The 230686-nt window shown below is 36.1% G+C and carries 169 protein-coding genes and 3 pseudogenes (2 of these 172 only partly in view); 92 read left to right on the top strand and 80 right to left on the bottom strand.

All coding sequences use genetic code 11. The features are described from left to right. Both CEY12_RS01500 and CEY12_RS01505 read right to left on the bottom strand, forming a co-directional pair. Window positions 1-381, bottom strand: the beginning of a protein-coding gene (locus CEY12_RS01500; protein WP_089026009.1) for a sulfatase-like hydrolase/transferase. Its footprint begins 705 nt before the window's first position; 381 of the gene's 1086 nt are visible here — the first part of the coding sequence; its start codon is at window positions 379-381; its stop codon lies off the left edge, out of view. Window positions 382-506: 125 nt separating this feature from the next. Next, window positions 507-1631 carry an endonuclease/exonuclease/phosphatase family protein gene (locus tag CEY12_RS01505; RefSeq protein ID WP_228409768.1) on the bottom strand — a complete coding sequence of 375 codons (1125 nt, stop codon included), beginning with the start codon at window positions 1629-1631 and terminating at the stop codon, window positions 507-509. A 211-nt stretch (window positions 1632-1842) separates the two neighbouring features. Here CEY12_RS01505 and CEY12_RS01510 point away from each other — a divergent pair, with 211 nt between their 5' ends. Then, entirely contained in the window at window positions 1843-2436 is a 594-nt protein-coding gene (locus CEY12_RS01510; RefSeq protein ID WP_089026011.1) for a TetR/AcrR family transcriptional regulator, read from the top strand. A 106-nt stretch (window positions 2437-2542) separates the two neighbouring features. Further along, entirely contained in the window at window positions 2543-3814 is a 1272-nt protein-coding gene (locus CEY12_RS01515; protein ID WP_089026012.1) for an MFS transporter, read from the top strand. Between the two features lie 62 nt (window positions 3815-3876). On the opposite strand, the gene CEY12_RS01520 is transcribed toward CEY12_RS01515, so the two are convergent. The 4 genes from CEY12_RS01520 to CEY12_RS01535 form a co-directional block, all read right to left on the bottom strand. Then, complete coding sequence (locus CEY12_RS01520) at window positions 3877-4371, bottom strand: hypothetical protein (protein WP_089026013.1); 495 nt, start codon at window positions 4369-4371, stop codon at window positions 3877-3879. Window positions 4372-4619: 248 nt separating this feature from the next. Further along, window positions 4620-5483: an AraC family transcriptional regulator gene (locus CEY12_RS01525; protein ID WP_089026014.1), complete on the bottom strand. Its 864-nt coding sequence runs from the start codon at window positions 5481-5483 to the stop codon at window positions 4620-4622. Between the two features lie 125 nt (window positions 5484-5608). Beyond that, complete coding sequence (locus CEY12_RS01530) at window positions 5609-6409, bottom strand: helix-turn-helix domain-containing protein (RefSeq protein WP_089026015.1); 801 nt, start codon at window positions 6407-6409, stop codon at window positions 5609-5611. 28 nt (window positions 6410-6437) lie between these two features. Further along, window positions 6438-7274 carry an SDR family NAD(P)-dependent oxidoreductase gene (locus tag CEY12_RS01535; RefSeq protein ID WP_089026016.1) on the bottom strand — a complete coding sequence of 279 codons (837 nt, stop codon included), beginning with the start codon at window positions 7272-7274 and terminating at the stop codon, window positions 6438-6440. 399 nt (window positions 7275-7673) lie between these two features. Here CEY12_RS01535 and CEY12_RS01540 point away from each other — a divergent pair, with 399 nt between their 5' ends. From CEY12_RS01540 to CEY12_RS01550, 3 genes are all read left to right on the top strand, one after another. Next, a complete protein-coding gene (locus CEY12_RS01540) occupies window positions 7674-8210 on the top strand; it encodes a hypothetical protein (RefSeq protein ID WP_089026017.1) in 537 nt (178 codons plus the stop codon). 66 nt (window positions 8211-8276) lie between these two features. Beyond that, entirely contained in the window at window positions 8277-8741 is a 465-nt protein-coding gene (locus CEY12_RS01545) for a hypothetical protein (RefSeq protein ID WP_089026018.1), read from the top strand. Continuing rightward, window positions 8734-9210 carry a hypothetical protein gene (locus CEY12_RS01550; protein ID WP_089026019.1) on the top strand — a complete coding sequence of 159 codons (477 nt, stop codon included), beginning with the start codon at window positions 8734-8736 and terminating at the stop codon, window positions 9208-9210. The genes CEY12_RS01545 and CEY12_RS01550 overlap by 8 nt, the downstream gene beginning before the upstream one ends. A gap of 79 nt (window positions 9211-9289) precedes the next feature. Here CEY12_RS01550 and CEY12_RS01555 read toward each other — a convergent pair whose 3' ends face one another. From CEY12_RS01555 to CEY12_RS01565, 3 genes are all read right to left on the bottom strand, one after another. Further along, on the bottom strand, window positions 9290-9673 hold the full coding sequence (locus tag CEY12_RS01555; protein ID WP_089026020.1) for a hypothetical protein: 384 nt from the start codon (window positions 9671-9673) through the stop codon (window positions 9290-9292). A gap of 75 nt (window positions 9674-9748) precedes the next feature. Beyond that, window positions 9749-10279: a Crp/Fnr family transcriptional regulator gene (locus CEY12_RS01560; protein WP_089026021.1), complete on the bottom strand. Its 531-nt coding sequence runs from the start codon at window positions 10277-10279 to the stop codon at window positions 9749-9751. 149 nt (window positions 10280-10428) lie between these two features. Next, window positions 10429-11355: an SRPBCC family protein gene (locus CEY12_RS01565; protein ID WP_089026022.1), complete on the bottom strand. Its 927-nt coding sequence runs from the start codon at window positions 11353-11355 to the stop codon at window positions 10429-10431. Between the two features lie 223 nt (window positions 11356-11578). Between CEY12_RS01565 and CEY12_RS01570 the strand changes: the two genes are divergently transcribed. After that, window positions 11579-12586, top strand: coding sequence for a GlxA family transcriptional regulator (locus CEY12_RS01570; protein WP_089026023.1), 1008 nt, complete (start codon window positions 11579-11581; stop codon window positions 12584-12586). A gap of 90 nt (window positions 12587-12676) precedes the next feature. Here the strand turns inward: CEY12_RS01570 and CEY12_RS01575 are convergent, their stop codons facing one another. From CEY12_RS01575 to CEY12_RS01590, 4 genes are all read right to left on the bottom strand, one after another. Next, window positions 12677-13468 (bottom strand): helix-turn-helix domain-containing protein, encoded by a 792-nt coding sequence (locus CEY12_RS01575; RefSeq protein ID WP_089026024.1) that lies wholly within the window; start codon window positions 13466-13468, stop codon window positions 12677-12679. Then, window positions 13465-14121 carry an NAD-dependent epimerase/dehydratase family protein gene (locus CEY12_RS01580; protein ID WP_089026025.1) on the bottom strand — a complete coding sequence of 219 codons (657 nt, stop codon included), beginning with the start codon at window positions 14119-14121 and terminating at the stop codon, window positions 13465-13467. Before CEY12_RS01580 ends, CEY12_RS01575 begins: the two co-directional genes overlap by 4 nt. 6 nt (window positions 14122-14127) lie before the next feature. Continuing rightward, the gene (locus tag CEY12_RS01585) at window positions 14128-15156 is read right to left on the bottom strand and encodes an SDR family oxidoreductase (RefSeq protein ID WP_089026026.1); all 1029 of its coding nucleotides are present in this window, start codon (window positions 15154-15156) and stop codon (window positions 14128-14130) included. Between the two features lie 117 nt (window positions 15157-15273). Continuing rightward, on the bottom strand, window positions 15274-15909 hold the full coding sequence (locus CEY12_RS01590; RefSeq protein WP_089026027.1) for a class I SAM-dependent methyltransferase: 636 nt from the start codon (window positions 15907-15909) through the stop codon (window positions 15274-15276). 227 nt (window positions 15910-16136) lie between these two features. Here CEY12_RS01590 and CEY12_RS01595 point away from each other — a divergent pair, with 227 nt between their 5' ends. After that, the gene (locus CEY12_RS01595) at window positions 16137-18170 is read left to right on the top strand and encodes a M13 family metallopeptidase (RefSeq protein WP_157676732.1); all 2034 of its coding nucleotides are present in this window, start codon (window positions 16137-16139) and stop codon (window positions 18168-18170) included. A 117-nt stretch (window positions 18171-18287) separates the two neighbouring features. Here CEY12_RS01595 and CEY12_RS01600 read toward each other — a convergent pair whose 3' ends face one another. After that, entirely contained in the window at window positions 18288-19193 is a 906-nt protein-coding gene (locus CEY12_RS01600) for an aldo/keto reductase (protein WP_089026029.1), read from the bottom strand. Window positions 19194-19527: 334 nt separating this feature from the next. On the opposite strand from CEY12_RS01600, the gene CEY12_RS01605 reads away from it, so the two are divergent. The 10 genes and pseudogenes from CEY12_RS01605 (at window position 19528) to CEY12_RS01655 (ending at window position 74150) form a co-directional block, all read left to right on the top strand. Beyond that, window positions 19528-20613, top strand: a complete 1086-nt coding sequence (locus CEY12_RS01605; protein ID WP_089026030.1) for a sensor histidine kinase — start codon at window positions 19528-19530, stop codon at window positions 20611-20613. Next, window positions 20610-21311, top strand: a complete 702-nt coding sequence (locus CEY12_RS01610; RefSeq protein WP_089026031.1) for a LytR/AlgR family response regulator transcription factor — start codon at window positions 20610-20612, stop codon at window positions 21309-21311. Before CEY12_RS01605 ends, CEY12_RS01610 begins: the two co-directional genes overlap by 4 nt. A gap of 224 nt (window positions 21312-21535) precedes the next feature. Then, window positions 21536-22105: a porin family protein gene (locus CEY12_RS01615; protein WP_089026032.1), complete on the top strand. Its 570-nt coding sequence runs from the start codon at window positions 21536-21538 to the stop codon at window positions 22103-22105. Between the two features lie 792 nt (window positions 22106-22897). Further along, window positions 22898-48709 (top strand): SDR family NAD(P)-dependent oxidoreductase, encoded by a 25812-nt coding sequence (locus CEY12_RS01620; RefSeq protein WP_089026033.1) that lies wholly within the window; start codon window positions 22898-22900, stop codon window positions 48707-48709. A 22-nt stretch (window positions 48710-48731) separates the two neighbouring features. Continuing rightward, window positions 48732-53789, top strand: a pseudogene (locus CEY12_RS22820) (SDR family NAD(P)-dependent oxidoreductase); the annotation flags it as partial. Window positions 53790-54273: 484 nt separating this feature from the next. Beyond that, window positions 54274-69249 (top strand): annotated as a pseudogene (locus tag CEY12_RS22535) (SDR family NAD(P)-dependent oxidoreductase); the annotation flags it as partial. A gap of 119 nt (window positions 69250-69368) precedes the next feature. Further along, entirely contained in the window at window positions 69369-71657 is a 2289-nt protein-coding gene (gene fabD, locus CEY12_RS01640) for an ACP S-malonyltransferase (RefSeq protein WP_089026037.1), read from the top strand. Beyond that, complete coding sequence (locus tag CEY12_RS01645) at window positions 71658-72629, top strand: acyltransferase domain-containing protein (RefSeq protein WP_089026038.1); 972 nt, start codon at window positions 71658-71660, stop codon at window positions 72627-72629. A gap of 81 nt (window positions 72630-72710) precedes the next feature. Further along, window positions 72711-73364 (top strand): MBL fold metallo-hydrolase, encoded by a 654-nt coding sequence (locus CEY12_RS01650; protein ID WP_089026039.1) that lies wholly within the window; start codon window positions 72711-72713, stop codon window positions 73362-73364. Window positions 73365-73406: 42 nt separating this feature from the next. Further along, entirely contained in the window at window positions 73407-74150 is a 744-nt protein-coding gene (locus tag CEY12_RS01655; protein ID WP_089026040.1) for a 4'-phosphopantetheinyl transferase family protein, read from the top strand. A 7-nt stretch (window positions 74151-74157) separates the two neighbouring features. Here the strand turns inward: CEY12_RS01655 and ppk1 are convergent, their stop codons facing one another. After that, window positions 74158-76182 (bottom strand): polyphosphate kinase 1, encoded by a 2025-nt coding sequence (ppk1, locus tag CEY12_RS01660; protein ID WP_089026041.1) that lies wholly within the window; start codon window positions 76180-76182, stop codon window positions 74158-74160. 902 nt (window positions 76183-77084) lie between these two features. On the opposite strand from ppk1, the gene CEY12_RS01665 reads away from it, so the two are divergent. Further along, complete coding sequence (locus CEY12_RS01665) at window positions 77085-77441, top strand: VOC family protein (RefSeq protein WP_089026042.1); 357 nt, start codon at window positions 77085-77087, stop codon at window positions 77439-77441. A 21-nt stretch (window positions 77442-77462) separates the two neighbouring features. Here CEY12_RS01665 and CEY12_RS01670 read toward each other — a convergent pair whose 3' ends face one another. Then, window positions 77463-78299, bottom strand: coding sequence for an alpha/beta fold hydrolase (locus tag CEY12_RS01670; RefSeq protein ID WP_089026043.1), 837 nt, complete (start codon window positions 78297-78299; stop codon window positions 77463-77465). Window positions 78300-78523: 224 nt separating this feature from the next. Between CEY12_RS01670 and CEY12_RS01675 the strand changes: the two genes are divergently transcribed. Continuing rightward, window positions 78524-80107: a Na+/H+ antiporter gene (locus CEY12_RS01675; protein WP_089026044.1), complete on the top strand. Its 1584-nt coding sequence runs from the start codon at window positions 78524-78526 to the stop codon at window positions 80105-80107. A 109-nt stretch (window positions 80108-80216) separates the two neighbouring features. Here the strand turns inward: CEY12_RS01675 and CEY12_RS01680 are convergent, their stop codons facing one another. From CEY12_RS01680 to CEY12_RS01710, 7 genes are all read right to left on the bottom strand, one after another. Then, a complete protein-coding gene (locus CEY12_RS01680; protein ID WP_089026045.1) occupies window positions 80217-80792 on the bottom strand; it encodes an ester cyclase in 576 nt (191 codons plus the stop codon). A gap of 85 nt (window positions 80793-80877) precedes the next feature. Further along, window positions 80878-81708: a helix-turn-helix transcriptional regulator gene (locus CEY12_RS01685; protein ID WP_089026046.1), complete on the bottom strand. Its 831-nt coding sequence runs from the start codon at window positions 81706-81708 to the stop codon at window positions 80878-80880. A gap of 80 nt (window positions 81709-81788) precedes the next feature. Next, on the bottom strand, window positions 81789-82112 hold the full coding sequence (locus tag CEY12_RS01690) for an antibiotic biosynthesis monooxygenase family protein (RefSeq protein WP_089026047.1): 324 nt from the start codon (window positions 82110-82112) through the stop codon (window positions 81789-81791). A gap of 133 nt (window positions 82113-82245) precedes the next feature. Then, window positions 82246-82800: a cysteine hydrolase family protein gene (locus tag CEY12_RS01695; protein WP_089026048.1), complete on the bottom strand. Its 555-nt coding sequence runs from the start codon at window positions 82798-82800 to the stop codon at window positions 82246-82248. Window positions 82801-83203: 403 nt separating this feature from the next. Beyond that, window positions 83204-83548 (bottom strand): nuclear transport factor 2 family protein, encoded by a 345-nt coding sequence (locus CEY12_RS01700; protein WP_089026049.1) that lies wholly within the window; start codon window positions 83546-83548, stop codon window positions 83204-83206. Between the two features lie 35 nt (window positions 83549-83583). Continuing rightward, entirely contained in the window at window positions 83584-85914 is a 2331-nt protein-coding gene (locus CEY12_RS01705; protein ID WP_089026050.1) for an alpha/beta hydrolase family protein, read from the bottom strand. A 34-nt stretch (window positions 85915-85948) separates the two neighbouring features. Next, window positions 85949-86728 carry a hypothetical protein gene (locus CEY12_RS01710; RefSeq protein WP_089029745.1) on the bottom strand — a complete coding sequence of 260 codons (780 nt, stop codon included), beginning with the start codon at window positions 86726-86728 and terminating at the stop codon, window positions 85949-85951. Window positions 86729-87143: 415 nt separating this feature from the next. Here CEY12_RS01710 and CEY12_RS01715 point away from each other — a divergent pair, with 415 nt between their 5' ends. Continuing rightward, window positions 87144-88118 carry a T9SS type A sorting domain-containing protein gene (locus tag CEY12_RS01715; protein WP_089026051.1) on the top strand — a complete coding sequence of 325 codons (975 nt, stop codon included), beginning with the start codon at window positions 87144-87146 and terminating at the stop codon, window positions 88116-88118. A 73-nt stretch (window positions 88119-88191) separates the two neighbouring features. On the opposite strand, the gene CEY12_RS01720 is transcribed toward CEY12_RS01715, so the two are convergent. From CEY12_RS01720 to CEY12_RS01735, 4 genes are all read right to left on the bottom strand, one after another. Next, on the bottom strand, window positions 88192-88836 hold the full coding sequence (locus CEY12_RS01720; protein ID WP_228409769.1) for a response regulator: 645 nt from the start codon (window positions 88834-88836) through the stop codon (window positions 88192-88194). Window positions 88837-88841: 5 nt separating this feature from the next. Further along, window positions 88842-90845, bottom strand: coding sequence for a sensor histidine kinase (locus CEY12_RS01725; protein ID WP_089026052.1), 2004 nt, complete (start codon window positions 90843-90845; stop codon window positions 88842-88844). A 135-nt stretch (window positions 90846-90980) separates the two neighbouring features. Further along, a complete protein-coding gene (locus tag CEY12_RS01730; RefSeq protein ID WP_089026053.1) occupies window positions 90981-91613 on the bottom strand; it encodes a DUF2306 domain-containing protein in 633 nt (210 codons plus the stop codon). A 334-nt stretch (window positions 91614-91947) separates the two neighbouring features. Continuing rightward, entirely contained in the window at window positions 91948-93054 is a 1107-nt protein-coding gene (locus tag CEY12_RS01735; RefSeq protein WP_089026054.1) for a helix-turn-helix domain-containing protein, read from the bottom strand. Window positions 93055-93345: 291 nt separating this feature from the next. Here CEY12_RS01735 and CEY12_RS01740 point away from each other — a divergent pair, with 291 nt between their 5' ends. Genes CEY12_RS01740 through CEY12_RS01760 form a run of 5 tightly spaced genes read left to right on the top strand, consistent with a single transcriptional unit; the run spans window position 93346 to window position 99178 of the window. After that, the gene (locus CEY12_RS01740) at window positions 93346-94329 is read left to right on the top strand and encodes an L-histidine N(alpha)-methyltransferase (RefSeq protein ID WP_089026055.1); all 984 of its coding nucleotides are present in this window, start codon (window positions 93346-93348) and stop codon (window positions 94327-94329) included. A gap of 19 nt (window positions 94330-94348) precedes the next feature. Continuing rightward, window positions 94349-95521 carry an ergothioneine biosynthesis protein EgtB gene (egtB, locus tag CEY12_RS01745; RefSeq protein WP_089026056.1) on the top strand — a complete coding sequence of 391 codons (1173 nt, stop codon included), beginning with the start codon at window positions 94349-94351 and terminating at the stop codon, window positions 95519-95521. Window positions 95522-95530: 9 nt separating this feature from the next. Then, complete coding sequence (locus CEY12_RS01750; RefSeq protein ID WP_089026057.1) at window positions 95531-96448, top strand: ABC transporter ATP-binding protein; 918 nt, start codon at window positions 95531-95533, stop codon at window positions 96446-96448. Then, window positions 96445-98010, top strand: a complete 1566-nt coding sequence (locus CEY12_RS01755) for an ABC transporter permease/substrate-binding protein (protein WP_089026058.1) — start codon at window positions 96445-96447, stop codon at window positions 98008-98010. Before CEY12_RS01750 ends, CEY12_RS01755 begins: the two co-directional genes overlap by 4 nt. Before the next feature lie 4 nt (window positions 98011-98014). Next, window positions 98015-99178: a MalY/PatB family protein gene (locus CEY12_RS01760; RefSeq protein WP_089026059.1), complete on the top strand. Its 1164-nt coding sequence runs from the start codon at window positions 98015-98017 to the stop codon at window positions 99176-99178. 55 nt (window positions 99179-99233) lie between these two features. Here CEY12_RS01760 and CEY12_RS01765 read toward each other — a convergent pair whose 3' ends face one another. The 5 genes from CEY12_RS01765 to CEY12_RS01785 form a co-directional block, all read right to left on the bottom strand. Continuing rightward, on the bottom strand, window positions 99234-99479 hold the full coding sequence (locus tag CEY12_RS01765; protein WP_089026060.1) for a hypothetical protein: 246 nt from the start codon (window positions 99477-99479) through the stop codon (window positions 99234-99236). Between the two features lies 1 nt (window position 99480). Continuing rightward, window positions 99481-100077, bottom strand: a complete 597-nt coding sequence (locus CEY12_RS01770) for a hypothetical protein (RefSeq protein WP_089026061.1) — start codon at window positions 100075-100077, stop codon at window positions 99481-99483. A gap of 100 nt (window positions 100078-100177) precedes the next feature. Beyond that, the gene (locus CEY12_RS01775; RefSeq protein WP_089026062.1) at window positions 100178-100864 is read right to left on the bottom strand and encodes an AcvB/VirJ family lysyl-phosphatidylglycerol hydrolase; all 687 of its coding nucleotides are present in this window, start codon (window positions 100862-100864) and stop codon (window positions 100178-100180) included. Continuing rightward, on the bottom strand, window positions 100854-103445 hold the full coding sequence (locus CEY12_RS01780) for a phosphatidylglycerol lysyltransferase domain-containing protein (RefSeq protein WP_089026063.1): 2592 nt from the start codon (window positions 103443-103445) through the stop codon (window positions 100854-100856). Before CEY12_RS01780 ends, CEY12_RS01775 begins: the two co-directional genes overlap by 11 nt. 118 nt (window positions 103446-103563) lie before the next feature. Beyond that, a complete protein-coding gene (locus CEY12_RS01785) occupies window positions 103564-103950 on the bottom strand; it encodes a Fur family transcriptional regulator (protein WP_089026064.1) in 387 nt (128 codons plus the stop codon). Between the two features lie 91 nt (window positions 103951-104041). Between CEY12_RS01785 and CEY12_RS01790 the strand changes: the two genes are divergently transcribed. The 3 genes from CEY12_RS01790 (at window position 104042) to CEY12_RS01800 (ending at window position 107102) form a co-directional block, all read left to right on the top strand. Then, window positions 104042-104380 (top strand): MerC domain-containing protein, encoded by a 339-nt coding sequence (locus tag CEY12_RS01790; RefSeq protein ID WP_089026065.1) that lies wholly within the window; start codon window positions 104042-104044, stop codon window positions 104378-104380. Window positions 104381-104386: 6 nt separating this feature from the next. Continuing rightward, window positions 104387-105589 carry a GTP-binding protein gene (locus tag CEY12_RS01795; RefSeq protein ID WP_089026066.1) on the top strand — a complete coding sequence of 401 codons (1203 nt, stop codon included), beginning with the start codon at window positions 104387-104389 and terminating at the stop codon, window positions 105587-105589. Window positions 105590-105686: 97 nt separating this feature from the next. Next, complete coding sequence (locus CEY12_RS01800; protein WP_089026067.1) at window positions 105687-107102, top strand: alkaline phosphatase; 1416 nt, start codon at window positions 105687-105689, stop codon at window positions 107100-107102. A 192-nt stretch (window positions 107103-107294) separates the two neighbouring features. Here CEY12_RS01800 and CEY12_RS01805 read toward each other — a convergent pair whose 3' ends face one another. Next, window positions 107295-108323, bottom strand: coding sequence for a phytase (locus tag CEY12_RS01805; RefSeq protein WP_089026068.1), 1029 nt, complete (start codon window positions 108321-108323; stop codon window positions 107295-107297). A gap of 12 nt (window positions 108324-108335) precedes the next feature. Beyond that, on the bottom strand, window positions 108336-111146 hold the full coding sequence (locus CEY12_RS01810) for a TonB-dependent receptor (protein WP_089026069.1): 2811 nt from the start codon (window positions 111144-111146) through the stop codon (window positions 108336-108338). A 356-nt stretch (window positions 111147-111502) separates the two neighbouring features. Between CEY12_RS01810 and CEY12_RS01815 the strand changes: the two genes are divergently transcribed. Together CEY12_RS01815 and CEY12_RS01820 are read left to right on the top strand one after the other, a co-directional pair. After that, window positions 111503-114142, top strand: a complete 2640-nt coding sequence (locus CEY12_RS01815) for a glycoside hydrolase family 2 TIM barrel-domain containing protein (RefSeq protein ID WP_089026070.1) — start codon at window positions 111503-111505, stop codon at window positions 114140-114142. Between the two features lie 195 nt (window positions 114143-114337). After that, window positions 114338-115654, top strand: a complete 1317-nt coding sequence (locus tag CEY12_RS01820; protein WP_157676733.1) for a serine hydrolase domain-containing protein — start codon at window positions 114338-114340, stop codon at window positions 115652-115654. Window positions 115655-115711: 57 nt separating this feature from the next. On the opposite strand, the gene CEY12_RS01825 is transcribed toward CEY12_RS01820, so the two are convergent. Continuing rightward, a complete protein-coding gene (locus tag CEY12_RS01825) occupies window positions 115712-116146 on the bottom strand; it encodes an organic hydroperoxide resistance protein (RefSeq protein ID WP_089026072.1) in 435 nt (144 codons plus the stop codon). A gap of 358 nt (window positions 116147-116504) precedes the next feature. Between CEY12_RS01825 and CEY12_RS01830 the strand changes: the two genes are divergently transcribed. After that, window positions 116505-117785, top strand: coding sequence for an epoxide hydrolase family protein (locus CEY12_RS01830; protein WP_089026073.1), 1281 nt, complete (start codon window positions 116505-116507; stop codon window positions 117783-117785). Between the two features lie 70 nt (window positions 117786-117855). Here CEY12_RS01830 and CEY12_RS01835 read toward each other — a convergent pair whose 3' ends face one another. Both CEY12_RS01835 and CEY12_RS01840 read right to left on the bottom strand, forming a co-directional pair. Beyond that, a complete protein-coding gene (locus tag CEY12_RS01835; RefSeq protein WP_089026074.1) occupies window positions 117856-118260 on the bottom strand; it encodes a hypothetical protein in 405 nt (134 codons plus the stop codon). A 156-nt stretch (window positions 118261-118416) separates the two neighbouring features. Further along, window positions 118417-119616: an MFS transporter gene (locus CEY12_RS01840; protein ID WP_089026075.1), complete on the bottom strand. Its 1200-nt coding sequence runs from the start codon at window positions 119614-119616 to the stop codon at window positions 118417-118419. Between the two features lie 191 nt (window positions 119617-119807). On the opposite strand from CEY12_RS01840, the gene CEY12_RS01845 reads away from it, so the two are divergent. From CEY12_RS01845 to CEY12_RS01870, 6 genes are all read left to right on the top strand, one after another. Then, window positions 119808-120881 (top strand): sensor histidine kinase, encoded by a 1074-nt coding sequence (locus CEY12_RS01845; RefSeq protein ID WP_089026076.1) that lies wholly within the window; start codon window positions 119808-119810, stop codon window positions 120879-120881. After that, window positions 120878-121591, top strand: a complete 714-nt coding sequence (locus CEY12_RS01850; protein WP_089026077.1) for a LytR/AlgR family response regulator transcription factor — start codon at window positions 120878-120880, stop codon at window positions 121589-121591. The genes CEY12_RS01845 and CEY12_RS01850 overlap by 4 nt, the downstream gene beginning before the upstream one ends. 111 nt (window positions 121592-121702) lie before the next feature. Next, on the top strand, window positions 121703-122371 hold the full coding sequence (locus CEY12_RS01855) for a hypothetical protein (protein ID WP_157676734.1): 669 nt from the start codon (window positions 121703-121705) through the stop codon (window positions 122369-122371). 73 nt (window positions 122372-122444) lie between these two features. Next, the gene (locus tag CEY12_RS01860; RefSeq protein WP_089026079.1) at window positions 122445-123650 is read left to right on the top strand and encodes an aspartyl protease family protein; all 1206 of its coding nucleotides are present in this window, start codon (window positions 122445-122447) and stop codon (window positions 123648-123650) included. 21 nt (window positions 123651-123671) lie between these two features. Continuing rightward, window positions 123672-125084 carry a hypothetical protein gene (locus CEY12_RS01865; RefSeq protein WP_089026080.1) on the top strand — a complete coding sequence of 471 codons (1413 nt, stop codon included), beginning with the start codon at window positions 123672-123674 and terminating at the stop codon, window positions 125082-125084. A gap of 121 nt (window positions 125085-125205) precedes the next feature. Continuing rightward, window positions 125206-126783: a Na+/H+ antiporter gene (locus CEY12_RS01870; RefSeq protein WP_089026081.1), complete on the top strand. Its 1578-nt coding sequence runs from the start codon at window positions 125206-125208 to the stop codon at window positions 126781-126783. On the opposite strand, the gene CEY12_RS01875 is transcribed toward CEY12_RS01870, so the two are convergent. Next, window positions 126784-127119, bottom strand: a complete 336-nt coding sequence (locus CEY12_RS01875) for a hypothetical protein (RefSeq protein ID WP_089026082.1) — start codon at window positions 127117-127119, stop codon at window positions 126784-126786. Between the two features lie 577 nt (window positions 127120-127696). Here CEY12_RS01875 and CEY12_RS01880 point away from each other — a divergent pair. From CEY12_RS01880 to CEY12_RS01890, 3 genes are all read left to right on the top strand, one after another. Next, the gene (locus CEY12_RS01880) at window positions 127697-127906 is read left to right on the top strand and encodes a hypothetical protein (protein ID WP_228409770.1); all 210 of its coding nucleotides are present in this window, start codon (window positions 127697-127699) and stop codon (window positions 127904-127906) included. A gap of 268 nt (window positions 127907-128174) precedes the next feature. Continuing rightward, window positions 128175-128384 (top strand): hypothetical protein, encoded by a 210-nt coding sequence (locus CEY12_RS01885; protein ID WP_089029748.1) that lies wholly within the window; start codon window positions 128175-128177, stop codon window positions 128382-128384. A 95-nt stretch (window positions 128385-128479) separates the two neighbouring features. Then, window positions 128480-129352: a LysR substrate-binding domain-containing protein gene (locus tag CEY12_RS01890; RefSeq protein WP_089026083.1), complete on the top strand. Its 873-nt coding sequence runs from the start codon at window positions 128480-128482 to the stop codon at window positions 129350-129352. Window positions 129353-129415: 63 nt separating this feature from the next. Here the strand turns inward: CEY12_RS01890 and CEY12_RS01895 are convergent, their stop codons facing one another. Continuing rightward, window positions 129416-130063: a DUF1349 domain-containing protein gene (locus CEY12_RS01895; protein WP_089026084.1), complete on the bottom strand. Its 648-nt coding sequence runs from the start codon at window positions 130061-130063 to the stop codon at window positions 129416-129418. Between the two features lie 103 nt (window positions 130064-130166). Between CEY12_RS01895 and CEY12_RS01900 the strand changes: the two genes are divergently transcribed. The 12 genes from CEY12_RS01900 (at window position 130167) to CEY12_RS01955 (ending at window position 141940) form a co-directional block, all read left to right on the top strand. Continuing rightward, complete coding sequence (locus tag CEY12_RS01900) at window positions 130167-130919, top strand: response regulator transcription factor (RefSeq protein ID WP_089026085.1); 753 nt, start codon at window positions 130167-130169, stop codon at window positions 130917-130919. A gap of 93 nt (window positions 130920-131012) precedes the next feature. Further along, entirely contained in the window at window positions 131013-131408 is a 396-nt protein-coding gene (locus tag CEY12_RS01905) for a helix-turn-helix domain-containing protein (protein WP_089026086.1), read from the top strand. A gap of 59 nt (window positions 131409-131467) precedes the next feature. Continuing rightward, window positions 131468-132223, top strand: coding sequence for an SDR family oxidoreductase (locus CEY12_RS01910; protein ID WP_089026087.1), 756 nt, complete (start codon window positions 131468-131470; stop codon window positions 132221-132223). Window positions 132224-132464: 241 nt separating this feature from the next. Next, complete coding sequence (locus tag CEY12_RS01915; protein ID WP_089026088.1) at window positions 132465-133721, top strand: aminotransferase class I/II-fold pyridoxal phosphate-dependent enzyme; 1257 nt, start codon at window positions 132465-132467, stop codon at window positions 133719-133721. A 5-nt stretch (window positions 133722-133726) separates the two neighbouring features. Next, window positions 133727-134359, top strand: a complete 633-nt coding sequence (locus CEY12_RS01920) for a TetR/AcrR family transcriptional regulator (protein WP_089026089.1) — start codon at window positions 133727-133729, stop codon at window positions 134357-134359. 97 nt (window positions 134360-134456) lie between these two features. Then, entirely contained in the window at window positions 134457-135560 is a 1104-nt protein-coding gene (gene dnaX, locus CEY12_RS01925; protein ID WP_089026090.1) for a DNA polymerase III subunit gamma/tau, read from the top strand. After that, complete coding sequence (locus CEY12_RS22545) at window positions 135517-136158, top strand: hypothetical protein (protein WP_228409771.1); 642 nt, start codon at window positions 135517-135519, stop codon at window positions 136156-136158. The genes dnaX and CEY12_RS22545 overlap by 44 nt, the downstream gene beginning before the upstream one ends. 411 nt (window positions 136159-136569) lie before the next feature. Then, complete coding sequence (locus CEY12_RS01935) at window positions 136570-137649, top strand: chorismate mutase (protein WP_089026091.1); 1080 nt, start codon at window positions 136570-136572, stop codon at window positions 137647-137649. Window positions 137650-138050: 401 nt separating this feature from the next. Beyond that, window positions 138051-138977, top strand: a complete 927-nt coding sequence (gene rsgA / locus CEY12_RS01940) for a ribosome small subunit-dependent GTPase A (RefSeq protein WP_089026092.1) — start codon at window positions 138051-138053, stop codon at window positions 138975-138977. Between the two features lie 8 nt (window positions 138978-138985). After that, window positions 138986-139801, top strand: a complete 816-nt coding sequence (locus tag CEY12_RS01945) for an AraC family transcriptional regulator (protein WP_089026093.1) — start codon at window positions 138986-138988, stop codon at window positions 139799-139801. Window positions 139802-139927: 126 nt separating this feature from the next. Next, on the top strand, window positions 139928-141118 hold the full coding sequence (locus tag CEY12_RS01950; RefSeq protein ID WP_157676735.1) for a multidrug effflux MFS transporter: 1191 nt from the start codon (window positions 139928-139930) through the stop codon (window positions 141116-141118). 405 nt (window positions 141119-141523) lie between these two features. Then, on the top strand, window positions 141524-141940 hold the full coding sequence (locus tag CEY12_RS01955) for a nucleoside-diphosphate kinase (protein ID WP_076355787.1): 417 nt from the start codon (window positions 141524-141526) through the stop codon (window positions 141938-141940). Window positions 141941-142038: 98 nt separating this feature from the next. Here the strand turns inward: CEY12_RS01955 and CEY12_RS01960 are convergent, their stop codons facing one another. Next, entirely contained in the window at window positions 142039-143877 is a 1839-nt protein-coding gene (locus tag CEY12_RS01960; protein WP_089026095.1) for an alpha-L-fucosidase, read from the bottom strand. A 146-nt stretch (window positions 143878-144023) separates the two neighbouring features. Here CEY12_RS01960 and CEY12_RS01965 point away from each other — a divergent pair, with 146 nt between their 5' ends. Beyond that, window positions 144024-144509, top strand: coding sequence for a DUF1772 domain-containing protein (locus CEY12_RS01965; protein WP_089029750.1), 486 nt, complete (start codon window positions 144024-144026; stop codon window positions 144507-144509). A gap of 208 nt (window positions 144510-144717) precedes the next feature. Here CEY12_RS01965 and rpe read toward each other — a convergent pair whose 3' ends face one another. Both rpe and CEY12_RS01975 read right to left on the bottom strand, forming a co-directional pair. Then, a complete protein-coding gene (gene rpe, locus CEY12_RS01970; protein WP_089029751.1) occupies window positions 144718-145368 on the bottom strand; it encodes a ribulose-phosphate 3-epimerase in 651 nt (216 codons plus the stop codon). 107 nt (window positions 145369-145475) lie between these two features. After that, complete coding sequence (locus CEY12_RS01975) at window positions 145476-146552, bottom strand: M42 family peptidase (RefSeq protein WP_089026096.1); 1077 nt, start codon at window positions 146550-146552, stop codon at window positions 145476-145478. A 51-nt stretch (window positions 146553-146603) separates the two neighbouring features. Here CEY12_RS01975 and CEY12_RS01980 point away from each other — a divergent pair, with 51 nt between their 5' ends. Continuing rightward, window positions 146604-147308: a DUF4294 domain-containing protein gene (locus tag CEY12_RS01980; RefSeq protein WP_089026097.1), complete on the top strand. Its 705-nt coding sequence runs from the start codon at window positions 146604-146606 to the stop codon at window positions 147306-147308. A 20-nt stretch (window positions 147309-147328) separates the two neighbouring features. On the opposite strand, the gene CEY12_RS01985 is transcribed toward CEY12_RS01980, so the two are convergent. After that, the gene (locus tag CEY12_RS01985) at window positions 147329-147745 is read right to left on the bottom strand and encodes an NUDIX domain-containing protein (RefSeq protein ID WP_089026098.1); all 417 of its coding nucleotides are present in this window, start codon (window positions 147743-147745) and stop codon (window positions 147329-147331) included. Between the two features lie 136 nt (window positions 147746-147881). Next, window positions 147882-148556 (bottom strand): tRNA (5-methylaminomethyl-2-thiouridine)(34)-methyltransferase MnmD, encoded by a 675-nt coding sequence (gene mnmD / locus CEY12_RS01990; protein WP_089029752.1) that lies wholly within the window; start codon window positions 148554-148556, stop codon window positions 147882-147884. 84 nt (window positions 148557-148640) lie between these two features. Here mnmD and CEY12_RS01995 point away from each other — a divergent pair, with 84 nt between their 5' ends. From CEY12_RS01995 to CEY12_RS02015, 5 genes are all read left to right on the top strand, one after another. Next, a complete protein-coding gene (locus CEY12_RS01995; RefSeq protein WP_089026099.1) occupies window positions 148641-149714 on the top strand; it encodes a branched-chain amino acid aminotransferase in 1074 nt (357 codons plus the stop codon). A 90-nt stretch (window positions 149715-149804) separates the two neighbouring features. Continuing rightward, window positions 149805-150314, top strand: a complete 510-nt coding sequence (locus CEY12_RS02000) for an FKBP-type peptidyl-prolyl cis-trans isomerase (RefSeq protein WP_089026100.1) — start codon at window positions 149805-149807, stop codon at window positions 150312-150314. A 78-nt stretch (window positions 150315-150392) separates the two neighbouring features. Beyond that, window positions 150393-151430, top strand: a complete 1038-nt coding sequence (locus CEY12_RS02005; protein WP_172821061.1) for a peptidylprolyl isomerase — start codon at window positions 150393-150395, stop codon at window positions 151428-151430. Window positions 151431-151550: 120 nt separating this feature from the next. Further along, entirely contained in the window at window positions 151551-152714 is a 1164-nt protein-coding gene (locus CEY12_RS02010) for a retropepsin-like aspartic protease (protein WP_089026101.1), read from the top strand. Window positions 152715-152911: 197 nt separating this feature from the next. Then, window positions 152912-153409: a hypothetical protein gene (locus CEY12_RS02015; protein ID WP_089026102.1), complete on the top strand. Its 498-nt coding sequence runs from the start codon at window positions 152912-152914 to the stop codon at window positions 153407-153409. A gap of 30 nt (window positions 153410-153439) precedes the next feature. Here the strand turns inward: CEY12_RS02015 and CEY12_RS02020 are convergent, their stop codons facing one another. The 7 genes from CEY12_RS02020 to CEY12_RS02050 all read right to left on the bottom strand — a co-directional run bounded on the left by CEY12_RS02020 (window position 153440) and on the right by CEY12_RS02050 (window position 161491). Continuing rightward, complete coding sequence (locus CEY12_RS02020; RefSeq protein WP_089026103.1) at window positions 153440-154798, bottom strand: M28 family peptidase; 1359 nt, start codon at window positions 154796-154798, stop codon at window positions 153440-153442. A gap of 2 nt (window positions 154799-154800) precedes the next feature. Further along, window positions 154801-156159 (bottom strand): M20/M25/M40 family metallo-hydrolase, encoded by a 1359-nt coding sequence (locus tag CEY12_RS02025; protein WP_089026104.1) that lies wholly within the window; start codon window positions 156157-156159, stop codon window positions 154801-154803. Window position 156160: 1 nt separating this feature from the next. Next, complete coding sequence (locus tag CEY12_RS02030) at window positions 156161-157567, bottom strand: M28 family peptidase (RefSeq protein ID WP_089029754.1); 1407 nt, start codon at window positions 157565-157567, stop codon at window positions 156161-156163. 56 nt (window positions 157568-157623) lie between these two features. Continuing rightward, window positions 157624-158868, bottom strand: a complete 1245-nt coding sequence (locus tag CEY12_RS02035) for a DUF1015 domain-containing protein (RefSeq protein WP_089026105.1) — start codon at window positions 158866-158868, stop codon at window positions 157624-157626. A gap of 2 nt (window positions 158869-158870) precedes the next feature. Continuing rightward, complete coding sequence (locus tag CEY12_RS02040) at window positions 158871-159836, bottom strand: D-2-hydroxyacid dehydrogenase (protein ID WP_089026106.1); 966 nt, start codon at window positions 159834-159836, stop codon at window positions 158871-158873. A gap of 121 nt (window positions 159837-159957) precedes the next feature. Continuing rightward, window positions 159958-161022, bottom strand: coding sequence for a 3-phosphoserine/phosphohydroxythreonine transaminase (gene serC / locus CEY12_RS02045; RefSeq protein ID WP_089026107.1), 1065 nt, complete (start codon window positions 161020-161022; stop codon window positions 159958-159960). A gap of 118 nt (window positions 161023-161140) precedes the next feature. Beyond that, the gene (locus CEY12_RS02050) at window positions 161141-161491 is read right to left on the bottom strand and encodes a 4Fe-4S dicluster domain-containing protein (protein WP_089026108.1); all 351 of its coding nucleotides are present in this window, start codon (window positions 161489-161491) and stop codon (window positions 161141-161143) included. 59 nt (window positions 161492-161550) lie between these two features. Here CEY12_RS02050 and CEY12_RS02055 point away from each other — a divergent pair, with 59 nt between their 5' ends. The 4 genes from CEY12_RS02055 (at window position 161551) to CEY12_RS02070 (ending at window position 164268) form a co-directional block, all read left to right on the top strand. After that, complete coding sequence (locus CEY12_RS02055) at window positions 161551-162585, top strand: acyl-CoA reductase (RefSeq protein ID WP_089026109.1); 1035 nt, start codon at window positions 161551-161553, stop codon at window positions 162583-162585. 25 nt (window positions 162586-162610) lie between these two features. Next, window positions 162611-163063, top strand: coding sequence for a peptidylprolyl isomerase (locus CEY12_RS02060; RefSeq protein WP_089026110.1), 453 nt, complete (start codon window positions 162611-162613; stop codon window positions 163061-163063). A gap of 33 nt (window positions 163064-163096) precedes the next feature. Further along, entirely contained in the window at window positions 163097-163783 is a 687-nt protein-coding gene (locus CEY12_RS02065) for a Bax inhibitor-1 family protein (protein WP_089026111.1), read from the top strand. A gap of 116 nt (window positions 163784-163899) precedes the next feature. Further along, entirely contained in the window at window positions 163900-164268 is a 369-nt protein-coding gene (locus tag CEY12_RS02070) for a hypothetical protein (RefSeq protein WP_089026112.1), read from the top strand. A gap of 139 nt (window positions 164269-164407) precedes the next feature. Here the strand turns inward: CEY12_RS02070 and CEY12_RS02075 are convergent, their stop codons facing one another. From CEY12_RS02075 to CEY12_RS02095, 5 genes are all read right to left on the bottom strand, one after another. Beyond that, window positions 164408-164656, bottom strand: coding sequence for a DUF6952 family protein (locus CEY12_RS02075; protein WP_027375263.1), 249 nt, complete (start codon window positions 164654-164656; stop codon window positions 164408-164410). A 2-nt stretch (window positions 164657-164658) separates the two neighbouring features. Then, window positions 164659-164964 carry a thioredoxin family protein gene (locus tag CEY12_RS02080; RefSeq protein WP_034758304.1) on the bottom strand — a complete coding sequence of 102 codons (306 nt, stop codon included), beginning with the start codon at window positions 164962-164964 and terminating at the stop codon, window positions 164659-164661. Between the two features lie 61 nt (window positions 164965-165025). Beyond that, window positions 165026-165658, bottom strand: coding sequence for a peroxiredoxin (locus CEY12_RS02085; protein WP_089026113.1), 633 nt, complete (start codon window positions 165656-165658; stop codon window positions 165026-165028). 147 nt (window positions 165659-165805) lie between these two features. After that, window positions 165806-168745 carry a M16 family metallopeptidase gene (locus tag CEY12_RS02090; RefSeq protein ID WP_089026114.1) on the bottom strand — a complete coding sequence of 980 codons (2940 nt, stop codon included), beginning with the start codon at window positions 168743-168745 and terminating at the stop codon, window positions 165806-165808. Window positions 168746-168753: 8 nt separating this feature from the next. Further along, window positions 168754-169947, bottom strand: a complete 1194-nt coding sequence (locus CEY12_RS02095; protein ID WP_089026115.1) for a pyridoxal phosphate-dependent aminotransferase — start codon at window positions 169945-169947, stop codon at window positions 168754-168756. A gap of 119 nt (window positions 169948-170066) precedes the next feature. On the opposite strand from CEY12_RS02095, the gene CEY12_RS02100 reads away from it, so the two are divergent. From CEY12_RS02100 to CEY12_RS02120, 5 genes are all read left to right on the top strand, one after another. Then, on the top strand, window positions 170067-171404 hold the full coding sequence (locus CEY12_RS02100) for a M28 family metallopeptidase (protein ID WP_089026116.1): 1338 nt from the start codon (window positions 170067-170069) through the stop codon (window positions 171402-171404). A gap of 97 nt (window positions 171405-171501) precedes the next feature. Continuing rightward, window positions 171502-172137 carry a 16S rRNA (guanine(527)-N(7))-methyltransferase RsmG gene (rsmG, locus tag CEY12_RS02105; protein WP_089026117.1) on the top strand — a complete coding sequence of 212 codons (636 nt, stop codon included), beginning with the start codon at window positions 171502-171504 and terminating at the stop codon, window positions 172135-172137. A 62-nt stretch (window positions 172138-172199) separates the two neighbouring features. Then, window positions 172200-172604, top strand: coding sequence for a hypothetical protein (locus tag CEY12_RS02110; protein WP_089026118.1), 405 nt, complete (start codon window positions 172200-172202; stop codon window positions 172602-172604). A gap of 2 nt (window positions 172605-172606) precedes the next feature. Then, window positions 172607-173125 carry a DUF922 domain-containing protein gene (locus tag CEY12_RS22550; RefSeq protein WP_228409772.1) on the top strand — a complete coding sequence of 173 codons (519 nt, stop codon included), beginning with the start codon at window positions 172607-172609 and terminating at the stop codon, window positions 173123-173125. A gap of 12 nt (window positions 173126-173137) precedes the next feature. Beyond that, window positions 173138-175837, top strand: coding sequence for a PD-(D/E)XK nuclease family protein (locus tag CEY12_RS02120; RefSeq protein WP_089026119.1), 2700 nt, complete (start codon window positions 173138-173140; stop codon window positions 175835-175837). Window positions 175838-175949: 112 nt separating this feature from the next. On the opposite strand, the gene CEY12_RS02125 is transcribed toward CEY12_RS02120, so the two are convergent. From CEY12_RS02125 to CEY12_RS02140, 4 genes are all read right to left on the bottom strand, one after another. Beyond that, window positions 175950-177899 carry a T9SS type A sorting domain-containing protein gene (locus CEY12_RS02125; RefSeq protein ID WP_089026120.1) on the bottom strand — a complete coding sequence of 650 codons (1950 nt, stop codon included), beginning with the start codon at window positions 177897-177899 and terminating at the stop codon, window positions 175950-175952. A 163-nt stretch (window positions 177900-178062) separates the two neighbouring features. Further along, a complete protein-coding gene (locus CEY12_RS02130; protein ID WP_089026121.1) occupies window positions 178063-179241 on the bottom strand; it encodes an acyl-CoA dehydrogenase family protein in 1179 nt (392 codons plus the stop codon). Between the two features lie 160 nt (window positions 179242-179401). Beyond that, window positions 179402-180196 carry an NUDIX hydrolase gene (locus CEY12_RS02135; RefSeq protein ID WP_089026122.1) on the bottom strand — a complete coding sequence of 265 codons (795 nt, stop codon included), beginning with the start codon at window positions 180194-180196 and terminating at the stop codon, window positions 179402-179404. Window positions 180197-180218: 22 nt separating this feature from the next. Then, on the bottom strand, window positions 180219-181334 hold the full coding sequence (locus tag CEY12_RS02140) for an MFS transporter (protein ID WP_262484909.1): 1116 nt from the start codon (window positions 181332-181334) through the stop codon (window positions 180219-180221). A gap of 253 nt (window positions 181335-181587) precedes the next feature. On the opposite strand from CEY12_RS02140, the gene CEY12_RS02145 reads away from it, so the two are divergent. The 6 genes from CEY12_RS02145 to CEY12_RS02170 are packed head-to-tail and all read left to right on the top strand — an operon-like array spanning window position 181588 to window position 192070. Continuing rightward, the gene (locus tag CEY12_RS02145) at window positions 181588-184494 is read left to right on the top strand and encodes a SusC/RagA family TonB-linked outer membrane protein (protein ID WP_089026124.1); all 2907 of its coding nucleotides are present in this window, start codon (window positions 181588-181590) and stop codon (window positions 184492-184494) included. Window positions 184495-184505: 11 nt separating this feature from the next. Then, complete coding sequence (locus CEY12_RS02150; protein WP_089026125.1) at window positions 184506-186059, top strand: RagB/SusD family nutrient uptake outer membrane protein; 1554 nt, start codon at window positions 184506-184508, stop codon at window positions 186057-186059. A 3-nt stretch (window positions 186060-186062) separates the two neighbouring features. Beyond that, the gene (locus CEY12_RS02155) at window positions 186063-187493 is read left to right on the top strand and encodes a glycoside hydrolase family 30 protein (RefSeq protein ID WP_089026126.1); all 1431 of its coding nucleotides are present in this window, start codon (window positions 186063-186065) and stop codon (window positions 187491-187493) included. Between the two features lie 6 nt (window positions 187494-187499). Next, on the top strand, window positions 187500-189722 hold the full coding sequence (locus CEY12_RS02160; protein WP_089029756.1) for a glycoside hydrolase family 3 N-terminal domain-containing protein: 2223 nt from the start codon (window positions 187500-187502) through the stop codon (window positions 189720-189722). 59 nt (window positions 189723-189781) lie between these two features. Beyond that, window positions 189782-190591, top strand: coding sequence for a family 16 glycosylhydrolase (locus CEY12_RS02165; protein WP_089026127.1), 810 nt, complete (start codon window positions 189782-189784; stop codon window positions 190589-190591). A gap of 39 nt (window positions 190592-190630) precedes the next feature. Continuing rightward, window positions 190631-192070, top strand: a complete 1440-nt coding sequence (locus tag CEY12_RS02170) for a glycoside hydrolase family 30 protein (RefSeq protein WP_089026128.1) — start codon at window positions 190631-190633, stop codon at window positions 192068-192070. Between the two features lie 82 nt (window positions 192071-192152). Here the strand turns inward: CEY12_RS02170 and CEY12_RS02175 are convergent, their stop codons facing one another. Next, on the bottom strand, window positions 192153-192962 hold the full coding sequence (locus tag CEY12_RS02175; RefSeq protein WP_089026129.1) for an enoyl-ACP reductase: 810 nt from the start codon (window positions 192960-192962) through the stop codon (window positions 192153-192155). A gap of 120 nt (window positions 192963-193082) precedes the next feature. After that, complete coding sequence (locus tag CEY12_RS02180; protein WP_089026130.1) at window positions 193083-193382, bottom strand: hypothetical protein; 300 nt, start codon at window positions 193380-193382, stop codon at window positions 193083-193085. Between the two features lie 142 nt (window positions 193383-193524). Between CEY12_RS02180 and CEY12_RS02185 the strand changes: the two genes are divergently transcribed. Both CEY12_RS02185 and CEY12_RS02190 read left to right on the top strand, forming a co-directional pair. Further along, window positions 193525-194085, top strand: coding sequence for a DNA-3-methyladenine glycosylase I (locus CEY12_RS02185; RefSeq protein ID WP_089026131.1), 561 nt, complete (start codon window positions 193525-193527; stop codon window positions 194083-194085). 47 nt (window positions 194086-194132) lie between these two features. Then, the gene (locus CEY12_RS02190; RefSeq protein ID WP_089026132.1) at window positions 194133-194975 is read left to right on the top strand and encodes a hypothetical protein; all 843 of its coding nucleotides are present in this window, start codon (window positions 194133-194135) and stop codon (window positions 194973-194975) included. Between the two features lie 43 nt (window positions 194976-195018). Here the strand turns inward: CEY12_RS02190 and CEY12_RS02195 are convergent, their stop codons facing one another. Then, a complete protein-coding gene (locus CEY12_RS02195) occupies window positions 195019-195873 on the bottom strand; it encodes a nucleoside phosphorylase (protein WP_089026133.1) in 855 nt (284 codons plus the stop codon). A gap of 10 nt (window positions 195874-195883) precedes the next feature. Further along, on the bottom strand, window positions 195884-196351 hold the full coding sequence (locus CEY12_RS02200) for a hypothetical protein (RefSeq protein WP_089026134.1): 468 nt from the start codon (window positions 196349-196351) through the stop codon (window positions 195884-195886). 226 nt (window positions 196352-196577) lie between these two features. On the opposite strand from CEY12_RS02200, the gene CEY12_RS02205 reads away from it, so the two are divergent. The 3 genes from CEY12_RS02205 to CEY12_RS02215 all read left to right on the top strand — a co-directional run bounded on the left by CEY12_RS02205 (window position 196578) and on the right by CEY12_RS02215 (window position 201873). Next, on the top strand, window positions 196578-198410 hold the full coding sequence (locus tag CEY12_RS02205; protein WP_089026135.1) for a cytochrome-c peroxidase: 1833 nt from the start codon (window positions 196578-196580) through the stop codon (window positions 198408-198410). 359 nt (window positions 198411-198769) lie between these two features. Further along, window positions 198770-200917 (top strand): alkaline phosphatase PhoX, encoded by a 2148-nt coding sequence (locus tag CEY12_RS02210; RefSeq protein WP_089026136.1) that lies wholly within the window; start codon window positions 198770-198772, stop codon window positions 200915-200917. A 56-nt stretch (window positions 200918-200973) separates the two neighbouring features. Beyond that, window positions 200974-201873 carry a leucine-rich repeat domain-containing protein gene (locus CEY12_RS02215; RefSeq protein WP_089026137.1) on the top strand — a complete coding sequence of 300 codons (900 nt, stop codon included), beginning with the start codon at window positions 200974-200976 and terminating at the stop codon, window positions 201871-201873. Between the two features lies 1 nt (window position 201874). Here CEY12_RS02215 and CEY12_RS02220 read toward each other — a convergent pair whose 3' ends face one another. Beyond that, entirely contained in the window at window positions 201875-202198 is a 324-nt protein-coding gene (locus tag CEY12_RS02220; protein WP_089026138.1) for a translation initiation factor, read from the bottom strand. A gap of 153 nt (window positions 202199-202351) precedes the next feature. Here CEY12_RS02220 and CEY12_RS02225 point away from each other — a divergent pair, with 153 nt between their 5' ends. From CEY12_RS02225 to CEY12_RS02250, 6 genes and pseudogenes are all read left to right on the top strand, one after another. Continuing rightward, complete coding sequence (locus CEY12_RS02225; RefSeq protein ID WP_089026139.1) at window positions 202352-203281, top strand: DUF2268 domain-containing putative Zn-dependent protease; 930 nt, start codon at window positions 202352-202354, stop codon at window positions 203279-203281. A gap of 304 nt (window positions 203282-203585) precedes the next feature. Continuing rightward, on the top strand, window positions 203586-205136 hold the full coding sequence (gene gpmI, locus CEY12_RS02230) for a 2,3-bisphosphoglycerate-independent phosphoglycerate mutase (RefSeq protein WP_089026140.1): 1551 nt from the start codon (window positions 203586-203588) through the stop codon (window positions 205134-205136). Window positions 205137-205291: 155 nt separating this feature from the next. Continuing rightward, window positions 205292-206269, top strand: coding sequence for an acyl-ACP desaturase (locus tag CEY12_RS02235; RefSeq protein ID WP_089026141.1), 978 nt, complete (start codon window positions 205292-205294; stop codon window positions 206267-206269). Between the two features lie 92 nt (window positions 206270-206361). Then, complete coding sequence (locus CEY12_RS02240) at window positions 206362-206793, top strand: BT0820 family HAD-type phosphatase (protein ID WP_089026142.1); 432 nt, start codon at window positions 206362-206364, stop codon at window positions 206791-206793. Between the two features lie 95 nt (window positions 206794-206888). Next, window positions 206889-207698 carry a type I methionyl aminopeptidase gene (gene map / locus CEY12_RS02245; protein WP_089026143.1) on the top strand — a complete coding sequence of 270 codons (810 nt, stop codon included), beginning with the start codon at window positions 206889-206891 and terminating at the stop codon, window positions 207696-207698. Window positions 207699-207741: 43 nt separating this feature from the next. After that, window positions 207742-208463, top strand: a pseudogene (locus tag CEY12_RS02250) (class I SAM-dependent methyltransferase). A 53-nt stretch (window positions 208464-208516) separates the two neighbouring features. Here the strand turns inward: CEY12_RS02250 and CEY12_RS02255 are convergent. The 4 genes from CEY12_RS02255 to CEY12_RS02270 all read right to left on the bottom strand — a co-directional run bounded on the left by CEY12_RS02255 (window position 208517) and on the right by CEY12_RS02270 (window position 212517). Beyond that, window positions 208517-208843: a DMT family transporter gene (locus CEY12_RS02255; protein ID WP_089026144.1), complete on the bottom strand. Its 327-nt coding sequence runs from the start codon at window positions 208841-208843 to the stop codon at window positions 208517-208519. Between the two features lie 261 nt (window positions 208844-209104). Next, window positions 209105-211012 (bottom strand): hypothetical protein, encoded by a 1908-nt coding sequence (locus CEY12_RS02260; protein WP_157676737.1) that lies wholly within the window; start codon window positions 211010-211012, stop codon window positions 209105-209107. Between the two features lie 130 nt (window positions 211013-211142). Continuing rightward, on the bottom strand, window positions 211143-211646 hold the full coding sequence (locus CEY12_RS02265; protein WP_157676738.1) for a hypothetical protein: 504 nt from the start codon (window positions 211644-211646) through the stop codon (window positions 211143-211145). A 307-nt stretch (window positions 211647-211953) separates the two neighbouring features. Then, on the bottom strand, window positions 211954-212517 hold the full coding sequence (locus tag CEY12_RS02270; RefSeq protein ID WP_089026147.1) for a Crp/Fnr family transcriptional regulator: 564 nt from the start codon (window positions 212515-212517) through the stop codon (window positions 211954-211956). Window positions 212518-212820: 303 nt separating this feature from the next. Between CEY12_RS02270 and CEY12_RS02275 the strand changes: the two genes are divergently transcribed. The 4 genes from CEY12_RS02275 (at window position 212821) to CEY12_RS02290 (ending at window position 216194) form a co-directional block, all read left to right on the top strand. Beyond that, entirely contained in the window at window positions 212821-213822 is a 1002-nt protein-coding gene (locus CEY12_RS02275) for a LacI family DNA-binding transcriptional regulator (RefSeq protein ID WP_089026148.1), read from the top strand. A gap of 32 nt (window positions 213823-213854) precedes the next feature. Further along, the gene (locus CEY12_RS02280) at window positions 213855-214751 is read left to right on the top strand and encodes a carbohydrate kinase family protein (RefSeq protein ID WP_089026149.1); all 897 of its coding nucleotides are present in this window, start codon (window positions 213855-213857) and stop codon (window positions 214749-214751) included. 72 nt (window positions 214752-214823) lie between these two features. Further along, window positions 214824-215699 (top strand): GTPase Era, encoded by an 876-nt coding sequence (gene era / locus CEY12_RS02285; RefSeq protein ID WP_089026150.1) that lies wholly within the window; start codon window positions 214824-214826, stop codon window positions 215697-215699. Window positions 215700-215765: 66 nt separating this feature from the next. After that, complete coding sequence (locus tag CEY12_RS02290; RefSeq protein WP_089026151.1) at window positions 215766-216194, top strand: DoxX family protein; 429 nt, start codon at window positions 215766-215768, stop codon at window positions 216192-216194. A 51-nt stretch (window positions 216195-216245) separates the two neighbouring features. Here CEY12_RS02290 and CEY12_RS22175 read toward each other — a convergent pair whose 3' ends face one another. Together CEY12_RS22175 and CEY12_RS22180 are read right to left on the bottom strand one after the other, a co-directional pair. Next, window positions 216246-216407, bottom strand: a complete 162-nt coding sequence (locus tag CEY12_RS22175) for a bacteriocin-like protein (RefSeq protein WP_157676739.1) — start codon at window positions 216405-216407, stop codon at window positions 216246-216248. 41 nt (window positions 216408-216448) lie between these two features. Next, a complete protein-coding gene (locus CEY12_RS22180; protein ID WP_157676740.1) occupies window positions 216449-216607 on the bottom strand; it encodes a bacteriocin-like protein in 159 nt (52 codons plus the stop codon). 123 nt (window positions 216608-216730) lie between these two features. Between CEY12_RS22180 and CEY12_RS02295 the strand changes: the two genes are divergently transcribed. Continuing rightward, a complete protein-coding gene (locus tag CEY12_RS02295) occupies window positions 216731-219133 on the top strand; it encodes a prolyl oligopeptidase family serine peptidase (protein WP_089026152.1) in 2403 nt (800 codons plus the stop codon). Window positions 219134-219276: 143 nt separating this feature from the next. Here CEY12_RS02295 and CEY12_RS02300 read toward each other — a convergent pair whose 3' ends face one another. Further along, the gene (locus tag CEY12_RS02300; RefSeq protein ID WP_089029757.1) at window positions 219277-219972 is read right to left on the bottom strand and encodes an HAD family hydrolase; all 696 of its coding nucleotides are present in this window, start codon (window positions 219970-219972) and stop codon (window positions 219277-219279) included. 77 nt (window positions 219973-220049) lie between these two features. Here CEY12_RS02300 and CEY12_RS02305 point away from each other — a divergent pair, with 77 nt between their 5' ends. Next, window positions 220050-220619: a Crp/Fnr family transcriptional regulator gene (locus tag CEY12_RS02305; RefSeq protein ID WP_089026153.1), complete on the top strand. Its 570-nt coding sequence runs from the start codon at window positions 220050-220052 to the stop codon at window positions 220617-220619. A 35-nt stretch (window positions 220620-220654) separates the two neighbouring features. Here the strand turns inward: CEY12_RS02305 and CEY12_RS02310 are convergent, their stop codons facing one another. The 8 genes from CEY12_RS02310 to CEY12_RS02345 form a co-directional block, all read right to left on the bottom strand. Further along, window positions 220655-222016 (bottom strand): MATE family efflux transporter, encoded by a 1362-nt coding sequence (locus tag CEY12_RS02310; RefSeq protein WP_089026154.1) that lies wholly within the window; start codon window positions 222014-222016, stop codon window positions 220655-220657. 71 nt (window positions 222017-222087) lie between these two features. Further along, a complete protein-coding gene (locus CEY12_RS02315; RefSeq protein WP_089026155.1) occupies window positions 222088-223272 on the bottom strand; it encodes a sigma-54-dependent transcriptional regulator in 1185 nt (394 codons plus the stop codon). A 56-nt stretch (window positions 223273-223328) separates the two neighbouring features. Beyond that, window positions 223329-223988, bottom strand: a complete 660-nt coding sequence (locus CEY12_RS02320; protein WP_089026156.1) for a YggS family pyridoxal phosphate-dependent enzyme — start codon at window positions 223986-223988, stop codon at window positions 223329-223331. Between the two features lie 113 nt (window positions 223989-224101). Continuing rightward, window positions 224102-224968 carry a polysaccharide deacetylase family protein gene (locus tag CEY12_RS02325; protein ID WP_089026157.1) on the bottom strand — a complete coding sequence of 289 codons (867 nt, stop codon included), beginning with the start codon at window positions 224966-224968 and terminating at the stop codon, window positions 224102-224104. Between the two features lie 116 nt (window positions 224969-225084). Further along, window positions 225085-225813, bottom strand: coding sequence for a DUF72 domain-containing protein (locus tag CEY12_RS02330; RefSeq protein ID WP_089026158.1), 729 nt, complete (start codon window positions 225811-225813; stop codon window positions 225085-225087). 81 nt (window positions 225814-225894) lie between these two features. Continuing rightward, window positions 225895-228738 carry a heavy metal translocating P-type ATPase gene (locus tag CEY12_RS02335; RefSeq protein ID WP_089026159.1) on the bottom strand — a complete coding sequence of 948 codons (2844 nt, stop codon included), beginning with the start codon at window positions 228736-228738 and terminating at the stop codon, window positions 225895-225897. Window positions 228739-229047: 309 nt separating this feature from the next. Beyond that, window positions 229048-229608 carry a helix-turn-helix domain-containing protein gene (locus CEY12_RS02340; protein ID WP_089026160.1) on the bottom strand — a complete coding sequence of 187 codons (561 nt, stop codon included), beginning with the start codon at window positions 229606-229608 and terminating at the stop codon, window positions 229048-229050. Next, on the bottom strand, window positions 229605-230000 hold the full coding sequence (locus tag CEY12_RS02345; RefSeq protein WP_089026161.1) for an acyl-CoA thioesterase: 396 nt from the start codon (window positions 229998-230000) through the stop codon (window positions 229605-229607). Before CEY12_RS02345 ends, CEY12_RS02340 begins: the two co-directional genes overlap by 4 nt. Window positions 230001-230522: 522 nt before the next feature. Between CEY12_RS02345 and CEY12_RS02350 the strand changes: the two genes are divergently transcribed. Then, on the top strand, window positions 230523-230686 hold the start of the coding sequence (locus CEY12_RS02350) for an RNA recognition motif domain-containing protein (RefSeq protein WP_089026162.1). The gene runs 202 nt beyond the window's last position; the window shows 164 of its 366 coding nt (coding positions 1-164); its start codon is at window positions 230523-230525; its stop codon lies off the right edge, out of view.

Raw genomic sequence — 230686 nt, forward strand, 5'->3', positions numbered from 1 at the left:
ATTGATTTTATCATCACAATAGCCGGTTACCGTTTCACTTCTTCCGGGAAAGGAGAACCAATATTTATTCTTTACATTCACCAGGCTTCCTAAGTCCCGATTTCCGTATAACTGTCCCTGTTTGGAAATGACGTTCCATAAAAAAGGCATTAATTTTTTTCTGAGCTCACTTTCTGTTTCAGCCCAGAATTTTTTGTACACATAGGCAGAATCCTGCTGACGGTATTTTTTATTTTGTAAAAGGGTGGGGTCTGCACCTTTAAACATTTCATGCCATCGGTAGCCATCAATGGAAATCAATACTATATTTTTTGTTTTTTTTGTTTGTGCACCAAACAATTGGACCATCATGAACAGGATCAGAAAAAATTGAGTTTTCATAAGAACATCGTCGTTTATTGTTAGGCAAAACTAAACCATGTTCTAAAAAAAATCCGTGAAGCTCTTATTAATTCTTTGTTAACCACCCATTAATAAAAGAGATGATTGAATATAGCTTTCCCGGATCAGTTTTTATTTTTTTGCTTCAAAATATGGGATGGGCTCACCATTTCAAAGGTAGAAAGTAATCCTTTATGATCCGAAGGCCAGATATCAACTGGGGGTATAAATGGGTCCTGGGTATTTTCTGTGGTTCGGATATTTTTTACGATGGATTTATTGTAACCAACAATACTTGAGCTTTTTAACGTAAGATTTGGAGACGGTGTAAAGAAGATGTAGTCAATCCGTTCTCTTTCATCTGCCTCAGGAGTCCACGATAACTGATTGGGAGATTTGGCAGGATTATCCGATGGAAATGTAAAACCGGGATGGGTAACAGCAGAAGGGTACATCACCCGGTACGAATCTTTAAAGCCTGCATCATTCAGTAGTTTTGTGGTATCCCAGTTGTATATTACCCCATTATGATCATACAGATTGGCAGTGCTGGCGGTCCAATCGAACATGGAAGGTTCATTAAAATCCCCACCCAGAAATATGATCGCACCTTTATTTTTTTCTGTATTTGCATCATCAATAAATGCGGTTATGGCTTCATCCCTGTATGAGGCCAAATTCATTTGAGAGACCTTCGAAATGTCAGTTTCAGGGCCATTGGGTAGTTTTGACCAATTCAGTCCACTGTAGCCACGGGGCAGATAACATGCATAATTGGTATAATCCAGATGTCCTGTATATGCCGCAATACGCTGTCCATTAATCTGTGTAACGAGCTTATAAATTGAGCCATGATCACTGCTAACCGGATAAACAGATGCATTTTCAATGATCGGGTATCTGGATAATATCCCGGAATCATCTGAACGGAAAGAATAGTAGGTATGGCCTTTAGCCTGGAGAGATTGAATGATTTTATTTGTGAAATCAACATTATTGTAATTTCTGACTTCACTTAGGAATATAAAATCAGCATCAGAACGGATAATTTCCTTAACGATAGCGTCATAGCCACCTCCTACAGAAGTGCCTTCCTGCCATATATTAAGCTGAAAAAGTTTAAGGGTTTTTACTGATCTGCCTTCAACTTTATTAATAGCTTTACTTGAGTTTAACACTCCTGATTCTTCCTGTGAGCAGGCGACTATACTCAATAAAGAATACATCAATAAAATTTTTATGGTCTTCATGTCAATGTGTTTTAATAGCTTCTGATTTTGATGATATTATTTAACTAAAGTAAATAATTTTTTATTCACGAAGAAATGACTAATTGATTATTAATTATTTCTAGGTAACTGGGGTTTACAAATAATGGCTTTGTAATGATTTCGGAAAATAATTTTTATTAATTAATAAATATTCATTAATTTTACATCTTGAAATTTTAGAACTTTACTAATGCGTTTAAAAGAAGGTGACAAAAAAGAACTGATTAAGACCGAAGCGATTAAAATGATCATCAAGGATGGATTGGAGGGATTCAGCATGAATAAATTGGCTAAAGCCTGTAAAATCTCTGTTGCAACTCCTTATCTCTATTATAAAGACAGAGATGATTTAATTTTAACCATTGCCAGAGAAGAGGGGCAAAGGATGTCTGATAATATTCTTAAAGATTTTGATCCTGAAGCTGGTTTTGAAGAAGGGTTGAGGGTTCAGTGGAAAAACCGATATGGCTACATGACGACTTATCCAGACAGGCATTTTTTCTTTGAGCAATTGAGAAATTCGAGTTATCAGGAGGAATTTCTACATATTTTTTTACAACGGTTTAAAGAGGTTTTAGGCAAGTTTTGGGACAATGCAGTTAAAAGAGGTGAATTAGACCACATGCCATTTGAGGTATACTGGTCGGTTGCTTTTTCACCTATGTATGCTTTAGCACGTTTCCATAATGAAGGAAAAAGCCTGGGAGGAAAAGCCTTTAAAATGACGGATGAAATTTTATGGAAGACATTTGATCTCGTCGTGAAAGCATTAAAAAAAGGATAGTGAAATTTCAACTACATTTTATTAACTACAACAAAAACTAATCAATACAGGGATTTTTTTATTTAAAATAACGATTCCTGTATGCTCAACTGACTTTTAAAAAATTATGGAAACACAACAATCTTTGCCCTTTTCGGGCTATCAAAAGTTTGTCATATTTATTTTAGCGATTACCCAGTTTACGGTAATATTGGATTTTATGGTCATGTCTCCTCTTGGCGATATGCTGATGAAATCACTTAGTCTAAAACCTTCGGCCTTTGGCTTTGCCGTTTCGGCTTATGCTTTTAGTGCCGGTATCTCAGGCTTGCTTACTGCCGGTTTTGCGGACCGATTTGACAGGAAGAAACTTTTACTTTTCTTTTACATTGGATTTATTGCAGGAACTATTTTTTGCGGACTTGCACAATCTTATCAGGCATTGGTTGCTGCCAGAATTATTACCGGACTTTTTGGTGGAGTAATCGGTTCTATCTCTATGGCGATCATTACCGACTTATTTGTGCTTCAGCAAAGGGGTAGAGTAATGGGGTTTATTCAGATGGGGTTTGGTGGAAGCCAGGTTTTAGGTGTACCCATCGGACTTTATCTTGCTAATGCATGGGGTTGGGAAGCCCCTTTCTGGATGGTAGCTATTTTAAGTATTATTATTGCTGCTTTAATTTTTATAAAATTAAAACCGGTTACTGAACATCTCTCTGCACAAAGAGATAAATCTGCTTTTCAACATTTATGGCATACAATTTCAAAAGGGAATTATAGGGTAGGTTTTACTGCTACAGCTTTACTTTCTATTGGAGGTTTTATGATGATGCCTTTTGGAAGTGCCTTTGCTATTAATAACCTTGGTCTTACCAATGAAGAGCTTCCCATGTTGTTCATGGTTTCTGGGGTAAGTGCACTGGTGATTATGCCGTTAATCGGGAAATTAAGTGATAAGATCGATAAGTTTAAAATATTTGCGATTGCTTCTTTGTGGATGACAGTGATGTGTGTACTTTATACTAATCTATCGGTAACACCATTATGGTTGGTGATGATATTTAATGTTTTAATGATGATCGGGATTATGAGCAGGATGATTCCTTCCTCTGCTTTAACGAGTGCAATACCTGATTTACAGGATAGGGGAGCTTTTATGAGTATCAACTCTTCATTACAACAGATAGCAGGTGGAGTAGCTGCAGCTGTTGCAGGTGTCATTGTTACCCAAAAAAGTAAAGGAGCTCCTTTGGAACATTATAATATAGTAGGCTATGTTATTGTTGGTATTTCTTTCTTAAGTATATTCTTAATGTGGAGGGTTAACAATCTGGCAAAAAAGAAAGGAAGTATTGAAAAAGATCCTATAGAAGAACCAATTCCTTTGGCAGAATAAATTAAAAATAAAAAAATGTTCGGATTTCCGAACATTTTTTTGTCAAGGAAAGATTGAAAAATTTAAAGTAAGATTTGTTTATTCGCTTTTTTCTGGATGATAAATTGGTAAACAGAACCGATTATAAAAAGGATAAAAAGAAGCAGAAGCGTTTTGCCTATCAGCGGATCACTGATGTCCTTGGCTAAAGGATGTCCCAGTGGAACACGTGTAAATGTTTCATTAACTGTTGGCACCAGGGATAAAAAGAAACTAAAAGACAACGAAAAGTTTTCAAAATACCGTGCTCTTTTGCTGTTTTGTTTTTTTGAAAAGAGAAAATAAGCCACGCATATCAAAATGATGATAAAGATGGAAAAGACATGTCCTGGATTAAAGCCTCCATGTTTCGATATACCCAATGCAGTGAGTGAAGTGACAAGGGTTCCGTAAAAATATATTTTTCCGGATAGGTTACCCAGATTGATCTTGCCATATTTAATAAATGATACTATTGCGCCTACCAGGGCTGCAATACCAATAACTGTGTGAAAAATCCCTAAACTTGAAAGTCCCATTTGATGATGTTTTTATGTTATAAATTCTTTTAATATAAAAAGTACAGATGGTAAAGAACCAACTTCCTTTTTCATTTTATTTCCTGAGAGGAACAATGCAAAATTGCAATAGAAATGAAAAGAAAACTTTGTGATTCCGTTCAATTATTTGGCATTTTGGTTCACAAAAAAAAGCATTCTTAATTAAGCTTTAAGAATGCTTTTTTATAGGAAAGACCGTAAGAATTAATACGCTAGAAAATGAAATGTTACTTCAGGTGTTTATTTTTTATTTCCTGGCGATAGCTTGTTGGGCTAAGATTGTATTTTTCACCGAAGCTTTTGGTAAAATTGGCCAGATCATTAAATCCGCAATCAAATGCAATTTCAGTGATCCGCTGATCTGAAACTAAAAGCAGTTCAGCCGCTTTTTCGAGCTTCTTGTTCCTGATATAGTTGGCAGGAGTATCACTATATAATTTTGCAAATTCTCTTTTAAAAGAGGATACGCTGAGATTAGTCTGCTCTGCCAGTTGTTCAATAGTTAATTGTGAAAATAGGTTAGCTTCAATGATCTGCTTAAAAGTGTAGGTCACCGGAGAAAAAAGCTGTGATAATATAACCTGTATTGTCTCTGCATTTTGGTTTTGAGCCAACAGGATTATAATTTCCTTTAGTTTCAGAATCAGAATATCCTCATTAACCAAAGAAGGATTTTCAAAATAAAATAAGAGCCCCTCTATATATTTCTGAATTAAAAATTCATTATTTATTTTTTTATTGGATTGATTGGAAATGATATTCTTAGGAGAGTGGAACAGTAATGGTAATTCCCGGTCATAAATTTTTTTCAATATATCCGGATAGAACGTAACAATTACAATTTCACAATTGCTTTTGGTATCGGAATGATGTATTTGTTTTCCTGAGCTGATACAATTCAGAAACAGGGAATAATTGGTGGGGATATTAATTTCTTCATGATCCATCTGATATTGGAATTCACCTTTTAGAACATACAGAAAACAGGCCTGCTCAGTAACAGGGAAATCAAAATTAAAAGGTGCTGTCAATGCCACTTTTTGTATCAAAGTTTTGCCGAACAGCTCATACTTTTTATAGTCATTTAACATAATTCTATTTATTAAGCATCAATACCATACAATTTGTGACGTCAGGAGATTTTTTCCCTGATGGAAATAATGATCAAATATAGAGCATAAAAATTAATTTTGATTAATGTAATAGTAGGATGCTTCTACACTATTCGGGAAGGTGATAATCCAAACATTTTCTTAAAAGCAAACGAAAAATGAGACAAATCCTGAAATCCAACATCAAGATATATATCAGAAGGATTTGCGTTTTTTTCCTTGATAAGATAATATGCTTCCTGAAGTCTCTTTTGTTGCAGCCATTTTCTGGGACTTAGCGCAAAAATTTTTTCAAAATCACGTTGAAATGTAGAAAGGCTCCTGCCTGTGAGGTAAGCAAACCTTTCAAGAGACACATTAAAACGGAAATTTTGAGTCATGAATGACTCCAGATCTATTTTTCCGGGTTCTGTAAAATCGAATAATACATCTTTTAAAATAGGATGGGTTTGCAGAAGGATCACGATAAGTTCCTTTAGTTTGATATTTTTCAATACTTCATTCCCGGGTTTATCCAGTTCGTCATATGGTTTTAAGGATTCGATATAACCTGAAAGCAGATCATTGGCTGGTAGATGAAAAACAGGTTCGTTATATTGACTTTTAGTGGCCTTGTAATCGTATTCCATACTCAGGTTTTTCAGTGTCTTCTGATCCATAAAAACTGAAATATTCGAATATTCACCATTTTCAGGAGGGATTTTATTAAACTTAATAAGCGTATTTCTTCTGGTGAGTCTAAAACTTCCCTGATTAAAAATATATTCCTTTTCACCATCATTATAAACCAATCTACCCGAAATCTGATAGCTGAAGACATGTTCCGGGATAAATTGCTCACCATCCCTTAGATTGCTGGAATAGCAGGCGTAAGTAATCTGATTAATTCTTTTGTGATCTGTCATAATACTTTTCTCTCCTCAAAAATATTGATTATTTATCATTATCTGCATCAGTAGATAACGTAACAGGCATCCACTTTTGGTATTCTTCTTGTCGGGTAAGCTCTGCATTTTTAAGGATTCCTACAGCATCACTTCCCAGCACCAGGTGAACAGGAGGTTCAGGATGATCTGCCAGTTCAATTAATACTTTTGCGATTTTGTTCGGATCACTTTTTGGAACAAACTTTCCACTTTTAAAGAAATCAACACGCGCATCCACCGTTTCTTCATAACCTTCTACGTGTGGAGCAAACGACATAGACTGTCCCGCCCAATTGGTGCCCATTCCGCCTGGTTCAACTGAAGTTACTTTGATCCCGAGTGGCATCGCTTCTTTTGCTAATGCTTCACTAAAACCGGTTAAGCCAAATTTGGCACTCTGGTAAATTGAAAGACCAATGCTGGCTACAAGCCCACCTACTGAGCTAAGATTTAAGATCCTTCCGGATTTTTGCGTTCTCATATAAGGCAATACTGCCCTGCATATTTCAACGGGAGCCAACAAATTAGCCATAAACTGATCGCGGACCTGTTCTGTTGTAAAAGCCTCCGTTGCTCCGGTTACACCAAAACCGGCATTATTAACGAGAACATCAATACGCCCAAACCTTGAAATGGCATCCGATACGGCTGTCTGGATCTGATTCGGATTTGTAATATCAAGTTCCAGTACAAGTATACGTTCTTTATAAATAGCAGCAAGATCATGCAGTTTTGATGGGGTTCTGGCAGTAGCTGCAACAAGTCCGCCATTTAAAAGAACTTCTTCTGTTAGTATTCGTCCTAATCCACTAGAACTACCGGTTATAAACCATACTTTTTCCATGTTTTTTTATTTTTAATGATATAGCAAATTTATAAGCTTTACTTCCATATCACTTTGTTCTATTGGTCATACTTGCTTTGTTGTAAAAGTCATGTTTTGTTTAATCATTCTATAATAAATGTATACACAGCTGGTTTGTTTTTGAATATAAATTATTTAAATAAATACTACCTGTAAGATTTATTTTCGAGGATTGATCAGCTCTGTGGTTAGATCGTTTACTTATCACAATTGATTGTTTATGGAGGATGTAGACATATTGTAGACATTGTTTTTAATTCCTGTAGATATTCTGTAGCTCAGAAAACCCTTCAGTATCCTTTATTAATCTCAACTTTGAACCATCTGGTTTGGAAACTCGCAAACACCAATCAATAACAATAAAATTCTTTACAAAAAATGGGAATACACCACAACATCAAAAATGTGATCCTGATGGGAACATTGCTGACCGTCACGGCATGTGAATTTTCTCGAAACACACCTTCGGAATACTTTGATAGGGCTGCGCTTAATACGAATATGATATCCCGATTTGGAGGTCAGTACTTCAATACCTATTTAAAATATATTAAAGGAGGAGCAAGCACCGCTGACTTTAATACCTGCGAAAAGTATCTTAAAAATAATTCTATTGCAACAGCAGAACGGAATGTGCAGAAGATAAAAGAATTGCAGGTCACTCCAAAAACAAAACCCATGATCGATGCAGCGCTTGATCTATATGCCTTTGTTTTGACCAGTTATAAAACGGACCATCTTAGGATTGCTAAAATGATCGATAACAAAGCACCGGAAGCAGAAATCGAGGCGGCTATAATTGAGCTTGATCATAAAAGCTACGATATTTTTAGTCAGAAATATGATAATCTTTGGAAGCTGGCGGAGATTTATGCTAAAAATAATGGGATTGAAGTTAAGAAAATGCCTTTTTAGAAAGAAAAGTCTGCAACTCCAATCACCGCTGAATAGAGCAAATAATTTTTACGTTGATTAATACATATGAATACCTATAAATTTTACACGCAAAAAGGAGATCAATACCATCGCATTCCACAAATGAAAATGTACGCTGTCATCGGGCTGCTTTTTCTGGCTATTGGTTTTGTCTTATGGTACCGTACTCAAACTATGTTCTCATTACTGTATCTTATCTTTTTAAGCATTGTAGCTTTATTTTATTTTGCGCGGATGTTTAGTACAATGATAATCGACCTTGGAAACCAGACCATTACCTATAAACCTACATTGTATTCTGCCACCAAGGTTTATTCCTTAAACAATATCACTGATCTGAGCATGAGCAGTAAGATCTATGTATTGGTACTCAATGTAAGAGCTTTTATATGGGTGGATAACAAAGCTTTGAGGATAGGGCAGAGCCTTATGACTCCTAAACCTATGGAAGAACTGCTGATTGAAACTGAAAAAATACTTGGTTTTAATAATAGAAGTGAAAATGGATAGACCAATTTACAGGCAAGAGGGATCTACTCTGATTATACAACCCTATATCAATCATTTGCAAAGAGTGAAAATTTTTTGTTTAATCGGTATTTTATTTTTGTTTTTAGCACTGTTCCTTTGGTTTAGATTTTCAGACTTCTGGCAGTTACCGACCTCTATTGGACTTTGTTTAAGCCTGCTTTCCCTTGGATACTATTTTTATAATATTCAAATGAAAGTGGTGTTGGACAAGGGTAATAGTGAGATTTATCAACTGATTTTTAATCGGTACAGAATTAATAAGATCTCATTTAGCAGTGGAACAATTGTATCAAGAAGTTTGAATGGGCGTTTCTTTTATGCGATTTCTCCTAAAAGTAATGCATATGGGAATGCTTCACAAATAAGTCCGTTTTTAACAAAAGAATCTAAAAGACTACAATATGAACAAGAGGTACTTCCTTTAATTGAAGCATTTTTAAAAAAATAATTCTGAGTTTTTTTAATCATTTCAGATATAGTCAGTGGAAAGGGAGAGATCATTCAACAGATTTCTCCCTTTTATTTACTTATATTTCTGAACCTAATTTCTTTTCGCGACTATCGCCTTCCAGTAAGATGGTTAGCTCATCGCAATTGACCACCTTATTATTTTTAATTTTGAATTCTGCAAAAACTTTGTGTTTTACCGTTTCTCCATTTTTTAGAATGCTTGTGACATAATGTTTGGTAAATATGGAAGTTTCATTTGTTGCTATGTTCTCTAATACAACATTTTGCTTACTTACCTTTTCCTTTAATTTCTGAATATGCTTTTTAAAAGCATTAAAATCCAACAGTACATTATCTACATTCTGCTGATAATCTTCGCTAAAGTATTTGTTAATTAGTACCTCGTCATAATTTTTATTTTCAATGACATCTGTAAATACCGCTCTTATTAATTTTTCCATTGTTGATATTATTTTCAACAAAAGTAGAAGGTATTTAGATGATGAGTCGTTAACAATTGTAAAGAAATGCATTCCTCACCGATTCCTGATCCTGCTTAAGCTCACCGGAGTTATCCCTAAATAGGATGCTACTAAATGTTGCGGAATACGAAGGATAATTTCAGGATTTTCTTCAAACAATTTTTTGTATCGTACTTCGGGTTTGTCCTGAATTTGTGATATTAACAAGCGTTGATAGTCATTTACTCTGCCAATCAGGTACTTATTGAATAAATTTAAGAATTCATTATTTTCAGATAATTGGTCTATTACCGTTTTCTCTATGGAGAGGAGTGTACATGCTTCTACTGTTTCGACAGTATAAGAACTTGGTCGATTATAAAAAAAGCTTTCCGAGGAACAAAAAATATGATCTTCAAAAAGAAATTGAAAAGTTATTTCTTTACCATCATAATTAGTCCATCCCCTGAGAATTCCTTTTTTCAAATAATAAAATTTTTTTGAAACAACACCTTCTTCAATAATGACTGTCTTAGGTTTATAATTTTCTACCTTTCCAGACTTAAAGAGAATTTCGATTAATTGATTTAATTCCTGATTTTTCATAAAGAGAATAGACTATTTGCTAAATTATGAAAATCAGACAAGTTTCTTCGATAGAAATATTGTCAAAAAGCTATGTATACTTATTGATACTACGATATATTTGTAAGATCTTGAAAGAGATCAGCAAATTAGTTGAGTCTATTGTAAAACTATTGGTCAAAAAGAGGATAAGGGATACCGGTACCAGTTTCACAGAGACGTTTTAAGCTTCTGAAAAAAAGAGCCCAGGCATAGCTGCATGATGCAAATTCTGAGGTATAATCTTTCCAACCACTATGACGAAAGAATAATATGGATCCTTTGCTATGAGGTTCGAGTTCAAAAGTAAGAGAAGTACCTATCCATTCTTCATATGCTTTTATACAAAGCCACTGCACCTTGCTGTATGGTGTTAGCTCTATCACTTTCATTTCTTTAGTGTAATCAGGTTCAAATGTAAATTTGAGTATACTTCCAATCTCCGGTTTTGCAATCGTATCTGGTGTCCACCAACCTGCGAGCCCGTCTTGGGTTGTAAGTGCCTCAAAAACCTTCTCGACAGGGGATTTGATAAGTAATCTATGGCAAATACTTTTACCTTCCTGTTGATTTTCTGAAATCGGGTCAGATTGTAGAAGATCGTCTTTTCCGGTTTCTTTCGGTGTAGGACTCCCTTTACCCGTCATGATAAGATCTTTAAGGCTACTCTGGATATAATGGGTCCATGCATCGTGACAGAGCTGGAAACATTCATACTCTGACGTTAAGCCCTGATGCGTAAATTTCAAAACTGTTTTACCACCATCTTCTGCTAATTCAAAGATCACCTTTGTATCTTTCCACTCTGTCTCATCTTCCGTAAACTTAAAATAATTTTCAAGTACATGCCAGACTACCTTTTTGTCGGGGATCATTTCTATGATCCTAAATTGAGCCCTATGAACATCCTGATAATGGTAATGGAATTCATCATGTAAACTGTTGGTACTCCCGTCAATATTTTCAGACCACCAGCCACGCACATTATTAATGGCTTCAAAAACTTTATGGGGGCTTGCATCTACAATAAGTGATGTAGTGAAATCTTGATTTTTCATAACTTATTTTTTAAAATAAATAATATTTAATCTCTTATGAGAAACTTTCATACCCAAAGTTACTCACCTGTTCAGAATCTCTTGGGGTGTTAAGTAGACTTTGTAACGGGTTGATATGGACACGATTATTGTTTATCTTTGTGAAGAACAAGAGAGGTACACAATGAAATGCCATTTCAGGATCAGTTAATGAAGTAATGAGTCCTTTCAAAATAGAAATCGTATGAAACATCTTACCATCTTAGTACCTGATGTACAAACGGCTAATAGTACAATTTCCTGTATAGTAGGTGCTTATCAGTTATTTACTGGTGCCAATGATTATTGGAAAAGAATAGGAAAAGAACCATTGTTTAACATTGTAACAGCGGGAGTAGGAACAGAAGCTACATTTATCAATGGCTTGTTGTCCATGAAGCCGCAGGTGAATATCTCTTCTTTAAAAAAGACAGATCTGATCCTGATCCCTTCATTAACACCTGAGTTTAAAACTGCTTTGGAAGGGAATATTTTATTGATCGACTGGTTAAGGAAACAATATGACAGCGGTGCTGAAGTAGCCAGTATGTGTACAGGAGCATATATGTTGGCAGCGTCTGGGCTGCTTGAAAAAAAGAACTGTTCTATTCATTGGAGCTCTGCAGATAATTTTAGATCGTTATTTCCGAATGTCAATTTAAAAACAGAAAAACTCATTACCGACGAAGATGGTATTTACACCAATGGAGGAGGCTTTTCATTTTTAAACCTTCTGTTATATCTGGTTGAAAAGTATTATGACAGAGAAACTGCAATTCATTGTTCCAAGATTTTTCAGATAGAGATTGATAGGCAGACACAATCTGCTTTCACTATATTTACCGGACAGAAATCTCACGGGGATGATGTTGTCATAAAAGCACAAAAATATATTGAAGATAATTTTTGTGAGAAGCTATCTGTAGAAGATCTTTCCAAGTTTTGTTCGGTGGGAAGAAGAAATTTTGACAGACGTTTTATAAAGGCAACAGGCAATACACCTATTGAATATTTACAACGGGTGAAGATCGAATCTGCAAAAAAAGCATTCGAAACGACCAGTAAAACGGTAAGTGAAGTAATGTATGAGGTGGGGTATTCTGATACAAAAGCTTTCAGAGAAATGTTTAAAAAAATAACAGGAATATCACCGGTACATTATAAAAACAGGTATAATAAAAATCTACACGATAGTTTGTATGATAAAGTTTGATTTCTATTGTAAAACAGGACTTTTTAACTATGTATGCAAATCCTGTGGTCAATCATAATAATATAGGTAAAAGCAAAATATCTTATATCATCAATTGTTATGTAACAAGTTGCTCGCAGATACTCCAAATTCTTTTTTAAATGCAAAAGAGAAATGAGAAAAATCCTCAAATCCTAAATCGAGATAAATATCTGAAGGTCTTTGTTTTTTTTGTTCTACAAGAAATCGGGCTTCCTGCAGGCGTCTTTTGGTGAGCCAACGATTGGGTGTTTCATTGAAAATGGTTTTAAAATCTCTTTTAAAAGAGGATAAGCTGCGTCCGGTAAGGAAGGCAAACCGCTCCATGCTTACATTAAACTTATAGTTTTTTTGCATAAATTCCTCGAGGTCCAGACGTCCGGGAATACCGAAATTAAATAATACATCTGATAATTCGGGTTGCAGCTGCAAGAGAATAAGAAGCAATTCTTCTCTTTTCAAATCTGAAAATGATGTATTTATATCGCCGGAACCTGTGTAGTATGGTTCTAGTGACAAAAGGAAACTGTTGATCAGTTTATCTTTTTTAAGCTTAATAAAGGTATCATCCGAAATGTGATTTGAAAATGTAATGCTGTGCTTCTTTCGAAAGTCTTTTAAAAATGCTTCATCAAAGAAAAAGATAACTTTTTCAAACTGATTATTATCTCTCACTTTATTATATCTTGCCAATCTGTTTTTACGGACAATACAGCTTTCTCCAGGTTTAAGAACATAGTGTTTGTTACCATCATAGCCATTCATGTTTCCTTTTACCAGAAACAAAAAGAAATGTTCGGAGATGAATTGTTCCTGTGAGATTGCAGGACCGACGATACAGGATTTAATTTCTGTTATTTTCATGATTTTGCCTGTAATTTGATGTCCTTTACTTCCAGGACAGATGTTTGATAGCCTTTGAGAACACAATTGATCATTGCTAACCCTACTTCCCGCATTGTGCAGATCCAATTGGGGAAGAGAAGGTACCATAAAGGTGATAAAACTTCAAAAACACGGTAAATAACCCGGACATTTTTCTGGCCTTTTACCGGCTTCATAAACCCAGGTCTGAAATTATAAACAGCTTTAAAATCCAATTTCAGCAAAGCATTTTCGGTCCGTCCTTTTACCCGTGCCCACATTACCTTGCCCTGTTCTGTACTGTCGGTACGGTTACCGGAAACATATATAAAGGTCATTTTCGGATTAATCCGGGATAATGCTTCTGCAAACGGAACAACGAAATTGAATGTTTTGCGGGTAAATGATTCTTCGTTTTCACCAACAGCACTTGCTCCTGCACAAAAGAAACAGGCGTCATAGTGATTGAGATGATCACTGTAATTTTTAATCTTAGAAAAATCGTCTACGATCAGTTCTTTTAATTTTTTATGTTGAAGACTAAATGGCTTTCTGTTGATCATAAGCACTTCTGTAACCATAGGGTTTTCCAGGCAAACGAGCAAAATGCCTTCACCTACTAGCCCTGTGGCACCGGTAACCATTATTTTCATCTTTGTTTATTTTACGATATCTAATTTAATCAAACTATTGGCTGTAGCCAAAATAGCTTCTTCAGTAGAGCGTGGCGTCCATCCGAGCATTTTTATGGCTTTTTCACTGCTTGCTCTTTTCACCATCCCCAGATATGGGGCAACAGATTTTAATTTTGGATTGAATAACGCTACTACTTTAATCAGCCAGCTTGGTAGCTCTTTAGTAGGTACCTTAGATGCTTTTTCACCCAGTTTTCTTCTAAGGACATTGGCTATATCGATAAGCGAAAGGCCTTCTCCGGCAACAGCTATGAATCGCTGACCGTTTGCCTCAGGCATGATCATCGCTTTAAAGTGAAGGTCAGCCACATCGCGGACATCCACATATCCTGAAATTATTTTAGGACAGGCTTTCATATCTCCGTTCAGCATTTGTTTCATATTTTGAATAGAATGTGAAAAATCATCTGCTAATACAGGCCCTAAAACCCCGGTTGGATTTACCACTGATAATTCCATTCCTTTTCCTTCATTTTCTATAAAATCCCACGCTGCTCTTTCTGAAATGGTCTTTGATTTTTGATAAGGAAACACAGTATTATTAAGTACTGTCCAGTCTTCTTCTGTGTATGGAGTTGTTTTTACGGTGCCAAATCCTACAGCACCAAACGCAGAAGTAAGAACCACTCTTTTTACCCCCGCTTTTTTTGCAGCCCTTAAAACAAACAGTACCCCGTTTTTAGCAGGAATTACAAAATCATCTTCAGTAGTTGCATCTGTATGTGGGGTAGGTGAAGCTACATGAATGACATATTGACAGCCTTCTGCAGCCCGTTCCCAGGAAGTTTCATCCTGTAGATCAGCTTCAACAAATGACAGGTTCTCAAAGGAGTTGAAACCAGCTTCCATCAACATTTGTTTTACCAGTTCAGATTTTTTCAATGAACGCAGAGTAGCTTTTACTTTATAACCATTTTTAAGTAGGGTAAGGATGCAGTAAGAAGCTATAAAGCCTGAACCGCCAGTCACCAAAACTGTTTCTTTATTTTCCATTTTTATACTTGTTTTAATGGAACAAATTTCGGGGAAAAGAAAGAAGCTGAATTTGTTTAAAAGTCCAAGTTTTATGTGTTTAAAAGTTCAGGTTCATACCATCGTAGTGACTTTTGTTTATAACTCATTCTGTTTTCCGATCAGTACCAAATCAGTAACAGGCGCCCCATCCTTATCAGTAGAATAAAAACGGTTTATATGGATGACCTCAAAGTTATTCTCCCGGAATGCTTTTGCTAAATAATCCTCCTGATGATAATAAAGATAGACCTGATCCCCTAAACTGGACGTGATCAGCCCCGATTTACTGTAATCATCCTCCATCGTGCTTAGGTACAACATACCTTCCGGTTTTAATAATGCGGATGAGTCAGCAATAAGCTTTATAGCTTCTTCTTTTGTTAAATAAGGAAGGCAAAATCCACATATAATTCCATCAAATTTTTGTGTCATCTCACTCATTACACGACAATCCATCAGTTCAAAACGGGCTGTAGGATTATTGATTTGCGCGAGTTCAAGCATTTTTGAGGAGAGGTCGATTCCCAGAATATTATAATCGGGCTTTCTGTCTAATACATACTTTGTAATATTTCCAGGACCACAGGCTATATCCAAAATTTCTGCATTATCAGCTGTTATATGATCACAGAATAGGTTAAAAGTTTCACCAAATGAGCTCACATCCATAAACTTATCCTGGTATATTTTTGCTGCTTTGTCAAATGCTTCAACAGGTTTTAATATTTTCATGATTTTAGATTTTGGTGACACTAATTTAAATAATTGTTACCAATCTGTGAGAAACTTACTTAAATACATTGAGTTAGAAAAAATTCCTTGATATTTATACACTCATAATTTAAAATCTGGCGTAACTTAGTCACTTTACAATATCTAAAGTGAATGATAATACCCGATTTTCGGAATCATCTAAAGAATTCCGAAGCCTGATAATTTCAAGTTCAAAAAAAAGAGAGATGATCGTAAAGAATATAATAATTGTTGCTATGTCTGTCCATTCATGTTTCATTTGGGCACAACAAGAAAAATTTATTCAGCATAAAAATAATTGGGGTGTTGAAACTCAATTTATAAGTAGGTCAGTATTGCCGGGTGATGATTTTTACAGGTATGTAAATGAAGGTTGGTTACAGTCGAAAACAATTCCCGCCGGATCTTCGGGTTTGAGTAATTACAGTGAAGTTGGAAATAAAGTGAATGAAAGAATAGCTGAAGTTATTCATGATGGGGCTTATACAAAGGAGGGAATCAAAGGTCCACTGAAGCAGGTAGGTGCATTATATCTGGGATATCTCGATACGGATAATATGGATAAGCTGGGGCTCAAACCTATTCAAAAGGATTTAAAAAATATTCTTGCCTTAAAGCATTACGAAGATGTTGCAAAATGGATGAGTAATCCTAAATCTTTCTCAATCATTGCAATTCACACAACTCCTGATCTTAATGACAGAAGCCGTTTTCTTGTTACGCTCAGCGAAAGTGGCATTGGTTTACCGGCTCCTGAATGGTACCAGAAACAGGATGGACCCTATCCGGGGTATCGTAAATCATTTCAAGAATATATTAGCCATACTTTCCAACTTGCAGGTGTCGGGAATGCCGATAAAAGGGCCAATGACGTTATTGAACTGGAAACTAAATTGGCAGCAGTACAGTGGACGCCTGCACAAATGAGAGACAGTAAGATCAATTCACATCTGATGCCTGCTTCTGAACTAAGCACTTATGCCCCGGGATTTCCATGGAAAACCTTTTTAGCAGAAAGACAGGTGAACAATGTAGATGAAGTGATATTACAGGCAGATACTGCAATAAAAGCTAAAGCTGCATTATTTACAAAGATCCCTGTTGATGTTTGGGCCTCTTATCTGGCCTTTCACTGGATCGTTAATCATTCTACTGTTTTGTCTGAGGAGTTTCGAAAAAGTCAGTTTGACTTTTACTCTACTGTATTAAGTGGGATTTCAAAAGATATTCCAAGAGAACAGAAATCCATTCGATATGTTAATAATCGGGTAGGGCAACTGGTAGGAAGGCTTTATGTCGAAAAGTATTTTCCAGTCGAAACCCTCGAGAGTATAGAGGATTTGGTTGGGTATATCCGTAAAGCATTTGCGACCAGATTAGAGAAGTTGGAATGGCTTGACGAAAGCAGCCGAAACGAAGCAAAAGCTAAATTAGATGCTGTTACTGTAAGGATAGGATATCCGGAAACCTGGCGTGATTATTCATCCATAAGGTTTAATGCAAAAGATCCTGTAGGTAATGAACAGATCATTGCAAAAGCCAATTGGGATTATGAACGTTCTTTGCTTCAGAGGGTTTTTACCAGCAAGGATTGGTACCAGGTTCCTCAAACCGTTGATGCAACAAGTAGTAAATTATACAACTCAATAGAATTTCCGGCAGGTATACTGCAACCCCCATTCTTTGATCCCTCTGTTGATCCGGCCGTAAACTTTGGTGCTATAGGTGCCATCATAGGGCATGAATTGGGTCACTGTTTCGATGATGAAGGATCGAAGTTTGATGGACAAGGTAATATGCGTGATTGGTGGACCAGTCAAACACGAAAGCAGTTTGATGGGCGTACCAGGCTGCTTGTTGAGCAGTATGACGCTTTTTCGCCATTAGAAGGAGTCCATGTCAATGGAAAGCAAACGCTTGGTGAGAATATTGGAGACCTGACAGGGGCCGAAGTTGCTTATGCTGCTTATCAACTGTATCGTAAAGATCATCCTGGGAAACAACCTGTTTTAGATGGTTTTACCGATGACCAGCGTTATTTTTTATCTTTTGCCCAGGTTAACCGGACACTTTACACTCCCGAAGCCTATCGAATGAACATATCACGGGATTATCATGCACCTGCGGAATATCGTGTAAATGGAGTGGTTAGAAACATCGATGCATGGTATAAAGCTTTTAATATACAACAAGAAGACAAGCTGTACTTATCACCTGAGAGGAGAGTTCGTATCTGGTAACAGACATCAGTAGAAGCAACGGATACATCCTGCAAATTTTAAATTGCAGGATGTATTGTTTAGAAGATGCAGAAACACTCACTCTTCCTATACAACAACATTTATTTTCTTTTTTATTTAATCCACTCTTGCAATAAACCCCGGAACCCCTGTTTTCACTACCTGATTATATCTTTGTCTGGTTTCAATACCGTTAATTTCATCAAAAGCATCTTGTGGCAGGAAGTCCACATCAAAATTTTCTTTTGCGCGGGCTTTGGTTTTAGGGGTTGTCAGTATAGTGGTTTCACGTTGCGCTGCCCAGCCTAATAACACTTGTGCAGGTGTCTTTCCGATCTTTTCAGCGATTCTTAAGATAACAGGATCTTCAAGAACTCCTGGTCTTATTCCATGACCCAGTGGAGCAAAAGCTAAAAATACAATATCATTTTCTTTACAGAAATTCAGAAGTTCTGTTTCAGGGAGATAGGGATGCGCTTCGACCTGAATAATAGAAGGTTTGATCCTTGCTGATTTATAAATTGAAGAAAGCTGTTCCACATTCACATCAGATAATCCGATATTCTTTACTTTTCCCTCGTCCACCAAATTTTCCATGGCTTTCCACGTGTTTGCTAAAGTAACCTCCTGATCATAAATTGTATGTCCGTTTTCATCCCGTGGATCATGATCCTCACCAGGCTGAAATGCAAATGGAGTATGGATAAGATAGGCATCCATATAATCAAGGCCTAATCTCCCAAGACTGGCTTCAAATGCTGCTTTTACACGATCCGGACGGTGATTGGTATTCCACAATTTTCCGGTGACAAAAATCTCTTCACGTTTTATGCCCGTTGCTGCAAGTCCTTCCCGTAATGCAATACCTACTTCATTTTCATTTTGATACCGTTCTGCAGAGTCGAAATGTCTGAACCCTGCTTCCAGAGCATCAATCGTTGCACTTATTGTTAAAGCTTTATCTGGGATCAACGTTCCAAATCCAAGCGTTGGCATTCCAATTTTATTATTTGTTGTTTTCATTTTATATCATGTATTTTGATGAATTGTGTATTTAAATTTCTGATCTGTTCCTTTTTCCTGATACAAATGTCAATAGAATTTCCTGGGTAGCTATGTGACCCAGATCACAATTTATGTAAGATGATTGATCACCTATTTTTTATTTGATGTGAGCTGTTTGCAGAAGTGATCTTATTCTGATTGAAATGAATACAACGGTCTTTCTTTTAAAATAAGCTTTGTATAGTAAATAGGCAGTCTCGTATAATTTATTTTTCAGATCATAAAAATTGCCTTTATTTTGTATGTTCTTAAGACTATAAAATAGTAGAAAATACATCTTTAGAATATTTTAATGAAAGAAAACTTTAATCTTATTTTTAAAGAAAAGCAGGTAAAAGATGATTTTTTGCTAAGGTTTCTTGTTGATGGAAAGTATAGAATTATCCGGCATCTTTTAAGCTTTTCATGTATTTTGTTTTTCATGACGGCAGGAAGAAGATGGGGAGAGTTCGATGGTATTTATGATCATTTGGATTGGATATTTAATGTATCATTATTGTCTCTTCTTTTCTATTTTAATATGTATGTATTGATTCCAAAATTTCTTTATAAAAGAAAATCGATCAACTATCTGATCATTTTATGTTTTTCTATTCTTATTGGATGCAGCTTTTTATTGATTCATAGGAAGTTTTTACTGGAAAGTCATCGTTTGCTCCCTTCCATCAACATGAAAAATTCTTTGTTGGAAGTTTTAGTGGTTTCATGTTTTTTAATTCCCATCATTTTATTTTCGAGTGGATTGAAATTGTTTCAGCATTGGATGGCGGATATTGAAAAATTTTATGAATTAAAAAAGAAATCAGCGGAAAGCGAATTAATAGCTTTAAGAAATCAGATACAACCTCATTTTTTATTCAATATGCTTAATAATATTAATATCCTTACCAGAAGAGATCCACAAAAAGCTTCCTACATTATTTTGAAACTTTCAGATTTTCTAAGACATCTGTTGTATGAAAATAATGAAAAGGAAGTTAATCTTTCTTCGGAAATTAAGTTTATGGACGATTATCTGAGTCTTGAAAAAATCAGGCGGGACAATTTTGAATACACCATAAAATACTGTGAAAATCAGATTAAGGACGTTAAGATTCCACCTAATATTTTACTTATTTTAATTGAAAATGCGATTAAACATAGTATGGATTCATCCGATGGATCCTATATAGATGGAGTATTATTAATCGAAAATGGATTTTTAAAGATTCATGTGGTCAATTCAGTTCCTGTCGTAAACCCTGTTAGGAATAAAGAGAGTGGAGTTGGACTGAATAATATTCAAAGAAGGTTAGAATTAATTTATAAAGATACCTATTCATTGAAGTCAAGCAGAACGAAGGACGAATATATTACCACCTTAAAACTTCCCCTATGAAATGTATAGTGATTGATGATGAACCGGTTGCCAGAATGGGAATGGAAGACTTAATAATGGATTCTCCAAACCTCACATTTTTGCGGGCTTTTAATAGCACAATAGGCGTTGAAGAATACCTGAAAACTCATGAAGTAGATATTATTTTTTTAGATATTGAAATGCCTGTTAGAAGTGGGATTGAATTTGCTCCATTGATACCTCCTGAAACATTGCTTGTCTTCACTACAGCTTATCCTCACTATGCAATTGAAAGCTATGAGTTAGATGCTATGGACTATCTGTTAAAACCAATATCACAGGAACGCTTTAACAAAACTGTCATAAAAGCATCTGCTTATCTGTCCCTGTTGAAAAATGATAAGTACAGTGTCGAAAATACCTCAGAGGAACATATTATTGTCCGTGCCGACAAACGTTTCCATAAAATATTCTATGATAGTATCACTCACATAGAGGCTCTGAAAGATTATGTCATTATATATACTACTGACGAAAGACGGCATATTACCTGGATGAACCTTAAAAATATCTATCTAAAATTACCTAAAGATCAATTTACCAGGATTAGCAGAAGCCATGTAGTCAATACAAAGTTTGTGACCTCATTCGATAATACCAGTGTATGGATTAAGGAAATGGAAATCACCCTTGGAAAAAGCTATAGGGACGATTTCTTTGCGAAACATTCTCTATAGATATACTTCCTGACTTTTTTGTGTTTTATTATTCTGATTCCTGTGTAAAAGGAATCACCGTTTCTTGTGGGTTCCAATTCATTAACAGTAGCTCATGGTCTTACGATCGAATTTAATTTCTATCAGATAGTTTAGTATAGGAAATATAAGGGTATGTATAATTCTTTTGATGTAAAATTGGTGCACCACCTACCTTTACCGGAATTACATATTAATATACCATTATGAAAAAAGTGTTTTTTGCAATTTTATTATGTGCCGGTTTGGCGGAAGGAAGTGCTCAGTTACATTTGGGTGCAAAAGCAGGAGCTAATCTTACAAAAATTGATGGCGAGGCTTTCAGGGATAAATTCGAACTGGGATATCAGTTGGGAGGATTTGCTTACTATGATTTTTCAAAAACTTTAGGATTACAGCTGGAGGTCCAGTTCAACCAATCCAATACGAAGATTGAAGAAAGATATTCGGAAGTTCTCTTTAATGCTTTCGACAAAAAGAAAAAACTAAACTATATTTCTGTTCCGGTGTTGCTTCGTGTCAATACTCAGGGATTGATAACTATTGTAGGAGGACCACAATTTAGTTTTTTGGCGAATAGTGATGATACACTGCTTCAAAACAGTGGGCGGCTTTTTAAGAAAACGGATTTTGGCCTGGTTGCAGGAGTAGAAGTTAATTTTAAACCCTTTATACTTTATGGCAGATATACCTGGGGCTTCAGTAAGATCAGCGATGTTGGTGATTCACCAAAAAGCAGACAAATCCAGTTAGGGCTTGCGATGAAAATTTTCTAACAGATTTTTTTAAGACAAGAAGCAGTATTCTTTTCGCGTTAAGAACCAAATGTGAACAATGTGAATTTAATCTGAATCCTACAATTCAGGCGTTATGACGTCAGATTTAGGCTCTCGTATTCTGATGTTTCACCTTAACATGAAAAATCATATTAATAAAGGTTAAAAATGAAATGATGTATTGATTTTTATTTTTGACCTTTTTAATTCCAAATTGTTTCATCCTGTTATATTACTTTATATTGTTATGCAGTAAATAATTACATACGAAAAAAAAATCACTTCAAAGTGATTATTTTTTTAAAACACTTTTTTTTCTAAAAGCTTTAAAATGAATATACTAGATGAAATTTTTGATTTGTTATGTGTAATTTAATTAAACATCCTAATAATTTAATATTATTTTAATGCTGTTTGTATTGATAAATAACTTACATTAGCATATCACCAAATTGAGACATAAAGAAGAAAAAACAATTAAAACGGCCTAACCACGGGCTTTGTATGTTAAAACTAAATGAACAAAAATTAAATTTCTATGAAAAATGTGCCTACACAAAAAAAAATTAAACACCTGTTCAGGATGAGTGAAGTTCTCAATCCTAACCTGAACTTATTCTCGTTTACTGACCTAATTGAATCTTCCATCATATTTAGTATAAAAAGGCATTGATCATCTACTGCTAAATACACTATAGAATACATTTAATGTGAGACTATTCTGACAAGACCCAGTGATTGCAAAATCATATTGGGCAGGATCCCTCATTTCTATTTTTTAAATATATAAACATGGAAGATTTTTCAAAAACTAATCTTCAGCTGGAAAACCAGCTGAACAGTAAAGATATTGCCGTTATCGGAATGTCATGCAGGTTTCCCGGAGCGGATAACTATCATGATTTCTGGAACAACCTTATAAACGGAACCTTCAGTGTAACGGAGATTCCTGAATCCCGATGGGATTGGCGAGAATACTATGGTGATCCTGCTTCGGATACACCTAAAACCAATAGTAAATGGGGAGGATTTATTGAAGACATGGATAAATTTGATCCTTTATTCTTTAATATATCGCCGAAAGAAGCAAAATATATTGATCCTCAACATAGAATCTTTTTAGAATCTGCCTGGCATGCGGTTGAAGATGCAGGGTATAGTACCGAAAGTTTGTCCGGTAAAAAAGTCGGAGTATATGTCGGAGTATCTAAAAACGATTATGCAGAAATGCTTCAGTCTACTCATCAGGAAATCAGTTCATTTGTTTCTACAGGGACAGTACATTCTATATTAGCTAACAGAGTTTCTTTCTTTTTAGATATCAGAGGAAAAAGTGAAGTAGTAGATACGGCTTGCTCAAGCTCTTTGGTAGCATTACATAATGCCATTAGGGATATCCGTGCTGGGAATTGTGAATCTGCATTGGTGGGAGGAGTTAATGCATTGATCACGCCTACCATGTATCTGTCTCATGGAAAATCAGGAATGCTTTCATCGGAGGGCAAATGCAAGACATTTGACGAAAGTTCTGACGGATATGTTCGTGGTGAAGGTGTAGGATGTATTTTTATAAAACCACTGGCAGCAGCAATAGCAGATAACGATCCGATAATCGGAGTGATCAAAGGAACTGCGGTGAATCACAATGGACGTTCCAATTCACTGACTTCTCCAAGTGTTCGTGCTCAGGCTGAAGTCATTAACGCTGCACTAGAAGATGCAGAATTAGAAGCCGGACAGGTAAGCTATGTAGAGGCACACGGTACAGCAACCCCTTTAGGAGATCCTATTGAGATCAGTGCTTTAAAAAAAGTATTCAGCCAATATGGGGCAGAAGAAAATATCAATTGCACTTTAGGCGCACTGAAAACCAATATTGGACACTTAGAAAGTGCCGCAGGTATTGCAGGACTTATCAAAGTATTGCTTTGTATGCGAAACCAGCAAATCCCAGGAATACTGCATCATAAAAAACTGAATCCATATATTGATTTAAAAGGCAGTCCTTTCGCCATTTCTACTCAACCAACGGAATGGAAGCCTTCTGAAAAAGGTATTCAAAGTGGCCCTTTGTCTGCGGGAGTAAGTTCTTTTGGAATGGGTGGGGTTAATGCACACGTCATCTTGCAGGCCTATGAAGGAGAACAGGTTAGAGTTAATTCTGAAGAGAGAATAAACTATACAATCCCATTATCAGCAAGGACAGAAAAACAGTTGAAATTATATGCTGAAAGAATTACAGACTTTATAAGGAAAAACAGCACAGAATTACGCATACAGGATATCGCATTTACTCTACAAAACGGAAGAGATACAATGGCTGCTAAAGCTGTTTTTGCTGTTTCTGATGTAGAAGATCTTATTGCACAATTGGAAGAATATAGTTCAACAGGAAAAATTGCAAAAACCGATATCAATGCAGAAAATCAACAAGCTGATGGGGTAAGAATTTCTTTACCAGGCTATCCATTTGAAAGAAGAAGATGTTGGATGGATGGGGCGGCTGTTTCAGTTGCTGCTTCAAGTCAGGTAATAGTTCACGAAGTCGGATCACTTTTGATGCAATTTTCAAACAAAGATCAGCAGCAATGGGAATATGAAACACTTTTGAAATCAACTGATTATTTCATTCGTGATCATGTGGTAAAAGGTGAATGCATGATGCCGGGTGTTGCTTATCTGGAAATCGCAAGATCGGTAGCAGAAAAGGCATGTGGACGAACTGTAAGTGAATTGAATGATGTATGCTGGATGCATTCCGTAAAAGTATATGAAGAAAACGTTCCATTACAAATAAAGCTTATTCCGGTAAACACTGGGTTTTCCTTTGAAATAACTACTGCTGAAGGAGTGCATTCCAATGGAAACATCTTGCTGAAAAGTAATACAGTTGCGGCAGGATCTATCGACGTACAAAAAATAAAACAACGCTGTTCCATTGAAAAAACAGCAGCGGAAATTTATCAGGAATTTGAAAAAGAAGGCTTAGCTTATAAAGAAACTTTTCAAACAATCACAACAGGTTTTTTTGCAGCTGATGAAGCGATATGTATATTAAAACCCACTTTAAAAGAAAATCAGGTTTCCTCAAAAGTCTGGGAACCGTCTTTATTGGATGGTGTTTTTCAGACTGTAGTAGGACTATGTATTTGGGGGAATGTTGAAAATCAACATCAATTGTTACCATTCTATCTGAAGTCAGTACGTTGTTACAGTAATTTAGCTGATGCTCATTATGCCTATGTTAAAAAATCAGATACCTATCAGGGCGGAAACAGATTTTCATTTGATATGTTTTTGTGTGATGAACAGGGCAATGTGATCCTTGAGTTCAATGAATTTGTAAAAAGAGCTTATAAATCAGGATCCATAACTATCGAAGAGACGGTTGAACCTGTGATAGAAAGCTTACATTATACAGCCGATTGGTTAGAAAGACCATTGGGAATCCATGCAGAAAGACCTGCTTCTGTTATTATTTTTGATACGGATGCATCTTTATTAGAAAGCATACAGGAAAAACTGCCTTATGCAACAACGGTTTTGATATTGCCGGGAGATTCTTATGAGAAAAAGGATCAGTATACTTATCAGCTTGATGCTAAGGATGCGGCATCTTTTAAGAACCTGACCAAAGACCTTGCAGAAGACGGAATTGTTACAGATAACCTGATCTACAGATGGAGCATGAGCCGTGGTGAGCTGGTTGCTGAAAATATGCAGGATATTTACGCATTATTGTATTTGTCGCAAGCCTTAATCACTGCTGAATATTCCGGGAATATTAAATTGCTTTTTGCCTACAATCACAACGATAAAAAATCAACTGCTATACAGCAAATGGCAGGTGGATTTGCCAGAACCCTGGCTTATGAGAACCCTAGAATTTCTATTCTAAGTCTTGGCATCAGTGAAGAAGATAGCTCTTCTTATCAGGATATCATCATTCAGGAGATGATGCATTATGTAATGGCACCTCTGTTAGAAGTAATATATCGTAACGGACGAAGAGAAGAGAGAACTATAGTTCCGGTAAAACAACAGAACAACCAATCATCAGAACTATTGCTAAAGGAAAACGGTTGCTACATCATTACTGGTGGTACTGGTGGTTTAGGAATGGTGTTCGCGTCTTATCTTGCGGAACATTATAAGGCTAATATCGTATTGATCGGCCGAAGTTTAAAGAATGAAGCTATTGAAGATAAGCTTCAGCAGCTGCAACAACTTGGAGGAAATGCAGCATATTACAGAGCCAATGTAGCGGATAAAAGAGCATTATCAGTAGCGATTTCCAAAATCAAAAAGAAATTTAAAACCATTAATGGAATCATTCACGCAGCAGGACTGATTGAAGATTCTTTTATCATTAATAAAAAAGCAGATTCATTCGAAAGGGTGATCACTCCAAAAGTATATGGAACCATCAATTTAGATGAATGCCTTCAGAATGAGGTGCTTGATTTCTTCATCGTATTCTCTTCAATCGCTTCATTAATGCCTAATCAGGGACAGTGTGACTATGCTTCCGCGAACAATTTCCTTGATCATATGATGGAGATCAGAAACAGAAGGGAAATAGAAAAAGGGAATCAAGGAATCAGTCTGGCCATTAACTGGCCACTTTGGGAAAGTGGTGGAATTACGGTTTCTGACGAAGAAAGAGAACATTTATGGCAGGTATTCGGTATGAAACCGATGCTTAATGAAGATGCATTAAAAGGCTTCCTGAAATTACTAACCACAGGTAATACTTCAACACAGGCAGTATTGATCGAAGGAATTGCAAATAAAATAGAATCTCATCTTAGTGTTGAGCACGTATTCGAGCATGCTAATATTGAAAACAGAGAGTCTGAAAAAGGTGATTTCTCTTCAGTACTTAGAAGCATGATTACTGATATTCTACCCAAAACTTCAGTGATAACAGATACAGATAGCTTTAATAAATTAGGATTAGATTCTTCAGGACTGGTAAAGCTTTCTGCAAAGTTGACCGAATATGTGGGTGCAACAATCAATCCGGTTTTATTGATTGAATATAATACCATTAAAGACCTTGCTGCTAATATTGCAACAGAGATTCCTTCTTTTGATCCCGAAAAGGTGATGGAATCTTTAGCAAACGACGCTGCAAAAAGTTATATAACAACTACTTCATTGGTAGATGCAGAACGATCAGACTTAAAGAACTTACTGTTTAGAAAACGATACAGCAATGAAGAATTTTTCATGCAGGATCACGTCGTGGATGGAAAATACAATGTTCCTGGAGCCTGTTATATTGAAATGGGAAGACAGGCGGCCACATTGCTTGGTAAAAGAATATGCAGCCTATCCAATAATTACTGGCCGGAAGTGTTGTCTTCTGCAGGACCAGCGATCAATGCCTATATTCAGATGGTACCCAAAGGTTCATTATATGCTTACGAGATATTCAGTGAGGATACGAATGGCCGAAAAACAGTACATGCAATGGGGGATGTGAATATGGACACTGTTATAGAACCGGGTGAACTGGGAACTTTTGATCTTCATGCTGCCAAAGAAAAATTAAACATACACATAAGCCGGGAAACGGTTTACGAACAAATCATCGCTGAAGGATTGCATGTAGGACCTTCTTTTATGCCGATGAAGGAGTTATGGACGAATAAAGAAGAGGCTTTAGGACACCTGATCCTGCCTTTACATGTTGCAGAAACATTACCGGATTATATTTTGCATCCGAGTATGCTAACAGGAGTGTTCCAGACCGCTATTATTAATAATAAGCCAAATGGCTTAGAAAACTCCAAATACATTCCGGTAGCCATAGATGAGATTGTATTTACAGGTCAGATTCCTGCCGAATGCTATATACATACAGTAGCTCATGAAGCTAACAAAACCAGAAGTGGAATCAGAAAGTTTGATGCCCAGGTGGTGGATCCCGAAGGTAATATTATTGCTAAACTTAATGGTTTTTCAATTAAAGAGACGACCAATGCAACCAATACAGTTGCATCAGCTCAATCAGTAACTCCAAAAGTAAAAGTTGCTGAAAGTGGTGAACTTGCGATAGAACGCATTGAGAATCTGTTGAAAACATTGCTACATGAAGGAGTTGGTTTGGAAGAAGAAGAAATGGATGCTGAAACTTCATTTGAAGAATTGGGAATTAATTCCAGAATGATCATTGATCTGAACAGGTTGTTGGCAAAAACTTTCGGGAACTTATCTAAAACCCTGTTTTTTGAATACCGAAATATCAACGAACTGGCTGGTTATTTCCAGAAGAAGCATGCGGGTGTATTAAAAGATCTTTTAGGTGAAGTTGAAGAAAACGATTCGACACCTGAAAGGATAGAAGAAATTGAACCTGTTGCCGATACAGAGGAAAAAAGTACAAACAAAGATATTGCGATCGTTGGAGTCAGTGGAAAATATCCAAAATCAAATACACTTTCCGATTTCTGGGAGTTGATGAAAAAAGGAGATGACTGCATTGAAGAAATTCCACAAGATCGTTTTGATTATAAAGGACATTTTGATGAAGATAGAGAAAATGGACTGCTATATGCCCGTTGGGGAGGATTCATCAATGATGTAGATAAATTTGATCCGCAATTCTTTAATATCTCACCACGGGAAGCAGAGAAAATTGATCCTCAGGAAAGGTTGTTTTTAGAAGTCGTTTGGTCAACGTTGGAAGACGCTGGAATTACCCGTGAGAAAATTACAGAACAATCTAAAAAAGTAGGTGTTTTTGTAGGCGCATTATGGCAGCCGTACGTTAACCTTGGAATTGAAGAAACGGCCAAAGGAAATCCTATCGCTCCGAGTGGGCTTTTATATAGTATTCCAAACAGAGTTTCATATTTCTTTAACTGGACGGGACCAAGTATGGCTATAGACACTGCTTGCTCTGCATCATTAACAGCATTACATTATGCTTGTGAAAGCATCAGAAACGGAGAGTCTGACAGCTGTATTGCAGGGGGAGTAAACTTATCGCTTTCATTAAGTAAATATTTATTCCTGAGTCAGAATAATTTCTTAGCCAGTGATGGCCGTTGCAGAAGTTTTGGGATTGGAGATGGATATGTTCCTGGGGAAGGAATCGGTGCTGTTTTACTTAAGCCTCTGGAAAAAGCAATTGCCGATGGCGATCAGATTTATGGGGTAATTAAAGGAACCACCGTTAATCATAACGGCCGAACTAATGGATATACCGTACCTAGTCCTAATTTACAAGGGGAATTAATTCAGGCTGCTTTACAAAAAACAGGAATCGATCCACGTACGATATCTTATGTAGAAGCACACGGAACAGGAACTTCTTTAGGAGATCCTATTGAAATGACAGGTCTTTGCAAAGCTTTTGATGAATATACAGATGATAAACAATTCTGTGCCATCGGTTCTGTAAAATCTAATATTGGACATCTGGAGGCAGCAGCTGGTATTGCAGGACTGACGAAAATATTATTACAGTTTAAACACCAACTTGTAGCACCATCCATACATTCTGCAACCCTGAATCCGAATATCAGTTTTGAAGATACGCCTTTCTATGTTCCTCAGAATTTAGCACCATGGAAAAGACCAATGATCACTGATCAAAACGGACAGTCTGAAGAATTACCATTAAGAGCAATGTTAAGTTCTTTTGGTGCCGGAGGAAGTAATGCACATCTTATCATTGAAGAATTCAGATTACCGGAACAGACTTCTAAAAATGAATTAAACCAAGATCCTACGATCATTGTCTTATCAGCTAAAAATGAAGAACGTCTTCAGGAACAGGTATATAACTTAAAATATAGTTTAGAAGAAGATAACAGTCTGTCATTACCTGATATCGCTTATACTTTACAAACAGGAAGAGAAGCTATGGAAAGCAGGGTAGCTTTTGTGATAAATGACATTCCTTCATTAATAGGTGTCCTGGATGGCTTTTTAAAAGATACTGATGCTCAGAAGGAAACAAGTACATCATATAAGACAGGAACATGCAAAATAGGAACTAAAACAGATGATAAATCTGCTGAAGTACAAAACAAAATCAATACAGCAAATTGGAATGGTATTGCTGATCTATGGATACAGGGATCTGTATTCGACTGGAATTTGCTTTATGCAGGAAAACAGCTTCGCAAGATCAGCTTGCCAACTTATCCTTTTGCGAGAGAACGCTACTGGCTTCCTACAGCTGACAAGAAACTTAATCCAGCTGGAAAAACCGTTGACAGAACATTGCATCCTCTGGTGCACCAGAATACCTCTGACCTGGATCAACAAAAATTCAGCAGCACTTTTAGTGGTGAAGAATCATTCTTAGCAGATCATCAGGTACGCGATCAAAAGATTTTACCGGGAGTCGCCTATCTGGAATTGGCAAGAGCTGCAGGTAAATTGAGTACACACCAAAAAGTTACCCAACTTAAAGAGGTGAGCTGGATCAATCCTTTCTGGGTTCATCAATCAGAAACGCTTCACATTGGATTATACCGTGATCAGGAAGAGGTAGCTTATGAAATATATAGTAGTAACGGAGATGCTGTGGTAACGCATAGCAATGGAAGACTTTCCAATACCGTAATCGAGGTTCCTGGTAGGATGAACATTCAGCAGTTTAAGAAAGATTGTGTGAATGAAATCACAGGATCAGAATTATATAAAGCTTTTGATTCGAAAGGATTAAACCTTAAAAATAGTTTCCAGCAGGTAGAGACCTTATATATTGCAGAAGAATATGCTTTATCAAAAATAAAGCTGGTGAATAATGAAGGTTGTGTATATCCTCCTTGTATCATGGATAGCCTTCTTCACGCGGTGTATGGTTTAATGGATTCTTATTCATTGGTATTACCTTTTTATGCCGGAGAAATTAATTTCTACAAAGGAATTGAAGAAGCTCAGGAGCTTTGGGGTTATGCGGTACGAAAAGAAGGTAAGGATAACCACCGAACGGTAACTGCTGATTTTTATTTACTAAATGAAAACGGAGAAATACTATTATCCTTTAAAGACTTTATTTTCCTGCCTTTGGATCGTGAAGAATCTGATCAATCAGGAAGTAAGACTTCTTTGCATAAAGAAGGAAAAGTAACTTATTATCAGCAGGAATGGAAAGAAGAAGCTCTTGTTTCAGAACAGCTTGAAACAACCAATCAGATCATTCTTATTGCAGGCGGCGCTATTGATTTGTGCGACAAGCTGCAGGAAGGACTCGGACAGGAGGTTATAGCTGTAAACCAGGAAAAACAAACTGCTTTTTTCAATTCTGCATTATCTAAAATAAAAGAGAAAGTCAAGGAGAAAGGCCATACTCAAATCACAGTTGTTTGTCAGACCAGCGATTATTCCGAATATGGATTTATATCCGGATTGCTTAAAACAGCTCATCTTGAACACCCTGAAATTACAGGAAAAGTAATTGCTGTAGACTATTTATCAGTAAAGAACCTTGAAGAACTCACAGCAATCATTGAGGCTGAGCAAAATAATAAAGATGTTGAGGTATCCTACACCGGAGGTGTAAGGTCAGTGAAAAAATCTGTACTGGTAACTTTCGATTCACAAAGTACGGAGGGAATAACCTTTAAAAAAGGAGGTGTTTATCTTTTAACCGGTGGTGCAGGTGGATTAGGCTTGAAGATCGCTGAACATATTTGTACTAAAAATAATATTACGCTGGTACTGACAGGCAGAAGTGTATGGTCTGAAACCATTAAAACTTCATTATCTGAAATACCGGGTGCTGTGTATCATCATTGTGATCTAAGCAACTTTGAAGAAACCCAGAAATTGGTACAACTTGTTAATCAGGAATATGGTCCACTCAATGGAATTATTCATAGTGCAGGTGTTCTCAGAGATAGCTATATCATCAACAAAACATCTTTACAAGTAGATGAGGTTTTTGCTCCTAAAGTAGAAGGAACAAAAAATATCGATGAAGCGACTAAAGATCAGCCATTGGATTTTATGGTATTCTTCTCTTCTATAACGAGTATTAAAGGAAATGCCGGACAGGCTGATTATGCTGCAGCCAATGCTTATATGAATACGTATGCGGCATACCGTAATGCAGAAAGATCAGGAAGAAAATCAAATGGTAAAACTTTAAGTATCTGCTGGACATTATGGAAAGAAGGCGGAATGAAAGTGAATGATGAAGATGTTCTGGATCTTGAAAGACAATTAGGATCACTCTCACTTCCATCTGAAGATGGCATAAAAGCTTTTGATACTTTACTAAAAAATGCGGAAGGAGAAATTCTGGTTACTTATGAAAATACAGATGCTCCAAAGGTGGAAATGATTAAAGTTTTTGTACCAAAAGAAGCTCATCTAGCTATTGATACTTCTGAACTGGCAGAAAAAGTTTCAGGTAAAATAATCGAAATAGTAGCCGTGCTATTAAAGCTAAATCCTGCTGCTATTAAAAAAGATAAGGCATTTGGTGATTATGGTTTTGAATCTGTGTCATTAACAAAATTTGCCCGCCAGTTAAATACATTCTATGAGCTTACAGTACTACCAACTGTTTTTTATAATTATCCAACAATCAATGATCTTAAAGATTTTTTAATTGAAGAACATCATGAAGCAGTAACTCAAAAGCACAGCTCATCTGTTGCCGCAAAATCGGAAGAGGTTCAGCCTGTAATGATTACGCAAAAAAGAGTTGCATTTAATAATGAAGGTCGTTCTGCAATACCAAAAACAGCTGGGAATAGTATCAGTAACAGTACCCATACAACACAAAAAGCAGTTGCTATTATCGGGATCAGTGGACGTTTTCCTGGGTCAGATGATTTAGATGCTTTCTGGAAAAACATCAGTGAGAATAAAGATCTGATCACTGAAATGACACCGGACCGTTGGGACTGGAAAGCCTATTATGGAGATCCTTTAAAAGAGAAAAATAAGACCAAAGCAAAATGGGGTGGCTTGATCTCTGACATTGATAAATTTGATCCTTTATTTTTTAATATCTCGCCACGTGAAGCAGAATTGATGGATCCACAACAGCGGATCACTCTGGAGGCCGTATATCAGGCATTGGAAGATGCAGCAATTGCACCGGATAAGATCAGAGGAACTGACACCAGTATCTTTATTGGAGTTTCCACGTCTGACTATTCCATGTTAGTGAATAACCAGTCTGATTTAACGGGACAGGGACATTATGCAACTGGATCAGTACATTCTATCCTGGTCAACAGAATATCTTATTTATTGGATATCCGTGGAGCAAGTGAACCTGTGGATACTGCTTGTTCAAGCTCATTGATTGCGATTCACCGTGCAGTAGCCCATATTAGAAACGGAGATAGCACGATCGCAATTGCAGGGGGAGTGAATGCACTTCTTTCTCCGGAATTGACTCTTTCTTTCAGTGAATCCGGAATGCTAAGTGCCGACGGACGTTGTAAAACTTTTGACGAAAGTGCCAATGGCTATGTACGTGGAGAAGGCGTTGGAGTTGTTATCCTGAAATCATTGGAGCAGGCAGAAGCAGATGGAGACCATATTTACGGAATTATCCGTGGAAGTGCAGAAAATCATGGCGGAAAAGCCAATACACTGACCTCTCCAAATCCAAATGCTCAAAAAGAGCTCCTGGTTAAGGCGTATAGCAGAGCAGGAATTAATCCGGCGGATGTAAGTTATATAGAAGCCCACGGAACAGGAACTCCACTAGGAGATCCGATTGAAATAGAAGGATTGAAGCTTGCCTTTAATACTTTATATAAGCAAAGAAATCAAGCCCCAACAGAAGCTGCATACTGCAGTATCGGAAGTGTAAAAACAAACATCGGACACCTGGAGGCTGCTGCAGGAATTGCAGGAGTGATGAAGGTAATCCTGGCAATGAAACATAAAACATTACCTGGAAATCCTCATTTAATTCAGACCAACCCATATTTAAATCTGGATGGAAGTCCATTCAGGTTACAGCAAAATACAACCGACTGGAAGGTTTCTGGTAACAAATCAAGAATTGCCGGAATCAGCAGTTTTGGTTTTGGAGGAGCTAATGCCCATTTAATTATCGAAGAATATATTCCTGGTATAAGAAAAGCAATTGTAAAAGGACAACCTGCCGTTATTTTACTATCTGCAAAAAATGCCGACCGATTAAAAGCCAGGGCATTGCAACTGAAAGTCTTCTTACAGAGGCACCCTGAAACGGACCTGCATGAGCTTGCCTTTACTTTACAGTCAGGACGTGAAGCCATGGAAGAACGTCTTGCATGGATTGCAGAAAGCCAGGAGGACTTATTGACTCAGTTGGAAAATTATACCAATGGTAATAGCTTTGGATTCTACCAGGGAAATACCAATCAGGAACAGATCGGCTTCCTTCTGGAGGGAACGGCAGGAAAAGCTTATGTAGAAACTGCTTTCAAAAATAATGAAATCAAAAGTCTTGCTCAACTGTGGGTAAAAGGAATTGATATCGACTGGAAGTTATTATACCCAGATACTTTACCGAAGCGCATAAGTCTGCCTGTATATCCTTTTGCCAGACAACGGTACTGGATCCCGGATTCCCCTAAAAAAGTACTGCATACCCAAATAGCAGAAAATCATCTGCATCCATTGTTACATACCAATGAATCTAATGATAAGCAACAACAATACGCAGCAGTATATAACGGAACCGAATCTTTTCTTGACGACCATATCGTAAGGGATGAGAAAATACTGCCCGGAGTAGCTTATCTGGAAATAGCTAGGGCTGCAGGAGCTTTGAGTTCTCAAAAAGAGGTTGTCAGGTTGAAGAATGTGAGCTGGCTGAACCCTCTAAAGCTGGAAAATGGAACAGTCTCAATTGCCATTGCACTGGATCCGGAACAAGCAGCTGTTAATTACAAAATTTACAATCAGAAAAATAACCAGCTTCTTTATGGAAACGGTCAGATCATTACGGGTAAAACAGAACCTGCTGGAAGATTTGATCTGGAAATGATGAAAGCGGCTTGCACAAAGGTGATTCCGGGAGCAGAAATTTATCAAAATTTCAAAGCAAACGGATTGAATCTTGGAAAGAGCTTCAGAGGAGTTAAGCAAATTCACGTAGGAGAAGGTATTGCTTTATCAGCCATCAGTTTTGATGAACTGGAAGGTTGTATGTACACGCCGGGTATTATGGATAGTCTCTTACATACCATTTATGGATTGGTTATTGCAGGAGGCGAAGCATACAAATTGGAACTTCCTTATTTTGTACGCGAAGTTCATTTTTATCAGCCTATAACAGATGCTTCGGCATTGTGGGGATATGCCAGAAAAAGTGAAAATTATAAAGAAAGTGATCAGGTTGTTACCTATGATCTGGATCTTCTGAGTAATGAAGGAGATCTATTGATCAGCTTTAAAGATTTTGTAGCACTTCCCCTGGATGGTCTTGAAACCAATGGAGAGGAAGATAATATTGACGAAGTTGTTGAAGAATCGGTTGAAGAACAAATGACTGTAGTTCCGGTCGAGGCGAGTCTGCTAAAGAAAAAAGTGACCGATAAGATCGTAGGTATCGTTGCTGAATTAGTCAGAATGGAACCTGCTGAAATTGAAAATGATAAAAAGTTCGGAGATTATGGATTTGATTCCATTTTATTAACCCGTTTCAACAATGAGCTCAACGGTTACTATGATCTGGATCTGATGCCAACCGTATTTTATAATTATGCAACCATCAATAAGCTGGCTGCGTTTATGACAGAAGAATATACGGAAGCCCTCAATGCATTGCACGGAGAAGCTCCAGCTGCTCTAACTGTTAAGCCGGTTGAAAAAATTACCATAAAAAAGAGTGCTTTTTCAACAACGGTTGCAACGCCTGTAAAACAGTTCAATCCTTACAAACCAAAGCCACAATCGGCCAATGAACCCATTGCCATTATTGGGATGAGTGGCCGCTTTCCGGGATCACCGGATCTGGACACATTCTGGAAAAATATCAGTGAAAATAAAGACCTGATCACAGAGGTTCCCGCGGACCGATGGGACTGGAAAAAATATGACGGAGATCCTTTAACGGAAAAAAATAAAACCCGATCCAAATGGGGAGGTTTTCTGACAGATATTGATAAGTTTGACCCTGCTTTTTTCAGTATTTCTCCAATGGAAGCTGAATTGATGGATCCGCAACAACGTATTCTCATGGAAGCAGTATACGAGGCGCTGGAAGATGGTGGAATTGCAACAGAAAGCATTAAAGGAACCAATACCGGAATATTTATAGGGGTTTCTGCGTCTGACTATTTGATACGCCTTCGCCATGAAACCGATTTAGCGGGGCAAATGCATACCACTACAGGTTCTGTACATTCCATGATGGTGAACAGGATTTCCTATTTACTGGATATCAACGGACCGAGTGAACCGGTAGATACTGCCTGTTCAAGTTCATTGATTGCCATTCACCGAGCTGTTGAAAATATCAGAAACGGAATGTGTAATATGGCCATTGCCGGAGGAGTAAATGCATTGTTATCTCCAGAATTGACCCTTTCTTTCAGCCAGTCAGGAATGTTGAGCAAAGATGGAAGATGTAAAACTTTTGACCAAAGTGCTAATGGATATGTAAGAGGAGAAGGAGTAGGAATTATCGTTCTTAAATCATTGCAACAAGCTATTGCAGATGGTGATCCTATTCATGCGGTGATCAGAAGTACTGCAGAAAACCATGGCGGAAGAGCAAACACCTTAACTTCACCTAACCCGATTGCCCAAAGAGATCTTTTACTGCATGCCTATCGCAGTGCGGGAATCGATCCGCGTGATGTGAGTTATATTGAAGCTCACGGTACCGGAACACCTCTGGGAGATCCAATTGAAGCAGAAGGATTGAAACTTGCTTTTAAAGATTTATATAAAGATAAAGGACTTCAGCAGCCTACAGAACCTCACTGCAGTATCGGAAGTGTAAAAACCAATATCGGACACCTGGAATCTGCAGCAGGTATTGCAAGTACCATTAAAGTACTGCTGTGTATGAAGAATAATACATTGCCGGGTAATCCGCATTTAAAAAATCCTAATGAATACCTGAAATTAAATGGAAGTATCTTCGAGCTGAGAAAAGAGACAGGTCCGTGGATCACTTCCGATGATCGTCCGAAAATTGCTGGGATCAGTAGTTTCGGATTCGGAGGTGCCAATTCACATATTGTCATTGAAGAATACCGACCGGATCTGACAACTCCTTATCAGGAAGACAGTCAGGCCATCATTATACTTTCTGCAAAAACTAAAGATAATCTGAAGCAGCAGGCGAGCAATCTTTTAGATTTTGTTCAAAAAAATCCTGAAGCGAACCTTTCTGATATCGCCTATACCCTGCAGACGGGAAGGGATGAAATGGAAGAAAGACTGGCTCTGGTTGTATCGAATAAAATCGAACTGATGAGTAAGCTGACAAACTATCTTTCAGAAGGTTCAGAACATGGATTTACAGGAAACATAAAACAAGATAAGACCGGTTCAGGAAATACCTATATCAGTCTTGCTATTGAAAATAAAGATCTCATTTCATTGGCAGGTCTATGGGCGAAAGGTGCATCTGTAGACTGGAACTTATTATATACCAATGGACGTCCTTCGAAAATCAATTTACCGGTTTATCCGTTTACTAAAAACAGATACTGGATCCCTGTCAGTTCATTCCTGCTAAAAACAATGGCCAATACCAGAATTCATCCATTACTGCACATGAATGAATCAGATTTAAATGAACAGAAATATACCAGCATTTTCACAGGTGAAGAAGTTTTTCTTAACGATCATAAAGTAAGAAACGAAAAGGTGCTGCCGGGAGTCGCCTATCTCGAACTGGCAAGAATTGCCGGAACATTGAGTACAGGTCAACAGGTAACACAGCTAAGAAATATCAGTTGGGTCAATCCGATTTCTATCGTAGAAGATTATGCAAAGATCTCAACCGGGATTTATAGGGATGGTGATCAGTTGTGTTATGAGGTCTACAGCGATGGAGAAGTGGTACATGGTAATGGTCAGATATTAACTGATAAGCTGATTCAGCCAGAAAATATGGACATCAATGCTTTGAAAGCAAAAGCCAATAAAGTATTGGATGGCAAAGGAATGTATAATGAATTTTTGGCGGCAGGACTTGATCTCGGAACTACGTATCAGGGAGTTCAAAAGATGTATGCTAATGACCATGGCTGTTTAGCTAAAATTAACCTTACGAGCCTTGAGGGCTTTATGTATACACCGGGAATTCTCGATAGTATGCTCCACACTATTTATGGTTTCCAGCAACTTGCTGACGAAACATACTCATTGGCACTTCCTTATTTTATGGGAGAGATGAGCTGCTATCAAACACTGGAGGGACAATCATTGTGGGCGTATGCACGTAAAAATGAGCAAACCAAATCAGAAGATAAGCTGGCTGCGTATGATATAGATCTGATCAATGATCATGGTGTTGTTTTAGTGAGCTTCCGAAACTTCGTAGCGCTTCCGTTAGATGGATTTAAACCAACAAAAACGGTTAAAAAAGATACAGATACATTTATCTACCAACCCGTTTGGGAAGAGACTTCCCTAGAAAATCCACAGATACGGGAAACTGAAAAACAATTTATCTGGCTTGCCGGAGGGACTGATTCTTTAGCAGAAGAATTAAAAGAAAGATTGGGAATCTCAGTACAAGCCATCGCAATTGATCAGCCGGTAAGCTATTTTACCACGGTACTTGAACAGCTGAAAGGCAATTTGAAGAAAAATACTTCAATGCATATCACTGTGGTTTACCCAAATCATCAGTATCCACAGGCAGGATTTATTACCGGTTTGTTAAAAACAGCAGTTCAGGAAAATCCTGGAGTGACAGGCCAGACCATCGGTGTGAATAGTTTAGATCCTGATTTGCTGACCGAATTACTGAAAAATGGAGTGGGAAAAAATGCTGAGATCCGTTATGATCGAGGTATTTTTAAAACAAAACAGTTCAGACCGTTAGTAAAAGAGAATATAGGTGTAGATCAAATGACGATCCGTGAAAATGGAGTATACCTTATTACGGGTGGTGCCGGTGGTCTCGGACGCATTTTTGCAAAGCACTTAAGCCAGACTAAAAATGTAAAAATTATCCTGACAGGCAGAAGAACTGCGGATCACGAGATAGAAAAACTACTGTCTGAAATTCCGGGAACAGTGTATTATCCATGTGATATAACAGATCATCAGGATACAGAAAGATTGCTAACAACTATTAAGGAAAACCATCACGGATTGAATGGAATCATTCATAGTGCCGGAACTTTAAGAGATAGTTTTATTCAAAATAAAAATGAGGAACATATTCAACAGGTACTCAATCCTAAAATTAAAGGAGCGCAGATATTAGATGTAGTAACAAAAGGTGAACCTCTTGACTTTATGATGCTTTTCTCATCTGTTGCGGCAGTGACAGGTAATGCTGGGCAAGCAGATTACGCATCAGCTAACACCTATCTGGATCATTATGTTGAATACCGAAATGAAGCTGCTGCTCGAGGTCAGCGATCTGGAAAAACGATCAGTCTAAACTGGCCACTGTGGAAATCCGGTGGAATGCAGGTAAGTCCGGCAGCGGAAAAATATCTTGAAAATCAGTTTGGGATGGTGCCAATGCCAACAGAGACAGGTCTTGAGATGTTTGATCTGATTCTGAAAGCTCCATCAGGACAGTACGCTATTTATTTCGGTAAAGAAGAGGGGATTTCCAGAACAACAGGTAATACATTAACTGGAGGAGCAATTCAAAAAAATGATTCAATATCTCCTAAAAATACAGAAGAAAAGATAGGTGGATCAAAAACGGCTACAGAAAAGATTGTTAGAGAGGTGAAGGAAATTGTGGCAAAACTTCTCAAAATGGAGGTTTCTACAGTTGATCAGGAAACAGAATTTGGAGAATATGGTTTTGATTCCCTTTTAATGACCCAGTTTACCACTGCTTTGAATAATTTCTACAACCTGAAATTAATGCCGACCGTATTTTACAACCATCCGACTATTGGAGTATTTGCGGAATTCCTGATCAAAGAATATCCGAACCTTGCAGTAGAAAGTGAAAGTACTTCAAAGGCATTTACTTCAGACCAAAATTCAGTTCAATTTGACCAGTTTACCGGACGTAAAAACAGACAACATTCTTTACAATACAACAGTTCACCAGTAAAGGTACCTCAAAAGCCTGTTGAAGAAGGAATTGCGATTATAGGAATCAGTGGACGTTTTCCCGGATCACCTGATATCAATACTTTCTGGGAAAGAATTAAAAATAATGAAGACCTGATCACAGAAATCCCTGAAGACCGATGGAGCTGGCAGGAATATTACGGAGATCCTCAAAAAGAAAGTGGTAAAACCAAAGCAAAATGGGGTGGATTTATCAGCGATATCGACAAGTTTGATCCTTTGTTTTTCAATATTTCCCCTAAAGAAGCTGCTTTAATGGACCCTCAGCAAAGGATTGCTCTTGAAGCCGTATACCACGCTTTGGAAGATGCAGGGGTAGCCACTTCAGCATTAAGGGGAACCAATACAGGAACCTTTATTGGAGTATCTGCGGTGGATTATTCCATGCTAATGAATAATGGAACTGATCTTACGAGCCTGGCACAATATTCTACAGGCGCAGCTCATTCCATATTGGTGAACAGAATTTCCTATTTATTGGATATTCATGGACCAAGTGAGCCGGTAGATACAGCGTGTTCAAGTGCATTGATTGCCATTCATCGCGGTGTAGAGCATATCAGAAACGGACACTGTGATATGGCGATTGCTGGTGGGGTAAATGCTATATTATCTCCGGAACTGACGCTTTCCTTCAGCAGTGCAGGAATGTTGAGTGAAGATGGAAGATGTAAAACTTTTGATCAGCGTGCCAATGGCTATGTTCGTGGAGAAGGAGTCGGAATTGTGATCCTGAAATCTTTAAGCAAGGCTGAAGCTGATGGTGATCATATCTATGGAGTGATCCGCGGAACAGCTGAAAACCATGGTGGAAGAGCGAATACGCTTACCTCTCCAAATCCCAATGCACAAAAAGATCTCCTGGTAAAAGCATACCGGAATTCAGATATAGATCCACGTGATATCAGTTACATAGAAGCACATGGAACGGGGACAGCACTGGGTGATCCTATAGAAATTGAAGGTCTTAAGCTTACATTCAATACATTATATGAAGACAAAGGACTTCAGCAGACACAAAAAGCGTATTGCAGTATTGGCAGTGTAAAAGCAAATGCCGGACATCTTGAATCTGCAGCCGGAATGGCCGGATTAGCAAAAGTATTGATGGCAATGAAGCATAAAATGCTGCCAGGTAATCCGCACTTACAAAATCCCAATGCCTATTTACAGATGGAAAATACACCATTCCGTTTACAGAAAGAAACTACAGAATGGGCTACCGAAGGAAATAAGCCAAGAATAGCCGGAATCAGCAGTTTTGGATTTGGAGGAGCGAATGCACACATTATTATTGAAGAATATCAGCCATCAAAAACGGCTCACAAGATTCAAAGCAATGCTATCATTCCATTATCAGCAAAAACGAAGGAACAACTTCAGCAGCAGATCATCAATCTTAAGAATTATCTGGAATTGAATCCTCAGCTAGACATCCATGATGTCGCTTATACTTTGCAAAACGGACGTGAAAAGATGAAGGAAAAAGCAGTATTTATAGCAACTGATACCAAAGATCTGATTAGCCTTCTTTCTGAAAAAAGGGATCTGAATGCTCCTGTTTACAAGTCAGAAGAAAATAATACAGCATCCATTTCATTGGCAGAAAATTGGTTAAGTGGAGCATTAAAAGATTGGTCCACTTGTTATCCGGGTCAGAAACCTGCCAAAATCAGCTTGCCGGTATATCCTTTTGCACGCAACCGTTACTGGATTCCGGAAGGAAAGAAGATCGCAGTTGTAGCCGTAAAAGAACAGGATCATCAATTATTTGAAAATTTTTCAGAAAACATAACCATCGAAGAAAAAACTCAACCTGCTGATGTAAAATATGAAACAGCCCAGGATAACAGCTGGCTGATGGCAAAATTAATTCAGATCGCAGCAGCAACGATTGTATTGCCTGAAGAAGATTTTGATATCACGACCCAGTTTAAAGACTATGGTTTTGATTCGATCCTTGGGGTTGAATTGGTCAACAATATCAATTCTGAATTAAATATCACCATTAAGGCAACTGATTTATACAGTTATCCTAATATCACTTTAATGAATGATTATCTGTTAAAGAATTTCTCTGAAGAATTACAGGCTCCGGTTCAGGTTCATCAGTATGCTGTTGCAGATAAAATTATCATTACTGAAAAGAAAAGTCATGCAGTTGAAGACAAAATTACAACTCATCTTGATCAATCAGCAGAAATTGCGATTATAGGAATCAGCGGACAATTTGGAACTGCTAATGATCTGGATGCTTACTGGAAAGTATTGGCAGAAGGACAATGCCTTGTCAAAGAGGTTAAGCATGAGAAATGGACAGAAGATCAGGGAAGTTTTGAAGGACAAAAAAGATGGGCAAGCTGTTTGGAAAATCCGGACTATTTTGATCCTCTATTCTTTAAACTTTCAGGCTCTGAAGCAGAAATGATGGATCCTATGCAGCGTTTATTTCTTGAGCATAGCTGGAAGGCAATTGAAGATGCAGGAATTGATGCAGACTCTCTTTCATCCTTGAAATGTGGTGTGTATGCAGGAGCGGGACACAGTGATTATATCGCCGGAACAGAAGGAACATTACCTTCCGCACTTTGGGGAAATTCAAGTGCGATATTGGCGTCAAGAATTTCTTATTTCCTTAATTTAAAAGGACCTGCTATAGCAGTCAACACAGCGTGTTCAAGCTCTCTGGTGGCGATGGATCTTGGATTTAACAGTCTTCAAAGAGGAGATACGGATCTTGTGTTAGCGGGTGGTGTCAATATTATCAATTCTGCCCATTCGCACGATATGGCAGTGAGAGCAGGAATGCTGTCTGCGGATGGACGATGCTACACATTTGACAGCAGGGCCAATGGCTTTGTAATGGGAGAAGGTGTTGGTGTTGTTGTCCTAAAGAGATTGGCAGATGCAGAAAGAGATAACGACCGTATCTATGGAGTGATCAAAGGAAGTTTGACCAACCAGGACGGGACGACCAATGGTATTACTGCTCCAAGTGTGCTGTCTCAGGAAGAACTTGAAAAGGAGGTGTATGAAAAATTCAATATCAATCCGGAAACCATAACGTATGTGGAAGCTCATGGCACAGGTACGGGATTGGGAGATCCTATAGAATTTGAAGCGTTAAATGCATCATTCAAAGCATATACTGATCAGCAAAATTTCTGTAGTCTGGGTAGTGTGAAAACTAATATCGGACATGCGTTGGAAGCTGCCGGAGTGGCCAGTGTATTAAAAGTGCTTTTGGCAATGAAACACAAACAATTGCCACCAAGCATTAATTATGAAACACCCAATCCGCTAATCAATTTTAAAGGAAGTCCATTTAAAATACAGGATACATTGACCGCTTGGAATACACCAGCTCATACAAAAAGAAGGGCAGCGATCAGTAGCTTTGGCTTTAGTGGAACCAATGCGCACATGGTTATTGAAGAATATATTCCTCAGGAAAAGGAAGAGATTAAGCAAGGTGGAGAAGTGTTGATCGTATTGTCAGCCAAAAGCCGTGAACAATTGATTGTACAGGCTGAACAGCTTGTTAAACACATTAAAAATGAGCCGTTGATCAGCTTATATAATATCGCTTACACCCTTCAGATCGGAAGATCAGCGATGGAAGAAAGATTGGCTGTTCCTGCAAAAACAATTGAAGATTTAGTTAATCGTCTTACTGATTTTGCAACTGGAAAAGGAGGGTTTTATTTTAATGGAAATATCAGACAGCATAAGAAAGAAGTGAACAAATCTTCTGAAACATCTGCGATTCAAAATGCTTTGGCGAATCAATCGTGGGCAGCAGTAGGAGAATATTGGGTAAAAGGATTCCCTGTACAATGGGAGGTATTATATCAGGAAACGAAGTTTAGTAAAGTTACGCTACCTAATTATCCTTTCGCAAGAGAAAGATATTGGCTAAAATCTGAACAGAAAATAGCTACAAGCTCTGCCATTGCACATCCTTTATTACATCAGAATAATTCAAGTTTAAAGAATTGCTTGTTTAGCAGCACACTGAATGGAAATGAATCTTTTTTAAGAGATCATAAAGTGTATGGAGAACAGGTGCTGCCTGGAGTCGCTTACCTTGAAATGGCTCATGTAGCAGGCCGACTTGGAGCTGAGGTTTCAATAGCTCAGTTAAGGGAGGTGAACTGGCTACAGCCTGTAAAGAATCATGATGGGCAAGTAACACTTAATATTGCTATTGAAGCTTTGCAGGATGAGTGGACTTATAAAATTTACTCAGGTCCGGATGAAAAGCAATTGCATGGACAGGGTATAATGGGAACAGTTTCCAGCTTAGTTCCTCAGATCAAAAACATCAATAAATTACAAAACAGCTTTATCAAAAAAATGGATAAAGCAGCATATTATGAACTGTTCAGATCCATTGGACTGGATTATGGAACAACTTTCCAGGGAATTCAGGAGGTTTGGTATAATGGGGAGTCTGCATTGTCGAGAATTGAACTTAGTCCAGAAACCGGATTCACTTTATCTCCGGGAATGATGGATGGTGCATTACAGACCTGTATGGCGATCAGTCTTTCTGATCAAAGCCAGAAGCTGATGTTGCCATTCAGTGTGAGAGAAATTAATATCTATCAATCTTTATCAGAAGAAATCTGGTGTTATGTAAGAAAAAATACTTCAGGGAAACAGTCCAGCAGTTATGAGATTGAAATGCTGAATCAACAGGGAGAAGTCCTGATCAGTTTCACAGAGTTGGTGGTTTTAACACTGGAAAACGGAAACAATACATCTTCTGCGACTCATGAGAATAAAAGTCAGAATAAGGAAACTTTAGAGAATAGTGTTGGATTGCACCTGTATGCTAATGAATGGAAGGAAGCAGATTTAGAGACATCCAATTCGAAAAGAACAAACTCATCAGTTGCTCCATTAGTTTTTCTGGCAGGCGGTTCTGCAGTATTAGCAGAGAAGCTGGAAGAGAGCCTGGAATGTGAAGTGAAAATTCTTCATGAAAGTGCTCCGGAAGAAACTTTTATTCAGGTTCTTGATGAAATACGGCAAAGAAAACCTGTGGGACAAATGATTCAGTTGGTGTATCCTGCCGGGGAAGGAATGGAGTATAGTTTTCTTTCAGGATTATTGAAAACGGCATTGCAGGAAAGTTTAGTATCAGCAGCAAAATTGATTGAAGTAGAAAACCTGTCGATTAACGGACTAGATGAATTAATAAGCATATTACAAGCTGAACAGGAGAATACAGATGCTGAAGTGCGTTATCATCTTGGAAAAAGAGAAATAAAGAAGCTGAAAGCTTTAAACGGAACTGAAAATCAAGAGGTAAAAGCAACCATTAAGGAAAACGGGGTCTATCTGATCACCGGAGGTGCAGGCGGATTAGGGCTGTTATTTGCAGAGTATTTCAATCATATTTCAGGAACAAAAGTAATATTGGTGGGTAGAAGTGAGCTTACTACTTCACAAAAAGGAAGATTAAAAGAATTATCCAACACCACTTACGAACGATGTGATATTACCGATTTGGGAAGGGTAACAGCTTTAATTGGAAAAATCAAAAATGAATATGGTCGCATTAATGGAATTGTTCATAGTGCTGGGGTAACCCGGGATAGTTTGATACTCAATAAGACTGCAGCCGAGGTTAGAGAAGTGTTTTCTGCCAAAGTAAAAGGGGCAGAAAATATAGATATGGCCACTAAAAATGAAAATATGGATTTCACGATTTATTTTTCATCATTAGCGGGAATATTTGGGAATACAGGACAGTCGGATTACGCATCAGCTAATTTGTGGTTGGATCATTTTGCTTCCCACCGTGAAATGGAACGTCTTCGTGGAAAAAGAACAGGAAAGACATTAAGCATCAACTGGCCGCTGTGGAAAGACGGTGGAATGCAGATCACTGCAGAACAGGAAAAATACATGGCACACCACTTTGGTTTATGGCCGATGCCGACTGCAGATGGACTTCACGCCTTTGAAACTTTGTTGAACAGTAATTTTAATCAGGGAATTGTCATCTATGGAGATCCTGAAAAACTGGGAATAGAAAAAGGAAGTTCACTGCCTCAAAAAGAAATGGTAAAAGAAACTCCGGTTGCTCAGGTTGATGACGATTTGTATGAAGCATCCGTAGAATATATGGGTACTTTGATAGCCGGAACTTTAAAGATTCCTGTAGCTAAATTACAACCGGATATTCCTTTTGAAGATTTTGGTATCGATTCTACAATAGTCGTAAGATTGACCAATCTCCTGGAAGAGAAACTAGGTAAAGTATCACGAACTGTATTTTTTGAATGTCAGACCTTGGGTGAACTGGTTTCTTATTTTCTGAAAACCCATCGCAATGAACTTGTAAAGCTAACTGGATCAGCAACAAGTGTGGATCATAAGAAAGTGGTTTTCGCAGACCAGGCAAAAAATATACAATCTACAGCATCAAATAAGGCAGTAGATCAACGAAAAGAAATTATTGAAAAAGAACTTCCTAAACCATCCGCATTATCAGAAGATATAGCAATCATTGGATTGAGTGGAAAATATCCTGATGCTAAGAATCTGGATGAGTTTTGGGAGAATCTGAAATCAGGAAAAGACAGCATCAGAGAAATTCCGGAAGACCGTTGGAAGATCAGTGATTTTTATGATCCTGTAAAAGGAAAAGAAGGAAAAACGTATAGTAAATGGGGTGGATTTATGAAAGACATTGATCTTTTCGACCCTTTATTCTTTAATATCTCTCCACGGGAAGCGGAAATCATGGATCCTCAGGAAAGACTTTTCTTGCAAACGGTATGGGAAACGATGGAAGATGCTGGATATACAAAAGCCAAACTCCAGGGGAAAGTAAATGAAATAAGCGGTATGCCAGGTCAGGTAGGCGTTTACGTAGGGGTGATGTACGAAGAATATCAGTTATTCGGGGCAGAAGAAACCGCAAAAGGAAATCCTACCGCTTTATTGGGAAATCCAAGTGGTATTGCCAACCGGGTATCTTATTTCTTCAATTTCCATGGCCCGAGTATGGCGGTAGATACGATGTGTTCTTCTTCTTTAACGGCGATTCATATGGCTTGTAAAGATTTACAGTCAGGAGAAATAGAAATGGCCGTTGCAGGAGGAGTCAATTTAAGTCTGCACCAGAACAAATTTTTAATTTTAAGTGAAGGCGGATTCGCTTCCAGTAAAGGACGATGTGAGAGTTTTGGAGAAGGAGGGGAAGGCTATGTACCTGGTGAAGGAGTTGGTGCTGTGTTACTAAAACCTTTAAGCCGTGCTATTGCAGACGGGGATCGTATTTATGGTGTTATTAAAGGCACTGCAGTAAATCATGGTGGCAAAACCAATGGCTATACGGTACCGAATCCAAAAGCTCAGACTGCGGTCATTAAAGCGGCCATGAAAAAAGCAGGAATTCAGCCTGAAGATTTCAGCTATATCGAAGCACACGGAACAGGAACAAGTTTAGGAGATCCTATAGAATTGACCGGACTAAAAAATGCATTCGAATCTGAGGCTAAACAATTTTGCAGCGTAGGTTCGGTAAAATCAAATATCGGACATTGCGAATCAGCAGCAGGAATATCAGGAATAACAAAGGTATTGCTTCAAATGCAGCACCGTCAACTGGTTCCTTCTCTGCACTCTGAGGTACTTAATCCTAATATTGATTTTGAAAACAGTCCGTTCAGAGTACAGCAGTCTCTGGAAGAATGGTCAACACAGGATAATAAAGCACGAATAGCCGGAATCAGTAGTTTCGGTGCAGGAGGAAGTAATGCGCATATTATTATACAGGAATATGTGAGCCCTCAACCTGTCTCTAACCCAGTTTCGGGACCAGCGATTATTCTGTTGTCTGCTAAAAATGCAAACAGGCTTCGGGAGAAGGTTGCTGATCTGAAAGACTTTGTTGAAGCTCAAACAGAAATCAATCTTTATGACCTTGCTTATACCTTACAAACGGGTAGAGAGGCGATGGAAGAGCGTTTAGCATTTTTAGCGTCAAATAAGGCTGATCTGATCTCACAACTGAACAATTATCTTAATCATCAACTTGATGAATTGCTTACCGGAAATGTCCGAAAAGATGATTCAGGGTTCATGCTGGAAGGAAAAGCAGGAAAAGCTTATCTGGAAAGTGCTCTTCAGGAAAAGGAAAGCGAGTCCCTGATCAAATTATGGATAAAAGGGGTGGCTATCGATTGGGATCTTTTATATCAGGATACTCAACCATCCGTCATTGGTTTGCCATCTTATCCTTTTGCAAAGGAAAGCTACTGGTTTGCCAAAAAGGAGGAAGATCCCGTAAAACATACCATTCAGGTACAGCCTTTATTACAAGTTCGGGATGAACAAAAACTACATCCTCTTTTACATGCTTATAAAAATTAATTGACTTATTATCATTATTATCATGAGAAAACACCAATTCAACAGTATATATAACGGAAAAGAATTTTTTTTAACGGACCATAAAGTACTTGGGACAAAGATATTACCTGGAGTCACTTACCTTGAGATGGCGCGTGCAGCAGGAGAATATGTTGCCGGAAAAAGCATCACCCAACTGAGGGACATTAATTGGCTGCAACCCGTTGAGTTCAGTGACTTATCCGTCCAGCTTTATATGAATGTCGTAGAGCAGGAAGATAGATTAACCTATGAAATCTTTAGCGGTGAAACAGACATTCAATTGCATACCAAAGGAATTTTAGGGACAGCCAATCAGCAGTCTCCGGAAATGAGAGATATCAATCATCTTTGTGATCTTTTTAAAGATTCCGGAAACTATAAGAAAGGAGCAGAATTTTACCAAATTATGAATTCCATTGGACTTGAGTATGGGAACACCTTTCAGGGAATTCAGGAGATGTATTATGATGGAAAGGCTGCTTTGTCAAAGATCGTTTTACCAGCAGAAGAAGGCTTTGTATGGACTCCGGGAATGATGGATAGTGCATTGCAAACTTGTTTAGGAATCAGCCTTGCAGATCAGAATCAACAGTTGATGTTGCCTTTCAGTGTCAGAGAAATGAATATTTACCAGGCACTTCCGGAAGAAATCTGGTGTTATGTTACCAAAAACAGATCGGGTAAGCTGGCTAACAGTTATGATATTGAATTATTGGACAATACAGGGGAAGTGGTCATCCGTTTTTCTGAATTTGTAGTAGTTCCTCTGGAGAAGAATACCAAAGCAAATGATAGCGCTAATGTAATTCCAGAACTTCACCTATACAATTATAACTGGAAGGCGGAAACTTTAGCAATAAACACCGAATTATCGACAGAAGAAAAAGGTGATGCTCCATTGCTTTTACTTGCTGGCGGATCTGCTGTAATGGCTGATCAGTTAAGCCAAAGATTGGAATGTGAGGTAAAAACCATCGGTGAGGGAACAACGGAGTCTGTTTTTATCCAGGTTTTAGAAGAAATACAAAATAAAAAGTCTCCTAAACTCAAGATTCATTTTGTTTATCTTGTTGCAGACGAGCTTGAGTATGGTTTTATTTCAGCGATGCTAAAAACGGCAGTGCAGGAAAATCAACTTTTACAAGCAAAAACAATAGGAGTAGAAAGCTTTTCAATCAATGAGTTGGATTCATTGACAGAGATTTTACTGGAAGAGCGAGGAAATCATGAGCCGGAAGTACGTTATCATTCGGGACAAAGAGAAGTTCGCAGCTTAACAAAAATTTCTGATGAAAATTTAGGATTAAAAACGGAGATCAAAGAAAATGGAGTGTATTTGATCACAGGTGGAGCCGGAGGATTGGGATTGATCTTTGCCGATTACCTGAACACCATACCAGGAGCAAAATTAATTCTGACAGGCAGAAGTGAACTGACGAGTACACAACAGGAAAAAGTTAAAGGATTTAGAAATGCACAGTATGAGCGTTGTGATGTTACAGATGTAAAGTCTGTTAATGATCTAATTAAAAAGATAAAAAGTACATACGGTTCTCTGAATGGAATCATCCACAGTGCAGGAACCACCCGTGATAGTTTAATAACCAATAAAACGACAGGAGAAGTTCATGATGTTTTCTCTGCTAAAATTGCCGGAGCAATGAATATAGATCAGGCAACAAAAGATCAGGAGCTTGATTTTATGATGTTTTGTTCATCAGTAGCAGGAGTTTTTGGAAATACAGGACAGGCAGATTATGCTGCGGCTAATGCATGGCTGGATCATTTTGCAGGATATCGTGAGAATGAGCGTCTTCAGGGAAAAAGAACAGGAAAAACATTGAGTATCAACTGGCCTTTATGGAAAGAAGGCGGAATGCAGATTGATGCTGAACAGGAAAAATATATGGCCAACCATTTTGGTTTGTGGTCAATGCCTACCTCTGATGGAATTTCTGCTTTTGAAATCTTGTTGAACAGTGCCGCATCACAAGGTGTTGTGGTATATGGTGAGGAGGATAAACTCAACGCATGGGTGAATGGATCTTTATCTCCCAAAACCAGCCAAAAGAAACCAGCTACAAATGATAAAGCATTGTACGCTGCATCCATGGTTTACCTGGGAGATGTAATGACGAAAGAACTTAGAATGAAGAATCATAAGCTGGAAGCCGATACCTCATTTGAGCAGTACGGAATCGATTCTATCATGATTACAAAACTGACGAATCGTCTGGAAAGTATTTTCAATAACATCCCCAGAACTTTATTTTTTGAATGCCAGACATTGGCTGAAGTAACCGAGTTTTTTGTAGATGCTTATCCTGAAAAATTAATTGAGCTTACAGGAATAAAAACAGCATTGCCCGAAGAGCTGCCTGTTGTTTCTCAATCAGCGAGTGAGAGCGTTAAAAACGATGTAAAGCCAGCTGCCATGGAAAGACAGATTACAAGAAATACATCAGCTGTTAATGAGCCTATTGCCATTATTGGTCTTTCAGGTAAATATCCTCAAGCTAAAAACCTTTCAGAATTTTGGGAGAACCTTAAATCAGGAAAAGACAGTATTACGGAAATCCCTGAAGATCGTTGGGACTTGACCGATTTTTATGACGAAGAAAAAGGAAAAGCAGGAAAAAGCTACAGCAAATGGGGTGGATTTATTGATCAGATTGATCATTTTGACCCATTGTTTTTTAATATTTCGGTTCGTGAAGCAGAACTCATGGATCCGCAGGCGCGTTTATTTCTTCAGACTGCCTGGGAAACATTTGAAGATGCAGGATATCCTAAAAAGAAACTGGAAGGTGGAAAAGATAAAAATGCTACCCAACCACAGATAGGGGTGTATGTAGGGGTGATGTATGAAGAATATCCATTGTTTGGAGCTGAAGAAAACGCAAAAGGAAATTTTGTAAATCCAGGGGGAAGTATCAGCAGTATCGCTAACCGGGTATCTTACTTTTTCAATCTGAACGGACCTAGTATGGCAGTAGATACGATGTGTTCATCTTCTTTAACAGCAATACATCTAGCCTGTGAAAGTATCCAGAATGGTAATTGTACAATGGCTTTAGCCGGAGGGGTAAATATCAGTGTACATCCGAATAAGTATCTCATGCTGAGCCAGGGAATGTTTGTTTCCAGTAAAGGCAGATGTGAAAGTTTTGGTGAAGGTGGCGAAGGGTATGTTCCGGGTGAAGGAGTAGGCGCTGTATTGTTAAAGTCATACAGTCAGGCAGTAGCAGATGGAGACCGTATTTACGGTTTAATTAAAGGGACAGCTCTGAATCACGGAGGTAAAACCAACGGATATACCGTACCGAATCCAAAAGCACAGGCTTCTGTTATCAAAGCAGCGATGAAAAAGGCAGGTGTAAAAGCTGAAGACTTTAGCTATATCGAAGCTCACGGGACCGGAACAAGTCTTGGAGATCCTATCGAAATAGCAGGATTAAACAAAGCTTTTGAATCTAAAAACAAACAATTCTGTAGTATAGGTTCCGTAAAATCTAATATCGGACATTGTGAATCAGCAGCCGGAATATCGGGATTGACCAAGGTCTTGCTACAAATGCAACATCGTCAGTTGGTACCATCACTACATTCTGCGGTACTGAATCCTAATATAAAATTTGAAAATACACCATTTAAGGTTCAACAGGAGCTTGAAGAATGGCCTGCATTAAACAATAAACCAAGGCTTGCAGGAATCAGTGGATTTGGTGCTGGCGGAAGTAATGCGCACCTGATTATCGAAGAATATGTAGGTGAAAATGTTTCTTATAAACAGCAAATGCCATTGGTGATTGTATTATCGGCCAAAGATGAAGAAAGACTTCATATAATTGTTAAGAACCTGAAAAAGCATATCGAAAACCAACCTGAAATCAATCTTGATGACCTTGCTTATACCCTTCAAACGGGAAGAGAAGCAATGGAAGAAAGATTGGCTTTTATTGCAGAAGATAAAGAAAATCTACTTTTACAACTGTCTTGTTATCTGGAACAAAATACAGAGAATTTATATATTGGTAACATCCACAATGATCATCTGGGAATCTCATTAGAAGGAAAGTCAGGCATGGCCTATCTGGAAAGTATCATCAGAGAAAAGGAGAGTCATTCTTTAGCGCAACTATGGGTAAAAGGGGTGAATATCGACTGGAATCTGATCTATAATAATGAAAAGCCATCTATGATTGCGCTACCATCTTATCCTTTTGCGAATGAGCGGTATTGGTTTCCAAAGGGAGAAGGAGAATTATCATTAAAAGCAGCATCAAAACTTCACCCTTTATTGCATAGCAATACGTCCAACCTTAAAGAACAACAGTTTACAAGCATTTTCACCGGGAAAGAATCGTTTTTAACGGATCATCTGGTACATGATGTTAAAACATTACCTGGAGTGGCTTATTTGGAGCTGGCAAGAGAAGCAGGAGAGCAATCTGTACAGGAAAAAATAACAAAATTAAAAGACGTTAGCTGGTTAAATCCAATCCAGATAAAACATAAAGAGCAAATTGTTTTTACCAGTTTATTTACTTCAGAAGATGAAATAGAATTTGAAATCTATACCCATGACAATACGGAACAGGTACATTGTAGAGGTATTGTATCTACTGATGAGTTGGTTCCTGCAGAGCAAAAGGATATTAAAACAATAAAATCTGTATTCAAGCAAGAAATAAATGGGAAGGAATGTTATGCTTTATTCAGCGGAGCCGGGTTAGGATATGGTAAAAGTTTTCGTGGAATTCAGGAAATGTACTACAGTGAAGATGAGGTTTTATCCAGGATTTCATTACCTGCGGATCACACTTTTGGTTTAACACCAGGAATTCTGGACAGTGCACTGCAAACCTGTATAGGAATACAATTGGCAAAAAGCAATAAAGAAATCTTATTACCATTTAGCGTAACTGAAATAGAGTTACATCGCGATTTAACAGCTGAATTGTGGTGTCACGTTAAGAAAAACAAAGCAGGAAAGAGAGTAAGCAGCTATGATATTGATCTTTTGAATGATCAGGGACAGGTTGTTCTTCGTTTCAAAGAACTCGTATTATTGCCGGTGAACGGTTTTGTAGCAAATGATCATGTTAATGATACTGAAATGGCTCCAAAAGGACTTAGCTTATTTGCTGATCATTGGAAATTCGAACCCGAACCAACACAGTCACTTACTGATGCAACCCCTATCATCATATTGGCGGGAGGATCCGGAACAATGGCTGATGATCTTTATAATCATTTTTCATTAACAGTTACCGCTATTAATACGGTTAAAGAAGAAGATTTCTTTATGGAAATACTTTCTCTGGCAAAAATGGTGATGCCTCATAAAAATGCTACCCAAATTGTAGTTGCTTGTAGCGAGGATCAATATTATCAGTACGGTTTTATTACAGGTTTACTAAAAACATTAACCCAGGAAAACCCAAGGATTACAGGAAAACTGATCACAGTAGAAGATCTGGTATTTCAGAATATGGAAGAATTGGGTGGTATTCTGACCAACGAACAAAAGAATACAGACCATGAAGTACGCTATTTAGCAGGAAAACGTGAGGTAAGATCAATGGAAAGCATTTTAGTTGATTCTTCCACAGCTCCTGTTCAGATCAAATCAGACGGCGTGTATCTGATTACCGGTGGAGCTGGTGGATTAGGGTTAATCTTTGCAGGATATATTAATAAAACGGCAGGGGCAAAAATTATCTTAACAGGTAGAAGCTCACACTTGAACTCTTCTCAACAAAATGCTGTAGATCAATTAGGCAATGCATTCTATTATCCTTGCGACATCAGCGATGAATCAGCAGTCAATGGTCTTGTTCAAAATATCATTGAAAATCACACAAAACTTGATGGTATTATTCACAGTGCAGGAGTTATTCGTGACAGTATGATCCTTCAGAAAACAAAAAAGAAGTAAAAGAAGTTTTTGCTGCTAAAATAAAAGGAACCAGAAACCTGGATCTTGCAACGAAAGATATTCCTTTAGAGTTCATGATCACTTGCTCTTCCGTAGCAGGTGTGAATGGAAATGCCGGGCAGTCTGATTATGCTTCAGCAAATACCTGGATGGATAATTATGCTCACTACAGAGAAAGTGAACGCATGAATGGCAGACGCTATGGAAAAACATTAAGTGTCAACTGGCCACTCTGGAAAGAAGGTGGAATGCACATCAGTGCTGAAGCAGAAATCTTTATGATGCAACACTTTGGTTTGGCACCGATGCCAACTGACGTGGGAGTTGAAGCATTTGAAAGCTTAATGAACAGTGGGATTACTCAGGGAATGGTATTGTTTGGACAAGCTAAAGAAGAGATGGTTTTGGTGGAGAAATCAGAAGAAAGATCTTACTCTTCATCAATACAAACTTCTGTCAATAATGATAGCCTATACGATGCATCCATGATCTATCTGCGTGGTCTACTTGCAAAAGAACTGAGAATGCCAGAAGAAAAATTAAAGGCTGAAGTTCCTTTTGAACAGTACGGAATTGATTCTGTATTGGTGATCAGACTTTCCAATTGCCTGCAGGATGTGTTTGGTAAGCTACCTCGTACTTTATTCTTTGAGTACCTTACTCTGAAAGAGCTTTGTGGCTACTTTATGGAAGCCCATCGTTCATTGCTTTTAGAATTAACAGGCTTAGCGGTGGTTAAAGTTTCGACACCTGTGGCAAAAGAAGTGACAAAAACGGAAAGACCTGTTGAACTTCAAAGCAGACGTCAGCGTTTTTCAACAGTACAGCATCAATCCGGACATAAAAATAAAAGCGAAGATATTGCCATTATCGGGATCAGTGGACGTTATCCCGATGCCAATAACCTTGAAGAATTCTGGGAAAACCTTAAAATCGGAAAAGACTGTATTACGCAGGTTCCGGCAGACCGTTGGAATGCGGATGAAATGTACCACGAAGAAAAAGGACGTCCGGGAAAAAGCTACAGCAAATGGGGCGGATTTATGAATGACATCGATAAGTTTGACCCCTTATTTTTCAGTATCTCACCAAGAGAAGCGGAATTGATGGATCCTCAGGAACGTCTTTTCCTGCAGACTGTTTGGGAAACGATAGAAGATGCCGGATATACCCGTGACAGCATACGTTCAGAAGATGCCGAAACCGGAATTGCTAAGAAAATAGGAGTCTATGCAGGAGTAATGTACGAAGAGTACCAATTATTCGGTGCTGAGGAAAGAATGAAAGGGAATTTTGTAACACCAGCAGGTATTGCGAGCAGTATTGCTAACAGGATCTCTTACTTTTTAATTTCAACGGTCCAAGCATGGCTGTTGATACCATGTGTTCTTCCTCATTAACGGCTATTCATTTAGCATGTAATGATCTGATTATCGGAAATACCGACGTAGCGGTTGCCGGAGGAGTGAACATCAGCGTACATCCTAACAAATACCTGATGCTAAGTCAGGGACGTTTTGTGTCCGGAGCTGGTCGTTGCGAGAGTTTTGGGCAAGGTGGTGATGGATATGTGCCTGGCGAAGGGGTTGGAGCGGTATTATTAAAGCGTGTAAGTGAAGCGATCAAAGATGGCGACCACATTTATGGTTTGATTAAAGGAACAGCCTTAAATCACGGTGGTAAAACCAATGGATATACAGTTCCTAATCCAAAAGCGCAGGCAGCGGTAATCAAAAATGCAATCGAAAAAAGTGGTGTAAAGGCAAGCGATTTAAGTTATGTAGAAGCTCATGGAACAGGAACAAGTCTTGGTGATCCGATCGAAATAGCAGGGCTAAACAGAGCTTTTGAAACAACGGAAAAACAGTTTTGCAGCATTGGTTCTGTTAAATCAAATATTGGGCATTGTGAATCAGCAGCCGGTATTTCGGGATTAACTAAAGTAATCTTACAGCTTAAGCATCAGCAATTGGTACCATCATTACATTCTGCTGTTCTAAATCCTGATATCGATTTCGAAAACAGTCCTTTTAAAGTACAACAACAGCTAGAAGCATGGCCGGCATCTGAGGGAAAACCACGTATCGCCGGAATCAGTGGATTTGGTGCAGGGGGTAGCAATGCTCATATCATCATCGAAGAATATCCAGTGTTACCAGTCAGAAAATTAGGATATGAAATGCCTGCGATCATTGCATTATCAGCAAAACACGCCAGTAGAATTGCCATTCAGGTAGATAATTTGAAAAAGTTTTTAGAAAAAAATAGTCAGGCTGATTTATATGATATCGCCTATACATTGCAAGTTGGTAGAGAAGAAATGGAGGAGAGACTGGCATTCATTGCAACTGATAAGGATGATTTAATGGTTCAGTTAAGCGATTATCTGGAGCATAAAACTATGAATCCAATCAGGGGTAACGTCCGTAAAAAAGATGAAAATTATATTCAACATAAAAATGATTTGCTTTCTATCGCAATGGCTTGGGTGAATGGAGTAGAAACAGACTGGATATCACTTTATCCAAACGGACTTCCTTCAAGAATCAGTTTACCAGTGTATCCATTTATGAAAGACCGTTACTGGATTCCTATCGTAAACGACGGAATTGTACAACGTGGTCAGACTAATCTGCATCCATTATTGCACAGCAATGACTCCGACCTGAGTGAGCAGAAATTTATAAGCACCTATACGGGAAAAGAAGATTTCTTAACACAATGTGAGATCACTAATTATAAGGAATTACCACAACCTGCTCTACTAGAGCTGGCAAGAGAGGCTGGGGAAAGAAGTTTACGTCAACGGATTACACAACTGAGAAATGTATCATGGATTGATCCTATACGAGTAAACGGAGTTCCTGCCAATGTTCAGATCAACCTGTTTAATGCAGGAAATGAGATTGGATATGAAATTTATACAAGACATAAAGAAAATAAAGCACAGCTTAATGGTCAAGGTTTGTTAAACGCAGAGTTTCAGCAACCTCATGATCAGAAAGATATTGAAAATCTGGTTTCACAATATCAGTATTCTCTTGAAAAAGAAACACTTTATAGCTTATTTGCGAAGGTCGGTAAGAATTATGCAGCTGATTTTCAGGGGGTAGAAATATTATATTTCGATAAGCATGATGCATTGGCAAAAATTGTATTACCGGTTACGGATGAGTTTATCCTTTCTCCGGGAGTATTGGACAATATTGTACAGACCAGTACGGGGTGGCTGTTAAGTCAAGGAGAGGAATCTCTTTATCAACCTTCAGATGCAGCCGAAATAACCATTTTTGGAACATTACCTTCAGTGATCTGGTGCTACGCCACTTTTGAGAAAAAGCAAAATGGAGCTTTCTGTTGTCAAATGGATATTATGGATGAGGAAGGAATCGTCTTATTGCATTTCAGAGACCTGGTATTGTCGCCTCAGGTGACCTCTCATGACACTTCAGGCAAAGCTTCATCCATCGCCCATAAACCAATGTGGGACAGGATAATTACACAACCGGAAAATTTAGCTTTAATTGAAGGAAAACATCTTCTTGTAACAGGGGATTCAGATCCTTTATTTAGTGAAGAACTTGGAAAATGGCTGGTGAATCAGGGAGCAGAAGTGTATACGACAGAAGTCTTAGATACCATTCCAGATGATGTATCGGGTGTTTATCTTTTACAGGGATTAACTGGTATTGAGGACGATTCATTAACAGATGATCATTCTGCAAGAGAATTGGCTGTATTTACAAGCATAAAACAATTATTAGACACAGGAATCAAAGGCATGAAGCTTACAGTATTCACTTCCAATACACAAAAGGTTTTACCGGATAGTATGGTAACATCAGCAGGAAGTGGAATTATAGGCATGACAGGAGCTTTGGTGAAAGAACAACCACAATGGACAGTAAACCGAATTGATCTGGATCATTTTTCTTTAAAAGATCCTGCAGGAATCAATTGGAAAGATCTATTTGCTGTAAGTCTGGATAATAAAGAAAATGCAGTTACTGCAGTTAGAAATAGACATTATTACAGACAGCATTTATACCCTGTTGTATTACCTGAGGTAAATTCTTCAATAGTTAGAAACGGAGGGACTTATGTATTCTTAGGTGGTGCCGGTGGATTAGGAAAAGCAACTTCAGAATACCTGGTGAAAAAATACCAGGCGAAGATCATTTGGTTAGGAAGAAGGGCAGTTGATGAGGGGATTATGATGGCACAAGAAGAAATTGCTAAGCTAGGTCAGAAGCCTGAATATTATCAATGTGATGCCACAGATTCAGAACAGGTTGAAAGAGCCTATAAAATGATTAAGGAAAATCACCAGGAGGTACATGGTTTATTTCATTCAGCGATCGTATTACACGATATGCTTTTGAAAAATATGACCGAAGATGATTATAAAAAAGCATTGATGCCTAAATCTCTGTCCAGCCAGAATTTGGTGCAGACTTTCAAAAATGAACCTCTTGATTTTATTTGTTTCTATTCCTCGGCACAGGCATTGGTTCATGCTCCGGGGCAGGCTAATTATGCTTCAGGATGTTCTTTTAAAGATAGTTATGCCCTTAATGTAAACCATCAGTTGAATATTCCTGTTAGAATTATCAACTGGGGATATTGGGGAGAGATCGGTATTGTATCAGCGGATGGCTATAAAGAAAAAATGAAACAGGCGGGCATTGAAAGCATTGATACAGAAGAAGGAATGCATTTACTCGAAACTGTATTGAATAGTAATGAACAACAAATTGTTGCCCTAAAGCTCTCTGCTGCAACAGCTGCTGCTATGCCTACCATGCATCATAATAAAGAGATTTCACAAGTTGAATTCAGCTCAGTATTACAATTGGAGGAAGCAGACGCCCTTATCTATCCAAAAGCAGATGAGCAGGATCAGATATTTGAGATGCTTTGTTGTAAAGGGATATTGAAAGTATTACTTCAATTGGGACTGGAAGACAAGCAGACTACAGGGCAAACAATCAGTAGTTTAAGATCTCAGCTTTCCATTAGTGATAAATACGAACAGTTATTTTTTGTTTTGATTGACTTATTGGAGACAAAGGGATATGTGTCTGTAAAAGATGCTCAGGTTTTTGTAACTGCAGAAACGAAAGAAGAGCTCAATGATTTCGATTTCGAACAGCAGATGGGTGAGCTGGTAATGAAAGGACAGGAATATCGTCCTCATGGGACACTGCTTAAGATTTGTCTGGAGTCATTTATAGAAATCATCACAGGGAAAATCCAGGCCACTTCAGTGATGTTTCCAGGAGGAAGTATGGATTATGTAAGTGGCATTTACAAAGGAAATGCTCAGTCAGATTACTTCAATGACTTGCTGACGGGGGTCATCAAAAATTCTGTGGCTGCCAGTATTCCTTATTTGAAACCGGGCGAAAAGATCCGAATATTGGAAGTAGGTGCAGGAACCGGAGGAACCAGTCAGTTTGTTTTCAAAGCATTGGAACCTTATAAAGATCATCTTTTCTATTTGTACACGGATCTGTCACACAGCTTCCTTCATTACGCAGAACAGCAGTATAAAACAATGGCGCCGTATCTGGAAACTGCTATTTTGAATATAGAATCGGATCCTTCTGATCAACAGATAGAAATAGGAAGTTATGATATTGTGATTGGTGCTAATGTAGTACATGCCACTAAAAACATGGCCGTAACCCTGAATAATATCAAAGCCTTATTAAAGCAGGATGGCTTACTCATTATGAACGAAATAGCACGCACAGAACTGTTTACCACACTGACCTTCGGATTATTAGACGGGTGGTGGCTGTATGAAGATGGCGGAATACGATTAAAAGGAAGTCCGGGACTATCAGCAGAAGGTTGGAAAGATGTTCTGAAAGAAACAGGTTATTTAGAGCCTGTAAGCTATCCTGAAGCCAGACTTTCACAACAGATCATATGTGCTACGAGTGATGGAAAGATCATTTCAGCATCAAAACAACCAGAGAAAAAACATGAAATTAAAACAACAGCTGTTGCTCCACAAATCACAGCTGTTCCAAAACAGAAAATGCCTGTTATGAAAAAAACAATAGATAATAATAGCCTGATCAGTCAGCTTACTAAAATAGCTGCGGATTTAATTAAACTTCCACCAGGCAATTTTGATATAGAATGTCAGTTTATGGATTATGGTTTTGATTCCATTCTTAGCATGGAGCTGATCAAGAACATTAATGAGAAACTGAACGTCAACTTAAAATCCACAGATATTTTCAGCTATGGAACCGTTCAACAGCTTGCTGATTATTTAATGCAGAATTTTAGCGAAGCATTGCAAGTTGAGATTCCTGCTGAAAGTCCAAATCCTGTTAAATTTCCAGAAATGGAGATATCCAGAAAAACACGGTTTACAGAAACCCTGAAAACTTCAGAACCTACAGTGTATCGACATGAAAATGATATCGCTATCATAGGGATGAGTGGACAGTTTGGGGCTGCTAACGATCTTGATGCATTTTGGGAAGTACTGAAAAATGGAAAAAGCCTGATCGGTGAGGTACCGGCAAGCAGATGGCAGGGATATACCAACCATGAAGGGCCAAAATGGACAGGTAGTTTCTTGTTGGACATCGATAAATTCGATCCAGTATTCTTTAAGATCTCTGGAAACGAGGCCGAAATGATGGATCCACAACAACGTTTGTTTCTTGAGCATTGTTGGAAGGCTATTGAGGATGCCGCGATCAATCCAAAAAGCTTAAAAGGCAGTAAATGTGGGGTGTATGCAGGAGTAGCGCCAAGTGATTATAATATCCGTGAATGTGAAGAGGCTTCTGTAATGTGGGGGAACTCCAGCGCTGTATTAGCAGCAAGAATATCTTACTTCTTAGACCTTAAAGGACCTGCAATTTCTGTAGATACAGCGTGTTCAAGTTCTCTTTTGGCGATGGACATGGGATGCAGCAGCTTACAAAAAAGGGAAACAGATCTGATTATTGCAGGTGGAATTAATATTATGACAACGCCTAGTTTTTATTCTCTGGCCAGCAGAGCGGGCATGATGTCTTCTACTGGACAATGCCATACTTTTGATAAAAAAGCCGATGGATTTGTACCAGGTGAGGGAGTAGGTGTTGTGATTATGAAGCGTCTTGCGGATGCAGAACGTGATGGAGACAGAATTTATGGTGTGATCAAAGCCAGCTTAACCAATCAGGATGGAGCTTCTAATGGAATTACTGCTCCAAGTGTTTTAGCACAGCAGGAACTTGAAAAAGAAGTGTATAAGAAGTTCAATATCAACCCTGAAACTATTAGCTATGTAGAAGCACACGGTACGGGAACCAGTTTAGGGGATCCTATTGAGCTGGATGCTTTAACCAACGCTTTTAGAAAGTATACGGAAAAAACACAGTATTGCAGAATCGGAAGTGTTAAAACCAATATCGGTCACACTTTAGTAGCTGCTGGAGTAGCAGGGGTTCTGAAAATTATGCTTTCCCTGAAGCATAAGCAATTGGTACCAACCCTGAATTTCGAGGAATGCAATCCTTTAATTGACCTCGTAAACAGTCCTTTTCAGGTAGGAAGTGATTTAACCGATTGGAAAACTGAAAAGGATGCTCCAAGACGTGCAGCGATCAGCAGTTTCGGTTTCAGTGGAACCAATGTACATATGGTTATTGAGGAATATCCGGAAAACAACGCAGTAACAGTATCTGATGAACCTGCAATGATTCTTGTTTCTGCTAAAAATACAGAAAGGCTTAAAAACCAGGTTGGTAATTTGGTGTCGTGGTTAGAAAGACATCCTGGGGCTAATATCCAGGATATTGCGTACACCCTGCAAATCGGAAGGGAACCAATGGAAGAACGCCTTGCTGTAATTGCTGCAGATCAGACAGATCTGATGCTTCAGCTGAATGAATTCCTGAAAGGGAATACGGAACATCTGATGACCGGAAATATCAAAAAGAATAAAGCCGACTTTTTATTGGAAGGAGGCGCCGGAAAGGCTTACATCGACTACGCCATTGCTCATGGCGAAGTAAAGTCTTTAGCATTGCTATGGACAAAAGGAGTAGTCATCAACTGGGATCTATTATATACCCACAAACGTCCGAACAAAATAAGTCTTCCTGCGTATGCTTTTGCTCGTCAGAGCTATTGGATTCCAACCGTTAAGATTGTTGGAACGAGTCAGAAAACCAGTTATCTGCATCCATTGGTCCACCGTAATACCTCAACAGTTAAATCTTTTCAGTTCTCCAGTATTTTTACAGGAATCGAAGAGTTTTTACGTGATCATAAAATACAAAACGAGATCATATTACCTGGGGTAGCCTATCTTGAAATGGCAAGAACTGCAGGAACCGAACTTTTGTCAGAAAAGGTAACTACTCTTAAGAATATTGCATGGATGAGCCCTGTACGTATCAATGGAAAGGCAGAAGAAGTACATATTCGTTTGAAAAGCATCAATGATGATCTTAGTTATGAGATCTATTCATTAAACGGACAGGAGCAACTACATAGTCAAGGACGTATCTCGACACAATCTTTACCGATGAAGAATGCATTTGATCTTAAAGCGATTCAAAACAGATTATCAGAGACTATTGATGGAACGACTTGTTATGACATTTTCAGACAGATGGGATTGAATTATGGAGATAGCTTCATGGGAATAGAGAATATGTATTATTCAGATTCAGAAGCATTGTCTAGGATTACATTACCGAAACTGGAAGGATTCAGTGTTTCTCCAGGTCTTTTGGATAGCGCATTGCAAACCTGTATGGGAATGGGCTTTATCGATAAAAAACCGGTTACCCAGCTTCCTTTCAGCGTGAAAGAAGTTTTGTTCTACGAAGAACTGCCATTAACGGTATGGAGCTATGCCAGAAAAAGTAAAACCAACCAGGGAAATGGAACTGTTATTACCTACGACGTAGATATTCTGAATGAAAATGGTAAAGTTTTGATGAGTTTCCATGATTTTGTTACGCTTCCGATCGATGGTTCTGATAAAACTGAATCACAGGACATAGCAACAGATGCCTGCATATTTACGATGAATTGGGAAGAATGTGAAGCCGAAAATCTGGCAGAAAAAGAAAATGAAGCCATTCCATTGGTCTTATTGGTTGACAGTCCTGCACAGTTAGCTGAAAGTCTAAAAACAGAATTGGGAATCGAAACAACAACGATTGACGGAGAGATTGCAGAAGATTACCTGATCGATGTGATGTCGATGATTAAAAAAAGAACCTTAGAAAAAAATACGTCCCATTTACTGATCATTTGTTGTATTGCCGATTATCATGACTATGGATTTATTTCAGGATTGCTTAAAACAGCCAGCCTTGAAAATCCGGGAATCACAGGTAAAATCATTAGCGTAGATAGACTTTCTGTGAAAGATGCACCGGAACTTACCTCAATCTTACAGACAGAGCTTAGTACTGCTGATGCTGAAATCCGTTATGAATCAGGGTTGAGAAAAGTGAAAAAACTGAATGAAATTAATATTTCGGATAATGATGGATTAAAAATCAAAGAAGGCGGTGTTTACCTGATCGTTGGCGGAGCTGGCGGAATAGGCAGATTATTCGCTACCCATATTAATAAAGTGCCACAAACGAAAGTGATCTTAACGGGCAGGGGGCAATTAGATGGAGAAAAAGAAACGTTTATTGCCGGGCTTGCTCATGGGGATTATTTCAGTTGTGATGTCAACAACAAAGAAGAGGTCGTTCACCTACTGAGTCAGATCAAGGAGAAATACCAGAAAATAGATGGAATTATCCACAGCGCAGGCGTAACTCAGGACAGCTTAATCATCAATAAAATTCCTGAGGAAGTACAGACTGTATTTGCAGCTAAAGTAAATGGAGTTAAAAATATTGACGAAGCCACCAAAGATGAAGCTCTTGACTTTATGGTTCTGTTTTCAGGATTGGCAGCCATAACAGGAAATCCGGGTCAGGCAGACTATGCAGCAGCGAATGTATATCTGGACAATTATGCCGTGTACAGAGAGGCTGAGCGTAATAAAGGGAAACGACAAGGGAAAACGATCAGTATCAATTGGCCATTCTGGAAAGAGGGCGGAATGGTAATGGACCAGACCAGTCAGGAGTATTTAGACAAACAATATGGATTATCACCTTTACCAAATGCTGTTGGAATTAATATTTTCGATCAGTTATTAGGCAGTAATTATACCCAGGGAATCGTAACCTATGGGAAGGTTGATAAAATACGCTCCCAGTTATTGAACAGATTGGTGGTAAAACAGAAGCATACACCGGTTCAGTCTTTGCCTAAAAATGTTGAATTACAAGATAAAGTGGCTTCAAAATTATTGGAGATCACCGCCCTGCTGCTGAAACTCTCAGAGAGCGATATTGAAAGGGATGAAAAGCTAAGTGATTATGGATTCGATTCTATTTTACTGATCAAGTATTCCAATGAACTTAATGATTTCTATGATACGGATCTGACGCCGGCTGTTTTCTATAATTATCCAACGATCAATGATCTGGCTGATTTCCTTATTGAAGAATACCAGGAGAAAATAGTAGCCGTTCATCAACCAGAAGCATTACAGGATAGTAACATCAATGAAGAAGAAGTGATTCAGGAGGAAGAATTACCGAGATTTCCACTGTCAGAAGGTCAGAAAGGATTATGGTTTATACAGCAGCTGGAACCAGAAAATGTGAATTATAATGTTCCGGTATCGTTTATCATTCCAGGGACTATTGATCATGAAGTAGTAAAGAAAGCATTCCAGTTAACACTTGATGAATATCCGGTTCTTAAATCAGGTTTTTATACCGACGAAACGGGAGAGATTTATAATCAGATTCGGAATATAACAGAAGGTGAAGTGGATGATCAAGCACTTGCTGAAGGTCAGAATATCAATGAAGTTTCCTGGAGCCTGGTAAGGATTCCGTTTAATCTGGAAACCGAACTACCTGTAAGATTATATGTCAGAAGAGACCTTACAACAGATAAAAATTATATGTTGTTGGTATTTCATCATATCATTTTTGATGGAATGTCAAGTTCTGTGTTTATCGCTTCTCTTTTTGAGAAATACCAGAAGCTTTCAAACGGAGAAAAGGTAGTGGCTAAAGAACCAGATTTTGCGTATTTCAGTTATGTAGAATGGGAAAAGAATTTTATTCAAAGCAAGAAGGGTGAAAAAAGTCTGGCGTATTGGAAAAAGAACCTGTCAGGAACATTACCAATACTCAATTTACCTTATGATCTGTATAAGCAGAACAGCACCAAAACAACCACGATCGGTATTGAAAGAATGAGATTGGGTCAGGAGCAGGTAGATCTGTTAAAGGATGTAAGCAAAAAACTGAAAGTGAATCTTTCTGTTTTATTCTCAGGGATCTATGCCATGCTGCTTCATAAGTTGACCACAGAAGAAGATCTGTTGATCTTAATGCCAACTGCAGGACGTCCTAAAAAGGAATATGAAAACAGTATCGGATATTATGTCAATATGATGATATTACGCAGTAGAGTATCGGGAGATCAGACTTTTGCGGATTTAGTGAAAAATATCCAGAAAGGAATGATCAACGGAATGTCTCATGCGGCATATCCTCTACCTAAATTACTATCAGATCTGAATTTAGACCGTTCAGGAAATAGAGAAACACCATTTAAAGTATCATTTATTTATCAGAATATTTTTGATGAAATATTAACCGGTGGAGGGTCCGGTGTTCAGATTTACGATGAAGTATATCAGGAAACAGCTCATGTCTATTCTTTGGAAATACAGGATTTAAGAAAAGAAATTATTGTAAGCCTGAAATATGACCAGGATGTATTCAGTCCGGGTCTGATCAATCAGCATATGGGATATTTCATGGAATTAATGAATGGGGTACTGGAGAATACGGCAAGGCAGATAAAATCTTATGAAGTTTTATCTAAAGAAGAGATCAATTATTTCTTACACGAAAGAAATGATACAGTGGTTGAATATCCGCAACATAAAACATTATCAGATCTTTTCGAAGAACAGGTTCTTAAAACTCCTGACCAGATAGCAGTGGTACACGACGGAAAAAGAATTACATATGCAGAACTGAATGAAATGGCGAATCGACTGGCAGGTGCTCTTGTAAAATCCGGTCTTCCGGCTAACGCTCCTGTAGCCATGGTTTCCCATAAAAGTCTGGAACAGGTTTGGGGCGTGTTAGGAATTTTAAAAGCTGGTGGACACTATATTCCTGTTAAAGGCAGTCTTCCTGAAAACAGAATGAATGAACTGATTGCACAAACCGAATCCACTATTGTTTTGGTACAGCCGGACTATATGGATAAAATAAGCTGCGCTGAAGCTGTAAAAGTAATCCTTCTGGAAGAAAAGACATTTGTTGACGAATCAGTAGCTCATGAAACTGTAAAAGTTCCGGATACAGAACTGGCTTACATTATTTTTACATCAGGTTCTACTGGAAAACCAAAAGGAGTAATGATCGATCATCGTGGGGCTGTCAACACCCTGTATGATATGAACGCAAGATTTGGCATCACCTCAGACGATAAAGTATTTGGTATATCTGATCTCAATTTTGACCTTTCTGTTTATGATATTTTCGGAACATTTGCCTGTGGAGCAACACTGATCCTGCCTCTTGAAACAGAGGGATTGAATCCGGATATCTGGCTTCGTTATGTTAAAGAAGAACAGGTGACTGTTTGGAACTCAGTACCTCAGATTGTTAACCTGTTGATCGAAAGGCAGGAAGATACTGCTGAAATGCATCTTGCCAGCTTAAGAATGTATTGGATGAGTGGTGACTGGATTCCTTTGGATGTACCGGGCAGAATAAAAAATATCAACCCTAACAGTGCTGTAATCAGTCTGGGTGGAGCAACAGAAGGTTCTATATGGTCCATTCATTATCCGATCGGTGAGATTGATCCTTCATGGAAGAGTATTCCATATGGTTACCCTTTAGGTAATCAGGAAATGTATGTATTGGACAGCAACCTTTCTCCTTGTCCTGTAAATGTTCCCGGAGATATTTATATCGGCGGAATCGGTGTGGCTAAAGGCTATCATCAGGATCCTGAAAAGACCGCTGCAAGCTTTATTAAACATCCGGGAATGGAAAAACAACTGTATCGTACCGGAGATATTGGGTGTCAGCATCCTGATGGATTTATCGTATTCCTTGGAAGACAGGACGGACAGGTTAAGATCAACGGATTCAGAGTGGAATTGGGTGAAGTAGAAACCATTTTACAACTATCTCCACTTGTTAAGCAAGGTCTGGTTCTTACGATCGAAGATGATAACAGAAATAAGAGACTGGTTGCTTATGTCGTTGCGAATGATGTTTTTGATAAAGAAGAATTGCAGAAGCATCTTAGGGCTCACCTGCCAGAATATATGGTTCCATCCATATTCATTGAAATTGATAAAATTCCATTGTCTTCTAACGGAAAGGTTGATCGTAAAGCTCTGCCAAGTGTTGATCCAAATGATATTGCAGAAAGAGAATTTACGGCGCCATCAGATGAAACAGAACATGCTCTTGCTGAGATTTGGATTCAATTATTAAAACTAAATAGAGTGGGCATTCATGATGATTTCTTTGAGGTTGGCGGAAATTCATTAACGATGATTCAGCTTGCCCACAAGATCAATATGGTATTTGATAAAGATATTCAGTTGATCCATATCATGAAAAACCCAACCATTGCCGGAATTAAAATACTGATCAACGGTAATGAAGAGTCGGGTGAAGAATCTGTTTTAACCTTAAGAGAAGGCAGCATGGAAGAGGTAACTTTTATTATTCCAGGTGCACTTGGGTCAACAGAGGGGTACTTTACCCTGGCAGGTAATTTACCGGGAGAAGGAGCTGTATATGGGTTGCAGATGAAAGGAATTACTGAAGATGAGGCTCCTAACACGAGTATCGAAGCTATGGCAACTTATAATCTTGAACAGATCAGAGGAACCGGAGTAATAGGGGGGATCACTTTAATGGCTCACAGTTATGGAGGTATTGTCATCTATGACATGATCAGACAGGCGAAAGAATCCGGTATTGAGATCGAAAAAGTTATTTTCCTTGATTGCTTCACCGATCCGCTTTCCTCTTTCAATTCTTTAGGGGAAACTGAAAAACTGGGAACCTATTTCAGATCACTGATCCAATTCAGCCAGCCATGGTTGAGTGAAGAGGCAGTAGAAGATCTTGTTAAACAGCTTCCAGAAGAGAATTACATGCAATTTATCTGTGATACAGTTAATACACTTCCGGCTAAAACAGTAGCAAGAATGTGGGAAGTATTTCGCGCTTCTATTTCCGCAGTTTATCAGATGGAAGAAAAACTGGATCAGACTATGATTTTTGTACAAGCTGATAACTCCCAGCTTTCGGGAGAAGATTGGGGAGACCAAGGCGCTGCTGCTGGCTGGGATCAATATTTCAGTGAAGTACAGATCATCGACTCAGAAGCTAATCACTTTACCATTGTGAATACTCCGTATTGTACAGAATGGCTAACCAAAATAAATACCAAAGAAAATATAAAACAAACACTTTAATCATCACACTAAACACACGATAATCATATGAAACACCCATGTCAAAAATTATTTTAACAGACAAAGAGATAATGATGGGTGTTCCATATGACCATAAAAACAATAAATATTAACATATGAAAGTAGTAATGTTCCCGGGTCAGGGATCCCAATACAAAGGAATGGGAAAAGACCTTTTTGCTCAGTTCAGACAAGAAACGATTTTAGCATCAGAAATATTAGGGTACGACCTTGAAGAATTATGCATCAAAGACCCTGAACGCCAGTTGGGAAAAACACAGTTTACTCAACCTGCATTGTATACGGTGAATGCATTTACCCATTATGCCAATCAATCAGGAAATAAACCGGATTTTTATATCGGACATAGCCTTGGAGAGTATAACGCTTTATTAGCGGCCGAAGCATTCAGCTTTGAAACCGGATTAAGACTGGTTCAAAAGAGGGGAGCATTAATGGCTGCAGCGTCCGGAGGCGGAATGGCTGCGGTATTGGGACTTAAGGTTGATGATGTGCAAAAATTATTATTGGAAGGAGGTTATAGCGATATAGATATTGCCAATATCAATACGCCAACCCAGATCGTTATTGCCGGACCTCAGGATTCTATTGATAAGATCGTACAGGAATTTGAAGAACGTAAAATAAAGATATTTCCTCTTTTTGTAAGCGCACCTTTCCACTCAAGATATATGAAACCTGCTGCAACAGAATTTAGGGACTATCTTCAAAACTTCAGCTTTACAGAATTAAAAACTCCTGTCATCGCGAATGTTACAGCAAAACCTTATCCGGAAGGTCAAATCATTGATCTTTTGGCTAAACAGATCGAAAGCTCTGTACAGTGGACCGATACCATCAGGACTTTAATGGGAAAAGGAGTTTCAGAATACGAAGAAACCGGAAGTGTTATTTTAACTAAAATGGTCAATGAAATCACAGAAAACTGTACTCCATTGATCCATGAAGAGGAAATTGTAATGGAAACCCCAAAACCTCATGTAAACGGAGCTGTAAATGGTAAGATAAACGGAGAGGCTTCTAAAAAAGAATGTCTTTCCACCCGTCTGGGAAGTGATGAATTCCGTAAAGATTATGGTCTTAAGTATGCGTATGTAGCAGGATCCATGTATAGAGGAATTGCTTCCCCTCAGTTGGTGGTACGTTTAGGAAAAGCAGGATTCATGGGCTTTTTGGGAACAGGAGGAATGCCTTTGGGAGAGATAGAGAAAAATATTATTAAAATTCAGGAAGAACTGACTAATGGAGAACCTTACGGAGTGAATTTCCTGCATAATTTAAATGATCCGGCTTCTGAAATGAAAGCTGTAGAGCTTTTACTTCTTTATGGAGTAACGAATATTGAAGCTTCAGCTTATATGCAAATGATGCCTGCATTGGTTTACTACAGATTAAAAGGTTTACAGAAAGGACCAAATGGTGAAGTACTATGCAAGCATAATATTATTGCAAAAGTTTCCAGACCTGAAGTAGCGGAAGTATTTATGCGTCCCGCACCTGAGAAAATAGTGAGACACCTTTTGGAAGAAGAATTGATCACAGCAGAGCAGGCAGCGCTCTCCAAAAAAGTACCGATGAGTTATGACATTTGTGTAGAAGCAGATTCTGGTGGACATACCGATCGTGGAATCGCAATGGTCTTATTGCCATCCATCCAGCGATTAAGAGCAGATATCATGGCGGAATATAATTATGACAAAAACATACGAGTTGGATTGGCAGGTGGAATTGGTACCCCTCAGGCAGCAACATGTGCATACATCATGGGAGCTGATTTTATTGTAACTGGTTCTGTCAATCAATGTACCGTAGAAGCAGGAACCAGTGATGCGGTGAAAGATCTTTTACAGGACATCAATGTTCAGGATACCGACTATGCGCCTGCTGGGGATATGTTTGAAATTGGTGCTAAAGTTCAGGTACTCAGAAGGGGAGTTTTGTTTGCGGCAAGAGCTAATAAACTGTATGCTTTATATAATCAGTACAATAGTTTAGATGAAATTCCTGAAAAGACTCTTATCCAACTGGAGAAAACCTATTTCGAAAAAAGCATTGCAGAAATATGGAACGAAGTGCGCGAATATTGTAAAAATGTAGGAGCTGATGCTGAAATCACTAAAGCTGAACAAAATCCTAAAAATAAAATGGCACTCGTTTTCCGTTGGTATTTCGGATACACCAATAAACTGGCTTTTGAAGGGAATATTGAAAACAAAGCTAATTTCCAGATTCACACAGGATCTGCATTAGGAGCGTTTAATCAATGGGTGAAGGGAACTCCGATGGAAAGCTGGAAAAAACGTCATGTAGACGAAATAGGAGTCAATATTATGGTGGGAGCTGCAAAATTATTAGAGAACACAGCATTAATGGTCAATAATTAAATGACAGAAAACGGATTTAAAAAGCACATTGTATTCTTGTTTTCCGGACAGGGGAGTCACTATCGTGGGATGGGACGGGAGTTGTATGAGCAGCATCCAAAATTTAAAAGTTGCCTGGAAAAGCTGGATACAATCGTACAAAAGCAATTGAACTACTCATTGATTGATGAACTGTATAATAATACGGAAGAATCATTCGATGATTTGCTGATCACCCATCCTGCGATTGTTGCCGTAGAAATTGCCCTGTATGAAGTCATGGTGGATCTGGGAGTACAGCCGGACTTTATATCCGGGAACAGTTTGGGAGAGTTTGCTGCTGGGGTGGCAAGTGGAGTATGGGATGCCTCCACGGCTGTAGAAGCTGCTATAGAACAAGCTAAAGCCATCTGTCGTGCTGATATTGAAGGCGGAATGTTGGTTGTATTTGATGAAGAGAAAAAACTTAAAAGTCTTTATGAAAAGCATCAGCTATTTCTTGCATCGGATAATTTTAAAGGACATTTTACTTTATCAGGTAAAACTTCTCATTTAGACTTGTTTGAAAATGAATTGTCTGAGCAGGGAATTAATTCTTTTCGATTGCCGGTCAATGTTCCATTCCATTCACCATTAATGAAAACTGCAAAAGGTAGCTTTGATCAATATATAAGCTCAGTAAGTACGTTTAATGTTCCCAAAGCAGGTTTTATATCAGGTTTTGAAGCAAAAGAGATGCATGAATTGACTGATAGCTATTTCTGGCAGGCAGTAAGCCAGTATACCAATTTTACTAAAATAATTGATCTTCTGGAAGCCAAAGGTCCCTGTCTGTATATTGACATGGGACCTTCGGGAACCAGTGCAGCATTTGTTAAATATAATCTACAACCCGGTACTCATTCGGAAGCATTTCAGATTATGAGCCCTTACAGAAGAGAAATGGGGCAGTTAGAAAAATTAGAGAACATAATTAAAAACACAGTATCATGAAACACCTACGTCAAAATTTTTTGGAGCACAAAGAAGTGATTATGGGTGTTCCATTTGATCGTTAAAAAAATATATCAATAGATGAAAGTAGAAGTTTTCCTCACCTCAGGACAAGGGATTAAAAACCAATGTTACCTGATTCATAATGACCATTCCGGAATCCTGATCGATCCGGCCTGGGATTATGAGCTTATCAGCCGTTTCTTGAGAAATAATAATATTACATTAAAAGGGGTTTTGTTGACCCATTCTCACCACGATCATACAGATCTGGCTTCAACTTTTGCAACATATTATGGAGTTCCTGTATATATGTCAGCCATTGAAATACGACATTATGATTTTACATGTCCCAATCTCATTGCTGTGCAGCATTTACAGGAAATTATTATAGGGAACTATACTGTAACAGTTTTACTGACTCCGGGACATACAAAAGGAAGTGTATGCTATCTGATCGATGGGCACTGCTTTACAGGAGATACCATTTTTATTGAGGGAGTGGGAATCTGTGATAACAGTGGGATTAATTCACTATATGATTCTGTACAGTTTATAAAGCAGTACCTGCCCCAGCAGACGTTGATCTGGCCGGGGCATTCATTTGGAGAACAACCCGGAAAGGAATTAGGCTTTTTATTGCATAATAATATCTATTTTTTGCTGAACAGGAGAGATGCATTTACAGATTTCAGAATGCGGAAGAACCAACCGGATCCCTTTTCTTTCAAATAATATAGTTACTTTTATATCTCCATTGATGGTGAACAGATTATTATGAATTTATCAATACGAAATACAGGTGCGGTTGAAAAATTATCTCTACTAAGAGCTGATGCTGACTATCCTGCTGCTATTGCAGTGGTGAATAATCCTCTTGTACAATTGAAAGAAATCCGCCACTCTTTTCTTCATGAAAAAGAACTGAATTTTTTTGATACTTTAAAATTAAATAAAGTACAGCACAGCTATTTACTGGGCAGATATGCTGCTAAAATGGCGTTGAGTGCCTTTATGAATGACGTAATAATAACAGATGCAAGGATAGAATCGGGAATATTTCAACAGCCGGTTCTTTATCTTGCTGAGGCCGGAAATGTACAGCTCAGCATTTCTCATACTACAGAAATGGGAATAGCGGTGGTATTCCCGGAAGGACATCCAATGGGAGTAGATGTTGAAGCGATAAATGCAGAACAGATAGACACCATTAAAGGGATCATTACTTCCAGCGAAAAGCATAAACTTCATTTAATTGATACAGATGCCAGTAAAAGCCTGACGATTTTATGGACCATCAAGGAGGCATTATCCAAAGTTTTGAAAACCGGACTCATGACTCCTTTTCATTTATATGAAATCGATCAGATAGAATGTAAAGGAGAAATTGTTGTATGCAGCTTTATTAATTTCCCCCAGTATCAATCGATATCATGGATATCAAAAGGACATGCATGGTCTGTTGTTTTGCCTAAAAAAAGTATTTTAGATACCTCGGTAATCGCGCGGTTATGTTTATAAGCACTCCTTATTTCTTTTTTACTTTTCTCTCCTTCTTTTTATACCAGAGATAGGTTGCTATCTGAGATGAGGTTTGTTTCTCACCGGGTTGATATTCGGAGATACTTTGACCTTTACTGTTAATGATCCTCTTTTTAGTGTGATCATTAAGCTGTATTTGAATAATGGAATTAATCTCTTCAGTTAATTTTTTATCCCTGACCGGAAAAGCAACTTCAATCCTTCGGTTGAGGTTTCTGCTGAGCATATCTGCAGAAGAAAGGTAAATTTTTTCTGCACCATCGTTATGAAATTTATAGATTCTGGAGTGCTCGAGATAACGATCTACAATCCTGTACATTTTGATATTTTCAGTAGAACCTTTGATTCCCGGCAATAATGTACAGATGCCTCTTACGATAAGGGTAATATCAACTTTTGCATTATTGGCTTCAATCAGTTTATTGATAATTTCCTTGTCATTTAAACCATTAACTTTCATGAAAATGGCACCTTTCTTTCCGTTTTCAACATTTTGTATTTCAGTATCAATATGGTGTAAGATGTTTTCTTTAAGGTTAAATCCTGCCACCCATAGATTGGAAATGGGATACTTTTTTTCTTTAGTTCTAAAAAACCGGAATACCTGTTTCAGATCATCCGTATATTCTTTTTGAGAAGTGAAAAATCCAAAATCGGTGTATGTTTCTGCTGTACTTTCATTAAAGTTTCCAGTAGAGAGATAGGCATAGTTTTTTGTTTTGTCACCTTTTTTCATCATCAGCAGCGCTACTTTAGCATGCACCTTCAGGTTGGGCATGCTATAAATAATCTTGATCCCAGCCCTCTGCATTTCATTAGCCCAGAATAGATTATTGTTTTCATCAAACCGTGCTTTGACCTCAACAAAAACAGTTACTTTTTTGCCGTTTTTAGCCGCACTGATCAGGGCGTTGGCGATAAGTGACTGTGAGGATATTCTGTAAAGGGTCACTTTTATCTCTGTAACATCTTTATGAATAGCTGCCTCATTAAAAAACTGAAGGACATAATGATATGACTGATAAGGAAAATGAAGCAGCTGATTTTCCGTATCTATGGCTTCAAATATTGATTTTTTGGTTTCAAAAGGCAGATGTTTTACCGGAGGGAAATTTTCATTTTGCAGATCCGGGAAATTGGGATTAGGGAATTTAAAAAGATCAAAAAAATTGTGATGGGTACCTCCTTCAATCATTTCATAGTCTTTCAGATGAAATGACCTTTTACAGAGCTCTATCATTTCTTCCGGCATATTGAAGTCGTATAGGAACCTTGTGGATGAACCGGATTTTCGTTCCTGCAATTTCTTTTTGATTTTAGATACCAGGTTTCCACTTGCTTCGTCTTCGATCAGGTAATTTTCATCCCTGTTGAGCTTGATTGCAAATGCGGTTGAGGTCTCCTGATCTGTAAATATATAGTGCAGGCATTTCTTGATAATGGTATCTATAGAAATGATATAATTCTTTCCTTTTACAGGACTCAGTACTTTGTAACGGTTTAGTTTATCAGACGGGATATTGATATAGCAATACCTGATTTCACCATTCTTACTTTTTAATTTAATCAATAAATAAAGCTGTCTGTTGTTTAGAAAATATTCCAGGTTTTCGTCTTCCGATAAATAAACAATCTGTACATACGAGAGAATAGTTGTTTTAAAATAATTTTCGATCTCATCAGAATGTAAAGGAAGCAGAGGTTGATTTTCGTAATAGATAATTTTATTTTCCTGCAGTTCAGGAACAATTTGTTTTCTCCATATAGAACCAAATGTATTCTGCTGACGGTTGATTTCTTTTTTGACTTTCTCAAACAGATCACTCTTTTCAGGAATGGAATGCAGATCACTGATTTTTACACGATAAAATTCATCCAGATTGGAAGAATGGATAGCAAGAAATTTTATTCTTTCGTACAGAGGGTTGGTCTTATCAGCGGCTTCCTGCAAAAGGCAGTTATTAAAAGATAGCCAGGACAATTCGGATGGCAGTAGATATTTTTTAGGCATTTCGTAATACTTGGAGTACAATATAATAAAGGTAGGGACAATAACTTTTTATTTCAGTCAGATTACTTTCCAAAAACCTTCATTACACTCTATTTTCATGTGAAATTAAAACAATTTTTTCTATCGGAACCATAATTCTCCCATACTTTGCGAAATATTAACAATAGAATCGTGGAGGATCCCCGATTCTTTAACTGTTGCGAAACAATCTGAAAAATTTGCTCAGTCCACGAGAGCAAAAAATTAAACCATAAAAGACACAAAAGTTTTCACACACTCTGTCATTGCGAACGAATGTGCTTGCACTGAGCTTGTCGAAGTAAAGCAATCTGAACTCACAACAGTCCCAACACTTAAGTTGCTTTAAATTTAATACATGCTGTGTCAGAAATAGACATAAGTTCCCTAGAAGTCTATGATTTATTTTACCCTTTTTGTCATTCTGAAATGGAGCTTTGCGGAATGAAAGAATCTAAACACATTGAGAAAATTTCAAAAAGCAAAGGTTTTTAAATAATGATCTTTAGATTCTTTCAGAATGACAAAGTAGGTATAGGAAACTTCCCCGTCATTGCGAACGAATGTGCTTATATTGAGCCTGCCGAAATAAAGCAATCTCTCAATACAAGTCATAAATAAAGATCAAAGATTCTGTACAAACAATTGGCATAGAAATGTTTATTTGCCATCAGATGGATGTTTTTCTAAATACAGGATGTATTCCTGCGAACATGGTTCAGGAGAAAAATATATCGAGATCTTTGGATGCAAATTTCCCATAACAATATTGCTCTTAATAGGCCATTACAGTGAACTTAGCTCCCAATTATCAAATAAATAATATGATCAATCTTTATTTCAATTAAAAAATAATAGCTAAATTCACTTTTTAACAAAAGAACATGAAGCTTAATCATATCAATTTAGTAGTTGCCAATGTTGAAAAAACTACACAATTCTTTGAAACGTATTTCGGTTTTAAATGCATCGATGTAAAGGGCGATTACATCGTTACTGTATTAAAAGGAGAGGACGGTTTTACATTAGTGATCATGAAAAACAGGGAAGGAAGCCCTGTGTATCCTGAAGCTTTTCATATTGGATTTATGCTGGATACTCAGGAGCAGGTAAACGAAATTTATCAACGGTTAAAAGCGGGAGGTATTGTGGGAGAACAGGAACCTCGTAAGATAAGAGACAGCTTCGGCTTCTATTTCAGTTTTGAAGATCTGATGATAGAAGTAGGGTACTATTACTAAGTTTGTTTGATCATAAAAGATTTAACCAACCTCTTTCTGAAGCATTGGCCAAATATTATCTTTAAACTTTTCACGGAAAATGCCAAAATGCCCTATATCGTGAGTGTCAAAGTCTTTTGCAATAAGATGAATTTTTTTAACAGAAGCATTCTCATATTTTTCTGCTAACCATTCCACAGCTTTTCTTGGAGCAAAGGGATCATTTTCAATACTTATGGAGATTAATGGAACTGTGATACTTTTAAAAAACAGATTTTGTTCTTCTACATGATCGAAAAGATAATTAGGAGATAAGCACCAGCTTCCCCATTGGTTGGCAACATTTTTCGGTAAATCTTCCATACCACTTATTTTCTTTGAAGGCAGATAACCAAACATCTTGATGAGAAGAGGGAAGAACGCTGTCCAATAAGACCATAGCTTATATTTTTGAAACCCATTCCAAAACTTCCAATATCCACTTTGTGCAGCGACAAGGATGATTTTATGAGCTTTTGTAGAAAATTGAGATAGCCCAATTAATTGTCCTCCAATACTATGACCTAGTAGGGTGATCTTAGATTCGGGATACTGTTTTTCTGCATATGCTATAACTGAGCTTAGATCATTTTTACTCCAATCAACAGTATTGTTTTTCAGATTTTTAAGGGGTTGTTTCAAGGATTTTCCAATACCTAAATAATCAAAAGTAACTACTGAGATACCTGCTTGTGCAATAAATTCTGCAAATTTTTTGTAATAAGACTGCTTTACTCCTGTAGCAGATGCTATGATAAGGGTATTTTTGCTTTGTGGTGCCTCATAAATATTTGCAGAAATGGAATAACCTTTATCTGTAGTAATTTCTACTGTTTTCATTGTATTAGAATTATATTTTGTGAATGATTAATGATCCAGGTTTATCTTGGCTTTGTTGGTAAAATAATAAGAATAAATGTAAGATTTTAATTCTCTGGAAAATGATAAATGTAGTCTGATTTTAAGTGTTATACATAGTTTTTCTTGAAAGTTATCTCCTAAAATCTTATTTTTAAAAAACAAATTGATTTCAATTCATTATTTCAAATAACGATTACCTGAATATGCACGAACTATTACCCTTCATGTTAGCACTTATTGTGTTAATAGTACTGATCGAAATGCTGGCAACTAAGCTTAGGGTTGCCTATCCTATACTTCTTGTGGTGGTGGGGTTATTGATCAGTTTCATTCCTGGATTACCAACGATACAGATAGATCCGGATTTGATATTTTTTATTTTTTTACCACCTCTATTGTTTGAGGCCGCCTGGACTATCTCTTTTAAAGAAATGAAAAAATGGTGGCGTATTATTAGTAGTTTTGCTTTTATCGTTGTATTTTTTTCAGCACTTACTGTGGCGTTAATATCCAATTACTTCATTCCGGGTTTTACCCTGGCTCTGGGTTTTCTTTTAGGGGGAATTGTGTCACCTCCTGATGCAGTGAGTACAGGAGCTATTATGAAATTTGTAAAGATCCCTAAAGCAACATCTGCCATTCTGGAAGGAGAAAGTTTACTCAACGATGCATCATCGCTTATTATCGTAAGATTTGCTCTGGTGGCTGTATGTACCGGACAGTTTATTTTTCAGACTGCAATTGTTGAGTTTTCATGGATGGTGATCGGTGGTGTTGGAATTGGGCTTTTGGGAGGCTGGTTATGCATGCAGGCACATAAAAGATTACCTACGGATGCACCATCAGATATTGTCTTTACCCTTGTTGAGCCTTATTTGCTGTATTGGATTGCTGAACAGGCACATAGTTCAGGTGTACTGGCAGTAGTTGCTGGTGGTTTACTTTTATCAAGAAACCGGCTTTCCTTTTTAACGAGTGCCAGCAGAATAAAAGGCTTAAGTTTTTGGGAAGCTTTAATTTTCATTCTCAACGGGATTGTATTTATGATCATTGGATTGGCGCTTCCTGAAATTGTAAAAGGGTTGAGGGAAGATGGAATACCGTTGAGTAAAGCCATCTTTTATGGGGCTTTGGTTAGTGGTATTTTAATTGCTACAAGGATGGTTTCTTCTTATGGAGCAATGGTTGCTACGATCCTGTTCAGGCCCAGTGTTGCACCAGGAGCAGGTCTTAGCAGACGGAGAAGGTTTAGTATGCCTTTATTACTTGGGTGGACAGGGATGAGAGGAGTGGTGTCGTTAGCTGCAGCTTTGTCTATTCCATTAACGCTACCAAGTGGAGAAGCCTTTCCCCATCGGAATCTTATTTTATTTGTCACATTTACTGTTATTTTACTAACGCTTTTAATTCAAGGGCTCACACTTCCATATATCATTAAACGTTCAAGACTTTTTGAGTACGGCAGGGAGCTACCTGAAGACGAGGCAAAAATGAAGGTGAAAAACCATCTCGTGGTAGAAACCATACGTTTACTGAAAGAGAAACAGAAGAAAGGACAGTATGATGATCCTCATCTGCAAAAAATGATCGACCAGTGGGAGTATAAAATCAGTCAACCCGAACATTTAAGAATGACCGAAACTTCCCGGCAGAATTATTTGGAATTGCTGGAAAATCAGCGCCAGTTTTTATCGAAACTCAATAGGGATTCGGAAGTACATGAAGAATACATCAATTGGCAGATTTATCAGATCGATCTGGAAGAAGAACGGATCAGGCTATTGTAATAAGTCAAAAAAAAATACCCAATCAGCGATTGGGTATTTTTTTTCTGAACAGGAGATCAGGCATTGGCATATTATTTAAATTTTGTTGCCTTCATCTTTTTTTGTCAGTTTATTTTTTTGTCATAATCTGATCCATATAGGATTTATTATCCCAGAACAAATATTCTTCACTCATTGTTCCATCCTTTTTCCATATGCCGATGGTCGCCATAGGAAGCTTGAATTTCTTTCCGGTTGGCTGGATCAATGTACCATCACCAACAGGCATTGGCTTTGTGAAGGTACCTTCCATATATCCCATTACTGCGGTGATATTTCCACTTCCCAATTTTATAGGATGTTCTTTGATTCTGGTATCCGGTGCATAAACGAACATGGCATCCAGTGTTTTAATATGCTGTTCTAATCCTTTTTCTGTATGTCCGTCAGGAAAATGAACAAGAATATCCTTAGCGTGGCTTTCATGAAGTCTTTTCCAGTCCCTGTTACTGAATACAGTATAATCCAATGTGTCGAAAGTTTCAAGATTTTTAGAAATCACAGCATTGGCTGCAGCCATTTCTTTGATCTGCTGCAGAGCTTTATCGGTTTCAGGAGTTTTGGTGTTTTCTTTACAAGCTATAAGGTTGAGTATAGCTACTAATGAGGTAATTAACAATGTCTTTGTTATAAATGATTTTTTCATTTTCTATTTGTTTAAAAATTAGAGTACAAATTTCCAAAACAAGAGCGATGAAGTAGTAATATTTATCAGAAGAAGAGTTGTGATTTTAGGAAATGATCTTTGCCATTTCCTTTCGGTACTCCGATGGGGTGAGGCCTGATTTCTTTTTAAAAGCATGCGTGAAGTATGTTTTTTCATTAAAACCAAGTTCGTAACCAATTTCCGCAATTGTTTTATGGGTGGTGATAAGAAGATTTTTAGCTTCTGTTAATTTTCTGGTTTCTATAATTTCCGAAACACTTTGATGTAAAATCTCCTGACAAATGAGGTTTAGATTTCGGATAGTCATAGAGAGTTGCTCTGCATAAAAATTGACATCTTTTGCTTCTTTATAATGTTCATTGAGAAGTATTAAGAAATTTTTAAATGTAGTGCTTTTGATCTTTTTTGATTCGTCATTATTTAAATTGAGTTTCTTTCGTTCAGATTCGATGATCGTGAAGAGGCTGCTCAATAACTGTCTTATAACCGATAGGTCAGGATCTGGCTGAAGGTATTCCTGATAAATAATTTCACAAATGGTGTTAAGACGTTCAAAACATTCATCTGCTTTCAGGCAAATATTTGCCTTATCATGATAGGTTGTATAAAGCTGAAAAACAGTATCAGCAATAAATTCACTTTTAAAGCGGATCCCCCAGATATCACATTGCTTGTTCTTTGCCAAAGGTTTTGCCCTATGCACTTTGCCTTGTGTAATAAAGGAAACAAAAGGAGCATTCATGACCTGAGATTTAAAATCTATAAAATGCTCCAGTTGACCATATTTCCCAATAAGTAATTCTTCAAAATCATGATGGTGAGGATCATTGTCTTGCTGGCTGATCCTTTCGGATTCAGTGACACCTATTTTGAATATTTTAAAAATTTCATTCATGTATTCATATTAGACAATAAATATAATGAATGATCCGATAGGTCAGAAGTTCGGACGGATAATTGTGTTGCAGACGTTAATTACACTTCTCTGGTATCATAAACGTTACAAAAACTACGCTGTGCAGATTCTGCTAACTGCGTACCTTCAGAAATCATACGTTTTCCTCCTTCGCTGTTGATTACACCTTGAAAAGCTTCCATATTTTCGTATTGTGCATAAAGGACAACGCTTTTTCCATCTATTCCTTTGTGATAGCTTGCAGAAATAAATCCCGGGCAATCTGAGATAAATTCGTCCGTACATGAAATCAGTAAATTGAGTAATTTATCCTGATTCTCCGGTGCAACTGTGAAAACATTAATTAATGTTAAATACCCCTGTTCTTTTGAAATGTTAATCATCTTGTATTGTTTTTAAATGTTATAGTCAATTTGGTGATTAAAATTATCTATAAAATAATTGGAATCAGGGGACCAGTTTCATTTTTGTGGATGCGCCAGTAAAGAGTTTGTTTTTTATCACTCTACTTAACGATTAGTTACCATGTACATATTCATCTGTACTTTTAACTGTGGAATAGAAATAGTTCAATGCTGCAAGAAAAGACTTCTGGACTTCAAAAGCTGCTACAGATTTTCCCTGGATCTCGAGATCCTTAGTTGCACAGGCGTCTCCAATTAATGTACAGGTGAAATTGAAATCTTTGGCAGCTCTCGTAGTTGCATCAACGCACATGTGGGTCATCATACCGCAAATGATTAACTCTGTGATATCATTTGTTTTTAAATAGTCCAGTAATTCTGTGTCCCGAAAACTGTTGGGATAGTTTTTGGCAATAACTTTTTCATCACCTACCGGCGTTACATTTTCGTGGATTTCAACTCCCTTGGTATTGGGAATAAAAAATGTGGAACCTTCTCTTGTTGAAAAATGCTGAATATGAATAACAGGAAGTGATTTTTTTCTAAAATCTTCCAATAGTTTTTTAGCATGTAAGCTGGCTTCTAAACTTCCGTTCAAAGGATTGGCTCCTTCTTCAAAATAATCATTCTGAATGTCTATAATGAGTAATGCTTTTTTATTTTCCATTTTTAATCAAATTAATAGATGAGTTATTTTTAGATATTAAACTTAAAGCAACTTAGGTGTTAAAACTTTTGTGTTTTTAATTTTAACCAAAGATACCTCAGATTTGCAAAGATGTACACTTTTATCTCTCTCTCAGGTCCTAGAGATCAAGCAGATTTTTATCGCCACGATAAAAAAATCATTGATTTTTAGAAACTTATGTGTTCTTCTTATGCAATAGGTATTAAACTTAATGCAACTTAAGTGTTAAAACTTTTGCTTGTTGAGATTGCATTATTTCGACAGGCTCAATACAAGCACATTCGTTCGCAATAACAAGGTGTTCAAAAAACTTTTGTGGCTTTTGACTTCGTCGAATCTTCGATTTGTGGCTTACTATTTGTCTTATCAATTAGCTGTCATATTACTCTGTATACAGCGCATACATTCTATTTACCTTCCCTTCATCATTAAAGAACATCACTTCAATCGCTTTTTTATTCATGATTGATTGATAATAGAGTGCGACAGAATTGATTCCGTACGTTACATCATACAATATAAAATGCAGATCAGGTACTTTATCAAGAGCTTTTAACCAATAATTTCTAACAGCTTCTTTTCCTTTTAGAGTATCCTCCCCATTGGTAAATGTTTTTATCATGGGAGTAGTGATTTCAATATCATCTGCATAATGACTTAAAATTTCGTCCAGGTTATGTGAATTCCAGGAGTTAATCCATTGAGAGGCAAAGTTTTTAATATCCATTCTAAAAGTTTAAAATAAATGTGATTATGATTTTTTTATTTTGGGGAATCAGAAAGTTTTACAAAACTTACATCATCTAAAATTATGGCACCTTCCGGACTCTTATCAAAGATCAAAGAAATTGATTTCAGACTGTTCAGATCCAATGTTGGATATTTTTTATGGAGGGTATCCAGATCAAAATAAAAGTAATCCGGAATTGATTCTGCATCTCCGTTGTCATCAAAAAAGGCAAACTTAGTCAGGTTCTTTTTCAATTGTGGCTGAAGCGGAGCGCAGGTACTTAACAGAAAACGAATATGTGTCCCTTTCTGATCGGTCAGTTCAATACTAAAGTCGATTGCTTTTTTTTGTTGGTTCTCTTTTGAGGGGTTTTTCTTTTCCTCTTTCTTATCTTTTTGTTCCTTTTTAGGGGCTACAGGAGATTCATCACTTTCTGCCAGATTGAACGCCAGCGCATAGCCTGTTAGATCCTGACCTATATTTTCATTAAAATCAAATGTGTAGCTGGCTGGTTTGTTAGTTGTTTCCTGATGATTCCAACCGATATATACTGCCCGGGAAATCTGACTGTTCCAGATAAGTTTTTGCTGTGCTTCCCTCCAAAGAGTTAGGTTTTTCGTGGTGATGCTTACGCCTGGCAGGGTTCCGGTAGACAGGTTTAAATCCTCTTCATAACGGGCAACGAATAACGTCTGACTATCTTCAAACTGATTGAAATAAATGTGATTGGGAAGCCATTGACGACCGTAGCGGTAATCTGTAAAAAGGGGCTTATATACTGTTTCTCCTTTTAAGTTAACATCCAAAAACGCGCTGATATATACTTTTGCGATCTGCTGCTGTTCTTTTTCAGGCATCAGATGCGTCATATTAAATTGACTGATATACGGGCTGCTTGAATCATACCTTCCCCAGGAAGTATTGAATTGACCATGATTTGCCTGATTAACATATAATCCCGCCTTGAATCCTTGGTAGCCTTTGGTGTATTGGATTCGTTTATAAGTGGCCAGACCTCCATAAGACTGCATATCCATATCATGGACACCCTGAATAACAAAATAATTAATATCCTCCAACGGAGCCAGTATGGAAGCAGGTTGATATTGACCATCTACCGGAGCAATAGCTATATATGCTTTTATATTAAAGTTAAAATCAAAGACCTCATTGGCATTATCAGGAAAATAAGGGAGTTTGTTAAACAGAGCAGCATGTGACATCGCTTCTCCACCTCTTGAATGCCCGATCAGAGCAATCTGATCCATGTTGATCTTGTTGAAAAATGGATTTGAAGGGTCTTTATTCCACTTTCGCCATAGTTGCAGATGTTTAAGCATCAGCCAGCCACGTGCGCCATTTTCATCTTTAAATCCTTTCTGATCCAAATCTGTGATGCTGGTATTCAGGAAATTTTCATCCACAGAAGCAACGATATATCCTTTACTGGCCAAAAGCTTTCCAAGATAATCATATCCTTTTTCAGACCAATCCTGAGCCAGATGATTTCCATGAACAATAAGTACCAACGGAGCCTGTCCCTGGAAATTTTCGGGATACCATACCATGGCATTCAATGGCAGTTGGGTTTTGTCGAATCCAAAATATCGTGTACGGAGTTTGCCGGAAATACCATTCCAGGATTTAAGAAGAAGGGATCCGTCTACTGAAGGTGTTTTAATACGTGCATCTTTTCCATAAAGGGTTCGGCGTTTATCTTTCCCGGACCCATAGCTCAGGAAGCCTATCTTATATTTACCGGGAAGGGCAGGGTCAGGAGCTTCAATAGGTACTGGAAGGTTTCCTGACATTTTGTAATTCGTTAATGCCGTTTGAGAAGTTCCATCATACAGAAATATATAGCCGCCTATACCTAAGCCCAGAACTCCAATTAAAAGTGAAATTCCTGTGACGATTTTCTGTCGCAGTGACCACGATTCTTTAGCTTTTGACCTCCAGTAGAATAATGCTCCAAAAGTGAGCGCAGGAAAAATAATAAGAAAAACAATGAGTATCCAGCGAAAAGTAGGGGTAATTAAAATCAGGTAAAAGAAGAAGAACAGTAAAAAACCGATAGCTTGCCTGAAATTAGGCGGTGTTTTTCCTATTAAACCAGCCAGCCCACTCAATATAGAACCTACAAGATAACTGACCAGAAAAGAAATAAGTATGAATAAGATGAAATTGCCAAAACCTATTGCAGGAAGGAATTTATCTGCTGATACCAAAATAAAAAAGAGAACTGAACTGATAAGAATGCCAAAACCGGCAGCCTTTAAGGTCTGACGGTTAGGAGTTATCGAAGCTTTTAATGGTTGAAGCCGTTTTTTCAATTTTTTCCATAACGTAATGTCTTCTTTCATGATATAATGTTTGGTATTTGGGTTTACGTTTTTTTTACTCTGTTGAGCTCATCTCATGGAAGCTTTTGGGATCCGGATACTTAAATATGAAATCCAGTTCGGATATTAGCTTAGCAGATGAAATTTTTTTTCCTTTGGGATCATCTGTTATCTCCGCATTTTCAAGATTTTTCTGAGCATTGATCACTTCTGATTTTGTTGGATGGAGCGGAGCAACTACATTATAAATTTTGGACTGGGATTTTTGGTCAATCATTTTTTCAAGCACTAAACCAATGTCAACATAGTGGATATGGTTAGTGAAAAAGTTTAGGTTTGATACACGATATTTGCTCAAAAACCTGTCTTCTCCCATTAACCCCGCCAATCGTAAAATATTGACTTGTGGATATTTGTTTTTTATCATTCTTTCACCCGGAACGTTATCAGAAGACATATCTTCTTCTTTTAATTCCTGATCAAGATCCGGATAAACACCGGTAGAGCTCATTAGAAAAATCTGGCCATTAAAATCACCTATAAAAGAAAATAAATTTTGAATTCTATTATATAATGAACTTGCACAGCAGTTTTTTCCTGAAATAGGGATCGTTATAATCAATACATCAAGCTCTTTAATGGCTTCCCATTGGACATGTTTTTCAGACAACAGATAATCCGGAAAATTGATAATACATGGATGGAATCCTTTCTTGTTTAAATATTCTTCTTTGTCTGAAGTCGTCGTAGTGGTATATATTTCGAACTTTTCTGATAGTTTTTCTGCAATTCGTGACCCAAGCCATCCGTAACCTATAATTCCTGCTTTTTTCATATGATTTTTTTGTCCAATCCCCATTGGTAACCCCTTGTTCAAATGGGATTTATAATAGAGGAACTGTAACGAATTATTTTTAAAGAAGTGAAAGTACTCAATTTATTTAGTATAAAGAATATTGATGAAAAATATTTATAAAACGGGATTCAATATTGTATAAAATAAAGCAGTAGTGATCAGGAACACTGCATTGGCCTATCCTGTTTCTTTTTCCTGAATACAAAGTAATTACCTGATGTCAGGTAAGAAAAGATACGTTTTCACAGGTATTGGAACGAAGCCCTTATCGGGATAAATTTGTTCCTATAACTCATGAGGGAATGAGTAATGTGAGCGACCTGATCTTATGTAGCTTTTTGTAAATCAGTCAGGGCGATAATTATCATTTATTTAAACACCAAACAAAAACAAAATGAAAAAATTAATCTTTACCTCTTTATTTTTAATAGGCGTGGGAGCTGCTGCCCAACCAACGGTAACGAGGGCAGCTCTTGATAAAATCAATACCACCACTACTGTTTACAATGTAAACGTTTCGACATCGATAAGTCCAGGTCCGGCTGGAGCTGGTCAGACGTGGGATTTTTCAACTTATGTTGGGAGCCAAACTGTAACAACTAAATTATTTCCATGTCCGGGCCAGGCAAATTGTTCAAAATTTCCCACGGCCAATAGAATCGCTGAACTTGTAGGAAATAATAATTTTGATTACCTGCTGAACAGTGATGCAGAAGCAACAACAATTGGAAATTTTAGCGTATTAGGAAATGTAACCATTACGTATACGGATCCCTTGATCGACTATAAGTTTCCAGTGAATTACCTCCAGGAATTTACAGATAATTATGCATTCAATACGGGTGGATCAACGGAAACAGGAACGCAAAGCTTTAAAGTAGATGGTTACGGGACGGTTATAACACCCAATGGAACTTTTCCTAATGCATTAAGAATAAAAAGAATAAGAAATGGAAGTCAGGTTACTGGCGGAACAACGTTTACCTATGTTAATGAGTCCTATCAATGGGTTACAGAAAATAATGGGCCGGTTCTTTCTGTTGCATTTAATACATTTACCATCAATGGGCAGACCACAGTTCAGCCGTCATTAGCTTATTTTACAACATCTCCCACACTGGCCACTGTCGATTCGGAGACTGCTAAAGATGAAATTATTATTTATCCGAATCCGGCATCAGATCTTATTACGATCCGGTCAAAAGAAGACCTTAAAAGTATTACAATTATAAGTCTTGATGGAAAAGCAATTCAAAAAGCACCCAATCACAAAGTAATTGATATTGCAGACCTTCCCAATGGGGTGTACGTTGTACAAATCGAATTCAAAAATGGGAAAATTATTTCGAAAAAGATCAGTAAACAGTAATTGTTTTTTATTTATGGTGATGAAGTACTATCTTAAGTGATAGTACTTTTTTTATGTAAGATGCTTCATGCACTTATGGTACATAAAGGCCATTTTCTTTGGCAAACTTTAAAAGTTCAACGACATTTCTCACCTCATATTTATTTAATAAGTTTCTTCGGTGTGTCTGTACCGTCAGATAACTTAGAAATAGCATATCTGATATTTCCTGCGTAGATTTGCCTTCTGCCAAAAGCTTCAAAATTTCTTTTTCTCTTTGGGTTAATCTGGGTACAGCTTTCAGATCGTAAACGCTGGTGTTTTCAATAATTTTCTCAACCTGCTGGCTAAAGGCCAATTCTCCGGATGCAGCTTTATTCATGCAGTTTTTAAATTCTTCTAAAGAAGCACTTTTTAAGAGATATCCCTGAGCCCCGTTTTTGATCATTTGGAGAATGATACTGCGTTCAGACTGGCTGCTCATACCCAATATGATTATTTTAGGATACGTTTTTTTGATTTTCAGGCACAGGTCAATACCATTAGTGTCCGGAAGGAATATATCGAGTAAAATAATATCTATCTTATCGAGATTCTCATAGGCTAAAAGCGCTTCACCGGTTTTAAAACTTTTAATGATCTCGACATCATCTGATTTTGAAAAAAGAAGCTGCAAGCCTTCCGTAACGATGGGATGATCGTCAACGATAACTGTTTTGTATGGTTTTATGATAGCCATTGCTATTAAATAGAAAGTTCAATATTAAAGACTGTGTTGCTGTTTTGTGAAGAATGAATATCCATTTTTCCATTGAGGAGTTCCACCCTGTTTTTGAGATTTTTTAGTCCCTGACCTGTAAAGTTATCGGCTTGTGTAGGGTCAAACCCAGTTCCATTATCCTCTACAGTAATGTGAAAATGAGATCCGTTTTGGCTGCAATCAACCAGGATTTCAGTACATGAAGAATGTTTCAAAGCATTATTGAGCAATTCCTGTACGATCCTGTAAATCATGATCTGAACACTTTCCGGGATATCTTTTTGGATCTTATTGGCCTGGAAGTAAATATTAACTTCGTCGGTTACTAAAAGATGGCAAAGATCACTAAGGGCATGTTCAAGTCCTAATTTAAGCAGTGTTTCAGGGATAAGATTAAAAGAGATCTGTCGCAATTCTGTAATAGAATTATTTAAGAGCGTATTCATGTTTTCAATTTCGTTGGGTTGAGCAGGCTCAGAAGAATTACTGATCTTTAAAAACCTGATCTTAAGAGAAGAAAGCATACTTCCAATACCATCGTGGAGATCTCTTGCTATTCTTTTACGCTCATCTTCCTCACCTCGGATCATGGCCTGCGTCACTTCCATTTCTTTTTGAGTTTTAAGCGTTTCTATGTTCTGAGCATAATTTTGAGCATGTTGGACCGCTATTTTTTTCTGGTTTTTAGAATTGACCCAAAGGAAGATGACCAGTAATAATAATATAACAGAAATCGCTGCAAGTAAACCATAATAGAGCTTGTTGTTTTCTGCAACCAGTTTGTCGCGCTGTCGCTGTGCTTCAAGCATACTGATCTTTTTTTCATTTTCAGACTTATTGAATTTGGCTTCCAGTGCTGCTACTTTGCCTTGCGATTCGCTCACATTTAAACTGTCATTAATTGTGTTATATCTCGAAAGATATTTATATGCATTTTTAGTATCTCCAAGGTCTTCATAAATAAAAGCCAGTTCTCTGGTGAAGTTTCTTTGATCAAGAGCAAATTGTGTGGTACTTCCTAACAGGTCCAATAAGAGATTTTTTGCATCCTCCAATCTGTTCAAAGCTTTCAAAGGCATGTATTTTGAAAATTTTAAACGGTTGGCCTGAAGTGGATCCTTGTGAAAATTACTGTTAGCAATACCTTTATCATAACTTTTTAAAGAATTATTGAATTGCCCCACCTTGTAAAAGTAATAGCCCTCTGCGGTGTAATAGCTTCCATTCATATTAGAATTAGGATAGTTTTTTAGAATCTCATATGCTTTATCAAGTGATTTTTTTGCTTCAGCAAGCATGTTAAGATAACACAGATTTTCAACATCCGTAATATAGATATCTGCTTTGGTCTCAAGATAAGTGTAAGAAGAAGTGCTGGCTTTTTCAATATATTCTTTAGCTATTTTCAGATAGGTATTAGCCTTCGGCCTTTGATTACTATTCATGAATATCACAGCAATGGACTTATAAAGAATACTCAGAACTTCAAGGTCACCTCCTTTTTTTGCTAAAGGAACGGCTTCATTAACCAGGAGCCTCATCGCTTCCACTTCATTGTTATGAAGGACCTCGACGAGAGACAGGTTTTTTAGAATAAATGCCTGCAGGACATAAGAATCTTTGGTTTTATATTTCTTCAGTTCGGTATTGGCCAGATTCAATTGCTTGGCATAATTGTCAAAATCGCCTTTACCTACTAATCCTGCCGCATTGTAATAGATCGCCACCGTTTTTAAAAAAGGATATTTGGGAGCAATTTTATTGGCAATAAGAAGATATTGATCTGCTAATTCATTTTTTTTGCTCCTCCTGAACAAATCAGCAAGTTTAAAACTGGTTATGCCTCTTATGCTGTCTGATTTTGCGGATTTGATGACCTGAGTGAGACTGTCGATGTAAGGGCCATCATTATCAAGTGTAAAAAACCTCTGAGCATTCAATCCATAGGTGAACAGAAGCAAGAGTACAAAGCATAATTTTTTTTTCATAAGCGTAAAATATTAACTATAATACAATTAATACAGTGAAATGGTTGGTGTAAAAATATACATTTATAAGACTAAAATTATAGGTTTTTAATTTTGATTAGAAATTTTTATAATATTTGTTACATGTTTGCTTTGTTAGATAAGGTTGGGGTCAACAATATTTTTTTTCAAAGAACGCTTCCTGTTGATAAAATAAGCGACCATAAGATTAGGAACCCAGCATAACCAGGCAACAATAAGATAAGAAAGACCTGGAGTTGTTATGATAGATTTTAATAAAGGCATCCATAATCTAAGGGTTACTGCTGCAAAAGTACAGGCATAGCTATACGTCATAAAATTCTGATGCTGGATAATATCTCCTCTTTTAATTTTTAAAAAAGCAAGAACTGTTGTGATGAACCAAATAACTCCCAAACTAACGAACCCAGACGACGAAACAATATTACCATTAGCATAAAATCCCAAATAAATCCCAGCCATTGAACTAATAATAACTGATAATATGTAGATTTTACCCATGAGTCGATGAAGCTTTTTATGTTTATTTCTGAATCCGGCTCCAAATTGTCTCCAGCCAATCAAAAGAGATATAGCCCCCAAAATAATGTGACAAAAAAAGGCAAATCTCCATATCGAATTACTCAGAATTTCGGATGTTTTAGAACTCAAAAAAGTGTACTTATGATCAACCAGAACATAAATCAAAGGATATAATCCAATGAGTAGTGCCAGAACTGCAAGAATGATGAACAAGAATTTTTTCATAGCTAAAGAATAAGATTAATGGATTCATCATGAGTTGGTTAAGCGATGAATACTTCAGCAAAAATGAAAAATGTTTCAAACTTAAATGCTCCAAAATATAAGGTGGAACTAATTTTATTTGTAAAAAAGGGGGGCGGGTTTCGGGGTTCGAGTTATGAGAAGCGAGATGCGGGTTTCGGGTTTCGGGATTCGAGGTTTGTATGATTCAAATTATTACTTTTGTTCTAACTTCTAACTTCTAACTTCTAACTTCTAACTTCCAACTTCCAACTTCCAACTTCCAACTTTCATCTTCCACTTTCCACTTTCAATTTTCAACTTCTAATCGAATTAACTATTCCAATTCCAAATTCTGGTTCTTTAAAAAATCCCGTGGCGAGCATTGCACATATTTCTTAAAGTTTCTGTTAAAAGAGGTTTTTGAATTAAACCCACTTTCAAATGCCAGTGTTAGAATAGTGAATTTTTGATTTTCGGGTAAAACTGCGATTCTTTTGAACTCATCAATTCTTTGTGTGTTGATATAATCGTAGAAGTTTTTATTTTCAATGGTATTGATGACCTGAGAAAGGGTGTTCGGATGAATTTCTAAGAGGGAAGCAATAGTATTCATATTTAAGTCAGGATCTTTAAAGAGCTTTTCTGATTTCATCCTTTGGGAAAGCCTATCATAAATCATCTGGATATTTTCATCAGTTAAACCTGACTTCTGGTATTTTACAGCAACCTCAGTCTCGTTGATGATCTTTTCGTTTTCAATATATTCAGTTTTCAGTTCGGGTAAATTTAAAATGCCCGCTTTAGTAATTCCAAAATAGGCGGTAAACAAAACGAAAAGAACTACGGAGGTAAACGTAATGGTGTCATTTTTTAAAATAAGGGAAGCCCAAACGATGGAAATTCCTATAATAAGATAATATACCCAGTTTAGGTTTATTTTTTCAATATTTGAATATTGTCTTGAAATTTTCTTTTTGTATTTCTGAAGCGATAAAAGACTTAAGGTAACATAGGAGATTCCCGATATGTATACGAGCATGCTAATACCTTTTCGCAATCCTTTATAGATCATACCTCCATTTTCATAGATTACCATCTTTTCTTTGGGAGAGAGCATAAAGAAATTCCATAAAATAAGATAAACAGCCAGAGCAGGGAGAAAATGTAACATCTGAAGATATGGATTTCTGCCCTGTCCGCTAAGGTTTAGAATATATAAAAAGAGCATAGGACCATGAATCAATGGAAGGGGGATTTCCAGTCCAAGCAGGTAGGGTGCCTGAATATAACTTCCGAAGAAATTTAAAAAAACTAAAGTCAGATGGAGACCTATAATAAAAAACCACAGAGCTAATAAATAATCTGCACCTGCTTTCTTTTTCTTTCCCAGAATAAGAAAAGAAGAAAAAAAAGCAATAAAGATCCCGGCTAAATAAAACATGTAAATGATGTATAAGAATGATAGGTCTATTGATGAGCTAAAAATAAAATATTAAAATGATATTTAAGATGTTTATTTTTTTAATAACAAAGGGATAAAAAATAGAAATATTTTAATGATTGATATTTTAAATTTTCATCATTTTATCAAAAACACGGAAAAATAGAATAGCTAAGTCAAAATTTAAGTGTACTTTTAAATATAATCACAATATTCAAGCACCTACTTTTATGAAGGAGTACTATAAACGATGGTAAAGAACGTGCTTACCAAACTATATGAAAACGTACAATGAACTCAAACACCAATTCTCAAATAAAAAGCAATCCCAGTAAAACCGAAAATTTTTTCATAGATGTAAAGAAAGGCCTGGAAAATAATCCTAAGAGATTATCTTCCAAATACTTTTATGATGAAGTGGGAGACCATCTTTTTCAGAAAATAATGGCAATGCCTGAATATTACCTCACCAAATGTGAGCTTGATATATTTCAGAATAAAACAGCAGATATTGCCGAGCTTATTGCCTTTGACAAACAACCTTTTGACCTTATTGAGCTAGGTGCTGGTGATGCCATGAAATCATCTCATCTTTTAAAGTATATGGTTGAAAAAGGCTTGGATTTTACCTATATGCCCATTGATATTTCCGGAAACATCCTCTCGATTCTGGATCGGAAATTAAGTGAAAGCATACCCGATCTAAATGTCGTTCTTTTAGAGGGTGAGTATTTCGAAATGCTGAATAAAGCAGCTTCACTCTCTTCAAGAAGGAAAGTGATTCTGTTTCTCGGAGGTAATATCGGAAATATGGAATTCGAAGAAGCCGGTCTGTTTTGTTCCGGTTTAAAAGAACACCTGGCAACAGGGGATAGAGTACTCGTAGGTTTTGATCTTAAAAAAAATCCGAATACGATCTTAAATGCATACAACGATAAAACAGGTATTACAGCAGAGTTTAATCTCAACCTTCTTGCCAGAATCAACCGGGAGCTTGATGCTGATTTTAATCTCGATCAGTTTCAGCACTATCAGACCTATGATCCTGTAAGCGGAGCCTGCAGAAGTTATGTGGTCAGCCTTATTGATCAGATTGTAACCATTGACCATACAGAGATATCATTTAAAGAAAATGAATTGATTGATATGGAAGTGTCCCAAAAGTTTTCAGAAACAGATATAAAAGAACTTGCTGAAAAATCAGGTTTTGAAATCGAAGGGGAAATAAAGGATTCAAAAAAATGGTTTATCGATTCCGTTTGGAAAGTGAAATAATAATTAAAAATCTAAAAAGATGATAGCAAATCCTAAGATTATTGATGTCGTAAAGAAATTCACAGATGTTCGTGAGCATTCTGTAGCGATCTGTGCCCCTTTGGAAATAGAAGATTTTGTGGTACAGCCTATTGTAGATGTGAGCCCGCCTAAATGGCATTTAGGGCATACGACCTGGTTTTTTGAAACTTTTATATTAATACCGAATTTTCCGGGCTATGAGGTTTTTGATCCTCAATATAACTTTGTTTTTAATAGTTACTATGAAACCATTGGAGCACGGGTGATCCGTACTGACCGGGGAAATCTGAGCCGTCCATCCGTTGCAGATGTATACCGCTACAGAGAATATGTCGATCAGCAAATGATCAGTTTTCTTCAAAGTGATTCGTTGAATGCAACCATTGAAACCCTTGTGGAACTTGGATTGAATCATGAGCAGCAACATCAGGAATTATTGCTTACGGATATCAAATATATTTTGGGACACAATCCGCTTTTTCCTGCCTATAAGAAAGGTCAGAGAAGTGAGAAAGTTAACTCTGGTTCTGCTAAAATGATCAGTTTCCCTGAAGGAATTTATGAAATTGGCTTTCAGGGAAGTGGATTCTGTTTTGATAATGAACTGGACAGACACAAAGTATATTTGCAGGATTTTGAGATCAGTGATCGCGCAGTGACTAATGGTGAGTATCTGGAATTTATGAAAGATAACGGATATACAGATTTCAGGCATTGGCATGCGGAAGGTTGGGACTGGGTGAAACAAAATGAAGCAAAAGCACCACTATATTGGCATCAGATCGATGGTAAATGGATGTATTATACTTTAGAAGGTTTGAAGGAATTGAATCTCGATGAAGCGGTTTGTCACATTAATTTTTACGAAGCTTCTGCTTTTGCTGCATGGAAAGGAATGCGCCTGCCTACCGAAGCGGAATGGGAGGTAGCTTCGGAACAATTTCCATGGGGAAACCGTTGGGAGTGGACAGGAAGTGCTTATCTGCCTTATCCCGGATTTAAAAAGGAAGCCGGAGCAGTAGGCGAGTACAACGGAAAATTTATGGTCAATCAAATGGTTTTGCGTGGTGCCTCAGAAGCAACACCTAAAGGACACAGCAGAAATACCTATCGTAATTTCTTTCATGCCAGTCTAAAATGGCAGTTCACAGGAATCAGATTAGCGAAATAAGTCTTGCCTATGATTAAAGTAGAATCAATTTCTAAAAAATTTGATGACCGGATTGCCGTTGATAGTATTTCTTTTCAGGCTCACGATAAAGAGATATTGGTTCTTTTAGGAACCAGTGGATGTGGAAAAACAACCACTCTTAAAATGATCAATCGGTTAATAGAAGCCGATTCCGGTGATATTTGGATAGATGGAGAAAATATCCGTGAAAGAAAAATAGAAGAACTGCGTATGCACATCGGTTTCGTTATGCAGCATGCAGGCTTATTTCCTCACTATACCATCCGGCAGAACATAGCCGTAGTTCCGGAATTATTAAAATGGGACAAAAAAAAGATCAGAAGCAGAACGGAAGAACTAATGGCTAAACTTCATTTACCTGAAGAATTGTTGAGCCGTTTCCCCCAGGAACTCAGCGGTGGACAGCAACAAAGGGTTGGGATTGCAAGGGCTCTGATTGCAGATACTCCCATTTTATTAATGGATGAGCCTTTTGGGGCATTGGACAATATTACAAAGGCTGATATCCATTCTGAATTTAAATCATTAGAAGAGCTTAAAAATAAAACCATCATTCTTGTTACACACGATGTACAGGAAGCATTTGAATTGGGGCATAGGATATGTTTGATGGATAAAGGACAAATTGTTCAGATCGGAACTCCCAAAGAAATGCTTTACCGTCCGGTGAATGATTTTGTAAAAGAATTTTTTGCAGAGAGTAGGCTCCTGCTGGAATATAAAGTAGCCACTTTAGAAAATCTACGACCTTTCCTGAGCTATTCGGAAAATCTGGATCAGGGGTTTAATAGTGATGAAAATGTGTGGAATATTTTACAAATACTAAGTATTAATAATGGTGATGCAGATGAGTACGAAAAACTGTCAGATGCATTCAATAAGTATAGAAAAGTACAGGCAGAATGACGCAACAAAGTCTCTGGCAATTTATTGCCGAACAACAAGATAAACTCCTGATTCAAGTTGTACAACATCTTGGATTAACTTTTGTATCGTTACTTTTAGCCATCATCGTGGGTGTTCCTCTGGGAATATTAATAGCCAGGAAGAGATTATTTGCTAATCCTGTTCTAGGAACTGCAGGAATTTTACAAACAGTTCCTAGTATTGCTCTGCTGGGATTTATGATTCCTGCCTTTGGCATTGGGGCAACTCCGGCGATTGTAGCATTATTAATCTATGCCCTTTTACCCATTATCAGGAATACCTATACAGGAATTACAGGAGTAGATCCGGCTGTTGTTGAGGCTGCAAAAGCAATGGGAATGAACAGGAAGCAATTGCTTTTCAAAGTAGAGCTTCCATTGGCAATGCCGGTCATCATTGCGGGGATCCGAACCGCAGCTGTAATCAATGTAGGAGTAGCCACATTGGCTTCTTTTGTTGCAGCGGGTGGGCTTGGAGAATTTATATTCGGCGGGATTTCACTTAATAATACGAATATGATCCTTGCTGGTGCTATTCCAGCGGCATTACTTGCCATTATATTGGATCAGTTGATTGCTATTTTACAAAGAGCAGGATATCGGAGGTTTCGCCAGGTTTTATTTGTAGTTCCTGTAATATTGGTGATTGTGGGTGGTTTATACCTGTTAACTTCACATTCCGGGAATAAACTTAAAGCGGGATTTACGCCGGAATTTATGGGACGGCAGGATGGTGATATCGGATTACGGGCGGTTTATGGATTGAATGCACAACCCACCATTGTAAGTGATGCCATTATGTACAAAGCAGCTTATGATAAAGAACTGGACATCATAAGTGGTTATTCTACCGATGGGAGGATCAAAGCGTATGATCTGTATGTATTGGATGATGATAAAAAAATATTTCCGCCATATTTTGCAGCACCGATCATCAAGACAAAAACATTACAAAAGTTTCCGGAGCTGAAAAAAACATTAAATTTACTCGCTGGAAAGTTTACTGATTCCATCATGACGGATCTCAATTACCGCTCTGATTATCTTCATCAGACTCCGGAAAAGATTGCGAAAGACTTTTTAAAACAAAATGGATTATTAAAAACTCAGAGAAAGGGAAGTGCGGGAACCGTACGGATTGGATCCAAGATTTTTGGCGAACAATATATCCTTACCGAAATGTATAAAATGCTTATTGAAGGCTATACCGATTATAAAGTAGAAACCAAAACAGGGTTAGGGGGAACTAAAATTTGTTTTGATGCCTTAGTGAACGATGCCATCGATTTCTATCCCGAATATACAGGAACGGGGCTTTTGGTTCTTTTAAAACCAACTGAATCAACCATTAAAGAGGTAAGCCAAAGTGCTGAAAAAACATATAAATATGTCAATACAGAATTTAAAAACCAATATGGGATAGAATGGCTGGAGCCTTTAGGGTTTAATAATTCTTATGCATTAATGATGCGAAGAACACATTCTCAACAATTAAAAATAAAGAGCATTTCAGATCTTAAAAACTATTTAGATACTCCTTAATTCAATGAACTATAATTTTGACGAAATAATACCAAGACGCGGAACCAATTCTATCAAATGGGACTCCGTTGCAGATGATAATGTATTACCAATGTGGGTGGCTGATATGGATTTTAAAACTCTACCTGAAATCGTGGAAGCACTCTCGAAGAAAGCGGAACAGGGGATATTTGGATACAGCTTTACTCCACAAGCGTTGTATGATGCAATTATCAATTGGTGGGAAGTGAGCCATCAGGTCAGACTTCAAAAAGATTGGTTGTTGCCTGTTCCCGGTATGATTCCGGCTCTTTCTGCAATTGTAAGAGCCTATCTCAAACCTGGTGATAATATTATCGTACAATCCCCTGTATACAATCATTTCTTTACACTTATCGAAAACTGCGGATGCAACGCGATCGAAAACCATTTGATTTATGAAAACGGAAACTATCAAATAGATTTTGCAGATCTGGAACTAAAAGCTTCTGATCCACAAACCAAAATGCTATTATTCTGTAGTCCCCATAATCCTGTAGGTAGAGTTTGGAAACGGGATGAACTTGAAAAGATAGCTTCCATATGCTCAAAACATAATGTAATGGTTGTTTCAGATGAAATCCATGCTGATCTTGTTTATAAAGGACACCAACATATTCCATTTGTTTCCGTTGCTGAAAACTATGATCTGATTTCTGTTACGTGCGGTTCTCCGTGTAAAACATTTAATTTATCCAGTCTGCCGGTATCATACGTTATTACTAAAGATCAGGAAATTAAAAAGGCGATTGCAAAAATATTGTCCATACAGGAGACTTACAGTATTAATCCATTTGCGGCTGAAGCTTTAATTGCTGCCTATACTCATGGCAGGAATTGGATGGAAGCATTGAAAGAATATGTATACAGTAATTATCTATTTCTAAATGACTTCTGTAAAAACAATTTACCGGATATATCGGTTAGTCCATTACAGGCAACCTATCTTGTTTGGATGGATTGTCGTGCTTTAGGGAAGGGATCTGATGAACTTTCCAAGATGTTATTTAAAGACGAAAAGCTGTGGCTGAATTCAGGTACGATGTATGGAAGCTCTGGTGAAGGCTTTTTGCGTATGAACATCGCGTGTCCCAAAGCGATTTTGGAAGAAGGATTGAAACGATTGGAAAAATATATCAATAAGAAATAATATTGGTCTGCTATTTTATAAAACCTTCCGGAATTACCGGAAGGTTTTTTTTCTTTTATAGATTTCTATTGGCTTTCTCCTTTTTTAATTGATTCCACTTATTAATATTTATAATTAAAATAGGAAGGAGGGCAATAGGGATTACATTCGAGGCATTAAATCCGTTTTTGAGTGTTAAAAGCATATTGGCTAAGAATAGAATGGGGATCGCAACCATTAGCATAACACTTATGGCTTTCATTTTCTTTTCATTGCTGATGATTTCTTCGTCAGTATATTCGGTTATAGGTTTATTTTTCATTTTATTTTTTGTTAATGACTTCAAGGGTATTAATTTTTCCAACCGGAGCAATCCTGATATTTTTATCTCCTTTGGTTACATAAAAATAATAAGTACTGTTAATATCAATCATATAAATATCTGTGGGTTCACCAGATTCGGAAGTGAGGGTATAATTGTACTTAAGGGTTTGGGTATCTATTCTTTTTTTGATAATACTGCCTTGCCCTATTCCTAAGCCTACAAATAAGGCGAGGAGTTCAATGGCTACGAGTATCGTAAAAATTGGAATCATGGTTTTTCGCAGTTCTTTTTTATCACTTTCAGTATTTATTCTATAGCTTCCTAATAATTTTTTGCTCCAGTTTTTATCCCTGTTTCTGATGAGAATGACTTGAAATAAAAAGAAAAAAAGAACAACAGAAATGATTACAATAATCAAAATCGGACTTGAAGCCATATCAGCAATCGGACTGATCAGGATATCTGTTATAGAGGAGTATTTTAAAATATTGACTCCCAATTGATAAAAAAGTATACTTTCCTTTAAAAGTCCAAGAATGATAAGATATAAATAGCCTAATGGTAATAATCCTTGAATTTTTTCTAAATATTTCATGAAACTAAGATATTATTTTATTTCAAACTTTTAATCATTTGCATGATTTGTTGTCTTTATCATAAAATAATTTGTTTCTAGCTATTGATGACTGCATACTTTATAGATTATGATTGATAAAGTTAGCCAGCATCTGGGTATTATTTCCATAATGATGGTTTCCCGGAATATGTTTCATTCGGTAATTACCTCCCAGGGTTATTTGTTTATAAGGAAAATGGAGAAATTCAAAGTCACTTAAAATAAGCATAACAGGAACTGATCCCATTTCATTGATCTCAGGAATAACCTGTAAACTGCCTTTGGGTTCAACGCCAAAGTATTCATCAAGATGGATTTGAAAATCATTGCTTTTTGAAGGCCCCATAATGAATACTTTTTGAATTTTACTTTTCAGATCCGGTGTAAAACGATTATAAACAAATGGTGTAACATCAGCTCCAAATGAATATCCTAACAAAATAACCTGTTGATTCTTTCTGCCCTGCAACTGCTCGTTGATGTAATTCTCAATATCCTGGGAAGTTTGCTCCGGCGTTTTTTTATTCCAGAAATAAGCTTTCGTATCCAATGCAAATACATCGTATCCTAAGGTGTGGAGATCAGTACCCAGGCCTTTGGTAAACGTATTAAAACCAGCATCTCCACTTATGTAAAAGATGATTGGCTTATTGGTACCTGAATTCCATTCTGTTATTTTAAAATCTTCATCCTTTTGACAACCGGAAAGCAGTACCAATGCAGATAAAGAAATAATTCGTAGAAATTTACTTAGTTTATTCTTCATTTTTCTGTGGTTTCATAACCTTGTTTAATGCGGTAGGAATCTGTAGCAATTCAAAATCATTGTTATATACCAGGTATTTGTTTTCCCAGATGTCAGCATATTTTTCCTTGAAGTTTCTTAGTGTCTGATAATGTTTAAAACTTCCTACTCTTTGATATGCAAATTTCATAATTTCCTCAGCGGTATTGTTGGGCTGTTCGATCCCTGCCATCGGGGTCATTCCCATATTTACATATTTAAGGTTCTTGCTTTTGGCATATTCTACCAGTTTCACGATCAATACGTCTACGCTGCCATTGGGGGCATTTTCAGTTTTTCTGATCATATCATAACTGCATTCATCCGGAGCACAATAGGGGATAATATTAAGGAATGCAACACATAGACCATCTGCATCAAAAATGGTAATAAGATCCTGATCTCTCACCACCTCACGGTCAAACATACCTTCCGCAAATACAATCTCCTTTTTATCAAACTCTCTAAGCCATTCATCGGAGACGCTTTGGATATGATCAATAATGTCATTGTTTTGGGGTGCATATAGTATAGTTGTAGTATAGCCAGATTTCTCAACGGCATTGATCCCGTTTCTAATAGTTTTCTTATCCTTTCCGGTAAGACTAAAGTTTTCGGCATCTAAAATTGCATCCTGTCCGATGAATAATTTTTGTTTTTTTAAAGGATTGAAATATGGGATTCCACTTTCGCTGACCCTGTAATAACAGGTCTTTAAACTATTTTTCTTGCAATATTGGTCGAACTCTTTAATCAGATCTGTTTTATGCTGCTCAGCACATACCGGCTCTTCCAAAACTACTGCAAAACCATTTGCCGCTCGGAATGAAACAAGGCCATTGATTTCTTCTGAAAAGTAAAACTGCTTTTCCTTTGTCAGTTTAAAATAATCCAGTGAAGAGGCCCCGTATTGCTCTACCAGATGTTCGGCTGCAATATGGTTTTCTTTCTGATCTTTTTTTACCCAGGAGTGGGTTCTATAAAATGATAAGATAAGAACCAGCCAGGAAATGACCCCCAGAATATAATTCAGATTCTGAAAATCCCGTGCAAATCCCGTAAGGGGAGTCAGCCCTGAATCTTTAAATAAGAGGAAAGTATGTAAAGTGTAATAAAGAGCTTCCTCTTTCGTAAAATCGATACCAAAATGAGATTTACTGATGAAATAAAAACTGAAATAATTGAAGACTAAAATAATTGTGAAAATCCCCAAAAACCAACTGAAACCTCTTTGTAAAGAAACAATTTTGGTGGTAAAGCTATATTCTTTCCGGCTATACCATAGCAGCCCTAAAGTAAACGAGGCAAACAATGCTTCTTCATAATCCAACGCTTTTAATAAATTGAAAATAATCGAAAAGATGGTAAGGGTCAACGCAAAATACCATGCTCTTTTATATCCTCTGAAAAGATTGGCAGAAGTGACTAAAAGTAATACCCCCGAAATAAGCGTGATCATCTTTGAAATATGGATCAGTTCCCACGGTAAATAATTCTTCAGAATATGCAGACGGTCCGTTAGTGCAGGAGTAATTACGGAAAGGATATTGATGATACCTAGTAAAAATATCATCACTACCGGCGAAATCCGGGCAAACAGTTTTCGACCACTCCAGAGGTACGCTGCTATTCCTAAAAGTAAGGGGATCCAGAATTCGAAAAAACGGTATAGCAGGGTAATGCCTAAACTATCAGCATGTTTATATCCAAAATTAGCAAGAATGTAAGTGAGAGAGAATTCTACCGCTCCAAGGCCCCGCAGAAAAGGGGAGACGATCATTAATAAAATAGAAACCACATACGATATGGCTGCCGCTGAAAATGAAGCAGGAACTCCAAATGCATACATCGCAATCAAAAGGTGGAAGACCCCGCAAAACTCTATGACAACAGAAACTAAAACGGTAATCCAAAAGTATCTTTTATCTATTTCATTGCTGAATATTTCATCTATTGAGCTAATGAATTTTGGAAATTTTTTATCAAGGAATTGGTAAAAGGAATTTTTCTTTCGAAAAGAGATAAAAAGAAGATAACTGCCCAAAAGTATGGCAGCAAGGACTACTATTCCTACCCAGCTATCATTGAAATTTTTGTTGATGAAAACTGCGTAGGCAATCAGAGGAATCCCGACAATCATTACCGTCAGTAAACCAACAAATCCATAAATGGCACTTGCCTGGTGGATCTTTGATGATTTATAACCTTTGGTTCTGATATTCCGGGGAAGGTAAGCCAGAGAACTTACACCACCGGCGGGAAGAAAGATGCTTAAAAAATTCCGTTTTAAAAATAAACTGGTAGCATCAGATAGGCTGACGTTCAATTGAGTAGCACGAAAGCTTGTAACGTACATTAGACCCTGGAGAAGTACATAAACAAAAGTCAGTAATACCCCAACTAAGACCCATTCCAGTTTTGAATTTTGAAGTTCAGGACCAATAGTTGCCAGTTCATGTCTTTCGCTTCTGAAAAAAACGAAAGCCAGTAACAAAATAATAACTGCTACAACTTCCTTCCAGCGAACCAGTTTGAAAACTTTTGAAAATTTTACATTTTTCATATTCGTGATCTAGACTCTTTTCAAGTACTTTTTGCACCAAAAATGCCTTAAATCAAAAATAAATAAAAAATCCTTTAGCAGTCTATAGATATTTTACTTTCTTCATCGTCAACAAAACTTAGTTTTGATAGCACTTTTGACAAATACCACTCACTACAAAATTGTAACTTTTTGCGATAAAATGCTTTGGTAATGTAATTTCCGGAACTACATTTTCTATGCAGGTTACCGACATACATTTTTCACAATTAAAGTGAATGTGGTTATGAGAGTGGTCATTTTCTGTACAATGATGGCATTTAGCATAATTGACTACACCATCTACATTGACGATCTTGTGAATTTTTCCCTCTTCTTCTAAGCGGTCCAATACACGATAAGTGGTTACACGATTGCACAGATCCCCAACTTTTTCCTGAATGGCAGTATGGGATAATGCACTGTCAGAACTATTAATGATATTTAATATTTCTGTTTTGGCCTGGGTGTTTCTAACCTGTTTCATGATTTTATTGCAACTTAGTTGCGTTAATTAAATTTAATGTATACCTTTGCAACAAAGTTACGATAAGTATTTTAAACTCAAATAATCATTTATGAAATCAAAAATCTTAGATGCAGTAGGAATTTCAGCAGCGGTTTTATGTTTGATCCACTGTATTGTTTTCCCTTTATTAATCATTATTCCTTTGGGAATTTCTCATAACCCTTATGTCGACCTGGCTTTCCTGCTAATTGGTACAGTAGTGGTTTACAGACTAACAAAGAGAATTTCGAAATCGTGGTTGAAATGGTTGTTTTGGATCTCAATTCTATTGATCTCCGTCTCTGTATTCGTTGATCTGATCTTCGAAGTTCACATTCCCCTAATCTATTTTGGAGCTGCAGGATTAATAGCGGGTCATATCATTAATTTTAGACAACATCAACATTAATTTATCATGGATAAAAGACTTCCCGTAACAGTACTTAGCGGATTTCTCGGTGCTGGAAAAACAACACTGCTCAATCATATTTTACATAATAAAGAAGGTTTGAAAGTAGCAGTGATTGTAAATGATATGAGCGAGATAAATATCGATGCACGCCTGGTGGAAAATCAGAACATGCTGTCGAGAACGGAAGAAAAACTGGTTGAGATGAGTAATGGCTGCATTTGTTGCACGCTTCGCGAGGACCTGATGGTAGAAGTGGAAAAGCTGGCCCGTGAAAAACGATTTGATTACCTCTTAATTGAAAGTACAGGCATCAGCGAGCCGGTTCCTGTAGCGCAGACCTTTACGTTTATCGATGAGGAAAGTGGAATAGACCTCTCAGCATTCAGTTATATAGATACTATGGTTACCGTAGTGGATTGTTTTAATTTTTTTAAGGATTTTGGTTCCAATGAATTGTTAATGGATCGTGAACTGACCGATATGGAGGGGGATTTAAGAACGATTGTTAATCTGCTAATCGATCAGGTAGAATTTGCTAATGTTATTATACTCAACAAAACAGATCTTGTCAATGGGGAAACCATTAACTTTTTAAAGGCAACTATCCGGAAATTGAATCCTGGTGCAAAGCTCATTACTTCTGAATTTGGAAAAGTGGCTCCCAGAGAAATATTGAATACCAAATTATTTGATTTTGATGAAGCCCAACAGTCTGCGGGATGGCAAAAGGAGCTGGAAGCGGAACACCACACGGCTGAAACAGAAGAATATGGAATCGGATCATTCGTATTTAGGAATAAAAAACCCTTTCACCCCATGCGGTTCTGGAGATATATTAACGAACAGTACCCGGAGGGTGCTTTACGAGCAAAAGGTTTATTCTGGCTGGCTTCCCGTCCTCAGGATGCATTAAATTTTTCACAGGCAGGCGGTTCTTTCCGTTTGGAAAAAGCAGGAGTATGGTGGTCGAGTATGCCGATGAGTAACCGTGTACAATACGCTTCATTTCTACAAAATCAGGAATATATTGAAGGCAGATGGGATAAAAGTTGGGGAGATAGAATCAATGAATTGGTTTTTATCGGACAGGATTTGGATCAGGAAAAAATGATGAACGATCTTGAAGACTGTCTTATAACAGGTGAAGAAAAAGAAATGTTTGATGCTTCGGCAATTTTCCAGGATCCTTTTCCTCAAAATATATGATCAAATCATTAAAATTAAATTCATAAATATTTAATGCAACTTTGTTTCGTTATTGATTTTTATTCTTTATATTGCAACGTGAAATGTAAATGAAAAAATGGACAGACGTAAATTTCTTAAAGGTTCAGCTTTGCTTTCCGGATTACTTACTATTAATCCGATCGATTTACTGGCCAACCAAACGCTAGTCAATCCGAAATCCAACAAAAAGGCCAAAAATATCATCTTTATGGTAAGTGACGGAATGAGTTCCGGAACACTGGCAATGGCTAATCTCTATTCGCAGAATATCCTTGGGAAAACAGGCAATTGGATTAATCTTTACAAAGAAAATAAAGTGTCCAGAGCATTAATGGATACCGCTTCAGCAAGCTCCATTGTTACAGATTCTGCTGCCGCAAGTTCGTCTTTTGGGGGTGGATTTCGCGTGAAAAACGGAGTTTTGAACATCGGAGCAAATGGCGAGAAATATCTTCCCATCTGGCAAAAGTTTAAGAAAGCGGGTAAAAAGACAGGCTGTGTAACTACAGTAACGATTACCCATGCTACTCCTGCTGGATTTTGTGTGAACTCAGCCAGTAGAAATGCAGAACCTGAAATAGCTGAGATGTATGCTGAAATTGGTTTCGATGTAATGATGGGTGGGGGAGATGAGTTTTTTAATGCGGCAACAAGGGAGGATAAGAAGGATGTATATGCGCTGTATAAGCAGAAAGGATATCAAATTCTAAAAACACGTTCCGATCTTCAGAAGGTGGAAAACAATAAGCAGATTCTGGGTGTTTTCAATAAAGGAGCATTACCTTATTCCATCGACCGGACGAATACACCTGCATTACAAAGTACACCCACACTGGCAGAAATGGCGAAGACAGCGATTGATCAGATGAAAGATCATAAAGAAGGTTTTGTGCTTCAGATAGAAGGGGGAAAAGTAGATTGGTCTGCTCATGCCAATGATGTGGCAGCACTTATCCATGATCAGATTGCTTTTGAAGAGGCTGTAAAAGTAGCTGTAGATTTTGCAGAAAAAGATAAAAATACTTTGGTAATCATCACAACAGATCATGGAAATGCCAATCCGGGAACGATTTACGGAGCAGATGCTACTAAAAATTTCAATAGTATAGCGAATTATAAATTCACAAATGAGTATGTACTGAATGCTATTCATCCTGATTTTAATCTTCAACAAACCAAAGACTGGATCTATGAGACCAATAAAATAAGCCTGGCTGATGAAGAGGCCAAAAGCCTTTTAGGCTTTTACACCAATCTTGAAAAAGAGAGTGGATTGTATAATTATAAGAAGCTTCCGTTTAAGCTCTATTCTGATATTCAGAAAAAGCATAATTCCGTGGGTTGGATCAGTATGGATCATTCCGGAGATTATGTAGAATTAGCTATGCTTGGACCCGGAAGTGAATTACTGAAACCCTTCGTAAAAAACACAGATTTACATTATATTATGCTGGAAGCAACCGGACTGTCAGTGAATGCTGATAAGAATTAGGATTTCCAGCATCTTAATTATTTGAATAAATATTTTTTCATATTTATATCTTTTGGTGGAAATAAGCCTTTACTTAATTGTAAAGGCTTATTGTTTTCTATCAGCTTAGAAATATATTTGAAGTAATCAATTTTTATTCTTCAATCATGAATACATTTTACATCAATACGTTAATACAAAAAATATCCCCCATTATTTCTTCATTTGACTCTTAATCCTTTCTTCAACGGTTCTCCAGTCATAAATATGAAATACTTTACCATTACTCATGGCTACAAATATTCCTTTTGGAAATTGAGGCCCCAGGTTTACATTGGTCACTTCAGAACCATCGCTTTCACTTGTCGATACAGGGATTTCTGCAACTTTTCCTTTTGAAGGATTTTCCCTCAGGTATACATTAAAGGTATCTTTTTGTTGATTGGAAACCAGAATATATCCGGCTGTTGCAGAAGTTGCATATATAGAAATTCCTTCTACGTCTGATGTAAAATCTCCCTTCCCGAAAACCAAAAGTTCTTCATTTCCTTTTGATGGATCTGCGTAATATTGATGAACCCCAAACTGCTCATCAGAATAATAGATATATCCCAATTCATCATCTACCGCAATGCTTTCGATTTCTTTCAAACCGCTGTATTTACCGAATTTTCGTACAACTTCTCCGGTAATTTTTCCTTCTTTCTCGGTCAATTTATATTGCCACAAATAACCATCAGCCGGTCCTGATTTTCTTCCTACAATAGCAAAAATCTCATCTGTTTTAGGATTTTTATAAATCGAAATTCCCATGGGTGATCGCTCTTTTTCCCCATCAAAAACACTGAACGAACCTATTTCTTTTAAATCTGGAAGTGAGTACAGCTTCACGCTGTTGGTTTCTCTTTCCGTAACGGCAGCGAAATCGACTTTCTTTCCATTGAATGGAAAACCATATTCAAGATCTACATTATTGGGACGTTTTAATCCGGGAACCTTATTAATGATCTTTCCATTCAGATCAAAAGCATATAATCCTCCATTGGTATCCTTATCGGTTCCAATGATGATACTTTTAGATGCATCCTGAGGATTGATCCAGATTGCGGGATCATCGGTATCATAACCCACTTGTTCCGTAACAGCGGCAGGTTCTATTTTTTTTCCCAATTCATTTTGCCCGGTACAATTAATAAGTAATGGGAAAGTTAGTATAGCAATACTTTTATTTAGTTTTATCATTTTCTATTATCATTAAAAATCAAACTTGACACCCATCGTAAATCGAGGTCTGTAATACTCAACCTGAGTTGTTCTGCTCTGGATTCCCTGGTAATATCTTAACGGTTGATTGGTTAAATTATTAGCTTCGGCAAAAACTCTCAGCTGGCTGGTAATTTTATAAGAGGCATTCGCATCCAGGAAAAGTTGTTTATCGTAATAACGGTCTTCAAATGAATTTCCCCCCAGCTCATCAATATAAGAAGATGCATAATTCATTGAAACCCTTGCAGAGAATCGCTTGTTTTCCCACGAAAGTGATCCGTTGAACATATGAGGAGCAGCTCCCGGTAATCCAACATCTGTTCTTTCATCACCGGCTTCGTTAGTAATTCCTTTAGCTTTAGATTTAGTGTAGGTATAATTAACATAAACTCCCAAACCTTTCCAGAATGCTCCCGGAATAAAATCCAATTGTCTTTGTAAAGCGACTTCAAAACCATAGATGTCTACATTGTCACCATTCCTTTGTTGGGTAAATCTCCAGTTGCTTTCTCCTGCAGGAATTGGGTTGGTTTGACCTGCAAAATCTCCGGAGAAATCCGCTGCAGTATAATTTTTTCTGGAGTAGGTATAAATAAAGTCCTTCAGGTTTTTGTAAAATAAACCTCCGGAAAGGATCCCGACAGATTTAAAGTACTTCTCAGCCATGAAATCAAAATTATAAGCATAAGTCGCCTTCAGATTAGGATTTCCGGCAGAGATCAGTTCATCCGCAGAAATTACACTTAGGAATGGAACCAATGCATAATAATTAGGACGGGCTAAAGCGGTGGTAAAAGCAGCACGAAGAACAAGATTTTGTTCAGGAACATATTTAAAGGAAATATTCGGTAAAATATTCGTGTACGTATTCTTATTGTTGATTTTTCCTACAAGATCTTCTTCATCCTTCACATAATTTCCGGTATAATCTATAGATGTTGTTTCAATACGGGCCCCGGCAATCATTGAGAACTTATCACTGAAATCCTGATCCCATCTGATGTATCCCGCATAAATATGCTCTTTTGCACTGTAATTGTTGGAAAGAAACTCTTCAGGTTTTAGCTCACCATTAAATAAATTAGGATTAAACAGGTCAAGTCCTCCTAAATAACCGGCATTCACGAATGTTCCGGGAACATAGTTGCCTGCCTGGAAATTATGACCATCCAGATAAGTCGTAGGAACAGATAGAAGACTGCCTAAGCTATTCACAGGCTCAAATGCATAATAGTCATTATCTCTTTCCTTTTGTTTTAAACGTAAACGGGCTCCGACGCGTAATCTTCCCTTTTGATCCTCAATTACAGAAAATGGGAAACGTAAATTTACTTTGGCTCCAAATTCCTTTTCTTGTGTAAAACTATTGGAATCGGAAAGATCACTTAATTTGTAACTGCCCAAATTGTCGGCTGCAGTAGGAGTGATCATTGGTCTTTCAGGATCACTTAAATCACTTAGAAAATTTACATTTTTGCGTTCAAACTCGATATAACGTTCATGAGGTTTTTTCTCACTGGCGGTTGCATAATTCATTGACCAATCCAAATCGATTTTAGAACCGAGTAAATGTTCTCCTCTTAAGGCATAGTTCTGAACTTTTTGCTTCTCAAGACGCGTGTTATCATTATCAGAATCTCCACCCTTGTTTTGTCTTGTCATGCTTCCTGTCCACCCCGTAATTTCAGATTCATCTGCATTATAAGTGGGTTTTATTTTATACCCAAGAGCATATCGGTTTTCTTTATCGTTCCTGAAATTATACATAGCCGATGCATAAATCTTGTTTTTTGAATTGAATTCATAATCCATATTCAAATCAAAACTGTGTCGGATACGATGCTCATTGTAATATCGGACACCCATTTTACTGATGTAGGCTGTTTTTGCTACATCATCAGCAAGACTCCAGGTTGGCTCAATATTATCTGATCCAAAATTGTTGTTATTATAAGAAAAGCTGAAAACAGCCCCCAGCTTTTTATTAAGAAAACGGTTTCCATATACAAAACCAGCCGTATAATTTCCTTTTTCACGGATAGGATTATAACCACCGGCTAGTGTTGCAGAAATTCTCTGCCCGTTAGGGGAAGCTCTTGTGATCAGATTGACAGAACCGCCGATAGCATCAGCATCCATATCCGGTGTCAATGTTTTATTGACTTCTATCGTTGCAATCATGTCAGACGGAATAAGGTCCATCTGAACATTTCGGTTATCACCTTCTGCAGAAGGAATACGGTCCCCGTTTAAGGTGACTGAATTTAAATTGGGAGCAAGTCCGCGAATAATCAGATTTCTCGCTTCACCCTGGTCATTTTGTATTGTAATACCAGGGACACGCTTCAGTGCATCTCCAATATTGGCGTCGGGAAAACGTCCGATCTGATCTGAGGAGATTACATTCGTAATATTGGCGTTATTTTTTTGCTTGTTGAGGGCTCTTGCCTGATTCTTTAAGGTTGCTCCGGTTACGACAACCTCCTGGATATTCGTTTCTTTTCTGGTAAAGACAATGTTTTGTTTTGTATTTTTCTCAGCTTCTACCAATATATTATACTCAGCACTTCCATAACCGAGGTAATCTACTTTCATGGTATAATTTCCTGTCGGAACATTCAGGAAAACAAAATTTCCGTGTTCATCGGATGTAGTGTAAATATTTCCAGGAGTCAGGGAGATCTTGGCTCCCGGTAACGTAATCTTCGAGTCATCATTGATGTTTCCGGAAACAGTTCCCGATTGTGCATAAAAATAGATCGATGCGCACAATAAAACAGACGTAAAAATTTTCTTCACTTTACTATATTAATTTTCAGTGTAAAAATATAATCTGGTTACATGAGTGGCTTGAACTTATAGTTAACATTATTTTAAAAAATCATTAACAAATAACTTTATTGTTGCGAAAATTGTAATGTAATCATAAGGTGTTTTAGTTGTTTTTTAAGCTAAATTCAATAAGGTTTTCATAAGCAAACGGACCTTTATATTTCAATGGATGGTATGTAAGAGATGTATCGTTTTCTGAAAGATTTGATAAACAATAGAAAAATAAGGGATGCCTTTGTAATTTCTACTACATTTGTATTTGTCTCTATGTGAGACAATAATAAATCATGAATGATTCAAACCTTTTATAGATACTCAAAACCATGAACCCACTAAAAAAACTGATTACAATAATAGTACTCATCCTTCCATTTCTACTATTTTCACAACGTATCAAACTGAGCATTAATACATCGTGGCAATTTCACAAAGGAGATGAAAGCAATACGAATGAAAAAGGCTATTGGGAGAAAATTAATATTCCTCATACCTGGAATGCTGAAGATGTAATGGATGATAACCCCGGCTATTACCGTGGAATTGGTTGGTATCAGAAAGAAATTGATATTCCAAAAGGTTGGAAAGACAAGAATATTTATATCTATTTTGAGGGGGCAAGTCAGGTGGCTGAAGTTTTTGTAAATGGAACAAGTGCCGGAACTCATTTGGGCGGTTATCTTGCTTTTAGTTTTAATATCACCCAATTCTTACATGAAGGTAAAAATGAGATTAAGGTGAAATTGGATAATAGCCACAATCCGGATATTCCTCCGCTTGGTGGTGATTTTAGCGTGTATGGTGGTATCTATCGTGATGTATATCTTATCGCTGTAGATAAAAATCATTTTGACATGGATAATTATGCCAGTAATGGAGTATTTATAAGTACTCCTGTGGTAAATGATGAATCTGCAACGGTACAGGTGAAAGGAAAGGTGGTTTCTGACAGAAAGGTAAAAGTCAAGACCTATATGTATGATGGGGACGGAAAAGAAATTGCATTATCAGAAAATAAGCCGGACAAAAATGGAAACTTTAGTATTCAGATAAAAAATATTAAAAAGCCGCACCTCTGGAGTCCAGAAAATCCATATTTATATAAAGTCGTTAATGTACTAACAGACGAAATGACCGGAGCAATTTATGATGAAATGATCAACCCTTTAGGGTTCAGATGGTATCATTTTGATGCTGAAAAAGGATTTTATCTTAATGGGAAACCGTATAAAATTATGGGAGCCAGCCGACATCAGGATTTTAAAGGAATGGGCTCTGCGTTGGTAGATGCGTTACACATTAACGATGTACAATGGCTTAAAAATATGGGCGGCAATTTTCTAAGGGTTTCACATTATCCTCAAGATCCTGCTATTATGGAAGCCTGTGACCGTCTGGGAATATTAACAGCCGTGGAAACACCCGGCAATAACCAGATTACCGAAAGTGAAACATATGCCCATAATATGCTGGATATGCAGCGTGAAATGATCCGTCAGAATTATAACCACCCAAGTGTTATCATCTGGAGTTATATGAATGAATCTCTTATCCAGCCACTGTACCAGGATAAAACGCAGGAAAGAGAAAAGTACTGGAATAACCTTCGGGAGCTTGCGCAGAAAATGGAAGATTTATGCAGGGCTGAAGATCCTGAACGCTACACAATGATTGCTTATCATGGAGATTTTGACTTATACAAAAGGGTAGGTCTCATCGATATTCCAAAAGTAGCAGGGTGGAATTTATACCAGGGATGGTATGGTGGCAAGTTTGAAGACTTTGAAACTTTTGTTTTAAAACATCATAAAGAGTATCCGTCAAAACCCCTGATTATTTCAGAATTTGGTGCCGATTCAGATTATCGCCTTCATAACTTTAAACCCACCGTTTTTGATAAAACCCAGGAATATGCCAATCTTTATCATGAAGCTTATCTTAAAACAATTAAAAAATACCCTTTCATAGCTGGTGCCATTGTTTGGAATCTGGTAGAATTTGGGAATGAGAGCCGACAGGAGGCGGTACCTCACATTAACAATAAGGGACTGCTGACGACAGACAGAAAACCAAAAGATAGTTATTTTATATATAAATCAGCATTGGCCAGCGAACCTTTTGTAAAAATAGGCGGATCCGACTGGTTATATCGAGCCCAGCAAGCAGATGAGGGAAGTGACATTCATGCCACTCAGCCAGTAATAGTGTATACAAATCAAAAGGAGGTGAAACTCTGGTTAAATGGAAAGTTGCTAGGGACCGAAAATACGAATGATGGTAAAGCTATCTTCACAGCCATCTTCAAAAATGGAACGAATACACTCAAAGCGATTACCAACGACGGTCAGGAAGATTTTATTTCTATCGATTTTCATGTGATTGCCAATCAGCTAAAAAGTAAAGAAAATACGTTTTCTACTTTAAATGTCAGCCTGGGAGATCAGAGAATGTTCATGGATGATGTAACCAGGGAAAGCTGGATCCCTGAAAAAGAATATACTGCCGGGAGCTGGGGTTACGTAGGTGGAAATATATATAAAGAAGATGAAAAGGGTGAACGCTATGGTTCGAGAAGAAATATATTGGGAACGGCTTATGACGCAATATATGAAACACAGCGTGTAGGATTAAAAGCCTTTAAAGCGGATGTTCCCGATGGTTTGTATGAACTGACATTACATTTTGCTGAACTTTTGAGCCCTGAGCAGCAGGAAAAACTGGTATATAATCTCGGAAACAATGCCGGTCAGAAAATCCGAATTGGCAGGGGGCGTAGCTTTGATGTATCAGTGAATGGATTGGTGATTCTTGAAGGTCTTTCTAATGATAATGATCTGGTTCCCATAAAAGCATATCACACAAAAACCACCGTTTTGGTGAAGAACGGACAGGGAATAACTGTTGATTTTATCCCTAAACAGGGGGATTCTATTTTAAATGGTTTGCAGATCAGAAAATTGTATTAAAAGATATTTCGTATAAAAAAAGGTTGTTTTTATATAAAAGATGAAATAAAATAAGATTTGAAAATCTACTTTTGAAAACATAAACAGGAGTAGTGATTGAAGAAAATTTTTGATCATTTTTTATATAACTTTAAATTTCTAATTGTCATGTATTTATCAATTAAAATATTTGAAATTAATTTTAAGAAAACAACCATGAAACATCCATTAGCTCTATTATTTACTGTTTTTTTATGTTTCTTTGGTCAAAGCCAGGAACAGGTTACTGTAGATATAAAAAGATCTGAAATAGAAAGAAAAACTAACGAGTATTTTTCTGCGATAACCAGCCTCAAACAGTTTAATGGAAATGTAATTGTGGCAAAAGATGGCTCGGTGATTATTAACAAAACCTATAACATAAATCATGGACCAAAAGGGTTAAAGGTAGACCAGAATAGTAAATTTATCATTGCTTCGGTATCCAAAGTGTTTGTGAAATATGGTATTCTGAAACTTGTCGAACAAAAGAAAATATCATTAGAGGACCCATTATCCAAATTTATCCCTGATTTTCCTGATGGAAATAAAATAACGATCAATCACCTGATGCACCACCAGTCAGGGCTGCCAAGGGAGATTAAAGATTATGAAAAATTTGATAAACTGACCGGTGAGCAGATCATTGAACTGGCAAAAAAAGAAAAACTTCTGTTTGAACCCGGTACAAAGACCTTATATTCAAATATTGGGTTTCTGTTATTGCATAATATTATCAATAAAACAGCCAGGAACGGATATCTGTCATTTATAAAAAAAGAAATATTTGATCCTATTGGGCTTAAAAATACCAATGAATACAATGCTAAAAAGCCTTCAAAGAATTTTGTACGGGGATTTGATAATGATGATGGTAAAATAGTAAAAGCTTCTGCAAAAGACTTGAATAGATTTGAGACAGGGAATTACGTTTCGACAATTGGGGATCTGTATCTCTTTTCCAAAGAAGGTTTTAAAGGTAAACATCTCGAAAAAGGACTTATCAAAGAACTGTTTGATGAAAATGAAGTATTAGCGCAGGCCGGTGGAAGACCAGGTTACAGAGCTTATTTTTATAAAAATAAAAAGACAGGATTTGATTTTATGTTTGTCAGCAATTATACAGGGATCCCGATGCAGCAGGTTACAGAAGATATTGTGAAAATTGTAGAAGGAAAGCCTTATAAGGTTCCCAATGCGATCAAAAGAAAAAAGATAGAACTTTCAGAACAAATAATGAAAAGATATGAAGGGAAGTATGCTTTAGAACTTGATAATACACAATATTTTATCATTACTGTAAAAGATGGAAAATTATATGTGGCAGGTAAAGATGGCGAGGCTACTGAAGCTGTTCCGGATTCTGAAACAACATTCTTTTTTGATCCGGCTTCAAATGATGGTTTGTTATTTACTGTAAATAAAGACACCGGAGCATATGAAATGATTATGATATCAGACGGTCTCAATCTTAAAACAAAAAAAATAAACTAATACCAACTCTATATTATAAAAAATCCACAACAACAAGGTTGTGGATTTTGTATTTTATTAAAGAACGGTTGTTGTTACATTAATATTTCCATGGATGGCCTTCGAATAAGGACAGGTCTGATGAGCAATGATTACTAGTTCTTCAGCTATATTTCTTTCTAAGCCCGGCAAACTAACGGAGAGCCGTGCTTGTAAAAGGAAATCTCCACCATTCATTCCCAGATCTACCTCTGCGTCTACATAAGTGTGGGAGGGTATTGTTATTCCCAGTTTTTTCGCTGCCAGTCCTAACGCTCCTATGTAGCACGCCGACCAGCCTGCTGCAAAAAGCTGTTCAGGATTGGTTCCCGGGATATTTGATCCAGGGGGAGATAATAATAGATCCAGATTTCCATCATCACTTTTAGCGTTTCCTTGTCTGCCTCCGGTTGTTTTCGTTTTTGCAGTATACAATACCTTTTGTACTTCTGCAGCTTTTTGATTGTTGTTCATTATTGTAATTTTTGATTAGTAATTAGGTTAAAATCCTATGCAAAGGAAGTACTGTCTTTAAACGAAAACGAGTATAAATGAGGTGAAGCCGGCATTTTTAACGCTGAAACAGACATAGCAGTTCCTGATATTTTACAGCAGGATTTTAGGAATCTAAATTCCTTTATACAGGAACATGAAAAGAGGGAGATTATACAATAATTAACGTGAAAAAAGGGATTGTAGATTTTAAGTTTTGAAATGACTGGTTCAATACCTATTTAGTCTGGTTGAACCAGGTGATGATTGATTGGCGCTCTTTAGCAAAATACATTTGCCGAAGAAATAATTAAAAATCAACTTATTTAAAATCAAAACAATGGAAACAAAAAGAAACAATTTAAAAGCTACACTTACTGCAAGCGTATTCGTATTATTATCAGCAACAAGTTTTGCACAAAATACGACCAAAGGAACTGATGCTATTCGTCCTTATCATGTAAGTATTCCCGAGACTGCCATTAAAGAACTTCGTCAACGTATCAACTCAACAAGATGGCCAGATAAAGAGACGGTAACCGATCAGTCACAGGGAGTGAAGCTACAGCAGATTAAGGATCTTGTAAAATATTGGGGAAATGGATATGACTGGCATAAGGCAGAAAACAAATTAAATTCGTTGCCACAATTTATTACTAAAATTGACGGCTTGGACATTCATTTCATACATGTTCGTTCAAAACATAAAAATGCAATGCCTTTAATCATTACTCATGGATGGCCAGGGTCTATATTTGAAGAATTAAAAGCGATTGAACCGCTTACAGATCCAACAAAATATGGAGGAAAAGCAGAAGATGCTTTTGATGTGATTATACCGTCAATGCCGGGTTACGGATTTTCAGAGAAACCAAAGACTACGGGATGGGGTGTTGAAAAGATAGGAAAAAGCTGGGATGTATTGATGAAACGTCTGGGATATCATCATTATGTATCACAGGGAGGTGACTGGGGTGCTGTAATTGCTGATGCAATGGGTCGACAGGCTCCGGAAGGTCTTTTAGGAATCCATGTGAATATGCCGGCAACTGTACCTGCAGAAATAGCAGATGTTTTGAAAGCAGGAGGTCCGGCTCCCGAAGGATTACCTGAAGATGAAAAAGCAGCGTTTACTTCACTGAATAAACTCTATACCCGAGGAGGTGGGTATGCCGGAATGATGGTGACACGTCCCCAGACATTAGGGTATGGACTTACAGATTCACCGGTTGGACTAGCTTCTTTCTTCCTGGATAAATTTAATGAATGGACCTATAGTGGTGGTAATGCAGAGAAATCTCTTACAAAAGACGAAATGCTGGATGACATCAGTTTATATTGGTTCACTGATACTGCTGTTTCATCAGCACAATTGTATTGGGAAAACAATAATAACAATTTCAATGTAGTAGAGCAGAAAACGAGAGAAATAAAAGTACCTGTAGCTGTTACCGTATTCCCCGGTGAGATCTATCAGGCTCCAAAAAGCTGGACAGAGAAAGCTTATCCAAATCTGATTTATTTTAACCAGGCAAAAAAAGGAGGACACTTTGCTTCATGGGAAGAACCTCAGGTATTTGCACAGGAACTTCGTGAGGCATTCAGACCTTTGAGGAAATAACAGAAAAAAATAAGATAAAAAAAACCACAATCCTTAAAAATTGTGGTTTTTTATATAGCTATTATTTCCATTATTGATGAAATTGAATTCTTGTAAATGCTTCTTTTCCAAATAAGCATGAAAATATATTTTGAAATTCGTGAATATATCTGCATCGGATTGAGTTGCCATAGATCTTTAAACCCTCTACAATTTTTTTGGGACTCAGATCGATATCATATTTAATAAACTCTTCAGGTCGTTCATAGCGGATGCGCTGTTCAGAACTGTATGTTCTCGAAAATCCGAACTCTTCCAGCCATTCTCCGGTGATCTGAATAGGATTAATGGCATCTGCCGGAGCAGAGATTGTTTGGATATCATTTTCAATCTTGACAAAATAATCTTTTGTGTTATTTTGAAAAATTTCTGTAATCGTGAAAATTTGATTTTTGTACTCAACTAAATTTCTAATCTTTAAGTCTGCAACGTTCATAATATTTAGTATTAAGGAGGTTATTAAAAATGAGGTAGTACAAAATAGAGTTGCAAATACTATGCCTTACAGAATATATTTTATTTAAATATGTGTTAATATATTAACCTATCTTTTATGAATTATTAAATATTACTTAAAACAAATTAGTTTTACTTATGATATTTTGTGAATTCTTTTTAATTTAAAAGATGCAAGTAAATAGGCGGTAAGTATAGCAATAATAAGGAAAAAGATGAAATAAGTCCACGATGTGCCATGCAATAAATAACCGGTACCACTTCCTAAAATACTGGAACCAAAATAATAAAATAACCAATACATTGAAGTCGCAGAAGATTTCCCATCCTTTGCGCGAAGTGCAGTCATCTGGCTTGCCATGGTATGCGCCGCGAAAAATGATAAGGTGAAGAGTCCCAGGCCGAAAATAACAATATAGATATTTTCAGAAAGTAAAAGCACAATACCTCCAATCATAAATAATATAGCTCCCTGCAATATATTTTTCTGTTCGATTCTTTTTGATAAACGGCTTGTGATCATCGTTCCAAAAACCCCGAAAGTGTACATTAGAAATATAAATGCTATATAAAAATGATTAAGAGAAAATGGAGCAGCCTCCAAACGGAAGGTCAGGTAATTGTAGACACTTACAAAAGCTCCCATGATAAGCGCAGCAACCAAGTACAATCTAAGCATATAAGAGTCCATCAGAAACCTTTTCATCTGTTTTATTTTCAGATGATAATCTACTTTTTGAGGGACAAAAAATTTCGATCCGGGAAATAATTTCCAAAATATGAGCCCTAAAATAAGACTTTCAATTCCTATGATCAATACTGCTTTTTGCCATCCAAGCTCTCCGGAAAGGAGGGTTGCCATTATTCTTCCGCTCATTCCCCCAATCGTGTTTCCACTGAGGTACATACTAATTGCTAAAGCAACTACAGAAGAATGAACTTCTTCCGTAAGATAAGCAAGGGCAACTGCCGAAACACCTGAAATAACAAAGCCTTTTAGAACCCCGATAAAGATCAATAAAGGAAGATTGGGAATCCATGCAGAAAGAATGGTCAGGACTGCCGAAGATAGTAATGAAAAAGCCATGAGCCCCTTTCTGGAATAGCTGTCCGCATTAAAAGCAAAGAAAAAAAGTCCGGCTGCCATTCCTATGGTCGAAGAGGAAACAAGTAATGAACTATCTCCCACAGTGGTATGGAAATAGTCAGCTACAAGGGGAAGCAAAGGCTGGAAAAGATAGAGTTGAGCAAATACAGATAGTCCTGAAAGGAAAATACACAGTTTGATATATTGAAAACGTTTACTTTTTTTATCTGCTTTTTCAGGTAAGTTCATAAGAAAGAATATCCGCTTAATAAGTTAGCATTAAGCATTACACAAATTTCAAGATAAATTTTTAATCTATAAAACGTTTATTTTCGATAATATTGATCGTTTAAACCGATTATGTATAACCTATTATTTTAAATTTTATGATCTTTGAAAGATTTTGAAATTTTGTATTTTTAACTTTCTTAAATAAACTAATGCAGGAAAACTTAATAGGAGCTGATATCCAACCTGGAAAAGAAAAATTATGGCAACTGCTTTTGTTGTCGAAAAAATACCGCATTCTGAGACATGTTGTTTTATGCACTATTTTTTTGCTTTTATATGTCATCAACCCGCAAGACAGAGGCTATACCAGTGAAATAAACTTCTATGCAAGTATTGTCGATTTCATCTACATTATGCTTGTTTTTTATTGTAACATTTATGTCCTTGTTCCCAAATTATTACTGAAGGGGAAGGTATATCAATATATTCTGACGATCTTAGTATTGGGCGTTACTACCTTCTTGCTTATCTGTTCAGCAGAAATTTTATTGTCCGATTACAGAGTTTCAAAAGATCCGACCCTGGGACAGAACTGGCTGTCAGGATTAGTTTATTTCTTAACCACTTTTATCATTTTAATCTCTTTTACCACAGCCATAAAGGTTTTCCAATATCTTGTGATCCATCTGGAAAAACTCAATCGGATTCAGAAATTAAATTTTCAGAATGAATTATCCATCCTGAAAAATCAGGTTTCACCCCATTTTCTCTTTAATACACTGAATAATATTAATATTCTCACGGAAACGAATCCAAAGCTAGCCTCAAAACTCATTCTTAATTTATCCGATCTCCTAAGATATCAGATTTATGATGGTGTTGAGGATTCTATTTTACTTAGTGCTGATATTACTTTTATTAAAAATTTTCTTTTTATAGAATCATTAAGGAAAGATAATTTTAAATATGATCTTTCATTTAACGGATCCCAGAAAGATGCATTTCTTCCACCGCTGCTTTTCATTCCTTTTGTAGAAAATTCTGTAAAGCATGTTGATAATGAAAACCCTTACGTGGAGGTCCGTTTTCAGCTTGATGATAATAATTTGAAATTTGTTTGTATCAATTCTACCAATTTGGATACTAATAAGAAAGAGAAAAATGAAGGAATTGGTCTGGCTAATATCAAGAAAAGACTACAGTTGCTTTTTCCGGAACAGCATAGTCTTAAGATAGAAAGCAAAGACAATGTCTTTAGTGTAGAATTAAATTTAACATTATGAACTGCATTATTGTAGATGATGAGCCCATTGCAAGGCAAGGAATATTAAACTTGACAGCTAAGGTTCCCGATCTTATTGTAAAAGGACTTTTCAAGAACTCGAACGAAGCCAGACTGTATCTGGAAAAGAATGTAGTGGACCTTATTTTCTTAGATATTGAAATGCCCGGGATCAATGGAATTGAGTTTGCAAAAAGTATTTCAAAAAAAACATTGGTGATCTTTACAACCGCTCACGCTCAGTATGCTCTCGAAAGCTATGAAATTGATGCTATAGATTATCTTTTAAAACCAATCAGCGAAGACCGCTTTCTAAAAGCAGCTACAAAGGCAATAGAATTTAATTATTTTTTATCGGACGATTTTGAAAAAAGCAGTTTTGAATCTATTGGAGAAAACAGCATTATAGTAAGGGCAGACCGGAGGATCTATAAAATATTACATAAAGATATTTTCTTCATCGAAGGCATGAAAGATTATTCCATTATCAATAGTAAAGATAATAAGATCATAACAGCTATGAATCTTAAAACAATACTTTCCCAGCTTCCTCCTCAGTTTTTTAAGAGGATCAGTAAATCATATATTGTCAATTATCATCATGTCCTTTCCGTTTCTCCTCACGCTGTACATCTTCAGGGAATTGAGCTTCCGCTTGGAAATACGTACAGAAATGAATTTATAAATGAATTTATCAAAAAGAAGGATTGATCGGTTTTTCATTTTTCATCTCATTTTTGTATAAGAAATAAGCCTATACGTATAAAATCTGATGCTGATTTTAATTCAGATCTATATTTTTGTTTTAGAACTTAAATAGCTATGATGAGGGCTTACTTTATTTTTGTTGTGTATATTATCTTTGGGAATACCTGCCTTTCTGCACAGGGCTGTTCTGATTTTTATTATTTCAGAAAAGATACAGAGGTCGTATTCTTACACTATGACGCTAAAGGAAATGTATCAGGAAAGGATATCGGAAATACCAGAAATATCAATAAGGGTGAAAATATGGCCTTATCCGAATATCCGACCATTACTTATAACGCTGACAGCAAGACTAAAGCAGAATTTTCACAACAAGTTTTCTGCATTAATAACAATCTTAAAATTAATTTTCCTGTTTCAGATATTCCGGGTTTTACAATATCTTTATCGTATCCTTCTGAGATGAAAATAGGTCAAGAAATTGGTAAAGACGTCAGGAAATCATTTAAAATGAGAGTGGGGGATAAAGAAACGGATATCTTATTCAGTATAACAAATCGGAAAGTGATTGGTCAGGAGACAGTCAAAACTTCTGCCGGAGAATTTAAATCTGAAAAAATACAATATAACCTTAATTTTGAGTACAATATTGCCGGAATTTCTATCCCTTTACAAAAGAAAATTTGGGAATGGTTTAGTCCGGGATATGGTATTGTAAAAACTGAATTTTACACAAAAGATGGGATATTAGAAAAAGCGTCTGTATTGTCGTCTGTCAATTGAATTGTTTACCCGTAGTTTTGGGAAGTAAGGATGGGAAAAATGGATCCATATTAAAATTTTAATCTATCACATCATGATTAATTTACTTAAGAAAATAAGTGCTTCTATATTTTTTATGTTGATCTGTAGCTTATATTACGGACAAAGTGCTAAAGAGCAGCTTACCCTGGCAAATGCAGCTGAGCTACAGTCAAAAAGTTTTTTAGACTCCGTTCGTTTTGAAAACAGATTAGGATATTTTATTATTAAAGTAAAGAATAAGGAAAATACCTATGACTATATATTTGATACCGGAGGTTATAATACGGTCAATACTAAAATTCTCAGTAAAGAGGATATTAAAACCAAATTACAGGTAGAAGTTGGAAGTTCAAATCAGAAAAAGTCTAAAATGGATCTTGTGTTACTGCCTTCATTACAAATTGGATCTGTTGGTTTTAAAAATGTTGGAGTCTTTAATTTTGATTTTGATGAAGCGCCACTTATTAACTGCTTTACTAATGGAGGATTAATAGGAAAAGGAATTATCAAAGAAGCGATATGGCAAATCGATGCTAGGAAATCGATAATCAGATTTACGGATCAGATCAATAATTTATCTCATATTAAAAACGGGAAAAAATTGAAGATTGAATGGGATAAAACCTATAACCCTTTCATCTCCATAAAAGTAAATGGGGTAAAAGAAAAATTTTTGCTGGATTTTGGATATGGCGGATTTTTCTCACTCACAGATAAAACATTTGGAAAGCTGAATCTGACTCCCATAAAAAATATACAAGGCGAAGGAAGTATTGGCGCCAATGGAGTAGTCAAAGAAAAGACAATGATTTCCAGAATTGATAAGGCTGAAATTGCCGGGTTTACTTTTGATAAAATACCTGCTTATTCTGAATCTTCAAACAATCATAATTTATTGGGATCTGAACTGAGTAAATACTTCATTATTACGATCAATAGCAGAGATAATGAACTTATTCTGACTCCTTATACAGAGAATTTCACAATAGAACCTCTTCGTAGTTTTGGATTTGATATCAATCTTAAAAACAAGAAACTGTACGTTTCGAAGCTGTATGAGAAAATGTCTGCAGAAAAGGAAGGACTAAATTATGATGATGTATTGATATCTTATAATGGAAATAAATTAAATGAAGAAACGGTCTGTGAAGACTTTTTTAAGTTTAAGGAAGCACTTAGGAGTACTGAAAAAATACAAATTGAAGTGTTGAGAAATGGAACTCTTAAAAGCTTTAATTTAATCAAACAGGATATATAATTCTGTTCCAAACCTACTGCAATGGATATTCTTGGAATCCGTCTTTATTTTTTGATAGTAGCTTTTTTTACCACATCGCTGGGGAAAGCGTGTACCATTTTCATGGCAAATGACGGGAAAAACATATGGATAGGAAATAATGAAGATGAAAGTTCTGAAATGAATTACCGGTTATGGTATTTCCCTAAAGAAAACACATCGCTCGGTTATATGTTGTGGTCTGAAAAGCTTGATGGGCACGATTCTGAGATGTGGCAATATCCACAGGGTGGACTTAATGAATATGGACTTTTCATGGACTACACTGCGATTGATGATATTCCCGTTATTATTAGTCCTTTAAAAAAAAGGCGGGAGCAGGAAGTCGTAAACGATATCCTGAAAAGCTGTAAAACAGTAGAGGAAGCGTTGGGTTTTATCAATCAGTTTAATTTGGTGAAATTATCCGGGGCACAGCTTTTTATTGGTGATGCCTCCGGAAATTATGCAACGGTTCATGGTAATTATGTAGTCAGAAAAACAGATCGTAATTTTTCTTTAACGAATTACTGTATTGCCAATGGACACAAGGAAGTTTGCTGGCGAAGGGAAACAGCGTATTCAAAATTGACTGCATTCAAATCCTTTAATAAGGATAATGTTTCTGGTATTCTTCGTGAAGCAGCCCAGAAATGGCCAGGAGATGTTGTTACAAATTATTCAATGGCTGTTAATTTAAAAAAGCAGGAAATAATCCTTTATTATAAAAATGATTTCAAAACTCCACGCACTATAAATCTTTCTGTAGAACTTAAAAAAGGAAAGCATTTCAGAGATATGGCTGCGTATTTTCCTTATAGCTTAACTACGGTTTTAAAAGATCAGTATAAGCAGAAAGGAATTAAAGAAGTGATTTATCGATACAATGAACTAAAGCGGGACTCATCTAAAGTTTTTAATTTCAATAATAATGATGCAATACAGTTCGGAGCTCATCTCTTGTCCGAAAACAAAACGGAAGATGCAGTTCAGTTTTTCTCTGATCTTCAAAAACAGGATAAGAAAAATAATGAATTAGCAAACTGGTTGGGAATTGCTTATAAATACAATCGTAATTTTTCTTCAAGTAAGACCTGTTTTGATGCAGTATTTAAATCTTCCCCGGATAATTACCTTGCTAATTTATTTTATAAAAGGAAAGATGGGAATGTTGTATTTAAAATCCGAGAATGGAGTGGAGCAGAAACTGTGGAACTGATTGGTGATTTTACAGGCTGGCAAAAGCAACCCATAAAAATGAAAAAGGAGAAAGGATATTGGTATTGTGAGATTGCTATACCTGAAGGAAAATATCAGTATAAATTTTTAATTGACGGGGTTTATTATCTTCCGGATCCTGTAAATCTCATGTATATATGGAAAGGGGACACCATTAATTCTCTTTTATATGTATAAAAAAATCAGAAATCAATATTGAAATTAATGTAAGACTTATCTTTTTGTATTATAAATTTTATTTTTTCTTTGGATTAAAAGTCTGCAAATCATTATCATTGTACTTCTAAAACATGATATAATGATTGAAAATTTTCCCTTCTACTTGTCGCTTATCTTCGCTATTATTTTACTGATTATGCTGGCTAATAAAATAAAGGTCGCATATCCGGTTCTTTTGGTGATAGCAGGATTACTGATCAGTTTTATTCCCGGGATCCCTTCAATAAAGATCGATCCCGAACTTATATTTATTATTTTTCTTCCTCCCTTACTGTATGAAGCAGCGTGGGCTATTTCGTGGAAAGAACTATGGAAATGGCGACGGGTTATTGGAAGCTTTGCTTTCATTGTGGTTTTTCTTACCGCAATTAGTGTAGCTTTTGTTGCTAATTACTTTATACCTGGATTTTCCTTGGCACTTGGTTTTTTATTAGGGGGTATTGTATCTCCACCAGATGCTGTAAGCGCGGGAGCTATTTTAAAGTTTGTAAAAGTTCCCAAAAGAATGTCGTCCATATTAGAAGGCGAAAGTCTCTTAAATGACGCTTCTTCACTGATCATTCTACGGTTTGCTCTCATCGCTGTAGCTACAGGACAGTTTGTGTGGCACGAAGCTGCATTAAGTTTTTCATGGATGGTTATCGGAGGAATCGGAATTGGAGTGTTCATCGGATGGATTTTCATGAAATGCCACAAGTATCTTCCTACAGATGCCAATATGGATACTATTCTTACGATTGTTGCTCCTTACATCATGTACATTTGTGCAGAAGAGGTTCATAGTTCAGGAGTGCTTGCCGTAGTAAGTGGTGGATTGCTTTTATCGAATCACCGACATCGTATTCTAAGTGCATCTTCCCGGTTACGGGGGATCAATGTTTGGGAAAGTTTTGCATTTGTCTTAAATGGGTTGGTCTTTATGCTTATCGGCTTAGATCTGCCGGAAATTACTTCAGGTTTAGAGGGAGTAAGCCTTTCAGCAGCGGTGGGCTACGGACTTTTAATAACGGGGGTGCTTGTTGTTGTAAGGATTCTGTCTGCATATGGTGCGGTAATAATTACGTTAATAGCCAGAAATTATATCCCTGTCGCAGATAAGAGAAGTCCCGGATTTAAAGCTCCACTGATCTTAGGTTGGACAGGAATGCGTGGGGTAGTCTCATTAGCGGCTGCACTTTCCATACCCATTCAGTTATATCCCGGAGGACCTGATTTTCCTCAGAGAAACCTGATCCTGTTTATTACTTTTATTGTCATTTTGACGACTCTTCTTCTTCAGGGGTTAACTCTACCATTTATTATCAAAAAGGTCAATATGCCTTCTTTTAACGATCATCTTCCGGATGAAGAAGCTGATGAGCAGATTAAAAGAGAAATGGCTCAATACACCCTGGAACACATTACTAAAAATTATGGTGAAATGTTGAAGACAAGTCCATTTTTACAGAACATCCGTGATAAATGGCAAACCAAAATTGGAGACGATGCCCAGATCAGAATTTCTCCCGAGGTGAAACTGGCTTATATGGATATTCTTAATCAGCAAAGATTATGGCTTGTTGACCAGAACCATGATAACCAATATGACGAAGATATCATCAGAAAACATTTAATGAGAATAGATTTAGAAGAGGAGAGAATCAATTATACCCACTGATTACTCAATATTGAGAATCGATAGGAGCTTTTGGAGGTACTCATCTTCTTTGAGTACTTTCTGATAGGACTGTCTTGCATAGTCGGGAGAAAGTTTATAGGCTTCCGATACATGATGAAGGTTTTCATTTTCAACAGACAGATTAAAGGAGTTTATATAATCAGAAATATATTTGTCAATTCTCTTTTTCTTTATTTCACATAAAGTACAGTTCTTTATCTTGCGTAAAGAATCTAATATTAAGGACTTATCCCCATGGAAATTAATAATATTTTTTACAAACGATAAATTATGTTTATCCTGCAATGCTGAGTGAGAATCATCTTCAAAAATCATAATTTGCTAATGTTTTTTAATGTCAATAATAAACAAGATAAATATTTTGATGCATATTTGAAATTTTTACTTCAAAAACTTAACCAAAATACATAATATATTTGAAAATGTGTTTTTAAGAACTTCCTCTTCAAGCATTCTTTTATGGGAAATGAATTTCAAATAAAATCTATGTTGAGGTTAGAATTATTTCTATAAGAAGTGATTTTTTATTCTATGTAAATAATTTTATTTACAGGAATGAGAGTGATATTTTTGCTCGGTTGCTTTTTTCTCCATGTTAATTCTTTTTTTTAAAGGATACTTTTTTTTAAATTATAGAAGCATAACCAATAGATACGCTTTTCTAGAAGTACAAATGTTTAAGGCTGGAAACGACCCGGTTCCCCTATAGAGATTTTCAGCCTTATCTTTTTTATTCAGTAAAATAGTTGAGTTTGTGAAATAAATTCATAGACATTACTTAATTTTAATATAAAATCAACCTGTTGTTTATTAGGAGTTTATATGTTTTGTTGATGAAATAAGCGTAATGGTTTTGGTCTCTTTTTTGATCATTATGATCAAACACAATACGATGATGAGAGAAAAATTCAAGCATTTGCTTGGAAAAACCCGTGATGAAATTACCAAAGAAATAGGAGATGGCTTTAATTTTCACGATAATGAAGTCTGGACTTATGAGGTTGGGAAAACCTGGATAGGCAGAAGGATTATTCTATCGATTAAATTTAAAGGAAAAAACGCTTCAGAAATTGCTTTTTACAAAAGCTTCAGGAAATGCTAAGTTCTTTTCTTCCATTAATTCATAATTATCATTTTTATTTTTAAAAATCTTTCAAAATAATGAGGTGTAAAATCATCATTAAAATGATTGATAATTCACTTTTGAAACAATTGGTCTAAAGGTTTTAATTTAAATTTTTTTAATGTTTTTTGACTTGGCTTAATTGTCTGTTTTTCAATGCTGCACGGTCTTTTCAAAATGTTGGGAAATACAGGGTTTTATGCCTTGTTATGGTCTGTTTTTTGATGCCTGATGTCAAAATACAATGATGAAAAAACAACTATTTATTAATTTAATTGGGAAGACTCGCTATGAAGTGGCACAAGAGCTGGGCTACGGTTTTAATTGTTTTGATAACGAAATCTGGATTTATGAAGTCGGAAAAACATGGATAGGAAGAAGGGTAATTTTATCCATTAAATTTGAAAATGACAAAGCATCTGAATTATTCCTGTATAAGACCTTCAATAAACGATGACCGGTTTGCTGTAGAGACATAGTGTTGTAAGCAGTCTATTTGCTAAATTTGTACAGTACCATCTACGGTATGAGATATAAAATCGAAAATTACAAATGGAACTTAGACAGCTGCGATATTTTCTAAAAGCTAAAGAACTGCTCAATTTTACAGAGGCTGCTAATCATTTATACATCAGCCAAAGTACACTTTCTCAACAGATTAAACAGTTGGAAGATGAATTGGGAATCCCTCTTTTCAACAGGATTGGGAAAAGAATTACGTTAACGGAAGCAGGTGAAGTTTTTGCAAAATATGCTCAAAAAAGCCTCCTGAAATCTCAGGAAGGCTTTCTGGCATTGAGGGATCTTAAAGAATTAAAGAGTGGTGAGCTATCTATGGGAGTCACTTATGGACTGCGTTCCACGATGATAAAAGCTTTGATTCAGTTTTCAAATAGGTATCCTGAAGTAAGGATAAATATTGTTTTTGGGACAACGTCTGAGCTGATGGAAAAGCTTCACCATGGGGAGCTCGATTTTGCGCTTACTTTTGCCAAAGGAACGCGGGAAAAACTATTTACCTATATTCCTCTTTTTACTTCACCAATGGCTTTGGTTGTTTCAAAAAATTCTAATCTGGCAGATAAAAAAACAGTGACCTTAAAGGAAATTGTTGATTTTCCTCTTGTTATGCCGAGTGGAGGGTATAGTACCACAAGATTTGTGATGAAAGCCTTTGAAACTGCCGGGCTTAAACCTGATGTTTTGATGCAGATCAATGATGTGGCAGCTTTACTGGAAGTTGTAAAAAACGGAAACTGGTGTACTATTTTAGCGGAAACCACTGTGACCGGTCAGGATCAGTTGGCTACTATTCCTATTAAAGGAAAAAATATGATCAGAACAGCAATGTTGATCTCGCTAAAAGATGCGTACGAGAAGAAAGCAGCAAAAGTATTTTGCACATTTCTACCTTTCACTCAATAAAAAACCTCCCTAAAAGAGAGGTGTTAAAAAAAATTGACTGTATATTGAAGTGTAATTCAATCATTATTTATTGTTTTCAAGCCATTTTAAACGACGTTCATCAGGTAAGTGTTTTACTTTGAAATTCTCGAAAATGGCATTGAAACCTGTGCCATCCGGACATGCTGCCATCAATCCAACCATAACCGGTGTATTGTCCTGTAGATGGGCATTACGCATTAATGTATAATTTTTATCATCAAAGGAGTAGAAAATCTCAACAGCATCAAGTCTTCTTACCGCTTTTATCCAGACTGCCGGTGGAATTTTATCTAAAGTAATAACACTCCAGTCACTTGTGGTATGTGTGACTACCGTACTCAGATTATACTTACCATCCACAAATTCAATTCCAGCTTTGATGTAATTTTCTTTGTCGACTCTTAACATTAAGCCCATTTGATCAAATCTGGCTTTATAGCTTCCATTGATTTTTACTTTAGCTTCAAACTCTCCGCCATAAGTTGTATAATAAAATGGTGCATCATCTACTGTAAAACCATAATGGGAAATCCTCCAATAGTCACTCTGAGGGGTTACAAACATGGAGAGGCTGTTGTTTTTGACCTCCCACTTTTCCGGTTCATTAAACCAGGTCATTTTTTCTAAAGTCTGAGCAAAACTCTTATTGATCGACACTAGTATACAAAACCCTACAATTATTCGCTTCATCGCACAAATATATTTTGTTATAATTATAACTGGATGTAAATTATTAATTTAGCAAAAGTATAACTTAACTGAAGCAGTATCAATACTGATAAATAACCATTTTATGAAGATTCTAGAGACATTGAATGAAACATTACTGAATAAGGAACCACACAAAAAAGATGAATGTTTATTGGATATTGATATATATAAGAATGTTGCTTTAATGTATTGCCAAATAGAAAATTCAATTTCAGTGTTAAGTGACATGCGTGATAATAAAAGTTATGTCTATAAATCCAATACCGCTTTAAAACTTGGGTTGAGTAAAGGTAAAAATCCATCTGTGGTAGACTCAATCTGGGAAGAAGAAATTCTCAAAAAAATACATCCGGATGACAAGCTTAAAAAATACATTCATGAATTAAGATTTTTTAAGCTCATGGATTCATTAGATCCAAAAGCCCGCACAGATTATAATGTTGTATCGAGAATACGCGTAAAAGACGAGAATGATGAATATAAATTTGTACAGCACCGAATGTACTATATCTATTCACCATACAACGGGAAATTAAGATTTTCTTTATGTCTTTATGGTATTTCCATTGATCAGTCGATCCTTTTGCCTTCAGATTTTCTTATTATCAATTCCGTAACAGGAGAGGTGATAGTAGAAGACAGGCTTAATTATACAACTATTTTAACCCAAAGAGAATTAGAAATCCTGAAGTTTGTAGGAGAAGGTTTTACAAGCAAAGAAATAGCTGGATTTCTCTTCATCAGCGTCAATACCGTCAGTCGCCACCGTCAGAATATTCTTGAAAAACTAAAAGTGAAAAATTCCATAAAAGCATTTAAAGAAAGTTTTCATTAATACACTCTGTTTAATCTTCCGAAAAGTTCACCATACAATTACACCAGATCTTTTTAAATTAGTATTTTTAGTGAAACACATTAAGATGCTTGTATGAAAAAAGATGAAAAAAATATAAAGAGAGGAGAAGAAATCACCAACAGATTTTTAGCTTTTCTGGATCAGCATATTCAGGATGTTATTTCCGGTAATACCTTTGAATTTATGGAGCTTAATGAAATAGCACAGCGTCTGGCGATCTCTCATACCCATCTTACGGATACCGTAAAAAAAGAAAAAGGTAATCATCCATGCCATTTTTATGATATTAAAATTATTGAGCAGGCACAGATCATGTTGTCCGAAAGCAATAAGCCTGTTGCAGAAATAGCCAGGATATTTACTTATGACCCATCCAATTTTTCCAAATTTTTTAAAAAACTTACCGGTCTCACTCCTGGAGGGTACAGAAAACTAACTCAGAGTAAATTCCCGAAAAGTTCACCATAGAAGTATTGTACCTAATATTCATATTTGTAAGACATAACTAATTAAAAAAGAACATAATTATGTCAAAAAATGATTTAAAAGGTAAGGTGGTATTAATTGCCGGGGGTGGAAAGAATCTTGGAGGATTATTAAGCAGGGATTTCGCAAGAAAAGGAGCTAAACTGGCTATTCATTATAATAGTGAAAGTTCAAAGCAGGAAAGCGAGAAGACCTTAAGCGAGGTTAAAGCTTTAGGAGCAGAAGCTTTTCTGCTTCAGGCTGACCTTACAAAGGTTGAGAATATTACAAAGCTATTTGATGAAACCTTGAAAACCTTTGGAGGAATCGATATTGCGATCAATACAGTTGGAATGGTTCTTAAAAAACCTTTTGTAGAAACTACAGAGGCGGAATATGATTCTATGTTTAATATTAATTCCAAAGTGGCTTATTTCTTTATTCAGGAAGCAGGTAAGAAATTGAATGATCATGGTAAGATCTGTACCATAGTAACTTCGTTATTGGCTGCGTACACAGGATTATACTCTACCTATGCCGGCGCAAAAGCTCCCGTAGAACATTTTACGAGAATGGCGTCTAAGGAATTTGGTGATCGGGGAATTTCTGTTACTGCTGTAGCTCCCGGACCAATGGATACTCCATTCTTTTATGGTCAGGAAAGTGAGGATGCGGTGAGTTATCATCAGTCGGCTTCTGCTTTAGGAGGCTTAACCGACATAAAAGATATTGCTCCTCTGATAGAGTTCCTGGTAAGTGATGGATGGTGGATCACCGGGCAGACGATTTTTGCCAATGGCGGATATACAACCAGATAACCCTCCCTCCAAATGAATGAAAAAGCAGCTGTAAAACAGCTGCTTTTTTTATGATTTATTTTTAATACGATAGTGATTAATTTATTAAATGTTACAATAAATTAATTTTGTTGTCAAATTGTTTGATTTTCAATGGATAAGGTTGAAATATTGTATGTGTAATGAATTTTGGGGGAAAATAAAAACTGGTGAGTGTGAATTATTTATATATTTGTTCACTAAACAACTAATAATTTAAAGGATGAATATTGATTTTACAACGGCAACTTTCAAGGATTTTGAGAATATTCCTGATTATGATATTGCTCAGAGAGCAGATTATTTTTATGAATTTTTAGATCACATGAAATCCAGAGGACACATGAATTACAGATTAAGAAATACTTCTGGAACCAATTCAACATTAAACATAAACATCGCAAATGAGAATAAAGAGTACATTAGCTTTGTTTCGAGTGATTATTTAGGGTTTACGCAACACCCTAAAATAAAGCAGGCAGCAATAGATGGGATAGAAAAATATGGTACCGGTACCGGAGCTACACCTCTTATTGGTGGGTATTTTGATTATCATTATGCTTTAGAAAAGAAAATTTCAAGTTTCTTTGGCAGGAACGAAGACGAAGCTGTATTGTTTACCACAGGATATACTGCTAATAGCGCTACTTTACAGATATTAATGCAGAAAGAAGATATTGCCATTCTCGATATGTCTGTACATGCCAGTGTACATGAAGGATGTGCATTCACTAATAAAAAAACATTTCCACACAATAATTTGGAGGCTTTGGAACACATTTTGAAGATATCAGAAAATATGTACCGTACAAAGCTTGTTGTAGTTGATGGAGTATACTCGCAGGATGGAGACACCTCACGTGTAAGTGAGATATATGATTTGGTTAAAAAATATAATGCCTATCTGATGGTGGATGATGTACATGGCGTTGGGATTTTAGGAGAAACAGGAAGAGGAACACTTGAGCAGGCTGGTTTAATGGATAAAGTAGATTTTATAACAGGTACATTCAGCAAAACTTTTGGTAACCTGGGAGGATTTGTAATTACAAACAAAAAAATAGCATCATTCCTTAAATTTCAGTCTCGACAGCAAATTTTTTCTGCTACCGCACCGCCTTCATCTTTAGGAATCGTTAAGGCTATTGAACTGATCGATGAAGAGCCGTTTTGGCGGGAAAAATTATGGAATAACATCAATTATTTTAAAAAAGGACTTAATGCTTTAGGTTTGGATACCGGGGTCACTTGTTCTGCCATTATTCCAGTGAAAATAGGAGACCAAAGCAAAATGTGGGATATCGGAAGAATATTAATTGAAAAAGGAGTATATACAAATCCTATTATGTACCCCGCTGTACCGAGAAAAGATGCACGAATCAGAATGAGTGTGACGGCAAGACATGAAAAAGAACATTTAGATAAAACACTTAATATATTTGATGATATTAATAAAAAAATGCATATTGCGAAAAAATAATAATTATGCCTAGAAAAGTGGTGCAAGGTCCGATTAGGGACAAAGAAAAAACAAAACAGAAACTGCTTGCTGCAGTTGGCAAAATTCTTAGAGTAAAAGGCTATTCTGGTCTTAAAGTAAGTAAAATTGCTGCGGTAGCGGGCTTTGACAAAAAGCTTATCTATGAATACTTCGGTAGTACAGATAAACTTATTGATGAATATATAAAGTCTCAGGATTATTGGAGCAAGTTCAGCCCGAATATTGAAGAAGAGAAAAATACAACCATTGGTAGGGAGGCTTTAACGCAGGGAATTCTTATGCAATTTGAGAGTTTGAAGAAAAACAAAGAACTTCAGAAAATTATTCTTTGGGAACTTTCAGAAAGTAAACCGATCCTTCGTAAACTGGTTCAGGAAAGAGAAGATGTAGGAGCCAATTTGTTCGGAAATGTTACCGATCCATATTTTGGAGAAGATGCAAAAAGATTTAGAGCAATTATCGCTTTGATTGTTTCAGGAGCTTATTATCTGAATTTATATCCAGCTTATAATGCAACTGAATTTTGCGGACTTAATATGAAAACTGAGGAAGGAAGATCTGAAATTGAAAAAGCTATTGTTGATATAATAGATTTTGCATATCAGAAAAAGAAATAATCAGTAAATTTTTTTCTGTTTAATAAGAAATATATTTTGTGGATAATTTGAAAACTTTTGACTTTCAAATTAGAACTATATTTCTTATTTTTGACCAATGGAAAATTTCATCGTATCTGCAAGAAAATATCGCCCACAAGAGTTTGACACTGTTGTTGGGCAATCACATATTACGGATACTTTAGAACATGCAATTGAAGAGAATCAGTTAGCACAGGCTTTGCTATTTTGTGGGCCTCGTGGTGTTGGTAAGACAACCTGTGCCAGAATTCTGGCCAGAAAAATCAACGAAAAGGACGGTTCCGTTTCAGAAGATGGCTTTGCTTATAATATTTATGAGCTGGATGCTGCCTCAAACAATTCAGTGGATGATATTCGCGAATTGATCGATCAGGTGCGCTTTGCACCCCAGGTTGGACAATATAAAGTATATATCATTGACGAGGTACATATGCTGTCTTCTGCAGCCTTCAATGCTTTCCTTAAAACGCTTGAGGAACCTCCTGCGCATGCAATTTTTATTCTAGCAACAACAGAAAAGCATAAGATCATTCCAACGATTTTATCACGTTGCCAGATCTATGATTTTAAAAGAATCGTTATTGAAGATATTCAGGGCCATTTGAGAAATATTGCCCAAAAAGAAAATATTCAATATGAAGACGATGCTTTATATCTTATTGCTCAAAAAGCTGATGGCGCATTAAGAGATGCACTTTCTATTTTCGACAGACTTTCAACATTTTCTCAAAAGAATATTACGCTTGCTAAAGCAGCAGAAGTATTGAATATTCTGGATTATGACCAGTACCTGAATATCCTTGATCTGGCTAAAGAAAATAAAATTCCGGAAGCCCTTTTTGCATTTAATGAAATTGTAAAAAAAGGATTTGATGCCCATATCTTTATTGCGGGATTGGGAAATCATTGCAGGGATTTGATGATGGCTCAAAATACGTCGACAATCGATTTGATCGAGGTAGGAGAGAAAACTAAAATTAAATTTGTTGAACAAAGCCAGAAATGGAATGCTCAGCAGTTAATTGACGCCATCGAAATCTGTAATCATGCTGATATCAATTATAAAAATTCTAAGAATCCAAGACTTACTGTAGAAATTGCGTTAATGCAATTATGTTCTCTGACGGCTCAGTCAGATGTTAATAAAAAAAAAGTTCATAATATTAGCTCCCTTTCTTAAGGAAAAGCAGGAGGTAAAAATTGTACAAAAAGAAAATCCTCAGCCTCTTAAGCAGGAAAAAATTGAAAAAGTCCCCGAAGTAAACAATCCTTCAGCAGAACCTGCAATCAAAAAGACCTCTAAACCTTTATCTAAGGGACTTTCCTCAGGATTTAGCATTAATTCCTTTCTTAATAAAGAGGAAAAGGTGGAAAATGAAGAAGCTGTTGTTACCAAAGCAGAAAATCTCCCACAGCATCATTTTACTGAAACTGATCTGCTCATGGAATGGAATTTATTCCTGAAACAAATCCAATTCAAGCAAGCGGTAGTTTTTAATGCAGTTAAATCTTTTAAATTGGTTAAAATCGATGAGACTAAGATCCAGGTTTTATACCCTTCGGACTCTGCAAAGGTCGAATTTGATAAAATAAGCGGGGAATTTTTTAATCATTTTAAAAGAAAAGTGTTAAATTATTCAATTGAAATTGAGTATAAAAAAGACGTACAAAACCTTAAAATAGAGGTGGTTACGAAGAAAAAGATATTCGAGAAATTCATTGAGAAGAATCCCTTACTAAAAGATCTTGATGATTTAATGAAGTTTGATTTGTCATAATTTTATATCTTTGTCAAATATTTTTGTTTAAAATACATTTTTGACAAAAGCAAATTATAAATTGTAAAGCTAGAAATAGACGATTCACAGTATAAAGTGGAAAAATTATTGATCCCATATCTGTCTACTTTAAACCTTTTTGGTTTTATACCCGCTGATTATTTTAGCGGTTATTCTAGTTTTTTTGCTACTTATTATAGAAATTTTAGAAGTTATTACCGATTTTATTGGTATTACTAATTAAATTTCTTTCCAAAAAATAGGAATAAAAGATCTTCTCTTGTTTAATTCCTAACTCCAATAAAAATTTTTTAACGGCATTTTTTGAAAAGAATTATAAAATAAATTTTATAAGGGAAGAACTTGTTGTGTATAATAATATTAAAAATAAGATAAAAATAAATTAACAAAATGAATTTAAAAGATTTAAAAAACGATTGGATTAATGAGTTTTCACAGCCATTAATGATCGCCGGACCATGTAGCGCTGAAAGTGAATCGCAAATGCTGGAGACTGCAAGAAGGATAAAAGAAACGAATGCACAAGTACCTGTTTTTCGTGCTGGTATCTGGAAGCCCCGTACGAAACCAAATGGTTTTGAGGGAGTTGGGGTGATCGGATTGAACTGGTTAAAGAAAGTAAAAGAAGAATATGGTTTTAAAACGGCTACCGAAGTCGCTAATGCACACCATGTTTTCGCTGCTTTGGAAGCAGATGTTGATATCCTTTGGATTGGTGCAAGATCTACAGTAAATCCATTTACCGTTCAGGAAATTGCAATGGCGTTGAGGGGTACTGAAAAAACTGTATTGGTTAAAAACCCGGTTAATCCGGATTTAGCATTGTGGATCGGGGCTTTAGAAAGACTTTTAGGACAGGGTATTCAGAACCTTGGAGCAATTCACAGAGGTTTTTCTACCTACCAGAAAACAAAATACAGAAATAATCCGAACTGGCAGATTGCTTTGGATTTTAAAAGCCAATTCCCTAATATTCCAATGCTAATTGACCCATCTCATATTTGTGGAAATAGAACAGGCTTGGCAGATGTTACTCAGGAAGCTATGAACGTTGGTTACCAGGGTGCTATCATAGAAAGTCACTGTAATCCTGATGAAGCGTGGAGTGATGCTTCACAGCAAATCACGCCTGAAGTTTTATCAGAATTAATTGGTAATCTGAAAATGAGAAACTCAGGATTAGCAGGATTTGATGGAGAAATGGGAAGACACAGAACATTAATTTCTGATCTCGATTTTCAACTAATTGAATTACTTTCTCAAAGAATGAAAATTTCTGAGAAAATAGGTAAACTTAAGAAAGAAAATGATATCGCTATTTTCCAGCCTGAACGATGGAAAGTAATTACTGAATATGCTACTCAAAAAGCTAAGGAAACAGGAATGTCTCAGGATTTTATTGAGAAAGTTTTCAAAGCGATTCATGAGGAATCTATTGAGGTACAGAATAATATTATGATAGAAAGATAGTCGGCAGAAGACAATAGTTAGTAGATTTTAGGGCTTAGGAATGAGGAGAGTACGAGAGTGAAATTTCGACGTATCCTGAATCTTAGGTCCTAATTTTTGTTGGGAGGGAGGTAATAGGTAGCAGGATTTAGGTATTAGGTATTAGGTATTAGGTATTAGGTATTAGGTATTAGGTAGCAGGATTTAGGTAGTAGGAATTTGGGAGGATAGGAGCTAAAAGTTAGCTGGGTTGATATATCACGCCTTAATTTTGTTATCAAATATGAGAAGTAACAAACACTTGATTTCTAATATCCAACACTATAACTATAACCTATAACCTAAATCCTGCTACCTACTACCTGACGCCTGCAACCTAATACAACCTATCACCTAATTCCTTATATTTGCAATCTCTACATATGAAAGGAAAAATAATTAAATCTACAGGAAGTTGGTATCAGGTTTTAGAAATGGAAACCGGTAGAATTTTCGAAGCCAGAATTCGTGGGAAATTTAAACTGATCAAGACCCGACTCACCAATCCACTTGCTGTAGGTGATTATGTAGAATTTCAACTCGAGCAGGATGATATTGCTTGGATCACGAAGATAGAACCGCGCAAAAACTACCTGATAAGAAAATCAGTAAATCTTTCTAAGGAAGCTCATATTATTGCCTCTAATATTGATTTAGCATGTTTTATTTTTACCCTTCGGTATCCTGAAACATCTTTAGGGTTTTTAGATCGCTTTTTAGCATGTTGTGAAGCTTATAATATTACCCCACTTATTTTATTTAATAAAATTGATGTTCTTCATGAAGAGGAAATTGAAATTGTAAAAGATATTGAATTTCTTTATCAGGAAATCGGATACGAGACTCTGGAGATCTCCTCTTATTCCAAGCTTAACCTTGATAAACTACAGGATATTTTAAAAGATAAAACTTCTGTGTTTTTTGGACATTCAGGTTGTGGCAAATCAACATTGGTCAATGCCATGCAACCGGGATTAAACTTAAAGACATCAGAAATATCTGATACCCATCTTAAAGGAAAACATACCACGACTTTTGCTCAGATGCATTTTTGGAATTTTGGAGGGAATGTAATTGATACTCCGGGTGTACGAGAATTTGCAATGATTGATATTGAAAAAGAAGAGGTGCAGCATTATTTTCCTGAAATTTTTAAGAAAAGGGAAGAATGTAAATTCCATAATTGTATGCATGTTAATGAGCCAAAATGTGCGGTGATCGAGGCTTTAGAAACTGGAGAAATTCAGCATTCCAGATACGCTACTTATATAAAATTAATGGATGAAGCAGAAGAAGCTTCACAAAAATAATCTTCTTCATGAGCCAGGGAAAACATATTCCTATCCACAACCTCACCTATCAGGAATTTCAGATGACTACCCTCGAAAATGGTCATCCTGAAAATTTTGATGATATTCACAGACATAACTTTTTTGAGATCCTTTGGTTTACAGAAGTGAAGAAGGATAGTCAATTAGAACTGGATTTTGAACATTATACCATCAAAAACAATCAGATTTGCATCATCGCTCCAGGTCAGGTGTTTAACATGAAACTTCGGGGTGAAAAAGGATATGTTTTTGCAATAAGCCGGGAGATTTTCCAGGAAATTTGTGACATCGAACTCGTTCTTACAAGTGGGATATCTCCTTTTTTTCTGAATGTTGAGAGTCGGAAAAATTGTGAGGGACTTATTACACTTCTTGAACGTGAATACGAGTCAGATTCCCGCTTAAATTTACTCAAAGCCTATTTAAAAGCTTTTTGTATTGTCATTACCGAAGATCTAAGCTCACAGGAATCATCTGCAAATGACAAACAACGTATTCAAAATCTGATCGTACTAATCGAGAATTATTATACTACTAAAAAGGAAACTTCATTTTATGCTGGTGAGTTAAATGTAAGTACCCATCACCTTAATGATATCGTGCGTATTTCCAGAGGGACTACGGTAAAGAAAATGATAGCCCAAAGAATTTTACTTGAAGCGAAAAGGGAACTAAGCTTTGGAGCCTTAACGGTAAAAGAAGTAGCTTTTCAATTAGGTTTTAACGATGCTTCTTACTTTTCCCGCTTTTTTAAAAAGCAAACAGGTTATAATCCTGAGCAGTTTAAGAATATAAAAGAGTAAATCCCTAAATAATCCTCAGTTTGTGCTGGTATGCCCTCAATTGTTTCATTGAGTGTCATCTGTTTTTATAAGAATTTTGCATGATGTAAAAGTCGATGTTGACGTGTAATGATTTTAAAATTCTTTATGAAAAACCTGAGTATTATTGTATTTATTTTAGCTCTTTTAAACACTTTAGAGTCTCTGAGTATTGATCTGTATTTGCCTGCCTTTCCAAGTATGTCCAAAATTTTCCAGACCGATATCGGGCATATCCAGATTTCTATCTCTATATTTTTTGCGGGTTTTGCTATTGGGCAGCTATTGTGGGGACCTTTATCCGATAAAAAAGGAAGAAAACCTATGCTGTATTGTGGATTGATTCTTTTTATAGTAGGTGCGGTTGCCATAATTTTCACAAAAAATATCTATGTGTTATGGACAATGCGTTTTCTCCAGGCATTTGGCGGAAGTGCGGGTATTGTTATTGGCAGGGCGATCGTTATAGATTTGTATGATAAAGAAAAAGCCGTGGCCATTTTTTCCAAGCAATCTCAGATCAGTGGTATTGCTCCTATTGTTGCTCCTTTACTGGGAAGTATCTTTTTAAGATTTTGGGGATGGAACAGCGCCTTTAGTTTTTTAAGTATTTTAGGGGCTTTAACTTTATTACTTGTTGTAAGATACATCCCTGAAACTAATTCTAAATTAACATCCCCTAAAACAACTGCAAATGAGATAGGGTTAAAAGAACAGTTAAGAATAATTCTTTCGAATAGAGATTTTATAATTAATACAATTATCGGAAGTATCGCTTTTGCTTCATTAATTATCTACATTTCCAATGCACCACTGCTGTTTATGGAGATACATGGATTTTCCAGTGAGGTCTTCAGTTTTATATTTGCTTTTAATTCTTTGGCACTGATATTAGCCGCCTATATAACCCCTAAATTAATACAGCGAATAAAGAATATCAAGATTTTATTATCAGCAACTATTTTGCTGCTTTCCATGAGCAGTCTGCATTTATTGGTGTCATTATGTCAGTTGCCTGTAGGCCTTGAAGTTGTGGTGTTATTTTCTTCTCTTATTGCAATTGGTATTCTCTTTCCTATCACTACGGCTCATGCATTATCTCCTTTTAAAGAGGGGCGTGGTACTGCAGCGGCATTAATGGGCTTTATGCAATTAATGGTTACTTTTTTGATGTCAGGATTAGTAGGAATGTTGGAAGCTAAATCCATCATACCAATGATCATTACGCGGATTGCCCTTGCTATGATAGCTGTGTATTTTGCATACTATACTTTTTCCCGCAAAAAAGTTTTAGCATAGAATATCGATAAAAAAGGAAATGGAAGAGGTCAATACTTAAAATTATTCAATTTTTAAAGTACAATTAATCATATTTAAAAATGAATTTTTAAAGCCAATTCTATTGAACACGTGATTAATTTTTGCTATTTTTTGATCTTCATCATTAGTTTTGGGGATTTTTATCTGATAAAGTGAATAGAATTTTTCAGGTATTAGCAATAAAAAACCCAGCCGAAGCTGGGTAAAAACTAATAACCATGAAAACTCAAATTAAACATGAGAATCGGAATAGAATAAACAATTACTGTGCCAAAGATTAATCTTGCATTTCTTAATAAAAGTTATTTTTATGTTAAAAAAAAATTAAAATACAAGTAAGAATATTTTTTTGTAATTTTGCGGCATTAAAAAAAATATACGTTTATGTCTAACATTACATTCACTATGATTAAGCCTGATGCGGTAGCAGACGGACATATCGGTGCTATATTAGGTAAAATTGCAGAAGGGGGTTTTAAGATCAAAGCTTTAAAGCTAACTCAACTTACTGTTGCTGATGCTAAAAAATTCTATGAAGTACATGCTGAAAGACCATTCTATGGAGAATTAGTAGAATTCATGAGCTCAGGACCAATCGTTGCAGCGGTTTTAGAAAAAGACAATGCTGTTGAAGATTTCAGAACTCTTATTGGTGCTACTAATCCTGCAGAAGCAGCAGAAGGTACTATTAGAAAAATGTTTGCAAGAAGCATAGGAGAGAATGCTGTTCACGGTTCAGATTCTAACGAAAATGCTCTTATTGAGGCTCAATTCCATTTTTCTGGAAGAGAGATTTTCTAAGATAAAATTTTTTCAAAATATAAATCCGGAGATGATTCTCCGGATTTTTTGTTTTATAACCACTTTGGTAGCTGAGGCTCTCGAAGCTACCAAAGTGATTATAAATTACTTTCAATGGCTCCTACTTTTTCTCGATATAGCTCTAGTGGCTTGTCAAGTAATACAGCAATAACCGTTATGTTTTTATCCAATCTTTCTTTTGGAATATCTATATAAATAATTCCGGGTCTGTCATTCCAGTATAATTTATTATAGATATGATGACTGATTATCGAACCTTCACCTACAATACGGATTCTTGAGATATTATTTTTAATGCCTTTTAAAGCAATAGGTCCTGTAGGTATTCCTTCTACAAAAAGATAAAGCGTTTGTTTATCTTTCGAAAGACTGCTCATTCCAGGATAATGTCCACCAGATAGCCCTTTCCCGGTTTCAAAGAGGGATTCGGCATGCTTGCTTATCCAGGATAAGGTTTGTGTATTTATTTTTGATGTTTTAGAGATGGTCATATCCATGCCATCCTGAGTAAGGCCCGATTGATCAAAAATATTGTTTCCTGCATGAACCTGTTCGGCAATTTCATAAATAGCTGATGATGTATCAGGATTTTCTATAAGTTTTCCTAAGGTAGAAATTTCTTTTCCTGTAGCCGTAATTGGTCTTATTTCTTTATCAAAATCCAATTCAACGACAGTAACATCCTGATCAAAATTAAGATTTGAAAAACGCAAAGTGAGATTTCCTTTAGGTTCCGGTATCATATTTACTTTTCCCTGAGGATCTCCAAGAACTTTTGCCGAAGTTGGTATGGAATTAAGTCCGTAAATTTTTGTGAGGTTTTTGGCTTCTTCCAGATAAATGAATAATTTTTTTTGATCCTTAGATAATGCAGATTTTCCCTTATAATTTTCGAAAGGAAGGCCCCGGCGGGTTCCATAAACGGCTTGTGGATATTTTGAAGTCCAACGTCCGATATTCTGTAATATTTCTATCTGTTCTTTAGGAAGGGTTCCGTCTTCTTTTGGCCCTATATCAAGCAGAAGATTTCCGCCCATACTGATTACATCAGCCAAGGTGCGGACCAGCATATTCGGGGTTTTGTAATTGTGATCAAAAGGCTGGTAGCCCCACGAATCATTCATTGTGTAGCATAACTCCCAATATGGATTTTGAGGTGTAATTACCGGAATGCCTTGTTCAGGGGTTTCATAATCTCCATGATCGTTTAATCTGGAATTAATAATGATCTCCGGATTGTACTTTTTTAGAGTTTCTAAGGCTTTTGAAGCTTGCCATTCTTCTGAAGTATGTTCCCAATTTCCGTCGAACCATAATAAATCCGGACGGTATTGATGGGAGAGATCTTCTAGCTGACTTTGATAATAATGAACGAAACTTTGCCATCGCTGGGGATCATTCTTGATGTCATACCTCTTTTTTGTTCTGGTATTCGTATCATAATAAGGATGGCTCCAATCCGGAAGAGAGTAGTAGAGACCCGTTTTTAAACCTGATTTTTTTAATTCTTCGACAAATGGTGTCAAAACATCTTTTTGGGCTAAAGAATTTTTGGGGATGGTAATAGCTTTTTCCGCTTTAGAGTCCCAAAGTGAAACACCATCATGATGTTTTGTTGTGATCACAGAATATTTAGCTCCCGAAGCTTTAATTAATTTCATCCAATATTGAGGATCAAATTTAGAAGCAGAGAATCCCTTCAGCTGCTTCATATAATTTTCATGATTAATGTAATTATTAAAAAAAGACCATGATTCTGAAATCCCATCAACAGAGTATATTCCCCAATGAATAAATATTCCGAGCTTAGCATCCTGAAACCATTCCATTTTTTTTAAATTAGTTTTATCCTGGGCATTGACATTGCCTGATGCCAGAACTCCTAATAAAAAAACGAAGATCCATTTGTTTTTCATCGTAATAATTTTCTACTAAAATAAGGAAAGTCTCCAGCAATTCACTGTTTGAAGGCTAAATTCATTTTATGTTAAATTATATTCAGAATAAAGTTATTTTTATAAAGTAAATAGTGAATGTAATCACCAAAACAAAATATATGAAAATGACAACAATTATTTTGATTATCACAGGAACATTAACCGCTCTTATCGGAGGTTTGTTTTATGCCTATTCCTGTTCAGTTATTTTAGGACTGGGAAAATTATCGGATGTCGAATATCTTAAAGCGATGCAATCCATCAACAGAGAAATTCTTAATCCTGTATTCTTCCTGAGTTTTATGGGGACTGCAGCAATGCTTCCTATTGCTACTTTCGTATTTCGGGCACATCATCCTGTTTTTATTTTGCTTTTATTGGCTTCGATTGTTTATCTGATCGGTGTTTTCGGAGTTACGATTGTTGGTAACGTTCCTTTGAATGACCAGTTAGATCAGTTTGATATTGGAAATGCTACGGTAGAGGCAATAAGAAAAATGCGTGATGTTTTTGAAAACAGGTGGAATTTTCTGAATCATATAAGAGCCGTGTGCTCTACTATGAGCATTATTCTGGTCATTTGTGCCTGTATTTGGTCAAAAGTTGAATAGTTTTAAGTAGTAATACTTAATGCAAATTCCGTGTTTTTACGGATGCATTGTATTGCAATTTATTGAGATCTTTACGCCAGCATAGAATAAAGAAAATTGAAGCTAAAGTCTTACGACTGAAACTAATAACCATACTAAGCTCAGGTTTTCAAAGAAGAAAGGCAGCCTAAGGCTGCCTTTTTGTATGTTTTTTATTTTTAAAAGATCTTTAAATCTTTAAAAGCTCAATAGTTCTTTCCGGGCTTTCGGATGAGAAAACGGCATTTCCTGCTACTAAAACATCAGCTCCTGCTTCAAATAATTTTGCTGCATTATCTAAATTAACGCCTCCATCCACTTCAATAAGGGCAGTGGAGTTGTTGGTTAAGATCAGATCCTTAGTTTCAGCGATCTTTTTGTATGTATTCTCAATAAATTTCTGACCTCCAAATCCTGGATTTACACTCATTAACAATACCAAATCTACATCTGCTATAATATCTTCCAACATTAAAACCGGGGTAGAAGGATTCAATACAACGCCTGCTTTCGCTCCTTTGCTCTGGATTAAGTGAATTGTTCTGTGCAAATGAGTACAAGCTTCATAGTGGATAGAAATCAGATCTGCTCCATGGTCAATAAATTCTTCAACATACTTTTCAGGTTCAACGATCATCAAATGAACATCAACAAACTTTTTAGCGTGCTGCTGAACTGTTTTCATCACTGGAAAACCAAATGAAATATTAGGTACGAATCTCCCATCCATTACATCGATATGGAACCAGTCTGCCTGAGAATTGTTCAGCATTTCAATGTCTCTTTGCAGATTCCCGAAGTCTGCGGATAAAAGGGAAGGAGCAATTAGCTTAGTTTTCATTTTTACTTTTATATTAGATTTATTAAAGATATCAGATGCAAGACACCAGATATCAGACCTGGTTTTTGCAAAGTCTGACATCTAATATCTTTTATCTGATGTCTTTATTAATGGTATTTCAATTTCATTTCCGGTTTTATTTTCAAAATAGTTTCGTAGATCAATGAGATGACATTTCCTACATCTTCTTTAGAAACCATTTCTACCGTTGTATGCATATAGCGCAAAGGTAAAGAAATCAATGCACTTGGAACACCACCATTGGAGTGCGCGAACGCATCTGTATCCGTTCCTGTAGCTCTGCTTGCTGCGGCTCTCTGGAAAGGGATTTTTTTCGTTTTTGCTGTATCTATGATCAATTCTCTGATCGTATGATGAACACTTGGCGCAAAGAATATTACCGGACCATCACCACATTTTTGATCACCTTCTTTTTTCTTTTCGATCATAGGGGTGGTCGTATCATGCGTAACGTCTGTTACAATAGCAATATTAGGTTTTATGGTGTCAGCAATCATATCCGCTCCATATAAACCTACTTCTTCCTGAACAGAATTTGTGATATATAAACCAAAAGGAATTGTCTTTTTATTTTCCTTTAAAAGCCTTGCAACTTCTGCGATCATAAATCCACCGATCCTGTTGTCTAAAGCACGACACACAAAATAACGGTTGTTCATCTCAAAGAATTCGTCTGGATAGGTGATCATGCACCCTACGTAGATCCCCATTTCTTCAACCTCTTTTTTCGAAGTTGCTCCACAGTCGATGAAGATATTTTCTATTTTTGGTGTGGGCTCATTTTGATTAGCACTTCGGGTATGAATAGCCGGCCATCCGAAAACACCTTTTACAATACCATTTTCTCCATGGATATGAACCACTTTTGAAGGAGCGATCGTTTGATCTGAACCTCCGTTTCGGATAACATAAATCAGTCCATCGTCTGTAATGTAATTAACATACCATGAGATCTCATCTGCGTGAGCTTCAATAACCACCTTGAATTCAGCTTCAGGATTGATAATTCCGTAACATGTTCCGTAGTGATCAACTTCAATTTTGTCCACATAAGGTCTGATATAATCCATCCAAACTTCCTGTCCTTTGTGCTCGTAACCGGTCGGAGATGATGTATTTAGGTATTTTTCTAAAAATTTTAAAGATTTCTTTTCAAATTTCATAAAAAGGAATGATTTTTGCGTTCAATATTTGCTATAATACGCGTAAAAATAATGAATTTTAGCAAGATTTTTTGTCTTTTTCTTTTCTTTTTTGGGATTGGTGTTTTTGGACAAACGGATTCTATTATTGCTAAACCTCTGAGCCAATATCCTCCAGAGGCACTAAAAGTAGATGAATTTGGAAATAAATATTACTACGATGAAAGACAGAAAGCCAAGTTCTATGAGATAAATGGAGAAACAGTGGTGGTGATGGATGAGTTGGTATTACTCAATAAGCCCAAATTCAATAACCAGCTGGACAGAAACTATTATTATTTCCTTAATAAGAAATTGTACAGGGTATATCCCTTGTTTGTAGCTGCTTTACAGCAATACAGAGATATTCAGAAGGAAATGACCAATCTGGATAGTAAGGCTAAAAGAAAGTATGTGAGGGATCGGCAGAATATGTTGGCAGACCAATATGAAAAGCAACTGCGGGATCTTACAACAACAGAAGGGCAGGTTTTTGCTAAATTAATGAACAGGGCAACAGGAAAGAATGTTTTTGAGATCATCAAAGAACTGAGAGGTGGATGGAGTGCCTTCTGGTGGAATGTAAAAGGAAAAATGGCAAGTATTGATCTCAAAGATCAGTATGACCCGCATAGAAACAGGACAGACGAATTTATAGAATCGCTGCTACAGTCTAACTGGAATTCAGGTTATCTTCAACCTTATCCGGGAGCTGGTGATTTTAAAGTAAAGAAATAATAAAAAATACCTGTAAGCAATTACAGGTATTTTTCTTTTAATTTATCAAATACTATTTGGTCGATAGGTAAAGGAAAAGGATTGTCCGGTCTGTTGATGTCTATCCATTCTGTTTTTTCAATGCAGGGATCCATAATCAGGAAATCTTCTTCATTGATAATATTGACTATATAATATATAGTAAGGAGTTGCTCATTTTCTCTGAACCTGGACACCAGAAAATCTTCCTGTGTATAAAAATGCTCTACAATATTTACCTTTACATTAAGTTCTTCATCAAACTCCCGATGAAGACATTCCAAAAGTCCCTCTCCATATTCCAGCCCTCCTCCCGGAAATTTTATTAACTGATCACCTGCATATTCTTCAAATAAGGTAAGCACTTTATTATCTTTTACAGCACAGGCATATACCCTGACGTTGATCTTATCTATCATATAAACTATTTTGTATAGCTAAATTAAGGAAATTCGTGATAAGTTGAAAGTTGAAAGTTGAAAGCTGAAAGTTCAAAATTGAAAATGGGATTTCGGGGGCTTATTCCACTTTCCTTTTTCAACTTTCAACTTATCGTTACTTCTTCACAGCATTCAGCATCTCTCTCTTTCCCGGTGGGCCCTGTTTCTTTTCAACACTAAAATTTAGTTCCTGGAGGATTCTCCTTACACTGCCTTTAGAGGAGTAGGTCGTTAATAATCCGTTCACACTCATTTTGTCCGAAACCATTTCAAATAATGGCTTTTCCCATAGGTCTGGTTGTACACGGGCACCAAAACAATCGTAATAAACGAGATTTATTTTAGGTAAATCAATGTTTTTTAACTCAAAAAAATCACATTTTATCTTTTTTAAATTAAAATTTTTAATGATTTCAACTGGTTTTTCCCACTCTGCTGTGTGAATTTTCTGATAAATTTCTTTGAATTCAATGTTATCAAAAAGTTCAAAATAGGATAAATCTTTAATTTCTGATTCATTTATGGGATATTTTTCCAGCGTGAAATAATTAATTACATGATTTTTGTCAGTTTTTAAATATTCATTAATTGTAACCAAAACATTCAAACCTGTTCCAAAACCGAGTTCTAAAATATTAATTTCGTAATCATTTATCAAAATTAGTCCATTTTTGATAAACACATGTTCGGCTTCTTGTAAGGCTCCATGATGGGAATGATAATTTTCATTTAATTCACTGATAAACAATGTTTTACTGCCGTCGTTTGTGGTCTTTATTTCTCTTTTCACCCTTTTTTTTGTCAAATTTAGTCTAAAATTTTTATATTTAGAAAATTATGTTAAATTTGTAGAACATCATAAAAAATTTTAGAAATGATAATTCAAAAAACTGAGAATTCCAGACTTTCTTCATTCGACCCCAATAATTTTTCTTTTGGGAATACTTTCATAGACCATATGGTAATATGTGAGTATGAGAATGGAAAGTGGGGGGACGTAAAATTGGTACCTTATGGACCATTGGCATTTACGCCCGCAATGATGGGGGTAAATTACGGACAAGCTTGTTTCGAAGGAATGAAAGCTTATAAAGATCAGGAGGGGCAGGTTTTCCTTTTCAGGCCTGAAAAGAATTTTGAACGTATCAATAAATCGGCTTCGCGTCTTGCAATGCCTGAGGTAACGGAAGAAATGTTTTTAGATGGTCTGAAAGCATTGGTAGATATCGATAGAAACTGGATTCCTCAGGGAGAAGGAATGTCTTTATACATCAGACCTTTGATTTTTGCTACGGAAGAAGCATTAAAAGCAAGAGTTGCTGAAAAATATATGTTTGCAATTGTTGCAACACCAGCGAAAAGCTATTATACAGAGCCTGTTTCTGTAAAAATTTCTGATCATTATTCAAGAGCAGCTAATGGAGGTGTAGGTTCAGCTAAAGCAGCTGGTAACTATGCTGCATCTTTTTACCCTACTCAATTGGCTATCGAGGAAGGCTATGACCAGATTATCTGGACAGATGATGCAACGCATGAATATTTCGAAGAAAGTGGAACAATGAACGTTTTCGTTAGAATTAATGATACTGTTTACACACCACCAACTTCTGAAAAGATTTTAGATGGGGTAACAAGAGATAGTTTCATCGCATTAGCTAAGAAAAGAGGAATTGAAGTAAAAGTTGAACAAATTCCAGTGAAAACTGTAATAGAAGCTCAGAAGAATGGAACTCTAAAAGAAGTTTGGGGAGTAGGAACTGCAGTCGTAACTACTGTTTTCCAGGCATTAGGATACCAGGGAGATAAATTAGCATTACCTAAATTATCGGATGAAGAAAGTTATGCTGCTATTCTTAAAAATGATTTAGTGAATATACAGACTAATCATTCAGAAGATTCTTTCGGATGGAGAGTATTGGTAGAGAAAAATGTATTGGAAACCGTTTAATTTCAATATAAGAATTTATATAAAAGCCAAGATATTCTTGGCTTTTTTTGTTTATTATATCCTGTGAAATGCTTATTTTCGCAAAAGTTTATGAAAAAAATACTCTTCATATCAATATTGGGGCTGTTGAGCTGTAACAGGAATACACAGACACATCCGCCTTTGGGTGGGGTTTTGAGCCAAAAAGATCTGGATGTTTCTAAAGCAAGGATGAAAAATCTTAATGCTTCAGAAAGAATGCATATTCAGGAGTGGGTCAATGGGCAGTCTGTGAAATTTTATACTACTCAGCTTAACTATTGGGTCAATACAAAAGATTTTGATACAAGAGAAAAGAGACCGGATAATTCTCTGATTTCTTATTCTTACGATCTTTATGACTTTGATCAGACGAAGATCTATGATCAGCCTTTTGAAAGAAGAGATGCCAAATTCGGGCACTTTGATGAATTAAAAGCGGTAGAAAATGCTTTGCGTTTTATACGTGATGGTGAGGAAATTACGATTTTGGTTCCATCTTCTCTTGCCTACGGGACTTATGGAGACGAAAAGAAAATAGATAACGACATTCCATTAATTATAAAATTAAAAGCGCTATAAATGAAATTGTTTAACAAGAATATAATTCTGGCAGCGGCAAGTATTTCGCTGATGAGTTGTACACCAATTTATAAAAAAATGAACGTAGACAAAGAAACTTACGAAGGTCTTAAAGACGGACTTTATGCTAATCTTCAAACTTCTAAGGGTAACCTTATTGTAAAATTTGAAGATAAAAAATCGCCTGTTACTGTAGCTAACTTTGTTGGTCTTGCAGAAGGGAAAATTGATAACAAATCTAAAGCTAAGGGAGTTCCTTTTTATGACGGAACTATTTTCCATAGAGTAATCAAAGATTTTATGATTCAGGGGGGAGATCCTCAGGGAACAGGAATGGGAGATCCAGGATATAAATTCGAAGATGAAAGAAATGACCTTCACCACACAGGGAAAGGTGTTCTATCAATGGCTAACTCAGGACCTAATACCAACGGTTCTCAGTTTTTCATTACCGAAGTAGCGACTCCGTGGTTAGATGGAAGACACACCATCTTTGGAAAGGTAATAAAAGGGGATGATGTGATTGATGCTATTGCTAATGTTGAAAAAGGAGCACAGGATAAACCTAAAACAGATGTTGTTTTAGAAAAAGTAAACATTTTCAGCAAAGGTGATGAATACAAGAACTATGATGCTGCTAAAACTTTCACTGAAGGAAAAGCTAAAATCCAGGAAAATAACAAAGCATATTTAGCAAAAGAAGAAGCTGAGAAAAAGAAAAAAGAAGAGGAATTTAAAGCAAACCAGGAAAAGTTAGTAGATAATTTAAAAGCTGGAATGCAGAAAACTGAATCTGGTTTATATTATAAGATTACAAAAACTACTGATGGAAAAGCTCCAAAATCCGGAGATAATGTATCAGTGCATTATGCAGGGAAGTTAATTGACGGAACTAAGTTTGATTCTTCATTCGACAGAAATGAGCCGATTGAGATTCCAATTGGAATGGGAAGAGTGATCAAAGGATGGGATGAAGGTATCTTATTGTTAAAAGAAGGTGAAACGGCTACTTTATTGATCCCGCCAGCAATGGGTTATGGAGAAAGAGGAGCAGGAGGAGTAATTCCGCCAAATGCCTGGTTAATCTTTGATGTTGAGCTTGTAAAAGTGAAATAATTCAAATGCGATTATAGAAAAAGCCGGCTTTTAAGTCGGCTTTTTTGTTTTCCACGACCATTTAGAAAATATTTTTTTTCACTCAATCACAAAATCGCTACTTTAGCACAAAATAAATTCATGAAGAAGATTTCAAGCTTGTTTTTCATTTTTTTCTTAACGATCACTTCAGCTCAGGGAAAGCGGTTCTTCGAAAGTGGGGATGTTGAATTAACCAAGCCAGTAGAAAAAATCAATTTAAACTACACCAACGATTTACCTCTTGTAAAAGTAAGTATCAATGGGAAATCATATGATTTTTTATTTGATTCCGGGGCCCCTACCGTTATTTCCAGTACAATTTATAAGGAACTTAATCTTCAGAAGGAGCATAAAAGTAAAGTAAAAGATTCTCAAAAAAATAAGCAGGAGCAGATCTTCACTACATTGCCGGAGATGACTGTCGATCAGGTTGTTTTTAAAAATATTGGAGCCATAGTAATGGATCTAAATGGTTCTGAACTGGGATGTTTTAAAATTGATGGTATTCTTGGTGCTAATCAGATGGCTAAGCTATTTTGGAGAGTAAACTATCTGGAAAACTCACTGGAAACAACGAAAGACCTGTCCAATTTTAAAATTGATGAATATGAAACGGTTATTCCGTTTGATCCGCAAACTCAAAAAACACCGGTCATAGAAACTAAAATTTTAGATAAAAACATAAAGCTTACTTTTGATACAGGATTTACGGGAAGATTGAAAATCTTAGAGAATGATTATGACTCCAGGAAAGTAACGAAAGTGGTTGAAACATATGGAACGAGTTCTGTCGGTGCTTTTGGTGCGGGGAAACCGGTTTCAGGATTTATTTTTAAGATTCCCGAACTCTCTATAGGAAATAAAATGTTTGCCAACGAAATGATCATGACCGGAAACTCAAGGCTGATTGGAAACGATTTTTTCAAAGACTTTAAATTCGTCATGGACTGGCAGAATAAAAAGATCTACATGAAGAAAATTTTGAATAATCCACCTAAACTGGAGTCTTTTGGTTTTGGATATCGCTTTATTGATGCAAAGCCGGTTGTTGCATTTGTATTTAAAGAAGGAGGAACTCCTTTAGAAATTGGAGATTCTATTTTGAGTATTAATGATGTGGATTTGGATCATCTGGATAAAGAATCTGCTTGCCATTATATGATGAATAGAGTAGAAAAAGACTATAAAACAATCGGAATTAAAATAAAAAGGGCTGAAAAGGTAATGGATTTAAGACTTGATAAGAAAGAGTTTTTGGAATAATTGAAGATACCTTTTCGAGACTACTAAACCATCTTTATGATGGTTTTTGTATTATTATCATGTTAACGGAACAATACCTGAGGTAAGAGATCCTTTAATTGTTATCTAAGAGTAGTGTAAAAGTGTAATGTGACGCAAAGATGATGATAGCTTGAATACTTTGATCTTAAACTTATTTTAGAAAAGCTTTAAGTTATATGTTAAAAGAAACTTTAGAAATCAATTTGAATAGCTCTGTAGTTAATCTGTTTCGATTAGCAAAAATATCCTGTTGGAATAAAATGTCTCAAAACTGCTTGTACATTGTTTCAGATTGTAATGAGTTTTATTCTCTTGATGACAAAGACTATGAAACGGTTAGAAGAAAGATTAACAATAAAAAAAATCCACGGAATCTGGATTCTGCAATATATGAGTTAGAAAAAGAATACGATGATCTATATGATATTGTTCTTTATGTATTTAAAGCTAAAAGAAATTTGACAGTCATTGAAATTCAATATTACAGAAAATCTAATTTTGATTCAGAGTATTTTGAAGTTGTAAAAAATAATCTTCCGATGTTTCATGCAAAAATTTCACGTCCTATATATATTGGAGGGCAAGACATAAAATTTGATGTAAACTGGGAATCTCAAAATGTAAGATATTATTTCAATCTATGGAGGTATCGTTTGAAACAATTAAAAAAATAAAAACCGCCCATAAGGCGGCTTTACTATATTTTACCAGTTCTTATCAATCATATAAATAAGTTGCGTCATGGTCATGGCGCCAAGTAAAAGCTCTCGGCGGTTAACTTTTTCAAAAGTATCTTCATTCGTATGGTGGATATCAAAATACCTTTGAGAATCAGGAGAGAGTTCAGCAGTAGGTACTCCCATGGCCTGAAGAGGGGAAATATCAGCTCCGGAGTATTTTCCTTCAAAGTTATAAACACCATAAGGAATAAATAAAGGAGCCCAGCTTTTGATCTGATTTCTTTTGGCATCATCCATTTCCATAGCAATACCTCTTGGGCTAAAACCTCCGGCATCGGATTCTATAGCAAACAGATGTTTTTCATTACTTTCCTTAGCTATCTTTCCGTATTGTAGGCCTCCTTTTAATCCATTCTCTTCATTGGCGAAACATACCACTCTAATGGTGTGATTATTTTGAATCCCTAGTTTTTTGAAGGTTCTTAAGACTTCTATACTTTGTACAATTCCAGCTCCATCATCATGAGCGCCTTCTCCTACATCCCATGAGTCAAGATGTCCGCCGACAACAATTAGACTTTTGTCTTTCTTGCCTGTAATTTCTCCGATCACAGAATGAGAAGCCTTTTCTCCTTTCATACCACAGTTGGAGTTCAATGTTGCCAGAACCTTCTGGGTTTTTAAAAGTTGTTCGAGTTCATCTGCTGTGGTATTTCCTATCGCAACAGCTGGTATTTTATCGATTTTATCTTCATAGCGCATAGCTCCGGTGTGAGGAATGTCGTCAAATGCTGATGAAAGTGAACGGATGATGGCAAATTTACCTCCTTTTTTAGCTGTTAAAGCTGCGGCTGTTACTCTATATTTAGCAGCATCTCCATATCCTCTGAAGGTCTCAATAAAAGACTGACTAAAAGGATAGTTAAAGAATACAATTTTACCTTTTACTTTTTCTGCCGGAAGCTTATCATATTCTTCCATTGATTTAACCATGATGACCTCGCCGGAAACATCTTTTCCGCCCGTGCCTTCAGAATTTCCTAAAGAAAGCATTTTTAAGGTCTTCCATCTTCCGCTGTTTGCTGTGATCTTTAAAGATTCTTTTCCTCTTTCCCAAACCGGGATCATCACTTCCTGAAGCCATACCTTGTCAGCTCCTGCATCACGAAGCTTTTGTGCTGCCCACTGAACAGCCTTTTCATAGGCTGGAGAGCCACTTAAACGGTGACCAATATTTTTTGTTAAATCTCTAAGGTCAGTATATCCTTTTCCATTGTTAAGGATTTCTTTAGAAATTGTACTGAACTGTATTGAATCCTCTTTTACCTGACCAAACAAGGCCATACTTAAAAGTAATAAAGAAGTAGTTGCTATTTTTTTCATGTTTACCAGTTTTTATCAATCATATAAATAAGTTGTGTCATTACAGCAGAGCCTAAAAGAAGCTCTCTGCGATTTACTTTTTCAAAGGTATCTTCTTCAGTGTGGTGAATGTCAAAATATCTTTGCGGATCCGGAACCAATTCAGCGGCGGGAACCCCCATCTCATGAAGTGGAGCAATATCTGATCCTGAATATTTGCCATCGAAATTATAAACGCCATACGGAATGAACAGGTTCACCCAGCTTTGAATTTCTTTTCTTTTAGTATCATCCATTTCAAGGGAGATCCCTCTCGGAGAAAAGCCTCCTGCGTCCGATTCTATAGCAAAAAGGTGTTTTTCATTCGTGTCTTTTGCTGTTTTCCCATATTGCTTTCCTCCTTTAGTTCCATTTTCTTCATTGGCAAAACAAACAGCTCTAATAGTATGGTTGTTTTTAATTCCTAACTTTTTAAAAGTTCTTAAAACTTCGATACTCTGAACAATTCCTGCTCCATCATCATGAGCGCCTTCACCAACATCCCAGGAATCTAAGTGCCCTCCTACAACAATTACACTCTGATCTTTGTTACCGGTTATCTCTCCGATAACAGAGTGGGAGAGTTTTTCACCTTTCATTCCACAATGAGAATTCAGGGTTGCTGTTACTTTCTGGGTTTTTAAAAGCTGTTCCAGATCATCAGCCGTCGTATTTCCTATACAAACCGCAGGAACCTGGGTAACGTTGTCCTCATATTTCATTCCTCCGGTATGTGGAACGTCATCCAGTGCAGATGATAGTGAACGGATGATTGCAAATTTGCCGCCTTTTTTTGCTGCAAGTGAAGCCGCTGAACGTCTGTAAGCACCTGCTTCCCTGTAGGCAATAAAAGTCTGTACATAGCTCTGATCAAAAGGGTGGTTGAAGAAAACGATTTTATTCTTTACTTTTTCCGCCGGTAGACGGTCATATTCTTCCAGTGATTTTACCATAATGATCTCTCCCGTAACATCTTTTCCGTTTGTTCCTTCCGAGTTTCCCAGGGAGAGCATTTTCAGGTTCTTTGTTTTACCGGTAATGGTTTTGATCATTAAAGATTCTTTTCCTCTTTCCCAGACAGGAATCATTACTTCCTGGAGCCATACTTTGTCAGCCCCGGCATCACGAAGTTCTTTTGCTGCCCACTGTACTGATTTTTCATAGGCTTCCGAACCACTTAAGCGTTTTCCTATGTTTTTGGTTAAATCTCTGAGCTCTTCATATCCTTTTCCATTATTCAGAATTTCTGTTGAAATCCTATTGAACTGTATTGAATCTTCTTTGGATTGTCCAGATAAAATAATACTAAAAAGGAATAATGAAGTACCTATTATTTTTTTCATATTACCAATTTTTATCGATCATGAAGATCATTTGTGTCATGGCTATCGCACCGAGTAAAAGTTCTCTTTTATTCACTTTATCAAAAGTATCTTCTGTGGAGTGGTGGTAGTCAAAATATCGTTGAGTATCTACAACTAACTCCGCTAATGGAATGTCTAATTTTTTCAAAGGAGAAATATCCTGGATCGCATAGGTTTGATCAAAATCATAGACTCCGTAAGGAAGGAAATAATTTTTCCATTCGAATATCAGCCGTCGACGCTGAGGAGCCATATCCAGGGAGAATCCTCTCGGAGAATAGCCACCGGAGTCAGTGCCTAAAGCGAAAATGTGTTTCTCGTCCTTCTTTTTGACATACGCTGCATAACCTTCACGTCCCTGGCCACCATTCTCGCTATTAGCATATAAAACTACTCTTATCGTATGGTTATTATTAATATCTAATGCTTTAATTGCTCTTAATACTTCAAGACATTGTACAACTCCGGTACCGTCATCGTGAGCTCCTTCTGCAAAATCCCATGAATCCAGTTGTGCCCCAAGAACAATTACTTTAGCATCTTTCTTTCCGGGAATTTCTCCAATCACATTGTGGTTGATGGCTTCTCCCTTAGATTCGGCTGACATATTGAGCCTAGCTTTAACACTTTGCTTTTTCAAAAGCTTTTCCAGTTCATTTGCTGATTTTACCCCTATTGTTATTGCCGGAATTTTTGCTTTATCATCAGGCTCGTAATAGATCATTTTAGCATGCGGAATGTCATCAGAAGCGGTTGTCATGGATCTTATAATTAAACCTTTTGCTCCCTTTTTACCAATAACAGATGCGGAAAGTAATTTAGATTTCGCTGTAATTAAATAGGAATCTACAGTATTGATAATTTTTTGATCAATGGGTGAGTTCACAAAAATGATCTTATCTTTTACCTGAGAGGATGTAAGGGTATTAAGCTCCGGAATATCTTTTACCAATAAGATATCTGCAGTCATATCCTTTCCACCGGTGCCTTCTGAATTTCCAAAAGATAACATTCTAATATTTTTCCATTCTCCGTTACCTGTTTTTATCTGTAAGGATTCCCGTCCTCTTACCCAGACCGGCACTTTTACTTCCTGTTTCCAAATATTTTCAGCCCCGGCTTCCTTCAGTTTTTTTTCAGCCCATTCCGTCGCTTTAGCATATCCGGCTGTAGCACTGAAACGTGATCCTATGCCTTTGGTTAATTCTTCTAAGTTTTCGTATGCAGTACCATTTGTTAAAATTTCATCAGAAATCTCCTTAAATTCATCGTGGTAGTTGAATTTTGCTGTGGTTAATTTTTTCTGGGGCTTTTTTTGAGTTTTTTTTTGAGAAAATAAAAATCCACTCAAAAAGAGTGGAAGTATGATAATGAATATTTTTTTCATTTTTTTAGTTACCTTTTCTTTTCCGTCTATAAAAGTAGGAAAAAAATAGAAATAATTTAAGGTTTCATATCGTACATTAAAAGCGCTGTAACCAATTTCGGTTCGATAAATGTACATTTTGGAGGCATGCTCAGTTTGAGGTCTGAAATTTTAATCATATCATTAAAACTTACAGGATAAATCCCGAAACCTACTCGTCCTTCACCGCTGTCGATCTTCTCTTTTAAAATGTTGATTCCTTCAAGATTCGAAGTCCCTTTTATATATGAAATTTTATCTGAACTGTCCGGATCTTCAATGTTTAAGATATCCTTGAAGATATATTTATCCAATAAATGGTGGTCAAGATTGTCCAATGACATTTCCTGAGAACGAAGATCATGTTTTACGTGTAATGAATAGAACTTACCATCCAGATACATTGAAATATGGAATTTCTGAGAAGGATAGTAAGCGGTTTCATCTTTTTCATGAATTAGAAAATAATGCTCAAGCTTCTTCAGAAAATCTGCTGTAGATAGATCATTAATATCAGTTACAACTCTGTTGTAATCATGAATTTTAATGGATTGGTTAGAAACGATAAAGCTGAATACAAAATTATACGCTTCAGTTCCGTTATGCCTTTTATTTTTGTCTTTTTGATGTTTAGCATTCAATGCTGTAGATCCGATCCTGTGGTGACCGTCAGCAATGTAGAAAGAGTCGATCTGTTCGATCACTTCTTTAAACTGCTGTAATTTCAAACGGTTATCGATTCTCCATATTTTATGCCTTATTCCTTTAGAATCTGTATGGTTAAAGATCGGGACATTTTTTTCTTCATGATTCATCAGAAGTTCAACCTTGGAATTGGCAGGATACGTAAGAAGTACGGGTTCAGCCTGTAAATTCACTTTTTCAAGATAATGAGCCAGCTTTTCCTTTTTCTGAGGAATAGTACTTTCGTGTCTCTTGATTTTTCCATTCCAGAAATCCTCCAGACTCGTTAAACCTAGCAGCCCCCTAAAAACCTGTTTGTTGGGATAGATCTGTTCATAAAGATAATATGCTGAACTGTCCTGGACGAGTTTTTTTTCGTCCATAAGTTCTTCAAATGTTGATCGGATCTTTCTTAGATTTCGGTCAATATCTTTAGATTTACTTACAACATAAGGTTTTATCATATTGATGTAAGTATTCTCAACCTGAGCTTTTTCTGCAATTTCCTCTTGCGTGAAATTGTCTAGTGGATGGGTTGGAAAAGTCTGCTCAAGATCTTTATGAGGTCTAATTCCGCGAAATGGTTTAAAAACAGGCATATTTATTTTATAGTTTCTTTTTGTAGCTTAATAATTTGTTCAGCAAGTTCAACTCCGATTTTTTCCTGAGCGTCTACTGTGTTTCCTCCTATATGAGGAGAAAGCGACAGTGATGGATTCATCAATAGGATCAGTTCAGGGCTGGGTTCATTTTCAAAAACATCCAATGCAGCACCTGCCACTTTACCCGATTCAATAAAATCAAGTAATGAAACTTCATTGATCACACCACCTCTTGCAGTATTTACGATATAAACACCATCTTTCATTTTTTCAAATTGATCGGTGTCTATAATATATTCATTAGTTTTTGGAGTATTGATACTTATAAAATCAGTATCTTTATAGAAAGAATCAGCATCATTAGTAGACGTAATTTCAAAGTTCAGGGTTTGTCCATCAAAAAATGATAAAGAAAGAACTTTGGTTTTAGGTTTTCTTGTTAATACTTTTACCTTCATTCCCAATGCAATTCCCATCTTTACAACTTCCTGCCCGATACTTCCAAAACCGATTACTCCTAACGTCTTTCCTGAAAGTTCATATGCATTACTGAATGATTTTTTCATTGCATCAAAATGAGTATCTCCCTCCAAAGGCATAAGGCGGTTGGACTCATGCAGAAACCTTGCGAGAGAAAAGAAGTGAGCAAATACCAATTCAGCAACCGATTTTGAGGATGCTGTAGGAGTATTGATTACCTGTATTCCTTTGCTTTTGGCATATTCTACATCGATATTATCCATTCCTATACCTCCTCTTCCTATGATCTTAAGACCAGGGCAGGCATCTATAAGATCCTGTTTTACTTTAGTGGCACTTCTTACCAAAAGAACATCAACATTATTTTCATTAATAAAATTGATAACATGATCCTGAGCAACCCTGTTGTTCAGAATTTCAATTCCTGCTTCTTTTAAAGCGAGTTCTCCTGCTTTGGAAATTCCATCATTAGCTAAAACTTTCATACTTTCTTTTAATTTAATAATTTAAAGATTGAAAAATTTAAATATTAAAATTGGCTTGCAAATTAATAAAATTATATTTAGCATAACAATTCATCAATTCTTCAATTTTTTAATCCTTCAATTACTTGATCGATTTCATTACATCCACTAACACCTGAACACTTTCAATAGGTAAAGCATTGTATAAACTTGCTCTGTATCCGCCAAGGCTTCTGTGTCCGTTTAGCCCGTTGATGCCTGCAGCTTTCCAGGCATTATCGAAAGCTTCTTTTTTACTTTCATCCAGTAATTTAAAAGAAACATTCATTAATGAGCGGTCCTCCTTTACACAGAACGTTTCAAATAATGGATTGTTATCAATTTCGTCATAAAGAAGTTTTGCTTTTGCTTCATTTCTTTGTTCAGCAGCAGCAATTCCACCGTTCTTTTCAAGATATTGAAGCGTTAGTAAAGATGCATAGACAGGGAAAACCGGTGGTGTATTATACATTGATTCTTTATTGATATGCTGTTCATAATCAAAATAAGAAGGCATATTTTCTCTTCCTGTTTTTCCAAGAATATCTTTTTTTACAACAACCAAAGTAACCCCTGCAGGTCCCATATTCTTCTGAGCTCCAGCGTAGATCAGATCAAATTTACTGAAATCAAGCTGTCTTGAAAAAATATCTGAACTCATATCACACACCATCAAAGTATCTACCTCAGGAAATGATTTCATCTGGGTTCCATAAATAGTATTGTTTGAAGTGCAATGGAAATAATCATAATCCGAAGAAACTGTATAGTCTTTTGGAATGAAAGAATAATTTTCATCTTTTGAAGACCCTAAAACATCTACGGTTCCTACTTTTTTAGCTTCTTTTATGGCTCCGGCAGCCCAAGTTCCCGTATCTAAATAAGCCGCTTTTCCTCCTACTTTCATCAAGTTGTAAGGAACCATAGCAAATTGTAAGCTCGCACCACCTCCTAAATATAATACTTCATAATCATCACCAAGGTTCATTAATCTTTTTACAATGGCACGTGCCTCGTCCATCACCGCAACGAAATCTTTGCTTCTGTGAGAAATCTCAAGGATCGATAATCCGATACCATTGAAATCAAGAATAGCTTCTGCTGATTTTTGGAATACCTCTTCCGGTAAGATACATGGCCCTGCGCTGAAATTGTGCTTTTTGCTCATATTTTTATTTTTTGGTTGTTACAGGTACTTGAGAACCTGTGGTTTCACTTTATATTTTTAATAGATTTCTTCCAATTATAATTAAAATGCCGTCTCATAATTGATGAGACGGCATTTTTTATTCACCGTGTAAGAACGCTTTTTTATTTAGTAGAGCTTCTTCAGATTCTACATGATCCTCATCCGGAACACAGCAGTCTACCGGGCAAACTGCAGCACATTGTGGTTCTTCATGGAATCCTTTACACTCTGTACATTTATCAGTAACAATAAAATAAACATCATCGCTTACAGGTTCCTGTGGTGCATCTGCATCTACTGTTAATCCTGATGGCAACGTTACTGTACCATTTAATTCGGTACCCTCTGAAGCTTTCCAATCTACGGCTCCTTCATATATTGCAGTATTTGGGCACTCTGGTTCGCAGGCTCCACAATTAATGCATTCATCAGTTATTTTAATAGCCATCGCTAATTTTTTTTAAATTTGCACAAAATTACAAAATATTCCCCAATTTTACAGTAATTATGAATATTGAAAATCAAGTTTTAGGACTTATTAAACTAAGTGGTTATATAAGAGCGTATTTGGCAAAAAGTGCGGAAGAATTTAATGAAAGTGATTCTGAATTCGAATTATTATTGAAAAGATCAGAAATAGAGAATCCGTGGTTTACCATTGATAATCAGAAATTTGCTTTTCAGCAATGGGCAGATTTACTGACTGAAGAAAACCTAAAGGATTGGCTTAAAGATTATTCTGCTTCTGAAGTTTCAAAAAGAGTAGGGTTGATCTTAGCTGGAAATATTCCTTTAGTAGGATGGCATGATGTGATTTCTGTTGTGCTGAGCAATCATATTCCCGTGATCAAATTATCTTCAAAAGACAAATATGTAATTCCTTTTTTACTGGAAAAGTGGAAAGAATTCTCTGATAATGAGGTAATGTATGAATTTGTAGAAAAGTTGGAAAACTTTGATGCAGTGATTGCTACCGGAAGTAATAATACAGCAAGGTACCTGGAATACTATTTCAAGAATCATCTGAATATCATCCGTAAGAACAGAACTTCGGTTGCAGTTCTGAAAGGAGATGAAACAGAAGCTGAACTGAAGCTCTTAGCAAACGATATTTTCCAGTATTTTGGATTAGGCTGCAGAAATGTGACCAGAATCTTTATTCCTGAAGACTTTGTTATAGACAGGCTGTTTGAAAGCTTCATCGATCATAAAGATATTATCAATCATCATAAATATGCCAATAATTATGACTATAACAGAGCCGTTTATCTGTTGAATCAGGATCAATTCTGGGATAATAATTTTGTGATGCTGAAAGAAGATGATAAATTATTCAGCCCGCTTTCAGTCATTAATTTTAGCAGATATAAATCTATAGATGATGTGAGAAGCTTTTTGGCTGATAATGAAGAGAATATTCAGTGTGTAGTGGCTAAAGATGAGTTGGAATTAAACTCGATTCATTTTGGGGAAGCACAAAACCCAGGCCTGGATACTTATGCTGATAATGTGGACACGATGAAGTTTCTGGAAATAGTTTAACTTTAGACTACCAAAATTTCATGATATGAAAAAAATACTTTTAGCCATACTACTTTTCACAACATCATTTTTCTTTTCACAAGAGGTGATAGATCTAAAAGTTGAGAATGGCAAAAAAAATGAATCTAATGTAGAGATAAGTAAGGATAAGATAGGGCTATACAATGAAAAATATCTTTCGTTTATAAAGGCTTTAAAAACTCCCGCAAACCGTAAAGCAATTGATGACTTACTTTCGGAAAAAGTAAAAACGCTGGTTACAGATAAAATTCTGAAGAAACTATCAGATGGGATTGACCTTAATCGGAAAATGGAAATTTTTAAATCGGGTCATCAGACTCTTCTTGATGGAATGAGCTATCCAATGATTCAGTATAAATATTCAGATGATAAAGCTTCTGAGCCAAAAGATCTTATTACCGTTTTATTTGAAGATGACGGTAAAATAATAGGAGTGAGGCCGGTAGAGAAAAAATAAATAAATTACTTATATTTAAAGGAAATATAAATTATGATTAAAGATGTTTTAGTGGCCCAATCTACCGAGGTAGAAAAGGCTGATTTTTACAAAAAAACGTATCTGCATGTTGCGCTGTCAATTCTTGCATTTATCGGAGTGGAAACCATTTTATTGAAAACAGTTCCTGCGGAACTGATTTACATGATGTTTGCACAGAAGTATGTCTGGTTATTGATCATTGGGGTTTTCTGGCTAGCTTCTGTATTGGCCTCAAAATGGTCTCTGTCACAGAACAAATCAACTCAGTACATGGGGCTTGGTTTTTATATATTATTGGAAGCTGTTATTTTTCTGCCCCTGATTTATATTGCAATGGTTTATTCCGGGCCTAATGTTATATTCCAGGCTGCTACCTTAACTATCGCTATGTTTGCAGGAATATCTGCTGTTGCTTTTACCTCCAAAAGAGATTTTTCATTTTTAAGAAATATCATTGTCATCGGTGGATTTGTTTCCATAGGACTTATAGTAGCCGGAATGATTTTCGGATTCAATCTTGGACTTTGGTTCTCTGTGGGGATGGTCATCCTGGCTTCGGCGACTATTTTATATCAAACGAGCAAGCTTAAAGATTCATATGGTACGGATCAATATGTGGGAGCAGCTCTACAGCTTTTTGCTTCGATTATGCTTTTGTTCTGGTATATCTTAAGTATCTTAATGAGCAGAAGAAATTAAGAAAGGTAATAACAATAGTTTATAAAATAAATGATCCCGGTGAACTTTCATCAGGATTTTTAATTTGCATTTAATTTTTTGTAATTTGGAAAACACCTTAATACAAAAACTTAATTATGGAGACCAAATTTGAAGGCGGAATCAATATTGCCATAAAAATTCCAAAAAACAAATACGATCAAACGGTATCTTTTTACAAAGAGATTCTCAAGCTGGAAGTCGAGGAAAGGCCAATTACTAATCCAACTGTATCAAGAACACATGAAGTAAAGTTTGGAGGTAATACTGTTTGGCTGGACTGTGTGGATAATTATACCCATTCTGAGACGTGGTTGGAATTAAATGTACCTGATGTGGAGGCAGCAACCTCTTACCTGAAAAATAACAATGTGGAAACCTGTGATGAATTTGAAAAGATCCCGGATAATATGCATTGGATCACAGACCCTGCAGGGACGGTATTTATCGTTAAACAGAAAGATTAACAACTAGATGAATACTGAAATACCACTTAAACTAAAAAAATCCTGATGTAGTAAACATCGGGATTTTTAGTATTTAAACATCAGATAATTTAATCTTTAAATACTTGAATCTTTAAATCTTTAAATCTTTAAATAAATATTACTTATCTATAGACCCTAAAACCTTTTGTGCAAAAGAATTTAAAGCATCTTTTTCACTCATGCCATTTTGAACATTGGCATGAACTTCTAATGCTCCGCAGATATTAGTAATTAATTCTCCTGCTACATTTAAATCTTCTTCACTTGTTCCTCTGAATTCACTGAAGCTTTCAAGAACTTCTAGTGTTTTTTCAAGATTTTCAGGAGTTTGATTCTGATAAAATTGTCTGATTACGGGTAACTTCATGATTATAATTCGTTAAATAGGTTAATTAAACTTTCTGCCTGATTAGACTGAACCTGATTTACCAATTCACCATTTTTGAAGATTGCAAAAGTAGGTAGGTTATCCACTTTAGCTAATTTTCTGCTTTCCGGTAATTTTTCAGCATCTACATATAAGAATGGGATTGCATCATTTTCAGAAGCCAGTTTTTTGAACTTAGGTTTCATAATTCTGCAGTTTCCACACCATGTAGCGCCATATTGAACGACTACTTTTTCATTGTCATTTACGATATTCTGTAATGTATCTTCTGTTAACTCTGTATACATAATTGTTGTGATTTTTAATTAAAAAAATAGGGTCTGAAAAATTCAAACCCCATTGTTATTTTTAGTTTTTAGCTAAATATTCAGCGGTTGAATTTCTGTCAGCTTTCATAGCTTCTTTACCTTCTTCCCAGTTTGCAGGGCAAACTTCTCCATGCTTCTGAACGTGAGTATAAGCGTCAATTAATCTTAAATATTCTTTAACGTTTCTTCCAAGAGGCATGTCGTTTACAGACTCATGGAAAATTTTTCCAGTTTCGTCAATCAGATAAGTTGCTCTGTATGTTACGTTAGAACCTGTATAGCTTTCATTTCCTTCCTCATCATAGTCGAAATCCTGATCTACAATTCCTAAAATATTTGCTAATTGTCTGTGAGTATCAGCTAAAAGTGGGTAAGTTACTCCTTCAATCCCTCCGTTATCTTTTGCTGTGTTCAACCATGCAAAGTGTACTTCATTTGTATCACATGAAGCTCCGATTACTTTAGTGTTTCTTTTTTCGAATTCACCTAAAGCATCCTGAAAAGCGTGAAGCTCTGTAGGGCATACAAAAGTGAAATCTTTTGGATACCAGAATAAGATTACTTTCTCTTGGTTTTTAGTGGTTTGTTCAAAGATGTTGATTCTTAAATCATCACCCATTTCAGACATCGCATCGATTGTTAGATTCGGGAATTTTTTTCCTACTAAAGACATAATTTTCTGTTTTTATATTAAATTTTCTAGTGCAAATATATGAATGATTTATCTATCAAACAAACGTATTTCGATAAATAAAATCTATAATTGTTTTTAGAGGGCTGTAAAGAAAAAAGCTCTATTTAAAGAGCTTTTTAGTTGTTTTTAGTAACCGAATATTTCGTTTAGGTTGAGTTTTTTAACTTCTCCTAATTTCTTCATATCGGCCTCATTTACTTTATCTTGATTAGCCACCAGACAGTACGTGAAGCTTTTACCTTTCATTTCTTTGTTGTGGAAATTGTTGATATCTGTAAAAGCTAATTTTGGCGCCTGTTCGTAAACATTCTTTCTGATATCAGTTGTATTACCAAGCTTTTGAGCTCTTAAATACGTGAAAATGATACCATCCTGAGTAATTCTTTCTGAAGCAATAGATTTTTTCAATCCACTTTTAGCCGTTTCAAATAATTGTTGAGACTGTGGCAGGGTGGTAAGGAGTTCATTCATTGCAGCAGTGGACTCATTGAATTTATCCGCCTGGGTTCCAACATACGCTGTAATGATATCTTTATCTTCTTTTTTGTTTGGAAGAGAAAAATAGGAGTATGTTGAATACGCTAAAGCTTTAGACTCTCTGATCGTTTGGAATACAATAGAACCCATTCCTCCTCCGAAGTAGTTGTTGAATAAACTGACCGTCGGGGTGATTGTCGGGTTGTACGCTTCTCCATTTCTTACCCAGAAAACTTCAGCCTGAACCATGTCGTAATGAGCAAATAGTACTTTGTTTTTATCTGTGGCAATCTGCGCGAATGTTTTGGACTTCGGCATCTCTTTTAATGCAGCAGGAAGTTTGTGAATTGGAGTTAAAGATGCAATTGCTTCACTTCCTGATTTTGGCCCGTAATAAAGTACTTTATGCTTGAAATTAAATAGGTCGTGAAGTATTTTGATCAGATCTTCAGCCTTTAAAGCATCAAGCTCTGCATCACTTAATACATTATTGAATGGGTTTTGAGCTCCATATTGTGCATAGCTTCTTAAACCAGCCATTATAGTCCCTTTATTCTGTTTTGCGTTGGCTCTGGCTTTTTTCAGTCTTACTTTGTAAGAATCTAAGGCAGCTTGATCAGCCTCACAGTTTTTAATAAGATCTTCGAATAAAGCAGCTGTTTTATCGAAGTTTTCATTTAAACCTTCAAGGGTAACATAGGTTTCCTCATTACCTGCACCTACACTAAAGCTTGATGCTAATTTATAAAACTCTTTGCTGATCGCTTCAGATGATTTATCCTTTGTTCCCAGGTACTGAAGATATTCAGCGGCTAAAGGAAGCATTTTGTTGTTCCATTTTCCTGAGTCAAAATGATAATAAAGTCTAAATAGTTCATTATCTGTGTTTTTTACAGAAAGAACATCTACACCTCCTAGTTTGTTCTTGGCAATATCTTTATCAAAATTCAGCCAAACCGGAGCAATAGCGGATTCAGGCATCTCGTTGATCTTTTTTACAAAAGCAGATTGGTCATCTCTGTTTACAGAAACAGGGGTAATTGTTGGTTTGTCAACTTTTACAATATTTTTATCTTCTCCTTTTCTTTTGTAGATCGCAACATAATTATTATCCTGAAGATACTTTGAGGCAAACTCCATGATATCTTTCTTGGTAAGCTTGGAAATCTCTTCTACATATTCCAGAGCAGCCTTGTGGTCGACTTCAGAAGTAAATTCATCCATCAAAGTGCTTGCGCGGGAAGAATACTTTTCATTATTCTGGATAATATTTTTTCTTTCATTGTTAACAATTGACTGAATAAGGTCATCAGAGAATTCCCCTTTTCTCAGCTTGTCAATTTCCTGAAGCAATAGTGCTTTAACCTGATCTAAAGACTGTCCCTCTGTAGGATTTCCCTGTAAAAAAAGAACAGAATAATCTTTTAAAACATATGGGAAGGCATAAGCTCCCAATAGTTTTTGTTTTTTTACCAGATCAAGGTCAATAATTCCTGCCTGTCCGTTAGTCAGCATACTTCCCACTAAATTAAGGAGTCTCGCATCTCTTGTTGTAGCACCCGGAAACCTGAAGCCTATGGTTATATTTTCAGGATTGGGCCCAAATACTTCTTTTGTAATAGGAGAGGTGATTGGTTTTTCTTGTCCAATATTATAAGCCGGAATTGCTTTAGGCTTCATATAAGAGAAGTCCTTATCGATTTTAGCAATCATTTCATCAGGATTAAAATCTCCTGACATAATGATCCCCATATTGTTGGGAACGTAATAATTGTTGAAGTACTCTCTGATTGCATTTAAAGAAGGATTCTTCAAATGTTCGACCGTACCGATCGTGGTTTGTTTTCCGTAATTGTTATTAGGGAATATGGCAGCAAACATAGCTTCATACACCTTTCGGGAATCATTATCTAGTCCTCTGTTTTTTTCTTCATATACTGCTTCCAGTTCTGTGTGGAAAAGTCTTAAAACAGGCTGTCTGAATCTTTCTGCCTGAACTGCCAGAAACTTATCTGTCACGTTGGATGGGATGTCCTCTGTGTATACAGTTTGTTCAAAAGAGGTGAAAGCATTGGTGCCATCAGCTCCCATTCCAGACATCATTTTATCGTATTCGTTAGCAATAGCATATTTTGCCGCTTCACCGGATACTTTGTCTATTTCTTTGTAGATCTCTTTTCTTTTGGATTCGTCTTTGGTTTGATTGTATTTCTCATACAATGCATCGATTTGATCCAATAAAGGTTTCTCCTTTGCCCAGTCTTTAGATCCGAATTGATCGGTGCCTTTAAAAAGCATATGCTCCAGGTAATGCGCAAGACCTGTATGGTCTGCAGGATCAGTTTTGCTTCCTGCTTTGGTTGCTATATAAGTCTGGATTCTAGGGTCTTTTTTTGTTGGGCTTAAAATAACGGTTAAACCATTTTTTAATGTATAGTACCTTGCTGCAGTAGGGTCATTAGTTACATATTTGTATGCGTAACCATTAGAAGTCGCTTCTTTCCACTGAAAGTCCTGTGCCTGAACATAGCCACAAAAACTTGCTGCAGCAATGCTTGTTGTAATAGTAATTTTTTTTAAGAAATTCATTTATGCTATTATTTAAATTTTTCAAGTAATTCTTTAATTCTTCTCATCGCTTCCCGTAAATCATCTTCTGATGCTGCATATGAAAATCTGATGCATTCAGGACTTCCAAATGATACACCCCCTACACATCCAACGTGGGCATTTTCTAAAATGAACATGGCAAAATCATCAGCATCTTTAATTTCTGTTCCATTCAGGGTTTTACCGATATAATGGGAAATATCCGGAAAGAAATAGAACGCAGCTTTTGGTAAAAGGACTTTAAAGCCTGGGATGTCAGTTATTAAGTCATAAACAAGATCTCTTCTTTTTTTGAAAGCATCGATCATGTATTTGTATTCTGAAGGATCTGTTTTTAGAGCTGTAATAGATGCTCTTTGGGCAACTGTGTTGGCGCCGCTGGTCATTTGTCCCTGAACCTTTTCACAAGCTTTTGCTAACCACTCCGGACATGCAGAATATCCAATTCTCCAACCTGTCATAGCAAACGCTTTAGACATTCCATTGATCACGGCAGTTTGCTCATATATTTCAGGAAACTGTGCAATAGAAGCTGTTTTAGTTTCGTAATTGATAAATTCATAGATCTCATCAGAGATTACTGTAACATGAGGATATTTAGCAATGACCTGAGCTAAAGATTTTAATTCGTCATAGGTGTAATATCCACCTGAAGGGTTGCAAGGTGAGCTGAATAAAACCGCTTTGGTCTTACTGGTAATTGCTTCCTCTAGCTGTTCAGCAGTAATTTTGAAATCGGTAATGTATGAAGTAGGGACCATTACAGAGTTTCCACCCATCATTTTTACCATTTCATCATAACTTACCCAATAAGGGGTAGGAAGGATAACCTCGTCACCGTCATTGATGATAGCAGCTAAGACATTTAGAATAGCTTGCTTTGCTCCGTTGGAAACACAAATTTGTGTCGGCTTATATTCAATATTATTATCTCTCTTTAATTTGTAAGCAATAGCTTCGCGAAGTTCCAGAAAACCCGGAACAGGAGAGTAGTGACTATAATTTTGATTAATGGCATCGAATGCTGCCTGTTTTATATTGTCGGGAACATCGAAATCCGGTTCGCCGAGAGTTAAACTTATAACGTCTATTCCGTTGGCTTTCATTTCTCTAGCCTTATTAGACATTACGAAAGTTTGTGAGTAACCTAATCTTTTTACTCTATCTGAAAGTTTGTCCATGTAATATTTTTGTATTGTAACAAAAATAAATAATAAAACTTAATTTTAAATATAATATAAAATAAAAAAGGTTCTCAAACGGGAGGTTTTGTATATTTAAATCAATTTAGTTTAGTCTTATGAAATATTCTATTATTCTGTTGTTGATTCCCTTCATTGGCTTTTCACAAATACACAAAAAAGATGACGAAATAAAAAAATATGTTTCTGAAGTCAGCTCAGATTCGTTAAAAAGCTATATCAATACACTTGTCGGTTTTAATACCAGGCATACTTTAAGTGTTGTAAATGAACCTGATAAAGGGATAGGGGCAGCGAGGACATGGGTTCTTGATAAATTCAAAGAATATGCAAAAAATGCAGGAGGAAGAATGGAGGTTTATTTACAGGAGCAGGAAATTCAGCCTGATGGAAAGCGGGTAGATCAGGTTACAAGTCTTGGAAACCCTCTTGCTTTTCTGAAAGGTACTGATCCCAATGATAAAAGGATCTTTCTTATTTCAGGGCATCTTGATTCGCGGGTTACTGATGTGATGGATCGGAAGTCCTTTGCTCCCGGAGCAAATGATGATGGTAGTGGAGTGAGTGCGGTGATTGAGTCTGCAAGAATTTTGAGCAGATCTGCTTTTCCGGCTTCTGTTATTTTTGTTGCTTTTTCAGGGGAAGAACAGTCATTGCTTGGTTCCAAATCGCTCGCAGAAAAGGCAAAAAAGGAAAATATGCAGATAGAAGCTGTTTTAAATAATGATATGATTGGTAATGCCAGGTCCGGGGAGACTAATGAAATAAATAACAATACTTTGCGGGTATTTAGTGAAGGCCTACCTTATGCGGAACTGGATAAAAAGGCTTTAGGGATCAGGAATTTGGGTTTGGAAAATGATGGGGAATCAAGGCAGTTGGCGAGATACATCAAAGAGATTGCTGAAAAATACGTTAAGAACCTGAATGTGAAAATAATTTATAGAAATGACAGGTTCCTTCGTGGTGGTGACCATTCCAGTTTTGTCAATTATGGGTTTCCGTCTGTCAGGCTTACCGAGTATTATGAAAACTATGATCACCAGCATCAGGATGTAAAAGTGAAAAATAATAAACAATACGGAGATCTGCCGGAGTTTATTGATTATAAATATCTTGAGAAAAATGTTTCAGCAAATGTTGCAGTACTGGCAAGTCTTGCTAAGTCAACATCAAAGCCAGAACGTGTGGAAATTGAAGTAAAAGAACTTACCAATTCAACGACGTTACATTGGGAAAAGCCAAAATCAGGAAAACCGGTAGGATATAATGTATTGGTTAGGGAAACTGACAGCTCGGTCTGGCAAAAAAAGATATTTACAACGGAGCTTTCTCTGAAGATTCCGCTTTCTAAGGATAACTATATTTTTGCGGTGCAAACAGTTGATCAAGCCGGAAACTTAAGCGTAGCTGTTATTCCTGTTATTGCTAAATGATCCACTCGCTGGGGAAGTCTGAATTAAAGTTTTTATTTGGGACTTAATTTGAATACCATGTGAAATAAACTTATTTTTGCAAATTATAATAATTCTTATGTCTATATCGTTACTATTAAAATACTTTCCAGATCTTACAGAGAAGCAGATACAGCAGTTTACTCAGTTAGAAAATCTTTATATGGAATGGAATGAAAAGATCAATGTTATTTCCAGAAAAGATATGGAGTCTTTGTACGAAAAACATATCCTTCATTCAATGGGAATTGCTAAAGTAATGGAATTTTCTTCTGGAACCCGCGTATTAGATATCGGAACCGGAGGTGGATTTCCAGGGATTCCTTTGGCTATATTATTTCCGGAGTCGCAATTTACTTTAATTGATTCTATTGGAAAAAAGATCAGTGTCGTTAATGCCGTAGCAGAGGGGGTAGGCTTAACGAACGTTACAGCAATTCATGGAAGAGCTGAAAAATTAAAAGAAAAATTTCATTTTGTGGTCAGCAGAGCTGTTACCCAGATGCCGGAGTTTTTAAGATGGTTAAAAGGTAAATTTGAAAAAGAGCAGTTTAATACTAAACATAACGGAGTTTTATATTTAAAAGGTGGAGACTTGGCTGAAGAATTAGGAGGTCTTAAATGTGAAATTTATAATCTTAAGAATTATTTTGAGGAAGAGTTTTTTGATACTAAAAAAGTGGTTTATTTATCAAAAGGGAATTTTAACTCTTAATTTATTGTAATAAAGGAATAATTTTTGCTAAATAATTGTTAATAATCAAAATATATTATGCCATGAAAAGACTTTTAAATATTGGGTTTTCAGCAATAATTCTGGGAGTTATAGCGACTTCTTGTCACGATGATGATTATGAATCAATACAATCTATTGATAAAATAAAAATAGATAGTGTAAAGATTGCTAAGGATACAATGGAAATTTTTGATATTCAGCATATTAAAACTTATTCTTCTTATGTGTCACAATGTGAAGGTTTTTATGGTTATGATTATATACATAATGATAATCTGACCAGAACAGTTACTGCCTATAAATTTCGTACCGACGCCAGTTGTGGACAGTCTACCCACCAGGGAATGAATCAGATCAATTTTAATCCGCAACAAACCGGAACCTATACTTTTAAATTCTGGACCGGGACCAATACATGGATTACCAAAACAATTGTAGTAAGATAATAATGAAATGGAGTATTGTATTTCTTTTGATTTCCGTTCAGGTATTTAGCCAGAAGATCATATGGAGTGATCAGCAGAAATTGGAATGGTCAAATTTTAAAAGCAAAGTTAAAACGATGCGCAATCCGGATGTTGTTGCTTATACGCATTGCGGATGGGAATACTCTTCTACTGTTTCAAGCGATCCATCGGTTCCTGTTAAAATTAAAATAACAACGATTTTTAGAGAAGACAAATCGTGGAAAGATCCAAAAAGAATAAATGATTATGCTTTACTCCATGAGCAAAAACATTTTGATATCGCAGAAATATACGCCAGAAAACTTCGTAAAGAAGTAATGGAACATATCAAAACGTCCAGCGACTATAATAAAAATTTCAAAATAATCTATAACCGGATTTTAAACGAATACAAAGATTTTCAGATTGCTTATGACAGAGATACGCAAAATGGAATGAACAAAGAAAAACAAGCTCAATATAATGCTTCAATAGCCGAAGCATTGGAAACCACAAAATAGCTCTGAAAGGCCTTGAAATTCCTCAATAAAATTATTCACGAACTCTTAGCTCAAAATACAGATTTATCAGTATTTAATATCGTTATTCCGGGTAAAAGGCCTATTGTTTTTATCAGGCAAATTCTTGAGGAAAATAACTATTCCGGATTTCTTCCCAACTTTTTTACGATTGAGGAACTTATTGATACCATTGCAGATAAGCAGCCCATTCAAGGGATTTCCCTTTGGCTTTTTGCATTTGATGTTTATAAAAGCCTCAATCTGATTCCCAATGATAATTTTTCAGATTTTCTTAAATGGTTTCCGACCCTGCAAAAGGACTGGGATGATATTTTAAAATTTTCTGAAAGTGATGAAGTGGTTTTGCAATATATGTTCGATGAGGAAAGAATTAAGGATTGGGCTCAAAATTTAGGGGAAGATGATGATGTGCCAAGAAAGAAATTTCTTAATTTCTGGAGAAACATGAATGTGTTCCTTCCTGCTTTAAAGAAAAAATTGAAGGAAAGAAATTGGGCAACTTCAGGGATGATTCATGAGGTAGCTAAAGCAAAGATCAATGATTTTGCAAAAACGACCTCCGGGCAATTTGTTTTTTGTGGATTTAATGCATTCACACCTGTCGAGGAAAAATTGGTAAGAAGTCTTTTACAATGGGATAAGGGACAGTGTTTCTTTCAGGCAGACCATTATTATTTTGATGATGAAAGACAGGAGGCAGGGAAATTTCTGAGAAATCATAAATTATGGAAAGAATTTAACGATAGCAGAGCTTTTCAATGGATTGAGGATGATTTCAATCAACGTAAGAATATAAAAGTATACGAAGTTTCCGGCAATGTAACACAAACTAAAATATTACCGGAAATTTTTAATGAAATCGATAATAAAACTTATTCTAATACGGCATTGGTTTTATTGGATGAAAATTTACTTCCAGCAAGTCTGGATGTAATGCATGGTATTGATCATCTGAATATTACCATGGGATTTCCATTGAAAAATTTATCTTTTTCCAATGCCGTAAAACAGCTGTTTTATTTACAAAAACAACTGGAAAAAAATAAATCTTCGTACTATTACCGTGATCTCTTTCCGATTCTTGAAGAATTACCAAAATCCGCTGAAGATGAAAAGATTATTAACCTTTTTAAAGCCAGGGTCGAAGAACGGAATATTGTTTATATATCCCAGAAGTTATTGCGGGAGCTTTTAAGTGAGCTTTCCTACTTTCATTTGCTTCAGAAAGCAGATTCTACGGGAAGGTATCTTGACATGCTTATCACATTTTGTCAGGAGATCAAATGGTTGGAAATAGATGATATTCAATATGAAAATGTCTCTCATTTTGAAAATGCATTCAGGGTCATTAAAAATCAGGTGACTCCATATGATTTTGAGATCAAAATGGAAACCCTTGAAATTCTTATTAATCAGCATATTAATTCAGAGAGTATTGACTTTCAGGGTGAACCGTTGAGAGGTTTGCAGATTATGGGGCTTTTGGAAACCCGACTTTTGAATTTTGAAAATGTAATCTTACTTTCTGTAAATGAAGGAAAGCTTCCCTTAGGAAATTCCCAGAATACTTATATTCCATTTGATATCAGGAAGTTCTTTGATCTTCATACTTTTTTGGAAAATGATAGTATTTATGCTTATCACTTTTACAGATTAATTCAGGATTCTCAAAATGTACATTTGTTATTTAATGCATTAAGTTCGGGAGTAAACAGTGGAGAGAAGAGTAGGTTTATCACCCAGATTGAAATGGAGAGTTCACATGATATTGAGCATTTGATTATTGAGAATTCTTCCGAGCCAATTTCTACCCAACCTATAGAAATTTTTAAAACCAAAATTGTACAGGAAAGACTTGAAAAATGGAAGGAGAAAGTATCCGCTTCTCATTTGACGAGCTACTTATATAATCCGATAGATTTTTACCTTTCAAAGATCTTAAACACATCTGAGACGGATGAAATTGAAGAAGAATTATCTGTTAAAAATTATGGAAATCTGGTCCATTATTCACTTCAAGAAGTGTATGAGGTTTTAAAAGGTAAAGTATTAAAAGAAAATGATTTAATAAATTCAATTAAAGCAATAGATCAATATATTGATGTGGCTATTGAAAAGCTGAAACATCAACCCGAATTCTATGAAAAAGGGATGAATTTTATTCATAAGGCGATCGCGAAAAAAGTGATTGAAAATATATTACATCATGATCTTGGACTTGTAAAAGCGGGTAATAAATTAGAGATTATTGCAATTGAAAGAAGGTTTGAGAATATAGATTTTTATCTGGATGAGACGACAAAAGATAAGGTCTCTTTCTTTGGTTTTATTGACCGCATAGACCGGTTGAACGGTACGGTAAGAATTATTGATTACAAGACCGCCAAAATTAAAAATCTGATCGTTAAAATTGATGCCGATAATGAAGAGGCATATTTCCATAATAGTGACCGAAAACAGGCTCTTCAATTGTGTATTTACCAATATGTAATTCAAAGTCTTCCTGAGTTCTGGGGATTTCCTGTTGAAACCGGAATATGGAGTTTTGCTGAAGCGAAAAAAGGAGTTGTTTCTTTACAGTTTGAAAAAGGAGGGATTGATGATGCAATGAGATCGGTTCGAAGTCTTATTCTGGAGATTCTAAATCCGGAAATAAATTTTATTGAAAATATTAAGTCTTTTACCCATTAAAAAAGGCACTAGCTTTGAAATTTCGATTTTATGTCTTGATCATTAAAAAAGCCACCTTAGTGATAAGGCAGCTTTAAAAAATCAATATAATTTGATATGAAGAAAGTTTGCGTTATAATTTTACTTTTTTATTAATTGTTTTTCCGTCGCTCATAACTCCCTGAACTACATAAACTCCTGCTTCTAAAGCCTTTGATTCGAAATTGGAATTATTTACCTCTTGATTTTGGATTAATGCGCCGGAAATAGAGTAGATACTGACATTTTTGAGACCGCCTGCTGCCTTCACTATAATCTGATTATTTCTGGAGAATATATTGATATTGTTTTCTAAACTATTGCTAATCATATTTTTATTAAACTGGAGGTTATAAAATTCCGTAATGATTTCAAATGTATAGTTTTGCGGATCAAGGCCGGCTAAATTGATTCCTCCCTCATTTATATATTCTTTTTGGGAAATGGTTTTTATAAGATTTTTGTTATCATCAAATATATTGACAGCCATCAGTTCTTCCTGACTGACTTTTAAACGGAGTATACTGTTATTCTCCGAACTTACAGCTTCGTTCTCTGCAATAGATGTCGGGGTATTCTTGATATAGGGAATTTGCTTATTTTCATGGTTTTGGGATACTTTCAATAAATAAACACCATCCTTTAAGGAGCTTAAATTATTACTTGCTACAGATTTAGCTACAGCATCGGATTTATTGAAATCTTTTATCTCCAATACTTCCATAGAACCTAAATTAGGCTTTATCTGAGATGAATAAAGGCTGTTGAGCTTTGGCTGATCATCACCAGCAGATTGTTTTGAGGTTAATATAGCCCATTCATTCAATAAGCCACCACTACGAAGGGTATTGAATTTAGCATTGGAAGCTAATACAAATGGAAGTATGCCACCAACATGACCTAAGGGCCCCCAGTAAAAGGACTGGAGCTTATATTTATCTACATCCCACCACGAATAATATCCTCTTTGTACTTCAATGGTTTTAGATGTATTTTCAGGATGGATCGCCAGGTCTACAGAAGAATGACCTAATGTCATAGGGGTTTTATTGTACCAATCATATACATCGCTTGCTTTTAAACAAAGTCTTAATTTATTATTATTGTTATTAGTCACATCATTGGTGAAATTACTGGTAAATAGTTTTCTCCAGATAACCGGACCCCATAATAATCCGCCATTGTCCTGAAGAACATGATAATTGTATTTATCAAGATATTCAGCAGAAATAACTTCTGAAATACTGTTATTATAAGTTTTATAACCAATATTGTTACACGTATTGATAACATTGGCGAGAAAAGAAGTAAATGGGTAAAACTCTTTATCCAAGACGCCTTTTTGCAGAGTAACCCCTGAGAAGTCATAAGGACCATCACCCATATAGGCATATTTGAATTTCAATTGAGTGGGGTTGGATATATTTAATTTTTTCAAAGTCGACATGGCTGCATGGGCCCCCTGAGAATAGCCTGTAAGAAAATATTCATCGTAACGTTTGATCCCTAGTTGGGCTAGTACTTTATTTGCAGCGGTAACAAAATCAATTGTTGCACCAGCTTCTGTAGGATAGTGTACATAAGGGTGAACACCCTCTCCATCGCCCATTCCTACGTAGTCAGGAGCCATTAAGATATAACCATTTAATGCATAAGACAATTCAACGACAAATCCGGCATAAAGAACGCCTTTCAGATTAGATGGAACATTGCTGCGGCTGTCAGTGGTTCCGTGATCGGATACGACTGTGGAAAGTTTGTAGTTAACATTGGGATACATAATGAGGCCGGTAGCTTTTACCAGGGCATTATTTTCATTTTTTGTATAGTATGTTATTTTGTAAGCTTTTAAACCTACATTAAACCCATTAAGATAACTTGTAAAATCGGGTGCATCCTGCTCTCCAAGATTATTAGCAATAAAATCAATGACTCCTTGCGGAGTTAAATCAAGCTTCTGCTCTACATGTACAACATCACCAGCTTGCTGGGAGAAGTATAAAGGTGCGGCAAGACCAATTAATAAAAGAGTAATTTTTTTCATAATGGTAATTTTTGGTGAGGTTAATATAGAATTTTTTAAAATTAATCTCATCTTATTGATATATTAATAATTATTCACTGAATAATAGTATTTTAACCCGGTTGTATAATAAAAGCGTCCGGTCATTGACCGGACGCTTTATATATCTGTATTTTGCTAGTTTTTAGAAAGCATTGATACCTGTAATATCCATTCCTGTAATAAGAAGGTGTACATCATGTGTTCCCTCATAAGTGATTACAGATTCAAGATTGGCAGCATGTCTCATCATTGGGAATTCACCCATGATTCCCATTCCACCAAGGATCTGGCGGGATTCTCTTGCAATATCGATAGCCATTTTCACATTGTTTCTTTTAGCCATTGAAATCTGAGCAGGACTTGCTTTATGATCATTTTTAAGATTTCCTAACTGTAAACAAAGCAATTGAGCTTTAGTAATCTCAGTTAAAAATTCAGCTAATTTTTTCTGTTGCAGCTGATAAGATCCGATAGGGTTTCCAAACTGTTTTCTTTCTTTAGAGTATTGAACTGCAGTGCAATAGCAATCAATAGCAGCTCCGATTACTCCCCAGGAAATCCCGTATCTTGCAGAATTAAGACAGGAAAGAGGTCCTTTTAATCCAGTTACTCCCGGAAGAAGATTTTCTTTTGGAACCTTAACATCATTAAATACCAATTCACCGGTTTTAGAAGCTCTCAGGCTCCATTTATTATGAGTTTCAGGAGTAGTGAATCCTTCCATTCCTCTCTCAACGATTAATCCCTGTATTTTACCTTCTTCATTTTTAGCCCAAACTACAGCAATATCGCACAAAGGAGAGTTTGTGATCCACATTTTTGCTCCATTTAAAAGATAATGATCACCCATATCTTTAAAGTAGCTTTCCATAGAGCTAGGGTCGGAACCATGGTTAGGTTCTGTTAAACCAAAAGACCCGATCATTTCTCCGGAAGCTAACTGAGGAAGGTATTTCTTTTTTTGCTCTTCAGATCCGAATTCATTGATTGGAAACATCACTAAAGAACTTTGTACAGATGCAGCAGAACGAACAGCTGAATCTCCTCTTTCCAGTTCCTGCATAATAAGACCATAAGAAATTTGATCTAAGCCAGAACCACCATATTCCACCGGAATGTAAGGACCAAGAGCTCCAATTTTCCCTAATTCTTTCATTAAACCAGGTAAATCTGTATGATTTTGAGCTGCATGATCTATCTGAGGCATTACAAAGCTCTCTACCCAATCTCTAATAGACTGACGAATTAGCTTGTGTTCTTCGGTAAGTAAGGCATCAATTCCGTAGTAGTCAGGAATACTTGTAAGAGGATAATATGACATTTTTTAAATTTTCCTAAAAATAGCATTTTTCACCATTTCAGAAAAATTTTTTTTCCTGCTTTTTTAATTAATGTCTTTTTTCATTTGTAAATCAAAAATGCAGAAACAGAACCACCTTTTTTATGCATGGAGTCTCATCTGGTTATATGAAATTAAGACTTTAAAAATCGTCTCCTTCTTCGTTGGAAATAGGATAATGATTGGCCGAATTATGAATTTTATTTTTGAATTTATAAAGATAAGGTGCTTTGTTGGCAGAGCCATCATACAATTTTTCCAGTCTTTCCAGGATATTTAAGCTTAATATTTTTCGCTGGAAATTATTTCTTCTGAATTTCTGGCCCAAAATAGTTTCATACAAAGATTGCAGATCTTTCATAGTGAATTTCACGGGAAGCAGATTACTTGCAGCAACTTCTGTATTGATATTCATTCTTAAGTATTCTAATCCGGTATCTATGATCTTATCATGATCGAATGCCATTTTGGGTAGGTTATCTACTTCAAACCATTCACAGGTTTCATTGAATGCATCCGGGAAAGTATTAGCAAGAGAAAAATCAATCAGACTACAATAACCTACCGTGATAAATCTTTGAAATATCCAGTGATTTTTTGGCACTTCGATGCCTTTATTTTTAAGAAGGATCTGATGGACATTATTTTCAGTACGGTCTATTCGTCCGAATGTATGAAATTGTTTCAGAAAAATATCTTTAAGATGAGTCCTTTCATATAAGACACGTTCAGCTGCTTCCCTCAGGTCTTCATCATTAAAAACAAATCCCCCAGGAAGCGACCAAAGATCTAGATCATGGTACTTTAAGAGTAAAACTTTCAGAATATTATTGTGAAAACCAAATATCGTGCAGTCCACTGAAATATGGGCTACAAAATCTTTGGTGTCTATAAGCTCTTTAAGTGTTTCTTTGTTTTTTGAATCCTTGATTTCCATGGGAGTAAAAATAAAATTATTTTCAATATCTTTTTTTAATAAGCCTAAAATAAATTAAACTTATTGAAAAAAGGGCAGTTACAATGAAGAGAATATACAAAGGATAATATCTTAGTAATTGATTTTCAAACAATAGTGATATAACAATAGAACTTACTGAACTTCCCAGAGATGAAAAAATAACGATCAGAGAAGTAAAAAGATTTGTTTTTTTCTTATTAATCTGAACAATCATCTTGGAATTAACAACCGGATAGAGGGGGGAAAGAAAGAAACCGATTACAGGAAATAAAAATAATATAACTTTTGAATCTTCGGAGTCAAAATATTGTATTCCCAAAATGATAACCAATACTAAAATAATTAGGGATACACAGGAAACATAATATTTTGAAAGTGGAAATCTATGGATAATATGAGCCGTTATTGTTCTTCCTATATAAGAAAAAAGAGATAAGAAGGACGATGCCTGTAACGCAAAGAAAGAGTTAACATTTAAATGGTTTTTATAAAATGAAGGTAACCAGGAATTAAAACTCTGTTCTACAAATACAATGGAGAACACAACGACTAAAAAAGCTATAATTGAAGGATTTACAAATCCTGACAGGTCAGAAAGAAGATCTTCCCGTTGAGAAGATTTTTCCGGTTCGGCTATTTCCAATCTTGAAAATAAAAACATGGTAACAACAGAAAGTACTGCTATCCCCATAAACCCGAATTTCCAATATTCTGAATACTGACTGGAGATAAGCCATCCAAATCCGGTATTGATCACAAAAATTCCTATCATAAAAGAAGCTTCTACATTACTCATGGTTTTTGTGAGCGATTTTTCATCGGAGATATTGTTTCGGATAATTCCAAAAACACAAATTTTACCAATTGCGAAGCATGTTCCAATAATAGCAAACCAAAGTTTATAAAACCAAAAGACTTTTACAAAAGGAAGGATAGATGAACATACGGCCACAATAAGTAAAGAAAAAATTAATGCTTTTTTTGTGCCGATCCTGCTGATAAATTGAACAGCAAAAAGTGAAAAAAAAGCAATTGGTAAATCCTTGAAAGATTCTAAAAGTCCAAGTTTCTCATAAGTGATTTTTGCCTCTGAAAGTTGCAGGATTATAATGCCCATGCAGTTTAGGACCATAGAGAAAATTAAGAACGTTAATTTTAGAGGGAGTGAAATATTTTGATGCTTACTCGACATTTTGGGGATGCGTTTTATTAAATTTTTATGAGTTTTTATGAAATTTTAGATAAAAAAAAGGGCTTTCAACCCCCAAAAATAAAAGAAATATTAAAATATTTATTAATATAATGTTAACTATTTAAAAAAAAATATATTTTTATTGTCTCAAAATGAGAATTAAAAAAAACTACTGTATATGAATATTAGAATATCAAGAGGTTTGGGGGTGGTTGCTGTACTATATTTTACAGCAAACTTCAGTGCCCAAAAAACAGCCAATGATACGCTCCCGAAAGAACAAAAAATTGAGGAAGTAGTAATGATTGGTTATGGGACTCAAAAAAAGAGTAATGTGACCGGAGCAATATCCAGCATTAAAGCTTCCGATATTGACGACGTTCCTGCAGGAAGACCGGAACAGATTCTACAGGGTAGAGCAGCTGGGGTTTCTGTAATTTCAAATTCTGGACAACCAGGATCTACTGCTACAATAAGGGTTCGTGGGATTACCAGTTTTGGAGCTGGAAGTAACGATCCACTGTGGGTAGTTGATGGGATTGTAGTTGATAACATTGCCTGGCTGAATCAATCTGATATTGAAGGAATGGAGATTCTGAAAGATGGTGCTTCGGCAGCTATTTATGGGGTTTCTGCAGCAAAAGGGGTTGTCTTGATTACAACAAAGAAAGGTGCAAAAGGAAGATTAAATCTTTCCTATAATGGTTTCTTTGGGGTAGGAAGTGCATCCAAAAAATTGGATCTTTTGAATGCATCACAATATGGGATGATTATGAATGAAGCCAATATGAACGATGGAAAACCTGCTACTTTTTCAAACCCATCGGCGTTAGGAAATGGAACAGACTGGCAAAAGCAGATCTTTAATTCAGCACAACGATCTTCTCATGAATTCAGTATCAGTGGAGGAAGTGATAAATCCACATTCTATACTTCATTCGGATATTACGATCAACAAGGTATTGTATTGAGAGATATTTCTAATTATAAAAGAATTAACGGAAGAATCAACTCAACACATAAAGTCTTTGATTTCTTAACTATAGGACAGACCTTTGCTTATACACATACAAAATCACAAGGAATTAATGAAAATAATGAATTTGGTGGACCATTAAGTTCAGCGATCAATCTTGATCCAACTACTCCTGTAGTAGTTACAAATGGTATTGCCAATCAGCCTTTTCCAAGTGATTACAACAATCCTAATATTGTGAGAGATCCCAATGGAAACCCTTATGGAATTTCTCATTTTGTAAATAAAGAGATGACTAATCCATTAGCGTTTAGACAAACTCAATTAGGAAGGTACAAGTGGACAGATGATTTGGTAGCTAATATATTTGCTGATTTAAAAATTTATAAACATCTTAGTTTTAAATCAAGTGTTAACGGAAAGCTTTCTTATTGGGGGAATCAGGCTTTTACTCCGGTATCATATTTGAGTCCGGCAAGTAAAAATGACTTTAATAATTTGTTCAGAGAAACTCAAAAGAAATTTGAATGGAGTACTGAAAACACATTTACTTATCAAAATAAATTTGGAGAACATAGCTTAAATGTTTTGTTAGGGCAGGGCTATTATGAATATAATATTTCTTCTGGTCAAAATACCACTTATAAAAACTTACCTACCAATGATTGGCAGGAAGCTTCTTTCAATTTTGAAATTCCACAGTCAGATAGAGCTACTAATGCATGGGATGGAAAAGAAACTCACAAAACATCTTATTTTGCCAGAGTAGTTTATGACTATGCCAATAGATATCTTTTCACTGGTACAATCAGAAGAGATGGATCTTCAAAATTCGGAAGCAATAATCATTGGGGGAATTTCCCCGCAATGTCTTTAGGATGGAATGTATCTAATGAAGAATTCTGGCCTCAGAACAATGTCGTAAATAGTTTTAAATTAAGAGGAGGTTATGGAGTTTTAGGAAATGATGCCATTGATGATTTCCAGTTTGCCAATTTCTTGGTTCCTGGAAGTAATTATACATTTGGAGATGATATCATTCACATTGGATATGCACCAAGTACATTAGAAAATCCAAATTTGAAATGGGAAAGAACATCACAGCTTAACATTGCAGCGGATTTAAAAATCTTTAAGAATTTCGATTTGTCAGTTGATGTGTACAGAAAAAAGAGTACTGATATTTTGAGAAGAATTGATCTTCCTGGTTACCTTGGCTTAATCAATAATCCATTTAGAAATATTGGAGATATGAATAATGATGGGGTAGAGGTAAGTTTAGGATATAAAAAGAATTGGGGGGATTTTGGATTTTCAGCGAATGGTAATTTTGCTTATCTGAAAAATGAGATTACACGACTAGAGGGCGATAAGCCATATGTGAATTTTGCTTCATTCCAATCTATGGGAGCAGTTTCCAGATTACAGGTTGGTTCATCATATGGTTCATTCTATGGATATCAGAACTTAGGTGTTTTCCAGAACCAGGCTGAAATCGATGCTTACAGAAACGCAAACGGAGGATTGATCCAAGCGAATGCTAAACCTGGAGATTTTAAACGTCTGGATGCAAACGGAGATGGAAAAATTGATGAGAACGATTACGTAAACCTTGGGAACTCTGTACCTAAATACACATTTGGACTTACTTTGAATATGAACTACAAAAATTTTGATCTGATGGTATTTGCCCAGGGACAGGCAGGAAATAAGATATTCCAGGGCTTGAGAAGATTGGATATTCAGGAGGCTAATTATCAAACAACCATTTTGGATCGTTGGACGGGAGAGGGAACCTCCAACAGCATAGCCAGAGTTACTAAAGATGATCCTAATCAGAATTATACCAGAATGTCTGATTATTATTTACAGAAAGGAGATTACCTACGTCTGAAACTAGTACAGGTAGGATATACCCTTCCTAAAAATCTTTCAGAAACAATAGGAGCAAGTAAAGTAAGATTTTATATTACTGCAGAAAATTTGGTAACATTTACTAAGTATACAGGTTATGATCCTGAGATTGCAGGTGGCGATACCTTTGGAATCGATAGAGCATACTATCCACAAGCAAGAACTTTCCTTTTCGGTGCTAATGTTCAATTTTAATTTAAAGAAAAATGAAAAACAAAAGATTTATATATAAGACTTTATCTGTTTTACTATTAACAGGTATTAGTTACGGTGCTATATCTTGTAATAATAGCAATCTGGAAGATGTAAAGAATACTGGTACTTTTGATTCAGATAATTATTTCAAAAATGAAGAGCAGTCTTTCTCTGGTTTAGTTGCTGTTTATGATATGCTAAGAAAGTATTCGGGTGGATTTGAAAACGAGGTTACTTTTTTCAATGGAGCTTCTGATGATTTCTTTTCTGGTGGGGGAAGTTCAACAGATGGTGCCGGAATTCAAGGGTTTTCTAATTATACAATCAATCCTATCATCATGCCTCTAAGCTATTGGAAAGATTATTACCAAGGGATTGCAAAAGCAAATCTTTTACTGGATAGAATTCCGAATGCAAATATGAATGAGCAAACAAGGAAGAGATTTATAGCTGAAGCCAAAGTATTAAGATCTTTATATTATTTTGAACTGTTGAGAATGTTCAAAAATATTCCATTGATTTTAAAGCCCATATTGGCGAATGATGATTTCTATAATATTCCTCAAGCTAATCCGGCTGATGTTTATGCCCAAATAGAATCAGATATTCTTTCTTCTATTAATGATTTGCCCTTATCTATTCCATCTGCAAATAAAGGTGAAGTAGGAAGAATTACACAAGGATCTGCCCGTGCTATTCTGGGAAAAATTTACTTATATGACAAAAAGAATAGTGAAGCAGCTACCCAGTTAGCTATGGTTAATGGAACTCCAGGTGGGACTAATCAGTATGGTTATAAATTGGTTGCTAAATTTTCGGATCTATGGTTGGTAGATAACAAGTTCACTACTGAATCTATCTTAGAGGTAATGCATACCAATAAAAGCAATGCGGATTGGCCATTCTGGGGAACTGGAAAAGATGAAGGAAACACAATCAATCAAATGGTAGGGATCATATCTTATGGGCGTATCGTACCCGCCCCTGGTGCTCCAGCAAATGACGCTCCTGATCTTTCTTCCGGCTGGGGTTTCAATCCTGCTACAGAAGATTTATTTAATTTTATGCAGGGAGATCCTCGTTTAGATGCTACTATATTCAATGCTAAACAGTTAAAAGCAGATAATAAGATTTCTTATTCACCTGGATTTAAAGATACAGGGTATTTCTTGAATAAATATGTGCCAAGAACTGCTGATAAATCTAATCAACCCGGACCAACTGAGTTGAATTACCGTCAAAACTTTATTGCCATCAGATTAGCTGATACTTACCTTATGGAAGCGGAAGCTTTAGGAGGTTCTGGAGCAAGAGCTCAGGCGTTACTGGACGCAGTAAGATCAAGAGTAGGATTAGCTTCGGTTCCTGTTTCTATGCAGGCAATTAAGGATGAAAGAAGAAGAGAATTGGCAGGAGAAGGCCACAGGTGGTTTGACCTTGTAAGATGGGGTGATGCACCGGCTAAGTTAGGAGCAAGAGGGTTTGTTGCTGGTAAAAATGAAATTTTACCAATTCCTTTCAATGAATTAGTGAACACAGCTTTAAAACAAAATCCTGGCTATTAAAAAATGAAGTTTCACAGTTTATATAGTTTCTTTTTTAGAAGTATCGCACCACTTTGTGGTGTGGTACTTTTATCTTTATCAGCATGTAAGTCCAGTTCAGCAAATAAGAGAAACGAAGTTCAGGTATGGCTTACTAAAGGAGATGAAAGCGTAAAATTACAACAGCAACCTTCAATCAATTTTACAAATAATCCATATAGCGGTCAGAATATTGAAATTGATGATACTCAGAAGTTTCAATATATTGATGGTTTCGGATATACATTGACGGGAGGAAGTGTGGAAGTTATTAACAGACTTTCTGAGCCTAAAAGAAAAGCATTATTACTGGAATTATTTGGAAACAGTAACAATTCAATTGCCGTTAACTATTTAAGATTAAGTGTGGGTGCTTCTGATCTTGATGGTGAAGTATTTTCTTATGATGATCTTCCTGAAGGAAAGACAGATCTTACATTGGAGCATTTCAGTCTGGAAAGGGATAAAGATCTGATCGCAATGTTGAAAGAAATTTTAACGATTAATCCAAAAATTAAAATCATTTCTGCTCCCTGGTCTGCTCCGGTTTGGATGAAAGACAATGGAAAATCAAAAGGTGGAAGTCTGAAACCTGAATACTATGGAGTATATGCAAACTATTTTGTAAAATACATTCAGGGAATGAAGAAAGAAGGGATCATGATTGATGCGATCACTCCTCAGAATGAACCTTTGCATCCCGGAAATAACCCAAGCTTGTATATGAGTTCTGATCAGCAAAAAGATTTTATTAAAAATCATTTAGGTCCTGTTTTTCAATCTAATGGAGTAAAGACAAAAATTGTAGTATACGATCACAATTGTAATAAACCGGAATATGCAACCAATATCCTGAGCGATCCGGATGCATATAAATATGTTGATGGTTCAGCATTCCATTTATATGAAGGTGATATTTCTGCGCTGAGTACTGTTCATAATGCATATCCAAATAAGAATCTTTATTTTACAGAACAGTGGACGGGAGCAAAAAGTAATTTTAATGAAGATTTGAATTGGCACACAAAAAATGTGATCATCGGTTCGATGAGAAACTGGAGTAAAATTGCTTTAGAATGGAATCTGGCCAATGATCCGCAGTTTAATCCGCATACGGAGGGTGGATGTACAGAATGTAAAGGTGCTATTACCGTTTCAGATAAGGAAAATTTTACACGAAATGTTTCTTATTATATTATTGCACATGCTGCAAAATTCATTCCGGCTCACTCACAACGGATCGCTTCCACTCAAACGGATAAACTATCAACCGTTGCTTTTAAAACACCTGAAGGAAAAACAGTACTGATCGTACAAAACAATAATAAAACAGAAGAAACCTTCTCTCTTACATTCAATCAAAAAACAGCTCCGATAACTTTGTCGGGGAATTCGGTAGCAACCTATATTTTCTAATTGATTATGAAAAAAGCTTATTTCTTATTAGCATTTGCAGCATTTGGAATGAATGCATATGGACAAAAAACAATTGATCAAAAGGTTTCTGAACTATTGTCTAAAATGACATTAGAAGAAAAAGTAGGACAATTAGTTCAGTACAGTGGTTTTGCTTATGCGACAGGACCTCAGAATTCCAATTCTGCAACGGTTTTGGAAGAAATAAAAAAAGGGAAAGTAGGTTCTATGCTTAATGTAGCAGGAGTAGAAGAAACAAGATCTTTTCAGAAACTGGCTTTGGAATCGAGATTAAAAATTCCATTGTTGTTTGGGCAGGATGTAATTCATGGATACAGAACTACTTTTCCTGTTAATATTGGTCAGGCTGCAAGTTGGGATCTGGGATTAATAGAAAAATCTGAAAGGATTGCTGCTACAGAAGCATCAGCATACGGGATTCACTGGACTTTTGCACCGATGGTGGATATTGCCAGAGATCCAAGATGGGGAAGGGTAATGGAAGGTTCCGGCGAGGATACCTATTTGGGAACATTAATCGGTTTAGCCAGAATTAAAGGGTTTCAGGGAAAAGGTCTTGGAAATCTGGATGCTATAATGGCCTGTGCAAAACATTTTGCTGCATATGGCGCTGCAGTAGGGGGAAGAGACTATAATTCGGTGGACATGAGTCTGAGACAGTTGAATGAAACTTATTTACCTCCTTTCAAAGCAGCAGCTGAAGCAGGTGTGGCAACATTTATGAATTCATTCAATGATATCAATGGAATTCCTGCAACTGCTAATCAATATATCCTTAGAGATCTTTTAAAAGGAAAGTGGAATTACAATGGTTTTGTAGTTTCAGATTGGGGAAGTATTGGAGAAATGATGAATCACGGTTACACAAAGGATAAAGCAGAAGCAGCACAGAAAGCGATTATTGCCGGAAGTGATATGGATATGGAAAGCCGTGTTTACATGGCTGAGCTTCCCAAACTTGTAAAGGAAGGGAAGGTAGATCCTAAATTCATTGATGAAGCCGCAAAAAGAATTTTAATCAAGAAATTTGAGATGGGATTATTTGATGATCCTTACAGATTCAGTGATGATAAGAGACAAAAGGAGCAGACCAACAATCAGGAGAGCAGAAAGTTTGGAAGAGAGTTTGGTTCAAAAAGTATTGTTCTTTTAAAAAATCAAAATAATGTTTTACCCCTTTCAAAATCTACAAAGACGGTAGCTTTAATTGGACCTTTTGGAAAAGAAACAGTAGCAAATCATGGATTTTGGTCAGTCGCTTTTAAAGATGATAACCAAAGAATTATTAGTCAGTTTGATGGAATTAAAAATCAACTGGATAAAAACTCAACTTTGCTATATGCTAAAGGATGTAATGCAGATGATCAGGATAGATCAATGTTTGCCGAAGCAGTAGAAACAGCCAAGAAAGCAGATGTTGTTGTGATGACCTTAGGGGAAGGACATGCAATGAGTGGAGAAGCGAAAAGCAGAAGTAATATTCATTTTTCAGGGGTGCAGGAAGAATTGCTTAAGGAAATTGCAAAAACAGGAAAACCAATTATACTGATGATCAATGCAGGAAGACCTCTTGTTTTTGATTGGGCTGCTGATCATATCCCAACAATTTTATATACCTGGTGGTTAGGAACGGAAGCCGGAAATTCTATTGCAGATGTTTTATTTGGAACGGTAAATCCGGGAGGAAAACTTCCCATGACATTTCCAAGAACGGAAGGACAGATTCCCGTTTATTATAATCACTATAACACAGGAAGACCAGCAAAAACTAATAAAGAGAGAAGCTATGTTTCAGCCTACATCGATTTAGATAATGATCCTAAGTTTCCATTCGGATATGGATTGAGTTATACTCAGTTCAAGTACTCGGATATGACATTGAGTTCAACAAGTCTTACAGGAAATCAATCATTAAATATTAAGGTCAATGTTTCCAATAACGGGAATTATGATGGAGAAGAAGTTGTTCAATTGTATATCAGAGACCTATTTGGAAAAGTGGTAAGACCAGTAAAAGAACTAAAAGGCTTCCAGAAAATATTCCTGAAAAAAGGTGAAACCAAAACCGTAAGCTTTACTCTAACTCCGGAGAATTTGAAATTCTATGATGACCAGTTGAATTATGATTGGGAAGGCGGAGAATTCGAAATTATGGTCGGAACAAATTCTCAGGATGTTCAAACAAAAAAAATAAATTGGATTAAATAATTGAATCAATAAGAGCGGGCTTTAGCCCGCTTAATTTTGGCGTCATAATACAACTTTATATGAGAATCAGGATAAGAAATACTGTTTATTTATTGATAGGTGGAGCAATCGCTTTTTCTGCGTCGAACTGTAGTGCTCAGATAAGCAACTCCAATAAAAAACTAATATGGAGTGATGAATTTAATGGGAAAGGTTTACCAGATCCGTCTAAATGGAATTATGATGTGGGAGGAGATGGTTACGGAAATAAGGAAGATCAGTTTTATACCAAAGACCGTCTTGAAAATGCAAGGATGGAAAATGGTAACCTTATAATTGAAGCAAGAAAAGAAAACTGGGAGAAAAATAAATATACATCGGCAAGGCTTTTAACCAAAGGGAAATTTTCTTTCCAATACGGAACGATTGAAGTCAGAGCAAAATTACCAAAGGGAAGAGGAACCTGGCCGGCTATCTGGATGATGAGTGAAAACATGAAGAAGTGGCCGGATGATGGAGAGCTGGATATTATGGAGCATGTGGGATTTAACCAAGGTTACATTCATGCTTCTGTTCATACTAAAAAGTACAATCATATTCAGGGAACACAAAAGACAGATACATTAATCGTCAGTGATGCGAGTGATCAATACCACATCTATAAAGCAGACTGGACTCCGGAAAAAATAGATGTGTATATCGATGATAAGAAGTTTTTCAGCTATGAAAATAAAGAGAAGACGTATGAAGCGTGGCCTTTTGATCAGCCCTATTTTATCATTTTAAATTTGGCTGTTGGTGGTTTTTGGGGCGGAAAAGAAGGAATCGATGATTCTATTTTTCCTCAAAAATATTATATAGACTATGTAAGAGTTTATCAGAATAAATAATGAAGGAAGACTAAAATCCAAAAAACTGGAAATAATAAAATGAAAAAACTAATCGTAAGCTGTGTTGTTGTAGGAATGATTGGTAATACCAATGCACAAGACTACTGGAAGAAGAATGCAGGGAAATCAGCTAAAGTAATTTTTACCAATTCGAAGACCAACGAAAAAATGGTTGATAAAGGAATGGTAAAATTTGAAAAATTTGAGCAGCCTAAAGAAAATGAAGCCTGTATTTTTGTAGACCCCGATTTTAAATATCAGAAACTGATTGGCATTGGAGGAGCGATTACCGATGCTGCCGCAGAAACTTTTTATAAACTGCCGAAAGACAAACAAAAGGAGATCATTGAAGCCTATTATGGTAAGAACGGATTAGGATATACTGTGGTTCGGACGAATATGAATTCCTGTGACTTTTCAAGTGACTCCTATACGTATGTGCAGGATAATGATACCACATTACAATCATTTTCTGTGGCACACGATGAAAAATTTAAAATCCCAATGATTCAGGAAGCTCAAAAGGCAATAGGGAATCAGTTTAAATTATATTTTTCCCCTTGGAGCCCACCGGCATGGATGAAATCAAATAAGAATATGCTGAATGGAGGAAGACTGGAAAACCAATATTATCAGACCTGGGCTGATTATTATATAAGATTTATTAAAGAGTACGAAAAAAGAGGAATGAAAATCTGGGGGCTAACGGTTCAGAATGAGGCAATGGCGAAACAAACCTGGGAATCCTGTCTCTATACAGCCGAAGAAGAAGGTGCTTTCCTGAAAAATAACCTGGGTCCTACTTTATGGAAGAATGGATATAAGGATAAAAAAGTCATGATCTGGGATCATAACAGAGATCTCATCTTTCAAAGGGCAACCACCACCTTAAGTGATCCTGAAACTTCAAAATATGCTTCGGGGATTGCTTATCACTGGTATGAAACGTGGCATAATAAAACACAATTATTTGATAATGTAGGAGAAACACACCGGGCATTTCCTGATAAATTCCTGGCATTTACAGAAGGATGCAAAGAGGTTTTTAATATGTCAAGAATTAATGATGTGAGCCTTGGTGAGCTGTATGGTAAAAATATGATCAACGATTTTAACAGAGGGACTTCATTATGGACAGACTGGAATGTATTGCTTGATGAAACAGGTGGCCCCAATCACGTTGGAAATTTATGTTTTGCACCGATCATTGCCGATACGAAAACCGGAGAAGTACATTATACCTATGAATATTATTATGTGGGGCATGTTTCAAAATACATAAAGCCCAACGCACAAAGAATTGGAAGTTCTACAAATACATCCGGATTACTTTCCACTTCATTTATGAATGAAAATGGGCAGTTAGTTACTGTAATTATGAATAATTCCGATAATGACATAGATACAAGTCTGTGGATTGAAGGAATGGCTGCAAAGCTTTCAGCACCTGCACATTCTATACAGACTGTAATTTTATAAACACTTCATATTAATATTTTTATTAAAATAGGCTGCCTTTTTAAAGGCAGCCTATTTGTTTTTATCGTAATGATTGAATTAATTATTCAACATCATATTTTTTAATTACCTTCTGAGTTACCCCTGAGCTGCTGAATCCACCATCATGGAAAAGATTTTGCATGGTTACTTTCTTTGTAAGATCAGAGAAAAGTGTAACACAATAATCAGCACATTCCAGAGCAGTAGCATTTCCAAGTGGAGACATATCTTCTGCATATCCAAGGAAACCTCCGAAACCTTTCACTCCGCTACCGGCAGTAGTTACCGTAGGAGATTGAGAAACTGTATTTACACGCACTTTTCTTTCACCCCAATAGTTTCCGAAAGTTCTTGCAATACTTTCCAGATAAGCTTTATTGTCAGACATATCATTGTAATCAGGGAATGTTCTCTGAGCTGCAATGTATGTAAGTGCTAAAATACTTCCCCACTCATTCATACAATCTTTTTCCCAAGCCACACGCATTACTTTGTGGAAAGAAACAGAAGAGATATCCCAACCTTTTTCCAACCAATCGTAATTCATTTCTGTATAATGTTTTCCTTTTCTTACATTTACGGACATCCCTATAGAATGAAGGATAAAATCTATTTTTCCGAATTTTGCGATAGCAGCATCAAAAAGTTTTTCAAGATCTTCAACAGAAGTAGCATCTGCACCGATCACCTCAGAACCTGTTTTTTCTGCTAAACCATTCAATTCTCCCATTCTCAAAGCAATAGGAGCATTTGATAAGATAAATTCAGCTCCTTCTTCATGGCATCTTTCAGCAACTTTCCATGCGATCGATTGTTCATTAAGGGCCCCAAAAATAATTCCCTTTTTGCCTTTAAGTAAACCGTATGACATATTTTTTAATGTTTATTAATAATACAAATGTAACGATAATTTGTGTTTAGAACATAATAAAAAAACAGAGCCTTAATAAAAAGGCTCCGTTTTTTTGAAAATATTTATATGACTGAAATTTTAATTGGTTTTCTTATTCCATTCTGCTTTTACATCTTCAGCTGCATCTTTGGTTTTTTCCCATGCATCATCAGCTTTATCTTTAATATCTTCCCATGCATCGGAAATATTAGCTTTTACCCTTTCCAGCCAATCTTCCTGACTCGCTTCCTGGTCGTTACTCCTTTTCTCATTAATATAATCCCTAGCTTTATCCGCCAAATCATTGATTTTCCATTTTGCATCAGTCGCTGCATTTTTTAATTTGTTTTCTGCATTATTTACTGCGTCTTCTGCTTTGTTGTAATCTGAATTGTTCATAACATTTATTATTTAGTGATGTCTGTAGTAAAACAATAACCATTCCTAAGCAATTTGATACGTTGTTAAACTTTTCACAATCTTTTGTTATAATTTTCACAATCTGTTCTATCTTTAAGAAAATAAAAGAGAACTAAAACCTATGGATAAAGTACGTTGTGGCTGGTGTGAAAAAGATGATCTGTATAAAAAGTATCATGATGATGAATGGGGGAGTCCTGTTTATGATGATGAAACTATTTTTGAATTTCTGATATTGGAAAGTTTCCAGGCCGGTTTAAGCTGGTATACCATTTTAAGCAAAAGAGAAAATTTTAAAAAAGCATTTGACCATTTTAATTATAAAAAAATTGCAAAATATTCAGATAAAAAAGTGGAAGAACTCATGCAGGACCCGGGGATCATAAGGAATAGGCTCAAAGTTTTAGCAACAATTACCAATGCGCAGCGATTTATGGAGGTTCAAAAAGAATTTGGATCTTTTTCAAAATATATCTGGGGATTTGTAAATGGAAAACCAATTGACAACAAACCCGCAACCCTAAAAGATGTTCCGGCTACCACTGGCATTTCTGATGCTCTTTCAAAAGATCTGAAAAAAAGAGGCTTTAAATTTATGGGGTCCACCGTAGTATATGCTCATATGCAGGCAACAGGTATGGTGAATGATCATATTGAGAGTTGTTTTACTAGATCAAAATGATTGAATGATCTGAGTTATCAAACTAATATTAAAAAAATGTATTAAATATGTATAGAACCTTTACCATTTTGGGCTTATTTTGTGTAAGCTTTTTCTATGGCCAGTCAAAAAAATCGCTCGAAAGAAGGCCTTTTATTCCTGTTGAGGTCACTAAAACTGATGGAACGACTGAAAAAATTTTATTAAGGGATATTTATTTTCCTAAAGCAGAATCTTTTATGGGAATTGTGCTACAGAGTAAAAATAAATCAGTTTTTGAAAGTGAACAGTTATTTGAATATAAAACTTCTGAAGCTTCAGACATTCAAAAGATCAGCTATAATGATATTAAAAAAGTAAAAGTCATCGATAAATATGATGATGAAATAATAGGTTATGAAAAACTGAATATAAAAAAAGTAAGTAAGGATAATCAGATAAGTGATAAGAATTATACTGCTATTTTACCCATTCTCTATGATGGGAAGATTGATATTTATGGTTATGAATATATAGTTTGTGGTAATGGTATGGGATGTATGTATGCAGGGACGATCATGTATATTAAAAATGATAAATCCGACTTTGCAATAATGCCGGTAGATGTAGATGAGGTTTCAATCTTTAATATGGGAAGCTTAGATGAGAAATTTATCAATGCATTTAAATATGCAGGTGGTGACTGCCCTGAATTTGTAAAATATCTTGATGATCTATATGTAAAGCTTCAGAATAGGGATTTTAGAAAAAAGATGAAGCAAGATCTTAAAGAAAACTTTCAAAAAGCAATAGATGAATCCAAGAGTCTGGAAAAAAAGGATAGGTTCAATTATGTTACAAGAAAAAGATCGGAATATGATGTTCAGATGTTTGTTAAAATGATCAATGAATATGAAAAGAATTGCCCATAAAATAAAAAGGATTTCAATTTTGAAATCCTTTTTATTTGTTCTGTTATTTAATAATCCTTTCCAATACCCATTCGATAAGGTTTTTTTCTGATGCATGGTGATCAGAAGAAAACTCTCCACGTCTTCTGTTGGCAATTACATTATTCACGGTAATTGCTTTGTGACCCAGTAATTTGGAGAAAGCATAAATTGCGGAAGTTTCCATTTCAAAATTAGTGATCCCAAGATCATTCAATGTTTCCAGGAATTTGTCATCTAAAGATTTTAAACGAAGCTGTCTTCCCTGAGGAGCATAGAATCCTGGGAATGTAGCGGTATTTCCATGGTATCTCGCATCTTTATAATAGTCTGCCATATCTTCAGCCCAATCAGCGAAATAAAGCATAGGCTTAATTTTCTGGTAAGGGAATTTTTCCAAAAATGCTTTGGAGAATTCATTTTCAAAATGATAATCCTGGTAGAAATGCATTAATCCATCTAAACCTACCACATTTTGGGTCACCAGCATATTGTCCACCTGAACATCAGGATTCACACTGCCGCAAGTTCCCATACGGAAAAGTTCAAGGCTTTTATGTTCAGTTTTGATTTCCTTATTTTTAAGATCGATATTCACCAAAGCATCAAGCTCATTCATTACAATATCAATATTCTCCGTACCGATTCCGGTAGACATTACGGAAATTCTCTCACCACGCAATGTTCCCGTGTGTGTGTAGAATTCTCTTTTGTTCTTTTTAATTTCTACTTTATCAAAATACTGAGATACTTTTGGTACCCTGTCCGGATCCCCTACAAGAATAATTTTATCCGCAATATCTTCAGGTAAAAGATTTAAGTGATAAACACTTCCGTCGTCATTTAATACAAGCTCTGAAGCTGCAAGTTTATTTAGCATAATAATATGTTTATTTTTTTATATCAATGAAAATGGCATCTTTATAAGGAGTAGGCATAAGTTCCATAAGTGAACCATATTCTTCTACAATTCTTTTCTGGCCATTAAAAACTTCGTAAACCGTCACTGTTGTTTTTTCGAAATTTTTTGGATCTTTTCTTTGTGAGGTGATTTCATAAAAATGATTGTCTTTTTTGAGAATAGAAACCAATTCTTCTTTAGTCGAATTATTGGAAGTCATCATCCCTGGAAAATCCATCACAATATCTTTTAAATCTGTATAAGTTTTATAAGGTTTGATTTGTCCGTCTGAATAAACGTAAACTTTAGGTATAGGCTGGTCTTGTACCAAACGAACCAAGTAATAGTTGTTTCCCTTTTTTTCTGCATACACAGCCATTTCCTGACCTGACTTTTGTGCCAGTGCACCCAATGAAAAAAGGCTGGCAATGAATACCAATAATAATTTTGTTTTCATAATAATATTTCGTTTTAATGTGTGTTGAAAAATTTTAAAATCCTCCTCCCGTCATCTCCCATCATTATTTTAAACGAAGCTGGTGGTGTATTCAGCTTTTTGAGTAATGAATTTTGTTTCGGGGTTTAAAATTAATAAAATTCCATGAATAAAAATATAAACATTATTTAATCCAGATTTAAAACTGGGATAATGTCGGATGATTAGCTTTGCCGCTAAAAAATTGATGAGATATACTCTATTATTTACTATTACTATCGTACTGGGTTTTGCGATCATGTCCTTTAATCCCACTGATAAGGGGGTTGCAAATGAAAATACATTTATTAACGCAGGTTTAGCTGATTTTAAAAGTAAACTTGAACAGTTAAAAACAGATGTTTATCTGTTTGATAGTGATAAAATATCTCTTGAAACTCTACAAAAATCATTGAGCACTACCAGAAATTCTTTTAAAGAAATTGAATTCTATGTTGCTTATCATTATCCCGAATTTACAAAAACTCACCTGAATGCAGCACCGTTATTTCACATTGAAGCTGCGGGTACTTCTGCTTATACTTTGCCTCCTGAAGGGTTACAGGTTCTTGATGAGTTAATTTTTTCAGAAGAGGCGGGCGCAGAAAAAGAAAAAATAAAATCCATTACCGATTTTTTATATAACAGTTATTCGAACTTTTATTTAAGCTCAATAAAAAATGGATTGAGTAAAGGAACCAATAAAACCTTACCCCTAAGAATAGAATTGATCAGAATTTATAGCTTAGGAGTAACAGGATTTGATACGCCAGGATCTCTTAATATATCGGAAGAAGCTAATTATGCGCTTTTAGGAATTAAGAAATACATTAATGATGATTCGTATTTTAAGAATTATAATATTCAGAAGGCGAATACAATCATTTCTAATGCTACATCGTATTTGCTGATTCATAAAGATTTTGAAACGTTCGACCGTATAGAATTTTACAAAAAATATATCCAGCCTTTATACGAAGAATTTGGAAATTGGGATGGAAGACCTGATGATCTTAAAGAATTTTCAGGATGGAATGTAGGGAATAAAAACTTTTTCAGCAGTGATTTTTTGGATCCTTATTTCTATACCTTATTAAAAGGTTCAGAGGACAATCCTGAATTGAGAAAACTGGGAAAAGAAATTTTCTATGATCAAAGTGTAAGCGATAATTCGAAAATGAGCTGTGCGACCTGTCATTTACCCGAAAATGCCTTTACAGATCTGAAAGTAAAATCACCAAGTAATGTAGAAGGAAAGACAGTATTAAGGAATTCTCCTTCTTTATATAACGCAGTATTTGCTAAAAGATTTTTCTATGACATGCGTGCGTTCTACATCGAGCAGCAGGCAGAACATGTGATCTACAATGACCAGGAATTTAATACAAGCTATGAAAGTATTATTAAAAAACTAAAAACAAAACCTGAATATAAAAAGGCCTTCCGCATCGCATTTAAAGATGGAAAGATCAGTAAAGAGAATTTTTCTAAAGCTTTGAGTTCTTATGTGGCATCCCTTTATTCTTTTGAAAGCGATTTCGACCGTTTCATGAGGAATGAAAAGGACATCTCAGATGATGCAAAAAAAGGATTTAATCTGTTTATGGGAAAAGCCAATTGTGCGACCTGTCACTTCGCTCCTCATTTCTCAGGCCTTGTACCCCCATTTTATAATGAAAATGAATCTGAAGTATTAGGGGTTACAAAAGAACCTATTCAGAAGAAGCCTTTGGAATTAGACGCAGACTTAGGAAGAGTAAAAAGTCCGGTAAAGAAAGAAAATTCATGGATCTATGAAAACTCTTTTAAAACAATGACGGTGAGAAATATCGCTCTTACAAAACCATATTTTCATAACGGAGCCTTCAGTACCTTGGAAGAAGTCCTTGATTTCTATAATGAAGGAGGGGGAGAAGGATTAGGTTTAAAAATGAATAATCAAACTTTACCTGCAGATAAACTTAATCTGACACCAGTTGAAATCAAACAGATCATTGCATTTTTGAATACACTTACGGATGTGAGTAAGGCGGAAAAATAGTTTTTATTTAGTTGAAAGTTGAGAGTTGAAAGCTGAAAGTTGAGAGTTACGGGGTTCGGGATGCGGGATTCGAGTTTTTGATTCGTGTTATTAAAATAAAAGATGTTGAGCTTCTAATACAATATCATCGATTTACATACCAACATCTTTTCCTACAATTTTCAACTCTCCATTTACAACTTTCAACTATTAACCCGCATCTCGCACCTCGTATCCCGCACCATATTTAACAAAAAATTAATTCCCTTAACATTGGGTTTTTAATTTAGTAATATTGACCATGGTTTATTTAAAACTCTATTAATAGAGGGTTCGGGATTAAAAAATAGTTTTGCAACATCTAATAAATCGAAACTATTATGAAGAAAAAACTACTAACAGTTGCAGCTCTTGCACTCGTATCAGGTTCTGCCCTTCAGGCGCAGACTTTTGTTTTCAATAAGAATGCCTCATGGAGGTACAAAGACAACAACCAGGCGCAGGTTGCTCAGTGGAAAGACACCAATTTCGACATTACTTCTTGGTCAACAGGGAATGGTCCTTTGGGATATGGTGATCCCGTAACCACAACAATCAACTCAGGTCTTACAACGGCTTATTTTGCGAAAGATTTCACTGTAAATTTAGCAGATCTTTCCGATACAATGGAATTGGGAGTAATGAGAGATGATGGTATTGTAGTATATCTGAACGGAGTGGAAGTGGTAAGAGATAATATGCCTGCAGGAACTATTGCATTCAATACACCGTCTGTTACAACTATTGATGGTGCAGCAGAAAGTGTTTACAACCTTTTTTCAATTCCAAAATCAAAATTTGTTAACGGAAACAATAGAATATCTATTGAATTACATAACAGAACAGGACAAAGTTCAGATTTAAGAATTGATGCTTATCTTAAAACAGTTGCTGGGACAACGAATCCTGTTTCTTGTAATATTGCGCACATCAGTTGCTTTACATCTATCGTTCCTACTTCACAAACGAATAAATTAATTATTCCAACAGAACATAAATACCAGCTTATTTTAAAAGAAGGAGATGCTTATACACAGGGAGGTGGATTAGTTGGTGGTCAGAATGACTTTACCGCTTATGTACCTAAAAGCGCAAGTTCTACTAATGGGTACCTTTCTGTAAATCATGAAACCAATCCTGGTGGAGTGACGATGGCTGAGATCAACTATAATGCTTCAACCAAACTGTGGCAATTGACAAAATCAAGAGCTGTTGACTTCTCAACACCGAGCTTGGTACAAACGATCAGAAACTGTTCAGGAGGAATTACTCCCTGGGGTACTGTAGTGACGGCTGAAGAATCTGTAACATCAAGTGATGTGAATGCTGATGGATATAAAGATTATGGGTGGTTGGTAGAAATAGATCCTGCAACAGCTCAGGTAATCTCTCAAAATACGGATGGTTCTAAAGGAAAGCTATGGCAAATGGGTATTATGAACCACGAAAATGTAGTGGTTAATAATGCTGGTACAACTGCTTATTACGGAGAAGATGGTGGAACCCATTTAGTGTATAAATATGTAATGGATACGCCGAACAATCTTTCATCAGGAAACCTTTACGTATTGAAATTAGATCAGGGATTAAGTGCTGACGGCGACCCTGTAGGAACTACAGCAACTTGGATTCAGGTTCCTAACAAAACAAAAGCTGATCAAAACAACACCAATAACTTAGCATTTTCATTAGGTGGAACTAAATTTAATGGAGTAGAAGATGTTGATATCAGTCCATTAGACGGGAAAATCTATTTTACGGCTAAAGGTTTAAATAAAGTATATCGTTTACAGGATAACGGAACTACAGCTTCACAGGTAGAAACATTTGTAGGTGGATTGTCTACAGTATATTCTTTCAATACAGCACAGGGAATGAAATCTGAAGTTTGGGGTGATGGTAACGATAACCTTACTTTTGATGAGCTTGGAAACCTTTGGGTGTTACAGGATGGAGGTAAAAACTATATCTGGGTAGTAGCACCGGATCATACAGCTGCTAACCCTAAAGTAAGACTTTTTGCTTCTATGCCCGCTGGATCTGAGCCTACAGGACTTACATTTACTCCGGATCACAAATTTGGGTTCTTCTCTATTCAGCACCCGGATGCTACAATCTCTACAGATATAGATGCTACAGGGAATACGATTGATTACCGTGGGAAATCTGCTACCATTGTAGTGGCGCTTAAAGATAATTTAGGGCAAAACGGAACTTTAGGAACAATTGATGCTAAAGCTGAAAATACAGTTACTGTAGCACCAAACCCTACTTCTGGAATAGTAAAAGTAAATTCTCCTAAAGGGTTGAAGGATATTTCCGTGACTGCTTATAGCCTGGATGGAAAAATTGTTTTCACCAAGAAATTTACAGGTTCTCATACATCATTAGATCTCGATTTTACATCGCAGCTTGAAACATCTCGGGTTTTGATCGTAAATATCGAAGCTGAAGGTTTCCAGAAAACAGTAAAAGTTCTTAAAAAATAATATACTAATATTTAATAGCTGTCGGTAATTCTATTATCGGCAGCTTTTCTCTATCTATGAAAAAACTTTCTCTACTTATTGTTTTATTTTCTCTTAGCTATGCTAAAGCACAGATCGATCCCGTAAAATATCCTACCTATACCAATGTGGAGGATGCTTTAAAAAGTAATAAACCTGTATACAGCATGAGTTTTAGAGGGAAGGGTTTGTTTAATCTTCCTTCCGAAATTAAAAAACTGAATTCTTTATTCTTTTTGAATATTATGGGAAATAATTTAGAAAAGATGGATCAGGAGCTTTTCATGTTGAGAGAACTTGAAATTTTAAATGTGAATGAGAATAGCATCAAATTTATTCCCAATGAAATTGGTGAGCTTACAAAATTGAAAACCCTTTCAATGAATCTGAATAGTTTGATATCTGTAAATCCTAATATCGCTAAACTTCAACAATTGAAGGTGATTCATCTTGATGCCAATAATCTGAATGTATTTCCGGAACCTTTATTGCAAATTCCCACATTAGAAGAAATTAATCTTCAGGATAACCAGATCAGTTTTATTTCTGAGAATCTGAATCAAATCAGAAATCTAAAATATCTTAACCTCGCGGCTAATCAGATCAATGATCTTGGTAATCTTGAATTTCCAAAAGACCTAAAATATCTTGAATTGCAGCAAAATGCCATTTCAAAACTACCGGAATCCCTGTTTCAGTCAAAAAATCTGGAATTTCTTAATCTAAGTCAAAACAATATCAAAGAAATCTCAACTAAAATTAAGGGATTGAAGAATGTAGTAAGCATGAACCTTGCTCATAATGAGCTTAAAGATCTACCGATGGAAATCTCAAAATTAAAGAATCTTAAAACATTGATATTGACAGGCAATCCTATGGATAAAGCAACCATTGAGAAACTTAAGAATCTATTACCTGACGCACAAGTTTATTTCTAAATTAGCCACCGACTCTTTTTGTTTTATATCCCATATCTTTAAGGATCTCCATGATCTTATCACGGTTATCCCCTTGAATGATAATCGTTCCATCTTTTTCTGAACCGCCGATTCCTAGCGTGGTCTTAATCTTTTTAGAGATTTTTTTCAAATCCTCTTCACTGCCTTCCCAGCCTTCAATGACTGTGACAGGCTTTCCATTTCTTCCTTTTTTCTCAAATTTACATACCAGGGGTTCTTTCTGCTTGAACTGTTCTTCAGGCATTTCAAAATCCTGTTCTTCGTGTTCAGGAAAAAGGTTTTTCAGTTGATCTCGTAAATCCATAAAGCAAAATTAAAAATAATAATTAATACCTCATATGGGATCTCTTAAATAAGTTTAGATAAAAATACACTTTGAAATTTCGAACAAGTTAAAATACATGCAGTTTTTATACTTTTGGATCTTCTAAATACGTTATTAAAACAAAAATTAATCATGAAAATAAAACCTTTTTTTATCACCTTAACTTTAATCTTTGGGATTGCAAAAGCTCAAACTGGTTTTTCCAATGATCCTTTAAATGCTGTTTTTGAAACAAAAGATACTGATAACTTCTGGAAAGCATTTGATAAAATCGATACGTCCAAAGAAAATCCCTTTACAGAATATGTTAAAGACGGTTCTCCCGGTGTAAAAGGTTTTATGGAATTCAGGATCATTAATGCAGACTCTTTATATTCACAGGTAAAAAAGAAAAAAACAGACTATTTGAAAAGTAAAAATGTCTTAGCTGGAATACATCAGAAAGAAAAAAGAACCAGAGCTATTTACAGTGCATTGAAGTATTGGTATCCGGAAGCTAAATTTCCACCTGTCTATTTTGTATATGGGAGATTTAATTCCGGAGGAACAACCTCTCATGATGGAATTATAATTGGTACAGAAATGCTTCAAAACCTGGATGGTATCACAGGATTGATCGCTCATGAGCTGATCCATTTTCAACAAAACAATAAAGGCAACGAATCCTTATTAAAAAATTCGCTACTCGAAGGGGGAGCTGATTTTGTCAGTGAATTAATATCAGGAGAGAATATCAACACGAAAGCCTTTCAATATGGTGAAGCCCATTCTGATCAGCTTTATAAAGAATTTATAACAAAATTAAAAGCAAATGATAATACGGATTGGTTGTACGGGGTCAGTAAGAAAGATGATCGTCCTAATGATTTGGGATATTGGATAGGGTATAAAATTTGTGAGGCTTATTTTAATAAACAAACAGACAAGCATAAGGCGATCTATGCTATGTTAAACATTCAAAATCCTTTGTTTTTTCTAAAGGAGAGTGGCTTTTTAGAACAATATATTAAAGAGTATGCAAAGAAAAATAATATGAAATCTGATGATTTTTTTAAAGAATAATTTTATTCTTTTCTCTTCTTTCTTGCAAATTAAGCCGATAAGACAGATTTTTTAGAGTTGCACTTAAGGATGTTTTGTGTCAACTGGATTTACAGGTTTTTATCAAATAATTCTAGAAAATGACACACTTTTTTAGCATTGTATTTAAAAATCTATTCACTCTGCAAGAGTTATGGGAACAAAAAACACTTTGGAATCCCTGATATTGAAAGTAAATAAAACAATCTTTAACTGAAATTTAAGTATTTCTGATTACTGTTTTCATGGAGAAATAGGTAAATTTGTAGTATAAAAGTTATAAAAAATGTCTAAAAAAGCAATATTAGCAATACTTGACGGATGGGGATTAGGAAAAAATCCAGAAGTTTCAGCATTAGATGAAGCCAATACACCATTTATAGATAGTTGTTATCATAAATTTCCACATACTACTTTAGAAGCAAGCGGTACAGCAGTAGGACTTCCTGCAGGACAGATGGGGAATTCAGAAGTGGGGCATATGAACCTTGGGGCTGGAAGAGTAGTTTATCAGAACCTCGTTAAACTGAATATGGCTGTTGAAAATGGAACATTGGGTGAAGAAAAGGTAATTCAGGAAGCTTTCGGGTATGCGAAAAGAGAAAATAAAAAAGTACATTTTATCGGATTGGTTTCCAATGGTGGAGTACATTCCCATATCAATCATTTAAAAGGATTGCTGACAGCTGCAAAGAATTTCGGATTGAATGAAAATGTTTTTGTTCATGCCTTTACAGATGGTAGAGACTGTGATCCCCATTCCGGATTAGGATTCATCAAAGAACTGGAAGATCATATGAATTCCACTACCGGAAAATTAGCTACTGTAGTGGGAAGATATTACGCTATGGACAGAGATAAAAGATGGGAGCGTGTGAAGCTGGCATATGATGCACTTACAGAGGGGGTTGGCCTTCAGACAACAGATGCTTTAGCCGCTATTCAGGATTCCTATGCGAATAATGTGACAGACGAATTCATAAAACCAATCATTTTAATGAATACAACAGCTACAGGAAATGTTGTGCCAGTTGCTAAAATTATTGACAATGATGTCGTTATCTGCTTTAATTTCCGTACTGATAGAGGAAGGGAAATTACTGAAGTTCTTTCTCAAAAGGATTTTCCAGACTTTTCCATGCATAAGCTGAATTTATATTTTGTGACATTAACCAATTATGATAAAACATTCAATAATGTACATGTAGTATTCGATGAAGAAGTTCTACAGGAGACCATGGGAGAAATTATTGAAAGAAATGGTAAAACTCAGATCAGAATAGCAGAAACAGAGAAATATCCCCATGTAACCTTTTTCTTTTCAGGAGGTAGAGAAAAAGAATTTGTTGGAGAAAAAAGACTTCTTTGTCCAAGCCCGAAAGATGTCCCTACGTATGATTTAAAACCTGAAATGTCTGCCTATGACATTACCAATGCAATTATTCCGGAACTTGAAAATGAAACAGCAGATTTCATCTGTCTTAATTTTGCCAATACTGATATGGTAGGGCATACAGGAGTTTTTGAAGCTGCCGTAAAAGCTGCTGAAACAGTAGATAAATGCATTGAAAAGGTCGCAACCACAGCTTACGAACATGGTTATGCTGTCTTTATTTTAGCAGATCATGGAAATTCTGATGTGATGATCAACCCTGATGGAACTCCTAACACTCAGCATTCTACAAATCTTGTTCCTTTTATCATAATGGATAAGGAGCATACATGGCATCTGAAACCTGGAAAGTCCGGAAAGTTAGGAGATGTTGCTCCAACTATCTTAAAGGTAATGGGACTGGACATACCGGCTGTAATGACGGGGGATGTTTTAGTGGATTAGGACTCAAATAAAAAAAATAAAATGTCGTTATACTAAGAATGGTATTTTTTATGATATATGTCATACATATTATGAGAGACATAGGTTATTATGCTCTAAATAATAAATAAATCATATCTTTGTATATTAAATTATAATAAATCTAAATAACGGAAATGTATCAAACGCTGGTAAGGAAAGAAGTAATGGGTATCTTGGAAAAGGAAGTAGGTTCTTTTCTCGAAAAATTTTTGACGCCAATTGAAAAAATCTGGCAGCCTTCAGATTACCTTCCAGATCCATCAAGTGCAGATTTTAAATATGATTTAGAAGAAATCCAGACTTTTGCTCGTGAAATGCCTTACGATCTTTTCGTTACCCTTATTGGTGACTGTATTACGGAAGAAGCATTACCATCCTACGAATCTTGGTTAATGGGTGTAGACGGAATCGATCAGGAAGAGAAGGTAGGTTGGGCTAACTGGGTGAGATCCTGGACTGGAGAAGAAAACAGACATGGTGATTTACTGAATAAATATCTTTATTTGTGTGGTAGAGTAAACATGAGAGAAGTTGAGATCACTACTCAATATCTAATCAGTGATGGTTTTGATTTAGGAACAAGTATGGATCCTTACAGAAACTTTGTGTACACCAGTTTTCAGGAGACAGCAACCAATATCTCTCACAGAAGAGTAGGTACACTGGCCAAACAGTCCGGAAACGGTAAATTAGCAAAAATGTGTGGAGTAATTGCTGCAGATGAAGCAAGACACGCTAAAGCATATAAGCATTTCGTAGCAAAAATCCTTGAATTAGATCCATCAGAAATGATTTTGGCATTTGAGGATATGATGCGTAAGAAAATTGTAATGCCAGCTCACTTAATGAGACAATCCGGGCAGAAAGCAGGTGAACTTTGGGGACATTTTTCAGATGCTGCACAAAGATGTATGGTGTATACAGGACAGGATTATATTAATATTATGAAAGATCTGTTAGACGAGTGGAAGATTGAACACGTAAAAGGTCTTACTGAAAAAGCTGAAAAAGCACAGGAATATTTAATGAAGCTTCCTTCAAGATTACAGAAAATTACAGATAGAGTTTCTACTCCCGACTTACAATTCCAATTCAGTTGGGTGAAAAGTTAGGTATAGAATACATGAAATTATAAAAGTAAGAGTGCCAAGTGTTTTTGGCACTCTTTTTATTTCTTATCTTTGCACAGCTAAAAACGCAGAAAATGTTAAATAATAAAAAAATTGCAGTAGACTTTGACGGAACGATCGTTGATGACGCTTATCCGGGGATTGGGAAGGCGAAGATCTTTGCATTTGAAACTTTGAGAAAACTTCAGTCTGAAGGATACCGATTAATTCTTTGGACATACAGACATGGGAAGACATTAGATGAAGCAGTAGAATTCTGCAAAAAAAACGGGATAGAATTTTATTCTGTAAATGGCAGTTTCGAAGGAGAGGTTTTTGATCAGGAAACCCAGTCCAGAAAAATAGATGCAGATTGGTTCATAGACGATAGAAATTTAGGAGGCTTTCCTGGATGGGGAGAGATCTATAATATTATTAGTGAAAGAATAGAATTCCGCGTAGAAGGAAAAGAAGTTTTAGCCTATTCTAAACTTAAAAAAGAAAAGAAAAAAGGACTTTTCTGGTAAGAGAAGAGTTTAACAACATTACCAATATAACAGGTTACCAATTTTAATATTGGTGATTGCTGCATTGGTAAATTCATAAATTGTTACATTAGAACATGATTCAATTAAAAACAATAGACGAACTCCGTCTTATGAAACAGAGTGCTCAGTTGGTTTCTAAAACGTTGGGAATGCTGGCCAAAGAAATCAAACCTGGAATTACAACTTTGTATTTAGATAAATTAGCACACGATTTTATTAAAGATCATGGGGGTGAGCCTGCATTTTTAGGATACGGAGGTTTTCCAAATTCATTATGTATTTCTCCTAATGAGCAGGTAGTACATGGTTTTCCCAACAATGATATCGTAAAAGAAGGAGATGTCCTTTCTGTAGACTGTGGGGCTGTTTTAAATGGCTTTGTGGGAGATCATGCGTACACATTCGAAATCGGAGAGGTGAAGCCTGAGGTTAAAAAACTATTACAAATCACAAAAGAATCTCTTTATAAAGGTATTGCACAATGTGTAAGAGGAAAGAGAATCGGAGATATTTCTTATGCAATCCAAACCTACTGTGAAAAAGAAGGATATGGAGTAGTGAAAGAACTTGTAGGACATGGATTGGGAAGAAAAATGCATGAAGATCCTCAGGTTCCTAATTATGGAAGACAGGGAAGCGGAAAAGTAATTAAAGACGGTTTAGCTCTTGCTATTGAACCAATGGTTAACCTTGGAACCGATAAAGTAAAATTCCATAATGATGGCTGGACTGTAACAACACTGGATAATTTGCCATCAGCACATTTTGAACATGATGTTGCTGTGATCAATGGGAAACCTGTATTGCTTTCTACGTTCAAATATGTATACGAAGCTTTAGGTATTCAAAGTGATGAGGAAGAGCCTTTTCAAATGGATTTTTAATGAAAAAGTAACAAAGCTTTTACTGAATACTATTCCACGTCCAATGCTCATCACGATGAGTATCTGGGCAAGGCCGCTTATCTATCAGTTTTTTAAAGGAGACGAATTTTTCGATCCTATCGATGGGAAGTCATATCGTAAATTTCTTCCTTATGGCTATGGAAAACAAAGAGAAAATGCTTTATCCCCGGGAACATTAAGTTTAGAAAGACACCGTCAGATGTGGCTGTATCTTCAGAATGAGACCGATTTTTTTATTAAAAATTATAAGGTTTTACATATTGCTCCAGAGCAGGAATTCCTGAGAAAATTCAAAAGAATGAGAAATCTGGACTATATTTCTGCAGATTTATTTTCTCCGATTGTGGATGTAAAAGCTGACATTCTTGATCTGCCTTTCGCCGATGAAAGCTTTGATATCGTTTTTTGTAATCATGTGTTGGAGCATATTGAAGACGATGCTAAAGCAATAAGTGAGCTCTACAGGGTAATGCGACCTGGTGGGTGGGGAATCTTCCAGGTTCCCATGAAAAATTCATTAGAAAAAACCTATGAAGATTTTTCAATTAAAGACCCTAAAGAACGTCAGAAACATTTTGGTCAGTATGACCACGTCCGTTGGTACGGAATGGATTATTTTGATCGCCTGAAAAAAGCTGGTTTTGAAGTTGACCCTAATTTTTATTCTCAGCAATTCTCAGAAGAAGAAATCAAAAATACGGATTAAGACATAATGAGATCTTACCTGTTGTCTATAAAAAATAAAAAAAATGTCTTCAATTTATGAAGACATTTTTTATTTGATAAGAAATATACTATTAGTGAGAAGCTGCCTTCAAACCTATAATTGAACCAATCAAGGTGGTGATAAAAAATATTCTCCAGAATGTTACCGGATCTTTGAAAAACAGCATACCCATTAAAGCTGTACCAACGGCGCCGATTCCTGTCCATACAGCATAAGCGGTTCCTATCGGCAGAGTTTGTGTCGCTTTAATCAGTAAAAGCATACTGATGGTCATGGTAACCAAAAAACCCGCAAACCAATAATACATTTCTGACCCTGATGTCTCTTTTGCTTTTCCTAAACAAGATGCAAAAGCAACTTCAAACAATCCTGCAATAATTAAAATAATCCAGTTCATTTCTTTATTTTTTTCTGATGCAAAGTTCTGTATTTACTTACAAAAAACATTTTACAAATGTTAAAAAATGATTGATTTCCTTTTTTTAGATGGCAATACTTATATTACCATACATTTTGACATTGGTAGTAATGTACCGGAAAATTCCAGAATTTAAAAGTTTTGATGTAAAACGGAAAAAAATGCCACCTGTCCTGAAGGACAGATGGCTGCTTATTGAAAAAAAATAAAACACTAAACTCTATTGTTAGAGTAGTTTCTTTAATTGCACCCTTGCTGGATACATACCCATCCCTTTCTTTCCGGTGCCACTGTAGGATTATCTCCCCTGTATAATTTTACACATTTTGTATCTGTATCATAAACGATCATTCCCACTACAGGAGTTAATGCATTGATCTGTGCTGTTGTCATATGGGTAATGACAAATCCTTTTTTAGCAGAATCTAATACGATGTATCCGTTAGGAACTTGAGCAGGCCAGTTATTAGCTTGTGATTCTTTAGTTGAAACTCCAAACTTACTGGATAATGTAGTTCCTGTTTCTATAGGGATTTTACAAGAGCAGTTTTCATATCCCGGGTCTCCGGATTCATACTTGGAAATGACAACTGAGGATCCTGGAGGATTATCACAATTACTTCCATTTACAGGAATGTAGAAAGCATAATACGTTCCTGGTCCTACTGTCGTCGGGTTAGGAACTTCAGTGCCAGAATCTCCTGTTGAAGTTGTATACCATTTCAATTCATAACCCGTTGGTATGGCACCCGTGTGCAGTGTATTAAGATCTATGGTACTGCCTGGACAGATTTTGGAATCAATAACCTCTGGTTGTGTATTAGCTCCACAAAGATTGACACTTGAGGTAGAAAAATTGTACTTGTTTTCGATTCCACTGGCAGCTGAACCATTACCCATGCTTCCATTGGCACGATGTCCGACATATCCGAAATTTCCGCTGCATTGTTTAATAACCATGCTGGTATGACCTCCGGTTTCCATCGCTATTAAGGCATCGTTCTCACTTAAACCTCCCGCCATATATGTTGGATTAATAGTCGATGCTGTTTCTCCAAGCATGCTTCCTGCATTATTTCCCCAGCTGTACATTTTCCCGTTTGTTGTTAAAACATTAATGGACGCAAATTGACTGTCATGTTCCTGGGGACTTATCCATGCAATATCGGTCATATCCTCAGATGCTGACTTTTTTACCCGTACCCATGAGGTTCTTTCAGTGGTGGTAAAGTCACCTAGCTGGCGAACATTATTACGTCCCAGACTATACAGCAAACCATCAGAAGAAAGTAGAAGATAAGAATTGTAATTACCATTTGAGGTGACTCCTATCATTTTAGGTCTGGATCCACTTAGCCCATTGTCAGGTAAAGCCATTTCTGTAGCATACGATCTATTTGCAGATGAAGTACCATTTCCTAAATAGGTCCCGGTTCCCCATGTATATATTTTTCCTTCACGGGTTAATGCCATTAATGCATTAGAGCTTCCTCTTACTGCTACTACGTTTGTGAGAAAATCATCATCGCCATTTCCTGTTTTAACCCTATGCCAGATCTGATTATTGGCTGCGTTTTGAGCTGTGCCGTCACCATTTTTGTTGCCTGTAAAGGATAGTACCCAAGCCTCTCCACTACAAGTTGTAAGAACTATTGTACCATATGTACCAAACATCATTTTTACATCTTCAGGGTTCACACCTGTAGGGAGCTGGAGCTGTACTTTACTGAATGCAGTTTTATTTGTAATAGTAGTAGCGACAAGCCTTCCGGTTCTTCCCCAGATAAAAAGGCCTTCAGTCGTCAATATGACGAATTGCCCTGTATTTATATGAGCACTTCCTCCGGTAAGTTTTAGTATTTTTCCTCTAAGGTCTGGATAATTAGCCGTGTTTAATTCCGTTGGGGAAAGAACATTGGAAGTTCCATTATTGGCAATGTTTTCTCCCCATACCAATACTTTTCCTGAAGCCTCCCTTACTAAGGTAGAGTGGAATGTAGATACCATATTGTCATACTCAATCGTATTGGGATCACTGCTCTGGAGAAAAGTGTTCCCGTTGCAGCCTGTACTGCTGTTGCACTGTGCCTGAAGGGTTCCACAGATCGTAGAAGCCGTCAGTAAACTGAGGCAAAGATATTTTTTCATAATTGAAATGTGTTTTTTATAAAAATAAAGAAGGTCCCGGAATTCCGGTCTTAGAATAAGTAAGATCCATAAGAAAACCATGTGATATGTTGACAATCACATAAGTTTAATAGGATAAAATACTATAATTCTATTGCCAGAAAAACCAGTTTTTTCCGTCACATACCGCCAGCGAATCGCTTGCTGTATCATAGACTAAAGTACCTGATACTGGACTTTTAATAAGGTTTTGTGGATTGGTTACTTTAGGTAATATCATAGCCCTTGTAGAAGATTCAAGAACAAGAACTCCTGGTTTGGATGAACTATTCGCTCCGATAATGAGTCCCTGGTTTGAAGCCCTATCCGGAGTTTGTACGTCTACATAAGGATTATCTGCGGCATTTCCTGCTTCGGTGAGGCTAATCCAATCATTTCCGTTGTTGTATTCAACTGCTTTATTACTGGTATTGACAATAAATGTTCCCCCGACTGCATCAGGAGCAGAGTCCACAGAAGGTAATATAATCCCTTTTGCATCGGATCCGAATTCAAGTAAAGTACTGGTATTGGTAATGGTTTCCTTTCCAATTGCTACCTGAGCGTAGGACATCGTGCACAGGAGTAGTGCACAAGTAATTGTGATCTTTTTCATTTGTTTGTGTTTATGGCAAAGTTAAAAAAAATCACAAATAAATCAAGTGAAAAAAATTAAAATAATGTTAAAATCTGTGTTTTTATATTAAATTTATAATTCAGTCAGGCCAATGTTTTTAATCTAAGCCTTTGTTTAAAGGGGTTTTAGATAAATTTTATATTATTAGTATTCATAAAATATTAATAAAAATATTGTGTTTTGCATAATATTGTAATTATGTTACATAGATAGATGGATGTCATCGAAGGCTTTGGCAATTGATTGTGCGAAAGATATTGTTATTGATGAAGTTAAAAAAATGATGTTATTTAATATCTGCTCTGATCCTGCTTAGACTTACCTGTGTAATTCCTAAATAAGAGGCAATATGTCCCAACTGAACCCTTCTCAACAGATTGGGTTTATCCCTTATCAAATCTTTATATCTTTCCGTTGATGTTTTAAATTGCCTGGATATAATGAGCTCTTCCGTTTTTACCAATTCTCTTTCAGCAAATTTTCTGCCCCAGTTTGCAATATAAATATCTTCATTGAAGAGTTTTCTTAAATTTTCAGTTTCCAACTGATACAGCTCACAGTCTTCCAGTAATTCAATACTTTCGTAACCAGGTTTGTCCTCTACATAACTTTTCATCGAAATTATAGTCTCGCCTTCACTTCCAAACCAAAAAGTAATATCATTATCTTGTGTAGAAGCATAGGCACGGACAATTCCTTTTTTAATAAAATAAACATGTGAAATAATTTTATCTGCCTGCATCAGGCAATAGCCTTTTGGATGGTAAACTTCAGTGATATGATTTTTAAGCTTTTCCTGTGATGATGTAGGAAGGGTAAATATACTATCAATAATTTCGTCTATGTTCATAGGGATAGATTACAATAGGTTAAAATTATCGGTTTTAAATGATAATTAAAAATATAAGATTCATTTTTATGTAATCACTTTTACTGAATGATTTTTTTAGTTAAAAAAAGTATTCCAAAAAGTAGATTGGTTCGGCATAAAGTACAAATACTTTGTTTCCTGGTAGAGATCACTAACTATTTATATTGTGATGGTCATATTTTGAGAAAGTTGTGAATCTACAATAATTTTTATAGAAAATAAATGCTATTTCTGCTATTTTTTTTATAAATTATAAAATACTTTTGTAAGTCGATTATTAAAATGAAAAGAGCTTCCATAAAAGATATAGCAAGAATTGCCGGAGTTTCTGTAGCAACCGTTTCATACGTTATCAATAGAAAGGAGGGGAGCAGGATCAGTGAGGTCACAAAAAAAAGGATCCTTGAGATTGCTGAAGAAATTAATTATACTCCTAACAAGATTGCCCGAAGTTTAAAAATGAGTAAAAGTAAACTCATCGGTTTAATCGTTCCAGACATTTCTAATGATTTTTATTCAAATATAGCGCGTTGTATAGAAAACGAGGCAATGAAATTGGGCTACACGATCCTTATAGGAAGTTCTGATGAGAGCCCCGATAAATTCAGGCGTCTTACAGAGCTTTTTTCAGAGCAACAAGTGGACGGAATGATCGTAACTCCTGTTGTAGGCTCAGATCATGCCATTCAAAAGCTTTTGAATGATGAATATCCGATGGTTTCTATTGATTATTATTTGGAGAATGTCAATATACCGGCTATTACACTGAATAATTTTGAGATTTCAGAGCATATTTTTGACTATCTCATGGAGCATAATTTTGAAGAATTAATTTATGTAGGATATGACACGAAACTTCCACATTTATTAGACCGGCAGCATGGATTTGAAAAGAAAATATCAGCAAATGGTTTATCAGCAAAGAAGATTTTAGTAGGAATGGGAAATGTTACTTCCAAGGTCTATGCAGGACTTGAAGAAAACCTAAAAATAACCTCCAAAAAAACAGCTTTATATTTTCTAAATAATAAAATAGGAATTGCAGGATTGCACTATCTGGCTAAGAATAAGATTAAAGTACCGGAAGATGTGTCTGTCATTGCATTTGATGAAACAGATGCCTACAGTTTATTTCCTACAGAAATTACGTATATCAGGCAACCATTGGAAGAAATGGCAAAACAAGCTGTACGTCTCGTTGATGAGCAGACAAAGGATTTCTCTATGGAAGGTGAAAAGGTGATTTGTCAGGCTGAATTGATCGAAAGAAAATCAGTAAAATAAAATTATAACAAACATATTAAACGTTTAACCAAATGACACAGAATAATCAATTTGTAGTATGTTTTGGGGAAGTTCTTTGGGATATATTTCCCCAGGGGTCCAGAGCAGGGGGAGCTCCCTTTAATGTTGCATATCACCTTCATAAAGCAGGAGTCAATGTTAAAGTACTTAGTAGAATAGGAAATGATGATCTGGGAAAAGGGCTTTTAAACCAAATCAAAAACTGGGGGATTACGACTGATTATATTCAGGTGGATGATCAGAAACCGACAAGCACAGTTGTCGCTACTATTGATGAGGATAATGAAGCCAGCTATGAGATCATTAAAGAAGTAGCATGGGATTATATTGAATTTCTTCCCGAACTGGAAGATGCTGTCTCAAGAGCAGATGCATTTATTTTTGGAAGCCTGTCTGCAAGAAATGCAAAGACCAGGGAAACTCTTTTTAAGCTTTTGGAATTGGCAAAGCTTAAAATATTTGATGTTAATTTCAGGCCCCCTTTTATTGAAGTAGACCTTATTACGGAGCTTCTCCATAAGGCTGATATCGTAAAAATGAATAAGGCCGAGATGAGGCAGATCATGGATTTTCTTAATGTGGAATATGTAAATGAAGAGGAGGCCGCTGCTTTTATTATGAATTATTTTAATATCAAAGAAATTGTACTTACCAAGGGAAGCAAGGGGGCAAGGTATTTTATAGGAGATGCAAGTTATAATTGTTTTGCGGTTCCTATTACGATTGCAGATACTGTCGGAAGTGGAGATTCTTTTCTTGCAGGATTTATCTCTAAAAGAACTCAGCAGGAGGCTCCCGATAAAATTATGAAAGAAGCGATCTCTTTGGGGGCTTTTATCACTTCAAAGCCTGGGGCATGCCCTGATTATGAATATGAAGATTTCCGGAAGTTCAGGGATCAGTACTAGCGGTAAATCTTTAAAATTTATCCTAAAGACCGGTTTTCTTTTAGTAACTTTGCAATCCGTAATATAATTTTTATGCACAAATCAGGATTTGTAAATATAGTTGGAAAGCCTAATGCAGGGAAATCGACCCTCCTCAACCAGTTAATGGGGGAGAAGCTGGCGATTGTAACGCAGAAGGCACAAACAACACGCCACAGAATTTTTGGAATTTATAATGAAGAGGACTTACAGATCGTATTTTCCGATACTCCGGGAGTGTTGGATCCAAAATATGGTTTACAGGAAAAAATGATGGATTTTGTAAAAGATTCTTTGCAGGATGCAGACGTGTTTTTATTCATCGTAGATGTTACAGATAAAGCTGAACCTTCTGAATTTTTAATTGAAAAACTCAATAAAATCCCTGTTCCTGTTTTACTTTTATTAAATAAAGTGGATCAGACTAATCAGGAAGGACTGGAAAAATTGGTGGAAGATTGGCATAACAGAATTCCCAAAGCTGAAATATTACCGATCTCAGCATTGAATGCATTCAATACAGATGTTATTCTGCCGAAACTTAAATCCATGCTGCCGGAAAATCCTCCTTACTACGATAAAGATCAATATACAGATAAGCCTGAAAGGTTTTTTGTGAATGAAGCGATCCGTGAAAAAATCCTTTTAAACTATGAAAAAGAAATACCTTATTCCGTAGAAGTTGTCACCGAACAATTTAAAGAAAAGGAAGGAATCATTTTTATAGATTCTATAATTTACGTAGAAAGGGATACCCAAAAAGGAATTATTATCGGTCATAAAGGGGAGGCTATTAAAAAAGTGGGAACAGAAGCGCGGGTTGATTTAGAGAAATTTTTTGCAAAAAAAATTCATTTGAACTTATTCGTCAAAGTGAAAAAAGATTGGAGAAAAAATGACAGAGATTTAAAGAATTTTGGTTACAGGTAAACTAAAATATCAATAATCATCGTTGTATAGAAAGATTTTACTATCTTTAAACTAAATTTTTCATACATGAATTATAGTAACTCAAATTCTAATCCCATAATTAGAGATATTATACTGTTAATTGTGAGAGTTTTTATTGGATTTTCCATGCTTTCTCACGGATTTCCCAAACTTCAAATGTTATTGGAAGGTGGAAAAATAGAATTCTATGATTTTCTTGGGCTCGGTCCACAGATTACCTTAATTCTTACCGTTATAGCAGAATTTGTATGTTCTATACTCCTTATTTTAGGATTGTTTACAAGAGTAGCATTAGGATTTTTACTGTTTACAATGGTGATCGCTGTTTTTGTAGTTCATGGTGGAGATCCTTTTGAAAAACAGGAGTTAGGTTTAATTTATTTATCCGTTTATCTTCTTTTAATGGCTTTTGGAGCCGGAAGATTTTCGATAGATCATATGATTGAAAAGCGTAAAAGAGCATCCGACTGGTAGGTGTTTATACAATAAAAAAAGAGCATAATTTTATGCTCTTTTTTATTTCCACTATGGTCTGCAGGGAAGCGAAGATGGTATGCAGTCCCAAATTGGAGATCCATTTTCATCCCTTCCTGTAACACATGCTCTATATCCTGATTCACATAAAGGAGCATTTCCTCCAATAATGGTCTTTAAATCCTTTTTAGGTAATTTTCTTAGATTTTTCATATTTTTAATTTAATTCGTGATTAATATAATAATTGCATAAGTTAAGGCTTACAAGGCAATGATGCCCATACACAAGTCCATTTTGGGACATCATCATCTCCTATTACCATACATGGCTTGTACCCTTGTGGACATTGTGGAGCACTTCCCCCATTAATTTTTTTAAGATCTTTCTTAGAAATTTTTTGTAGATTTTTCATACTATTTTGATTTAATTTAGAAAACTAAAATACTGTTTATTTAATTAAATTGGACCAATACTCTTCTTTATTTTCTACCATAGTAACTTCAAAATTTACTAAATTCGTGAAAAATGTTATAAAATGAAGATAAAATTAACTATTTGCCTTTTGGCATTTCTTAATTTCTACGAGGCCCAGGAAAATGTTACTTACCAAAAACCCTCTGCAGAAATTCTTAAACTCGCAGATTATGAAAGACCTCCAAGTGTATTAATGAACAGTAAAAAAGATTGGGTTGTATTTACATACCGTCCGACTTACAAAACCTTAGAGGATCTTAGTCAGCAGGAAATGAAGCTAGGGGGCCTTAGAATTAATCCTGTTACCAATATTTCAAGCTCTGCCACATATTCGAACAATCTTAAGGTTAGAAAAATCAATGATAAAAATGAAATTCAGGTAAAAGGATTGCCTGCTAATCCTAAGATTACCTATACTTCTTTTTCTCCCGATGAGAAAAAATTAGCCTTTACCAATACAACGAGCAAAGGTGTAGAACTTTGGATTGTAGATCTTGAAACCGCAACTGCAAAAAAGATCACCAATGATAATCTAAATGCTAACTTGGGTAGCCCTTACATTTGGTATAAAGATTCTCAGAATTTATTAATAAAAGTACTTCCGCAAAATAGACCAACCTTAATTGATTCAAGCAAAGACCTCCCAACAGGTCCGATTGTATCGACGGCTGATGGTAAAGTTTCTCAAAACAGAACGTATCAGGATCTTTTGAAAAACCCTCAGGATGAAAAGAATTTTGAAATTCTTACCGCTTCCGATATTTATAATGTAGATCTTGCCGGAGGTCTTAAGAAAGTAAAAGAGCAGGATATGTATTCTGGTCTAAGCTTTTCGCCCGATGGAAATTATTTAATGGCTACCACCATTAAGAAGCCGTTTTCTTATATCGTTCCTTTGAACAGATTTCCGATGACCACAACCGTTTATGATGTAAAAGGAAATGTAGTAAAAGTAGTGAATGAGGTTCCTTTAAATGAAATTATGCCTAAAGGCTTCGCATCAGTAAGAACCGGAAAAAGAGATATGGGCTGGAGAAGTGATATGTCTGCAACTCTTGTATACGCTGAAGCTCTTGATGGGGGAGATCAGTCTAAAACGGCTGATTACAGAGATGAAATCTTTATGTGGGAAGCACCATTTAATACTGCTGCAAAATCTTTCTTTAAAACTAAGCAAAGATATGAAGGAACGAGCTGGACCAATGATCATTATGCTATTGTTTCTGAAGACTGGTATGATACAAGAAATACAAAGTCTTTCTTAGTTGATCTGAATAACGGAGAGTCAAAAGTAATTGATGACAGAAATTATCAGGATGTGTACAGTGATCCGGGAAATTTCAATACGACAAAAAATCAATTCGGTAGAAATGTAATTGATATGAAAGGCGGAAAAGCATATCTTATAGGAGATGGCTTTACAAAAGACGGACAACATCCTTTCATCGATGAAATGGATATGAAAACCCTGAAGAAGAAAAGATTGTATACTTCTAATTTGAAAAATGCTAAAGAAGAAATTATAGATATTCTTAATCCTTCAAAAGGAGAGGTATTGACAATCCAGCAATCTGCAAGTCAGTATCCTAATTACTTTAAGAAGAATATTAAATCCAATAAATCAGAGCCTGTAACTACTTTTGCAAACCCTTTTGAAAGTATTAAAGATGTGTATAAAGAGGTAATTACCTATAAAAGAAATGACGGAGTAACATTGACAGGAACTCTTTATTTACCTGCAAATTACGACAGAAAAGCAAAAACTGAAAAACTGCCATTACTAATCTGGGCTTATCCAACAGAATATAAAGATAAAAATACAGCAGGGCAGAATACGCAAAACCCTAATGACTTTACATTCCCATACTACGGATCTTTTGTATACTGGACCACAAAAGGATATGCTGTTCTCGACGATGCAGCGTTCCCAATTATCGGAGAAGGAAAAACGGAGCCTAATGATACCTTTATTCCTCAATTGGTTGCCAATGCTGAAGCAGCAATCAACGCGGTAGACCAGTTGGGTTATATTGATAAAAAGAAAGTGGCCGTTGGAGGACATTCTTATGGAGCTTTTATGACTGCCAATCTTTTAACCCATTCTAAGCTTTTTGCTTGCGGTATTGCAAGAAGTGGTGCATATAACAGAACATTGACACCGTTTGGTTTCCAGAGTGAGCAAAGAAATTATTGGGATATTCCTGAAATTTACAATACGATGTCTCCATTTATGAATGCGGATAAAATGAAAACACCATTGCTTTTAATTCATGGTGATGCAGATAATAATCCGGGAACATTTACTTTACAGACAGAAAGATATTTCCAGGCATTAAAAAATCTTGGTGCACCAGTAAAAATGGTTCTTTTACCAAAAGAAGCCCACGGATATGTAGCTAAAGAAAACATCTTTCACCTGTTATGGGAACAAGATCAGTTCTTAGAAAAATGTCTCAAGAAATAAATTGAAAAATCGCTCCTATCAGGAGCGATTTTATTTTCCCAACGTCATTGCGAGGAGCAAAGCGACGAAGCAATCTCTAAAAAAGATTTCTCACTTTATTTCATTACGCTCAAAATGACAATATTTTCAATTGAAAACAATATTTAATGAGCCAGATACTCCAACACCTTCCCAATATCCTCTAACTCCACAAACCGATCATGCTCCAATTGATGTTCATGTTGTTCATGAGCCCAAGTCGTATGAAAAGGAATATGCGCAGCAAAACCACCAATTTCCAGAACCGGAATAACATCAGATTTAATAGAATTACCTAACATTAAAAAATGATCCGGCTGGCAATCCAGATGTTTCAGCAGCTTTTTGTAATCCGTATTTTTCTTATCACTCATAATTTCAATATGATGAAAATAATTTTCAAGTCCCGATTTTTTAAGTTTTCGTTCCTGATCGAGCAGATCACCTTTTGTCGCCATTACTAACCTGTACTTTCCTGTAAGAGCCTCTAATGTCTCTGGAACTCCCTCTAAAAGTTCAATAGGTTGTTGTAAAAGATCATGACCCAACTCAATGGCTTTGTTTATCAATTGAAGAGAAGCTGTTCCATTGGAAACTCTGGTAATGGTTTCAATCATACAAAGTATAAAGCCTTTTACACCATAACCATACAAATGAAGATTCTGCATTTCAGTTTTAAATAATTCCTGTGATACAGAATGATGTGGCAGATAATCTTCAAGTAAAGCACAAAACTCCTTTTCTGTTTCCTGAAAATAGGGTTCATTTGCCCAAAGTGTGTCGTCTGCGTCAAACGCTATTGTTGTTATATGATTTTTCATTTTACTTTTGTACATTTCTGAAAACAAAAATCAGAATAAAAAATAGACCAACAAAGGACATTTGTCCCGGATAATATATGTTACGAACCAACCATGCCTTTTTAAGCTATTTAGAGCAGTTATACGCTAATCGGAGGCGTACAGATGATATTGTGATCAAATCATTTTCAAAGGGTAAAAGAATACTTACACAGAATGAATCATCTTCAACAATAATGCTTATTAATGATGGGATTACCAAATGTTACTTTGCAGAAGAGAATGAAAAGGAATATATTATAGAGTTTTTGGGAAAAGGGGAGATTATTGGCGAAATAGAATTTATTAAGAATATAAATTGTCTGTGTTCCATTGAAGCAATAACAGATGTTACTGTATATGCTATTTCTATCTCTTATTTTAGATCATTAATTAAAACAGATTTAATCCTAAACAACCTACTGCTCGATGTTTTTGCAGAACGTATCGTTAATACATCGACCAGAGCATCATATCAGCAGCTCTATACTACTGAACATACATTAGCAAAACTTCTGGAACTTCAGTCGAAACAGGAGATTGAAATTTCTAAAGAAGACCAAGCTGCTTATTTAGGGGTTACGATAAGGAGCCTGAACAGAGCTTTGAAAGCTTTGAATAAAACGTAAAGAAAAAGCGGTCTTAAAAATAGACCGCTTTCGTGTTATATGTTCTGTCTGATTTTTTTAGCAGACATATTTAAGAATCGTTTGACCAGAAAGACTGCTGAGACCGTTAATCCCAGACCTAAAGCGATCCACATTCCAAATGCACCCATCTCTAATGTAACACAAAGTAAATAGCCTAGAGGCACTGTAATTACCCAATAGGCAATGAAAGTGTAGATAGAAGGAATCTTAACATCCTGTATACCTCTCAACATTCCTAGAGCTGTTACCTGAATTCCATCTGAAAGCTGAAATAAAGCAGCAATGATCATTAATTTTGAAGCCAGTGTAATTACTTCAACTTCTTCTTTTTTAGTAAAGAAAGTAGGAAGGATATTTCTGCCCAGAATAAATACAATTCCACAGATACACATAAAGATAAAAGCAATCTTTAAATTGTTGATCCCCACTTTTCTGAGCTCAACATAATTCTGTTCACCCATTTTTCTCCCGATCATTACTGTAGAAGCGACACTGAATCCTACACATAGATTAAAGGTAAATGAAGCCATACTTAAAGCAATCTGGTGAGAGGCAATATCATGAGCAGAGATTAACCCACAGATAAATGCGGCACCTGCAAAAGCAGTTACTTCAAAGAACATTTGCAGAGCAGTAGGTAATCCTAATTTTACCATTTTATCAAACATTTGCTTAGAGAACACCTGGATCTTTAAAGAAAAATCTTTGATATAACGTCTCGTTCTTTCTTCCTTTACTAAAACAAAATACAAGAAGACAACCATGAAGATCCTCGCAATTAGACTAGCGAGTGCAGATCCTTTTACACCCATAGGAGGTAATCCGAAAAGCCCTTTGATAAACACATAGTTTAAAACAATATTGATAACGTTGGCAATAATCGTTGCTTTTGTAACTCCAATGGTATATGATAATCCCTCAGAAACCTCTCTTAGGGTCTGAAACGCCATAAAAGGGATCATACTGATTGCCATAATTCCTAAGAAATGGACAGTATCAGGAACGATCTTTGCCGGCTGTCCTGAATGATAGAGTAGAGGAAGTCCTAATAACAATATGGCCATCAGAATAATTCCTACTGTCATATTAATGACAAATCCGTGACTGAACACTGAGTTAATGGTTTTATGATCCTGTCTCGAATGGGCTTCCGAAACCAAAGGAGGAATCGCAAAGGAAAACCCCAGTGCCAATACAAACGTTGAGAAAAATACAGCATTCCCTAAAGACACGGACGCTAAAGCGTCTGCACCTAATAATTTTCCAACAATAATGTTGTCAAATAAGTTGACGGAAACTTGTCCTACCTGCGTTAGCATTACGGGTAGCGCCAATGTCAGGCATTCTTTCGTATAGTTTTTATTTAAAAAGTTCATAGTTTTAACAAAAAAAAATTTGCAGTGTTACTACTGCAAATTTTTTATAATTTATTTAGTTTATAATTAAATTATTTTCTTACAAAATTTGCAACATCCTCCTTGGAAACTGTGTTTCCACCAAGAATAATTAATCTTTCAACAACATTTCTCAACTCCCTGATATTTCCAGTCCATGAAAGTGCTTTAAGTGCTTCAATAGCAGCATCATCAAATTTTTTCACAGCTGTCCCATGTTCATCTGAAATCATTCCTGAAAAGTGCTCTACCAACAATTTGATATCTTCTTTTCTATCATCCAATGGGGGTACATAAATTTCAATAACAGAAAGTCTGTGATAAAGATCTTCTCTGAATTTTCCTTCTTCAATCTCCTTCTGCATATTTTTATTGGTCGCGGCAAGTACTCTTACATCCACTTTGATTTCTTTATCGCTACCTACAGGAGAAACTTTGCTTTCCTGAAGTGCTCTCAAAACTTTTGCCTGAGCGATAAGGCTCATATCTCCAATCTCATCCAGGAAAATAGTACCACCTGTTGCCTGCTCGAATTTACCTTGCTTATCCTTGATAGCTCCTGTAAAAGACCCTTTAACATGTCCAAAAAGCTCAGATTCGATAAGTTCAGAAGGTATTGCAGCACAATTCACTTCAATCATAGGTCCTTTTGCACGCTCACTCTGATTATGGATCGCATGAGCTACCAATTCCTTACCGGCACCATTAGGCCCGGTGATAAGAACTCTTGCATCAGAAACAGCTACTTTTTCGATCATATCCTGAATCTTCTGCAAAGCAGGAGAGTCTCCGATCATCTGATATTTTTTGTTGACTTTCTTTTTAAGTGTCTTATTTTCAGTCTGAAGATTTTTATTCTCTTTTTTCAGAGTTTCCTTTGCCAGAGCATTTTTTACACTTGTAATCAACCTGTTGATATCAATTGGCTTAGAAATGAAATCATATGCACCATCCTTTAAACAAGATACGGCAGAATCAATATCCGCATGTCCTGAGATCATAATAAAAGTAGTTTCAGGTTTTAGTATCAGAGCTTGTTTTAAAAGTTCTGTTCCAGAAAGTTTCGGCATTTTTATATCTGAAATCACCAATGCGAAATCTTCTTTTTCTAAATGTTTGTAGCCTTCCAAACCATCTTCAGCTACAACAAATTCGTAATTGGTAAGTTCATCTGAAAGAATACTGTGAAGTACTCCTGAGATTGCTTTTTCGTCTTCTACTATAAGGATTTTTTGCATAGTTGCAAATTTAGATTTTTTGATTGAATTATTAGCAAAAATTGTACCTAAATACTTTATTTAGAATAATCTCTTCGCCCGAAAATAGCAGATCCAACTCTTACAGAATTAGCTCCGCATTCAATGGCAACCGGGAAATCATCACTCATTCCCATTGATAATGTATCTAGTTTTTTTAATTGATTTAATTCATCAAAAACTTTTTTTAAAGTTAAAAATTCTCTTTTTACCTGTTCTTTATCTTCTGTAAAAGTGGCCATTCCCATTAATCCGGTTATTTCTACCCCGGGAAACTCACCACTCATTGATCTTTGAAACATTTCCTTAGCTTCCAAAGGTTCAAAACCAAATTTGCTGTCTTCTGCAGCAATCTTCACCTGCAAAAGAACTTTGATCTTTCGGTTATGTTTTCCGGCTTCTTTACTGATCTCCAACAATACTTTTTCAGAATCTACACTCTGAATGGTATCAATAAATTCAGCAATATATTTTACCTTGTTCGTTTGGAGGTGCCCGATAAGATGCCACTGAATGTCTTTAGGAAGGAGAGGGTATTTTTCCATCAGCTCCTGGACTTTATTTTCACCGAAAACTTTCTGCCCCAGATCATACACTTCCTGAATTGCCGAAACAGGGTGGGTTTTTGAGACAGCGACAAGTTGAACACCGTCAGGAAGTTGTTCCTTTATAATATTGTAATTCTCTTTAATATCCATAATTGCAAATTTCTGAATTCTTTAGGCAAAAAGCTAATGATTTTCTAAAATTTTAAAACTGATACCGGATTGGTCTTTATATTCAAATTTTTATAAGGAAATCATTTGAAAATTTAATTTAGAACCTCATTGATTATAGGGTAAGCAGAAATTTTTCTGAATACAAACCGATTGGTTTTCTGTAACTTTTCGATAAAGAGATCAAGCTCGTTAATAGAATCAGTATCTGAAAGATATTGATCATGGGTAAGAAAAACAAGATGTCTTGAGGTCTTTTCCAGATCATTAAAAAATATACTGTCTACTTTTTTTAACATAGCCTGATGACTCCCTTTAAGTACCATCTTATTTGTGGGCTTCCATTCCAGATCCCAACCAACTACTTTATAACCGGCTTTTTGCAGGTTATCCGCTGCCAGCGCTGAACTTTTAATATCAGTAACATTAATGTTGTTGAGCCTCCATATATTCCTTCCCGGAGTCCTTGCTATTTTATCATGAAGTTTAAGGCTGTCTTTAGCTCTGTCAAAATCATGGACAACCGCTTCAGGGTTTTTGTAAAAATTGAAATATTTGTTGTGGGCATGTGAAAAGCTGTGATTGGCTAATTCTATGAGTGGATCTGACTTTAAAAGTTCCAGATCTTTTTTTTGCTTGTTGCTGTCGTAAGAATGTTTTCCTACAATAAAGGCAGTAGCACAGATATTTCTTTTTCGTAAAATTTTTAAAAGATTTTCGGTTCCTCGGTTAGGACCGTCATCAAAAGTAAGATAAATTACTCTTTTATCTGTTGCCTCTTCATCCTCCTCCAATTCGGGGACTATTTTTGCGACGGGATGGTCTTTAGAAGTTATTTTTTCAGAATCCTTCAGATCATTTTTCTGATTACAGCTGTTGATTAAAGTTGAAGTTGCACTCACCAATGCAAACATCCCAAGAAAAGTCATATTTCGAGACTTTTCCGCAAAAAGGTTTTTCATAGAATTATTGGAAATTAATTGTTAAATATTGTTAAAATTTACAAATAGATGTTAACAATATGTATGCCAATTTCACCTTTTAAGGATATTTTAATGTGTTAATTTTTAATAGGTTTTCAATGCAATATTCTTTTCAGATAAAGTCCGTTTTTGATTGCTGCAATACCCCAAGTATTATTGAAAAATATAAATGTTTTCTTTTGTGTTTTTTGTAATTTTTTCGCTAAATCATTGAGGAATTCTTCTGTGTATTCAGATTTATAAAGAACCGGATTTCCATGGAGTCTGTAATAAAGGGTAGAGGGGTGATTTGAAATAACTTCTTCAGGGAGATCTCCCGGAAAACTGACACCAGAGAAAACGATATTTTTATGTTGTAAAACTTCAAATACTTCATGAACCCACCAGGATGGATGTCTGAATTCGATAACATTTAAAAAATCAAAATCAAGATTGTTTATAATTAACTTAAGATTCTGAGGTGTATTTTTAAAGGATGGCGGGAACTGATATAAAAAGCCTGAGAGTTTATATTTTAAGCTTTCATGTATATGCTGGCAGAATAGAGTAATTTCTTCTTTGCATTCAATCAGTCGTTTTTCATGAGAGACTGATTTAGGGATCTTAATAAAAAACCTAAACTCTTCAGGGGTATCATCGAACCATTTTACAAGCGTTTTTGCAGTTGGTTTTCTGTAAAAGGTAGAATTGATTTCTACCGCATTGAACTGTTTAGCATAAAATATAAGGAAATCTTTGCCTGGAGTATTTTCCGGATAAAAAACACCCTTCCAGTCATTATTGTAAAAGCCTGAACAACCAATATAAAGATTTTTCTTTTCCATGCTTTTTCTTTTTTATCCCTCATAGATTTTGTTTTCTTTTCAATCGTCTGAAAATCGGCAAAATCTATGAGCGAAAATATGTTATTTAATATCTAAATTAACAGAATTCAATCTTAATGAATTTAGAATCACTGAAAGAGAACTGATGCTCATTGCAGCTGCCGCTATCATCGGAGACAAAAGAATTCCAAAGAATGGATACAATAACCCTGCCGCAATCGGAACTCCCAAAACATTGTAAATAAAGGCAAAGAACAGATTCTCTTTAATGTTTCTCAAGAGTTTTTCACTGAGAAGTTTTGCTTTGGCTACGCCGATAATATCTCCTTTCAATAGAGTAATCTCTGCACTTTCAATCGCTACATCAGTTCCCGTACCCATTGCAATTCCAATATTAGATTGTGCTAAAGCAGGGGAGTCATTAATACCATCACCGGTCATCGCAACAATTTTTCCTTCTTTCTGAAGCTTTTTAACCTCATTTAACTTGTCTTCGGGTAAGCAGTTGGCTTTATAATGCTTGATTCCTAATTCTTCTGCAACTGCTTTTGCAGTATGTTCGTTATCACCCGTCATCATGATGATATCCAGGCCTTCTTTCATCAGTAATTCCACGGCTTTTTTAGAGCTTTCTTTAATTTTATCTGTAAAACTTATAAAGCCTAAGACGTTTTGATCCTGAGCAACATAGGAAATAGTATGAGCTTTAGACTGAACTTCAATTGCTTTCTGTTTTAAATTCACAGGAATAGACATTTGATGTGAGGTGAGCAGGCTTTCATTTCCTACATACACCATTTTTCCAAAAATACTTCCTTTAACTCCTTTCCCGGATATATTTTCAAAATTTTCTACTTTTTCAGATGTGATCTTTTCATCTTTAGCTTTTTTAATAACTGCATTGGATAAAGGGTGTTCTGAATTTTGATTCAATGAAAATGCAAGTTTTAATATGTGGTTTTGATCTTCATAGTCAGTAACCTCGATGTGCTCCACAGAAGGTTTTCCTTCCGTTAAAGTCCCTGTTTTATCTGTAATCAGAACATTTACTTTATTCATCTGTTCCAGAGCTTCGGCGTTTTTAATCAGTATTCCGTTTTTAGCTCCTTTTCCAATACCCACCATTAATGACATCGGAGTGGCCAAACCTAATGCACAAGGACAGGCTACAATTAAAACAGCAACGGCATTAACGAAGGCAAATAAACTTCTTTTGCCTTCCGGACCAAAAAACTGCCATGCTACAAAGGTTAAAGCTGCAATAAGAATAACTGTAGGAACAAAAATTTTAGAAACTTTATCCGTTAATTTCTGAATTGGGGCTTTGCTGCGGCTAGCTTCATTGACCATTTTTATGATCTGTGACAATAATGTTTCATCACCTACTTTTTCAGCTTTCATAATGAAAACCTGATTTCCATTAATGGTTCCTGATGAAACTTTATCATCAATATTCTTTTCAACTGGAATAGGTTCTCCCGTGATCATACTTTCATCAACAATAGAGCTCCCTTCGGTAATTTTCCCATCTACAGGAATCTTCTCTCCTGGCTTTACTTTTAAGAAATCCCCAATTTTAACTTGAGAGAGAAGAACTCTCTTTTCTTCGCCATTGATAATGAGATTGGCTTCGTCAGGAGACAAGTTCATCAGTTCCCTGATGGCATTTCCGGTTTTCTTATGAGCGGCGGCTTCCATCAGCTGCCCCAGAATAACTAGCGTCAAAATAACACAGACTGCCTCAAAATAAAGTGGTATCTCATGATTGTGCCCACGAATCTCATGTGGAATAATGTCTGGAAATAGTAGAGATACAATACTGAAAAGAAATGCTGCGGAAACTCCTAAAGCAATTAAGCTGAACATATTAAGATTCCAGGTTTTAAATGAAATCCAGCCTCTTTTCATTAAGAACCATCCTGAATAGAAAAGTACAGGAAGCGTTAGTGCAAGCTCAATAAAACCCTGAACCTGATGTGAAAAAGGGAAATTAATAAGCATACCACCCATTGAAAGAATGAATACGGGAATGGTAAATGCCAATGAAATGATGAATTTCTTTCTTAATATATTGTAGGTCTCATCTTCCTCTTCACCCTCACTATCCGGCATTCTTACCAGATCCATACCGCATATAGGGCAGCTTCCAGGCTCATCACGGATAATTTCAGGGTGCATAGGGCAGCTGTATTTGGCTGTCTTTTTTTCGGGGTATTTTACCAGATCCATTCCACAAACCGGACATCCCACGTTACTGTCATAGGTTTTATCTCCTTCACAATACATTGGGCAATAATATCTTCCCGCCATGTCGTCTGTTACTTTCGGAGCTTCATGATGATGAGAATGGGAGTGTTGATGCACATGTTGTGAAGATGAGTGCTTAACAAGCTCCTCTGTAATTTCTTCCAAATGCATGTGGCAAACCGGGCAATCTCCTTTTTCATCATATACTTTGTCACTTTCACAGAACATTGGACAGTAATATTTTCCGATGTTATCTTTAAAGTTTTCCGGTAAATTGGTGGAAGAGTAGGTTGGCTTATAATTAGGATCTTTAGCTTGTTTTTCTTCAATAGGAACCAGATACATATTGCAGACAGGACATCTTTCCCCCTGTTTGAAATATACTTTTTCTCCTTCGCATTCCATGGGACAGTAATATACTGATGATGGAGAAACGCGGTCCTGAGGTTTTGTGAAAGTTTTTCCCGGACGAGTAGGGTCCTCTAATTGATAATGGCCAATTTCTTCTAAGGCTTTATTAAGTGTACTAAGCTCAATTTCTTTATCCGAAGTAATAGTTGCTATGCTTTTTTCCAGATTGATATCAGCCTTTATACCTTCTATAGTATTAAGTTTCTCTGAGATTTTTTTCTGGCAGCCAGAACAGCTCATTCCAAGTATAGTATATTGTTGTTCCATGATCTTAAATTATAATACAAAAGTCCAAAAATGAAAATGATACCTGTTATAAATTTAAGGATAATAGTTATAAAATTTGGAATAGGGTGGAGTTTGAGGGTATAAGGTATAAGGTATAAGGTATAAGGTATAAGGGCATTAGGGTATTAGGGTATTAGAGTATATGAGTGAGTTTGAAATATTGAAGTTTTATTATTTTTTTTATTGCTCGAGATTATGCCTATCAGGATGATTTTTTACCTTCTAACTCTCTAACTCTCTAACTCTCTAACTCTCTAACTCTAATACACTCTAACCCTTCAAGCGTGATTAAAAACTATCAAGCGGTTTTCTGTTGTGAACCTTGAGCTTTTTAAATTCAGTAGGAGTGAATCCTGTGATGTTTCTAAATTGTGAGGACAAATGTTGTACACTTTTATAGCCTAGTTTTCCGGCAATTTCCGTTAAGGTAAATTCATTGTATAAAAGAAGTTCTTTGACCTTTTCAATTTTCTGGAGTATAAAAAACTGTTCTAAGGTAATGTTTTCATTTTGTGAAAACGTTTTTGACAATGCGCTGTAATCTTTGTGGAACTTTGAAATAAGAAACTCCGATAATAGAAAATCTTCATCGATATCAAGTTCGCTGATCTTTATAATAATGAAATTTTTGATTTTTTCGATAAGTTGATGGGATGAATCTTTAATTCTTTCAAAACCCGTATTTTCAAGATGTTTTTCTATGGAATGCAGATCTTTATCAGAAATATCAGATTCGGTTTCTACTTCACCCAGTTCTATTGATTTCAGTTCAATATTAAAATTTTTAAAAATAGCGGAAACAGCAGAAATACATCGGCCACAAACCATATTTTTTATAAAAATCTTCATAGCTGATTGTTCAACCTATCCTTTACAAATTCAACTTGTGTTTTACCATGAGGAACCGGATTTCCGTCTTCCCCCAGATTAACCATTACAATTCTATCGACAGTAATAATCGTTTGGTGAGTCATTTTATTCCTTACATCACATCTCAAAGTAATTGATGAAGATCCAAAAGCCAATACCTCAATACCGATTTCAATAATATCTCCCTGTTTTGCAGAACTTATAAAATTGATTTCGGAAATAAATTTTGTGACTACTTTAGTATTTTCTAATTGGATGATTGCGTACAGTGCAGCTTCCTCATCGATCCATTGTAATAATCTTCCTCCAAAAAGTGAATGATTGGGATTTAAATCTTCGGGCTTAACCCATTTTCTCGTATGGTAATTCATGCTTCAATAATTTGCAGTACAAATTTAGCGCTAAAAACTGGCTTTATCAAATGAATAATATTCAGTTATTAAAAGTGTATTATTTATTCCCTCAATCGATAACGTATGGATCTATTTTCATAAATCGGGTAGTATAAATCATCGGTAAATTATATAGTATTTATAAGTATTTAGAAATAATTCAATAGTATGATGATATTTATGTGATTTTGATCGGTGAATTATTTTAATTTAAAGATTTCTACTATATATCAGGTCTTTTTATGAAGTATATAGTGTTAAATAAACTTTAAAATTGTGTTTTTTGCTTGTTTTTGAAAACGAATAACCTGTTGATTGTTAATTATTTACTTTCATAGATTCAAAAAGAAGTTATAAAATAGTCATAAAAAAGCTTTGAATTGATATTTTTAATTGTATCTTGCGAACGTTTATATTTGGAATCAATATTTGTTCATTTAATATATGTTGCTTTTCTTTTATATACCAAATTTTTATTAATTATTATAATTTTATTTAACAATGAACATTTTTGTTTCAAACATCAATTACTCAACTAAAGAGTACGAATTACAAGATTTATTCGCAGAATTTGGAGAAGTATCTTCTGCAAAAATCATCACTGACAAAGAAACTGGCCGTTCAAGAGGTTTTGGTTTCATTGAAATGGGTGAAGAAGAAGGAAA

It is taken from the genome of Chryseobacterium sp. T16E-39 (genome assembly GCF_002216065.1).
Lineage (GTDB): Bacteria > Bacteroidota > Bacteroidia > Flavobacteriales > Weeksellaceae > Chryseobacterium.

What these genes read in the sequence shown, in the direction of transcription:
- CEY12_RS01505 (WP_228409768.1), bottom strand. Translation starts at nt 1,631, where the DNA reads ATGAAGACCATAAAAATTTTATTGATGTATTCTTTATTGAGTATAGTC.
- CEY12_RS01510 (WP_089026011.1), top strand. Translation starts at nt 1,843, where the DNA reads ATGCGTTTAAAAGAAGGTGACAAAAAAGAACTGATTAAGACCGAAGCG.
- CEY12_RS01515 (WP_089026012.1), top strand. Translation starts at nt 2,543, where the DNA reads ATGGAAACACAACAATCTTTGCCCTTTTCGGGCTATCAAAAGTTTGTC.
- CEY12_RS01520 (WP_089026013.1), bottom strand. Translation starts at nt 4,371, where the DNA reads ATGGGACTTTCAAGTTTAGGGATTTTTCACACAGTTATTGGTATTGCA.
- CEY12_RS01525 (WP_089026014.1), bottom strand. Translation starts at nt 5,483, where the DNA reads ATGTTAAATGACTATAAAAAGTATGAGCTGTTCGGCAAAACTTTGATA.
- CEY12_RS01530 (WP_089026015.1), bottom strand. Translation starts at nt 6,409, where the DNA reads ATGACAGATCACAAAAGAATTAATCAGATTACTTACGCCTGCTATTCC.
- CEY12_RS01535 (WP_089026016.1), bottom strand. Translation starts at nt 7,274, where the DNA reads ATGGAAAAAGTATGGTTTATAACCGGTAGTTCTAGTGGATTAGGACGA.
- CEY12_RS01540 (WP_089026017.1), top strand. Translation starts at nt 7,674, where the DNA reads ATGGGAATACACCACAACATCAAAAATGTGATCCTGATGGGAACATTG.
- CEY12_RS01545 (WP_089026018.1), top strand. Translation starts at nt 8,277, where the DNA reads ATGAATACCTATAAATTTTACACGCAAAAAGGAGATCAATACCATCGC.
- CEY12_RS01550 (WP_089026019.1), top strand. Translation starts at nt 8,734, where the DNA reads ATGGATAGACCAATTTACAGGCAAGAGGGATCTACTCTGATTATACAA.
- CEY12_RS01555 (WP_089026020.1), bottom strand. Translation starts at nt 9,673, where the DNA reads ATGGAAAAATTAATAAGAGCGGTATTTACAGATGTCATTGAAAATAAA.
- CEY12_RS01560 (WP_089026021.1), bottom strand. Translation starts at nt 10,279, where the DNA reads ATGAAAAATCAGGAATTAAATCAATTAATCGAAATTCTCTTTAAGTCT.
- CEY12_RS01565 (WP_089026022.1), bottom strand. Translation starts at nt 11,355, where the DNA reads ATGAAAAATCAAGATTTCACTACATCACTTATTGTAGATGCAAGCCCC.
- CEY12_RS01570 (WP_089026023.1), top strand. Translation starts at nt 11,579, where the DNA reads ATGAAACATCTTACCATCTTAGTACCTGATGTACAAACGGCTAATAGT.
- CEY12_RS01575 (WP_089026024.1), bottom strand. Translation starts at nt 13,468, where the DNA reads ATGAAAATAACAGAAATTAAATCCTGTATCGTCGGTCCTGCAATCTCA.
- CEY12_RS01580 (WP_089026025.1), bottom strand. Translation starts at nt 14,121, where the DNA reads ATGAAAATAATGGTTACCGGTGCCACAGGGCTAGTAGGTGAAGGCATT.
- CEY12_RS01585 (WP_089026026.1), bottom strand. Translation starts at nt 15,156, where the DNA reads ATGGAAAATAAAGAAACAGTTTTGGTGACTGGCGGTTCAGGCTTTATA.
- CEY12_RS01590 (WP_089026027.1), bottom strand. Translation starts at nt 15,909, where the DNA reads ATGAAAATATTAAAACCTGTTGAAGCATTTGACAAAGCAGCAAAAATA.
- CEY12_RS01595 (WP_157676732.1), top strand. Translation starts at nt 16,137, where the DNA reads ATGATCGTAAAGAATATAATAATTGTTGCTATGTCTGTCCATTCATGT.
- CEY12_RS01600 (WP_089026029.1), bottom strand. Translation starts at nt 19,193, where the DNA reads ATGAAAACAACAAATAATAAAATTGGAATGCCAACGCTTGGATTTGGA.
- CEY12_RS01605 (WP_089026030.1), top strand. Translation starts at nt 19,528, where the DNA reads ATGAAAGAAAACTTTAATCTTATTTTTAAAGAAAAGCAGGTAAAAGAT.
- CEY12_RS01610 (WP_089026031.1), top strand. Translation starts at nt 20,610, where the DNA reads ATGAAATGTATAGTGATTGATGATGAACCGGTTGCCAGAATGGGAATG.
- CEY12_RS01615 (WP_089026032.1), top strand. Translation starts at nt 21,536, where the DNA reads ATGAAAAAAGTGTTTTTTGCAATTTTATTATGTGCCGGTTTGGCGGAA.
- CEY12_RS01620 (WP_089026033.1), top strand. Translation starts at nt 22,898, where the DNA reads ATGGAAGATTTTTCAAAAACTAATCTTCAGCTGGAAAACCAGCTGAAC.
- fabD (WP_089026037.1), top strand. Translation starts at nt 69,369, where the DNA reads ATGAAAGTAGTAATGTTCCCGGGTCAGGGATCCCAATACAAAGGAATG.
- CEY12_RS01645 (WP_089026038.1), top strand. Translation starts at nt 71,658, where the DNA reads ATGACAGAAAACGGATTTAAAAAGCACATTGTATTCTTGTTTTCCGGA.
- CEY12_RS01650 (WP_089026039.1), top strand. Translation starts at nt 72,711, where the DNA reads ATGAAAGTAGAAGTTTTCCTCACCTCAGGACAAGGGATTAAAAACCAA.
- CEY12_RS01655 (WP_089026040.1), top strand. Translation starts at nt 73,407, where the DNA reads ATGAATTTATCAATACGAAATACAGGTGCGGTTGAAAAATTATCTCTA.
- ppk1 (WP_089026041.1), bottom strand. Translation starts at nt 76,182, where the DNA reads ATGCCTAAAAAATATCTACTGCCATCCGAATTGTCCTGGCTATCTTTT.
- CEY12_RS01665 (WP_089026042.1), top strand. Translation starts at nt 77,085, where the DNA reads ATGAAGCTTAATCATATCAATTTAGTAGTTGCCAATGTTGAAAAAACT.
- CEY12_RS01670 (WP_089026043.1), bottom strand. Translation starts at nt 78,299, where the DNA reads ATGAAAACAGTAGAAATTACTACAGATAAAGGTTATTCCATTTCTGCA.
- CEY12_RS01675 (WP_089026044.1), top strand. Translation starts at nt 78,524, where the DNA reads ATGCACGAACTATTACCCTTCATGTTAGCACTTATTGTGTTAATAGTA.
- CEY12_RS01680 (WP_089026045.1), bottom strand. Translation starts at nt 80,792, where the DNA reads ATGAAAAAATCATTTATAACAAAGACATTGTTAATTACCTCATTAGTA.
- CEY12_RS01685 (WP_089026046.1), bottom strand. Translation starts at nt 81,708, where the DNA reads ATGAATGAAATTTTTAAAATATTCAAAATAGGTGTCACTGAATCCGAA.
- CEY12_RS01690 (WP_089026047.1), bottom strand. Translation starts at nt 82,112, where the DNA reads ATGATTAACATTTCAAAAGAACAGGGGTATTTAACATTAATTAATGTT.
- CEY12_RS01695 (WP_089026048.1), bottom strand. Translation starts at nt 82,800, where the DNA reads ATGGAAAATAAAAAAGCATTACTCATTATAGACATTCAGAATGATTAT.
- CEY12_RS01700 (WP_089026049.1), bottom strand. Translation starts at nt 83,548, where the DNA reads ATGGATATTAAAAACTTTGCCTCTCAATGGATTAACTCCTGGAATTCA.
- CEY12_RS01705 (WP_089026050.1), bottom strand. Translation starts at nt 85,914, where the DNA reads ATGAAAGAAGACATTACGTTATGGAAAAAATTGAAAAAACGGCTTCAA.
- CEY12_RS01710 (WP_089029745.1), bottom strand. Translation starts at nt 86,728, where the DNA reads ATGAAAAAAGCAGGAATTATAGGTTACGGATGGCTTGGGTCACGAATT.
- CEY12_RS01715 (WP_089026051.1), top strand. Translation starts at nt 87,144, where the DNA reads ATGAAAAAATTAATCTTTACCTCTTTATTTTTAATAGGCGTGGGAGCT.
- CEY12_RS01720 (WP_228409769.1), bottom strand. Translation starts at nt 88,836, where the DNA reads ATGGCTATCATAAAACCATACAAAACAGTTATCGTTGACGATCATCCC.
- CEY12_RS01725 (WP_089026052.1), bottom strand. Translation starts at nt 90,845, where the DNA reads ATGAAAAAAAAATTATGCTTTGTACTCTTGCTTCTGTTCACCTATGGA.
- CEY12_RS01730 (WP_089026053.1), bottom strand. Translation starts at nt 91,613, where the DNA reads ATGAAAAAATTCTTGTTCATCATTCTTGCAGTTCTGGCACTACTCATT.
- CEY12_RS01735 (WP_089026054.1), bottom strand. Translation starts at nt 93,054, where the DNA reads ATGTTTTATTTAGCCGGGATCTTTATTGCTTTTTTTTCTTCTTTTCTT.
- CEY12_RS01740 (WP_089026055.1), top strand. Translation starts at nt 93,346, where the DNA reads ATGAACTCAAACACCAATTCTCAAATAAAAAGCAATCCCAGTAAAACC.
- egtB (WP_089026056.1), top strand. Translation starts at nt 94,349, where the DNA reads ATGATAGCAAATCCTAAGATTATTGATGTCGTAAAGAAATTCACAGAT.
- CEY12_RS01750 (WP_089026057.1), top strand. Translation starts at nt 95,531, where the DNA reads ATGATTAAAGTAGAATCAATTTCTAAAAAATTTGATGACCGGATTGCC.
- CEY12_RS01755 (WP_089026058.1), top strand. Translation starts at nt 96,445, where the DNA reads ATGACGCAACAAAGTCTCTGGCAATTTATTGCCGAACAACAAGATAAA.
- CEY12_RS01760 (WP_089026059.1), top strand. Translation starts at nt 98,015, where the DNA reads ATGAACTATAATTTTGACGAAATAATACCAAGACGCGGAACCAATTCT.
- CEY12_RS01765 (WP_089026060.1), bottom strand. Translation starts at nt 99,479, where the DNA reads ATGAAAAATAAACCTATAACCGAATATACTGACGAAGAAATCATCAGC.
- CEY12_RS01770 (WP_089026061.1), bottom strand. Translation starts at nt 100,077, where the DNA reads ATGAAATATTTAGAAAAAATTCAAGGATTATTACCATTAGGCTATTTA.
- CEY12_RS01775 (WP_089026062.1), bottom strand. Translation starts at nt 100,864, where the DNA reads ATGAAGAATAAACTAAGTAAATTTCTACGAATTATTTCTTTATCTGCA.
- CEY12_RS01780 (WP_089026063.1), bottom strand. Translation starts at nt 103,445, where the DNA reads ATGAAAAATGTAAAATTTTCAAAAGTTTTCAAACTGGTTCGCTGGAAG.
- CEY12_RS01785 (WP_089026064.1), bottom strand. Translation starts at nt 103,950, where the DNA reads ATGAAACAGGTTAGAAACACCCAGGCCAAAACAGAAATATTAAATATC.
- CEY12_RS01790 (WP_089026065.1), top strand. Translation starts at nt 104,042, where the DNA reads ATGAAATCAAAAATCTTAGATGCAGTAGGAATTTCAGCAGCGGTTTTA.
- CEY12_RS01795 (WP_089026066.1), top strand. Translation starts at nt 104,387, where the DNA reads ATGGATAAAAGACTTCCCGTAACAGTACTTAGCGGATTTCTCGGTGCT.
- CEY12_RS01800 (WP_089026067.1), top strand. Translation starts at nt 105,687, where the DNA reads ATGGACAGACGTAAATTTCTTAAAGGTTCAGCTTTGCTTTCCGGATTA.
- CEY12_RS01805 (WP_089026068.1), bottom strand. Translation starts at nt 108,323, where the DNA reads ATGATAAAACTAAATAAAAGTATTGCTATACTAACTTTCCCATTACTT.
- CEY12_RS01815 (WP_089026070.1), top strand. Translation starts at nt 111,503, where the DNA reads ATGAACCCACTAAAAAAACTGATTACAATAATAGTACTCATCCTTCCA.
- CEY12_RS01820 (WP_157676733.1), top strand. Translation starts at nt 114,338, where the DNA reads ATGAAACATCCATTAGCTCTATTATTTACTGTTTTTTTATGTTTCTTT.
- CEY12_RS01825 (WP_089026072.1), bottom strand. Translation starts at nt 116,146, where the DNA reads ATGAACAACAATCAAAAAGCTGCAGAAGTACAAAAGGTATTGTATACT.
- CEY12_RS01830 (WP_089026073.1), top strand. Translation starts at nt 116,505, where the DNA reads ATGGAAACAAAAAGAAACAATTTAAAAGCTACACTTACTGCAAGCGTA.
- CEY12_RS01835 (WP_089026074.1), bottom strand. Translation starts at nt 118,260, where the DNA reads ATGAACGTTGCAGACTTAAAGATTAGAAATTTAGTTGAGTACAAAAAT.
- CEY12_RS01840 (WP_089026075.1), bottom strand. Translation starts at nt 119,616, where the DNA reads ATGAACTTACCTGAAAAAGCAGATAAAAAAAGTAAACGTTTTCAATAT.
- CEY12_RS01845 (WP_089026076.1), top strand. Translation starts at nt 119,808, where the DNA reads ATGCAGGAAAACTTAATAGGAGCTGATATCCAACCTGGAAAAGAAAAA.
- CEY12_RS01850 (WP_089026077.1), top strand. Translation starts at nt 120,878, where the DNA reads ATGAACTGCATTATTGTAGATGATGAGCCCATTGCAAGGCAAGGAATA.
- CEY12_RS01855 (WP_157676734.1), top strand. Translation starts at nt 121,703, where the DNA reads ATGATGAGGGCTTACTTTATTTTTGTTGTGTATATTATCTTTGGGAAT.
- CEY12_RS01860 (WP_089026079.1), top strand. Translation starts at nt 122,445, where the DNA reads ATGATTAATTTACTTAAGAAAATAAGTGCTTCTATATTTTTTATGTTG.
- CEY12_RS01865 (WP_089026080.1), top strand. Translation starts at nt 123,672, where the DNA reads ATGGATATTCTTGGAATCCGTCTTTATTTTTTGATAGTAGCTTTTTTT.
- CEY12_RS01870 (WP_089026081.1), top strand. Translation starts at nt 125,206, where the DNA reads ATGATTGAAAATTTTCCCTTCTACTTGTCGCTTATCTTCGCTATTATT.
- CEY12_RS01875 (WP_089026082.1), bottom strand. Translation starts at nt 127,119, where the DNA reads ATGATTTTTGAAGATGATTCTCACTCAGCATTGCAGGATAAACATAAT.
- CEY12_RS01880 (WP_228409770.1), top strand. Translation starts at nt 127,697, where the DNA reads ATGATGAGAGAAAAATTCAAGCATTTGCTTGGAAAAACCCGTGATGAA.
- CEY12_RS01885 (WP_089029748.1), top strand. Translation starts at nt 128,175, where the DNA reads ATGAAAAAACAACTATTTATTAATTTAATTGGGAAGACTCGCTATGAA.
- CEY12_RS01890 (WP_089026083.1), top strand. Translation starts at nt 128,480, where the DNA reads ATGGAACTTAGACAGCTGCGATATTTTCTAAAAGCTAAAGAACTGCTC.
- CEY12_RS01895 (WP_089026084.1), bottom strand. Translation starts at nt 130,063, where the DNA reads ATGAAGCGAATAATTGTAGGGTTTTGTATACTAGTGTCGATCAATAAG.
- CEY12_RS01900 (WP_089026085.1), top strand. Translation starts at nt 130,167, where the DNA reads ATGAAGATTCTAGAGACATTGAATGAAACATTACTGAATAAGGAACCA.
- CEY12_RS01905 (WP_089026086.1), top strand. Translation starts at nt 131,013, where the DNA reads ATGAAAAAAGATGAAAAAAATATAAAGAGAGGAGAAGAAATCACCAAC.
- CEY12_RS01910 (WP_089026087.1), top strand. Translation starts at nt 131,468, where the DNA reads ATGTCAAAAAATGATTTAAAAGGTAAGGTGGTATTAATTGCCGGGGGT.
- CEY12_RS01915 (WP_089026088.1), top strand. Translation starts at nt 132,465, where the DNA reads ATGAATATTGATTTTACAACGGCAACTTTCAAGGATTTTGAGAATATT.
- CEY12_RS01920 (WP_089026089.1), top strand. Translation starts at nt 133,727, where the DNA reads ATGCCTAGAAAAGTGGTGCAAGGTCCGATTAGGGACAAAGAAAAAACA.
- dnaX (WP_089026090.1), top strand. Translation starts at nt 134,457, where the DNA reads ATGGAAAATTTCATCGTATCTGCAAGAAAATATCGCCCACAAGAGTTT.
- CEY12_RS22545 (WP_228409771.1), top strand. Translation starts at nt 135,517, where the DNA reads ATGTTAATAAAAAAAAAGTTCATAATATTAGCTCCCTTTCTTAAGGAA.
- CEY12_RS01935 (WP_089026091.1), top strand. Translation starts at nt 136,570, where the DNA reads ATGAATTTAAAAGATTTAAAAAACGATTGGATTAATGAGTTTTCACAG.
- rsgA (WP_089026092.1), top strand. Translation starts at nt 138,051, where the DNA reads ATGAAAGGAAAAATAATTAAATCTACAGGAAGTTGGTATCAGGTTTTA.
- CEY12_RS01945 (WP_089026093.1), top strand. Translation starts at nt 138,986, where the DNA reads ATGAGCCAGGGAAAACATATTCCTATCCACAACCTCACCTATCAGGAA.
- CEY12_RS01950 (WP_157676735.1), top strand. Translation starts at nt 139,928, where the DNA reads ATGAAAAACCTGAGTATTATTGTATTTATTTTAGCTCTTTTAAACACT.
- CEY12_RS01955 (WP_076355787.1), top strand. Translation starts at nt 141,524, where the DNA reads ATGTCTAACATTACATTCACTATGATTAAGCCTGATGCGGTAGCAGAC.
- CEY12_RS01960 (WP_089026095.1), bottom strand. Translation starts at nt 143,877, where the DNA reads ATGAAAAACAAATGGATCTTCGTTTTTTTATTAGGAGTTCTGGCATCA.
- CEY12_RS01965 (WP_089029750.1), top strand. Translation starts at nt 144,024, where the DNA reads ATGACAACAATTATTTTGATTATCACAGGAACATTAACCGCTCTTATC.
- rpe (WP_089029751.1), bottom strand. Translation starts at nt 145,368, where the DNA reads ATGAAAACTAAGCTAATTGCTCCTTCCCTTTTATCCGCAGACTTCGGG.
- CEY12_RS01975 (WP_089026096.1), bottom strand. Translation starts at nt 146,552, where the DNA reads ATGAAATTTGAAAAGAAATCTTTAAAATTTTTAGAAAAATACCTAAAT.
- CEY12_RS01980 (WP_089026097.1), top strand. Translation starts at nt 146,604, where the DNA reads ATGAATTTTAGCAAGATTTTTTGTCTTTTTCTTTTCTTTTTTGGGATT.
- CEY12_RS01985 (WP_089026098.1), bottom strand. Translation starts at nt 147,745, where the DNA reads ATGATAGATAAGATCAACGTCAGGGTATATGCCTGTGCTGTAAAAGAT.
- CEY12_RS01995 (WP_089026099.1), top strand. Translation starts at nt 148,641, where the DNA reads ATGATAATTCAAAAAACTGAGAATTCCAGACTTTCTTCATTCGACCCC.
- CEY12_RS02000 (WP_089026100.1), top strand. Translation starts at nt 149,805, where the DNA reads ATGAAAAAAATACTCTTCATATCAATATTGGGGCTGTTGAGCTGTAAC.
- CEY12_RS02005 (WP_172821061.1), top strand. Translation starts at nt 150,393, where the DNA reads ATGAACGTAGACAAAGAAACTTACGAAGGTCTTAAAGACGGACTTTAT.
- CEY12_RS02010 (WP_089026101.1), top strand. Translation starts at nt 151,551, where the DNA reads ATGAAGAAGATTTCAAGCTTGTTTTTCATTTTTTTCTTAACGATCACT.
- CEY12_RS02015 (WP_089026102.1), top strand. Translation starts at nt 152,912, where the DNA reads ATGTTAAAAGAAACTTTAGAAATCAATTTGAATAGCTCTGTAGTTAAT.
- CEY12_RS02020 (WP_089026103.1), bottom strand. Translation starts at nt 154,798, where the DNA reads ATGAAAAAAATAGCAACTACTTCTTTATTACTTTTAAGTATGGCCTTG.
- CEY12_RS02025 (WP_089026104.1), bottom strand. Translation starts at nt 156,159, where the DNA reads ATGAAAAAAATAATAGGTACTTCATTATTCCTTTTTAGTATTATTTTA.
- CEY12_RS02030 (WP_089029754.1), bottom strand. Translation starts at nt 157,567, where the DNA reads ATGAAAAAAATATTCATTATCATACTTCCACTCTTTTTGAGTGGATTT.
- CEY12_RS02035 (WP_089026105.1), bottom strand. Translation starts at nt 158,868, where the DNA reads ATGCCTGTTTTTAAACCATTTCGCGGAATTAGACCTCATAAAGATCTT.
- CEY12_RS02040 (WP_089026106.1), bottom strand. Translation starts at nt 159,836, where the DNA reads ATGAAAGTTTTAGCTAATGATGGAATTTCCAAAGCAGGAGAACTCGCT.
- serC (WP_089026107.1), bottom strand. Translation starts at nt 161,022, where the DNA reads ATGAGCAAAAAGCACAATTTCAGCGCAGGGCCATGTATCTTACCGGAA.
- CEY12_RS02050 (WP_089026108.1), bottom strand. Translation starts at nt 161,491, where the DNA reads ATGGCTATTAAAATAACTGATGAATGCATTAATTGTGGAGCCTGCGAA.
- CEY12_RS02055 (WP_089026109.1), top strand. Translation starts at nt 161,551, where the DNA reads ATGAATATTGAAAATCAAGTTTTAGGACTTATTAAACTAAGTGGTTAT.
- CEY12_RS02060 (WP_089026110.1), top strand. Translation starts at nt 162,611, where the DNA reads ATGAAAAAAATACTTTTAGCCATACTACTTTTCACAACATCATTTTTC.
- CEY12_RS02065 (WP_089026111.1), top strand. Translation starts at nt 163,097, where the DNA reads ATGATTAAAGATGTTTTAGTGGCCCAATCTACCGAGGTAGAAAAGGCT.
- CEY12_RS02070 (WP_089026112.1), top strand. Translation starts at nt 163,900, where the DNA reads ATGGAGACCAAATTTGAAGGCGGAATCAATATTGCCATAAAAATTCCA.
- CEY12_RS02075 (WP_027375263.1), bottom strand. Translation starts at nt 164,656, where the DNA reads ATGAAGTTACCCGTAATCAGACAATTTTATCAGAATCAAACTCCTGAA.
- CEY12_RS02080 (WP_034758304.1), bottom strand. Translation starts at nt 164,964, where the DNA reads ATGTATACAGAGTTAACAGAAGATACATTACAGAATATCGTAAATGAC.
- CEY12_RS02085 (WP_089026113.1), bottom strand. Translation starts at nt 165,658, where the DNA reads ATGTCTTTAGTAGGAAAAAAATTCCCGAATCTAACAATCGATGCGATG.
- CEY12_RS02090 (WP_089026114.1), bottom strand. Translation starts at nt 168,745, where the DNA reads ATGAATTTCTTAAAAAAAATTACTATTACAACAAGCATTGCTGCAGCA.
- CEY12_RS02095 (WP_089026115.1), bottom strand. Translation starts at nt 169,947, where the DNA reads ATGGACAAACTTTCAGATAGAGTAAAAAGATTAGGTTACTCACAAACT.
- CEY12_RS02100 (WP_089026116.1), top strand. Translation starts at nt 170,067, where the DNA reads ATGAAATATTCTATTATTCTGTTGTTGATTCCCTTCATTGGCTTTTCA.
- rsmG (WP_089026117.1), top strand. Translation starts at nt 171,502, where the DNA reads ATGTCTATATCGTTACTATTAAAATACTTTCCAGATCTTACAGAGAAG.
- CEY12_RS02110 (WP_089026118.1), top strand. Translation starts at nt 172,200, where the DNA reads ATGAAAAGACTTTTAAATATTGGGTTTTCAGCAATAATTCTGGGAGTT.
- CEY12_RS22550 (WP_228409772.1), top strand. Translation starts at nt 172,607, where the DNA reads ATGAAATGGAGTATTGTATTTCTTTTGATTTCCGTTCAGGTATTTAGC.
- CEY12_RS02125 (WP_089026120.1), bottom strand. Translation starts at nt 177,899, where the DNA reads ATGAAAAAAATTACTCTTTTATTAATTGGTCTTGCCGCACCTTTATAC.
- CEY12_RS02130 (WP_089026121.1), bottom strand. Translation starts at nt 179,241, where the DNA reads ATGTCATATTATCCTCTTACAAGTATTCCTGACTACTACGGAATTGAT.
- CEY12_RS02135 (WP_089026122.1), bottom strand. Translation starts at nt 180,196, where the DNA reads ATGGAAATCAAGGATTCAAAAAACAAAGAAACACTTAAAGAGCTTATA.
- CEY12_RS02140 (WP_262484909.1), bottom strand. Translation starts at nt 181,334, where the DNA reads ATGGGCATTATAATCCTGCAACTTTCAGAGGCAAAAATCACTTATGAG.
- CEY12_RS02145 (WP_089026124.1), top strand. Translation starts at nt 181,588, where the DNA reads ATGAATATTAGAATATCAAGAGGTTTGGGGGTGGTTGCTGTACTATAT.
- CEY12_RS02150 (WP_089026125.1), top strand. Translation starts at nt 184,506, where the DNA reads ATGAAAAACAAAAGATTTATATATAAGACTTTATCTGTTTTACTATTA.
- CEY12_RS02155 (WP_089026126.1), top strand. Translation starts at nt 186,063, where the DNA reads ATGAAGTTTCACAGTTTATATAGTTTCTTTTTTAGAAGTATCGCACCA.
- CEY12_RS02160 (WP_089029756.1), top strand. Translation starts at nt 187,500, where the DNA reads ATGAAAAAAGCTTATTTCTTATTAGCATTTGCAGCATTTGGAATGAAT.
- CEY12_RS02165 (WP_089026127.1), top strand. Translation starts at nt 189,782, where the DNA reads ATGAGAATCAGGATAAGAAATACTGTTTATTTATTGATAGGTGGAGCA.
- CEY12_RS02170 (WP_089026128.1), top strand. Translation starts at nt 190,631, where the DNA reads ATGAAAAAACTAATCGTAAGCTGTGTTGTTGTAGGAATGATTGGTAAT.
- CEY12_RS02175 (WP_089026129.1), bottom strand. Translation starts at nt 192,962, where the DNA reads ATGTCATACGGTTTACTTAAAGGCAAAAAGGGAATTATTTTTGGGGCC.
- CEY12_RS02180 (WP_089026130.1), bottom strand. Translation starts at nt 193,382, where the DNA reads ATGAACAATTCAGATTACAACAAAGCAGAAGACGCAGTAAATAATGCA.
- CEY12_RS02185 (WP_089026131.1), top strand. Translation starts at nt 193,525, where the DNA reads ATGGATAAAGTACGTTGTGGCTGGTGTGAAAAAGATGATCTGTATAAA.
- CEY12_RS02190 (WP_089026132.1), top strand. Translation starts at nt 194,133, where the DNA reads ATGTATAGAACCTTTACCATTTTGGGCTTATTTTGTGTAAGCTTTTTC.
- CEY12_RS02195 (WP_089026133.1), bottom strand. Translation starts at nt 195,873, where the DNA reads ATGCTAAATAAACTTGCAGCTTCAGAGCTTGTATTAAATGACGACGGA.
- CEY12_RS02200 (WP_089026134.1), bottom strand. Translation starts at nt 196,351, where the DNA reads ATGAAAACAAAATTATTATTGGTATTCATTGCCAGCCTTTTTTCATTG.
- CEY12_RS02205 (WP_089026135.1), top strand. Translation starts at nt 196,578, where the DNA reads ATGAGATATACTCTATTATTTACTATTACTATCGTACTGGGTTTTGCG.
- CEY12_RS02210 (WP_089026136.1), top strand. Translation starts at nt 198,770, where the DNA reads ATGAAGAAAAAACTACTAACAGTTGCAGCTCTTGCACTCGTATCAGGT.
- CEY12_RS02215 (WP_089026137.1), top strand. Translation starts at nt 200,974, where the DNA reads ATGAAAAAACTTTCTCTACTTATTGTTTTATTTTCTCTTAGCTATGCT.
- CEY12_RS02220 (WP_089026138.1), bottom strand. Translation starts at nt 202,198, where the DNA reads ATGGATTTACGAGATCAACTGAAAAACCTTTTTCCTGAACACGAAGAA.
- CEY12_RS02225 (WP_089026139.1), top strand. Translation starts at nt 202,352, where the DNA reads ATGAAAATAAAACCTTTTTTTATCACCTTAACTTTAATCTTTGGGATT.
- gpmI (WP_089026140.1), top strand. Translation starts at nt 203,586, where the DNA reads ATGTCTAAAAAAGCAATATTAGCAATACTTGACGGATGGGGATTAGGA.
- CEY12_RS02235 (WP_089026141.1), top strand. Translation starts at nt 205,292, where the DNA reads ATGTATCAAACGCTGGTAAGGAAAGAAGTAATGGGTATCTTGGAAAAG.
- CEY12_RS02240 (WP_089026142.1), top strand. Translation starts at nt 206,362, where the DNA reads ATGTTAAATAATAAAAAAATTGCAGTAGACTTTGACGGAACGATCGTT.
- map (WP_089026143.1), top strand. Translation starts at nt 206,889, where the DNA reads ATGATTCAATTAAAAACAATAGACGAACTCCGTCTTATGAAACAGAGT.
- CEY12_RS02255 (WP_089026144.1), bottom strand. Translation starts at nt 208,843, where the DNA reads ATGAACTGGATTATTTTAATTATTGCAGGATTGTTTGAAGTTGCTTTT.
- CEY12_RS02260 (WP_157676737.1), bottom strand. Translation starts at nt 211,012, where the DNA reads ATGAAAAAATATCTTTGCCTCAGTTTACTGACGGCTTCTACGATCTGT.
- CEY12_RS02265 (WP_157676738.1), bottom strand. Translation starts at nt 211,646, where the DNA reads ATGAAAAAGATCACAATTACTTGTGCACTACTCCTGTGCACGATGTCC.
- CEY12_RS02270 (WP_089026147.1), bottom strand. Translation starts at nt 212,517, where the DNA reads ATGAACATAGACGAAATTATTGATAGTATATTTACCCTTCCTACATCA.
- CEY12_RS02275 (WP_089026148.1), top strand. Translation starts at nt 212,821, where the DNA reads ATGAAAAGAGCTTCCATAAAAGATATAGCAAGAATTGCCGGAGTTTCT.
- CEY12_RS02280 (WP_089026149.1), top strand. Translation starts at nt 213,855, where the DNA reads ATGACACAGAATAATCAATTTGTAGTATGTTTTGGGGAAGTTCTTTGG.
- era (WP_089026150.1), top strand. Translation starts at nt 214,824, where the DNA reads ATGCACAAATCAGGATTTGTAAATATAGTTGGAAAGCCTAATGCAGGG.
- CEY12_RS02290 (WP_089026151.1), top strand. Translation starts at nt 215,766, where the DNA reads ATGAATTATAGTAACTCAAATTCTAATCCCATAATTAGAGATATTATA.
- CEY12_RS22175 (WP_157676739.1), bottom strand. Translation starts at nt 216,407, where the DNA reads ATGAAAAATCTAAGAAAATTACCTAAAAAGGATTTAAAGACCATTATT.
- CEY12_RS22180 (WP_157676740.1), bottom strand. Translation starts at nt 216,607, where the DNA reads ATGAAAAATCTACAAAAAATTTCTAAGAAAGATCTTAAAAAAATTAAT.
- CEY12_RS02295 (WP_089026152.1), top strand. Translation starts at nt 216,731, where the DNA reads ATGAAGATAAAATTAACTATTTGCCTTTTGGCATTTCTTAATTTCTAC.
- CEY12_RS02300 (WP_089029757.1), bottom strand. Translation starts at nt 219,972, where the DNA reads ATGAAAAATCATATAACAACAATAGCGTTTGACGCAGACGACACACTT.
- CEY12_RS02305 (WP_089026153.1), top strand. Translation starts at nt 220,050, where the DNA reads ATGTTACGAACCAACCATGCCTTTTTAAGCTATTTAGAGCAGTTATAC.
- CEY12_RS02310 (WP_089026154.1), bottom strand. Translation starts at nt 222,016, where the DNA reads ATGAACTTTTTAAATAAAAACTATACGAAAGAATGCCTGACATTGGCG.
- CEY12_RS02315 (WP_089026155.1), bottom strand. Translation starts at nt 223,272, where the DNA reads ATGCAAAAAATCCTTATAGTAGAAGACGAAAAAGCAATCTCAGGAGTA.
- CEY12_RS02320 (WP_089026156.1), bottom strand. Translation starts at nt 223,988, where the DNA reads ATGGATATTAAAGAGAATTACAATATTATAAAGGAACAACTTCCTGAC.
- CEY12_RS02325 (WP_089026157.1), bottom strand. Translation starts at nt 224,968, where the DNA reads ATGAAAAACCTTTTTGCGGAAAAGTCTCGAAATATGACTTTTCTTGGG.
- CEY12_RS02330 (WP_089026158.1), bottom strand. Translation starts at nt 225,813, where the DNA reads ATGGAAAAGAAAAATCTTTATATTGGTTGTTCAGGCTTTTACAATAAT.
- CEY12_RS02335 (WP_089026159.1), bottom strand. Translation starts at nt 228,738, where the DNA reads ATGGAACAACAATATACTATACTTGGAATGAGCTGTTCTGGCTGCCAG.
- CEY12_RS02340 (WP_089026160.1), bottom strand. Translation starts at nt 229,608, where the DNA reads ATGAAGATTTTTATAAAAAATATGGTTTGTGGCCGATGTATTTCTGCT.
- CEY12_RS02345 (WP_089026161.1), bottom strand. Translation starts at nt 230,000, where the DNA reads ATGAATTACCATACGAGAAAATGGGTTAAGCCCGAAGATTTAAATCCC.